We start from the raw sequence: 230,686 nt of genomic DNA on the forward strand, positions 1-230,686 counted from the left end.
AATATTTGTATATAAAGAATAGCAATTATACTAAGACATACTGTACAGAATTTTTTTTCTATAAAAAACTGGAAGTACAAAGAGTAGAGTGTTAAGGGTAAACTTAACATGACACCTATAAAAAACACACTATAAAATTCCGGGATTGCCGCACTAAAAGCCAGCAAAAAGAATTGCTGAATAAAGAAAAAGAAGCTGAGATGCCCCAACTTAACAGGTATTTTTTTATCTGAATTAATGATAGAATTGCAGCTTGATTTTTCTTCTTTTGATGAGCAAAACTTATTAGAAAAATCCGATTCTATTCCCAGCTCAATCGAAAGTCCGCTGTATGAAATATAAATTCCTATGATGGCACAAATTGAAAGAACAGGAATATAGAGTGATCCGAAAACTGAACCTATCAGTACAAGCATCATAAAAACCACAAACAAAAAAGCTGCTTTCGGATTAAACTTTAAAGACCATTGCATAGGATGCTCTTCAGTAACCAATACCAGAGATTTTTTCAATGTATTGGGGCTTTGTGATTTTACATATTCGAATTTTAAAGTATCATGCTGGTCATAAAAAATAACCAGATCTTTTTGATCGGCTTCGTCTTCTACATCCGGATAATTATAAATACTGTATTTAATATTCATCATATCCATTGTATCTGCATAGGACAGGATATCAGGATAATTCGGATGTGAGGAAATTCCTGTTTCAAAATCAGAATAATCTACATCAATATTCTTTTTTTTAAGATATTTATAAAGAATCTGAATATTGTTATTCATTTTTGTTCATATTTTTTAAGTAGAAAAGTATTGAGCTAACTAACAGAAATATCGTAAGAATTAGTCAACAATGGGGATTAACAAAGGCTGCTTTATTTTAAAACAGCCTTTTAATTTCACTATAAGAATATCTTACTTATTTCATAAGATTTTCAACTAAGTTTTAAGCACAGCAGTTAGTATGAGGTCTTCCGGAAAAATTATTCCAGATAGATCTTCCTGATGAGCATAGTGAGTCGGAGTTGCATCCTCCACCTTCTAATCCATCTTCCAGACCTTCTTCCATACCGATACCACCACCTCCTTTGAAGTCTTTTAACGTTTCTCTTGTAAGAGTTGAAGATTTCACAACTAATGACTTAGTTGACTTTTTAATTGTTAGCTTTTTCATAAAATGAGTATTAAATTTGTTTTTTAAGGTGAAACAAAGTTAGCTATTTATTTCAAACACACAAGAGATATTCAAAAATAAAACACTTTTTAGGGTCTTATTTTTTTAAAGGAATAAAAATATCGATCACAAACAATCATATAAAACACTAATATACAATTAATTAAATACAAAAATAAAATGAGAAAAAATTTCAAAAAAAAATCAATATTTTTTCATTGCCTCAATAAAATAGCCACTCTTTTTAAAAGAATGGCTATTATTTTTTATCAGTTCATTGAAATTTAATACCTGGAAATCAAAACCCAAGCTGATCCGGTACTTTGCACTGAAATCGCCCTTCCAAAATTACTGTTATTTAAATCGTAATTGGTAAAATTCCCTCCATTGATACGGAATGTTCCGCTAACCGTAACCGTAGTAGCTGTATCATTAACCAGATTATAAACTTTCCCCTGATTGGCTGTACTGGCAGCAGGAAGAGAAATATTTCCCGTTATAAGAACCGTGTAATCATCAGCGGCAACTGTTCCTGATGCTAAAGTTTTTATTTTTTGCGGCAATGATGAAGCATCTTTCCATAAAAGTTGAGCATTAGCGGCCCCATCAGAAACAAGAACCTGATTGGCTGTTCCATTTGTTCTTGGTAAAGTATAGTTTCCTTCTCCAGTACCGGATGTATTATTATAAATAAAAGTCGCTCCTTTCATTTTTTCCAGCATAAGAACGGTAGATTCCGCACTTGTTTTGCTGTGTGAAAAGCTTAAATAACTTGCAGAACCATCGCTTTTTCCCCAAACTGATGCATCTACCGTCTGATCTGAATTATTAGCCACCAATCCAAATATTCCTCCATTTGGGTTTGAGAATGTTGCCATACTTCCTCCTCCGTTTCCATAAGTGGATTGTAAACTGCTTATTCCCGGCCTCGTTAAGACTACACTTGTACTTGTAGCAGCCGATAAATCGCTATTATCAGCGTAATAAAATCCATTGCCTACCCCTAAAAGATTGGTATCTATCCCAAAATAGTTGCTTCCGCTTCCGTATTGAGCTTTCATATCTCCTTTCACTTCAAATTGTCTGTCGGATAATGCATCAGCAGCAGAAAATCCAATCCCTACTTTACCGTTCTGATAAATGTTTTGAGTATTAGCAGTTGCAGGATTTGCAGTATTTTGAATATTCCATGGTGATGCGGCAGTTCCTGTATTAAGTTTTACCCATTTATTCAGGCCTCCGTTAAAATAATAATACCCTTCAGAATTTACATCAGCCGTTTGTCCGGTTAGAGCTCCGGCAGCAGTTACATACACTAACGCTCCTGTTTGTGAAGCTGTGTAATTTTTGGCATTCAACTGGTCCCCGGTGATTCTGGGGGCAATCATTCCGTCAAATTTTGAAGTATCATCCGGATTTCCAACTACATCGAATGTAGCATTGGGAGTTGAAGTGTTAACCCCCACCTGGGCAAAGCCAAAAGTGCCTACCAATAGGAAGGCAGGAAATAATTTTTTAAGCATGTTTTATTTGTTTGTTTTTCAACAAATATATAATTAATTTAAATAGTCAACTCTTTTTTTTATTAATTTAAATAAAAATCAATAAAAAAAGACAGCTTTTTCAGCTGTCTTCATAATATTATGTTAAATCAATGATTATTTTAAATCAAATCGGTCCGCGTTCATTACTTTTACCCAGGCAGAAACAAAGTCATTCACAAATTTACCCTGGGCATCAGAACTGGCATATACCTCTGCAATGGCTCTCAGTTCAGAATTTGATCCGAATACAAGGTCAGCGCGGGTAGCAGTCCATTTTGGCTGTCCTGTTGACCGGTCTGTCCCCATATATAATTCATTATCATCAGAAATAGCTTTCCATTGTGTCCCCATGTCCAGAAGGTTAACAAAGAAATCGTTGGTAAGTACTCCGGGACGACTGGTAAATACTCCATGCTTTGATCCGTCAAAATTAGCATCCAATGCACGCATTCCTCCGATAAGCACCGTAAGCTCCGGGGCAGTAAGGGTTAAAAGCTGAGCCTTATCAATCAACAAAGATTCTGTAGATACACTGAACTTTCTTTTCAGATAATTACGGAATCCATCCGCAGCAGGTTCCAGATACCCCATAGATTCCACATCGGTCTGTGCCTGTGAAGCATCCGCCCTTCCGGGTGCAAACGGAACGTTAATATAATGCCCTGAATCTTTAGCGGCTTTTTCAACTCCAGCACTTCCTGCAAGGACAATTAAATCTGCTAAAGAAACTTGTTTACCGTCATTCTGGCTTTCATTAAATTCTTTCTGAATATTTTCTAAAGTCCCCAGTACTTTTTGAAGCCGGGCCGGATTATTTACCTCCCAGTCTTTTTGAGGAGCCAATCTGATTCGGGCTCCGTTTGCTCCACCACGTTTGTCGCTTCCCCTGAATGTAGAGGCAGAAGCCCAAGCAGTAGTTACAAGTTCTGAAATACTTAGTCCCGAATTGATAATTTTTTCTTTCAAAGCAGCAATATCTGCTTCGTTTACCAATTCGTGATTAACTTCAGGAAGAGGATCCTGCCATATCAACTCCTCCTGAGGCACATCCGGTCCCAGATACCTTGCTCTTGGCCCCATATCCCTGTGGGTCAGTTTAAACCATGCTCTGGAAAAAGCATCTGCGAACGCTTCAGGATTTTCGTAGAAATGTCTTGATATCTTTTCATAGACCGGATCCAATCTTAAAGAAAGGTCTGTGGTTAGCATCGTTGCCCTGTGTTTCTTTTCAGGATCGAATGCATCAGGAATAATCTCTTCTCCATTTTTGGCTACCCACTGGTGGGCGCCGGCTGGGCTTTTGGTCAGTTCCCATTCATTTTCAAATAAGTTTTTAAAGAAATAATTACTCCATTGGGTCGGAGTTTCTGTCCATGTTACTTCGAGACCGCTGGAAATGGCATCTGTTCCTTTTCCTGATTTATATGTGCTGCTCCATCCTAATCCCTGAAGTTCAATTCCGGCTCCTTCCGGTTCTTTTCCTACATGATCAGCAGGGCCTGCACCGTGGGTTTTACCAAAGGTATGACCTCCGGCAATTAACGCTACGGTTTCTTCATCATTCATAGCCATACGTCCGAAAGTATCCCGAATATCTTTAGCAGCAGCAATAGGATCAGGATTTCCGTCTGGTCCTTCAGGGTTTACATAGATAAGCCCCATTTGTACGGCAGCAAGAGGTTTTTCAAGATTCCTGGAATGGATATCGCCATCTGCATTATCATCAGTCGGAAGCACTCCCCTTCCTTCTACCACACCTTCAGAACCGTGAGCATAACGCAAGTCTCCTCCAAGCCATGTTTTTTCAGTACCCCAGTACACATCCATATCCGGTTCCCATACATCTTCACGTCCGCCTGCAAATCCAAATGTTTTGAATCCCATTGATTCCAGAGCAATATTTCCGGTAAGGATTAAAAGATCTGCCCACGAGATTTTATTTCCATATTTTTGTTTGATAGGCCAGAGAAGTCTTCTGGCTTTATCTAAGCTCACATTATCCGGCCAGCTATTCAAAGGAGCAAAACGCTGCTGCCCTGCTCCGGCACCTCCTCTTCCGTCACCCACACGGTATGTCCCGGCACTGTGCCATGCCATACGGATAAACAGGGGCCCGTAATGACCAAAGTCGGCCGGCCACCAATCCTGGGAATCTGTCATTAATGCATGAAGGTCTCTTTTTACAGCTTCAAGATCAAGACTTTTAAATGCTTCGGCATAGTTAAAATCTTTGTCCATAGGATTGGAAAGCGATGAATGCTGACGCAGAATATCTACCCTCAGCTGATCCGGCCACCAATCCAGATTTTTGGTTCCTCCGCCGGCTACCGCTTCTTTTTTCATTGTTCCGTTATGAAACGGGCATTTACTGATGTCGTTTGGATCTTTTTCCATATAGTTAATTTTTTATGTTAATTAATGCTGTTTGATCTTTTAATACATGGCAAACTTACAAAGCCTCATCAATAAATACAATCTATTAATAATTATTTAAACAATAGTTAAAAACTATAATTAATCATTTTTATGAAGTTATTAAAAGCAACATATTAAAAGGTGTAATCATGCAATTAAGTTAGTAAAAATTCAAGAGCCGATGTATAAAAAGCAAAAGCAAATGATCATATTTAGAATCATTCAAATGAGGATTCTACATTTTGATAATCAGTTTATTTCGATTTAATAAAATTTGATTATTTTTATCTTTCTAAGAATAAAATGATATGAAAAAAATCCTGGTTGTACTGCTTGTTGCATTTATTATTATACAGTTTTTCCCGATCGATAAAACCAATCCGGCCCCTACTCCGGGAATGGATTTTCTGAAAATTAAGAAGACACCGGAACCCATTGCAAAGATCATCAGCACTTCCTGTTACGACTGTCATTCCAATGAAACCCGATATCCCTGGTACACAAGTATTTCTCCAGCGTCATGGTTTGTTAAAAATCATATTGATGAGGGCAGAAAAGAGCTTAATTTCTCTACCTTTGCAGTATATGAACCTAAAGTACAGTCTCATAAACTGAAAGAATGCATAGAAATGATTGAAAAAGAGGAAATGCCTCTGGAATCTTATTATATAGGGCATCAGGATGCCAAACTTACTGCAGAACAGCGTAAGCAACTGGTAGAATATCTTAAGAAAGTAAAGGAAGAAACCGACAGAAAAATGGTACTTTAAAAAATCAAACAGTATGAAGGAGAAGTGGGAAGATAAGTATATTGTATTTTTTGACGGCGATTGCGGTGTCTGCAATTTTTGGGTACAGTGGATTCTGGAAAGGGATAAGCATGACAGGTTTATGTTTGCTTCCCTGCAGTCTGATTTCGGGCAGAAATTCCTTTCTGAAAGAGGCTTGGAAACTAAGGTATTCAATACACTTTACCTCTGGAAGCCACGACGCTATTACCTCACCAAATCAAGGGCGATTCTGAAGGTTGCCGCACTGTTGGGAGGAGTCTACAAACTGGCGGTTGCCGGAAAAATAATTCCTGCTTTTTTAAGTGACAAAATGTATAATCTTGTTTCAGAAAACAGAATGAAGCTCGCCAATCAGAAATGTTTCCTTCCGGATCGTGATCAAAAGAAAAAATTTATTGAAGTATAATTTTGGTGAATGTTATTCAAAAATTTTGGCTGAAGCCTGTTTCTATTGATAATATTCCCTGAAAAATTAAAAGCAAAGATGAAACATCTTTGCTTTTTTATTCTTATTTTATTGGTTCAGTGACCATATTGAATAGCTGTTTGGCGGTGCCTGGATCTTCACCCATTTATCCCCCTGTGTAGTAGGATACCAGTTGGAGTTACCTGTAAAATCTTTTATCTGCTGGCTGCTCCAGTTTGTTTCTATCCATCTTTCCTGCCAGCTGGATGAGTTATTGATATAGACTACAAGTCCCGGATTTCCGTTATAGCCGTTACGTCTTGCAATATATTCATCATTATCTGTGTATAATATAGAAGTCGTTCCTGTAGCTTTATTATTATGGATCCAGATCAGATTATTCAGCCTTTCTTTATTTAACCATTCTTCATAATCACGGTAAAAGATGGTAGGATATCCTTCATGGGTCAGGATATAAGCATAAGCCGGCATTTTATTGTTGATGATATCGGTATCATGGTTGGCAACAAAGGTTACTGCTTTATAAGGGTTTCTTTTCCACATCATATCGTCATTCAGAACATTCAGGTTTCCGTTGTCAAAAGCTTCATCCATTTTATAGTAAGCGGCAAAATCGAATACGGAACTGTTGGCATTATTAGCCCACCATTCTAAAGTATTCACATTGGAGTCCCAAAGTTCACCAACGGAGAAACCGCCTACGTTGGAGTTCCAGTTATTGACCACCCAAGGGCCGAAGCCTTTGACATAATCAAATCTCCAGCCGTCAAATTTCATGACATTCTTATAATATTTCCCGACAGAATCATCTCTTCCCCACAACCAGTCCTGTACATAAGGATTGGCATGGCAAAGATCGGGGAATCCTCCGAAGGCACCTTCGTCATTATTGCCATAAGAATTTTTGTAAAAGTCATTATAACTGCGCAGGAATTTCCCGGAAGCAACTCCTGAGAAATCGGTCCAGGTATTGGTTCCGGTAAAAGGATTGGCCTGAGACTGGCCGCCACTATTATGATTAATCACAATATCTGCATAAACCTGCATATTTTCGGCATGGGCTTTTGTAATTAGAGCTTCCAGTTCCGCTCGGGACCCAAAACGGGTCTCCACACTTCCGTTCTGGTTAAAATTTCCAAAATCGTAGTAATCTGTAGGATCATATCCCATGGAATAAGCTCCGTTCTGTGCTTTGGAAGCCGGCGGAAGCCATACTGCACTGATTCCGGAATCTGACCATGCTGTCAGTTTGTCTTTTACGGTATTCCACCAGTTTCCACCTTCGGGAACATCCCAATAAAAGCCCTGCATGAGAACGCCGCCTCCTGGTCCGGATACAAATTTTCCGGCTACAGATCCGCTTCCGGTACTGAACGGACGCCCGTCATGATTGGTAACATTGACAATTTTGGAATGAACTTCCTGCCTGCTAAGGCTTTCATTGTCATTTTCATCACTGGTCCGGCAGGAATTAAACAATGTTAAGGCCAGTACCGAAAGTAATAAATGTGTTTTTTTCATACTTATTTTAATTATTAATCTATTAACTAAATTACAATTTTATTGAAACAAAGGATATAAAATGTATATTTTTTTAATTTTCGATATAGAATCCCCTTAAATAACCGCATATAATTTTCATTAAAAAATCATAAACTTTTAATATTTTCAAAACAATTTTTCTTTTAATCCATATATTTGCATACTATGGAATACAATACCCAAAAAACTCAGCTTCATATGCCGGAATATGGCAGAATCATACAGCAGCTGGTTGAACGCTGCAAAGAGCTCCCTACCAAAGAGGAAAGGAGCGAAATGGCTATGGCCATTATCGATTTTATGGGTCAGAGAAACCCTCAGCTCCGTGACGAAGAAAATTATAAGCATAAACTTTGGGATCATCTTTTCATTTTAGCAGAATATGATCTTGATGTAGACTCACCATACCCTTTTCCTACCAGAGAACAGCTGGCAGAAAAACCCAAAAAAATGGAATACCCTAAACTTCAGGGAGATTTCAAATTTTACGGAAAAAGCATCCTTCAACTGATAGAAAAAGCCATCGAACTGGAACCGGGTGACGAAAAAGAAGCCCTGATCGAAGTGATTGCCAACAATATGAAGAAGTCTTATAATGTATATAATAAGGAACATGTAACGGACGACGTTATTTTCCGCCATCTGAAGGAACTTTCTGAAAACAGGCTGGATCTTACGGGAATAGAATCCCTCGAAAAGAGCAAAATCTATTACACCAGCAATAACAACAGCAGAAACAACAATAACAGCGGCAGAAGCAACAGCAATAATAATAACAACAATAATAAGAACCAGACCAACAAGAGAAGGCATAACAACAATCATAAAAACAGAAAATAATGAGTGGAACGTTTCAGATAAGAGGAGGAAAAAGACTGCATGGTGAAATCACTCCACAAGGGGCAAAAAATGAAGCCCTACAAATTTTATGTGCTGTATTGTTAACAGATGAAGAGGTAAGAATTAAAAATATTCCTGACATCCATGATGTGAACAGGCTGATTGAAATCCTTGGTGATTTCGGAGTTAAAGTAACAAAAAATGGTCAGGGAGATTTTACTTTTAAAGCCGACAAGGTTAATTTCGATTATATCAAGTCTCATGAATTTAAAAAAGACGGTGCAAAACTGAGAGGTTCCATTATGCTGATGGGCCCAATGCTTGCCCGTTATGGTGAGGCTTATATGCCGACTCCGGGAGGTGATAAAATCGGAAGAAGAAGATTGGATACGCATTTCCAGGGACTTGTAGAACTTGGCGCTGAATTTAATTATGATGAAGATGAATATTTTTACTCTTTAAAGGCTAAGGAACTCAGAGGGAAGTTTATTCTTCTGGAAGAGGCTTCCGTAACCGGAACTGCGAATATTGTAATGGCCGCAACCCTTGCCAAAGGAAAAACAAGAATCTATAATGCTGCCTGTGAACCTTACCTTCAGCAATTGTGCAAAATGCTGAACAGAATGGGCGCCAATATATCGGGAATAGGCTCCAACCTTCTTACCATTGAAGGAGTGGAGCATCTTCGCGGTACGGAGCATACTATGCTTCCGGATATGGTGGAAATCGGATCATGGATCGGTCTTGCCGCCATGACTAAATCCGAAATTACTATTAAAAATGTAAACTGGAGCCAGCTTGGCGTTATTCCCAATACTTTCAGAAAATTAGGGATTCAGCTTGAGCAGAGCAATGATGATATATTTATCCCTGCCCAGGAAAACTATAAAATTCAGAAATTTATCGACGGATCCATCCTTACTATTTCGGATGCTCCATGGCCTGGATTTACGCCGGATTTATTATCGATAATTCTGGTAGTGGCTACTCAGGCAAAAGGAAGTCTTTTGGTTCACCAGAAAATGTTTGAATCCAGATTATTCTTCGTGGATAAACTAATTGACATGGGCGCACAGATCATTTTATGTGATCCGCACAGAGCCACCGTGATCGGACTGAATCAGGAAGCTCCGTTGAGAGGAACTACCATGGTTTCCCCGGATATCAGAGCGGGAAATGCACTTCTTATTGCAGCACTTTCTGCAGAAGGAAAATCTATCATCCACAATATTGAACAGATCGACAGAGGATATGAGAATATTGACGGAAGACTGAAAGCGATTGGTGCGGATATCGAAAGAATTTAGGAAAATATTATATTTAATAAAAAAGCGTTCAAATTAATTTGAACGCTTTTTGTTTTTTACAAACCTGGCTACCAGCCTCCACCTCCACCACCGCCTCCGCCGCCTCCGGAGAATCCACCGCCGCCGGATCCGCTATTTGAGCTGGATGGTTTGGTAGATGCAGATTGTATGGATTGGGTAAGGCTTGAATTTAAAGTATTGGCAAATGCATGATGATTCATTACCCCGCCATAATACCAGGTATTCTGATATTCTGTGGCCGTCCTTTTCAGCAATTCATCAAATTTCTGTCCCCAGATCTGATCAACTCCCATTACCATGGCAAAAGGAAGGAGAGTCTCAAAAACCTGCGGAGTCATCTGGGGAGGATTGTGAAATTTCAGCTGTTCGTTTTCAGCTGCCCCCATATACATTTTGAAGCCGGCTATCAATGATTTTTTTCTCAGCTTTTCTTTGGGTGGCTGCTTGATCAGATATTGAAAAACAACCATTGCCGAAAATGCAAGAACATAGAATATATAGCAAACGTTAAAATTAATATTTTCAATACCACCTCCGCCTGCAGAAATAATTCCACCAACTCCTAAAATAACAGCAACAGGAAGCGGGATCAAAAATTTCCAGGAAGCATTTTTAAGCAGAAATAATATGATTATAAATGCAACAAAAAGAATAACATATAAAAACGCTCCGGCCAAAACTCTTTCAAATTCAGGCAACAAAGTATAGCTTATAAATAATCCGAGACCATACACAATACTGATCACCAGCCAGGGCAATACCAGTTTCTTCATATTGTTCCCTTCATTCAAAAAACTATCATGCTGAAAACCCAGCGCTCCTTTAAAGTTCTGAACGGCAGTCTCAATTTTCGAATTATATTTTCCGTCAAACTTAACAGAATCTTCAGATGCTGAGAAAAGACTGTTCATCAGATTAATTTCTTCTTTCGGAAGGCTTTCATCTGCCTCTTTTAACTTTTTCAGTGTAAAAATTTTGGTATTGAAAAAGCCCAGCAGACCGGAATCTTCACTTTCTATAATCTTTACATATCCTTTTACAGCAAGACTGACAATAGCAGCCGTCAGGTATTTATTTTTAAAGCTTTCTGAGTTGATATACCCCAGAGATGCCGGCGAAAGATTTTCGGGGACATTAAATTGCGGATAAACTGTTGGACTTTCAGGATCAATCCCATATTTCATCCATGTAGAATAAAGATACAGAAGCAATCCCAGGAAGATGATACATCCGGCTATTAAAATACCATACTTTTCAAGGAAGGTAGGTGGCGGAGGCGGAACCATAATTCCTTTTTTGAAACCTACCGCTATGGTAAGACCTTCATTAGGCTTAAGACCGGAAGCACCCCATTCTATAGAGTTATCCGAAAGTACTTTGGAAGTACAATTCTGGCTGTTACTGCCATAAGCCCCGGTATAACAGGAATTCTGGATGATATCGGCTCCGGCAGGAAGATTCACCTTTGCAGAAATAGTATCTACATCAAAATCCCAATAAGTCCCGTTGACGTTCCAGTAGAATTCATCATACTGAGGAAAAAAGCCGATCTGATTCTCTGTTTTGTATTTTATTTCATAGTCGTAGGTTCCGGGATCCAGAAGTATATCTTTATTTCCCGCATAAATTTTTAAATACCCATCTTCTGTTTCTTCATGATAATCTTCATCCTCCCCGTTTTTTTTCACGGAAATGATATGATATCTTACCTTCTGACTTTTGTTATTCAGATTTCTGGATAAGGGAAGCGCACGAAAGATTCCTCTTTTGATATTATTCCCGAGACTGTATACTTTTATATGTTCAGTAACGGTAGCGCCTGAATTTTTATCAATATCAATATCGGAATGGAAAGAAATGATTTTCTCAGGCCCGATAATAGCCGGCTGATCCATCCGCTCCAGATTAGTCTGTGCAAAGGCAATACAAAAAAACTGAAGAAGGAAAAGCTGCAGCAACTTTTTCATTTCTTAGAATTTTATGGTTGGAACTTCTCTTTCTGCAATATTTTCCAGTTCGAAGAAAGGAGACTTTTCAAACTTGTACATATTGGCGATAATGTTACTTGGGAAAGACTCTACAAGGGTATTATTCTCACGGACTGTCCCGTTATAATATCTTCTTGATTTTTCCACATCGTTTTCTATAGAAGTAAGCTCGCTCTGAAGCTGTTGAAAATTGGTATTGGCTTTCAGATCGGGATATTGTTCCGCTACGGCAAAAAGATTCATCATGGCCTGGTTCAGGTTTTTCTCTGCAGCTTCTTTAGCCTGAACGGAATCTGCACCTACAGCCTGGGTTCTGGCTCTTATCACACTGTCCAGGGTTTCACGCTCATGGGTGGCATAGCCTTTCACTGTTTCCACAAGATTGGGAATAAGGTCATGCCGTTTTTTAAGCATTACATCAATACTGCTCCATGCCTCCTGTACCAGATTTTTCAGTTTAACAAGGCGGTTGTAAATAGATACTGCATAAAAAAGGAATGCTGCAACTAATGCAATAATAACTATGGTCATAATTTTTTGTTTTTATATTCTTTAAAAATACTGTTTTTTAGTCAGGAATGAAATTAATTGTTTTTTAACCTGTTATGCATTTAAATCATTAGCTGGTAAACAAAAAAAGTATCCGGAAAAACCGAATACTTTCTGTAATTAAAACTATATGAATCTCCCCCTTAAAAATACTTACGGCAGTTATACTCCACCATGGTATTCAAGAGTTTATTTTTATTCAGATAGAATTCCAGCTGCTGGTAATCTTCTGAACTTACATTAATATATAACTGTACCGAACCAAAACTATACCCGTTGACATATTCTACGTTAGCAGACAACACCCTGTGACAGATCCCGAACTGATTATAGATGGTATTCATTAAATGCTCAAATTTCATTTTGCCATTCAATTCTATTTCCAGTATCAGTTCTTTTTTAGGCAGGCTTATTTTTTTGGGTAATACCTGCAATGTTGGATTAGGTGTAATCATCACTAACAATTTTTTAGTTAAACATTTTCTAGATCATGGTTGCTTTCTTGCGTTAAATCTTTGACAAAAATATAAAAAAATATTAGTCCACCAAATTAGTAGACTAATATTTTTGAATTTTAACTTTTTTACTTCTTAAAAGACTAAAATATGTTGGCTTTTTTTGTAACCTCTTGCTGATTGAGCAGATAAAGCTGATTTTTTATAAAAGGTAATAATCAGGCACCTTCATTGAATCAACGGAGTTGATTTTTCCTTTGCTTTCTTAAACTGTTTACACTAAGAATAAACCTTTCCGTTAAATTATTCTACCATTTTACCTGAAAAAAATCCCTTAAGACTTAAATCTTAAGGGATAGCAATTATTTAAAGTATTTACAACTCTCCTATTTTTTCCAGTTTATCCGAAGCAGCCAATCCGTTGGGGTTACATCCCGGTTCCCCTTCCGGAACTTTTAAATTTTTCTTTTTATAAAAATCCACCCAGAACGCATTGGTTTCACCGGTTTTTGGATCAATGAAGGTCATCGGTTCCAGTTTAAATATATGATCTTCCCTGAATGACCTTTCAATATAATCTGAACAGTAATAAGAATTTTCATCCAGGATATAATTGAAATTGTAAGGTTTTCCCAGCATGGACTCTGCCTTTTTGAGAGCAGCAGGAATAGATTTCTGATATTCCGGCTTAAGGCGGTAGATCATTACTTTCTGGCCGTCCTCAGACTGATCAGTAAGAAAAGATTTAAGTTCCTGCTTTTGGGAACCTCCTTTAGGAGCTGCATGCAGAACATACCAGTGACTATTTGTTTTTTCTACAATTCCGATATGATCAAAAGATGCTTCCTTCTCCTTTTGGGTTACGTTATTGATTGCGCCCGAAAGCCCGGTTTCTTTAGCTGTTACAAAAAGCAGATCCCCATTCTTCAGCTTACCGGATTGCGTTTGGGGTGCACAATGCTGCAACAGCAGAATGGCAACAAAGAAAATGGTATACGCTAAGGTTTTATGATTTTTCTGAAACAGTTCTTCTTTAAGCTTAATCATAGTGCTGGTATCATTAATATAAATCTATTTCCCTTTTGAAACAGATTCTTTTGATTTTTTAAACTGTGTTTCATAGGTATTGATCCAGTCTTCAACGGTCATTTTCTTACTGACCTCAGCAATGAGTTCAAAAGGAATATCATCCATTTTTTTGAACCTTACACAGGATTTTCCCATATCGAGTTTTCTTTTGGAGTACTTTGGATATTCAGCTACAAACCATTCTAACAATTCAGGATCTGCATAGATTCCCATATGATAGAATGCAATAAAATTTTTCTGTGAAGCCAGCGCCATAAACGGTAAAGGTGAACCGGGTGCACAATGGTACCCTGCGGGATAAGTCTCGAGAGGAACCGCCCAACCCACCATTCCATAGCTGACACCTTCTTTGAAGCCCTTAGGAAGATTGTCATTTATGGTATCAAATAGTTTTTTAAATACTTCCTGTCTTTCCTCAGGAATTTTTGAAATATAATCGGTTACAGAGTCTGCTTGAATTTGCATTTTCAGTGAGTTTTAATTTCTTTCAAAATAACGAAATTTATAGATATCATGAATTGAAATTTAATCACAAAAAAAACGACAGTACATCCATGCACTGCCGCTCAACTTTATTGACATTAAAAAATTTATTTTTTGACTGTTTTCACAGTAGACTGCGATCCGTCTTTGAAATAGATGGTTACAAAATACAGACCTGTGTTCAGGGTACTCAGATCCAGTTCTTTTACATTTCCTGTAAAGGTTTTTGCCGTTCTGCCGGAAGCATCTCCCACACTTACAGATTTTACCTCTCTAGTGTCTGAAATATAAAGGATATCTTTAAAAGGATTTGGATGAACAGATACTTTTTTCACCCCTTCTTTTACTTCTGAAGTACTTAATTGTGCACTTTCAACTGTAAAATTATCTACATAAAAATTATAGTCGGGATCATCATTCACAGCCCCGTCTGTTCCGTAAAAAGCAAAAACCGTATTGGCGCTGTTGTATCCTGTCAAAGTGTAAACATATTGGGTCGAGGTATTGGTAGGTCCGTTAGCCTGATTCCATGTCTCCAAAACAGTCCATGTTATTCCGCCGTCATTGGAAACCAGAAACTGAATAACATCATCAGATCCCATTGGAGAGGCACTGGTACTCAAATATGCTGCCACACCGTAATCAAATTTAACTTTATAAGTTCCAGCTGAAAGATTAAAAGGCACTGTTTTAAGCCATCCCGTTCTACCTGCCGAGTATAAGTTGATAGTTGCCGATCCGCCGGAGCCGGTACCTAAGAATCCTCCGGATACCCAATAAGAACTTGTCCCTGTAGGGCCTGTAGCCGGCGTACCTCCGGAAAGACCGTTCGCCCAGCATGTTCCAGGGAAGGTACTGAAATTATTCGTATATGTTGGAACCATAGAGCCACACAAAGTGGTAAATGTTCCTGAGAATGACCATCCACTCTGGGCAGTTGCAGTGCTGCAATTGGTTCTTACCCAATAATAGTAAGTTGTACTTGGTGATAAAGACGGAATGGTAAATGAAGTTCCGGTAACACCAGGATGATTAGGCGTCGTTGCAGCGGTAGGGGCTGTAGAGCTGGTGCTGTAATAAACATCATAGCTTACCGCCTGAACAGAGGCCGGTACCGTCCAGGAAACCTGGGCAGAACTTGAAGTAAGGGTTCCCACAGGCTGCAGTGTAGGAGCTACACAATCTGTATAAACATCCGCTGAGAAAGCAAAAATATTGGCAATTCCCGTTCCGCTTACTTTGGTTACAGTAACACTCTGGATAGGTTTCGTCTGATTTGCAGCATCAATAGTCAATGCAGCCTGGTATAGTCTTGGATTCGTGGAATTCGGCTCCAGAACATTATTGCTTCTGTTGATTCTTCCGATTCCCTGAATGGCATAGCTTGATCCGCCATACCAATCGGAAACACTTACTCCTGAAAATACCTGAGAAGTATTATCTGTAAAATTAACCGTTACATTCACTGTACATGCACCACTCCCACCCGTAGAAAGCATATATAACTTAAAAGCAGGAACAGGTGTTACAAATGACAGCGTTCCACTGTTACTCCCGGATGTATTGCTTGAAATCTTTAAAGAATTGTTCCCGGAAAGATCTCCAAGCTTAAAACTCAGTCCTGGAGTGGAAGCCACCGCAGAATTAATAATTCCATTAACAGGAAGCCCGTACGTAAGTGCCGTACTGCTCGACGTAAGCTGAAAATCCCTTGCTACAAAAGCAAAAGATACCCCGTCTACATCTTCTGTTGTGGAGGTCATGGCAGAACCTATTCCGTTAGCAATGACATCTGCCGTATATCCGGACTGAACAGGCATAGGCTGAAAGTTTTGGGCATTCATTGCGGATGCTGCAAAAAGAGCCATAACAGGTAAGACTCTAAATGGTAAATGTATTTTCATAATTATTTTTTATTAGTGTCGAAATTTAATAAAAAATCCAATACAATGATTATATTTTTATAAAATATTCAAATATTGATCAACTATATTAAAATATCGATATTTAAACTATATGAAAACATTATTGTATGACCAAATGCTTTATTCACATTTTATTGTATTATTTTGACAATTTCTATCATTTCAGCTGGCAAATAATTTCAAATCCTAATCTTTTTTCAGCAACTGCTGATCAGAATTAATCATAAACACAAAAGATCACAGACAGAATCGATTGTAATTCACTGGTTTTCAAAATAATTAAAAAGCATTCAAAATGGATAACAGGTTATTTTATTATTGAGAAATTAAATCTTATTTTTGCCATACAAATTTTTTGAACAATGCCAAATATTTCAAACAGAGCACAGCATATGCCTGCCTCACCGGTAAGAAAACTGGTTCCTTACGCTTTACAAGCAAAACAGAAGGGGATAAAAGTATATCATCTCAATATCGGACAGCCTGATATTGAAACACCGGAAACTGCTTTAAATGCTTTAAAGAATATTGATCTTAAAGTATTGGAGTATGCACTTTCTGAAGGGAATATAGAGTACAGAAAAGCCCTTACAGAATACTATCACACCTTAGGCTTTACAGATCTTACACCTGATAACTTTATTGTGACCAACGGAGGCTCTGAAGCATTAAATTTTGCCATTTCCACGCTGTGTGACGATGGTGACGAAGTGATTATCCCTGAGCCTTATTATGCCAATTACAACGGCTTTACCAGCGCGTTCAATGTGAATGTGGTAGCGGTTCCGTCTACTATCGACACAGGTTTCGCCCTTCCTCCGATTGAAGAATTTGAGAAAAAAATCACAGAAAAAACAAGAGCAATCGTTATCTGCAACCCGGGTAACCCTACAGGATACCTTTATACCCGTGAAGAGCTTCAGAAGCTTGCAGAAATTGCATTGAAATATGATATCGTCATTATTTCCGACGAAGTATACAGAGAATATGTATATGATGGCAAACAACAAATATCCATGCTGGATTTCCCGGAACTTAGCGATAATTGTATCATTATCGACTCAGAATCCAAACGTTATTCCATGTGTGGAGTAAGAATCGGATGTATGATCACACGCTCCAAGAAAATCCATGATGCAGCCATGCTTTTTGCACAGGCAAGACTTAGCCCGGTTCTGTTGGGACAAATTGCTGCTACGGCTGCCCATCAAAATGATGGCGCTTACATCCGTGCAGTAAGAGAAGAATACACACACAGAAGAAACACATTGGTAGACCTTCTGAATGCCATTCCCGGAGTAATCTGCCCTAAACCAAAAGGAGCTTTCTATTGTGTAGCAGAGCTTCCGGTAGATGATACTGAGAAATTTGCACAATGGCTTTTAGAAAAATACTCTCTTAATAAGGAAACTATTATGGTAGCTCCTGCAGGAGGTTTCTACAGCAATCCTGAATTAGGAAAAAAACAGGTAAGGATTGCCTATGTCCTGAAAGAGGAAGACCTTAAGAGAAGTGCTGAGATCCTGAAAGACGCCTTAAAGAAATACAGAGAAGAATTCAGTCTCTAAAACATACATGATGCCGGCAATAAAAAATACATACCTGAAACTCCTGTTTTCAATGTTTTTGCTGCCGGCATTTTTTTCCTGTGACAAAAGCAAGGAGCCAGTTTCAGCCACCAGTAAAAACCCGAATGAAATAACATTCATCAGCTTATCCAACATCGGCGGCGACCAGGGAGATTATAAAATCATCAAGGTCACCAAAGATTCCATCCATGCAGAACAGGGCATTACCGCCCGCCAAATCCACAAAGAGTGGGATTCAGCCATCAGCATGCAGACCTGGAACAATCTCATTTCCCCGATCAACACCAAAGAACTGGATGTGATTGAAAGTTCTCCAAGCAAGCAGTCTGTAGACGGTATTGATGAAACGTTTCAGATCAGGACTCCGAAAAAATCACATATTTACGTCAATTCCTATGCAGATACCCTGCATTACAGACAGCTGAACCTGTTTAAAGAACAACTCAATCTCATTCTTCCCACAGAATACCGATAAAAATGCAAGAAAATTTTTCCTTAAGACCTTACAATACATTTGGTGTTGACGCCAGAGCCAAATACTTTACTGAAGTACAGACCCTTGAACAGCTCAGGGAGGCAATCAGCTATTCCAAAGACCACCACCTTCAGATTTTATTTTTGGGAGGTGGAAGCAATATCCTCCTGACAAGGGATTTTGACGGTATTGCCATTAAGCTCAGCTTAAAAGGAATTTCCGAAGAAGACCTTAATGAAAATGAAGTACTGGTAACGGCAAAAGCAGGCGAAAACTGGCATGAATTCGTAATGTATACGCTTGAAAAGAACTACGGCGGACTTGAAAACCTTTCCCTGATCCCGGGAAACGTAGGAACTTCCCCAATGCAGAATATCGGAGCTTACGGAACGGAAATAAAAGATATTTTTGTAAGCTGTACAGTTTTAGACCTTGAAGATCTTGAGCTTAAAACATTCAGCATTGAAGAATGTCATTTCGGCTACAGGGACTCTGTTTTCAAGCAGGAAGGAAAAGGCCGGTATGTAATTCTGGAAGTCACTTTTAAATTAACAAAGAAAGACCATCACATCAAAACAGAATATGGTGCAATAAAAGCTGAATTGGAAAATGCAGGAATCACCCATCCTACTATTCAGGATGTTTCTAAAGCAGTTATCAATATCAGACAAAGCAAACTGCCCGATCCAAAGGAAACAGGAAATGCCGGAAGCTTTTTTAAAAACCCTACCATTCCTTTAGCTCAGTTTGAAGATCTGAAACAACAATTTGAAAATATCCCCGGCTATCCGAATGGCGACGTTGTAAAAGTTCCAGCCGGATGGTTGATTGAGCAATGCGGATGGAAAGGTAAACAAATCGGAAATGCAGCCTCACATAAACTCCAGGCATTGGTTATCGTAAATGCTACGGGAAATGCCACCGGAAAAGAAATTTTTGACTTTTCGACAGAAATTATCAACTCCGTAAAAGAGAAATTTGGAATAGAACTCGAACGGGAAGTGAATATTTTATAATACAAAGGCTGTTTTCAAACTATTGAAAACAGCCTTTTTTTTAGGAATAAAAACACTATTTTAGCTAAAAAAAACATAAAACATGAAAATTGCTATTCTCGGAGCCGGCAATATGGGCCTTTCTTTTTCCAAATCATTTTTAAAATACGAACTGATCAAACCGGAAAACCTTCACCTGATCACCCGGAATCAGTCTAAAATCTCAAAAATAGCAGAAGAATTTCCCAAATCCGGAGTTTCTACTTTCGAAGAAACCACACAACTGGATGCCGATCTTATTATTGTAGCGGTAAAGCCTCAGGATTTCCAGCATGTCGCTCAGAATTTCCAGTTTACATTAAAGGAAAACCAGATGGTTCTTTCTATTATGGCCGGAATCAAGATTGAAAAAATTCAGAAATTATTAAACCATCCTCTCGTTGTAAGAGCTATGCCGAACTCTCCTACCCTTCTGGGAATGGGAATTACCGGTTATACCGCTGCGGATGGTATCTCTTTCAGCCAGCTGATCAATATTGAGCGATTACTGAACAGCACCGGAAGATCGGTATATCTGGAAAATGAGGACCTTCTGGACGGTGTTACGGCACTTTCAGGAAGCGGACCCGCTTATTTCTATTATATCATTGATGCTATGATAAAAGCCGGTGTGGAAATGGGAATAGAAGAAAACCTTGCTCAACTTTTCGTAAAGCAAACCATGCTTGGCGCTTACCACCTGATCAATAATTCTGAAAAAAGCCTTGAAGAACTTATTAAAGATGTAGCATCCAAAGGCGGAACCACAGAAGCAGCCTTAAAAACTTTTGAAGAGCAGCATTTAAAAGAAATTTTAAAGGGTGGAATTCTGAATGCGGAAAAGCGGGCTAAAGAACTGAATGGATAATCAATATTTTTTTGTTAATCAACAAATAACAGAATAAAAAAATTAATCTATTTTTTATATATTTACCTTTCTAAAAAACACAAAATGAAACTAAAATTTTTACTACTTGCTGTAGTAATGGTATTCTTTAATTGTAGTACCGTAAAAATGAACAGCAATGTATCTTCTGATTTCAAAAACTCGAAACTAGACAAAGTACTTGTCATTTTTAATGGCGGACAATCAAGAAAAATTGAGGACACCTTTATTTCAACCATCAGCTCAGAATTAAACAAACGCACAGTAGGAAATAACTCATTAGCTGTAAGACCTGCCATGCTGAACTATGAAACAGCAATAAAGGAAGCTGAAGAAAAATACAATCCTAATTACATCATGTACATTAATTACATGCAAGTTACTACATGGTCGGACGGAACAGCTTTCGCAACTTATGACATAAACATCACTGACAAAAAAAATGATTATTCTGTTTATAAAGCAACTGTAACCCTTGGGATCAATATGTTTACAGAAAAAAGCGGCGGCGAAAAGCTAGCTATTAAAATAACCGATGATTTAGCAAAAAATAATCTAATCCCAGCATCACAAAAATGATTTTAAGAAATTTATTTTTAGCTTTTTGTATTTTAGCTTTAACTACCGGTTGCTCAACAAATAATATGTCCCACGCTGTTACCGATACAACCTTTAACGTAAAAAATACTGATAACGTACTGATTATTTTTCAAAATATTACATTTCCGGACACAACAATTAATGAATTAAAACAGGAATTAGACAATACTTTTAAAAAGCACAATGTTACTTCTTCAAGTATCATCTATTCTGATTTGGATAAAGAAAGAGAATACGTACTGGCAAAAGCTTTAACCACATTTCATGCAGATTATATACTGGAAATCAAACATTATTCTACCTCTTATCTTCAATGGAGTTTAATAGATGCCAATACAAAAAAAGAAGTATGGAAATCCTTTACAAGTTATATTACTGATGCGGATAAGATAAATAAAGCTTTTGAAAAGGAATATTTTGGTAAAAACAATCATTAATTTACCGGCATAAAACTGCAAATAATTAAATAACCAGACGGTTAAACCTTTTTTCAATAAACCTGCATAGCAGCCATCCAAGATAAACCCCAAAAGTATTGAGGATAATATCATCTACCTCAAATATTCCCATTCTGGTAAAATACTGAAGTGCCTCAACAATAACAATAGAAGAGATAAAAGTATAGAGTAATGTTTTGAGACTTTTAAGGCCGGGTAAAACCCACCCCAGAAATCCAAAAGGCATGAACATAATGATATTGCCCAAAACAATGGTCACAATGTATCTCAATTCAATGGTATTGTGGATAAATTTTATGGTAGACAAAACAGGTTCCACAGTGATCTGATTGTCTTCATACTGAGACCTGCCCATCCCAAAAAACATGAGATAAAGCAAAAACAGCGTATAGGGAATAATAATGATTTTATAAAATTTCTTTAACATGAAGTGCAAATTTATTCATTTCAAAAACATTAAATTTGTATGTTAAATCAAATTAATGAAATACGTTTTACTTACGCTCATTTCAGCGATGCTGCTGTCCGTTTCGTGGCCTACTTACGGAGTTCCGTTCTTTATATTTTTTGCCCTTGTTCCTTTATTGATGATGGAGCATGGAATCTCAAAATTCTCCTCCTACAATAGAAAAAGCTGGATGGTTTTCGGGCTGTCCTATCTTTGTTTTGTGATCTGGAACATTGTCACTACAGGATGGCTGTACGGCTCTAAAAACCCGGACGGCAGCCACTCCATGATGGCAGTAGTATTTCCGGTCCTTGTCAATTCCTTTTTATATTCTCTTGTTTTCCAATGCTACCATTGGTACAAAAATGCTCAGGGAACGTACTGGGGATTAGGATTCCTGATCGCTATCTGGATGAGCTTTGAAAAATTCCACCTGAACTGGGAACTGACTTGGCCATGGCTGAATTTAGGAAATGTGTTTTCAGATTATCCTAAATTAATACAGTGGTATGACACCTTGGGAGCAACCGGCGGAAGCTTCTGGATTTTAGTAATTAATGTTTTAATTTTCTACACTATAAGAACCTGGGAAGCAGGCAGAAAACGAAAGGACCTGATCAGGAATGGATCCATAGTTGTCGCTCTGATCATTCTTCCGATGATCATTTCATTCATCAAATACAACAACTTCGATGAAAAACCTTCCGGACAGGTCAATGTCCTGATGCTACAGCCGGATCTTGATCCTTATGCGGAAAAGTATTCAAAAGACAGCCTGACGATCGAAAATGATCTTTTAACTTTAGCCGAAAATAATTCAAAAGGGAAAATCGATTATTTTATTGCCCCGGAAACTGCCCTTCCAGGAAGAGGATCGATTTCCGAAACCGCTTTTGAAAAGAGTCTGCTTCTAAACAATGTGAAAGGATTTTTATCCAAACATCCGGGAGCCGTTTTTGCCACAGGAATTTCTTCACACCGTTTTTATAAAAGCCAGGAAAATATTCCCAAAGAAGCTTATGAGATTAATCCGGGCCTTTGGGTGGAAAGCTACAATACAGCCATTCAGATTGCACCACAACAACAGGTTCAGGTGTATCACAAAGGCAAGCTTGTTCCCGGAGTTGAGATTTTCCCTTACATGAGTGTTCTGAAGCCCCTTTTAGGTGATGCCATGCTGAATCTGGGCGGAACTGTTGCTTCGTTGGGAATAGACAAGGAAAGAAAATCCTTTGCCAATCCTTATAATAAAGGCAGAATGGCCCCTATCATCTGCTATGAAAGTATTTATGGCGAATTCACAACAGATTATGTGAAAAAAGGAGCCAATTTCTTAGGTATTATGACGAATGATTCATGGTGGGGTGTTACGGAAGGCCACAAGCAGCTTCTGTCTTATGCAAAACTAAGAGCTATTGAAACCAGAAGAGAAATTGCACGGGCTGCCAACAGCGGAATCTCAGCTCATATCAATGCAAAAGGTGAAGTGGTAGTCGATACTTTCTATGGTGATAAAACAACATTATTTGCCAAAGTAAATCTTTACGAAACCAAGACTTTCTATACGAGAGCCGGAGACCTATTATCAAGATTTTCCATTTTTTCACTGGGCTTCTTACTATTTTACTTCCTTATTGAAAAGCTTAGAAATAAAACTAAAAAAGCATAGTATTAGCTTTTTAAAATTTCATATAAAAAATTCACAATAAAAATAGAAAAGCCAGCTGGACGTCTGGCTTTTCTTACTAATAGAACTCTTCAGTTTTATTCAATCACGAGTTTCCGGGTGGTTATTTCGTTTTTTATTTTCAGCTTTAACAGATAAGCTCCTTTCGTAAGATGAGATATGTTGATCGACTGATCCTTATTCAAAACAACATTCTGTTTCCTTCCATCGATAGAATACATTTCAATATCTGAAACCTTTTCTCCCTGGATAAATACTTTCTCCGATGCAGGATTCGGATAGACTGAAATTTCATTATGTTTAACTACATCACGAGTTCCCAATGCACTTTGAGCTGAAGAATCAGAAAAAACTTTAGAAGCATCTATTGATCGTACACTCCAGTATACATTCTGAATAGATGGATCAAGATCCAGAAACCAGGAAGGAGTTGTCACGATGTATTTTGCAAGATTTGAAGCTCCGGGTGTGGATCCTACTTTGATTTCGTATCGGAGAGCATTTGTCGGAGTTTTATCGTCTGACGCCCCGCTCCATGAGAAATCAAAGCGGTTCCCGGTTTTTGTTAAATGAAGGACTGCAGGAGGTACAGGTTTCAGATTAACTTCAGTTGAAGTATTTTTGAAAATTTTGGTAAGTGAAGGCATACCCGGATCTGCCCAATCAAATCCGGCCAATAGAACATCCAGACGGTTGTCATTGTCAAAGTCAAGTAAATTCACGAAACCCGGACCTCCTAAAGCATGCAGTCCTGTAGGTATACTTTCAGTAAAATCCTGTGTTGAAGGATTGTATAAAAAAGCTTTTACAACAGCATTGGTATTTTCATCATTTCCGGAAACCATAAAGTCATAGTATCCGTCATTATTAACGTCACCTGTTACTACAGATGAATCTGCCATTTCAGGGATATTTATTTTTTGTTCGGTTAAATTTCCTGCTCCGTCATTCATCAATACTGCAAGATAACCGTTATAATCAGCATCCTGACCGGAAATCACCACATCCTGGAAACCATCTGCATTGAAATCTGCAAAGTCCATTTTACCTCCTGCAAGAGCCGTAAAATCCTGGGAAAATATAAGAGTCCCTGCCTGATTCAGATAAACCTTACAAGCGGGATTATCCCCTTGCTCCATTCCCAAAATGATAAGATCAAGTAGATGATCATTATTGAGATCTATTAATTTAAAACTTCCATTCTGTGTTCCCGGCTGCCAGGCCTTGAAAATTTCAAAATCAGTTCCGGTATTTCTGTAAAAATCAAGATTATTCAAAAAACCGGCACCTTCCACATACTGAGTTCCATTGACAGCATAATCCATTTTACCGTCATTATTAAAATCAAAGGCTTCCAGAGAACCATAGACTTTTCCTTCCAGTTCTGTTTCTTTCATAAAACCCGTTCCTGTATTACGGAACCTGTAATGTTTATAATTGACTACATCATTATAGCTTAATCCTGTAGAAATAATATCAAGAAGCCCATCATTATCAAAATCCATAAATTTTATATCTCCCAGATGGGTTGCATCCGCTCCAAGATCAGCATAAGGCACCAGTGAAACTCCATTATTCTTGTACACTTCATTGAAAGATGTATCTGCGCTTCCATCACCGTCACTGTCAATTGCCCCATTAATCACTACATCCTGCTTCCCGTCTCCATCCATATCCGCTGTATCAGCAGCTCCGTAATAATAATTTTTCATACCAGTCTGGATTTCAATATAGTTTTGCGCCATAAGCCCAACAGGAAGCATTGATAAAAGAATACAGATCCTCTTCATGTTATTTTTATTTAGATTAATTAAAAACAAAGATATGGTATTAGGATTTGCTTTTTAGGGAAAGCTTACATGAAATAAATCAGTCACTTGGTTTAGGCTGTATTAAGGATTATTTTATTTTAAAAATCATGATTATTAATCAGCCAGTTATTTGTAAATATTTTCCAAAAGATTTGTCTATATAAAAATTTCTTCGTTATTTTGCACTCTCAAATATTTATACAAATAAGAACATCGAGATATGTCAAGAATTTGCCAAATAACAGGAAAGCGTGCAATGGTTGGTAACAACGTTTCTCACGCTAATAACAAAACGAAGCGTCGTTTTGAAATTAACTTATTAGAGAAGAAGTTTTACCTTCCGGAGCAAGATAAGCACGTAACACTGAAAGTATCAGCTCATGGATTGAGAGTGATTAACAAGATTGGAATCGAGGAAGCTATTGAAAGAGCTACTAGAAACGGATTGATTAAAAAGAATTAATAAATCATGGCAAAAAAAGGAAACAGAGTTCAAGTAATTCTTGAATGTACAGAGCACAAAGAGAGCGGTATGCCAGGAATGTCAAGATACATTTCTACTAAAAATAAAAAGAACACCACTGAAAGATTGGAATTGAAAAAATACAATCCTGTTCTTAAGAAAGTTACAGTTCACAAAGAAATCAAGTAATTTATAAATATAATTTACCATGGCAAAGAAAGTAGTAGCAACCCTACAAACCGGGTCAAAAAAAATGACCAAAGTTGTGAAAATGGTTAAGTCATCTAAGTCAGGTGCTTACGTTTTCGAAGAAAAAGTAATGAATGCAGACGAAGTAGACGGTTATTTGAAGAAATAATCTCCACTTTATTTACAATATAAAAAACTACTCAGATTTTGGGTAGTTTTTTTGTTATCTTTGTTCACCAGATTATTAATCAATAAAATATATACGGTATGAAAAAGATTTTTATTCTGGTTTTCACAGAAATTTTTCTATTTTCATTCGGGCAGGAAAAAATGAACAATGTAGAATATAAAAGCTCTGCAGAGGTTTTTACCATCAAGGGACTTTCACAATCGACGAGTATTGACTGTGGGGCTTCCAAAATGATCTTTCTCTCCGGGCAGGTTCCTCTGGATGCTGCAGGTCATCTTGTAGGAAACGATGTTGAAGAACAAACCCGACAGGTTTTCAAAAACATTGAGTATATCCTGAAAGAATATGGAGCAACAGCAAAGGATATTGTAAAACTGGGAATTTTCATTACTGATATTTCCAAAACACCAGACTTTAGAAAAATCCGTGATTTATATATCAATCTTCAAAATCCTCCCGTGAGCAGCCTTGTGGAAGTAAGCCGGCTTTTCAGAGATGACGTGCTTATAGAAGTAGAAGCTACGGCAGTTATAAAAAACAAATAAGAATGAACTATGAGTTGGTTTAAGAATATTTTCAAAAAAGAAGAAAAAGAAACTTTAGACAAAGGCCTGGAAAAATCCAGCCAGGGTTTCTTCGAAAAAATGACGAAAGCCGTAGTCGGTAAAAGCAAGGTGGATGATGAAGTTCTGGATGACCTTGAAGAAATACTGATTGCATCTGATGTAGGAGCTTCCACAACCATTAAAATCATAGAAAGGATTGAAGAACGTGTTGCCCGCGATAAATATGTAGGCGTAGGTGAACTTGATGCTATTCTGCGTGAAGAGATTTCAGGACTACTCCTGGAAAACCCTCATGCCGGAACAGGAAATATTGATACTTCTAAAAAGCCGTATGTCATTATGGTAGTCGGCGTGAACGGCGTAGGAAAAACCACAACAATCGGAAAACTGGCCCATCAGTTCAAATCCGAAGGTAAAAAGGTTGTCCTTGGGGCAGCAGACACCTTCAGAGCAGCAGCGGTAGATCAGCTGACTATCTGGAGCCAAAGGGTGGGTGTTCCTATCGTTAAACAGGATATGGGATCGGATCCTGCCTCTGTAGCTTTTGATACCGTACAGAGTGCTGTGGCACAAGGTGCAGATGTAGTGATCATTGACACTGCAGGAAGGCTTCACAATAAGATCAACCTGATGAATGAGCTTTCAAAGATCAAAAGGGTAATGCAGAAGGTGATTCCTGATGCTCCTCATGAAATCCTGCTGGTTCTTGACGGATCTACTGGCCAAAATGCATTTGAGCAGGCAAAACAGTTTACAGCAGCCACAGAAGTAAACGCACTGGCAGTAACAAAACTTGACGGAACAGCCAAAGGTGGTGTCGTTATAGGCATATCAGATCAGTTCCAGATTCCGGTAAAATATATAGGGGTAGGCGAAAAGATGCAGGACCTTCAATTGTTTAATGGTACAGAATTTGTAGATTCTTTTTTCAAGAAAAGATGATTTTTATCATATTTATCTTTAAATTAGTATATATCAAATTCATACATTATTAACAATTAAAAATTTAGGACTATGGGAATTTTAACTTGGATCATATTTGGTCTTATCGCAGGGGCAATCGCAAAACTTATTATGCCGGGAACACAAGGCGGCGGATGGTTAATGACTATTATTTTAGGTATTGTTGGAGCTTTTGTAGGAGGATTTATAGGCAGCTTTTTGGGATGGGGAACTACAGACAGTTTCGATTTCAGAAGTATGCTGTTAGCTGTCGGAGGAGCGTTAATCGTTCTCTGGATCTACGGAATGGCTACTAAGAAAGGCTAAAAGCAGATAAAAAAAATAAAACCCCGGAACTGAAATTTAGTTCCGGGGTTTTTTGTACAATATAATTTAGTTTAGTTGATCTTAATCTGATAAGGCATTTCCATTTTCACCTCAGACTGCAGTTTCTGATCGGTAATCTGCTGGAGGATTTCATAGTTGGCTTTACCTATTTTGTTTTTAATGATCCTTGCAGAGATATCATCTTCATTCAAGTCTTTGAAAATCTGCTCAAACTGAGTCATTCTTTTTGGATAAGAAGATACATGATAGGATTTTAATCCTGCTTTTTGTGCTGCAAAGTTCACAGCATCATTCAGTGTTCCCAATTCATCTACAAGACCGATTTGTTTGGCCCGAACACCACTCCATACTCTTCCCCCTCCTACACTGTCGATCTGCTCGAAAGTCTGTTTTCTGTTCTGGGTAACAAAATGTACAAATCTTTTATAGGTTCCTTCCACACTTCTGGTAATCAGGTTTACCCCGTAAGGCGTAACACCATTCAGTGCAGAATAGTATTGAGAATTGGCATTGGTAGCAACAATATCTGAACGGATACCGTTTTTGTTTGCAAGATCTTTATAATAAGGAATTACTCCGAAAACTCCGATAGATCCTGTCAGCGTATTAGGCTCCGAATAGATTTTATCAGCTGCCATTGCAATATAGTACCCTCCCGAAGCGGCATAGTCACCAAAAGAAACCACTAAAGGTTTTTTCTTCTTCAGCTGCTGCAATTCAAATAAAATTTCATCCGAAGCATTAGCACTTCCACCCGGAGAATTAATTCTAAAAACAACAGCTTTCACTTTATCGTCATTCTGAAGATCCTTGATGTATTTAATATATTTTTCAGAATAGATCTCATTGTAACCGTCACCATTATTAATTCCACCCGAAGCGTACAACACGGCTACCTTTTCCCCTGACTTATCTTCATCCGCATAAGATCTGATATAACCGGCTAAAGATACCTTATTCAGTTTTTCCTTTTCTTTAAGGCTGAGCTTGGACTTTAACATCTGATCATATTCTGTTTTCTGGATCAGTTTATCAGCAAGCTTATATTTAAGTCCTAATTCAGGAATCATTCCGTACAAGCTGTCGACAACCATTTTAAATTGTGCTGTATCTATTTTCCTTGAAACCGCCATTTTGGTTGAAGTATTTTTCCAGATATCATTTAAAAGAGTGCTTAGCTGCTCTTTATTTTCCGGGGAAATATCATTTCTCAGAAAAGGTTCAACAGCCGATTTAAATTTTCCGTGACGAATCACTTCTATACCGATCCCATATTTATCGGCAAAATCTTTAAAGAATGCCACTTCAGTAGCCAGACCTTTCAGTTCAATCATTCCTGACGGATTAAGATAATACTGATCAGCAACAGATCCTAAATAATAGGAAGCCTGCGAAACAGCATTTCCATAAGCATATACAAATTTTCCGCTCTTTTTAAAATCTTCAATTGCATTTCTGATATCATCAATCTGGGTCATTCCTGCATGAAAATCATCTGCTTCGATACTTATCCCTTTAATATGATCATCCGTTTTAGCTTTTTTGATAGCTTCCAGTACATCATACAGCATCACACTTTTTTGTTTGTCGCTGATATTGAACAGCCCCATATCCTCTTCGGTAGGACTGTCTATTATATTGGTTTTTAAATTAATCGTAAGGACAGAATTGTTTTTCACCACAACAGATTTGTCATTTCCCATAGAACTGAACACAAGCATCATAATGAAAAAGACGAAAAATAAGGCACATAATAGGACAATTGCCACTATATTTGCCAAGACGTTTTTGAAGAAACTTCTCATAAATCAATCAATTTTCCAATATGTCGCAGCATAAGGTAGTTTTGTTACTAGGAAGTAACCTTGGAGATCAAAAAAAAAATATAAAAGTGGCCTTACAGAAAATCAGTGAGGGCGGGAATCACATTTCACAAATAAGCGAATTTTTAATTACCGAACCTGTAGAATTTGTCAGTTCCAATATTTTTTGTAATATTGCATCATTAATATTCACGCACCTCTCGCCTATTCAGTTGCTTGATTTTGTTAAAAATATAGAAGCTGAGATGGGAAGAATCAAGGATTCAAAGGCCTCAGGCGGGTATAGCGACAGAATAATAGATATTGATATCATTAAATATAACGATCTGCATTTCAGATCAGAAAGATTAGAAATACCTCATTATAAACATTTGTTTGAAAGAGAATTTTCTAAAATATTATTGAAAGATTTTATCTAAATAAAACATAAAAAACATATATGAAATTAGGTTTATTATTATTGGCCACACTACCTATCGCGGCTTATGCCCAGGATAGTACCGCAGTAAACTCTTCTAGTGAGTACCCTAATACCTTTTCTTCAGGTTCTGCTAATGTACAGCGTTTCGACAACAAAGCCAGACGTTTTAATGACTGGTCTATTTCCGTTGGTGGAGGTGCTGCATTCATGCTGCATTCTGATCTCAGATCTTTTTATGATAAAAAGGTAAACTGGGGATATAATGCTTACGTAAGTATTGATAAGCAGATTACCCATACTTTTGGACTCAGCCTTATCTACCAGAGAGGTGAAACAAAGCAAAAAGCGATGTTAGATGGTGCGGCAGGTGTTGCGGCAGGTGTCGGTACAGCAACTACCAAATTTAACCAACTTGCTTTAATGGGAGATATTAACTTTTCTAACTTATTAAGAAGAGTAGATAATCATTCTCCTTACAGATGGGCATTACATGGCTATGCCGGAATTGGTGTTCAGGGATACAATACTTCTTTGCATGATGCAAACGAGTACAGATGGAGCGATAGCCCTAAAAGAGTTCCTCTATTCATCGATCAGAAATTTGATATTAACTCAATCTACTATCAATTCGGTACCGGAGTGAAATACAAAGTATCAAAACTTATTGATATTGAAGCAAGAGCAATGTATATCATAAGTGGAGATGATGAGTTTGATGGAGGCGGATGGGCTGATCCTAACAACTACGATCCTGCAACTCCAGGTTCAAAGTATAACATGATCAGTGATTCCAGATCTGATAATGCATTGTCAGTTACTTTAGGAGTTTCTTTCAAACTAGGAAACAAATTATCTCACCTGGCATGGCATGATCCGCTTCAGGAAGCATACTACAGAACCAGCGTACTAGAAAACGCAGCTACAGATCTTGTAGTATGTGAAAAAGGTGACGCAGATAATGACGGCGTATGCGATGACTGGGACAGACAGCTTGATACTCCTGCAGGAGCAAGAGTTGACGGTGCCGGTGTAGCTTTAGATATGGATCTTGACGGAGTGATAGATCTGTACGATAAGTGTGTAACAGTTCCGGGACCTGTTGAAAACAACGGATGTCCTACAAAGTAACACAACTGTTTTTTACAATAAAATCATTTAATTAACTAAAAAAATACACTATGAAATTAAGTTTAGCAATTGTAGCTTTAGCAATGGCAATTCCAGCCGTAAGCTATGCACAAGACTCAACAGCAGTTTCAAATGGAGAATATCCAAACACATTTTCTTCTGGTTCTGCCAATGTGTCTCCGTTTACCAATCAGTCAAAAAGATTTAACGACTGGTCTATTTCAGCCGGTGCAGGTGTACCTTTGGTACAATCCGCTGATTTAACGTCTATCAAGAATGGTAACGGTAAAAACCTTTTCGGATACTCTGCTTATGTAAGTATTGATAAAGCGATCACTCATGCGTTCGGTTTAAAATTACAATATGACAGAGGTGAAACGAGACAAGGATGGTTCAACACTAAAGATGCTGCTCCTGATGCAACAGCTGTAGGTGCAAGAACTCAGTATGATGCGATCTCTTTATTAGGAGATATCAACTTCTCTAATTTATTGAGAAGAGTTGACAACCACTCTCCTTTCAGATGGGCACTTCACGGATATGCAGGTATAGGTACTATCGCTTACAGAGCTTATCAGAAAGATATCAACGGACAGAGACTAGCTACGGAAGTTAAACCTTTCAAACTAGGTTCAATGTTTATGCAGGCTGGTGCCGGTTTAAAATACAAAATCAACAGAAGACTAGATCTTGAAGGTAGATTAATGTATGTAGTAACAGGTGATGATGAGTTCGACGGTGGAGGCGACAAATACAGTGCTATCAACAAACGTGAAGAGCAGGTATCTGACAACTTCTTCAATGCGACTTTAGGTCTTACATTAAAATTAGGAAAACACGAATCTCACCTAATGTGGCATGACCCACTTCAGGAAATCTATTACAAGCTTGATGTTTTGGCTAACAAAAACCAGGATATTGAAGTATGTAAAAAAGGTGATGCTGATAACGATGGAGTTTGTGACGATTGGGACAGACAGCTTGATACTCCTGCTGGTGCAAGAGTGGATGGTGCTGGTGTTGCTCTTGATACTGACCTTGACGGTGTAATTGACCTTTACGATAAGTGTGTAACCGTTCCTGGACCAGTTGAAAACAACGGATGTCCTACAACTACTGCAGGACCTGTAGTAGAAACGGAAACAAAGCTTGAAGGAATTGAGTTTGATTTAAATTCTGACAGAATTTTACCTTCAAACACTCCAATCCTGAATAACGCGGTTTCTTACATCAACTCTTCAAACGGAGCTTATAATGTAATCGGAGCTACAGATACAAGAGCTTCTGATGCTTATAACCAAAAACTATCTGAAAGAAGAGCGAATAGCGTTAAAAACTATCTGATCAAAAACGGAGTAGAATCTTCTAAATTAAACGCAATCGGTAGAGGTGAAAAAGACCTTAAATACCCTGAGTGTGAACCAGCTACTAAATGTCCTGAATGGAAAAACAGAGCTAACAGAAGAGTATATTTCGAAGCTAAATAATAAACTTTTTAGTAAATATATCAAAGCCGTGCCTTGCACGGCTTTTTTTGTTGTAATACTTTTATTACTTTTACCTTATGATTTCTCAGCAGGATTTTCAAAAACTGAAATATGATACCCTAAAATATTTTTGGGGGTATGATACATTCAGGGATTCCCAGGAAGAAATCATCGATGCCGTAATTAAGGAAAATGACTGTCTCGTCCTTCTGCCAACCGGTGCCGGGAAATCTCTTTGTTATCAGCTTCCGGCTTTACTGAAAGAAGGAACCTGTCTCGTTATTTCACCCCTTCTTGCCCTGATGAAAGACCAGGTAAGTCAGCTTAAGCTTCGTGGTATTGAAGCAGAATATCTTTCTTCCGAGCTTGACGAATATGATGCGGAAGCTATATACGACCGTTGCAAAGACGGACTTATCAAACTTCTGTATGTATCCCCTGAAAGATTAACTAACATGCAGTTTCTTCAGAATATTGAAGAAATTCAGCTGTCATTTATTGCTGTAGATGAAGCCCACTGTATTTCAGAATGGGGCCAGGACTTCCGGCCAAGTTATCAGAATATTAAAGACTTCAGAAAAAATCACCCTAAGATCCCTTGCCTTGCTTTAACAGCAACGGCAACTCCTAAAGTCCTTGAAGAAATTAAAAATAAACTGGAACTTAAAAAACCTTTTGTTTTTCAGAAAAGTTTTAAGAGAGAAAATATCAGGATCTTTACAGATGAAATTTCTGATAAATTCCAACGCGTCTTTGATATTCTAAAACATAATAACGACTCGGGGATTGTTTATGTAAGAACCCGGAAAGATGCAGAAATGCTGGCGGAATTTCTTAACAAAAATCAGGTTAAAAATGTAGATTATTTCCACGCAGGATTAACCACAAAAGAAAAAAATACAAAACAGGCTATCTGGAATAAAAGTGACAACCATGTACTGATTTCAACCAATGCCTTCGGTATGGGAATAGACAAGGATAATGTCCGTTTTGTAATTCACTTCTCACCTGCCCCCTCCCTGGAAAATTATTACCAGGAGATAGGAAGAGCAGGAAGAGACGGTAAAGACAGTTTTGCATTCCTGCTCTGGAACAGGCAGGAATTACTCAATTTTGACGAAATCCTAAAAAATCAGACTCCCAATAAAGCAGAATTTTTAAAGATTATCACTTACCTCTACTCTATTTTTCAGGTGGCGGAATACGAACTGCCGGAAAAAGTTTTCCAACTGAATATCCAGGGGATACAAAATTTTACCCGTCTCTCCAAAGCAAAGATCAGTAACGTCCTTAATTTTCTGCATAATCAGGAAATCATCTATCACAACGACAACAAAAGCCTGTCTTCGCTGCAACTTCTCTTTAATGCTGATGAAATAGGTCAGTTGCCACAGAAAGACGCTTATTTTATAGAGCTTTTGCTTCGTACGGTATCAGGTATTACTACCCATAAAGTGATGTTCAGTGAACAGCAAGTCAGCAATAAGCTTGGAGTAAGTGTTCCACTGATCAAAGAACGCCTTAAAGAACTCCAGCAAAAAAACTATCTGGAATATGTAGACGGGGCTTTATCAAGCATCAAATTCCTGAGACCCCGTAATGAAAGAATAATCAATGGAGAGTACTGGAAGCTTTTTGAACATATCCAAAAAAATAAAATTCAGAAGTGGGAAGAGATGAAATTTTTTATAGAAAATAATGATTACTGTAAAATGAAACTCATTCTTGCCTATTTCGGAGAAAAAAACACGAAAAACTGTGGCCAATGCTCAGTTTGTGAAAAGAACAAACAATCGATTTTCGGAAAGAATATTTCCCAGCAGATCATCAATCTGCTGGCTAAAAGACCTTCAACCATAGAAGATCTTTCGATCCAGCTCAATTATCATTCTAAAAATAACATTCTGGAAAACCTGATCTTTCTCTTAGATTCGGGAAAAGTGAAAATGCTGAACTTCAGAACTTATGCACTGAGTAATGAGTAATGAGTAATTGTCAATGGTGAATTTTGCTTTGCAAGTCAATAGTGAAATTCAAACATCAACCATCAACTTTTAACTCTCAAACCCTCAAATCCTCAAACTCATAAAACCAGCAGCACGAAACCTCAAACCCATACCCCGCTTACTCTAAAAACCCTTATCTTTGCACCATGAAATCATTGAAAGTCGTTTTTTTAGGAACTCCGGAGTTTGCCAAGACTTCTCTGGAGGCTATTCATCAATCCAATCATCAAGTCGTAGGCGTTGTAACTGTAGCAGATAAAGCCAGTGGGCGTGGTCAGAAAATCAGCCAGTCCCCGGTAAAGGTATATGCTTCGGAAAATAACATCCCGGTTTTTCAGCCTGAAAAGTTGAGAAACCCTGAGTTTCTGGAAGAACTTAGAAAACTGGATGCCGATGTTTTTGTGGTGGTTGCCTTCAGAATGATGCCTAAGGTTCTTTTTGAAATGCCTAAAATGGGAACTTTCAATCTTCATGCCTCGCTGCTTCCAGATTACAGAGGTGCGGCTCCTATTAATTATGCGGTTATTAACGGCGAAGAAAAAACCGGTGCTACTACATTCTTCATCAATGAAAAAATAGATGAAGGCAATATTCTGCTTCAGGAAGAACTTGAAATTTTGCCGGATGAAAATGCAGGAAGCCTGCACGACAGATTGATGGTAATGGGATCAAAACTGGTGGTAAAAACTCTTAACGGTCTAGCGAAAAACACCATTACAGAAAGACCTCAGCCTCATGTAGAGCATCCTAAAAATGCCTATAAAATATTTAAGGAAGATACCAGAATCAACTGGAAGGCTCCTTCAAAAACCGTTCATCAGTTTATTCTCGGAATGTCACCCTATCCGGCTGCTTTCACGACTATAAAAATTGGAGATGAGGAAAAAGGATTAAAGATTTTCGCAGGAAAATTCGAAATTGCTGATCATGGAAAACCTTCCGGAACGTTGGATATTTCTAAGAACGAATTCAAAATCTATACGGAAGATGGCTTCTATTTTCCACAGGAACTTCAGCTTGAGGGGAAAAAAAGAATGACAGTAAAAGATTTCCTGAACGGATTTAGAAATTTTGATGAGATTAGTTTGTAATCAGGTTCGGGGTTTGTGAAACGGGGTTAATTGTTACAGGTTACCAGTTAAATTGCCGGTTACGAGTTTGCAAGCTTAGTAAAAAGTCTCAAATCTGATGTCTGAAATCTGGTACCTAGCGTCTTGGTTCTTGACTCTTGGCTCTTGGTTCTAACAAATTCACGATTCACCTGAGAAGCAAAATTCACTATTGACTTTCAACACTTTATTCCCTGCTCACAATTTTCCTGCGGATCCTGCTGATAAACTCAGGCGTGACGCCCAGATAAGCAGCAATCTGTATATTGGTAAGCCGGTGAGCTGTTTTGGGATATTCTTTCAAAAAGTCCTGATAGCGCTCATCGGAAGGCTTGCTTAAATTATCAATGATCCTTCGCTGCAGAGCAATGATCGACATCTGAAACTTCAACCTCATCAGGCTTTCAATTTCAGGCATTTCCCGGTAGAATTTTTCCTTATCTTCTTTTGAAATCAGAAGAATCTCACTGTCCTCAATAGCCTGAATATTGAGCTGAGAGGGAATCTGATTGATAAAGCTGTCAATATCCGAAACCCACCAGTCTTCCACTCCAAAATAAAGGATCTGCTCATCTGCATTTTTGTCTGTCCGGAAAACTTTAAAGCATCCGTTGAGTACAAATCCTTCAGCTTCACATATTTCTCCTTCTTTCAACAGAAAGTCTTTTTTCTTTAATTTCTTAATTTTAAAAGCGCTGCAATATTTTTCCAGCTTTTCATCTGAGATTTCAATATACTGCCTGATGTGTTTTTTTAAAGACTCTGTCATGGTTTAAAAATAAAAAAAGGTTTAGAAAAATCCTAAACCTTTTATATTGAAATTTATTTTAATCTTCGTTTTCTGATAAAATTGATAGTGAAGTTAATTCATTGTTCACCATTCATCTTACAGCTGAACCAGTTCCGTAACTTCTACGTCATATCCGCCAACCTGTGGTTTGATATTAGGGTTCTGTGTAATTACTTTAAATTTATTGATACCCAGATTTTTCAGGATCTGTGTTCCGATACCATAATCTCTGTAATTGTATGCTAAAGTTGGATGCTGTTCCTGTCCGTCCTGATAGTTCAGGAATTGCTGAAGTTTTCTCAGCGTATTTTCGGAATTGGAAACGTTATTGATGAAAATTACAGCTCCTTTTCCTGCTTCATTAATCATGTTGGTAACTTTTTCCAACAGAGGTTTTTCACCATTGTTTAATCTCGTCAATACATCAAAATAAGAATCTGAAGACTGAACTCTTACCAAAACCGGCTCGTCAACAGTCCATGAACCTTTGGTCAGGGCAAAATGAATCTGATCATTTGAAGTTTCTCTGAAAGCAAAAAAGTCAAACTCACCATAAGCAGTTTTTACCTTTCTTTCTTCCAGTCTTTCAATAAGGTTTCCTTTTTTAAGCTGGTAATGAATCAGATCTTCGATAGAAACGATCTTCATATCATGTTTTTGGGCAAAAGCATGAAGTTCCGGCAAACGGGACATGCTGCCGTCCTCATTCATAATCTCACAGATCACTCCTCCTTCTTTTAAACCTGCCAGATTCGTAAGGTCAATCGCGGCTTCAGTATGTCCTGCTCTTTTTAAAACTCCCCCTTTTCTTGCACGAAGCGGGAAAATATGGCCGGGTCTCATGAAATCGGTCGGCTTGGATTTTTCATCCATCAAAGCTAAAATGGTTTTTGCCCTGTCGCTGGCAGAAATTCCGGTAGAAGTCCCGTTACCAAGAAGGTCCACCGAAACGGTAAAAGCCGTTTCCTTAGGATCACTGCTTCTGCTTACCATCACTTCAAGACCAAGCTCGTCGCATCTTTTTTCAGGAAGCGGCATACAGATCAGCCCTCTTCCGTGGAGTGCCATGAAATTGATAATTTCCGGCGTTGTCAATTCTGCAGCACAAAGAAAATCACCTTCGTTTTCTCTGTCTTCATCATCTACTACTATGATTATTTTACCATTTTTAAGGTCTTCGATAGCCTCTGGAATAGTATTTAATTTAATATCAGACATGTTTACTTTTTATTTGTGCAAAGATACTTATAAAAATAGGCATCTGCCAATTAATATGAAGGGTTTGTTAGGCTTTGGATAAAGAGTTTACTGCATCCCTGAAAATCTCATAAGACCTTAATCTTTTCTGATGATCGTAGATATGTGAATTGATAATTAACTCGTCCACATTGAATTTTTCCTGGAAATCTTTCAGTTTTTCTTCTATTTCTGCCTGATCCCCGATCAGTGTGTATTTCAGTTTCTGAAGCACCATTGTTTTTTCCATGGGTGACCAGATATCATCCATATCGTCTACCGGCGGAGCAAAAGGTTTCCTGTCGTTTCTTATGATATTGATGAAAGCCTGAAACAAGGTGGTAGAAATCTTATGGGCCTCTTCTGAAGTTTCTGCTGCCACTCCGTTGACGCACGCCATCACATAAGGTTTATCCAGCTGTTCAGAAGGTTCAAAATGTTCTCTGTAAATGTTGAATGCCATTTCCATCTGCTCGGGAGCAAAATGCCCCGCAAAAGCATAAGGAAGCCCAAGTTCTGCAGCAAGCCAGGCGCTGTCTGTACTGGATCCCAGAATGTAAAGCGGAATATCCAGTCCTTCACCGGGAATGGCACGAACTAAGGCGTCAGAGTTTTCTTTCGAAAAATATTTCTGGAGTTCCAGGATCTGTCTCGGGAACTGCTGGTTGATGATGGCAGGATTTCTTCCCAAAGCCTGAGCTGTAAGCCCATCGGTTCCGGGAGCTCGTCCAAGGCCAAGATCTATTCTGCCGGGAAAAAGAGATTCCAGAGTTCCGAACTGTTCAGCAATAATCAGAGAACTGTGGTTGGGAAGCATGATTCCACCGGAGCCTACTCTTATGGATTTTGTTCCGTTGGCAATAAAACCGATCAGAACTGTGGTGGCCGAGCTGGCAATACTTTCCATATTGTGATGCTCAGCAAGCCAGAATCTTTTATAATTTAAATGTTCAGTATGGTTGGCTAAAGACAAACTGTCCTGAAACGTATCATGAATGCTTTTTCCCTGCTTTACAGGAGCAAGATCAAGCACCGATATTTCAAAATTTTTCATATAGTTAAATTTTAGGTCTCAAAAAACCAAACAAATTTAAACCTTATAAATTGCATTAGTTACTTTTTGTAATTGATAGGCTAGATTGAGGAGTTCAGGTAAAAACTATTGGAAATGATTTTTCATTCTACTGCTTTTCATTATATAGCTTTAAAGAATATTTCTTTATTTCTTATATTTGATCCGTTGAGACTATTTTAATCAAATCTTGATATTTTATATATGAATATTTTCAGATCTATTTTAAACAGTTTAAAATCAATTCCTAATGTAAAAATTGCCAAGCAAATAACAATGAGTGGTTTACACGAACAGCTTGTATTATTAAATGAGGATAAAACTGAGTTTGATTTCATTGGAATTAATTCCAATAAAGATGATTGTCTTTACTTTAGAAAAGTGAGCAGCAATTTCAATATAGAATTTGAAGCAATAGGAAACAGTCAAATACTTTATTTTGAGAAGATTAAAAACTTTGCAATAAGAAATAATTACAGCCACACAGAAGAAACCAATAATGGTATTCCTTATTTAATAGTCAAAACAAATACAAATACTGAGCAAACTATACTGCTTGCAAGGCAAATTCAAAATGAAATTTTTGGAAATAATGAAAATACAGTATATGATATAGTTCCGTAATTCTCAACAAAACTATCTCCCCTTCTCTTTCTTAAAATTATAATGATTAATCAGAATCCTGATCTCATTAAACTCAAAATCATTTGGCAAGGCATTCTTCCATTCCGTTAAGGTTTCGTGGGGATTTTTATAGAATTCATTCTCAAAAGCTTTGATCTTATCCGAAGTAATCACTCTTGAAATATCAAGCAACCCCTGCTCTGCAAATTTTGCCAGATGCCCGATTACGGTTTCTTTTACCAAACCTCTTTCCAAAGCAATTTCTCCAATGGTTTTTCCTTGCTCAAATAGTTGGAAGGTGAGAACCTGTGAAGGAACTTTTGCAATCTTTAAATTGATTTCCTTATCATTTTTCTCATCTAAAAGTTTCGTTTCCAGTAAATGGATTTCTTTCAGGCTGTTCAGGTATTCTTCGGTATCTTCCAGCCAGTTTCTGAATTCCTCATTGTACTGTTTCAGACCTTTTGCTCCTTTAATTTCAGCATAAAATTCTTTCAGCGGATTAAAAACCTTGTCCCTGATTTCTGTAAAAAAGAAATTAACCGCTCCTTTGGTTTTACTTTCAATATCAGACCATTCTTCCTTGTTCTCAATAAAATTATTCACTTTCTGGGAGATCACTCTTTCCAGCTTTTCGAAGATTTTTCCAAGGTTGGCAGTTTCATGCTTCAGCTGGAGATAAAGTTGATTGGTCTTTACATGGTCAATATTTTTTGTAGTGACTGAAAGTTTATTCCACTCTTCCACTTCATTCAGAAACCACAGACAGTTTACCGTACGGAGTACTTTTTTGATGCTATAATCATATTTTTCACGGTTCAGGATGGCTTCTACATTGTCATTGGCTAAGGTACTTCCCTGGAACTGCAGGATCCTGTTATCTTTGAAAATAACTTCGGGTGTGATTTTAGACTTTAAAACAATTCCTTCCAATGTCCTGCATCTTGACAAAGCCACATAAACCTGTCCGGCTGTAAAGCTTTTTCCGGCATCAATGATCACATTATCAAACGTCAGCCCCTGGCTTTTATGGATGGTAACCGCCCATGCCAGCTTGACCGGAAACTGCTCGAAGCTTCCCAAAACTTCTTCTTTGATGTTTTTTTCAGTATCAAGGAAATATTTTTTCTGTTCCCAGACTTCTCTTTTAACCGTTATTTCCCTTTCGCTGCCATCAAGAACCACTTTGATCTCATTATCATCCAAAGCAGAAATTTCACCCAGCTTTCCATTGAAATATTTCTTCTCACCGGTAATATCATTTCTGATGAACATCACCTGTGCCCCGACTTTTAATTCTAGAAACTGCTCGTTCGGAAACTGATTTTCCTTAAAATCGCCGAAAAGCTTAGCTTCATAGGTCTTTACAGTCAGATCAATTTCTTCCAGTTTTTCCTGGTTGATTTCATCTGCCATCTTATTATGCGAACACAGATAAACGTAAGATTCTGTTCCTGCTTTAAAATCAGGGTCGTATCTTCTATTAAGGTCGTCAAAGTTTATATTGGCTACATCTCCGTCACGGATGGCGTTGAGAATATCCAGGAACTTCTCATCCGATTGTCTGTAAACTTTAGTCAGCTCAATCGTCAGTAACGGAATATCTTTAATAGCATGACTGTCAAAGAAAAAAGGTGACTCATAGCATATCTTCAAAATATGTTCGTCCCGCACCACAGGAGGGAGCTGATAAAGATCTCCAATGAACAGCATCTGTACCCCACCGAAACGTTGGTTGTTTCTTCTGATGAATCTCAGTGAGAAATCCATCATATCAAGAACATCAGCCCGCAGCATGGAAACCTCATCAATAATAAGAACTTCCACCTCCCTTAATAGCTTAAGCTTATCTTTTCTGTATTTGAAATGAGGCATCAGGTCGGCAATATTATTCGCCAAGCTTCCATCAATACGATCAGTAGTAGGTAAAAAAGTCCTTAACGGCAGCCCAAACATGGAATGGATGGTAACTCCTCCTGCATTAATTGCGGCAATTCCTGTAGGAGCAACCACAATATACTTCTTCCTCGTTTTCTTTACAAATTCATTAAGAAAAGTGGTTTTCCCGGTCCCTGCTTTTCCCGTAAGGAAAACGCTTCTGTTCGTATGCTCTATTAAGTCAAAAAAATGATTGTTCATTGTGCTTCAAAATTACGGAAATGAATTTGATTTTCTTACCTTGGCATAACTTTTGAAAATTCTTTAACAGAAAAGAAATTATAATGAAAAAAAATTTCATATATACTCCACTATTAGTATTATGCACTCTATTTGCCTTGGTTTCATGCAATACATCCAAGAACGTCAATACCAATCTTCCTAAAGATATTTCTGAACGGCCTGCAGATGAGGACAGTCAGAAATATGAACAGGCCCAGCTGGATAAATTAAAAGCATCCATTGAATCTGAAGCATCCGGAGAAAAATGTACCAATGCCTCCGAATGGACTTTTGCCCCAATGGGAGCCAAAGCCTGCGGCGGACCTCAGCAATACATTGCCTATCCTAAAAAAATAGAAACCACCATTCTTCCAAGAATTGAGGAATATACGCAGAAGGTAAAAGCCTTCAATGAAAAATATAATATTACTTCGGACTGTATGATGGTAATGCCTCCTACATCCGTAAAATGTATTAACGGAAAAGCACAGCTTATAACAGCGGAACAATAAATAAAAAATCAAAGCAAAGGTTTGATATCCTGTTGAATCTTCAACAATAAAAACTCACTCAGGAGTTAATACTAAGGATCAAAAAAAAGCTCTGTCGTTATGATAGAGCTTTTTTTAAGGTAAATGGCGAATTTTGCTTCGCAAGTGAATGGTGAATTTTTAGAGTTGAGAATTAAGAGTCAAGACTTTAGACTTCAGATACAAGATTTCAGATATGAGATTTTATTTCACATTATTAGAGCGCAGGACTTTCATCATCTCACACCCTCTAACTCTCCCACTCTAAAACCCGAATCCCGCAACACGAAACTTCTTTACCTTCCTAAACTTTCAGATTCTCCTTATACCATGAAGAGTATTTCACATAATTATCCGCAATCCTGTTGACTTCACCTTCCAGTAGCTGTGCAGAAATATCTTTTATTTTTTTTGCCGGAACTCCGCCCCAGACTTCTCCTGACTTGATGTGGGTTCCCTGCGTCACTACAGAGCCGGCTCCTACAATAGAGTTTTCTTCTACCAGGCAGTCATCCATAACGATTGCTCCCATCCCAATCAGTACATTATCCTTAATGGTGCAGCCATGAACGATGGCATTGTGTCCGATGGAAACATTATTTCCTATATTCAATGGGTGTTTCTGATAGGTACAGTGCAGCATGGCATTATCCTGAACATTTACCTTATCCCCCATTCTGATGTAATGCACATCTCCTCTGATCACTGCATTATACCAGATACTGCAGTCCTTTCCCATGGTAACATCCCCAATAATGGTTGCCGTTTCTGCCAAAAATGTACCCTCTCCTATCTGAGGTGTTTTTCCTAAAAGTTCTTTTACGATTGCCATAATTTTGATTTGATAATTTGAAAATGAGTCAATTTAAAAATAATAATTCCTGCAGCAGCTTCTTTAAACTTCCAAGTTCGATTTTTAAATAACCGTGATAGCAAAAATCTAATTTCCAATCTCCGACTTCTAATTTCTAATTGCGTATTTTTGTATCTCAAATTTAACGAAAAAATGCGTACGATACTTATAGAACCAACTGAAAACACGAAAGTGATGAAATTTGTCGCGGATTATAACCTGATCCCGGGATCTTTAGAGTTGGACAGAAGTTCAGATATTTCAGAAATTCCTTTAGCCCAGGAACTTTTCAATTATCCTTTTGTGGAAAGAATTTTCATTACGGCCAATTTTGTAGCTGTAGCGAAACAGGACACGGTAGAATGGGAACATGTAGCTGAAAGCCTGAAAAATATTATTGAAGATGAATTATTGGCGAACCCAAGAATTTACCTTCAGAAAAAAAAGGAGCTTTATCAGATCTATGCGGAAATGACACCTAATCCCAATGCCATGAAATTTGTTTCTAACAGACTGCTTATTGAGGGGTTTGTAGAAGTAAAGTCAAAAGAAGAAGCGGAAGGGGTTCCTTTGGCTCAGGCTATTTTTAATGAGTTCGATTTTACAAAAGAAGTCTTTATTTCCGACAATTTTGTGGCTGTAACAAGGGATGATTCTGTGGAATGGCACCAGGTAATGATGGCTGTGCGCGGATTCATCGCTGAATATCTTCAGAACGGAGGAGAAATTTCAAACCTTGCACCTCAGAAGCATGAAAATCCTGTTGAAAAAATCATCAACAGAGAATATACGGATGACGAACAGAAGATTTCAGATATTTTAAATGAATATGTAGCTCCTGCAGTGGAAAATGACGGTGGAAAAATTTCCCTGATGGAATATGACCAGGAAAATAAAACAGCCAAAATGCTTTTACAGGGAGCCTGTTCAGGATGTCCAAGCTCTACCGCTACACTGAAAAACGGAATTGAGAATATTTTAAAGCAATTTGTTCCGGATTTAGTGGAAAAAGTGGAAGCTGTAAACGGATAATAGAGTTTTACTATGTCACCCGGGAAAAATATTCTGGTCATCATCGGAAGTGCTACAAAATATTCCAGCAATCAGAAATTAATAGAACAGGTTCTGGATCAACATCCGGATATTGATTTCAAAATCCGGGATGACCTTTCGGTTCTCCCCCATTTTGATACTTCATTAACGGACAACGATACTCCTGATGAAGTATTGAAAATCAGGAAGGAGATTGAAAATGCAGACGGCGTTTTATTTTCTACCCCTGAATATATTTTCAGTATTCCCAGCAGGCTGAAAAACTTACTGGAATGGTGTGTTTCCACCACTGTATTTTCCGAAAAGCCGGTTGCTGTAGTAACAGCTTCTGCCAACGGGGAAAAGGGACATGAAGAACTGGTCATGATTTTGAAAACACTTGGGGCCAGAACAGAAGATCGGCATCAGCTTTTAATAAAAGGTATAAAGGGAAAATTTAACGCTAACGGCTTGGCTGAAAGTGATATCTTTGCCGAAGTATCAACAATGATAACAGATTTCGAAAACACTGTTTCTTAATAAAAATTAAAGTATTGGACAAAAAAGGAATTTTACTGGTCAATCTTGGTTCTCCAAAATCTACGGCTGTAAATGATGTAAAGGAATATCTTGATGAATTTTTAATGGATGAAAGGGTAATTGATTACCGCTGGATTTTCCGTGCTTTGCTGGTTCAGGGGATTATTCTAAAAACGAGACCTGCCAAATCTGCAGAAGCCTATAAAACAGTATGGACGGATGAAGGCTCTCCTTTAATTGTCATTACTGAAAAAATCCGGGAAAAGCTACAGAAAGTAGTGGATGTACCTGTAGAAATCGGGATGAGATATGCGCAACCGAGTATTGAAGCAGGAATTCAAAAATTAGTTGATCAGGGAGTTTCAGAGATCGTTTTATTTCCATTATACCCACAATATGCGATGAGTACAACGGAAACAGTGATTGAAAAAGCAGAGGAAGTAAGGAAAAAGAAGTTTCCTAAAGTAAAGATTAATTATATACAGCCTTTTTACAACAGGGATATTTATATTAACTGCCTGGCAGAAAGCATCAAGGAAAAACTTCCGGAAAATTTTGATGTTCTGCAGTTCTCCTATCATGGGGTTCCTGAAAGACATATTTATAAGACAGATCCTACAAAAACATGTAATCTTAACGACTGTTGTTCAAGAGATAACAATCCAAGCCACCAGTTCTGTTACCGTCATCAGTGTTATAAAACTACACAATCGGTGATCGCCAAAATAGGGCTTCCAAAAGAAAAAACAATTGTTTCTTTCCAGTCAAGATTAGGAAAAGACAAATGGATAGAACCTTATACGGATGAAACATTAGAAACGATTCCGAAAAAAGGAGTGAAAAACCTGGCTATTGTTTGCCCGGCTTTTGTTTCTGATTGCCTGGAAACCCTGGAAGAAATTTCAGTGGAAGGTAAGGAACAGTTTCTGCATGGAGGCGGAGAGAATTTCCACTACATTCCATGCCTTAACGATGAAGACCGCTGGATAGAGGTGGTAAAGATCCTGTGTGAGGAAAAGTTGAATGATTTCTACTTAGTATAAGTGAATCTATAAAATAACAAAGGGCCACAAAATAAATTTTGTGGCCCTTTTTAGAAATATATTAAAATTTATTTTTTAATCAGGTTTCCTGCTTTCTGCCCATTAACCGTCACTACATATATTCCGGAAAGTATATTAGATGGAAGCTGAATATCTACTTTATTTTTACCTTCTGTAATTTTGATTTTTTCAGAAATTTCTTTTTTCCCTGTTAAACCAACTAATTCTACAACTCCATTTCCTTCTTTTCCTTCAAATTCAACAGTGAATTTATCGGTAGCCGGATTCGGGCTGATAGTGTAAAGTAAAGCCTCTTGTGCTGCTACTTTTCCTGCTGCAGAAGTTCCTCCGCCAACACCTACTGCATTCCATGCATTGGTTACCTGAGTAACTTCAACTCCGCCAGCACCGTATAGATCTGCCGCTGCCTGAAGAGAAGAAGTTCTTGCGTTGGCATAGGTAGAAGAAGAAGTAAGATAGGTCGTCAGTGTTCTGTAAGCAATTGCTGCTGCCTTATCTAACCCGATTCCTGTAACATTATAGGCAAAGCCTTTGTCATTAGTTCCGGTTCCACCGTTTACCAATAAATAATACCAGAAGTTAAGCACACCGGAGTTGGTATGAACTCCGCAATAATCATTACCTGTTGCTCCTCCTGTAGGCGTACAAGTGCTACTTGCATTTTTCCAGTAAGTTCCCATATAAGTATCAGGCTGACTGTAAGCATTAGGATTAGCCATATCTCTGATCACATAATTAAAATCCTCTCCCAGTTTCCAGCTTGCCTGAGTTGGTCTAGCCCAAAGTTCTATACTGTTTCCGAAAATATCAGAAAAACCTTCATTCAATGCTCCTGACTCTCTTTGATAAGCAAGGTTTGCTGTTTTAGTAGTCAAACCATGGGTAATTTCATGTCCACAAACATCAAGAGCAGTTAACGGTTTATTTCCGTTTGTAGAACTACCATCTCCATAAGTCATTCTGCTTCCATCCCAAAATGCATTAAAATAATTTCTGGAATAATGAACATAAGATTTTATGGCAAAATTATTATTGTCTATACTTTTTCTTCCAAATTTTGTATAATAATAATCTAATGTCATTTCAGCTCCCCAATGTGCGTCGGTAGCATATTGATCTAAAGCTGAGTTCACATTATTCCAGTTATTATCTGTATCTGTAAAATCTGTAGCATTGGAATAATTAGTACCTTTTTTAAGATTGTAAGTTTCTACAGCAGTTCCTCCATTTCTTCCTGCTTCTCTTAATCTGTAGCTTCCATTGTATGAATCTGCCACAATAGATCTGTTTCCGCTATAAACAGTTGTAGCGGTTCCGGGAGCATTGGTTTCGTGAATTAATGCATCAGTTCCTAAAACTGCACCATTTTTAGCATCTACGAAAACGTATTGTCTGCTTAACGGTTTTTCTGCATAGATATCAAATTTGTAAGCTAGTTTCAGATCAGCCAGCTTTTCATCAGAAGGATCTGAATAGTACACCAGTTCTCCTTTTGGAGCAAAACTTGCATTAGGATTTTTGGATTCGTTTTTAAGGAATTCCTCTTCTTCTTTGTTCTGCCATTTATAAGAATCTGCTCCTACAAAAGATAAGGCACTCTGCAAGGCAATACTTTCAGAGATAGCTGGTTTTTTTTCTGCAGATGCGGGTGCTTTAAGGATCCATTTCCCGGTTTCCCCTACTACTTTGCCCCCTTTTGTCTGCACTGCCATCATTCCATATTCTACAGGAATACCATTGATTGTCTGCTGGAATCTGTGGGTTTCAAAACCAAGTGCATCTTTTTCTGAATCTAGTTTTAAACCTTCTCCCTGTGAAACTCTTTTAGATGTTTCATCAAATAAAACCGGCTGTCCTTTAAAGTCCGGTCCGTTTTTATCGAACCTGATCAGTTCTGCGTGAAGCCCGTTTTTACCAGAGATTAGTTTTGATGGATTTTCCTGCCCAAAAACAAAGGCAGAGGCTGCAATACTGACTGCAAAGATAAATTTTGTTTTCATAAAAATATTATTTGTTTGAACGTGAGAACGAATTTATATCTTTTTCGCAAAGAAACAATAACACTAGTAGATAAAATTTAAAAAATAAACAAAATAATTATCTTTAATTTAACTATTTTTTAAAAACATTGAAGTTAATTCAAAATATTTTTATCTCTATAAAAATTATAGACTAATAATTTTTATGTAATTCCATATTTTATGAAATATTTTTTTCGATATGCAATGCATAATATCAATGATTAAATAATTAAAGGAGGCTTTAATTATTTAATCATTTCAGTAAAAAGCCAAGTAACAAAAAAAATAAATAAATCAACACCCCCCCAAATAAATACACATAATCAATTAAAAACATAATTAAATAACATTCACCCCTTATTTTTTCAAAATAAAATTAAATAATTATATATTTTTTATTACCTTTACCCTATCAAACAGCTTCATTAACCCAAAAAATTAGAAATGATGAATGCAACAGCCAAAATTTTAGTACATAAGATTGAAAATTTTACACCTGAATTGCTGGAAACCTTAGCAAAAATGGTTGAGAATTTAGAAATCCAAAACAGGCTATCGGTTCCCCAGTTTCAGATTGACGAAGTTTTGTACAGAATTCAGTTTCATCAGGAAAACCCTAAAACAAAACTTGATTTTTATGAAAATATTTCCGACCTGAAAATGAACTGTGCCTAAAAAATGAATGTTCTTCTCTCTTCTATTGCCAAAAATGACATAAGGCTGCTTATGCGTGTTTTTAATACGGAAAAAGAAAATAAAGGGATAGATTTTCTTGAAGATCTGAAAGCATCCATCAATCAGATCCTGGCAACTTCAACCATAAAATCCAGTGAAATTGCTGTGAATAAAATGGAAAACTTCCCTGTAATTATTCATTATGTTTTCGAAAACGAAGAAAATTTATTTATAACAGCTATTTTTAAAGAATTGAATTAGCAAAAACGATCTGAAAACTATTATTATATTTATATGCCACTGGCAAAAAAACCTTATAATTTCTATAAGGTTTTTTTATTCATGTCTCGCCTGAAAAAGGTGAATATTATCTAATTATCTTACTGGCGTTCTGAATTCACCATATCCCATCAGACCGTCATAATTACGTCCGAAAGGTGCATAATACAAAAATGCCTGATACAGGTTTTCAGTCTGCCAGAAATTACCATTTACTTCTCCGAAGTTCAGAGATCCGTTGCTTTCTTTTGTAGCAAGGATATAATTATAGAACCCCTGTTTCAGAAATATTCTGGCTACATATTTTTTATTGGCAGCATCGTACTGCATCTGGTTTTCTTTGCTCGGTTTAAAATCATTAAAACCTCCCAGCACATAAATTTCCTTATCTACAGGATCAGAATCTAAAGAAAAATAAACCCATGAATAGTCAGCTTCTCTTTCAGCGTTTCTTTCCAGTCCCAGATCATTTCTTCTGTAGTACCATGCACCGTTTACATCAGGCTGGTACTGATAATTAAGAGGAAAAGCCCAGACAGGATGAAGATAAGTCTGATTGACCCCATCCTTAAGTTCTGTAGCGCTTACCATATCTGCCGCCATATTCATATTCTTATTATCAAAATAATAGAATTCGTTATTGCCGGGAAATGTTAAGTTCATTTGCTGGAAAAGCAACTGATTTCCCAATGTAGCACTTGGCTTCATATTATTCACAACAATATTCGGATTGTTGTTCTGCATGACATTTAAGGTCATGGAATTAACATTGGAGGACAGGTCTCCACCTTTTGAGGTGGCTTTCACCTCTACCCTTTGATTAACATTAGGATTCTTAGCATCCGCTATTCTTGAAATATTCAAAGCAACTGTGGCAGCATCTTCTACCAGATAAAAACGTCTTTTAAAAAGTGGCCTGTCTGCTGAATCTTTATAAACGATCAGCTCATAATTTCCCGATATTTTCGGCTGTATCTTATCATTTGGAAATGTAAGCTTGTAGTGAGTGTAAGCCTGCAAGGTATTGAAAGAATACTGGAACTGATCCAAAAGATCATTCAGACTTCCGGTAGCAAACTGTGTAAAAAACAGGTTGTCATCATTCCAGTTTCTGTCGTAATGTTTGATCGTATATCTGTAGATTTCACTGGCATTCGTAAGGTCATCAAAGCTTAAAACCAGCTGTTCACCGAATTTGATGACTGGTGTTTCATCATTCGTCTGCGGGTTGAATAATTGGATGCTCTGGATGTTTTGTCCAAAAGCTAGTCCGCTTAAAGAAAGTAAAAGTATTCGCAAAGTTTTCATTATGACGAAGATAGCGAAAAATCGGTATTTTCTTAATAATATCGTACTTTTGAAATAAAAAATATCAGTTATGCTTCAGATTCAAGGCTTCGTGTTCAATTTTGCCAGCGAAAATACCTACATCCTTTACAACGAAAATAAAAATGCCTGGCTGATTGACCCGGGAAATATGAACGAACAGGAAACCAAAGCTATTGAAAGCTTTATTTCTGAAAGCGGACTGAAAATAGAGAAGATTCTTCTTACCCATGCTCATATTGATCACGTTTTAGGATTACAGTGGGCTTTTGACGCTTTTAAGGTTCCGGTTCATATGCATCAGGATGACCAGGAAGTACTGGATATGCTTCAGGCAAGCGGAATGAGATTCGGATTCTCTGTAGATCCTGTAAAAGTAGACATTATATACGTTAAAGAAGGTGAAGAGTTGGAGCTGGATGGAGAAAAGTTTAAGATTTACCACGTTCCGGGACATTCTCCGGGAAGTATAGTATACCATAATGAAGGCCAGAAATTCATGATTTCAGGTGATGTCCTGTTTGAAGGCAGCATTGGAAGAACCGATCTTTATAAGGGAAATTATGACCAACTGATCACTGGTATAACGAATAAGTTATTTATTTTGGATGATGAGACCCAGGTTTTCTCAGGTCATGGAAATCCTACAACGATTGGATTCGAGAAGCAGTATAATCCGTTTTTTAAGTAGAACGCGATAAGAGGATTTGGGCGATAGGATTTGAGAGTTTCGAAGTGCGGGATGCGAGGTTAATTGTTGCGGGTGAAAGTCTGAAATCTGGCATCTTGGCTCTTGGTTCTTGACTCTAAAAATTCACCATTCACTTGCGAAGCAAAATTCACTATTGACATTCACAATCAAAAATAAAACCGCCAGAAAAAATATCCTGACGGTTTTTTATGAAGAAAATATAAGTATTAGAAATCAAGGGTAATGGAAGCTCTTACGGCTGCACCCATAATTGGTCTTGCCATAATAGTTCCGTCTCCGGTTGGAGAACCTGCTCTTGGGTCACCTTCCGTAATACCGATCGTATTAAAGATATTTGTTCCATCAACTGCAAAACGGATTTTTCCAAGCTGATAAGACATTCCGGCTCCAAATTCACTGAATGACGGTAAAGTCTGGACATTCAACTGATCCTGAAAACGTTTTCCATAGTAATTATAGCTTACATAGGTTCTCCACTGTTTTGTAATATTCACAGCTGGTGAAATATTAAAATACAGTTTTGGCATTCTTCTTACCACATTTCCTTCCAAAAGGCTTCCCTCTTCCAATCCACTGTATTTTGGATTCTGAATGGTTCCGTTGAAAGTAAGTTCCAATATATTGTTAAACAATCTTGCATACCCTTCAAGCTCAACTCCATAATTTTTAGTGTTGGCAAAGGTGTTTTCTGAAGTTCCATTGGAAAATACATCTGTAAATGACAGATTTTTAAGTGTGGAATAAAAAGGAATCACTGCAACATCAAATGTACGGGAATAATATTTGTACCCCACTTCTACCTGATTGGTTAATACAGGCTTTAACGGCTGATCCGGGTTAGGAGTGGTAAAATAATTATAATATGCCTCTTCATTTGGTGATCTGAATCCGTGAGAAAAACGGGCGTAAACAGCATTTTCCTTATTGATTTTATAGTTCGTTGCCAAAGTATAAGAAACCTTATCAATGTCATAACTCCAGTAGTTATATTTATTTCCCAGAACACTCATGTTATCATCTGCTGTTGTTGTGGCAAAACTATGTGTTCCATCAGTAGTCAGCCCTGAATTATTCAGGTTTGCAGTTGTGGTATTTACAGAATATCCTTTGTAGAAATCACGGCTATAACGAAGACCTGCATTAATGCTCAGATTATCTGTAACATTATAATCCAGATTTGCATACAGATCATTCAAGCTTCCCTGAACCTGAGAGTCTCTCAACAGGAAAGACATATCCGTAACTCCGTTATAGGTTTTAGAATAGCCTGTAGAGTTTGGAGTAAGAGAAGTATCAACCAAATTAAGAAGTTGCGGCTTGTCTGTTGCTGTTGTCAAAATATTACTCCAGTTCCAGTACTGATGGGATTTCCAGTTTGATTTATAGAAACCTGCTGTTACATTTCCTTTGTCAAATTTATAATTGAACTGAAGATCATTCACAAAATTATTCATTTGCTTATCAATAGCCCAGAAACCTAATTCCTGAACAAAAGCAGGATTCACAAGTGCACCACTGCTTACTAATGAATACTGATAATTATTTCCGGTTATTCCATTGGCGTTTGCAAAGCCTGCTCCGGTTTGAGGGCCTCCTGCCGGGAAAATCCCTGTATAATTCATATTGATATTGGTATATCTTGTTTTGTTTAAAACAGAGAAATTATTTCCAAGATCATACTTAAATTCAGCACCTAAAACATCAACTTTCGGATGAATTCCGTCTTCCAGATTTCTGCTGAAAAAACCGCCTCCTGCCTGAGGAATATTCAGCTGGCTGATTGTTCTGTAGCTGTAAGTTCCGTAGTTCGGATCAAAGCCGGAGAATTCTTTTAAATCGTTTCCGTTTTGTGTCAGAGGAATCGGTAAGAAGAAAGTATTTCTGTCATCCAGTTTTTTGTAATATACTTTCGCATAGCCTTTATCGAAGACATACTTAAGGTTCATTCTGATCTGCCCGCCGTTATTGGCTCTGAAACCTGTCTTTCTGATTCCATTATCTGTCCGGTAGAATCCGCCAACATTAAAGAACAGCTTATCCTGAACCAAAGCACCGCCTAGGTTAAGATCGGTACGCATAAGGCCGTAAGTGCTGGTTTCAAGCTTGGCAGTTCCTTTAAAATCATTACTCCCTTCTTTAGTAATAAAGTTGATAAGACCTCCCGGAGAGTTATTAGCATAAATGGAACCTGAACCTCCTCTCAATGCTTCCAGACGGCTTACTGAATTATCTACGCGGAAAAAATTATCTGCATTGGCAAACTGAAGGGCCCCGTCTTCAAAAACCGGAAGGCCATCTTCCTGTACCTGTACAAATTCATAAGCACCGGCAGAAGGAATACCTCTTGCAAAAAGGTTGTTCCCTACTTCACCTCCTGACGTTTCTACGGCAAACCCCGGAACCCTCTGTAAAAGTGCAGCAGCACTGATTGGGTTCTGCTTCTGGATTTCTTTTGCTGTAAAAGTGGAAATAGCCGTACTGGATTCTATTTTCTTTTTCGGTCCGGAGTTTCCGGTAATAACGATCTGATCTATGGAAGACGTCTTGATAGAGTCCTGAGGCGTTTCCTGAGCATACGCATTGTTAAAATATAGCGTAGCAGTGGCAGCCATTAAAAATATCGATCTTTTTTTCATAGCATGATTTTTATATAGTTAGTTTTGTTTTAATTTGAGATAGACCCCATTGGTCCACCCGAATCCGTCCTGATTCGGATATTCTCCACCTCCTGCAATGGTTTCAGTGTCCAATGCATTATACTTTTCCATTAATTTACCGGTGTTGTTGTATACTCTTTCCACGTTTCCGCACCAGTTGTTTTTTATTTCTTCGGCAAGCTGGTCGAAACCATAGCTTTTCATTGCTTTAAATCCCAGCCATTGATAAGGTGCCCAAGCATTCGGAAGGTCCCATTGTTGGCCACTTTTCTTTGTAGTAGTTACAAGTCCTCCCTGATAAAGAAATTTATCAGAAATGTTTTTGGCAACACCTTCAGCCTGCACTTGATCTGCCAGTCCTAGAAATAAAGGGTAAAGAGCAGCAATATGTTCAGACGGTGTGTTTTTGTGTTTTTTTAAGTGATAATCTTTATAACATTCAGTGTTTTCATCCCAAAAGTATTTGTTGATCATCTGTCTGCGTCTTGCTGCTCTTTCAGTAAAATAATTTTCTTTATCTGCCAGATTCAGAAGCGCTGAAGATTGGGCTAAAGTTTTCTCCAGATGCCATAAAAGGCTGTTCAGGTCTACTTCTGCTATGTTCAGTGTTTCTATCGTCTGTATATGTTCTCCGTCTGCAAACCATCTGCTGGAAAAGTCCCAGCCGGATTCACAGGCGCTTCTTATATTTCTGTAAAATTCCTCGCCTGTATTTTCACTATCCTCAATATCAATCAGGTAGCTTTCAGGGCGTGGTGCATTTTCTGCATCATAATACCGGTTCAGAATATCCCCGTTTTTCGTTTTTGCCACCCTTTTCACTGTGGAATCATTCTCCAGCCATTCTTCCCCATTCATCCAGAAAGCATATTCTTTCTCCAAAGTATCATGGTATTTAATGTAAATGTTCTCATCATTGGTAGTTTCAAAAAGCAGATCAAGCATCAGCGAAAAGTATGGCGGCTGGGAGCGGCTCAGGAAATGCGTCCTGCTTGCATTCGGAACAAAACCTACATTCTGGATTAAATACGAACAGTTTTCCACAATATTTTCCATCATTTCTGTTCTTCCGGAAACCTGTAACCCAAGCATTATAAAATAGCTGTCCCAATAGAAAAACTCATTAAAACGTCCTCCCGGAACAATGTATGGCTTTGGAAGTTTCAAGAGTGTTCCTTTTTCTTCATAAGCGGTACGAGTCAATTCATCCCAGAGCTTTTCAATGTGCTGGTCAATCGGCAGCTGGCCTTCCCTTTGAATTGAAATCCTGGCTCCGGGAAAATCGAAATTCTTCATCACAAAATTTTTCAGATCAAATCCTGCATTTCCTTTTTCCTTTTCATATTCCGCATTGATCTCCGAAACAGGAAACATAGGAACTGCATCCGTCATCATCTTCTGATCTTCAAAGATCCTGGCTCTCTGCACATCATCAAAAAGAACCTGAATTTCGTTTATGTAAAGCTGTTTATTCATTATTATTTCTTAGGATTTATTTTTAATTTATTCATGAAAATAGCTGAAATAATCAGCAGAGAAAGGGGTATCAGTGAAAGATAAAATGCCTGCTGTCCGCTGAATTCCTGGAACACAAAGCCTGTGATCATAGACCCTATTGTCCCTCCTATGGCAGAAAAAACTACGATAAGTCCGGACATGGCACTGTGCAGATATTTGGGAATAGACGCCAGAATCACAGAATTGATACTTGGATAAATCGGTGCCAGCAAACCACCCATTAATGGAAATAAATACACCACAAGCGGGGCATTGAACCAACCAGTACCTTCACTGATCTGGATATTGTGGGTTAATGGCAGAACCAAAAGTATGCTGATGGCAAAACCAATCACGCAGAAGGAAACCACATAGATCCAGCTGAATTTCTTGGAGAAAAAACCAGATAGAAATCTTCCCAGGGCAAAAGCTCCGGCTAAAACTGCTCCGGCCTGGATACTCATAGAAGTAGGCAGCTTTAAAATTTCCTTATAAAAAGTAGGCGTCCAGGTCTGGAAACTCTGCTCCACCAATACGAAAAGGAAAGCACACAGAAGAAAAAACAGCACTTTTTTATAGCTGAATAGGCTGATGCTGTTTTTAAGGTCTCCCAGCAAATCCGTTTTCTCGCTTCTGGCTTCGCTTTCATTTAATTTTGAAAAGAATAAAAACAGGAATGATAATGCTGAAAGGGTTCCCAACACCCAATACACATTCATCCATTGGGTTGATTTCGGATTATGATCATCTATAAATAAGCTGAAAAGCACATTTCCTGCCAGTACCCCGATCATAAAAAACCCTTCCAGAAAGCCCATAAAGCTTGAATGTTCCTTATCTGTATTTGTCACCAGACCAATAGAGGTAAAAACGGAAATCTTTATGAGCGCAAATGAAATTCCTACAATGGTAAATAACAGTTTGAAAAACCAGAAATCATTTGAAAACGGCATTACAAAACACATACCGCTCACCAGGAAAAGAGCGATGAGCATAGAATTTTTGATCCCTATTTTTGGCAGAAACGATGCCAAAATAAAGGAACATATAGCAATCGGAAGATCTTTAAAGCCTTCAAGGACACTGGCTGAAGATTTTGAAATTCCGAAGTTTTGCTGTACCTGAAGAATAACAGTTCCCACGGAATTCAAAAGAATCGCGAAAACGAAATAATTTAAAAATAATACAGCTTTAATATTGAAATTTTTCATGGAGATCATTTCTTGCCAGCTAAGATAGAAGCATTTGACTTAACATTAATTTAACACAATAAATCAATATTTGAACTATATTAATATAATTAGTATTTTTATTGAATAAATACGATTAATGAGATGAAAGTCAGTTTTGAAAGAATCATTCCAAGTGAAAAGAGCTCCTTCCGCACGCTGCACAACAATTCGCCGATCTCGGAATTCAAATGGGAGTATCATTACCACCCCGAAATTGAGCTGGTATGCGTGATTTCCGGGAACGGAACCCGCCATGTCGGGTATCATAAAAGTAATTATACGAACGGGGATCTGGTATTGATAGGCTCTAATATCCCCCATTCCGGTTTTGGATTGAATTCTACGGATCCTCATGAAGAAATTGTTCTGCAGTTCAAGGAGGAAATCCTTCAGTTTCCGCAACAGGAAGTGGAAGCAAGATCTATCAAAAATTTGCTGGAGCTTTCCAAATATGGGATCCACTTTCATTCTAAAATAAAAAAAATAATGCTTCCCAAGCTGAAACTGATGCTGGAATCAGAAGGCTACAAAAGATACCTGCTTTTACTTGAAATTTTATTTGAACTTTCCCAATGCAATGATTATGATCTTTTGAACAAGGAAATCATGCCGTATACCATTATCTCAAAAAATAAAACAAGACTGGAGAATATCTTTACTTATGTAGAACATCATTATGACAGGGAAATCAATATTGAAGATGTAGCCCGGATTGCGAATCTTACTCTCCCCGCTTTCTGTAATTTTTTCAAAAAGGCTACCCAGATTACTTTTACAGAGTTTGTGAACCGGTACCGCATCAATAAAGCCTGCCTGCTGATGTCTCAGGATAAAAGTATTTCAGAGTGCAGCTATAGCTGTGGATTTAATAACGTGACGTATTTTAACCGGATGTTTAAAAAATATACGGAGAAAACCCCTTCTGAGTTTATAAAGAATTTCTCACATAATAAAGTGAATGTAGATCTGAAGATTGAAAATGAGATGAAAATTACAGCTGGTTTTTAGAAATATGTAATCCTCTCTTCGTTTGTCATGCTGAGCGAAGTCGAAGTATTTTTCATACAAAATGTAGTTTATTTCCCGCAGATTGCACGGATGGCACAGATACTTATGTATAAAAAAGCTGCTCTTAAAAAGAACAGCTATATTATAAGTAAAATCAAAACTTTAAACTTTAATATTTAAACTTTGAACTCTATTACTTCCATTTAATATTACACCCCATGCTCGGTCTTTGAATCTCTTCCTGAGGCTCACCCAATAAAAGATTTTCAAAAGCAATGATGAGATCTTCTCCGGTTACATCTTTATTGTTCCCCGGTCTCGAATCGTCCATTTGTCCTCTATAGATCAGGTCAAGTTTATCATCAAAGAAATAAAAATCCGGCGTGCATGCAGCATCATAAGCTTTTGCTACGGCCTGGCTTTCATCATATAAATAAGGAAAGTCAAATTTTCTCTCAATCTGGAATTCGATCATTTTTTCCGGGGCATCTGCCGGGTATTTTTCCACGTCGTTGGCATTGATTGCAATGAATTCAATTCCTTTATCATTATAATCTTCATACAGCTCGTTAATCTTGTCGATCACGTGAAGTACAAACGGGCAATGGTTGCACATAAAGATCACCAGCGTTCCTTTTTCTCCTTTCAGCTCGTCCAGAGACTGAATTTCGTTAGTTTTTGACGGGTTCGGAAGCTCAAAAAAAGGAGCTTTGGTTCCTAGTGCCAGCATATTTGAGGGAGTATTCATATCCTTTATTTCTTTGTCCACAAAGATAAAGTTTCTTTTAATACAAGCCAATTCAGGAATTTATAAACTTGCGTTAAATGTTAAATATCAAATATCATTTGGAAGATATGTGTAAAAGTTTGTAGTTTTGCTAACACTGTTAGTAAATAAAAATCATGGGCTTACATGAACGCCGTCAACGAGAGAAAGAATCCATCCGTGCAAATATTTTGCAGGCTGCTTTCGGTTTGGCTAAAACAGAGGGCTGGGCATCACTTTCGATGCGGAAAATAGCAGATGCTATTGAGTACAGCGCTCCTGTGGTGTATGATTATTTTGAAAACAAAGAAGCCATTTTGTATGAAATTTCCATCAATGGTTTCCACTGTCTTCATATAGAATTATTAAAAGCGCAGAGAAAATTTGACACTCCGGAAGAGCAGCTTATTGCTATAGTGGATGCCTATTGGGATTTTGCTTTTAAGAATAAAGAATATTATCAGCTGATGTTTGGTCTGGGAATGCAGTGCAGTGGAAAAGGCCAGATGAAAGAGGAATTTTCTTCATTCCAGGACCTGATTTATGAATGTACCTACAACATTATCAAGAAGAACGGAAATAATACAGAGAATGCCTGCCATATGTCTCACGCTTTATTTTCAGCAGTACATGGCCTGATTTCTATTATGATGATGCGAAATACAGATATTCCTTCTACAATGAATAAAACGACTTTGGACGAAACAGTTTCTGCTTTTGTTAAGTCTCTGTAAATTTTTTTTGAATCAAAGATTAACACCGTTAGGAAAAATAACATCGAATAACAAGTAATTATTCAATTTAAAAATTAAAAAAACAAGCCATGGAAGCCATCATCCACATATTTCCGGAAAACTTTAGCCTTTCACTTAACACTGTTAGATAAATTAACACATAATTAATACACCTCATTATATATACATATCCAACATTAAACAGACAACTATTATGGAAATGACGATCTGACTCCTTTATTAAAAATTCTGAAATTTTTTTTGAACCTCTCATTAACACTGTTAGAAAAAATAACAGAATTTATTAAATGAACATTATCACTTAAATCTAACACTTCATTAAAAAAATTAAACCAACAATGAAAATACCTGGAAAAATAAGGTTTATTGTACTTATATCTAGTATTATCCTTTTGCAGAACTGCACCAAAGCAGCAGAAGGTTCCAATGCAGCACCGCCTGCACCGGAGCTTCCGGTTTATACCGTGATCACATCTCCAGCTACAACATATCAGGAATTTCCTACCGCACTGGAGGGTAAAAATAACGTAGAAATCAGATCTCAGGTAGACGGATACCTGGACAGGATCTACGTGGAGGAAGGTTCTTACGTAAGAGCCGGGCAACCTTTGTTTAAAATAGATTCAAGAAGCTATGGCGAGCAGGTGAATATGGCTCAGGCCAACCTTCAGGCTGCCAATGCCAATATCGAAAAAGCCAAAGTGGAAGTAGACAGACTTCAGCCTTTGGTAGCTGCAAAAGTGGTTTCTGATGTACAGCTAAAAACAGCAAAAGCTAATTATGCCGCAGCTGTTGCCGCAGCGTCACAAGCCAGAGCATCAGTAGGAAACGCAAGGATCAATGTAGGATTTACAACGATCACAGCACCTGTAAGCGGATACATCGGAAGAATTCCTTACAAAAAAGGAAGCCTGATCTCAAGAACAGATCCTAGTCCATTGACTTTACTATCGGATATCAGCGAAATTTATGCTTACTTTTCTTTAAGCGAGCTTGATTTTATTGCATTTCAGAATAAATATCCGGGAGCAAGTCTGGAAGAAAAACTGAAAAACATGCCGATGGTAGATCTGGTTATCGCCGACAACAGCATTTACCCTGAAAAAGGGAAGATGAGCATTGTAGACGGGCAGTTTGACAAAACAACCGGAGCTATAAGTGTCCGCGCTGTTTTTCCAAATCCACAGGGAACTTTGAGAACCGGAAATACAGGAAGAGTGCGTATGCCTCAGATGCTTTCCAATGCTGTCGTTATTCCGCAGGAATCTACCTTTGAAATTCAGGATAAAACCTATGTGTATATCTTAGGAAAAGACAACAAGGTAACCAGCAAACCGGTTAAAATTTCAGGAAAAACTTCAGGCTATTACTTTGTATCTGAAGGAGTTACTCCAGGCGATAAAATCGTTTACACAGGAATCGGGAACTTAAAAGACGGTGTTTCTATCAAGCCGAAAACAATTTCATCCGACAGTCTGCTGAGAGCTAAGCCTTTGTAAGTATCCTGAATACGAACTATTTATAAGAACTGTTTAAACTTATACAATTTATCTCAAAAGTCCATAAAAACTTTTAAACTAAAAACTTAAGTGTTCCAAATCAAATTGATAAAGGTTTAAACATTAAAAAAATAAACTTCTTATGTTAAAACAATTTATAGAAAGACCGGTACTTTCAACGGTCATCTCCATCATACTGCTATTGCTGGGAGCGCTTTCGGTTTTCAATCTGCCGATTACCCTCTTCCCGGACATTGCTCCTCCAAGCGTTCAGGTAACGGCCTTCTATCCGGGAGCGAACGCAGAGGTTGTGGCAAGATCAGTAGCAACGCCTATTGAAGAAGCAGTAAACGGGGTTGAGAACATGACTTACATGACTTCCAATTCCAGTAACGACGGTACTATGACGCTGAGCGTCTTCTTCAAGCAGGGTTCTGATCCCGACAATGCTGCTGTAAACGTTCAGAACAGAGTATCCAAGGCTATGAGCCAGCTTCCTCAGGAGGTCGTTCAAGCCGGGATTTCAACACAGAAAGTACAGAACAGTATGATCATGTTCATGGGATTGACCAGTGAAGATCCCAAGCAATATGACGAGTTGTTTCTGCAAAACTATCTGAAAATCAACATTATACCTCAGATACAGCGTATTCCGGGTGTTGCCCAGGCTCAGGTTTTCGGAACCATGGATTATTCCATGAGAATCTGGCTAAAGCCGGACCGTCTGGCAGCCAATAACCTTTCTCCGCAGGAAGTAATGGCAGCCATTAAAGACCATAACCTTGAAGCTGCACCGGGACGTCTTGGACAGGGAAGTAAGGAAACTTACGAATATATTTTAAAATATAAAGGGAAATTAAACCAGAACGGGGACTACGAAAATATTGCCATCAAAGCCAATAATGACGGTTCATTCTTAAGATTAAAAGATGTAGCCAGAGTAGAATTCGGTTCTTACACCTATACTGCAACCAACAGAGTTGACGGGAAGCCGGTAGCCGGGTTCGCTATCCTGCAGACGGCAGGTTCCAATGCAAACGACATTCTTTCTGAGATTGAAAAACAGGTAGATCAGTTTTCGACAACGCTTCCGAAAGGAGTAAAACCGATCATTATGTACAATTCCAAAGACTTTTTGGATGCGTCTATTCATCAGGTTGTTGAAACATTGATCATTGCATTTATCCTGGTATTCATTGTAGTATATATTTTCCTTCAGGACTTCAGATCTACATTAATTCCTGCAATTGCAGTTCCGGTAGCTATCATCGGTACGTTCTTCTTCCTGCAATTATTTGGTTTCAGTATTAATATGTTGACCCTGTTTGCATTGGTGCTCGCGATCGGTATTGTAGTAGATGATGCCATCGTTGTGGTAGAAGCCGTCCATTCAAAGATGGAGCATACCGGAATGCCGGTAGAGCAGGCAACCACGAATTCCATGAGTGAAATTTCCGGTGCTATTATCTCCATTACATTGGTGATGTGTGCAGTATTTATTCCTGTTGGTTTTATGCAGGGACCTGCAGGAGTTTTCTACAGACAGTTTGCTTTTACACTGGTGATCGCCATTATGATCTCAGCAGTAAATGCACTGACATTGAGCCCTGCTTTATGTGCTTTATTCTTAAATGATCCTCAGGGAGCACATGATGAGCACAGCAAGAAAAAAGGTTTTGGAGCTAAATTCTTCAACGCATTCAATGTGGCCTTTAACAATATGACCAGAAAATATATTTACAGTCTTAAATTTTTAATTAAAAACAAATGGGTTGCCGTAGGAGGTCTAGCACTTATTATTGCAGCCAGCGTTTTCTTAATTAAAAAAGCTCCTACAGGATTTATCCCGACGGAAGACCAGGGATTCGTTCTGTATGCTGTAAATACACCTCCCGGAAGTTCACTTGAAAGAACTAACAGAGCCACCGAGCAGATTGATAAGATCGTAAAAAGTGAAAAAGCCATGAATCACCTTTGGGTTGCCGATGGGATGAACTTCATCAGTAATGCAAATGCCTCCCCTTATTCTGCAGGTTTTATTAAGCTTAAAGATTATAAGGACCGTGGTGAAATGAAAGATCCGGATCAGATTGCAGCTGCTTTAACAGGTAAGGTTTCACAGGTAAAAGATGCCAATGCATTCTTTTTCAATTTCCCTACCGTACAAGGTTTTGGTAACGTCTCAGGTTTTGAGTTTATGCTTCAGGATAAAACCAACGGTTCTTTTGAACAATTGGGAGCAACGACACAGGCCTTCATCGGGGAGCTGATGAAACGCCCGGAAATTGCCTTTGCATTTACCACCTATGCTGCCGGAAATCCACAGTATACGATTGATGTAGATACGGATAAGGCCAATCAGCTGGGAGTTTCTGTAACGGAACTTATGCAGACCATGCAGATCTATTACGGAAGTAGCTTCGTTTCGGATTTCAACAGATTTGGAAAATATTACAGGGTAATGGCTCAGGCAGATATTCCTTACCGTACAGATGCCAACTCACTGGAAGGAATTTATGTGAAAAACAATACTGGCGAAATGGTTCCTGTAAAGACTTTAGTGACTTTAAAGAGAACTTTCGGACCTGAAACTGTAACGAGAAATAACCTGTTCACCGCTGTTACCATTAACGGAACTCCAAAACCGGGGTACAGCACCGGAGATGCCATTAAAGCAGTAGAAGAAGTGGCCCAGAAATCACTTCCTAGAGGTTTTGGATATGAATGGACCGGAATTACCCGTGAAGAGATTAAAACAGGCGGCCAGACAGCATTCGTATTCCTTTTAAGTATACTGTTTGTGTATTTCCTGTTAGCGGCACAGTATGAAAGTTATATACTCCCGTTTGCTGTAATTCTTACAGTTCCTACAGGAATTTTTGGAGTATTTGCCTTCACAGGATTAGCCGGAATTGATAATAATATTTACGTTCAGGTAGGTTTGATCATGCTCGTAGGATTATTGGCAAAGAATGCGATTCTGATTGTAGAATTTGCAGTTCAGAGAAGAAAAGCAGGAAAAACATTGATTGAATCGGCACTTCAGGCTTCAAGACTGCGTCTGAGACCTATTCTGATGACCTCATTTGCCTTTATTATCGGTATGCTTCCATTAGTTTGGACTCAGGGAGCTGCAGCAAAAGGTAATCATTCCATCGGAATCAGTACTGTAGGCGGAATGTTTACAGGAGTGGTATTTGGAATCTTCATTATTCCGGTGATGTATGTGATTTTCCAGTATCTGCATGAAAAAATGCCAAGCAGAAAAAAGAGAAGACTTCTGAAAAAACAGCAGGAAGAACTTTTAGCGACTGCTCATTAATAAATAAATGATGTACAAAACTTTGAGATATTAAAATTAAGTTTTCTGTGAACTGTTAAGGTTTCTTCAATATCCTTAATGGTTTAAAAAAGCAAAGCACTCTCCTATTAAAGACAATTTGCAACACCATTTCTCAAAGTTTTTGTACTCAATTAAAAATTTATTTAAAAAAATTATGAAAAGAATAAAGAACATTTTTCTAACTTTTATATTGGCTGTAGCCTCGGTTTCGTGTGTGTCCAAACTGGCGTACTCGGAACCGGATCTTCAGCTTCCGGAAAAATTCCAGTACACAGCTACCGCTGATACAGCAAGCATCGCCAATCTGGAATGGAAACAGTTTTTCAGCGATCCTATTCTACAGGGACTGATTGAAAAAGGAATTAAAAATAACTATGATCTTCAGATTGCCTTAAAACAGGTTGCCTCTTCACAGGAAAAACTGAAACAGGCCAAATACCTGCAGTATCCTGATGTAGGCTTCGGGGTTTCAGCACAGATTTCCAAACCATCGGAAAACAGCATGAACGGGAAGAGCTTAAACTCATTTTTAGGTCAAAATCACGTTGAGGATTATAATGCAGCATTCAACCTTTCATGGGAAGCTGACATATGGGGAAAAATTAAAAACCAGCAGGAAGTTTCAAGAATGCAGTATCTGCAGACCTATGAAGCGACAAAAGCAGTACAGACCCAGGTGGTAGCTGCGATTGCTCAGGGATATTATAATTTGTTGATGCTTGACAGACAGATTCAGATTGCAAAAGCTAACCTGGAACTCAGCACCAATACCCTTTCCATCACTGAAAAAATGTGGCAAAGCGGTGATACAACTTCTTTAGGTGTACAGCAGGCAACCGCTCAGAAACAGTCTACAGAATTGCTGATTACACAGCTGGAACAGAATATCGCCATTCAGGAAAATGCTTTGAGCATTCTTGTAGGTGAAAATCCGGCTAAAATCAGCAGAACGATTGAAATGTCCGATACTTCGCTTCCACAGAATATTTCCGCAGGACTTCCTGCAGCAATGGTGAGCCGTCGTCCGGATGTCCGTCAGCAGGAACTGGTTTTACTGGAATCTAATTCTATGGTAGGAATAGCTCAGGCGAATATGTACCCTGCTTTAAAAATTACAGCCAACGGAGGAGTGAATTCTTTTAAGTTTGATAACTGGTTCCAGATTCCGGCTTCTCTGTTCGGATCTGTATTGGGAGGGATTACCCAGCCTATTTTCCAGAAAAGACAGTTGAAGACAGATCTTAATGTAGCTAAAATTCAGAGAGAGAAAAATGTTCTGGCTTTCCGTCAGTCTGTATTAAATGCAGTAGGTGAAGTTTCTGATGCATTAGTCTCCAACGAAAGCCTGAAAGTTCAGGAACAGAAAGCAGCAGATCAGGTAACAACATTGAAAAACGGAATAAAAAGTGCCGAAATGCTTTACAAAGGCGGAATGGCTAATTATTTAGAAGTGATTACAGCTCAGGGAAATTCTCTGCAGGCTGAACTGAATCTTGCTTCTATAAAAAGACAGAGACTGAGCAGCATTGTAGATCTTTACAGAGCGCTTGGAGGCGGTTGGAAGTAGTAAATTTTTATTATATTGTTTTTAGTGCGGCCTCTGATTTCCAGGGGCCGCTTTTATTTCTCGTAAACCCAAATAATAAAACAATAAAGCAGATAAAAATAAGGATATTTATTTTTGAAATTGTTCAACAATCCATCCCAAAAGATTTTTAAAATCCTCTTGAGAATATCCTAAAGATAAATAATGAATATCATCTGCCTTTCGATACCAGGTTAATTGACGTTTTGCATATCTGCGGCTGTTTTTTTTGATCTCAGAAACGGCAAAATCCAGGTCCCATTCACCGTCGAAATATTTAAATAATTCGGAATATCCTACCGTTTTCAATGCCGTAAGATCTTTATAGGGTTCAAGACTTTCCGCCTCTGCCAATAAACCTTTTTCCATCATTATATCCACCCTTCTGTTGATCCGGTCATAAAGCTCTTCTCTCGGTGCTTCAATACCAATGCGGATCACATTGAAGTCCCTGGAATCCTGGGAAACAGCAATCTGCTCGGAATATTTTTTATCCGTCTGCCAGATTACATCAATAGCCCGTAAAAGTCTTCTGTGATTGTGAAAATCCACCACTTCAAAATATTCGGGATCCAACTTCTTTAATATATCCTGAAGTTTTTCTATCCCTTCATGATCAAAAATTTCCTGTAATTTCTTCTGGTTGGCTTCATCGGCTTCCGGCAGATCATTCAGACCTTCGATCACAGCTTTTTCATACATCATACTCCCCCCAACTAAAATAACGGTGTCATGATCTGCAAAAAGTTCGTTGAGTTTTTTCAGGGCATCTTCCTCGTACTGCCCGATAGAATAATAATCCTGAACGGAAAGATTCCCGATAAAATGATGGGGAGCCTCTGCAAGTTCCTCTTCAGAAGGTGCTGCAGTCCCTATTTTCATTTCTTTAAAAAACTGGCGTGAATCACAGGAAACAATTTCGGTATTGAAATGGTTTGCCAGATCAATTGCCAGTCTTGTTTTGCCTATTCCAGTGGGTCCTACAACAGAAATCAAATTTTTCACAGTGCTAATTTAAATGTTTATCTTTGTACAACAATAAAAAACTATGATTTTATCAATGACGGGATTCGGCAGAGCCGAAGGTGTTTTTGAAGGTAAAAAGATTTCGATAGATATTAAATCATTGAACAGCAAAAGCTTTGATTTAAATATCAAAGTACCTTTACGCTATAAAGAGAAAGAATTCGAAATCAGAAAAATCCTGAACGACAGAATTATCCGTGGAAAGGTAGACTGCTACATCAATCTGGAAAATCTGGAAGAATCCAACGATGTGAAAATTAATAAGAGTTTAATAGATGCTTATATCAATGAACTTCGTAACATTGCTTCTGACGGTCCGGACTTTGAATACCTGAAAATGGCAGTAAGGCTTCCTGATGCCATTACTTCAAGACCCGACGAGCTTACGGAAGGCGAATGGGAGGCTTTGGCCAAAATTGTGCATGCCGCAGTAGACCGTTTTATGGAATTCAGAAAAGCAGAAGGAACAATTTTACACGAAGAACTGGAAAGAAATATCCAGAATATTGATCAGTATCTTTCCGAAGTCATTCCTTTTGAAGAAGAAAGAATCATTGCCGTAAAAGAACGCTACCAGAAGTCTTTAAAAGAATTTGAAAACGTAGACGAAACACGTTTCTACCAGGAAATGGCCTATTTTACAGAAAAACTTGATATTGCTGAAGAAAAAGTAAGGCTCACCCAGCACCTTAAGTATTACAAGGAAGTAATGGATAATGAAGATTTCAACGGTAAAAAACTTGGCTTTATTTCTCAAGAAATCGGAAGGGAGATCAATACTTTAGGATCAAAGGCCAATCATGCTGAGATCCAGAAACTGGTAGTCATGATGAAAGATGATCTGGAAAAAATTAAAGAACAGACGTTAAACGTATTATAAGTTACGGGGTACGAGATGCGGGATGATGATTTCGAATTAACAGTAAAGCGGAATTAAGCCCGGAACTCAAAGCCCGAAACCCGGAACAAAATGAATAAAGTTATCATATTTTCAGCACCGTCGGGGAGCGGAAAAACAACCTTAGTAAAGCATTCTCTGGAAACATTTCCGGAACTGGCATTTTCAATCTCATGTACCACAAGACAGCCCAGGGGAAGTGAAATGCACGCCGTGGATTATCATTTCCTGAGTCCTGATGAATTCAGACAAAAAATAGCAGAAGATGCTTTTGTTGAATATGAAGAAGTATACACTGACAAATATTACGGTACTTTAAAATCTGAAGTGGAAAAGATCTGGAATCAGGGGAAGGTGGTCATCTTTGATGTGGATGTAAAAGGAGGGATTTCTTTAAAAAAATATTTTGGAGAAAAAGCCCTTTCCATTTTCATTGAGCCGCCTTCCATAGAAGAATTGGAACGAAGATTGATCTCCAGAAACACAGATGATGCAGAAACCATCAAAACACGTGTTGCAAAGGCAGGAGAAGAAATGACCTTTGCGAAAGAGTTTGACGAGATCGTTATCAATACCGATCTTGACGAAGCAAAAAAAGAAATAGAAAGTTTAATAAAAAAATTTATTGGGAATTAAGGAATGGAAGATGGAAGTCCGGAATGAAGGCTTGAAGAATCATTACAATTCAAACTATAACATTCTGACTTTTAATTTCTAATCTCTAACTTCTATAATCAAAAACATTGAGGTTGATATGAGTACCGAAACATTAGAAAAAGCTAAATCTGCCATTCCTGTAAGAGGATTTTTGGATATAAAAGATATAGCAATCCCTCAAGGAGAAGAATTGGTGAAAGCCATTCTGAAACTTAAAGAAGAAAAAAATGCAGTGATCCTGGCCCATTATTACCAGCCGGGAGAAATTCAGGATATCGCTGATTTCCTTGGTGACTCTTTGCAGCTGGCAAGACAGGCCAAAGAAACTAATGCAGACATGATCGTATTCTGCGGAGTTCACTTCATGGCTGAAGCCGCTAAAATCCTGAATCCAACTAAAAAGGTAGTTCTTCCCGACACTATGGCAGGATGCTCCCTTGCAGACGGATGTTCAGGAGAAGGTCTGAGAAAAATGCGTGAACAGCACCCGAATGCCCTGATCGCCACCTATATCAACTGTAACGCGGAAACCAAAGCAGAAAGTGATATTATCGTGACCAGCTCCAATGCGGAAACCGTGATCGAAGCACTTCCGAAAGACCGTCCGATCATCTTTGCACCGGATAAAAACCTGGGAAGATACTTATCTAAGAAAACAGGCCGCGATATGATCCTTTGGGACGGAAGCTGCATCGTACACGAAGCATTTTCAATGGAAAGAATTGCCCAGCAGATGGCAGACAATCCTGATGCTAAACTTATTGCCCATCCTGAAAGTGAAGAAGCAGTACTGAAACTTGCCCACTTCATTGGGTCCACTTCTGCCCTGTTGAATTTTGTAGAAAAAGACGACTGTCAGAAGTTTATTATCGCCACAGAAGAAGGAATTCTTCACGAAATGAAAAAACGTGCACCGCATAAAGAACTTATCCCTGCTCTTGTTTTTGACGAAAGCTGTAACTGTTCGGAATGTTTCTATATGAAGCGCAACACTATGGAAAAGCTTTACCTGTGCATGAAATATGAACTTCCTGAAATCCTTATCGACGAAGAGCTTCGTTTAAGAGCTTTGAAGCCGATTGAGGCAATGCTGGACCTTTCAAAAAGCATAAAATAATTTTTTATATATTTAAGGAACCAACCAAAATCCTTATCTATGAAAAATTTAAAAAAATTAGACAAAGAATGTCTGAAAACCATCAATGGCGGAACAGCAAGAGAATGTGATACTTATTGTAAACCCGATGAAGTATGTATTCCCGGAGTATGCGGTAGCCCGCCAAAATGTTTAGCCACTTCTTAAAAGTTGATGAATTAATCAATTTTAATAGTATAAGGTTGTCTCAAAGTAAAAGAGACAACCTTTTTAATTTTCCATTAAAATCTCTCTAATCTTTCACTTTTTAAAAAATTGGTTCTGAGTAAATATATCCTTGAATTGATTTTCTATACAATCATTTCTCATAAATAATTTTGTTATCTCCAAATAATTTGTACATTTGTTTGGTAAAGAATGAATTTTCTAAGAAACATATCAGATATTTCTGTACCGGAATTACTTTCGGCACTACCATCTGTTTCTACATTCACAACTACAACAACTACCCCGTAGCGGGGTAAATTTTCACATATTATTTCCTGTACCTGTACTCTTTTTTTAAAGAGTAACTTCTCTCATTTTACCAACTTCAAAATATCCAATAGATGAAAGTCTTAAAATTCGGCGGTACATCAGTTGCCAATGCCCGGAACATTATTCTGGCAGAAAATATTATTAAAAAAGAAGCTTTACAGAGCAAAGTTATGGTTGTAGTTTCAGCACTTCACAGTGTTACCGACAAACTGATAAAGGCTGCTGAGTATGCTTCCGCTAAAAATGAAAACTATATCCCAATCATTAAAGATCTCGAAGAAAATCACCTGCAGCTCGTTAAAGAACTGATTCCCGTTTTAGAGCAAAGCTCATGGCTCAGTTTTGTAAAAAAACATTTTAACGATATGGAAGATATTTATAACGGTATCTTCGTCCTGGGCGAGTTCACAGATAAAATTAAAGATAGGATCACCTCATATGGAGAATTTCTGTCATCCAACATTATAGTGGCGAGACTTCAGTATGAAGGGCTGGATTGCCTGTGGATGAATTCAGCTGAACAGATTAAAACAGACAGTAATTTTGCCCATGCAAAAGTAGATTTTGAAATTACAAATCACAATTTGAAGAATTTTGCAGCGAATAATAAAAATCAAATTATTGTTGCTCCAGGTTTTATCGCCAGCGACCAAAACGGAAATGCTACAACATTAGGAAGAGGTGGTTCAGATTATACCGCAGCCATTATTGCAGCAGCAGTTTCAGCTGAAGAGCTTCAGATCTGGACCGATGTGAATGGCATGATGACCGCAGATCCAAGATTAGTCTCCAATGCAAAACCAATCCCGGAAATCTCATATCATGAAGCGATGGAACTTTCCCATTTTGGAGCTAAAGTACTTTACCCGCCGTCCATACAGCCTGTAATGGCAAAGAATATTGACCTTAAGATTAAAAATACTTTTGATCCGGATGTCCAGGGTACTTTGGTTTCCCATAATCTGAAATTGTCATCGGATGAAATCAAAAAATCTGTTGCAGGGGTCTCTAATATGAGCCATATTGCTCTTCTCACTTTGGAAGGCAGTGGAATGGTTGGAATTCCCGGAACTTCTGCCAGACTCTTCCAGTGTCTCAGCTTTGAAAAAATCAATGTTATTCTGATTACCCAGGGATCCTCGGAGCATTCCATTACAATTGCCGTTAATGAAAAAGATATCTATCATGCAGAAAATGCGGTCAATTTATCATTTGCGGACGATATAAAACTTCAGAGAACTGCTCCCGTAAAAATAGAAACCGGGCTTTCCATTGTTGCACTGGTAGGAGAAAATATGAAGAACAGAAGCGGGATCAGTGCGAAGATGTTCGGATGCCTGGGTAACAACGGCATTAACATCAGAGCCATCGCTCAGGGATCTTCAGAAAGAAATATCAGCATTGTAATTTCAGAAAAAGACACTAAAAAAGCAGTTAATGTCCTTCATGAAGAATTCTTTGAATCCGAAATCAAACAGGTACATCTTTACCTTTGCGGTACCGGAAATGTAGGCTCAAAGCTGGTAGAGCAGATCTTTGAGCAGAATGCTTACCTCCGCGAAAATAATTTGATCAACTTGAGAATAGCAGGACTTTCCAACAGCCGCAAAATGTTTTTTTCCGATCAGGGAATTTCCGAAGACGATTATAATAACTGGGGCGAAAAAGGTGTTGAAGCCTCTATTAACGGTTTTGCAGAAGAGATTATTTCACGGAATCTTCGGAATTCTGTTTTTATTGATATTACAGCAAGTGCAGATGTTCCGAAAGTATATGAAAGTCTCTTAAAAAGAAGCATTAATATTGTTGCCTGTAATAAAATTGCAGCTTCTTCAGATTTTGAAATCTATAAAAATTTAAAAAATACGGCCAGGAACCATAGCTGCCGTTTCTATTTTGAAACCAATGTAGGAGCAGGACTTCCTGTTATTGGCACCATTAATGACCTCATCAAAAGCGGGGACAGAATTACATCGATACAGGCCGTTCTAAGCGGAACCCTGAATTTTGTTTTCAACAATTATGACGGAAGCAGATCATTTTCAGAAGTTGTCGCCCAGGCACAGAAAGAAGGCTTTACAGAACCGGATCCCCGTCTGGATCTTACAGGAACGGATGTAGCCCGGAAAATCTTAATTCTGACAAGAGAAGCAGGTTACCAGCTTCAGTTTGAAGATATTGAAAATGAAAGTTTTCTGCCGGAAGAATGCCTTCAGGGAAGTGTGGAAAATTTTTATGAAAAGCTTACCGAGTATGAAGATCACTTCAAAAATCTGGTGAGTGATGCCCAAAGCAACGGCAAAATCTTAAAATATACTGCTGAATTTAAAGATGGAAAAGCTAAAGTAGGACTTCAGCATGTAGCTCCGGACAGCGATTTGTATCACTTGTATGGCAAAGACAACATCGTTATCTTCAAAACTTTAAGGTACTCCGAACAGCCTCTGGTTGTAAAAGGTGCCGGAGCAGGTGCTGAAGTAACGGCAAGCGGTGTTTTTGCAGACATTATACGTTCAGTTTAAAACAAATACTATGAAAAAAATAAAAATAAAGGTTCCTGCTACCGTTGCCAATCTTGTCTGCGGCTTTGATATCCTTGGAATGGCTATTCATGAACCTTATGATGAAATGGAGCTGAAATTACTGGATAAGCCGGAGATTATCATCAGGCATGAAGACCAGTTCGGGCTTCCGGAAAACCCTTCGGAAAATGTGGCGGGTGTTGTACTCCAGAATATCATGAAGGAATTAAACCTGACAACAGGTTTTGAAGTAACGATCCGTAAACATATCAAGCCGGGCAGCGGGCTCGGCTCCAGTGCGGCTAGCGCCGCCGGAGCCGCCTTTGGAGCTAATTCGCTATTGGGCAACATCTTATCTGATGAGGAATTGGTACACTTCGCCATGTTTGGTGAGGAGCTTGCTTCCGGAGTTCGTCATGCGGATAATATTGCCCCATGCATTTATGGAGGGATCACTTTGGTAAAATCCTCCTCTCCTATTGATATTATACCACTGAGAAGCCCGGATCTTTTTGTAGCTGCGGTACATCCGCAGGTAGAAGTTAAAACTTCTGATGCAAGGCAGATTCTTAAGAAAAGCATCTTATTAAAAGATGCCGTTGAACAATGGGGAAATATTGCAGGACTGGTAGCCGGAATCCTTAAAAATGATATTTCTCTGATTGGGAGAAGCCTTAATGACGTGATCGTAGAACCTGTAAGAAGCATTCTGATTCCGAAATTTGAAGAGATCAAAACGAAAAGTATGGAAGCCGGAGCGCTTGGAGGCGGAATTTCCGGTTCAGGGCCTTCCATTTTTATGCTCGCAGAAGAAAAAGAAACAGCAGAAAGAATTGCCCGGCTGATGAAATCTATATATGATGAAATTGGAATCAGGAGTTTTGTATATGTATCAAAAATAAATCCTTCCGGAATTGAAATCGTTGAAGAATGATCAATGATGAACCCAACAAATTAAAAAACAATGAAATATTATAATTTAAAGAACAGGCAGGAAACCGTTAATTTTAAAACAGCTACTATAAAAAGTCAGGGCAGCCAAAAAGGACTTTTTTTCCCGGAAATGATTCCTCAGTTTGATGAAGAATTTATTCAGAACCTGCATTTGTATTCTGACGAAGAAATTGCATTCAGATGCATGAAAGATTTTATTGGGGATGAAATTCCAGCAGAGGTATTAAAAAATATCGCAGCAGAAACCATCAGCTTTGATATTCCTTTGAAGAAAATCAATGAACGGATCTCTGTTCTGGAGCTTTTCCATGGACCTACTTTAGCCTTTAAAGATGTGGGAGCCCGTTTTATGAGCTGCTGCCTGTCATATTTTTTGAAGGATCAGGATAAAAAGGTAACAGTGCTCGTTGCCACTTCCGGAGATACGGGAGGTGCTGTTGCCCATGGTTTTTATAATGTTCCGGGAATTAATGTTGTGATTCTTTATCCCAAAAACAGGATAAGTGCCGTCCAGGAAAAGCAGCTTACCGCATTAGGCGGAAACATTTCTGCACTGGAAGTGAATGGTAATTTTGACGACTGCCAGAATCTTGTGAAGCAGGCGTTTTCGGATGAAAGCATTAATTCTGAACTTTTTTTAACTTCGGCAAACTCCATTAATATTGCAAGATGGCTTCCACAGCAGATCTATTATCTATTAGCTTTAAAACAATGGAAGCAGCATGAGAACCAGGACCCCGTCATTAGTGTCCCAAGCGGAAATTTCGGAAATATCTGTGCTGGGCTTCTTACCTATTTCCGGGGGCTTCCTGCAGAACAATTCATCGCTGCCTGTAATGAGAATGATATAGTTTCCGATTATCTGAACACCCATCAGTATCATCCTAAAAAAGCTGTGGCAACCTTATCTAATGCCATGGATGTAGGGGATCCAAGTAATTTCACGAGGATTCTGGAGCTATTCGAGCATCAGTTTGATTCATTAAAAAGTATGATTTCGGGATATTCCATTGATGATGCATCAACATTAGAAACTATAAAAGAAGTTTATGAAAAATATGGATATATCCTTGATCCTCACAGCGCTATAGCATTTGCTTCCCTGGAACATTACCTGGATGAAAATCCGGGCAAAAAAGGCTTCATACTTGGAACTGCACATCCCGTGAAATTTCCTGAAGCTGTGGAAAAAGCAGCCCATATCACTACTGAAGTACCTGAAGCATTGCATGCCCTTATGAAAAAGGAGAAAAAAACTGTAGAAATACATGCAGATTTTGAAGAATTAAAACGATTTTTGCTGAAATAAAAATCAGGAACAAATGAGCAAGATCTTTCTTGAAGATGTAAAAATATATGCCTACCACGGCGTACTTCCCGAAGAAAATATCATCGGGACCTATTATATTTTGAATGCAGAACTGCATACGGATCTTTGGAAAGCCGCAGAAACGGATGACCTGAACGATACGATAAGCTATGCTGACATCAACGGAATCATTCAACAGGAAATGTCCGTTAAATCCAAATTACTGGAACATGTGGCGGGAAGGATCATCATGAAGATCCATCAAAGCTTCCCCCAGATTTCATACATAAAGCTGAAGATCACCAAAACTTCACCACCCATGGAGGGGGAAATGAAAGGGGCAAGTATTGAACTTGAAAAAAGCTTCAAGCCTGACGATTTTTAAATTTTCATCTTCACAAAAAAATATAAAGAATTGAAATCCATCAAATTATTATTTTTATTAAGCTTCACCATGATTTTTGGGCAGACTGCCCTTGATAATCAATCTCCCGTTTATAATTTCCCGAAAATACGTTCCAATATTACGATGCCGGTCACTATCCCGCTTTCCGAAATCAGTAATATGATTAACGCTTCGGTAAAGGAACTGATATTTCAGGATGACTCTTATACGGATAACAACAATGACCAGTTTAAGGTAAAGGTATGGAAAACCCGTCCCATCCGTTTAGTGGGCGGAACAAGTCAAAACCTGCTGATTGAGGTTCCTATAAAAATTTGGGCAGAGAAAGGCATCGGTACCTTGGGAGTATATTCGTATCAGAATACGACTTTTGAAACGGTGATGTCCTTCAACACAACTATCAGCTTCAACAATAACTGGACGATTTCTACCAATACGCAGCCCAACGGCTTCAGATGGGTAACAAAACCCGTTCTGGATTATGGTAAAATACAGATTCCTATCACTTCACTGGTAGAGAAAAGCCTGAAGGAACAGCAAGGGAAATTCGCCAAAACTATTGATCAGCAAATGGGTACTCAGTTGAACTTCCAGCAGTATGCGGTAATGGCCTGGAATGTTTTTGCCCAGCCTTTTAATATTTCTGAAGAGTATAATACCTGGCTAAAAATAACTCCGGTCGGCGTAAACATCACTCCTCTGAAGTTTTATGGAAATGAAATTACCACCAATATAGGAATGGATATTTATTCGGAAACATTTACAGGAAGTAAACCTGCCGCTACCCCGACAGTAAAATCGGCAAGTAATTTTAACGTTATTCCTGCTTTGGCAGATAAATTCCTACTGCAGACCACCGCGAATGTCCCTTTTTCCGAAGCAACGAATATTGCCCGCAATATGTTCATGAACAAAGAATATGATGTAAGAGGTTCTAAAGTTAAAATCAAAGATATCCGGGTTTACGGCTCGGAAGGAAGAGTCATCATTGAAGCTGAAACGGAAGGTTATGTGAATGGTAAAGCCATTATTTCCGGAATTCCCGTATATGATGAAACGAAAAAGAAAATTGTACTTTCCAATACAAAATTTAATCTGAGAACCGCCAATATTCTACAGAAAACGGCTACTCTTCTTTTTAAGGGAAAAATTGTAAAGATGATTGAAGAGGAATACGGAATCCCGACGCAGGACCTGGAACTGGCTTCGAAGAAAAGTATTGAAGAAGCATTTAATAAAGAATATTATAAGGGCTTAAAGATGAACGGGAGAGTTTTTAATCTCAAACCGGGCCGTGTTTTATTAAACGAATCGGGAATCACTGCTGTTATTGAAACCAATGCCACTTTAAAATTAATACTTAACGGAATTTAAATTATAGATCAATAAAAACTAATACACAAATGAGGAAGTATCTGGCAGCTGTCGACAGACATAAGGCCACATCAGGCAATCGTTTTCTTAATTACTTTTTAGACAGACTTTTTATACAGGCTATTTATTATGCATTCTTTTTTATATTTGGAATAGGATACTCTATAGTATATGGAGAGGGATTATCTGCTGAAGATGAGGATCAAAGTTTTACTTTTACCCTGATCGTGCTCTTCATTTACCTGGCTCTGTCTTTTTCCTATTTCTTTTTTATGGAATATTATCTGGGTAAGACTATCGCTAAATATATTACAGGAACAGAAGTGATCAGTATAGACGGAAATAAACCAACAGCCCAACAGATTATTGCACGTACATTTTCCCGCGCTGTACCTTTTGACACACTTTCTTTTTTAGGGAATAACGGCTGGCATGACAGCTGGAGCGATACCAGAGTAATTAATGGTAAAAACTATCTTGCTGAAAAACAATTAAAAGAAGAAATAAGCAGTATTGGAGCGAAAGAAATGACTTAAAAATTTTTGTTCATTAAAAATTTTTGCTATATTTGCACACCTCAAAAATGGTAAAAATGGTACTTTGGCCGAGCGGCTAGGCAGTGGTCTGCAACACCATCTACAGCGGTTCGAATCCGCTAGGTACCTCTTCAAAAACCTCTAATTATCTTACAAAAGATCTTTAGAGGTTTTTTATTTGTAATCATCTTTATTTTGAAAACTATAAAAAAAGCCTCCCGGGGCACGAGAGGCAAAAGTGTAATTTTTAGAAATGAAAGATATATTATTAGTGATGGTAATAGTTTTTAACCAAACCATATGCCACGAGTATATATAACTCCAGGAATCGTGATTTTCGTGGTATCTTTTCTTAAAAAACATAATTTTCTTGAAAGAAAAACTGGAAAACAGTGTTAAAAAAATTTTACTTGTTTTTATCAATTTAAATTAATTAAAAATTGAATTTCAATCCGGCCATAATATAACCACGCAGAGCTGTTGTAGAAATCTCATCTATACCAAGCTGGCTTGTATAACTATTGATATACTGAAAAGAGTTTAAATTGAGAATGTTATTAAACTGCAGATTGTATTCAAAGTTTGATTTTTCTTTTCTGTATGAAATCTGACCTCCAATTAAAAAGTTCCTGAGTGTAGTTTCTCCTGTTTTCTGTATTAAATACTCCCCTAAAACATTGCCTATCCATTCTTTTTTAATATTGGCTCTTACCCCAAAAGACAGTTTTATATTATCCTGTTTAGAGGTGGTATCATAAAAACTCTGCTCAAAAATACTTTTAGTAAAAGTGTAACCCAAATCGAACTGTAAAGGCTTGTTTTTAAAATTCGTAGAAAGTTTTTGGGACAGTTCAAAATTCTGAACGGAAGAAATATTTTCATTATCGCTGATGAAATTGACGTTCCTATTTAAAGCACTCGTAAATTTTGTTTTTAAAATATAATTTTTACTAATTCTCCGGTCACCTGCAAACAGAAATATGAACCGGTCATTATATTTCCCGATTGTATTTTCCATGCCTGAAAATGTCCCGTAATTGGTTGTATTGGTCGTATAGCTAGGCTGTGTTTTATCATACATCAGCATTAAAAACATACTGCTTCCTTTTTCTAAATAGGCGCGATGAAATGTTAATTTATAACTATCTGTATTGCTCAGTAAACTGGGCGTAAGGTTTATATTCTGATTAAAATACAGATCCTTGGTATATAAAGGATTATACTGGAGAAGCTTTAAACCAGGAAGTTTGTACTTGGAGTTATATTCAAAACTTATTTCCATATTGGCTTTGGATACGGGACTATACTGCAACCTCAGCCTTTTCTCAAAATAATGCTTTTCATATTCATTGACATTCAGAAAATGAGAACTTAAAGAAGCTGATAAATCAAATTTCCCTAACTGTCTGTAAACATTCAGATCATTGATATAGTGATAAGTTTTAAGTATTCTGTTCTCGCTGGTCTGGGATACGGACTCAGTAAGTTCTGATTCTTCATTTTTATAAGAAAATCCTGAATGGAAATTAACATTAACAAAATTGTTTTTATTCTTTAAATAAAAGTCCAGTCCATATCTGTTTGAATTGACATCATATTGCTGAAACAATGAAGTATTACCGGTCAGGAACAGATTATTATTTGACAAGATATTTAAACCTCCCGAATAATCTTCATTCAGCTGGCTGAAGGCAAAGATTATTTTTGAGTTATTCAACTGTTTATTCCACGAAAGGAAATTACTTATCCCATTATTTTTTACCGTATTATTAATTGCATAAAAATTGGCATTGACTGGAGCATATCGATCTACATTTTGGTTAAAATCATCCTGAGTAGGGTTATAACCGAAATTATAATACAGAAAACTCTCATCTGCAAAGCTTTTTTTCATTTTAATCTGAGTAGTGCCTAAAAAACCTTTATTGTTTTCTGTCCTTTGCTCATAGAAGTTAAAATCCTTTGACTGGCCTTCGAATACAGTCCTTTTAGAAGTTGAAAATTTATCCAGCTGTGCATTATTGAAAATAGAAAAAGCCGTAATGCTAAAATTATTTTTCGACTTGGAATATTGCAGGGCTCCAAACTGGTTATCTTTAGATTTTACTTTTCCGTCGTTATTAAGAAATGTAGGAATGTCTATATTTGAATTATTATCGGCATTATCTATATCCTCCTGCGTATTCATTTCGTAAAAATCCATGAAGCTGATAGGATCCTTAGCAATATTATTGGCGTCCGCAATCAAAGCTAAATTTCCAAGCTTTCCGAGCCTGAATAAATTGGCATGCCCCAGATATGAATTTTTAGTCCCGTAATTGGCTTCTATATTTCCGGTAACTTTTCCTTTATACTCTTCTTTCAACTTTAAATTAAGTGCTGTGGATCGATTGCCGTTAATGGTTGTATAGTTTTGCCAGAGATCAATACTTTCAACCATATCAGCTGAAATATTCTGAGTAGCCATTTTATGGTTCTTCCCAAAAAACTCGTTTCCTTCTATTAAAACCTGTCCTATGGATTTCCCTTTATAGGTTACTTTTCCATTTTCATTAATATTAAGTCCCGGAAGCTTTTTGATGAGATCTTCGGTTGTTCTTTCTGTACCGTCTCTTACAGCTTTCAGATTAAAAGCTATCGTATCTTCTTTGGCACTGGCTATTTTGGGACGTGCTTTTATTTCTACTGTAGGAATTGTTTTAACCTGGGATTCCAATACCACTTCAAAATCATTTTTTTCGTTGGTATTAATCTCTAACACTTTTGTTTTGTATAATAAAGAGGTAAATTTCAGGGAAAAAATCCCTTTTTCGGAAAGCAGGAAAGTACAAACGCCTTTATCGTTTGTTTTTTGAAAATTTAAGATTTTTTCGTTTTTAAGAAGCTGAACGTTTACTTCAGAAATAGGAGTTCCGTTCGCTTCTTTAACTTCAATATTAATATTTTGTGAAAAAGAATAGCTGAAAAGCAATAAAAAAACAATGACTGAATATTTAAAATTCATTATAGCCTGATGTCTGTATGCGTTTCTTTTACTTTTGAAGCATTTTTCATAATCTCCTGAATTTTATCCCCGTCTTTTTCCTGGTCTAAAACTTTAAGTTTCGGGTTCATCGCCTCAAAATCGGCTGCTTTTCCATCATTACTTATTTTGGTTGCATAGACAATAAAATTGGCAGATTCCACTTTCAATACAAGACCGGGAAAACTGTTATATACATAAGGACCTGCACTTACCGGAAATTCTTCTGCATACCATACTTTTACCAGGCCTCCATTATCTAATGTAACCTCTGCTAATTTGCAGGTATATTTTTCAATCTGCTCTACATCATCTTTATACTCTACTTTAGAAAATTTAGGAGTATAATATTTATAAAATTCATCATCTCCAAAATTTTGATATTGGTAGAAACCTGGATCATTTTTTTTATGAAAAATTTTAATAGGTTTTATAACAAAAGATTCCTTTGTTATATTCGTAGTCCTTTCATCAACTTTTTTTCTTTCTTTTTCATTTACAAATCCTTCAGCAGTAATATTTTTATAAAAAGTATTTCCTTCATTAAAGTAAAGGATTTGCTTTTGAGGTTTTTTAAGCTTTTCTTCAGCCTGATTTTTAAATGCACTTGAAGATTCCGAAGAATATTCATTAAGATTCTGCTTATTTACATATTCATATTCTACTTTTAAATTCTGAGCATGAATAAGATTTAAAAAGAATAAAGAGATAAAAAGAGTGTATTTCATATCTAATAAATTGTATTTATAAGAGCGTCTAAATAACCAGACGCTCTTATTATTATACTTTCAGTAAGCACATTGTTTAGCAACCATACCAATAGGTGGTCATCACTAAATCAGTTGATTTTGTTACAATAAGATTTCCCATACCATCATCAAAATAACTGTAAGTAACCTCAGTAGTAAAAACAGTTTGATGACAGATATTTTTTACATCTACTGCTTTTTCATTAGAGTTTGCTTTAACAGTTGTAGATTTCAAAGATACAGATTCTTTGTTGTCATTAGAAAAATTATGAGCTGGTGCATTGCTCTTAGCAAATCCTAAAGTGGTCCCCGCGAATAGCATCGCTGTGAATAAGAATGTTTTCATTGTTTGTTTAATTTTTAAATTGAGTAAATTATTTTACATGGTTTTTCGCTGATCAGCTTTATAATTATTCTTTATACTGTACACATACAAAGAATAAATATTAATTTTTACCCCCACAGCAAAGATGCATTAAGATTAAATGATAATGCAAACACATAGCTTATAGATTTATAAATCCATGAGCTTAATTTTATAAATCCACAAACAGTAAACAATTGAATATAAACATCTTATTATTTCTAATAGAACTTAGACCTATTCTTTATAACTTTCTTTAAAATAGATAGGAAATAGCACTTACAATTGCTTTACTTTCTCAGAATTTCCCTTTTGTGATAAAAAAATGAGTATAAAAATTGATTCTGCCCCTTATTTTCTGTCATCTATACCACCAATTTTAATAATATATAACAATAAAAAAATCCCCGAATTGCTTCGGGGATAAAAACTAATAACCATGAAAACTCAAATTAAACATGAGTTGCTTCATATATTGAAAAATCGTGCCAAAGTTTTAATGACAAGAAAATATTTTTTGAATGAAATAATGATCATACCAATAATCAATCCTTCCTGAATAACCTATAAATAAAGCAATTCCAGCATGTTAGACACCAATTCCTCCGGCTATCATATGTATTTCCATGACGAATATCATGTTTTGAAACTATTATAATGAGCTAATTCTTTTATTCTGCTTTTTAGCAGAACCTTCGTTAAAACTAAAACGGCATTTATGTCAGAAAAGTATAAAGAGAAATTCTTTTAAAGAAAAGCATCCTTGCATAAATAAAAAAGCCTCCATTGCGGAGGCCTCAAAAACACAAATGATGAAAAAAATTTTTATAATTTAAAATAATAAACTATTCATTATAATTCTACATTTCAAAAATAGTGCTTTTCTCTTTTTATATTTTATGAGTTCAGTCATAAATGTATTTTTTATCGAAATTATTTCCAATTAATAAATATAAAAGCCAACTCAAACAGCTGAATATCAGCATACCAATTCACGGGAAATCTATCAACTCCTGAATTATCGGACTTACAAACTTCACAGGTTGATCAATAAAGTAAAGTAACTTTAAATATATGAGAACAGCTTCTCAGAAATGGGAAACTTTTTATTTAATATTATTCAGCATAAAAATAGCCTCCAGCAGGAGGCTCAAAAACACAAATTAAAAATCCTCATATGAGAATTTATAAAGTAGTCTGATCTTTCCCTGAACTACTCAGCCCAGGTCATAGGAATATATACCGTAATATATCCGTCTGCATCTACCTGAGCATCCGATACAGTTCCTGTCACAGAACCATAACCAGCCCAACCGCCTTGTCCCTGCATCGCAGAAAAGGTGTATGTTCCCGCTGGAATTCCTTCATTATATGCCGGAAGAGCCTGAAAACCACCACCGTAATACGTATCATAAACTTCACCTGTAACTGTATTCTCAGCCAGGAAGCTTCCTACATCATAGTTTCCTGAAAGAGACTTCGTACCATCCAGGTTAACAATACCGAATCTTAGCTTGTAAGTCTGAGTCTTCAAAACCTGTTTAGAGGTTTCCGAATGCGTCTGAGGTTGAACATCCGATATCATTTCATCGTTTGAACATGATAAGGCCATAATTGACAGGGCCACAAAAGCCATTGTTTTAAAAACTGATATTTTCATAATAAAGTAATTTGGTATTTCCAAAAGTAACCAATTCATATGAATTGAATAAAAACTTTTAATTAACTTAAAATTACATCCGGACCGCATGACAAGCTAAAATGCTGAAATTTTTCCTGCCACTTTTTTATCGGAGGCACCACTTTAACACTTATTAACTAAATTTTGGCTTCATAATTGGAAATAAAAAGAAAGTTGCCACCGTTTCGGTTGAGACTACTTATTAAAATTTGAATTATGAGAAAGATAGTATTAGCAGGTTTTTTATCAGTTTTTTTACTGACAGCCTGTAAAAAAGACGAAAGGACAGCTGAAAAATCTCTTGAAGAGCAAAAACTTGAATTTCAGGCAAGACAGCTTGAAATAGAAAAACAAAAGCTGGCCATCGAGAAAGAAAAAATAGTATACGAAGCGCAGAAAAAAGCAGACAGTATCTCTGAAAGCAAAAAATCTCAGGCAGCGGCTGCAGCCAATTCAAAGCCTCAGATCATAAGAGAAACAAGAACAGTATATAGAGACAGAGGATCCAATTCCAATTCAGGAGGCGAAACCTATGCAAATAATGGTAACAGCTCTTCACAGGGTACCGGTACTACCGCCACCCAAAAGAAAGGATGGAGTAAAGCAGCCAAAGGAACAGCTATTGGTGCCGTAGGTGGTGCTGCATTAGGAGCTATTGTTGCTAAGAAAAACAGAGGTCTTGGAGCCGTGATAGGCGGTGTCGTTGGGGGTGCAACCGGTTATACGATCGGTAGGGCCGGAGATAGAAAAGACGGAAGAGTTCAGCCACGTAATTAATATTTTTACGATAACATATAAAGATTGCTTATTTTTAAGCAATCTTTTTTTATGATCCTAATTCTCCTTTCTTCAGTTCTTATCCTTTCAGTGCTAGCAGGCTGGGGGAAAGTAATAGAAAGCTTCCTGGGAACTCTTTCCGGAGAAGTTACCGGCAGTATTCTGACCGGAACAATGGGGCTCAGCATGATATGGACTGTTTTGTCTTTTTTTATACCTATTAATATATATGTAGAAATTCCATTCGTACTCACCGGAGTTTTTTTCTTTTTTAAAAAGAAAATGTATCAGGAGATTAATCAGTTTTCAAAGAAAGATACCCTTTTAATTGGAGGCATTTCACTTGTTATTTTATACTGCAGCGCTTTCCATCCTTATATATTGGATCATTTTGGATATTATATCCCTTCTATTAAATGGATTACAGAATATGGACTGGTAAAAGGAATTTCTAATCTCGATCTTACATTGGGGCAGATGTCCGTCTGGCATATTTTTCAGGCCGGGTTTTCCGATTTTTCTGATCCATTTTTAAGGATTAATGCCATCTTACTTATTGCTTACACGCTTTATATTTTTAAAAGCAAAACCTGGATTCAGCTGTGCTTTATTCCCATATTGCTGCTTTTTTCACAGTCTCCCAGCCCGGATCTTCCCGTCATTGTTTTATCACTCATCCTTCTGAATGAGATTCTTAAAGAAAACAGAAATATCACTCTTCTCTTTTCTTTTGCTGTTTTTGTTTTTTCCATAAAACCCACAATGATATGGTTACCATTACTGGTATTTTTATATTCTGTATTTATTTTAAAACCTAATTATAAAAGCTGGCTCCCGGGAACAGGAATTCTTATTTTATTCTTTATTAAAAATATATGGACATTCGGGTATCCTATATTTCCTGTGGCTGCAGGTGATTTTGGTTTCAGCTGGAAACCCAACCCGGAAGTATTAAAAATTTCATCACAATATGCTGTTCAGAAAACCTACGACATGCAGTATACATATGAGGAAATACAAAAGCTTTCTTCTGTTGAAGCCTTCAAAAACTGGTTTACACTGCAAGGCATTAAATCAAAAATCAACCTATTTTTCATTCTAAGCCTGATTTTGTTTTCGGTTTTTGCTATTGTTAAAAAGAAAAAGATCATCAGCCTGATCTGCATTTCAATCCTGGTAAAAAGTGTATGTGTTTTAGCCTTTTCAGCACAGTATCGGTTTTTTATTGACGTGTTTTTTGTTATATTTTTTGTTCTGCTCGTTCATCTTAACAAAAAAAATGCTCTTGTTTTTTTCTCACTATCAGGAATGTTAGTAATAGGAATTTTAAGCTTTCCTACTTTAATCCGAAACTACATTCCCAGTTTCAGACCGGGAAATTTCATGGCCGGAATAAAAAAAGAACAGATTTATAGACCTTCAACCTATCATTACAATAAATTTAAAACCTTCCGGACAGGAAACTTAAAATTCAATGTATCAAAAGATTATCCTTTTAATTTTGATACTCCTGTTCCCGCAATTTCAGCAAGTTATATTATTGATGATGTCAATGCCGGAATTTTCCCACAATACATCGACCCAAAAAATATTAAAAAGGGATTTATCTGGAAAAAACTCACTCCAGAAGAAAAAAAGGAAGCAGGAAACGTTATCAATAATATCAAAAACATTGATAAATAGAACAAATCCAGAAACTTTATTATCTGAAGAAAAATAGGTAATTTTGTACTATGTTCAACACATTAGGTAATCTTCTCAGTCTTACAACATTTGGAGAAAGTCACGGCGTGGCTTACGGCGGTATCATCAATAATTTCCCGGCAGGTTTAACGGTAGATTTCGATAAAATTCAATATGAATTGGATCGCAGGAAACCCGGCCAGTCCGCAATTGTCACTCAAAGGAAAGAAAGTGACACGGTAAAATTCCTTTCAGGAATCTTCGAGGGGAAAACAACAGGTACTCCAATCGGTTTTATTATCGAAAACGAAAATCAGAAGTCGAAAGACTATGATCATATTGCAGATTCGTATCGTCCGAGTCATGCAGATTTTACGTATGACCAGAAATTCGGGATCAGGGACTATCGTGGTGGCGGGAAATCTTCAGCAAGGGAAACCATCAACTGGGTAGTTGCGGGAGCATTGGCCAAACAGCTTTTATCCAGCATTGAGATCAATGCGTATGTATCTTCCGTAGGCGATATTTTCTGTGAAAAACCTTACCAGGCTTTAGACTTTTCAAAAACGGAAAGTAATGTTGTGCGTTGCCCGGATGCCGAAACTGCTGAAAGAATGATCGAAAGAATCAAAGAAATCAAAAAAGAAGGCAATACCATTGGCGGAACCGTTACCTGCGTGATCAAAAATGTTCCTGTAGGAATCGGGGAACCTATATTTTCCAAGCTCCAGGCCGAATTGGGAAAAGCGATGCTGAATATCAACGCCTGTAAAGGATTTGAATATGGAAGTGGTTTCTGCGGAGCTAAAATGACCGGAAAAGAGCATAATGATGCTTTTAATACAGATTTCACCACTAAATCTAACCTTTCAGGAGGAATTCAGGGAGGAATCTCTAACGGGATGGATATTTATTTCCGTGCGGCATTCAAACCTGTGGCCACGATCTTAAGACCTCAGGACAGTGTGGACAAACATGGAAATCCTGTAATTGTAGAAGGAAAAGGACGTCACGACCCATGTGTAGTGCCGAGAGCTGTTCCTGTTGTGGAAAGTCTCGCGGCATTTGTACTGGCCGATTTATTTTTGATCAACAAGACAAGAAACATCAATAATTTTTAATATAAATATTTTTGGTAATGAAAAATTACTGGGATCAGGGAATATCTTTTGAAGAATATATCCGCATCGCAAAAGAAAGGCTAGAAAATCCTGCCAATCAACAGGAAACTGACTATAAACAATACTATGAGCTCGGGCTTCAGAGAATGGACAGAACCCTGAAAAAGTATGTTCCGGATGAGGAACAGTTAAAACAGCTGGCTTCTAAAAATTTTGACGGAAAAATACTGATTATTTCAGAAGCCTGGTGTGGTGATGCCAGCGCTACAGTTCCTGCCCTTGTTACTTTTTTCAAGGGGCACAATGATGTGAAAATTTTTCTGAGAGATAGTGACAAAAGCCTGATCAGCCAATATCTGACCAACGGTACAGAATCTATTCCTAAAGTAATTATCCTTGATAAAGATTTCAATGTAAAAAATTCATGGGGACCGCGTCCAAAATACGGATACGAGCTGCTCATGAAGCACAAAGCAAATCCTGAAGCCTATCCTAAAGATAATTTTTATAATGATCTGCAGCTGTATTATGCCAAAAACAGAGGTAAGGATGCAGTTCAGGAGATTCTGGAATTACTATAAAAGCATTGAACTCCAGACGGCAACAATAACAGTAAAGATCAGCTATGAAAAAGAACATCATTTATCTTGTCCTCATTATTATTATCGGTGTGATAGCCTTTGTTCCGGGCGTGAAAGAATATCTCAGAGATCAGTTCTTCCCGATCGCAACGATTGAAAATGCCGTCCATGTAAGCGAAGAAGATTATGACATCGAACTGAAAGGAATTAATGTACCAAGCACCAACCTAAAAACCTTTAAAAATAAACCTATTTTCCTTAATTTCTGGGGAACCTGGTGCCCTCCATGCAGAAAAGAATGGCCTACGATCCAGAAGCTATATGATTCCAGAAAAGGAAATGTAGATTTTATTCTTATTGCTATGAATGACAAGGAAGAAGATGTAAAAAAGTTTTTAAAAGATAACAATTATTCAGTTCCCGTATATATTGCACAGAGTCCTATTTCTGAAAAAATCCTTCCCAAAGTATTTCCCACCACTTTTCTGATTGATCAGCACGGAAGGATCATCATTAAGGAAGATGCTTACAGAGATTGGAACACAGAGACTGTGCATCAGTTCATTGACAATATTATCAAATAGTTTTTTAACTAAATTTTATAATTAATTGGTATAGAATTTGCGAAATTTATAATGTTGAAAATTGATTAAAACTAAACACAAAAATGAAATATTCAAAATTGAATCTTGCAAAAGAAGCCATCAGCCACAAAGGCTTCGTCAAAAAAATTCCTGACATTTTCAGAATGGTCAAATTATGGAGAAAAGGTGAATATCCTATGAGATCCATCGATATTATCCTTCCTCTTCTGGGGATTTTATACGTCATCTCCCCTATTGACTTACTTCCCGAGTTTGCCGTACCTGTTCTAGGAGTTATGGATGATCTTGCAGTATTGTCCCTGACGATTCCAAAACTTATCAAAGAAGTGGATAAATTCTTACTATGGGAAGCAGAGCAGAGGCTGAGAGGCACTAAAGTTATCGATGCAGAAATTGTAAAATAATAATTTACATAAATATTTTTTAAACCATCCTGAAACATTTCAGGATGGTTTTTTGTTGACAAATGAATGATAAATTTTTAAGCCTTATTTCAAATCATTAAATTTGCAGTATCTAATAAAAAATAATGGAAAGTAAAAAAGAGTTTTTCTTAGAGTGCTACAAGCTGGGCATTATCAAATTCGGAAGGTTTACCCTAAAAAGCGGTATTGAAAGTCCGTTCTATGTAGATCTCAGACCTTTGGCCTCAGACCCTAAAATCTTAAAGAATCTGGCAAATTATTTATTGGAAATGCTTCCTCTGGATAATTTTGATCTCATCTGCGGAGTGCCTTATGCAGCCCTTCCGATGGCTACTGCCATGTCTCTGGAAAGCTATATTCCATTAATTATCAAAAGAAAAGAAGCAAAAAACTACGGAACAAAGAAACTGATCGAAGGAATTTACCAGAAAGGTCAAAACTGTCTTTTGGTGGAAGATGTCATCACTTCCGGAAAATCCCTTATAGAAACGATTGCAGAAGTAGAACAGGAAGATCTTAAAGTAGCCGATATCGTTGTTGTTCTCGACAGAGAACAAGGCGGGAAACAGTTATTAGAAAGCAAAGGCTACCGGGTTCATACCCTTTTCAATATTTCCGAGGTTTGTACCATTCTTCAGGAAACCGGGGAACTGTCTGATGAAGAAGTAAAAAGAATTCAGGATTTCCTTCAAGGGAACCATATTCAGTTTGAAGAAAAGACCAGAAGTTCTTACGAGCAGAAGCTGGAACATGCGCAGCATTCCGTTTCTAAAAAATTACTGGAGACTGCCTTGGCAAAAAAATCCAACCTGATTGCATCTGCAGACGTTACCACAACACAGGAACTTCTGGCTCTTGCTGAAAAAGTAGGTCCGCATATTGTTGCCTTAAAAACTCATATTGATATCATTTCAGATTTTGAATACGAAAAAACAATTATTCCTTTAAAAGCATTGGCAGAAAAACACCAGTTCTTACTGATGGAGGACAGAAAATTTGCAGATATCGGCAACACCCAGGAACTGCAGTTTACCAGCGGGATATTTAAAATTACAGACTGGGCAGATTTTGTTACTTCCCAGGTAATCGGAGGATTTGAATCTTTAGACTGCTTTAAAAACGTAGGAGTTGTTGCCATTGTGGGAATGTCTTCCAAAGGTACCCTTACTACAGCCAGCTATCGTGAAGAAGCTTTAAAAGTAGCATTATCTCATCCTAATGTAATAGGAGGTGTATCACAGAACCAGATTCCTGAAGAGCTGTTACTGTTTACTCCGGGCGTTAATCTTGCAGACTCAGGAGACGGAAAAGGACAGCAGTACAATACACCGGAACATGTTTTCAAAATGCTTCACTCCGATTTTATTATTGTAGGACGGGGAATTTATAAGTCTGATGATCCCGAAAACGCTGCCGTTACTTATAAAAACGAAGGCTGGAATGCATATGTTAATTCTTTGCAAAAAAATATGATCCAGGACTAAATCCTGCTGAAAATATTCAAAATAAGTTTATATTTGGGCTTTATCACAGGATATTGAAAAAGATCACCACTTGCCTTGTTTTGTTTTGGGGAATTGTACAGGTTTCCGGGCAGAAAGACAGTATATATATAGAAGCGAAATTATCTTCCGACAGAAAAACGCTGGAAGTTAATCAGGAAATTGTGTATTACAATCATTCCGGAAAAGACCTTCATTCGGTAAAGCTTCTCAACTGGGTTTCTGCTTACAATAAAAAAGGAACATCCTTAGTTTACAGAAAACTGGAAGACAGAAACAGTGATCTTCATTTTGCAAAGACCGGTCAGTTGGGCAAGCTTCTTGATCTTCAGATTAAGAATTCCGCACAGCAGCCTGTCCCGGTGAATTCCAATACGGATGAAAATCTTTTTCTCCCTCTAACAGAGGTTTTGAAGCCTGGTGAAAGCGTCAAATTACAGCTTCAGTACAGAATGTTGCTTCCCGATAAAAAATTTACGGGTTACGGGACTTCTGATCAGATTACTGCATTAAAATATTTCTTTATTGTTCCGGATCATTTTGATCCGGACAATATTTCCAAAAGAAACTATCACGATATTGAGGAATCCGTGAGTTTCAACACTTTCTGGACCGTCAATTTTGATCTGCCACCCAATAGTTTTATTGAAAGTAACCTGCCACAGATCCAGATGAATGCCTTTAAAGGCTATCTTGATTCCGATCCTGAATTTGTGATCTCCCCCAACGGGCTCTCTTCCATAAAAGTAAATGTAGATGGTACAGATACTGAAATTAAATTCGGGTATAATCTGAAACCGGAAGAAAAGCAAAACCTTGAATTTTATCTGCCTTTACATTTGAAGTTCATTAAAGAAAGAATAGGTTTCCTTCCCAAAAATCTATTCATTTCCGAAAAATTCAGATCTTCAGAAGATTTCTTCGGAAATAATGATATTACTTTCTGGAAATTCAAGTTTCAGCTCTTCACCGATTCGGAAAAAACAGATCTTGATTATTTCGGAATTATTGCAAAAAAAATACTGGACGAAAGCGTTATTGCCGACAAGCAGAAAAGCCATTGGTTTAAAAATGGTTTAAAATCCTATCTGGAAATACAGTATCTCCAAAAATTCTATAAGGACACCAAGTTATTGGGTACACTGCCGGAAACCCGTATTTTCGGAGTCAAACCACTAAAACTGTTCCATGCATCCAAAGTAAAGCTAATCGACCGTTACGGACTGGCTTATCAATATATTATGTCCCAGAATCTAGACCAGAAGATCAGCGAAAACTTTACCGTTTTGAGCAACTTTAATGATATGGCGATCAGTAGTTTTGAAACCGGAAGTCTTTTCAACTATACAGCAGAAAAAATGGGCTATGATCGTTTTAACAATATTGTGAAGGATTATATTTCCAAAAACACGGATCAAAAAATTGACCCGGAAGATTTTCTTAAAGAATTAGCCGAAGAAGAAAAAACATCTGCTTATCTCAGTGATTTTTTCAAACAAAAAAACAGGGTGAACTTCAAACTGAGAAATATTAAGAAACAGGAAGACTCCCTGAATATCAAAATCGGTAAAAATACAGATTCTCCTATTCCGGTAAGGCTCGAAACACAAACCAGCGGAGGTGAAATAAAATCCTATTGGGTAGAAACGGAAGAAAAAAAAAGGGTTATAAACTTTGCCCTTCCCTCTTCAGAAGACATTCACAAGGTAACACTGAATTCAGATTATATTTTTCCGGAATCTAAATACCGGGACAACTTTTTATACGCAAAAGGTCTGTTTTCGAATACTAAAAAAATAAAATTCAAACTTATTAAGGATATTCCCAATCCTGAATATAACGAAATATACGTCACTCCAAGAGTACGTTTTAACAATACTTACGATAAATTCCTTCTGGGGGTGAATTTGAAAAACCAGTCATTCTTTGACCAGAAATTCCTGTATTCGTTCACACCTACTTACAGTACAGGAACCGGTAAACTGACTGGATCAGGGGCGATCTCCTACTCTTTCCTTCCTGCTGAAAGTATTTTCAGAAGTATCACTTTCGGAGTGTCCGGATCCTATTTTCATTATGATTACGGACTGGCTTACAGGAAAGGTTCCGTATTTTCTAATTTCAATTTCAGGAAAAACCCACGAAGTACGGTAAGCAGAAGCTTAGGATTTTCCTATAATTATTTAGAAAGAGATCTTAGCCCGGCAATGATTGCGAATAAGGACTATGACAAGTATAATCTCTGGAGTGCAGGATATGGATACAGCGACAGCCAGATGATCCATGAAAAAAGCCTGAACCTGAGTACTCAGGGCATGGAGGATTTCAATAAAATAACTGCCGAAGGATTTTACAGATGGGAATTTGCTCCCAAGCAAAAGCTAAGTGTCAGGTTATTTGCCGGCTATTTTATAAGAAATGAAACCAGGAACAATACTTTCAATTATGGAATTTCGAGGGTATCCAATTATTCTTTCTCTTATAATCTTTTGGGCGAAAGTGCCAACAGCGGGCTTCTTTCACAACAGTTTATCCTTGCTGACGGAGGCTTCAAATCTTTCATCCCCGGATCTGTGAATCAATGGATTACTTCTTTTAACGTAGATTCCAGTGTATGGAAGATTTTCCATGTATATGCGGATGCAGGAATCTACAAAAATAAAAACCGTCCTGCAGAATTTATCTGGGACAGTGGAATTAAGGTAAGACTTATCCCTGATTTTCTTGAGATTTATTTCCCGATACAGTCTTCACTAGGTTTTGAACCTTCTTTCAAGGATTATGCAAAACGCATCAGATATACCCTGGTTCTCAATCTTGGAGCTGTTATCAATGCTGCCAGAAGAGGATGGTACTAAAAATAAAAAAGCAACTGCAAAACAGCTGCTTCTTTAACATGTTATATTGAAAACTAACTTTTATTACTATAAATAAATTTTATTCGCTTAGATTAGAAAAAATTATAAAATTTTTCATCTGTATTCTATAAATATCAAAAATAATACCACACGAATAAAAAAATAATTATAAAAACAAATACATTAAATAAATAGTCAAACACAGTATTAAAGTCATAAAAAAGCCCGGGCCATTTCTTCGAAATGGCCCGGGCTTTTATTAATAAAGAAACTAAAATTAGTCTTTTAAGATCTTCTGAGATACAGGCTCGTTATTTACAGTTCCTGTAACGATATAGTTACCTTTCGATAACTCAGCAACATTTACAGTTCCGTTTTCTTTTACAGAAGCAGACTTCACTACCTGTCCGAACATGTTGTACACTTTTACATCTTTCACATCAGCTCCGAAAGTGATCTCGTCGCTTTTAACGAAAGTATTTTTTACGAAGTTTCCTGATTTTGCATTTTTGATATCTGCAACAGCCAGTGTCGTTGAAGCATATGTTCTTGCAATCAGATTATCAATACTGATATTCCCCGTTCCTGAAGTAGCAGACCCTGCCTGTCTAATTGCCACAGAAGCCAATTGAGTTGCAGCGGCAGATGTACCCGTACTATTCGACAATAATGGTTGTGAATTGATCAATAATGTTCCTACATTAGTTGAAGGGGTTACGCTATTATCAACAGTATAAGTAACCGTAATATTTGCAGGAGTACCGTAAGGAATTTCAGTACCATAAGTAGGAGTTGCAGTACCTCCGGAGTTATTTAAAATTCCAAGTGTATATCCTGTTGCACTTCCTTTAATATAAAGTCTTCCGTAAAAAAATGTTACAGATGTACCTGCTGTACCGCCAAACATTAAGAAATAATCTCCAGTTGTAGTAAGTCCCGTTGCACTTGCAACATTAATTGTAGCAGAATAATCAGCTTTATTAACAATACCGGCAGCCATAGTGTAAGGAGTAGAAAATGCTTTATTTGCATCTTCTGCATTTCCTGCTACTAAATTAACCACACTTCCATTCGCCATAAGCGTACCCGTAGTTCCGCTATGCGCAACCCACCCGTTTGCAGTAAGGGCTCCTGTATAATTAAAATTATCTGTAAGTACAGTAGTTTGTGCATTTACAAAACTAATAGCAGACGCTATTCCCAAAATAGTAAAGATTTTTTTCATTATAAAAGGTTTTAAATTTATGGGATAAAAGTACAAAAAAAAACACCACTCTATTAAAGTGATTATACATAATTAACAATTAATTAAAGTTGTTTTTTACTATTCACTTAGAAGCCTCATTACCATTGATATTTCCGATTATATCATAAATCCCTTTATGAAGATTTATGATAATTAAAATTCCTTTTAATAAATTAAATTTAAGGTTTTATAATATTTAAATTAATTTTCTGTTAATAATGATTAACCCCTCTCCATTAACAATTTTTAGTTATTTTTACGAATTATTTTGAAAGGCTTGCGGAATTTTTTTCTTCTGATCGGTTTGTTTGTCATGGGCATATTTTCGGCCCATGCGCAGATATTTTCGTGGAAAAACCCAAATATTCCGGAAGACAGCATCAAAAAGGACAGCATCCTGGCAGCAAGATTTGAGCAGGATATTTTTGCTAAGGATACGATGGATTTTGTAAAAACCAATAACAAAATAATCGTAGATGAAGCCGTACTGGTTAAGAATGACAAGAAAAGATTTTTAGGAGAACTGAACTCTAAAGGTTCCATTATCCGGGGAATTACATTTGGTAACAATCAAGGGCAATCTGTGCAGAGTTCTATGGATCTCCAGATATCAGGTCGGCTTTCGAAAGATGTGACTATTCTGGCAAGTATTTCGGATCACAATCTTCCTATTCAGGCTGACGGTTACACCCAAACCCTGGAAGAGTTTGATAAGATCTATATGCAGCTGAATATTAAGGACAAATCGATCCTCAGGGCAGGACATCTTGATCTTGTAGAATCCAAGAACTATTTTGCAAAATTCCAGAGAAGGAGCATGGGTCTTGAATTCCAGACCGAATTCGGAAAGGATAATAAAACTTTTGTAGATGTTTCCATGGGTGTGGCACGAAGTGAATTTCACAGGGTCCGCTTCCAGGGGGTTGAAGGCAACCAGGGACCTTATCGTCTGACGGGGAAAAACGGAGAACAGTTTATCACTCTGATTTCAGGTTCCGAGCAGGTATTTATCGACGGTATCCTGATGAAGCGTGGAGAAAACCAGGATTATATCATTAACTATAATACCGGAGAGGTAACGTTTACCAGTTTCCGCCCGATTTTTCAGCAGAATTTCATCACTATCTCCTATAATTATACGAACAGAAACTATTCCAGGTATCTGTTTACCGGAAAACTGGAGCATCAAAGGGAAAAGTTTAAAGTAGGATTGAACTGGTTCATGGAAAATGACAATAAAAATGCTCCCCTTTCCTTAAATCTTTCCAAAGAAGATGAACAAATTCTTGCTGAGGCAGGTAATGATCCGAATTTGATGTATGCCCCTTCAGGGGTGGTGACTCCTTACGATGTCAATAAAATCCTGTACCGTTTAAACCCGGCCGGAAATTTTTATGAATTTTCAACAGATCAGAACGAAACACTTTACCAGGTTTCTTTCACTTATTTTGGGGTCAATCAGGGAGATTATAAAATTACGCAAACCACCAATAACGGCCGTGTATTTGAGTATGTCGGAAACAATATGGGAGATTATAAAGCCGTGAGAAAGCTTCCTTCACCTCAAAAATCTCAGGTATATTCCGTAAATTCCGAGTATCTTTTAAAAGATGGAAAAATCGGAGCCGATTTCTCACTGAGCAATTATGATCTGAATTTATTTTCATCAAAAGATGCAGCTCAGAACATGGGATATGCATGGCGTATTTTCGGAAATAAAAGCTTTACAAAAAGCAACTGGAAAGGAACTCCAAGCTTCGAATATCAATACATCGACAAACAGTTTCATATTCTGGACCGCATCAATGATGTGGAATTTTCGAGAGATTTCAACCTGGCTCAGGAGTTCAGCCAGAGAACCCAAAACAGATTTATTTTCAGCTTCTTAAACAAATGGAACAATAAATCCACCTTGAATTACCGCATCAATTACCTGGACGAGCAAGACAGCTATAAAGGAATGAAGAACGATCTTGATTTCAGCTGGATCACCGGAAAGTTCTTTACAAAAGGAAACTTATCCTATCTTAATACCAATGCTACGTTGCAGGACACTAAATTTATAAGAGGTGGTGTCTCTACGGAATTTACCGGTAAAAAAGGAAGCTGGGCCGTTGGAGGAAGCATGGAACACAATGAGAAAAAGTATAATGATACGCAGCTCATGGATGTCACCAGCTTCAGCTGGAAAGAAATTTTTGTTCAGAAAAAGATTGGCGACAGTACCCGTACCAAGCTTCTTGCAAAAGTATATATGAGAGATAACGATTCCGTACGGAATAACAGGCTGGAAAGCATGAATAATATCCTCGGAATTATGGCAGAAAGCCAGCTGATTAAAACGGAAAGAACGACTTTGAATGCTTTGGTGCATTACAGAAAATTCTTTTATCAGAATGATGAGGCAGACATGACCCGAAACAATGACTTTGTTGTCGGAAATATCCTGTATAACCAGCAGTTATTCAGAAACGGGATGCGCCTGCAGGCATTTTACGAGCTTGGAAACGGGCAGGAAGCTCAAAGAGAATTCCAATATCTTAAGGTAACGGACGGGCAAGGTGTTTATAAATGGACCGATTATAACGGAGATGGGGTCCAGCAGCTGGACGAATTTGAAATTGCAGAATATTCTGATCTGGCGCAGTATATCAGAATTTACACGAATTCCGTGCGGTACATTCCTTCAAACAAAAATAAAATCCAGCTGGCATTATTCGTGAATCCTTCCATTGTTTTCAATTCCGAAAACGCTTTTTTAAAGCGCTGGAATTTCAATGTTTCATTAAATTCACAAAACTCATTCTATAAAAAAGATAAAGTTCTTGTTCTGAACCCTTTTGAAAAAAACAGTGACCAGATTTTAAAAAACCAGAACATTTTAGCTTCCGTACAGTTTAATCCTACTGAAAAATCAGGCTGGAACGGAAATTACCGTTTTATCACCAACGATAACCTCATCAATGCCAATTTCAGTAACGAGGAGCGCGAGCAGGTTTCGCATTTCATTAATATCGGTTATTGGTTTAATAAGGAGTTCAGGGTTGACTGGGAAAATTCGATCCATGATCTTAAAAATTCATCCCAATTATTTGCCACAAGAGATTACCGGCTGAATAATTTCGAAACAAAGCCGAAAGCAACCTATAAGTTTACAGATGCTATTCAGGCAGAACTTTCCTCCGCATACCGTCAGAAAAAAAGAATAGATGGCGAAGAACTGCTAAAAGCATTTGATGTTACCGGAACCATCCAGTGGGAGCGCAAAAAAACTTCAATCAGAGGGAATTTTTCTTTCATTAATAACGATTTTACGGGAAACAATTTCAGCATTGTAGGAAACCAGATGCTCGACGGACTTAAACCAGGGAAAAACCAGGTATGGAGTGTTTTCATCCAGCAGGCGATCAATTCTTTCCTTCAGCTCAACTTAAATTATGAGGGAAGAAATTCCGGAGACCGCACCATCCATATCGGAAGTATGCAGGTAAAGGCGAGTTTCTAGTAGAATGAGAATGTTGTAGAGTTGGAGGGGTAAAGCGTTGGAGTATGAAACCGGCAAAATTGACTACCTTAAAAATCTGAAATCTGATGTCTGAAATCTGATGTCTAGTATCACTTCCACCACTCTATTTTCACCATAGAAATTATCATATTCTCAAATGTTTATAATTTCGTAAATTTGCAGCATGGTAAAAATAGGCAATATAGAACTGCCGGAATTTCCGCTTTTGCTGGCTCCGATGGAAGATGTAAGTGATCCTCCGTTCAGACGCCTGTGCAAAATGCATGGAGCAGATCTGATGTACTCAGAATTTATTTCTTCTGAAGGCTTGATTCGTGATGCGATAAAAAGCCGTAAGAAGCTTGATATTTTCGATTATGAAAGACCAGTCGGTATCCAGATTTTCGGTGGCGATGAAGAAGCAATGGCAATGTCCGCAAGAATTGTAGAGACTGTGAACCCTGATCTGGTTGACATTAATTTTGGGTGCCCTGTAAAAAAAGTTGTGTGTAAAGGAGCAGGTGCAGGAGTTCTTAAGGATATTGACCTTATGGTACGCCTTACCAAAGCTGTAGTAAGCTCTACCCATTTGCCAGTGACGGTTAAAACCCGTTTGGGCTGGGACAGCACCAGCATCAATATAGATGAAGTGGCAGAACGTTTACAGGAGACAGGCATCAAAGCTTTAACAATACACGCAAGAACCCGTGCGCAGATGTACAAGGGAGAAGCAGACTGGGAACACATTTCCAGAATTAAGCAAAATCCAAATATTGAGATTCCTATCTTTGGAAACGGCGATATTGATTCTCCGGAAAAGGCTCTTGAATACAAACAGAAGTATGCATGCGACGGTATTATGATCGGCCGTGCAGCCATTGGATATCCATGGATCTTCAATGAGATCAAACATTTTTTCGAAACAGGAGAGCATCTTCCTGAGCCTGCTATTGCAGACCGTTTACTTGCTGTACGCCAGCATGCGGAATGGAGTGCGGAATGGAAGGGAGAAAAACTAGGTCTTATTGAAATGAGACAGCATTACAGCAATTATTTCCGTGGTGTTCCACATTTTAAAGAATTCAGAAAAAAATTCCTTGAGGTCTTTACTTTAGAAGAAATGGATGTGCTGATTAAAGAGACCCAACAGTTTTACGAAGAATACCAGACACAAGTATAAATATAAAAAACCATCATATCTGATGGTTTTTTTATGTTTTTAATATCCTCCTGATGAAGATTCGTTCCTTATCAGACCTAAGGCTGAAGAGGTTCCAATCCTTTTAACTCCCATGCTGATCATTTTTTCAGCATCTTCTGGCGTTCTTACTCCTCCGGCTGCTTTTACAGGAAGTTTTCCTGCATTATCCAGCATAATCCGTATGCCTTCAAAAGTAGCACCATTCGGTTTACCGCCTTCCGTCTGGTAAAATCCCGTAGAAGATTTCACAAAAATATTCGGGAAATCATTTTCGGAGAAATGTTCCTGTGACCAGTTGGAGATATTTTTGGTAAGATCTGCAATCTGATCATCCGTCAGCGCAGCAATCTCAATAATCCATTTGGCAACCTTGTGATGCTGAAGGGCAAGTTTTGTACACTGTACAAACTCATTTTTTACCAGCTCAAGGTTTCCGTTAAGATAAGCATTGTAATTAATCACAAAATCCAGTTCATCTGCCCCGTCTTCAATGGCTTTGGAAGCTTCGGCGAGTTTTTCTTCAACAGAATAAGTTCCTTCATGAAAGCCTATTACGGTTCCTACCACGACATCTGAATGTCTTTCCTGAATATACTTTTTGATATCCGCTACATAATCCGGACGGATCATTACGGCAAAAATACCATTATCTATGGCTTCCTGCACAAGTTTTCTATCTAATTGTAATGTTTCTTCGTCTGAAATACCTGACTGTGCAGGCGTTTTCAGATAGGTTGAATCCAAATATCGGGCAATGTTCATAATCTTTATACTTTCAGTTGTCTGTAAATACCTTGTTCCAAAGATATGAAAGTTTCTGTTCTTGTCACTCCTTTCAGCTTCTGAAGTTTGCTCAGAATCTGCATCAGATGGTCATTATCTTTACAAAGTACTTTTAGGAATATGGTATAATTTCCTGTTGTATAATGAGCTTCTACTACCTCATTTACATCCCTGAGAGATTTTACGACATCCGGGTAATGACTGGGCTGGTCTAAAAACATTCCGATGTACGAAATTACCTTATAGCCTATTTTTTTAGGGTTAAGAAATGAAATTGAGTTTTCGATAACTCCCGCGTGCTCGAGCTTTTTAATCCTTTGATGTACTGCTGTTGTGGATATTCCAACATTCTTTGAAATGTGGGCTAAAGATGTTTTAGCATTATCCATCAGCATGTAAATGATTTCCTTGTCAATCGAGTCTAAATGATAACTTGTGTTACTTGAATTTTTCATTTTCTACTTTATATTTATGTTTTTGTCTCTTCAAATTTCACAAAAACCGGAAAGTGGTCGCTGTATCCGCCTAAATACCGTGTACCGGCATAGGTTCGGAAGGGACGCCCTTCAAAATTTCTCATCTGGCTGCTGATTTTTTCAGAATTAAAAATATGGGCACTCTGAAAACTCAAACCATCACGGGCAAAAAGGGATTTTGACATGATTATCTGATCATACAACAGTCCTGACTTATAATGAAAAGTAGAATAATTTCTTGTTTGAAACAGTTCCTGAAAAGGGTTTACCAATACCTTCTCATGATTGTTATCGTAGAGAATTTTTACTAAATTTTCATCATCGGGGTTTTCGTTAAAATCACCACACAATATTACATGTTCCTTTTCGTTACTTACTATTTTCAAAATCCTTCCATGGATCTCATTAAGTATAAAGTCTCTTTTGGGCTTATTAACATCTTTTTCTCGCTTAGAGGGAAGGTGGGCGATAAAAACATTAATAACAGTTCCTTTATATTTAACTTTAGAAAACAATACGTCCCTGGTTGTGTCGTAATTCTCTGTGTTTTTTCTATTTATAATTTCAAAGAAGAAAGTAATGGTTTCTGAATCCATTATTTCCACTTTATCTTTATGATATAACATGGCTACATCTACCTTTCTTTCGTCCATAGAATTGTAGTGTACAATCCCATATTCGGAATTAAAAGGTGCCATTTCTACAAGATCTTCCAAAACTTTCCTTCCGGAAACTTCAGAAAGTCCAATTAAAAATGGAAGTGTTCCATTTTCCTCCTTCATCAGCTGAAAAACATGTGAAATTTTAAAAAGCTTGTTTCTATATCTTTTTTCATCCCAATTTTTCAAGCCGGACTTTGTAGGGTCTAATCTGTGAACAGGTTTGGGATCTGGCAAAAATAAATTTTCAACATTATAAAAAGAGAACATCTCCATCTGCAAAATTGCTATCTTAAAATTATCAATTTCTTTTTCGTTGTAAATTTATTATTTTTTTTCAAACTTCATTAATTAATTTATACTATTTTCAGGTTAATATTATGCAAGCAATAGGTAAGAATTAATAAAAAACATCAATAAAAACGTCTTTATAAAACAAAATTATTAAGTAATTAAAATTATCACCGCAAAAAATAAAATCAAAACAATATATACATACTAAATTAATAAGAAAAAAAATAAAGATGAAATAAAATACAACTAATAATTTTAACTTATTTTAGATGAATACTGATTTTTATTCTTTTTTATTTGCAAAATCTCTTAAGAATGAAAAAAAGAATACTTTTTTTAACAGTTTTCGGTTATTATTTTAAAGCAAATCGGGACGTTTTTCCTGGGTAATTCTTACAGCTTCATCATGGCGCCATTCTTCAATCCGGGCAAAATTTCCGCTCAGTAAAACTTTCGGCACCTCCAAACCTTTGTAAACCTCCGGTCTTGTATAAATAGGGGGTGAAAGAAGATCGTCCTGGAAGCTGTCTGTAAGGGCACTCTGTTCATCATTCAAAACTCCCGGAAGCAATCTTATTACAGAGTCCGCCAGGACACACGCTGCCAGCTCTCCTCCCGTAAGTACATAATCGCCAATTGAAATTTCTTTGGTAATATGAAGATCACGAACGCGCTGATCGATGCCTTTGTAATGACCACAAAGAAAGATCAGGTTATTTTTTATGGATAATGTATTGGCTATTTTTTGGTTAAGGGTAACTCCGTCCGGGGTCAGATAAATAACTTCATCATATGTTCTCTGCGATTTAAGCTCAGAGATACATTTATCCAGCGGCTCTATCATCATCACCATTCCCGCTCCGCCCCCATAAGGTTCATCATCAATCTGCCTGTGCTTGTTGACAGCCCAGTCTCTCAGGTGGTGGAAATGAACTTCCACCAAACCTTTATCCATTGCCCTTCTTAAAATAGAAGTCTGAAACGGGCTTTCCATTAATTCGGGAAGTACGCTTATAATATCAATTCTCATTGTAAAGTACTGTTTTTCTTATTAGGCGAAATAATTAATCGTAAAGAAGAGTCTTTATTGAAATAGCTCCACATCCAGTTGAAAAAAACTGCAAGCTTATTTCTTACACTCAAAATCAGCATCAGATGCAGGAACATCCAGAAATACCACGCCAGGAATCCCTGGAATTTGATAAACGGAAGATCTACCACAGCTCTGTGCTTTCCAATGGTTGCCAGTGAGCCCTTATCCTTGTATTCATATTCTATCCATTCACTGGCATTCTTCTTCAGAAAATTCTTACCTAAATTTTTTGCTTGATTAATGGCTACGTTGGCTACCTGAGGATGTCCCTGCGGATACTTCTGGGTTTCCATATAGGCAATATCTCCTATTGCATAAATATTGTCGTAACCTTTTATTTTATTATATCTATCTACTATATATCTGTTCTTAACTAATTTTTCTGCGGGAAATCCGGCAATTACATTTCCGGTAACGCCTGCCGCCCAGATCACATTATTGGAAGGAATGCTTTTCCCGCTTTTGGTGTGCACTTTATCACCGTCATATTCGGTAACCACCTCTCCACTCATAAAGGTCACTCCCAGGTCTTTAAGGTATTTTTCAGATTTTTCCTGTGCTTCACTGCTCATTACAGCAAGCGGTTTTTCTGTGGAGCTTACCAGAATAATCTTAAGCTGGTCAAAATTCATATAGGGATAATCCCTCGGAAGAATTTCTTTTTTCATTTCTGCAAAAGCTCCTGCCAGCTCTACACCGGTAGGTCCGCTTCCTACAATAACAATATTCCAGTTTCCGTCATCGCTTCTGCTTTTTTCGAGAATGAGTTTTTCAAAGGTCATCAGCACATGATTCCTGATGCTTATTGCTTCCTGGGTATTTTTCATCCCGAAAGCTCTTGATTCCATGTCCTTGTTTCCAAAGAAATTGGTTTTACATCCCGTAGCGATCACCAGTTTATCATAGGTAAACTCGGCTTCGTCTGTAATCACTTTATTATTAACAGGATCAATCTCTTTTACTTCAGTAAGACGAAACTGTGTGTTCCTGGATTGCTGAAAAATCTTTCGGAAAGGAAAGGAAATATTGGAAGGCTCTATCCTCCCGCAGGCAACCTGATAAAAAAGCGGCTGAAACATATGATGGTTCACCCGGTCCAGAACAATGACCTTTTTGTTCTTACCATTTAATGTTTTTGCAAGCTGCAGCCCCGCAAATCCTCCTCCGATAATGATGATCTTTTCGCGTGTTTCCATAGTACACAAATTTACTGATTTTATTTAGCATTTAGTAGTGAAATAAGTTAGTTTTGCAAAACTTTATGACACCAAAAAAGTACACCAAAAAAACTGCCAAAAAAGTACATGAGAACCGCCGGAAGAATTATTTTTTCCGACGGAAAATGATATTGGGTATCTTAATTCTGGCCCTGATAGGAACGGGATTTTATCTGAAGCAGTCCGTGAGCTATTACTATGCGCTGTATTTTAATAAATTTAACCATAAAAAGCTGCATAACACTGGACTGGAAACAGCCAGAATACAGAAAATCCTGACAGCTAATCTCGATAAAACCTATGGTTTCGACGTTTCCCATTATCAGAATAAGGAAGATATAAAATGGGACAGCCTGAGCATTGGAAACAAAACAATTCCCCTGGAATTTGTGGTGATGCGTGCTACGATGGGAAACAGGAATGCAGACAAACATTTTGATGAATTCTGGGTGAAATCCCAAAAGCATAATCTGATTCGCGGAGCCTATCATTTTTACAGGGCCGATGAGGATCCTGTGATCCAGGCTAATAATTTTTTAGCTAATGTAAAGCTGGAAAGCGGTGATCTTCCGCCCATCCTCGATATTGAAAAAATCCCAAAAAGGAAGACCAATAAAAAGCTTGTAGAAGACCTGAAAGTATGGTGCAAAATCGTAGAGGAAACGTATGGGGAAAAACCGATTATCTATACTTATTATCATTATTATAAAGATTTCCTGAAAGGGGAATTTGATGACTATCCGCTATGGCTGGCCAATTACAATGATGTGCCCTCTCCTACTCCTGATGACCAATGGGATTTCTGGCAGTTCACGGAAAACGGGATCGTTCACGGGATCAATACCAAAGTGGATCTCGATATTTACAACGGAAGCTCCTGGTCTTTGAAGAGGCTGACGCTGGATTAAATGATGAATGATGATTGATAAATGATGGTTGATTATACTAACCTTCAATTTATTTTTTTGCCATTTACCTTTTTAGCCTATTCACCCCCTTTACTTTTCTAAAAACTTCACTATATCTTCATTCAGCTCATCTGCATTTTCAAAGGGAATCATGTGGGTTGCATCTTTATAGATCTTAAATGTGGCATTGGGTATTTGTTCTGCGATCATTTCCGTATGATCCTGTCTGATCACATCTCTATCTCCGGCAATAACCAGAACTGAGCTTTTAATTTTGCTGAGATCTTTTTTGCTGATGTGGGGTTCGTTCAGCATAATTTCCACCAGTCTTCTTTCATTGAATTTTTCAGGCTGATTTTCTATATCCAGTACTAAAAGCTGATTTTTCATATGGGAAACAAGCCTTTCATCAACTCCCTCAGGGAAAGCATTGGCCCCGATAGCAATTACTTTGTTACAATTTTCCGGATACTTCAGCGCAAATTCAAGTCCTGTAATTCCGCCATCGCTCCAGCCGGCAATATTTATTTTTTTAAGTTCCAGCTTATCTGCAAGCGCTTTTACGTCATCTGCAAATTGGGTATAAGTAAAAGATTTTTCGGATGTATCAACACTTTTGCCCTGTCCCCTTGTATCAATAGCTATTACCCTGAACTTTTTGGACAGAACCGGAATCTGCTGATAAAAATCCTTTATGCTTCCTGAGTTCCCATGAAGAAGAAAAAGCGGCTCCCCTTCTCCATAAACTTCGTAGTACAGCCTGGTATCCTTTAAGGGAAGATAAGCACCTGAAGCATCATTTTTTCCGTAAATAGAATTGCCGGATTCTATATTATATTTCGAAACATCAGAAACCAGGCCTTCAAGATCATCTCCCAATGCAGCTGTTTCATCCTTGACATTTTTTGCTGATTTATCCATTTTTACATCGATGTTAATTGCCGGTGCTGCCAGTGTCATTTTCTGCCAGTCCCCGTAAAACTTCCTAATAAAACCTGTCCTGAACAGTGCCGCACTGATCCTGACCATACCGTCAAATTCTTTCAGGAACTGAATTCCAATAAAGAATTTCCCCTGTACCCAAATGTTGTGATCATTAACATCCAATGTATAAGTTCCATTTTTGATCATATCCTGTGTGAGTTCCACTGTTATTTCCTCATCCAGGATATTTTGATCAGGGAAACCGTTTTTTTCCGTGTAAATACTGTACCTCATCACTACAGGCCTGTCCGAGGTGTAGCTTGCAATATTCAGGTTGATATTTTTAATCTTTGATCTTTTGCTGGCATTAAATTCCAGAGCTGTTTCACCAAGAAAATCTTCTTTTTTCAACTTAGGATTTACCAAATAGATAACACTTTTCGTTTTCGTATTTACTCCCCAGTTTTTATCAATCAGTTTTTTTACTTTGATATTAACTTCATTGATATTTTTAACTTTTTCATTTAAAAATATTTGCCTTCGGTCCTGTTGTCTGAGATTTTGTACTGTTTCAGAGTAAGGTTCATAGCCTGGAACTTCAATTCTGACCTTCTGTGAAGGGTTGAACCCGGAAAGGTCAATGGTAAAATTTCCTTTTTCATCGGAAACCGTACCTGCATTTTCTTTTTCTACGCCAATCTTCACATAAGGAACCGGCTGGTTTTCGTTTTTGGAAATCACAGTTCCGGAAATTACCTGTGCATTAAAGGAATATGCCGCAAAAACTAAGAATAAAATATTGAATTTTTTCATGGGATCAGTTTGGTGCAAAATTCTTTATTTCATTCCTTGAATACTCCCAATATCTTATTAAATTTTAAAGTTGTTTAGTTAAATTTATTGTAAAAAATCACCTGACTGTGAGAATATTTCTAAAAAACATTTAATATCTAATTTAAATACATGTTGATCTCTAAAAAATAGGTATTAGACTTTTCTTAAATGTTTTTTCCTGAATTTAGTTAGATATTCTTTAAAACTATTCTAGTTACATTTTCGTATTTTTGCAGTTCGATTCAAAATCAATATCAAACTCTTATATTCCAATGAATTACGTTTCTGCAGAAAATCTTACTAAATCTTACGGTATCAAAGTTTTGTTTAAAGACATCTCTTTTCACATCAATGAAGGGGATAAAATAGCTATTGTTGCCAAAAACGGAAGCGGAAAATCGACCCTGCTGAAAATATTAATGGGGAAAGAAATTGCAGACAGCGGTACTGTGGTGATTAATAAAGATATTCAGGTAGTCCTGTTTGATCAGGAGATCGACTACAACCCGGAGCTTACGATTAATGAGTTTATGATGACTTTGGATTCTGAACCGATCCTTGCTCTTAAAAATTACCATAAATCCCTTCATTCAACAGATGATGCTTTTATTGAAAAAGCCCTGAACGATATGGAAGCTCACAAGGCCTGGGATCTGGAAAACGAAATGAAGCAAATCCTTTCCCAGCTGAAGATTACGGATCTTGATGCCAAAATGGGAACCCTGTCCGGAGGTCAGGTAAAACGTGTTGCCCTGGCAAAGCTTTTAACCGAAACCAGAGCGGAACATAAGCATACGCTTCTTATTATGGATGAGCCTACCAACCACCTGGATGTGGAAATGGTAGAATGGCTTGAAAATTATCTGACCAAAGCAAAAATAACTTTGCTGCTGGTAACCCACGACCGTTATTTCTTAGACAGTGTCTGTGATATTATCTGGGAAATGGAAGATCAGAATCTTTATCTTCATAACGGATCTTATGCAACATACCTGGAAAATAAAATGATCCGTGAAGATAATATGAGTGCAACCATTGACAAGGCGAATAACCTTTACAGAAAGGAACTGGAGTGGATGCGCAGACAACCTAAAGCACGTACTACAAAATCAAAAAGCAGGATTGATGCTTTCTACGAAACTGAAAAAGTAGCTAAAACCGACACCCGGAAACAGGGACTTGAATTGGATTTTGAAATGAAACGTCTGGGGAATAAAATCCTCGAACTGAAAAATATTGATAAAAGTTTCGGAGATAAAGTATTATTGAAAGATTTCAGTTATCAGTTCCAGCGTGGAGAAAAAGTGGGAATCGTAGGCAAAAACGGAGTTGGAAAATCTACATTACTCAATATCATCCAGGGTTATGAAAAATTTGACAAAGGAGAGATTGAAACAGGAGAAACCATCTCTTTCGGATATTTTTCACAAAAGGGATTGAAATATAAAGAAGATGAGCGAGTTATAGATTTCATCAAGGAAATTGCAGAATTTTATCCTCTTGCCAACGGAAAAAGCCTTTCTGCATCCCAGTTTTTAAGGCTCTTCCTGTTTGACGACCAGACGCAGTATTCTCCTATTTCAAAACTATCCGGTGGAGAGAAAAGAAGGCTGCACCTGATGTATATTCTTTATCAGAATCCTAATTTCCTGATCTTTGACGAACCTACGAATGATCTTGACCTTCCGACACTGACTGTTCTTGAAAATTTCCTTCAGCAATTTCAGGGCTCGCTGATTATTGTGTCGCACGACAGATATTTCATGGACAGAATTGTAGACCATATCCTGGCTTTTGAAGGAAATGGAAAGATTAAAGATTTTGTAGGCAATTTCTCAGAATACAGAGAAGCGAAAAGCCGCGAGGATGCTTTGGAGAAAAATACTGTTTCCAAACCGGAACCCGTTAAAGAAATCATTGCAACTCCTGAAGCTTCTCCGGTTTCTTCAAAAAAAAGAAAAATGTCCTTTAAAGAACAAAGGGAACTTGAAACGATAGAAAAAGAAATGCCTGAACTGGAACAGCAGCGTTCTAAGATCATGGATCAGCTTAATAATGAAACGGATTATGAAAAAGTGGCCAAACTTTCTGCCGAACTGGAAGCTGTTTCTGAAAAGCTCGAAGAATATGAGATGAGATGGCTGGAGCTTCAGGAAATATAATTGAGTGAGCGGGTTTGAGAGTAGGAGTGTTGTAGCGTTAATGTGTTATAGCGTTTTAGAAAAAATACTTTATTTAAAGCTCTAAAACTCTCCCACTCTCAAACCCTCAAACTCTCCTACCTTATAAATACACTATTTTCCCTTCTTTCGAACTCTCCAGGGATGCATCAATGATTTTCATGTTCTGAACCACTTCCCTTCCCTGGGACGGCAACGCATACCCAAAAACGATATATTCATAGATCTGCTGGTAGTAATTCATATAATTCCCAGCCTCACTGGAAGTAAGGATTCTTTCGGTTTCTGAATTTTCATTTAAGAAATTTAAAATGCCGTCTGTTCCTTGTAAAGGCTCTGTCCATTCTGTACCATAGACCGGTATTGCTCCAGCTACCAGTTCGTTTTCCTGATTATCAGTTCGCTCCTGAAGAAAACTCCCTTTCTCCCCGTGAATGGCATACGCATAATGGGCTTCTTTGGTGAAAACAGATGATTTCAGTCTCACTCTCAGGTTATTTTTATAGTACAGCAAAATTTCAAAATAATCGTTTGCGTATTCTTCTCCTTTCATGGAAAAGACATCGGCAAAAAGTTTCTCAGGATATCCAAAATACTGTACCGCCTGATCCACTAGGTGAGCTCCAAGATCATGAAGAGATCCCGAACCTGTCTGCTGCGGATTTTCTTTATGCTGTTTTCCGCTGGGTGTGGTACGGAATCTGTCGAAACGGATCTCTGCTTCTTTTATTTTGCCTAATTTTCCATCGTTCAATATTTTATGAACCTGCAGAAAATCACGGTCGAATCTTCTGTTTTGGTAAACACTTAAAAACAGTCCTTTTTGTTCTGCAAGCTCAACCAGTTCTTCTGCTTCTGAAACACTAACCGTAAACGGTTTCTCAACAATGATGTTTTTTCCTGCTTCCAGTGCCATTTTTGCATATTCATAATGGGTTTGTACAGGCGTATTGATGATCACCAGCTCAATATCTGCATTCTGAAGCATCTCTTCTACCGAACGGTAAATGGTAGCTTCCGGATATTTTTCTTTTGATTCTTCTTTGCTTCTCTCTACTATAGCTGCTATAAAAAATCCGGGATGCTCTTTTAAAAAAGGGGCATGAAATACTTTACCGCTCATTCCAAAGGCACAAAGTCCTGCTTTTACCAATTGCATATGTATAATTTTTAACAAATATATTCAATAATCTGCAGTTAGAAAGCTTTAGAAAAAATCAGTGTTTACCTCCTCAATAAAATATGACAAAAATCATTTTATTATTTTTATTAATTCTAAATTAGTCCTTTGCAAAATTCTTACTTTTGCCGCATTATTTAAAACTAGTCTACATAAAAATAAAATGAATAAACAGCTTGTAACTTTAGGATTTTTACTGGGTACCTTGTCTCTAAGTGCTCAATTGAAAAATATTGAGGCCGATACTATCAGAACCCAAACGATTGAAGACATTAATCTTCATAAAACCGGAAATCCAAATCAGGCAAGAACTTTATCCACAAAGTCCAGCCTTACGGTGATGGAAAATCCTCAGGCTATTTCTATTGTAACTCATGAAATTATTGAGCAGCAGCAGGCGAAACAACTAAGCGATGTGCTTCAGAATGTAAATGGAATGTACATTACTTCATCCAGAGGGAATTCTCAGGACAGTTTTGGGGGCCGTGGTTTCATTTTAGGAAATGATAATATTTTTAAAAACGGAGCAAGAATTAACAGTGGTGTTTTTCCTGAAGTAAGCGGTCTGGAAAGGGTTGAAGTACTGAAAGGAGCCAACGCCATGCTGTACGGAAATACAGCTGCAGGCGGAATTATTAATATGATTACCAAGAAACCTAAGTTTAATTTTGGCGGAAATATAGGATTAAACGGCGGAAGCTGGAATTCTTATAAACCGACCGTTGATATTTATGGACCTCTATCCAAAAACATTGCCTTTAGGGTAAACGGTGCTTATGAATATGCCGAAAGCTTCAGAGATGTTGTAGAATCTGAAAAGTATTACTTCAATCCTTCATTTTTATTTAACCTTAGTCCGAAATCACAGCTAATTGTAGAGGCAGATTATCTTAAGAATAATTTCACTCCTGATTTCGGGATTGGTTCTATCACCAATACTGACAAAAGCTATTCCATGAACAATTTATTGTCAAGAAACGCTTTTTTAGGTACGGACTGGCAGTATCAAAATGTAGAGCAGTTATCTACGAATGTAACATTTATCCACCAGTTCAGTGAAAAATGGTCTTTAAATGCTACCGCATCTTATCAAAACTATACCAAGGACTATTTCTCAACGGAAAGGGTGCAGTGGGAATATGCAGGTAACCGTTTGGCATGGAAAAGACCTCTGAACAGAACTTATAATGAACAAAATTATACTTCATTACAGGCCAACATCAATGGAGAGTTCAATACGGGAAGTATAAACCATAAAGTTTTAATCGGGGCTGATGCAGATTATGGATTGGCAGATTCATATACCTATTACGATCCTACCATTGCTGATCCGAAAAAAGCAGTCTACGGAAGCTCTTTCCTATTCGGTACAAATGGGAATCCTAACGGACTTGTTTATTTAGATGATCCATCTACATGGGCAGGAGGCACAATGCCAACTTCGGAACATGTAGCAAAATTTGAGCGTTCAAGGATTCCTACGCAGAGGATAGGAGTATATGCTCAGGATTTCATTAGTATTTCAAAGCAATTTAAAGTACTTGCTGGCTTAAGATGGTCCTATGTAGAAAACAAAAGCACCAGAAAAGAAAACTTTAAGGATAATACCCAGCCCGATGTTCCTTTTTCAAGCTCATCAGATATGGCAGTATCACCTAAAGCAGGGGTAATATATATGCCAAATGATAATTTATCAGTATTCGCAACCTATACCAACTCCTTCTCCAATAATGTAGGTTCAGATAGAAATAATCCAACTCAAACTCTTAAACCTACTTATATTGACCAATATGAAGTAGGGGCAAAGAAAAATCTCTGGAATAATGCTTTAGCGGTAAATCTTACTGTTTATCAGATATTATACAAAAATTACTATCAGGTTGCATTAAATGATGCAGGGGTTCAAATAGATCCAAACGGGCTTTTAAAAGATTTTGCCGGAAAAATGAGAAGCCGTGGTGTGGAACTGGATATTACAGGAAATCCTACTGAGAACTTATCTATTATAGGAGGATTCTCTTACAACAATTCGGTATATCTGGACACTCCTGAAGATGTTGGGTATGTAGAAAATCAAAGACTTGTAAGAACCCCGGCTACAACTGCCAATGCTTCAATATTTTACAAATTCACCAGATTTGCTAAAGGCTTAAAAATAGGGGCTGGAGCTTACTTCATCGGTGACAGGATTGCAGGATGGAACGATACCAAAAAGGGAAGTAACAGTTTAGCAGCCAGAAACGGGGTAAGCAGAATGTTTGAGCTAAAAGATTACACCACTGTAACGGTATCCGTAGGCTACGAATGGAAGAAATTCTCTATCCAGGGGAAAGTGGGTAACCTGTTTGATGTTGAGAACTATAACGTGCACGAAAATTATTCAGTTAACCCAATTACACCAAGAAACTATTATTTTACATTAACGTACAAACTCTAGAATTAAATATAATTTCAGTATTCAAAGTGGAAACTGCATTGCTGCAGCTTCCGCTTTTTGAATTATAAAACAAATATACAATATGGATAAGATCAAAGACACAAGAAGTTTCATGAGAATTACTCACCGTTATCTGGGATATTTTCTTGCCGGAATAATGGCTGTGTATGCATTGAGCGGAGTTTTACTTGTTTACAGGGATACAGATTTTCTTAAGAATGAGAAAAAATATGATAAAACGCTTGCCGTTAACCTTTCAGAAAAAGAGCTTGGAAAAGAACTGAAAATTAAAGGTCTCGAAGTAGAGAAAACGGAAGGCACCGTTCTTCATTTTAAGCAGGGAACTTATGACGCTTCCACCGGAAAGGCAAAATATTCAAAAAAAGAACTTCCTTTTGTACTGGACAAGATGGTAAAACTTCATAAATCGCAGTCAAAAGAAACTTTATCTCCCCTGAATACATTTTTCGGGATTGCTTTATTTTTCTTTGTCATTTCAAGTTTCTGGATGTTTAATCCTAAAACAAAAGCTTTCAAACGTGGAATAAAATTCACTATTGCAGGCCTTATTATTTCGGTGATTCTTTTATTGATATAAATTGCAGTATTAGCAAAAAAAAGACGAAATAATTCACATTTCAATCATACTAAAATTAACAGTTTTTCTGAGTTTTTATCTAAAATTAAGAAGTCTGGCACATTTATTGTCTTTTCTCTATTCAATTAATAGTACCATTTAATTATTAAAATAATAAATTATGAAAAAACTAATTTTTGCAGGGATATTGGCAGCAACAGGTTTGACAGCAACTGCTAACGCTCAGATTCAAAAAGGTAACTGGATGGTAGGTACCAGTCTCTTATCAAGTAACTTCGGTTTGAATACAGGTGGTGGTTATGATATTGCACTACAGCCTAAAGCAGCTTATTTTGTAAATGATAACGTAGCAGTAGGTGGATATGTAGATTTAGGTATTAAAAAAGTTACCAACGGATCACCAACTGATTTTACTTATGGGGTTGGTGCTTTGGGACGTTACTTCCTATCACCGGGAGAGAAAGGTGTTGACAATTTACTTCACCACGGAAGATGGTTCCTTGAAGGAAATGTTGGTATCGGAGGTAGATCTGTTGAAAACGGAGACTCTACAACCGGTTTAGATTTCGGTGCAGGTCCGGGTTATTCTTATTTTATTACTCCGAACATTGGTTTGGAAGGTCTAGTAAAATATAGAGGTAGAGCAGGATTTGGTAGCGAAGGTTTAAACTCTAATATTACTTTCAACGTAGGATTCAGTCTTTACTTCCCTACTTCAAAGGCTAAAGAAGTAGCTAATGATTTAAAATAATCACTTACTCCTTTACTTAAATAAAAAATGAAATCGCCCTGAAAAATTTTTCGGGGCGATTTTCGTACAAATTAAAACTAAACTATAAAAAATCAAATAAATCACGTATTAGGTTGTGGCGTATATCTCAGGTAAGGTTTTATTTCAGTAACCCCTTTCGGAAATATTTTTCTCGCATCTTCGGTAGAAATAGCAGGAGGTACAATAACATCCTCGCCATTTTCCCAGTTGACAGGAGTGGCCACTTTATATGAATCAACCAGCTGAAGAGAATCCAGAACTCTCAGAATTTCGTTGAAATTTCTTCCTGTAGAAGCCGGGTAAGTAATAATTAATCTTACCTTTTTATCCGGATCAATGATCAGTAATGAACGCACGGTGGCTGTAGCTGAAGCATTCGGATGAATAAAGTCATACAATTCCGAAATGCGTCTGTCTTTATCTGCTATAATAGGAAACTGCACCTCCGTATTCTGGGTTTCATTAATATCTTTAATCCAGTTCTGATGGTCTTCTACCCCATCCACACTTAAAGCAATAACCTTTGTTCCCCTTTTATCAAATTCTGACTTCAGTTTCGAGGTGTAACCCAGCTCCGTAGTACATACAGGTGTATAATCTGCAGGATGGGAAAATAAAATCCCCCAGGAATCACCTAAAAATTCATGAAACTTAATATCACCTAAAGACGTTTCTGCCTGAAAGTCCGGTGCTGTATCTCCGAGTTTGATTGACATAATATTTCGCTTTGTTAGTCTACAAATTTAGTAGACTTTTTGAAACTGGCAAAATTTTTGTTGAAAATTTACCTATATTTAATAAATTTTTTTTCATGCAGAACAATGGATACAGCTACGTAGATGTCATTTACAGGGTTTTGGAAAGCTGGTATATGAGGTTTGCCGAGCTTACACCGAAACTTATCGTCGGAATTTTAGTCTTTTCTTTTTTCCTTATTACCAGTAAGTACTTGAGTTTAGGCGCCGTAAAATTATTTCATAAATTTTTCCCGAAAAGCCAGAAGGAAAGTTCTCTGGTTACTTTAATAAGTGTATTCAGGTTCCTGATTATGATGATGGGAACTTTTATCGCGCTCGAAATCATGGGCTTCAGCGGTTTCCTTTGGAAGTTTATCGGAAGTTTAGGGGTAGCAGGGGTCATTGCAGGGGTTGCCTTAAAAGATCTGGTATCCAGTATTTTTTCAGGAATGCTCATCGGGATCGATAAGGCATTTAAAATAGGAGATTATATAACTATAGGTAATCATTCCGGTACAGTTCAGGAAATAGGCTTTTTAACGACAAAGATTATTACCGATGACGGGAAAAAAGCCTACATACCCAATCAGGTTATTTTCAATGCTCCGTTTTATAATATTACAGCATCACCGCAGAGAAGGATTATTTTGAATTTTGAGATCCCGGCAGATGAAGATATCACCACAGCGCAAAAAGGAATGCTGGACGTTATTAAAAATATGGACAATGTGGACAGGCTGGATAGCTCAGAAGTCATTTTCACCGACTTGAAACAGGGCAATTTCAATCTTCAGGCTAAATTCTGGATGAAAATTGGTGCCAATATCGTTCAGGTAAAAAGTGAAGCTTATCTGAAGATCAAGCAGCGCCTGGATGCTGATAATATACAGCTGGTAACACCAACAAGCATCAATATTACGAATGGAGAAACTCTTCCGGTTGAAAATCAGGATAAATAAAAATATAAACCGCTTTCCTAAGCGGTTTTTTTATGTTTTAAATTCAGGCTGCGTCTCTGGTAACAGAACCATGGAAGCCAAGAGAAAAAATTTAAACACAAAAGTTTTTTTGACACTTAAGTTTTTTTGACACTTAAGTTATTTTTAAGTTAAATAAATTGAGCATAGAAAGTACACTTAATTTTTTTAAGAAAATCTTTGATTTTTCTGATTATGCGATCTGATTGTTTTCAGGATAGTAAAACTTTAAAACTAAAGTGACCTAAAGTATTTAACATTAAAAAGCTTTTGGACCTTTGTGATAAAAAAAGAAAAACCGTTTCAATTGTTGAAACGGTTTTCCTTATTATTTAAAAGTTCAGCTTATGCTAAAACTTCTTTTACTTTGTTGGCAGCTTCTTCCAAAGTAATTGCAGAATGTACAGGAAGACCTGATTCGTCAATTAATTGTTTAGCTTCTACCGCATTAGTTCCCTGTAATCTTACGATCAACGGAACAGGAAGACTTCCCATAGCTCTGTAAGCATCTACAACCCCTTGAGCAACTCTGTCACATCTTACGATACCTCCGAAGATATTGATCAGGATAGCTTTTACGTTAGGGTCTCTAAGGATGATTCCGAAAGCAGTCTGAACTCTTTGAGCATCAGCAGTACCACCTACGTCAAGGAAGTTAGCAGGGTTACCACCAGATAGTTTGATGATATCCATAGTTGCCATGGCAAGACCTGCACCGTTTACCATACAAGCAACGTTACCGTCAAGTTTTACGAAGTTAAGACCGGCTTCACCAGCTTCAACGTCCATTGGATCTTCTTCTCTTGTATCTCTTAATTCAGCTAAATCTTTGTGACGGAACAATGAGTTGTCATCCAAAGTTACTTTAGCATCTACAGCGATAATTTTGTTGTCTGAAGTTTTCAATACCGGGTTGATCTCGAAAAGAGAAGCATCAATTCCGATATAAGCATTGTAAAGAGATGTGATGAATTTTGTAAATTCTTTGAAAGCATTTCCTTCAAGACCAAGGTTGAAAGCAATTTTTCTAGCCTGGAATCCCTGAAGACCTAAAGCAGGATCAATAATTTCTTTGTGGATCAGGTGAGGCGTTACTTCTGCAACGTGCTCAATATCCATTCCCCCTTCAGTAGAATATACGATCGTATTTTTACCTTCAGCTCTATCTAAAAGAATAGAAACATAAAATTCTTTAGTTTCAGATTCTCCCGGATAATAAACGTCTTCTGCAATCAAAACAGAGTTTACTTTTTTACCTTCAGCAGAAGTTTGTGGAGTTACCAACTGCATTCCGATGATGTTCTGAGCGTTTTCTTTAAGCTTATCCATGTTTGGAGAGAACTTTACACCACCACCTTTACCACGTCCACCTGCGTGAATCTGTGCTTTTACCACCCAAGCCTGAGCTCCGGTTTCAGCAGTCAGTTTTTCAGCAGCCGCTACAGCTTCGTCTACGTTGTTTGCAACGAAACCGCGTTGGATAGCTACTCCGTACTTTGATAAAATCTCTTTTGATTGATACTCGTGAAGATTCATATTATTTTTATTATTTTATTTTAAAATTTAAAGGTTGACAAATTTACTAAAAAGACACGGAAGTTCAAGTTTATTGACTTAAAAATTAAAGTGCAGTGAACTTGATTTTTAACATGTTTGCCAAATTGGCCCTATTCTTCGGATAATTTTTCAGACTGTGACCCGATGAACGGTATTTTCGGTGCAAGGAAATAGCCCGTTAAACTTGCAAAAAGGATCGGAACGAAATAGGTAAATCCGGTTAAGGTTCCCAGGATAATCGTGGTACTCATCGGAGTTCTCGTTACGCAGGCATTGATCGCGGCCATACAGCTTACAATGGCCAACGTTGTATCCACTATAGGAAATAGCTGATGAATAATTAGTCCTAAGGTTGTCCCCACAAAAAACAGCGGAATGATGAAACCGCCTCTCCACCCGGAGGTAACGGTTACGGCAATAGCAATGATTTTAAAAACCAAAATAACGATCAGAAAATTCAGGGCAAAATTCCCGTTGATCAGCTGATTAATTTCATGATGTCCGAAATATCTCGTCAATGGAAAATAGTAGGCGATAATTCCCAAAATAATTCCTCCGACCAATGTTTTTATGTAAATGGGAAATGATCTGTATTCAAAAATTTTTTTGAAAAATTTTACCACAAAAATGAAGATCCATCCGAATAAAGTTCCCACCGCTCCAAAAGCTACAGCATATAAGAAATCATATACCCCTGAATAATGATAAGCTTTCAAATCCCACATTGCGCCTATTCCTAGATGAATAATCAAAGCGAACATAACATAGCTGAAACAGCTGGCCACCAGCGCAGGAATAATTGCTTTATAATATTCTACAGCGTGTCTGTGATGCAGGATTTCAAGTGAAAAGAGACTTCCCCCAAGCGGAGCCCCGAACAAGGCTGTAAAACCTGAGGCCATCCCTGCAATACTCAAAGAACGAAGTTCCTCACCTTTCAGTCTGAAAATTTTTCCAAGCCATGTTCCCGTGGAACCTGTTACCTGAACAAGAGGAGCTTCCGGGCCAAGGCTTCCTCCGGATGCTACACAGAACAGCGAAGAAAGGATCATGGAAGGGTTATTTTTCGGATCCAGTTTTCCTTTGTTAAACCTGATATTATTAACAATCAGGTGAATTTCTCCCGGATCTCCGATAAAATGAATCACAAACCCTGCCAGCAAACCGCATACCGCCATCGTAGGAACAACCATCCAACCCTGGAATTCAGCTAAAAATTCTGTAAAATATTCTAAAATGATCCAGTAACCTCCAGCAATGATTCCTCCGACGAGTCCTGTAAATGCCCACATGAAAAAAGTACGGCTGAATACAAACGGATTGAATCTGATAGGTTGATCCAAAAGATTAAATGTCCGTATTAACCGTCTTCTTCTATTGATTTTCATTATTTATTATTTTAATCCTGTTTTTTCTGTGAGCAAAAATTTCAATGGCTGAAATAGCCTTTTACTCCAGGCTTTTTCACTGTGATCTTCCCCAGGAAAATAAAAGGTTTTCCATTGTTTTTCAGAATATCCTGCCTTTCTAATAATATTATCTGCCTTTTTTTGTATCTCCGGATACATGGCATCAAGTGTCTGATCTCCCGTATCAAAATACAATTTGTGATCCCGGCTGCTTGGAATGTGGGCTTCAAAATATTCTAACATAGCTTCCGGAAAAGGATTATTTTTCAAAGTAAAAGTTCCCGGCCAATGGGTGGAAATACATGCTGCGCCACCGAAAATGTCAGGGTATTCACATATGGCATAAAGTGAGACCAATCCCCCCATACTACTGCCTGCAATAAAAGTATGCTCTCTGTCTCTGTGCACAGAATATTTTTTGTCAATATAAGGTTTCAGTTCTTTGACAATAAATTTCAAATAATTATCAGAATTAGGATTGAAGTTGCCTTCTGCTGCCCCAGCAGTTATTAACTGGCTCTTTATAGTATCTTTTTGTGGCTGAGTTAAGCCTTCAAAAGGCTTTTGCGGGAAATAATCTGTATGTCTTAATTGCTGATTATTCCAGATTCCTACAACAATAATATTCTGTACAGTCTTTTCTTTAATGAGCTTAGCCATAACATCATCAACATTCCATGCCTGATGATTCCAGGTCATTTCCGGGTCATACAGCATCTGCCCGTCTTGCATATACAGTACGGAATATTTTTTATTTTTTGAATATCCCTCCGGCAGCCATACATCTACATTTCTGGGTAATACAAATTGAGAGGCGAAATTAATCCTTTCAATATTTCCGTTACTTACTTTTGGCAGCTGGCCAAATGATATAAAAGGAGTAAGGGCCAACAAAAAGATAAGCCTTAAGATCATAAAAAAATTATTTTTTTAGAAAATAAAAGATCAGCATTCCCCAGCTCAGGATCATAAAAAGACCTCCAAGCGGAGTGATCGGACCCAGGAATTTTAGATTGACTCCTAAATAATCCTGCAGGCTTAAGAAATAAATACTTACTGAAAATAAAAAGGTCCCTGTGATCATTAAAATTGACATCCATTTTTCAGATGACGTTTCAAATTTTAAGACATATCCGATGATCAGCAAAAAGAATGCTGCATACATCTGATATCTTACTCCTGTTTCAAAACTTTCCAGTCTTTCCACAGCTAATATTTTCTTTAAAGCATGTGCTCCGAATGCTCCTAAAATCACGGATAACATTCCGTAAACGGCACCAAAAACTAAAGTAACTGTTTTCATTTTATAACTCTTCTAATTCTAGATTTAAATGTTTTTTTGTTTTGTAATCCTGCCAGGTTCCGATAATTTTATTTCCTTTCAGATCGGCTTCCACTAAAGCTCTTGGTATCCATTGCTTCAGTTCTTCATTATGATAATCATCTTCTGTGATAGAAAAATGATTATGAACAAATTCTCCTCTCCAATTGATTGGTTGCTTATTCTTGTCATACCAATAGGTAGCAGAAAAGGAATCGTCCTCATTGATTTCGTTAAACAAAACTGTTATGGGATATTTTCCATCAATTTTTCCTTTGAATAACTTATTGGCAGGACTTGTTCCGTCAACTTTTTCAGAACCGGAAATAAGGTTTCTCGCATAAGGACTCCAGTATTTTTCCAGTTCCTTATAGGTAAATTCAAGTTCGTGACTTCCAAGATCATCCAGCGCCCGCATTGCATGGTTGGAACATCTGCCTGCCACAAAAGTAATTTTATCCTTTCCGAAAAAATATTTGATCCCATTCAGGGTGTAATCCATGAAACAATCCTCATACATACCAATCTGCTCCTGAACTTCTTCTGAAGGATTTTTTTCAGATTTCAATTCGGCAAGAAAGTCATCAACCCTTTTTTTGATTCTTTTTTGAATTAAACCATTCACTGTTTTGACACTACTTACCTGAAACAGATCTTCAGCATTGATGTAATTTCCTGTCCTCAGATCAAAATTCATCCATTCCGAAAAACCTTCAGGATAAGCTCCGGAAGCTTCACCCTCTATATTGATGCTCAAAATATTCTGAGGTGTTTCCAATTTTTTCCAGCTGTAAAAATAAACGTAATTGGTATAGGAATTTGTGGCAGTAGAAGCTTTTTTAAAAGGATTCCCGCCAGAATCCGGAATGTATTCAAGTTCACTCACCTGCAAAAAGGTATTGATCTTATTTTCCACAAGAGAATTTTTTGCATAGGAAACCAACGGAAAAACAGTATTTTCTGATTTTGGCTGCAGATCACTGATCTTTACATTTTTCTGTTGTGAAAAACTTAAGCATGAAAGCAATAAGAAAAATACTGTACTCCTTTTCATGATCTGGAATGGATGTAGATTAATATCATTTTCGCCACCAGGGTTGATATTCCCAATATAATAAAGACATTGGAAAGCTTTTTGGAATTCCTGAAGCCCGGTGATGTTGTCTTCTTTAAAAAGATTCCGAACAGGATGAATATTATGGGCAGGATAATCTGCAGCATTACTGGGCTCTTAATCTGTTAAATTCATTGATCACTTCGTGATGGCTTACCGTTTTATCCTTAAAATAAGTCACAAAATGCTGCTTTTCTTCTTCCGTAGCGCCCATTTGGTTCAAAATATTCAGTAAGTGCATTTTCATATGGCCTTTCTGAATACCGGTAGTTACCAAAGAACGGAGAGCTCCAAAATTCTGGGCCAGTCCGGAAACCGCCAGAATACTCATCAGTTCCTGTGCAGAAGGTTTTCCAAGCAGTGCCAGTGAGAATTTCACCAATGGATGCAGGTTGGTAAGTCCTCCTACTACTCCTACAGAAATCGGAAGATCGATCCAGAATCTGAAAATCCCGTTATCCGTTGTACAGTGTGTCAGGGATCTGTACTGTCCGTCTCTTGCGGCATAGGCATGCGCGCATGCTTCTGTTGCCCTGAAATCATTTCCTGTAGCAATCACCACAGCATCTACCCCATTCATCACTCCTTTATTGTGAGTTGTAGCACGGAAAGGTTCAATTTCTGCAATGGTAACTGCCTGTTTGAATTTGGCGGCAAATTCTTCATTGGAAATTCCGCTGTCATCTTTCAGGTCTTCAATTTTACAGGAAACCTCAGCTCTTACAATACAGTCAGGCGTAAAATTGGAAAGGATATTCATCACGATTTGAAGCGTATTCTTTTCCTCCTGGGTGAAATCTTCACTCGTTGCAATTTCCTGCTTCATTGTTTTTCCGAACTGTTCAAGACATGAATTGATAAAATTCGCACCCATGGAATCTACCGTATCAAAGCTTGCTTTAAGCTGGTAATAATTGGGCATTTCAGATGTTTTGTCTACTAATTTGATGTCTAAAATTCCACCGCCTCTTTTTCTCATGTTGGCGGTAATATCTTCTGTAGCCTCAAATAATTTTTTCTTCAATTTAAAATTAAAGAAATGCAGAAGCTTATGAGGTTCTACATTGAATATAAAGTGGGTATGCCCTAATTTTTCATTGTTGATGATGGTCGTTTTGAAACCTCCTTTATCGATCCAGAATTTAGCAGCCTTTGAAGCTGCAGCAACTACTGAACTTTCCTCAACAGCCATAGGAAGGGCAAATAATTTCCCGTCAATTAAGAAATTCGGAGCAATTCCGTAAGGCATATAGAAATTGGAAATCGTATTTTCAGAAAACTCTTCATGAAGTTTCTGAAGCTCAGCATTCTCGTTCCAGTATTGTTTTAATATATTTTGATATTCTTCGTTTCCTTCAAGATACTCGTTGACAAGCCAATCGATTTTTCCCTGTTTTGTAAGTTTAGAGAAACCCTCTACCGGTTTATGATTCATAGTATAAATTTAATATGTGTAAAGATAGTAATTTTTGTAAGTCTCCGTTGTGGATAACTTCTACAGAAAAAAATTGATATTTATCAATTTTGGAACTACTTTTGGATAATATTTTGATACAAATTATAACATTCCACTAAAATATGAATTTTGAACGCCTGAAAGAAAAGCTTGAAATCCTTGCTGATGCAGCGAAATATGATGTTTCCTGCTCATCCAGCGGGGGAACAAGAAAAAATAGAAAAGGCGCTTTAGGAGACAGTTCCGTAAGCGGAATCTGCCATACTTACACGGAAGACGGACGATGTGTTTCCCTTCTCAAAATTTTATTGACCAATCACTGTATTTATGATTGCGCTTATTGTGTATCCAGAAGTTCCAATGATATTAAAAGAGCCGGGTTTACAGTGGAGGAAGTTGTGGATCTTACCATCAACTTTTACCGCAGGAATTATATTGAAGGTTTGTTTTTAAGCTCCGGGATTTTTAAGAATGCGGATACCACGATGGAGCGCCTTGTAAGAGTTGCGAAAAAACTTCGTTTAGAGGAAAATTTTAACGGCTATATTCATTTGAAATCTATTCCGGGAGCAAGCGATGAACTGATGCAGGAAGCCGCTTTGTATGCAGACAGGCTGTCAATCAACCTGGAAATTCCTACAGAAAGCGGGCTGAAATTACTGGCACCTGAAAAAAACCGACAGGATATGCTCAGCCCTATGAAATATATCCAGAATGGGATTGCCCAATACAAGGATGAAAAGAAAATTTTCAGGAAAGTACCCAAGTTTGCCCCTGCAGGACAGTCTACCCAAATGATTGTGGGTGCCACCAATGAAAATGACTTACAGATCATCAAAGTGGCGGATCATTTTTATAAAAATTTCAGTCTGAAAAGAGTGTATTATTCCGGTTATGTTCCGGTACTGGAAGATAAAAGATTGCCTTCCCTGACAACGGCAGTTCCTATGCTTCGTGAAAACAGGCTCTACCAGTCTGACTGGCTGATGAGGTTCTATGGATTTAAGGCTGAAGAAATTTTAGACCCGGAAATGCCTTACCTGGATCTTGAGGTTGATCCGAAACTGAGCTGGGCATTGAGGCATTTGCATCAGTTCCCTATTAATCTTCAGACTGCGGATTACCAGATGATTTTAAGAATTCCGGGAATTGGAGTAAAGACAGCACAGAAAATTATTCAGGCACGCCGTTTTCAGATTTTAAATATGGACCATCTGAAAAAGCTTGGAGCTGCGGTCAACCGGGCAAAATACTTTATTGATTTTAATGCAGGAAATGCTTACCTGAGGTATTTGACAGATAAAAACTTCAGAAATTTGCTTGTAGGCGGAAGTTCTTCTAAATTTCATAACCAGTTTTCACAGCAATTGAGCTTGTTTTAGATTAATTTAAAGATTCAGAGATTGAGAAATTAAGAGATTTAGAAATAAGAACCGGAAGTCGTCCACTTAACTGTTATTTATCATTAAATCATCATATCAACACATTACTATGATTACCCTTCTCTACGATGGAAGTTTTGACGGCCTTTTAACTGCAGTATTTGAAGTTTTCGAATACCGCTATAAAGATGTGGAAATTATAAATAAAGGGAGGTTTCACCAGGAAAATATTTTTGCGGAAATTCATGAAGTGATTACGCAAAATGATAAAGCCGAGCGTGTTTTAAACAAACTGGAAAAAAATATTGAAAAATCAGGAATTCATGAGTTATTGAAGGTTTATTTATCTGAAGATCCTGAACTGGAACAGCTTATTTTATCTGCCATAAGACAGTCTGTACAACATCCTGACAAAAATATTATGCAGAATTATGCAGACACTGATATTTTAAAAATTTCCAAAATCTGCAAATCCGTAAGCCGGGAAAGACACCGGATGACTGCTTTTGTAAGGTTTGAAAAAATGCAGGATGGTGTTTTCTTTGCAAAAATAGATCCTGATTTTGATGTTCTTCCCCTGATCCGGAAACATTTTAAAGACCGCTACCAGGACCAGAAGTGGATGATTTATGACTTAAGGAGAAATTATGGGATTTTATATGATCTGGAAAACTGTGAGTTTTTTTATCCTGAAGAAAAACTGGATCTTCATAGGTATCAGCAGAAGTTTCACGATGAGGAACAGAATTATCAGACGCTGTGGCAAAGGTATTTTACGAAGACCAATATTGTGGAAAGGAAGAATTTGAAACTTCATGTTCAGCACGTTCCAAAGAGATATTGGAAGTATCTGACGGAGAAATGGTAATTTGAGGTGAGTGCTTTTTCTCACAGATAAGCGGAGAACTCAGATGGTATTTTGGTTAAACAATCGTTTAATAAAATTCCTCCCAGAGTGGAATATACATTAACTAAAAAACTGTCTGAGGTTCTTTGACAGCTAAATGAGTGGGGAAACTTTTAATTCCAGCAGATAAGAAAGCTTAATATTTTACTGGTACTGATTTGCAGAAATATTTTTCCTCTCATCGATAAGCATCCGGGCCTGCTTATTCATCTTCTTCGACTCCTTTTGATAAAAATATTTCACTATAATACCTGCTTAATGCAAATTTTTATGAGACAAAAATAACAGGGTATTTTTGAAACTTTCAAATTTCAGAAGCTTTTAATTATTTATATTCAAAACTCTTATCAACTTACTGCCATTATCTGAACTTGTTTTTGTAAATTTGTGTTCGAAATTTTTTACTAGATGAAAGAGAGTGCTGTAAAAAAAATTGCAGTTCTTACTTCAGGAGGTGACTCTCCGGGTATGAATGCGGCATTAAGGGCGGTAGTAAGAACCGCCAACTATTATAATATCGAATGTTACGGAGTAAGGGAAGGCTATAACGGGCTCATCAATGATGATTTCCTGAAAATGGGTCCCCGTTCCGTAAAAAATATAATCAACCAGGGCGGAACAATTCTTAAATCTGCCAGATCCGTGGAATTCAGAACTCCGGAAGGACGTAAGAAAGCTTATGACAACTGTGTGAAACATGGTGTGGATGCTTTGGTATGCATCGGAGGAGACGGAACTTTTACAGGAGCAAAGATCTTCAATGAAGAATTCGGCATCAGAGTAATCGGTGTACCGGGAACTATCGATAATGATATTTTCGGAACCGATAATACTATTGGTTATGACACTGCTTTGAATACGGCTATGGAAGCAATTGACAAGGTTCGTGATACGGCAACTTCCCACAACAGGGTTTTCTTTGTAGAGGTAATGGGCCGTGATGCAGGTTTCATCGCTTTAAACAGCGGACTGGCAACGGGTGCTCTGGATATTCTTATTCCTGAGAAAAAAGACAGCATGCAAGATCTTTTTGCCAATTTCAGAAAGGCTGAAAAAACCGGAAAAGCTTCAAGCATCGTAGTCGTGGCTGAAGGTGAAAAGCTTGGAAGCATCTATGATCTGGCCAACCAGACAAAAGAAGAATTCCCTGACTATGATATCCGTGTAACCATCCTGGGGCACATCCAGAGGGGTGGTTCTCCAAGCTGTGCAGACCGTGTTCTGGCAAGCAGACTGGGTTACGGTGCTGTAGTGGGATTAATGGAAGGAAAAACAAATGTAATGGCAGGAATGCGTTCCAACGATCTGGTATACACGCCAATCGAAGAAGCCATTAAAAAACATAATGAAATCAATAAAGATCTTTTACTGATTTCTGAAATTTTAGCAATCTAATTATTTTTATAAATCTAAAACAAACTATTATGTCAACAATCAAAGTAGGTATCAACGGTTTTGGTAGAATTGGACGTCTTGTTTTCAGAGCAATGACTGAAAGAGATAACATTGAAGTAGTAGGAATCAATGACCTAATCAATGCAGAATACATGGCTTACATGTTAAAATATGATTCTGTACACGGTATTTTCCCTGGAGAAGTTTCTGTAGAAGGTAACGATCTTGTGGTAAACGGAAAAAGAATCAGAGTAACTGCTGAAAGAGACCCGAACAACCTGAAATGGAACGAAGTAGGTGCTGATTATGTGGTAGAATCTACAGGTTTATTCCTTGATAAAGAAAGTGCTTCTGCTCACCTAAATGCCGGTGCTAAAAAAGTAATCCTTTCTGCTCCATCCAAAGACGATACTCCAATGTTCGTAATGGGTGTAAACCACAAAGAGCTTACTGATGATATCAAAATTTTATCAAACGCTTCTTGTACAACCAACTGTTTAGCTCCTTTGGCTAAAGTAATCCACGATAACTTCGGGATCGTTGAGGGTCTTATGACAACAGTACACGCTACAACGGCAACTCAAAAAACTGTGGACGGTCCTTCAATGAAAGACTGGAGAGGAGGAAGAGCTGCTCTAAACAACATTATCCCTTCTTCTACAGGTGCTGCTAAAGCGGTAGGAAAAGTAATCCCTTCACTAAACGGAAAACTAACAGGTATGTCTTTCAGAGTACCAACAGTTGACGTTTCTGTAGTAGATTTAACAGTGAGAATTGAAAAGGCTGCTTCTTATGAAGAAATCTGCTCAGTAATCAAAGCTGCTTCTGAAGGCGAATTGAAAGGAATCTTAGGATACACTGAAGATGCTGTAGTTTCTCAGGACTTCGTAGGAGATAAGAGAACTTCTATCTTCGACAAAGATGCCGGTATCATGCTTTCTCCAAACTTTGTAAAACTTGTTTCATGGTATGACAATGAAATGGGTTACTCTAACAAGTTGGTAGATATGCTTGTACACGCTGCTTCTTTATAATGAGTAATGAGTAATAAGCGATAAGCAATGAGTAATAAAAACCTTCCCGATGGGAAGGTTTTTTTGTTTAATATCTTTAATTTTGAACTTAGAAAAGTTGATTTAAAGGGACTCCGAATTTCACACCCCAGAAACTTTCCTCTATTCCTTCATCATAATTGGTAAAAGATGTATTTCTCCAGAAAGGCTCTATATTAATAGTAGTTTTTCCATCCTTATCTCTCAATGGGAACATAATTCCTACACTAAAAATATTTTTGTTACTTGTAAAATTAGTGGTACCAGGGGTAATAAATTCTTTGTTTTGATAACTTACATCCAAACCTATTAAATTGTTCTGGCCAAGAGGTATAAAGCCAAGAACCTGCACAGATATATCCCTTTTATACTTTTGTTTAAGAGTGCTCATATTGGTAATATAAACACTTTGTTCCTCCACATCATAATAAACAGTATTGTTTGTTCCGTTTTCATATTGAATTTTGTTCCAGTCTACAGTCGAAAATATTTCAGAAAGAGAGGTCTTTTTTGAATATGAAAGCTGAGCATTGATATATACACCAAAACCATTACTTAATCCATAGAAAAGATTTCCGGAAAATGAAAAATAACCTCCACTGATCCGTTTGTTTATGGGATCCATAACTGAATTCTGCACATTAATACTGTCAATTATTTTGAGTTTATCTTCAGAATACCCTACATCCAGTTTTGTCCATGCCAGGAGTTTTGCTGTCCACACATTTTTGTACAAAATATTTTCAACCTTTTCAACTTCCTGATGATAAAGTTCTTTATAATCAAGCTGTCCAGACTCTATTCTATCTAACTCATCTTCAGGTTGTAATTTCCCTTCTACTTTGTTTTTTACCAGTCCATAGATCTTTTTATTTTTTTTTCGGACTTCTTCTGACAATCCATTGTAACGATACTTGGAAACCAGAAGAGCAGTCCAGCTCCCTCCTACCCTCAAAAGTTTCCGGTTAGAAAAATCAAAAAAACCATCATTATTAAGTTTTCCACTAGCATTGACTGCAAAAATATGTCTAAATTTTTCTTCGTCTTTTTTTTCAGGAATATAAATGATTGGACTGAACGAAAAACTCTGTTCATTTTTATCAACAGAAAGTGCCGCGTATTTTCCCACCTGATTAGTTTCTGTAGATCCTGTAACAAGCATGGAAAAATCTTTCTTAACCATTTTATTGTACGTATAAGCCGATACAATCGGGGAGTAAGAACCATTATTTTGTGAAACAAAAGCCGAGTCTTTTGTAACCAATGTTTTTAGCATTTTCTTTGTTTCATCTATTGAGGTTTGCTGAGACCTGATCGTTCCCGCCCAAAGTAGGAACAGCATTAATAAATAAGTTTTCATGGCTATTAGTTTTTTACAAAGTTTCAAATTTCATGAAAACAAGTAAAGTACCCGTTCGGGTGATTTTGAAGCTTAGAAAAAATGTAAGAAGAAGAAGAAGAACAGGATACCAAAGAAAAAGCCTCCCCAGCAACGAGAGGCTTATTAGTTTATCATTTTCAAACAACTAAAAAAGAAAAGGGTAAACTGTTTTATAACATCATTTAATAACTTTCAATAATTAAGTCCATCTGTAAATACGGTCTGCCATTTATTCCATGACAGATAAATTTTTCCTAATTATATAAACTATAGAAAAAAATAAGTCATTAAACAAAACGGATAGAATAAATTGAGTTTCCCTGGTTATTAGTCCCTACAAAGTTTGGAATTTTATCAAAGTAAAAAAATCCCCCTTTTGTGGTATTTTGTAAGTATTTTGGTTATTTTAGCTAAAACTAATTATTCATGGGCAACTTAGAACAAAAACATCCTCTCATTGAAATCTGGAATACTTACCCGGGTGCCAGGAGGGACAGAAAGATTCTAGATAAACCACCCGTTGAGCGCATCATTGGTGAAATGTTTGCCATAGGTGAATTTTATTATTATGCTCTGAATCTTACCAACAGTACACTTTCGCACCATCACGAAAATATTCTTAAGCTTCACGGGCTGTCCTCTTATCCTGAGAACTTAAAAGAAGTCATTGATCTTACCCATCCTGATGATATTGAATTTGTGATAAAAGCTGAACAGGTTCTTGTTGACAAAATAACAGAGATTGCCCTGGAAAGCCAGCTTTACATTAAAGGCAGCTATTGTTTCAGAATGAAAACAGCGGAAGGAAATTATGAACTGTTTCATCATCAATCCGTTATTACCATGGAAGACGAAACCGGAATTCCCATACAGGCTATAAATATTCACACCAATATCCACCATATCACAAAAGAAAACCCTTATACCGTGCTGATTTCAGGAATAGGCCCAAGAAATGATTTTCACCAGGTAAAACTGGATTGTTTTTCAAAGCCGGAAAATTTTTCAGAACATTTAACGAAAAGAGAAATGGAAATCCTGTCCCTTATTGCAAAAGGATATTCCGGGCCGGAAATAGCCCAGGCACTCATCCTGTCTGAACATACGATACGGACACACAGGAAAAATATTCTTCGGAAAACCAATTCAAGGAACAGTAAAGAACTCGTTAAAAAGGCATTTGAAAAAGGACTTATCTAAATTTAGATAACCCTCCGGAACACTGATAAATCTCACCATATCATTTCGGTGCAAAACTTGTATTTTTATACAAGATGGACAAACCAATTACACAACCGCGATTTAAAGATTCCCCTCATTTCAAAAATTTCTGGGAAAAAGGCAATGGAAAACAGCTTATTGATTTTTCCGGTGCTGAAGTGAGCTTTAAAGACTTTGATCAGTTTTCACCCTATTTCTATCATGTGGACGAAATTGGTGATCAGGTAGTAAAAGATGTTTATCTGGTTAAAAAATTTCACGAAGCTTCCAGAGAAATTGAAGATTACATCCGAAACGGTGTTTCCGAAGCAGACCAAGTTCCTGAAAGTGTAAAAAGGCTCTTCACCCAAACCCAGAAAATTCCGGAATGGCTTGATTATAACCTTTTAAAAAGCGGTGCAGAGCTCTGCATGCGAAGTAATCTGGATTCGCTGATCTCTTTAAGGGATTACTGCCTGATGGGCGGTTACGATTATGCTTATCTGAATAAACCTCTTGTCGCGACAGAAGCATTGAAAAAAGGCGCTGTAAAACGACTTTCAGAAACACTGGATTTCTGGGTAAATGCTACCCGTTACAATGCCTTGGAACTGCATGCAAAAGGCTATGAATTTGCTATAAAAACCCGCCTGATCCATTCTTACGCAAGGCTTTCCATAAAGAAATATTACAAAGGATGGGATACGCAAAACTGGGGTGAGCCCATCAATTCATGGGATATGATGGCCACTTACATCGGTTTCAGCCTTGTTTTTCTCCACAGTCTTCAAAAATTGGGAAATACTTTTTCTAATGAGGAAGAGGAAGGCATTTTTCACCTTTGGAAATACGTAGGATATTTGCTCGGAATTCCTGAACAGCTTCTTCCGGACAATAAAAAGCAGGCAACAGAATATTTTCACTTGTGGACCTCTGTACAGCCACCTTCAGATAAAGACTCCATCCTTCTGGCTCATTCCCTGCTAAATGAATCCCTCGAAAATCCTATATTAAAATTTAAATTTGAAAGGAGAAATCTGAGATATCTTCATATCTGCTGTACCTGGTTTCTTCTGGATGATGAAGTTTGCAAAAGGCTTGAGATTCCTGATGTTTCTGCTAAAAACCTGTTTCCTAAAACAAAGATTCTGATCAATAAAATATACGACAGATTGGTAAGCCGGGAAGCCAGTATAAAAAAAGGAAACAAAGACCAAATGAAAGTTCTTGAAGATTACCTGAGGATTACAAAAGATTCGAATTTTCACTAGAAGAATTTCTGAAATTTCTTCTGTAAAAGTGTAAAAATATGTTTTTTATGCGTTGAATCATAAGATATTGCGCTGCTTTTATAATGAATCCTATCCGCTATGAAAATTTATCATTTTTTAACTCTAAAAACATGTTTTCGCGCCAAATAATATTAGCTTTTGATGTTAAAATTATGTATTTTTGAGAAATTATTTTAATAGAGATGAGTAACATTGATGATAAGAAAAAAGCACTGGCTTTAGTGCTTGACAAGCTAGATAAAACATACGGAAAAGGAACTGTAATGACGTTGGGTGATGATTCTGTAGACAACACAATTGAGGTAATTCCTTCAGGATCTTTAGGACTGGACATCGCGTTAGGCGTGGGCGGTTATCCAAGAGGAAGAATCATCGAAATATACGGTCCTGAATCTTCAGGTAAAACAACATTAACCCTTCATGCTATTGCTGAGGCTCAGAAAGCAGGTGGTATTGCAGCATTCATTGATGCAGAGCACGCTTTCGACAGAACTTATGCAGCAAAGCTGGGAATTGATCTGGAGAACCTTATCATTTCACAGCCGGACAATGGTGAGCAGGCTTTGGAAATTGCTGATAACCTTATCCGTTCGGGAGCTATTGACATCGTAGTTATTGACTCGGTGGCGGCTCTTACTCCGAAAGCGGAAATTGAAGGTGAAATGGGAGATTCCAAAATGGGTCTTCATGCAAGGCTGATGTCTCAGGCATTAAGAAAGCTTACAGCAACTATTTCCAGAACAAAATGTACGGTGATCTTCATCAACCAGTTGAGAGAAAAAATCGGTGTAATGTTCGGAAATCCTGAAACGACTACCGGAGGTAACGCCCTGAAATTCTATGCTTCTGTAAGACTGGATATCAGAAAAGCAAGTGCACCGATCAAAAACGGTGACGAAGCTGTAGGAAGCCGTGTGAAGGTGAAGATTGTGAAAAACAAAGTTGCACCTCCATTCAAACAAGCAGAATTCGACATTATGTACGGTGAAGGAGTTTCCAAAGTAGGTGAAATCCTTGACACTGCTGTAGATATGGGCGTTGTGAAGAAAAGCGGTTCGTGGTTTAGCTATGAGGAGACAAAATTGGGTCAGGGACGTGATGCAGTGAAAGATGTTTTAAGAGATAACCCTGAACTTGCCGAAGAACTTGAAAACAAGATCAAGGAAGAAATGAAAAACAAGAAATAATTAAAAAACGGTCTGAAATTCAGACCGTTTTTCTTTTTCTTTTTTAATTTTATATGTCCATCAAAATACATTGAGATAAGTGATTACCGATTATAAAAAAATTGATCTGTTCGGGAAAACATTCATTCAGAAAGTGGATGTGAAATCTCCTTTTGAATTCACTTTTCCGGTTGCTGAGCAGGCCTGTTTTTTATATATGCTGACAGGTGAGATCCAATATCAGTCTGATGACATCCGTACCGACATTCCTGCCAGGCATTCGTTATTGCTCAATTGTATCAATTCCGGAAATCATATCCATAATTCAAATACAGACAGCAAAGGCGAAGTAGTGATCGTCACCTTCCATCCGGATATACTTAAGAAAATTTATGAAAGAGAGCTTCCTGTTCTGCTACAGCCCGGCAACAAAGCAACCAACCAGTTAAACGGAAAAATCAACAATGATTTCCTTATTCATAAATACATTGAAGGGCTCCTCTTCTATTTTGAAAATCCAGCTTTGGTCAATGACGAAATCCTGATTTTAAAACTAAAGGAAATTATTCTTTTGCTGTCTCAAACACAAGAGGCAGAGACCGTACAAGCCATATTATCACAGCTTTTTTCGCCAACCTCTTATACATTTAAACAAATTATAGAAGCTCATTTGTTCTCGCCCATAAGCATTGAAGAACTGGCCCAGAAAACCAATTTAAGTGTTTCATCCTTTAAGAGAGAGTTTAAAAAATTATACGATAATTCTCCCGCCAGTTACCTTAAAACAAAAAGACTGGAAAGAGCTGCTGAGTTATTACTGATTTCCGATGAACGTATTTCTAATATTGCTTTTGAATGTGGATTCAATGACCTAGCCAATTTTACCAAAAGCTTTCATGACAAATACAATACTTCTCCCACCAATTATCGTTCACAGGTAAATAAAGAGGATTAATTATTTAATCTTTCTTTCCAAGCTCGTTCATAAAAGTTTTTTGAACCAAACAGACAGATAATTGAACTTTTTTACAAAATCTTTTTTCTGTTTCTGTTGCAATTTTGTCAACAGTAATTCAACATTCAAAAAATTAAAATTATGGGACTATCGTATTTAGGAATTTTCCATACCGTTATAGGTATTATTGCTATTGTGGCAGCTGTTACAGATTTTATAAAAAAAGGAAAAATAGATCTGAGCTCACTTTCCGGAAAAATTTATTTTTATTTTACGCTCATCACTTCACTCACCGCTTTGGGATTATCCAAACATGGAGGATTTAACCCGGGACATATTTTTGCTCTTTTCATCGTTATTTTAATATCGACAGCTTACTTTCTTCACAGAAAGAGACAGGGAAACAACAGAGCCCGCTTTTTTGAAACTTTTCTTCTCTCCTTCAGCTTTTTCTTATCATTGGTTCCTACCATTAATGAAACTTTTACCCGTGTTCCACTTGGACATCCATTAGCCAAAGCTCCTACAGATGCAATCATCGGGCAGACCCTTTTTGCCCTTTTTGTACTGTTTGTTATAGGCTCCATTTTTCAGTTCAGGAAACAAAGACGAATTAATACATCAATATAATTTTGTACTTAAATCTCCAGGTTTAAAAGAAACTTCCACAAAAAAATGTCATTCTGTCACATTCTAACATATGGTATTTTTTTTGAGTCAGAAATAGAAAATTAAAAAACAAAAATTATTATGACTAAAGGAAATATTAATGTATCTGTGGAAAATATTTTCCCGCTTATTAAAAAATTTCTTTACAGTGACCACGAAATATTCCTGAGAGAGCTGATCTCCAATGCAACTGATGCCACCTTAAAATTAAAGCATTTAACAACCATCGGAGAAGCAAAAGTTGAATACGGAAACCCGAAGATTGAAGTTAAAATTGATAAGGAAAATAAGACGCTTCATATCATCGACCAGGGTATCGGGATGACTGCTGAAGAAGTTGAAAAATACATCAATCAGGTTGCTTTTTCAGGAGCTGAGGAGTTCCTTGAAAAATATAAGGACACGGCAAAAGATGCAGGAATTATCGGACATTTCGGTCTTGGATTCTATTCCGCCTTTATGGTGGCTGAAAAAGTGGAAATTATCACAAAATCTTACAAAGATGAGCCTGCAGTAAGATGGATCTGTGACGGAAGCCCGGAATTCACCCTTGAAGAAACAGCGGATAAAACTGACAGAGGAACGGAAATCGTTCTTCACATTGCAGAGGATTCTACGGAGTTCCTTGAAGAAGGTAAGATTCGCGAGCTGCTTTCAAAGTATAATAAATTCATGCCTGTTCCTATTAAATTCGGAACAAAAACACATACACTTCCGTTACCGGAGGATGCTCCTGAAGATGCCGTTGCCGAAACGGAAGAAGTGGACAACATCATCAACAATCCTACTCCGGCATGGACCATCGCACCAAGCGAACTGACCAACGAGGATTATATGAAGTTCTACCACGAACTGTATCCAATGCAGTTTGAGGAGCCTTTATTCAATATTCACCTGAATGTTGATTATCCTTTCAATCTTACCGGAATTTTATTCTTCCCGAAAATAAGCAATAACCTAAATATCGATAAGGATAAAATCCAGTTATACCAAAACCAGGTATTCGTAACGGATGAAGTGAAAGGCATTGTTCCTGACTTCCTGATGCTTCTTAGAGGGGTAATAGATTCCCCGGATATTCCGTTGAACGTATCCCGTTCTTACCTTCAGGCAGATGGTGCGGTGAAGAAAATCTCTTCTTACATCACTAAAAAAGTGGCTGATAAGATGTCTTCCCTGATCAACGAAAACCGTGAAGATTATGAGAAAAAATGGAACGACATCAAGATCGTCATCGAATATGGAATTATCACAGAAGAGAAATTTGCAGAAAAGGCGGATAAATTCACACTATATCCTACCACGGACGGAAAATACTTCCTGTGGAATGAATTACTGGAAAAAATTCAGCCTTCGCAGACAGATAAGGACGGAAATACAGTCATTCTTTATGCTACCAATGCAGATGAACAACACAGCTATATTCAGGCAGCAAATGATAAGGGCTATGAAGTTCTGTTATTAGATTCACCTGTGATTTCTCACGTGATCCAGAAACTGGAAACTACAAAAGAGAAAATCTCATTTGCCAGAGTAGATGCGGATCATATCAATAACCTCATCAAAAAAGATGAGCCGGTTATTTCTAAATTAAATGAAACTGAAAAAGAAACTCTAAAGAAAGACGTTGAAGAGGCTGTAAAAGATGCCAAATTCACCGTACAGCTTGAAGATCTGGACAGCAGCGATGCTCCGTTTACCATCACACAGCCGGAATTCATGAGAAGAATGAAAGAAATGCAGGCAACCGGTGGCGGCGGTATGTTCGGAATGGGAGGATTCCCGGAAATGTATAATCTTGTGGTGAATTCCAACAGTGAGCTTTCCAGCCAGATCTTAAAAACAGAAAATGCTGAGGAGAAAGAAAATCTTATCAAGTATGCTCTGGATCTTGCAAAACTTTCTCAGAATCTTTTGAAAGGGAAAGACCTTACAGATTTTATCCAAAGGAGCTACAAGCAACTGGAGAAATAAGAAATAGTACAGAAACAATAAAACTGCTCTCATATTGGGAGCAGCTTTTTTTTGCAAAAAACATACTGTCATTGCAAGCATAGCGAAGCAATCTCTTAATTATCTTAACTACTGAACTTTTCTTAATGGTTTTTATTTTTTAAAACATTAAGATTAGAATTAAGTTTTTAAGAATATTAAGGTTAAACTTCGTTTTTAAGATGAGATTGCTTCGCTTCGCTCGCAATGACGGATTGTAATGATGGGTCGTGGCGATGGACTGCAACATTTTTAAAGAAAAATATCAATATATTGATGTGAATATTCTAATAAAATCAACTTCCTGTATGTTTTCTGCTAAATACTAAGAACCTGACCCATATTTTTTCTATTTTTTATTGTACATTTTAAGGTTTTTTTCCATTTTTGTATAAAATGCCGGATATGCAAAAAGAAAAACTACGCGCCATCAGAAAACAGAAAGGCTATACCCAACAGCAGATAGCTGATATTATTGCGACTGATGTATCCAACTACAGCAGAAAGGAAAGCGGTGATGTAAGGATCATAAAAGATGAATGGAACAAAATTGCCCGTTTCCTGGATGTTTCTGTCGAGGACATTTATGAAGACGAGGAAGCAAAAATTGTGGTCAATAATGATCATCCTGTATTTAATGATAGTTCTTCGGGTGGAATTAACAGTCAGTTTAATAATATTCCGGGATCTATTATCCAGAATCTTCAGGATTATATTTCTTTTCTGAAAGAAGAGAATGAAAGGCTGAAGGAGGAACTGAAAAGTCCGAGAAGTAGAAAGTAACGACTATTTCTTTTACTTATAAATTTCAAATGCCGTGAAGCTGTTGGCTTCGCGGCATTTTTTATTGTGTATTTTTTCAACGCAAAGTTTTTGTTAGCTCTCGTTGATTTTAAGGAAAGTAAAGAATGGCGATTTCATCGCTGATTAATCTATTGGATACTGGGTTCCGGCGGCTTCGCCGCCGGAACCCAGATTTTATGTTGTCAATAAAATCAGATCTCTTCCAAAGGATCCCAGAATAACTTTTTAAAATTTTTGATCCTAAGATTTTCTACAGTGATACCTTCTGCTTCCAATCTTTTCTGAAATTCAGGAACAGATAGTGTACCGGAACTGGAAATTACACGGTGTGCAGGAACATCTTCAGGACATCCTCCCATTGCTTTTCCTACATGACGGGAATGGTTGGGATACCCAACAGCTTTTGCAATGGCTCCATAAGTAGACACCCTGCCTTTAGGAATCAGCTTTGAAACTTCATATACCTGTTGTTTGAAAATTTCGTCCATAGTAATCGGTTATCCTTGTTAATAATTTGCATCATTTTTGAATTCTTTACTCCTTAATGATGTTTCATTTAAATATTAAAGATATGAAAAAATCATTTTTCAGACTGTTGAATACAGTGAATAAAAAAGTGCTTCCAAAGCTGAGCGATAAGGACCCCAATAAATTAACCAAACTGGAAAAAGGCATTTTGGCCTACCGTTATTTTGTCTTGGTGAATTCTCTTGAGTAATTATCACAGTCTATCATTGCGAGCGAAGCGAAGCCATCTCTTAATCATCTTAATAACTAAACTTTTTCTTAATGGTTTTTTATTTTCTGAAACATTAAGAGTAGAATTAAGATTTTAAGAATATTAAGGTTAAACTTCGTTTTTAAGATGAAATTGCTTCGCTTCGCTCGCAATGAAGGTGGTGAAATAAAAAAGCGCTCCAAAATGAATTGGAGCGCTGGTATTTTTAATAAAATTTTATTCTTAAGAATTCTCAAGGATATAAGAGAACATCAATGGTGCACAGATGGTTGCATCACTTTCAACGATGAATTTCGGTGTAGTGATATCCAGTTTACCCCAAGTGATTTTCTCGTTCGGAACTGCTCCTGAATAAGACCCGTAAGATGTTGTGGAATCCGAAATCTGGCAGAAATAAGACCAGAAAGGAATATCATGCATTTCCATATCCTGGTAAAGCATTGGTACTACACAGATAGGGAAATCTCCTGCGATACCTCCACCGATCTGGAAGAATCCTACTCCTTTTCCTCCTGAGTTTTTAGTATACCAGTCTGCAAGATAGGTCATATACTCGATTCCTGATTTCATAGTGGTTGCTTTAAGCTCCCCTTTGATGCAGTAAGAAGCGAAGATGTTACCCATTGTAGAGTCTTCCCATCCAGGAACTACGATTGGTAAGTTGGCTTCAGCAGCAGCAATCATCCATGAGTTTTCTCTCGGAATTTCGTAATACTGCTCAAGAACCCCTGAAAGGATCATTTTGTACATAAATTCGTGTGGGAAATAACGCTCGCCTTTAGCTTCTGCATCTTTCCAGATTTCTACGATATGCTTCTGAAGTCTTCTGAAAGCTTCTTCTTCCGGAATACAAGTATCTGTAACTCTGTTTAATCCTCTTTCCAACAGATCCCACTCATCCTGAGCCGTAAGGTCTCTGTAATGCGGAACTCTTTCGTAGTGAGAGTGTGCCACAAGGTTCATTAAATCCTCTTCAAGGTTGGCTCCTGTACAAGAAATAAAATCAACTTTTCCCTGACGGATCATTTCTGCAAGGATCTTTCCCAATTCAGCAGTAGACATAGCACCTGCCAAAGTGATCATCATTTTTCCGCCATCTTTAAGGTGTGCAACATACCCCTTAGATGCATCTACCAATGCAGCCGCATTGAAGTGCAGGTAATATTTCTCTATAAATTCAGAAATCGGTTTGCTCATTTTTTTAATTTTTGCAAAGATAAAACTTAAAAACGGAATGCAACATGGGTACTTCAAGAAACTCTTATATAGGCATTCTTTTTTAACAAATGATAAAAAAAATCCTTAACTCATCAAGGTTTTCAAATAAAAAGTACAGCCGTAAAGCTGTACTTTCATCTAACAAAATACAAGATATGAGGAACTACCCATACCAGGGTTCCACTTTTAAAATCTCTATCTTTCTTTCCCCGTCTTTAAAAGGCCAGCTGATGATATCTCCCACTTTATACCCAACAGTTGCCAGAGCAATATCCGATAAAATAGAATGCTTATTTTTTGCCGGTTTAGCTTTTACAGAAGCCACAAAAATGTATTCATGCTCAAAATTCTGAGTATGGTCTTTGATTGTTACTTTTCTGTTGACAGTAACCACATCAGCAGGCAGCTCTTTTCTTAAAACCTGCTTCGCTTTTCTCAATTCTTCAGCAAGACGTTTCTCTTCCGGCATGCTTACTTTTTTTCTTCTGAGCGTATCTTTTATAGCATCGTAAATTCCGGTCGTTACAATAATAGGATTGGACATTTTTAATATTTTAAAATAATAATGAATGCAGTGATCCCAGTGATCCAAATCTGAATAAAAAACCTATCAGTCTTTTACCCGCAGAAAACTGCAAAAATAATTCGTAAAATCTATTGAAAACTCCCCTGTCTTTGGATCCTGACAGGGCTTAATTGATAAAGTCCTTGGAACTTTTAAGAAAAGAATCTGTATGCAGGTACAACAGCGACAGCAAAAGGCCATTGGATGGGCAGGCTGCTGATAAAGAAGAAATTGCTGTCATACTTAATTGTAATATTAATAATACCCCTAAGATACTGAAAAAAACGGACATGTAAAAACCCGAACCCACAATCACACAATACGAATCTAAAACTTAAATTTCCTGTTCTCCTTTTTTTCAGAAATTTTCTTTTTGGTATCCAGCCGTTTCTGCTTTTGTCCTTTAGATGGTTTTGTGGGTACTCTTTTCTTGGGAACAATCAAAGCTTTATTAACGAGTTCGGTAATTTTTTCAATGGCTTTGTTTTTATTCATCAGCTGGGTTCTGCTCTCCGATACAGTCAGAAACAGATATCCTTCAGCATTCATCCTGTTCTTCAATTTACTTTGAATCAGCTCTTTTTGATCATCATTGAAAAATTCAGATTCAGCAACAAGCCAGAGAACGGTTACTGAGGTTTCCACCTTATTAACGTTCTGGCCTCCTGCACCGCTGCTTCGGGAGGTTTTAAAACTAAGTTCTTTTGAAAAATCTTTCATGTTTTTTATTTTGAGTCAAGAATCAACATAAGGATTACAAATGTTCAGTGATTTTTCTTTCCAATTCTATCCGGTTTACTTTACCGTTTGGGGTTCGTGGAATTTCTTCAATGAAAATAATTTCTTTTGGTTTGTGAAAATTCTTTTCAAATGCTACGCCTGATATCTTCGATGCAAGATCTTCAGATTCTTTTCCTTCAATAACAAGTATCAATTTCCGTCCCAAACTTTCATCATTTACTCCTATAAAAACAGCTTCATTGGGAATTTCCTTTTTCACCAAAGCTTCCAGTGTTTCAGGAAAAATTTTAGCTCCGCCGGAATTGATGACGTTGTCTATACGCCCCAGGAATTTAAACTGCTTTTCATTCTTTATTTCAACTAAATCATTAGTCTGAAGCACCTCAGCATTAACATTCGGGGCAAAAATTCTCAGACAGCCTCTTTCGTCTGCACAAATAGAAACGTTTTCAAAAGCTGTGAAATAATCTTCAGGCACAGGCATTACCTGCTTCAGGGCAATATGGGAAAGGGTTTCAGACATCCCGTAGGTTTCAAAGATCCGCGTATTATTCAACCTTTGATTTTGAGCTATCTTTCTTTTTAACGACTCGGAAACAGCTGCTCCGCCAATAATCAGATTCCTGATAAGATGCAGTTTGTCCAGCGAATTTTCTACCTGAAGAGGAGTCATCGCGCAGAAATCTGTTTCTTCATTTAAAAATTCAAGCGGTTTCAGGGATGGTTCAGCAGTCGTCAGCTTCAATTTTCTTTCAATAGAACGGACTATCATCATTTTCCCGGAAATGTATTCAACAGGAAGACACAATAATGCTTTATCTCCTTCTTTCAGTCCAAGAAAATTACAGGTCATGACAGCAGAGCTGATCATTTTCTTTTTTTCGATCTCAAAAATTTTAGGGATTCCTGTAGAGCCTGAAGTCTGTACTTTTACGGTAGATGCTTCAGAAAACCATTCCTCTAAAAAGTTTTTGATTTTTTGGTCAAAATCTGTTTCAAAAGATAAATTATTAATAGTGAGATTATTGAAGTCTACGAGCATATTTTTGTAAATAAAAAGTAGTGTAAATTTAAAAAAAACTTTAAAAAGTTCTTGTATCTAAAGAAAAAAGCTGTAAATTTGCACCACTGAAATAAACAAAGACCCATGGTGTAGCGGTAACACTACTGATTTTGGTTCAGTCATCTGGGGTTCGAATCCCTGTGGGTCTACAAACCATCCTTTCTGAGGATGGTTTTATTTATTATTTAAAACTGATCTGCCCAGCTTGTATTTCACAAATGAATTGACCTACAATTCAGTAAAAGTTTATTTATAATTGATTTTGTGATTCAGCTCCAAAGGGTTATTTTCTTCAAGAATAGATTTTTGTGCTTGCCTGATCATTTCATTGATATCTTTTTCATTCCCCTGAGGATCAGTAAAGGTAACTTTCCTCGCAGTTTTAGAGTTCCAGGGATCATTATAATATGATTTTCCAAGAAGATCATATTTTGCCCAATCAATTGTAATGGTTTTTGTTCTTGCATCAAACCAATTGCTGCTTTTTTTTATTTGTATTAAATTGAAGGAGTAATCATGTGCTGCATCTTCAATGGAAATGATTAAGCCGGGCAATCCATTGAAAATGTAGGGACCATCATTAAAAGGCAACTCTGTTGTAAACCACGCAGTCCAATTTCTACCGCCATAATTAACTTCCGCTTTTTGTGCTTTATATTTTCCAATGGCTTTTTGTTCCGGTAAGATTTTCCAATTTAATTGTTCGTCAATAGGAAGAAGGTAATTGGCACGTAAATAAGTAATAATTTTCTCTACTTTATTATTTCTAATATCTTTTTTAACGTAAAATTGATTTTCTACCCCCAATTTATAGCCTCCATTTTTATTAATGAATGTAAGGGAATCAGAATCTCTGGACATGGATTCTCTAAAAATCGAAATATTATTCTCAAAATCCAAAATCATTTTATCAGTATTAATATCTTCGGGTTTTTCTTTACTTGTTCTATATTTAGCTTCATAGATAAAACTGAATTTCTGCGAAAAACAAAATGTTGATAATAATGATAAAAATAAAATAAATTTCAATTGGTGTGCTATTTTCATAAAATATAGGTTCAGGTTTTAGACTTATTGTCAAGGCGAAAAACACGATTTTGATTCCACCAACTGAAGTAAATTATTAATTTCAGTCTCGTAACTTGCATCCCGCAATTTCCAACTCTCTCTTTCCGTTTACTATTTGGTTTCAGGTTTGTAAAGCTTAAACATGACAAACAGGAAAGCAAGCCACACCGGAATTAAAATTACCTGAATTTCCATTCCTGTAATACTCATCAATACTAGAATTGCCATTAAAAACAAGATACAGATGTAGTTTGAAACCGGATAAAATATAGAGGGGAAGGATGTCTTCAGGCCTTCTCTGTCTTTCTCTTTTCTAAATTTCAAATGGGTATAGCATATCATCAGCCAGTTGATAATAAGAGTGGAAACTACCAAAGCCATTAAATATTCAAATGCTTTTTCAGGAACCAGTTTGTTGATAATAATACAGATTCCCGCAAAACAGGAAGACACAATAATAGCATTGGTTGGAACATGGCTTTTGTTCAGCTTGGTTAAAAACTTCGGTGCATTTCCCTGCTGTGCCAATCCGAAAAGCATACGGCTGTTACTATAAACACTGCTGTTGTACACGGACAAAGCCGCTGTTAAAACAATCAGATTAAGAACATTGGCGATGAGCGAATTGAACTGGATGACTTTTCCAAAAAGGTTAAACTCAAATCCGTTTAAGTTCTGAAAAACCATTACAAAAGGACTTGTACCCTCTGTAATCTCCCTCCACGGACTCAAAGCAAACAAAATAACCAAGGCTCCCACATAAAAGATCAGAATTCTGTAGATCACCTGATTGGTAGCCTGCGGAATGGTTTTCTCAGGATTTTTAGCTTCTGCAGCGGTAATTCCTATCAGTTCCAATCCTCCAAAAGAAAACATAATCATGGCCATAGCGGCAAAGAGCCCCGAATATCCGGTTTCAGTTTTATTAAATAATCCTTTCGGGAAAAATCCGCCGTCATTCCATAAATTCTGAATACTGGCCTTATCTCCCCCGGTACCGCTTACCAGAAGATAAATACCGAAAATAATCATCGCAACAATAGCTACCACTTTGATGATAGAAAACCAGAATTCTGTTTCTCCATAAACTTTTACGGAAGCAAGATTCAAAGCATTAATAACAATAAAAAAGAATAAACTGGAAACCCAGAGCGGAATTTCCGGCCACCAGAAATGGATATAATGACCAATTGCTGTAAGCTCCGCCATACTTACAAGAATATAGAGGATCCAATAATTCCACCCTGAAGCAAAGCCCGGAAAATTTCCCCAATATTTATACGCAAAATGACTGAAACTTCCTGAAACAGGTTCCTGAACAACCATTTCACCAAGCTGGCGCATAATAAAAAAGGCAATGATTCCTGCCAGGGCATATCCAAGAATAACGGATGGGCCTGCTAAAACAGCTGCCGGACCAATCCCAAGAAACAATCCTGTTCCTATAGCTCCCCCAAGGGCAATTAATTGAATATGTCTGTTGGTTAATCCTCTGACTAGAGCCCCGTCCCTGGATTCTGTTTTCTGTTCACTGTTCATAGAATGAATTATGCTCTAAATATATAAAACTTTAGAGGAATTCACGTTCTATGGAACTGTAAGAAACTTTAAAATATTCAGCTGTAATGATTTAAAAAATGAAAAAGCAGGGTTTATTTACAAAAATTCTTTTGGAATTGAGATATTATTCTTCTTCATATACTCTAAAAGCTCCTGATATTTATCCTCATTTCCATCTGTTCCGCATTTATGGGAGATGCTGCAAATGTCTGAAGGTTTAATTTCCAGAATGTCTGAAATCTTCGTCAGTATTTCCAGATTGATCTTCACTTTAGAATTTTCAATATCCGAATAGGCCTTTTGGGAAATGCCCATTTCAAAAGCCATATACTCCTGCGTAAAGTCTTTGCTTCTACGGATTTTTCTGATATTTTGACCACATACTTTCATCGTTCTTGTTTTAGTAGTTTTCGGTATAGTTTAGAAGGATACCTACTAGACTTACACAAAGTTAATAAATACCTTTGGCAAAACATTATACACGTTACATGATATTTATTTTTTCATCCCAATCAAGGATATGATGTTTTGATTTAAGAGGATAAATATCACTTCGGAACAACACTATTGGAATTATGGAGACGCAAAAATTCAATTATGACAATAATATTGTCAGAGCATTCTTGTATGCTACTATCGTATTCGGGCTGGTCGGCTTTCTGCTAGGACTTACAGCTGCGCTGATGCTTTTCTACCCTGAGTTGCCTGAGTTTTTATTCGGGACAGATGATACCACTATCCAGAGTTTGAGAAGCGGAAATATCCAGGGACTTATCAATACACAGGGTGCCATGGGATTCGGAAGGATCAGAATGCTTCATACAAGTGCCGTTATTTTTGCTTTTGTGTGTAATTCCTTCTTCTGTGGTGCCTACTACAGTATGCAGAGGCTTTTAAAAACAAGGATGTACAGCGATACGCTTTCATGGATCCACTTCTGGAGCTGGCAGCTGATGATTGTTGCCGTAGTGATCACATTTTTAATGGGAATCAATACTTCCAAAGAATATGCGGAACACGAGTGGCCTATTGATATCCTGATTACTTTCTCCTGGGTTATTTTCGGAATCAATATGTTCGGAACCATCGCCAAGAGAAGGGTGAGACACCTTTATGTAGCCATCTGGTTCTATATTGCAACATGGATTGCCGTAGCCATGCTCCATATCTTTAATAATCTTGAAGTTCCCTTATCATTCACAAGCTGGAAATCCTATTCCGTATATGCCGGTGTAAAAGATGCACTTGTACAGTGGTGGTACGGCCACAATGCCGTAGCATTCGTACTGACTACTCCGGTATTGGGTCTGATGTATTATTTCATGCCGAAAGCGGCTCAGCGTCCTGTATTCTCCTATAAATTATCCATTATTCACTTTTGGTCGCTGATTTTCGTATACCTTTGGGCTGGCCCTCACCACCTTCAGTATACGGCGCTTCCGGCATGGGCTCAGGCCGTTGGAACCGGTTTCTCTATCATGTTGATTGCACCTTCCTGGGGAGGAATGCTGAACGGTCTTCTTACGTTAAGAGGTGCCTGGGATAAAGTAAGGGAAAACCCGATCCTTAAATTCTTCGTCGTGGCAATTACCTGTTATGGTATGGCTACTTTCGAAGGACCTTTATTAGCCACAAAATCTTTAAATAAAATCGGACACTACACCGACTGGGTAATTGGGCACGTACATATTGGTGCACTTGGATGGAATGGATTTATGGCATTCGGAATTATTTATTATCTGATTCCGGCAATGTGGAGAACACCGTTATGGTCTAAAAAATTAGCACACTGGCACTTTTGGTTGGGAACATTGGGAATCATTTTCTATGCCGTTCCAATGTATATCTCCGGATTTACTCAGGGATTAATGTGGAAACAGTTCAACCCGGATGGTACTTTAATGTATAAAAACTGGCTGGATACGGTAACAGCGATTATTCCTTATTATAAAATGAGATTCTTAGGAGGTATCCTTTATCTTTCAGGGGCTGTTTTAATGGTAGTGAATGTCATCAAAACCGTAAGATCAGGCTCGTTCCAGAAAAATGTTCCGGCAGAAGCTCCTGCACTGGCAGATATCGGCAGCAGAAGAAAAGAAGGCGAAGGTGTTCACCTGTGGCTGGAAAGAACTCCGAAACTACTTTCCATCCTTGCTTTCATAACAGTAGCGATAGGAGGACTGATAGAAATAGTACCCACATTATCCCTTAAGCAAAGTGTTCCAACGATTACAGCTGTGAAACCTTATACCCCACTGGAACTGGAGGGCAGAGACCTGTATATCCGCGAAGGATGTAACGCCTGCCATTCCCAGATGATCAGACCTTTCCGTGACGAGGTGGTAAGATTTGAAGGCAAAAACGGACAGTATTCCAAAGCGGGAGAATTCGTTTATGACAGACCATTTTTATGGGGATCTAAAAGAACAGGACCGGATCTTCACAGAGAAGGGGGCAGAAACCCGGATTCATGGCATTTCAAACATATGTATAATCCGAGAATTACCTCTGCAGGTTCTATTATGCCACGTTTTCCATGGCTGATCACCAATAAATTAGACCGGACTCAAATGGTTGACAAAATGAGATTGATGAAAAACACCTTCGATGTTCCTTATTCAAAAGCGGAAATAGATTCAGCCGGAAAATGGGCAGACAACCAGTCTAAAGCTATTGTACAGAGAATTTATTCCGAAGCCACCGATGTGAAAGACCAGATGGAAAAAGAAAGAACGGCAAAAGGAGCTACGTTTGTTCCGCTTGAGCAGAGAGAAATTGTAGCAATGATCGCCTATCTTCAAAGATTGGGGACTGATATTAAGACAACACAGATTCAAACGGCAAGTGCTGAGTAATGATTAAAATGATACCGCAATGAAAAAGAGAACCCCTATTTCAATATACATCGCAACAACGATAGGCTTAACGATCATGGCGTTTGAAATGTTCGCCGGAGATTCAGGTTATTTTTCCTCCCCGTTTTTCTGGGCACTTATCGTAATTGCTGTGATTCTTCTGATGATCATGAACTCCATTGGGGACCTGGTTGAAAATGAAAGCTTCAGCAGGCTGTCGGAAGAGGAAAAGAAGGAATATTTAGCAGAAAAAAGTGTTCCGTATTACCAGAAGCTTTGGAATTCTGCCTTTAAAAAGCAATCTGCTACCGAAGAAAAAGATATTCTTATCGATCATGGTTTCGATGGAATTACAGAGCTTGATAATTCACTTCCAAAATGGTGGATTGGTCTTTTCTGGTTCGGATGTATATTCTGCGTAGTTTACCTTACTGCTTTTGCTTTTACAGAATATGCCCACCCGGAAGCGGAATATGATAAAGAAGCCAAAACAATGCTTGCTTCTATTGCTGAATACGAAAAGACTGCTCCTCAGATCAATCTTGAAACGGCAAAATACAGTGCAGACAATATTGCAGAAGGTCAGGAACTTTTCAAAACCAATTGTGTAACCTGTCATGGTGACGGAGGAAAAGGAGGGATCGGGCCGAACCTTACGGATACCCACTGGATCAATATCAAAGAAAAAAGCCTGTTTAAAAATGTTTTCTGGATGCTTGAAAACGGTTCACCCAATAATCCGACCATGAGACCTTTCATCAAAGAAGGAACCATCACAGGAAGAGATGCTGAAAAAATTGCAGCCTACATTTACCATATTAACCAGGAAACTTCCCCTATCACTCCGGCTCAGGGCGGTGCTGCTCCTCAGGGCGAAGAAGTGAAATGGGAGAACGGAAACAATTAAAAAATTTATTATCTCCATATATCTTTGCCCCCTTTGAAATACTAACATTTGAATTTCATTTTGCTAACCTTTTCAACACTTAAAAAAATGATTAAAAGGGGGCTTTTATACAAGAAAATCCACACCTTGGTTGTCTTGATCAACTAATTCACTTGACAACTACTAAACTAAATTCCATAATAAGGCAGCCAAGGCAGGATTTTTGCACTTGCAACAGGATACCACAACAAAGAGCTTATAAAATAGTATTCTTATCTTTGTTAGAAACCTGATCGCATTTGAAACTGAAAATTAACAAAAGAAAACTCCTGAGGCGTATTGCAATAACCTTTATTTCAATATTGGTTTTTCTTACCCTGCTGATCCTGAGTCTGAGGCTTCCTGCCGTTCAAAACTTCATCAAAGACAAACTGGTTGTATATCTTGAGAAAAAAATCAAGACCAAAGTAAGCCTGGAAAGGGTTTATATAGGATTTCCGAACAGCCTGATCATGGAAAACCTTTACCTTAAAGGCCAGGATGTCGACACCCTTCTTGCTGTTAAAAAGCTCGACGTAGGCTTAAATATGCTGAAGCTTATCAGTTCTACCGCCGACATTACTTCAGTAGATCTTGAAGGAGCCCGCGCCAATGTGGTAAGAAAACCGAACGGGACATTCAATTTCGATTATATTATCAATGCTTTTGCCACCAGTGATAAAGAGGAAAGCCCTTCCAAGCCGTTTATTATTTCTCTTGATAAAATCAATTTAAAGGATATTGGCGTTACCTTCAACGACCAGCAGTCCAGAAATGACATTCAGTTATATTTCAAATCATTTGATACCCGGGTTAAAACTTTTGATCTCAGTAAGAACACCTATGCTGTTAATGATATCAATCTGGACGGCCTGAAATTAAAATTAAAACAGGACCTTCTTGAAGAAGTATCTGAAAAAGTAGAGAAAAAGGTAGATTCACTTAATGATAAAAAGCCAATGAATATTGGCCTCAGAGGAATAAAGCTGACCAATTTCGATATAGATTACGGAGATGACAATACCAAAACCTTTGCTAAAATTCTGTTTAAAGAATTAAGTACGAAGGTTAATAAACTGGATCTGGAAAATAATGCTTACAATATTTCCAATGTTGTACTTTCGGGGGCAGATATCAATGCCAACCTTTATCTTCCTGCACAAAATGCCAATCCAAAAGACAAAAAAGAACCTGAAATTTCCAAAGTTTCGGATCAGGATAAAGCCATGAAAATTATTCTCGGAAAGCTTGTCCTGAATGATGTAAAAGCCGTTTACAACAATACCGCCATTGCTCCCACCAAACAGGGAATGGATTTCAACCATATGAATTTCTCTAAAATGAATGTGGAAGTGAGAAGTTTCAAAATGGAGAACAATACTTTTGCGGGAACAGTGAATTCAGCAGAAATTAAAGAAGCAAGAGGCTTGGATATTCAGAAATTCAATACGGATTTTGTGTACCAGGAAAAACAGGCTTATCTGAAAGATCTTTATCTGCAGACTCCGAAAACGCTGATCCGCGATGAGGTAATTTTAAATTATGAATCTATTGATCAGCTTACCTCCAATCCCGGTGCTGTAAAAATTTCTGCCAACATCAAAAACTCCAAAATCGGTTTCGCAGATATCCTGAATATTGTTCCTACCTTACGGAATACAGTTCCGTTCAGCAAATACCCGAATGCTATCCTGAATGTGAACGCAAATGTTCAGGGAATGATGAATGACCTTCTGATCAAAGATCTTAAAGTATCAGGGCTGGATCAGCTAAGAGTAAATGCATCCGGAAGGATCAGAAACGCAATGAAGCCTGAAAATCTTTACTATGACCTCAGGATTGCAGAATTTTCCACAGAAGCTAAAACCGTATACAATCTGGTTCCTAAAAATACAATTCCTTCCAATATCTCCCTGCCGTCTCATTTCAGCATCAAAGGAAATGCAAAAGGAACAACCAAAATAGTTAAAACAGACCTCAACCTCTACTCTACCCTTGGAAATGCAGCCATTGTTGCAGATGTGGATATGCGCAGAAAAAACAGGGAACTGTACGATGTAAAAGCCAATCTTCAGGCTGTCCAGGTAGGAAAGATCATTAAAAATAAAGATATCGGGCCCATCACAGCACAAATTTCAGCTAAAGGTGAAAGCTTTGATTTTAAAAATGCCAACGCCAATCTGAAGGGCCATGTGGCATCGGCTGTTTACAAAGGCTACCGTTACCAGAATATGGATCTGACCGGTAAAATCAATAAAGGAGTTTACCATATCATTCTCAATTCAAAAGATCCGAATGCCAATCTGAATTTAATCGCTTCCGGAGTTTATAATGAAAAAAATCCCACCGTAAAAATCAATGGTGAAGTCATCAAACTTGACGTGAATAAGCTTGGATTCTACGAAAAGCCAATGATTATTGCCGGAAAAATCGATGGCGATTTTTCAAGCCTCAATCCGGATGCCCTGAACGGATATTTAAACCTGAAAGACTTTGCATTTTCAGATACAAAGGAGGTTTACCCTGTGCAGGAAGTCAATCTGAAAGCTTCTTCTACCCAGGATTCTACAAAGATTCTTTTCAATTCCCAGATTGCAGATGTTTCTCTGATAGGAAAATATAAGCTGACCCAAATATTCGGTGCTCTGACACAAACGATCAATCAATATTATCAGTTCCAAAAGCCGGCGAAGGGACAGAAAATAGATCCTGGACAGTTTTTCACGTTCAATGCAAAGATCAAGAATGATGATCTGATCAGGAAATTTGTTCCGGAGCTGAAGAGTTTTGAAACGATCAATTTAGCTGGAAATTATGATGCCGATTCTCAAAAGATAGAAGTGGACGGACAGATTCCTCAGTTGTTGTACGGTGAAAATTCCCTGGAAAATATTGCCTTAAAAGTAACCAATGAAAACCAGGCACTCCAGTACAGCCTAAACGCAGGTGCTTTGAAAAGCTCCAGTTTCACCCTGAAAAAAATTGCGGTAACGGGAGATGTTGCAAATAATATCATCAATTATAACGTAACCACGAAAGACGACAAAGATGCCACCCAGTTCCTCATCGCCGGAAATGCAAAATCTTTAAATGATATTACTGAAATTTCTTTAAATCCAAATGGATTGAAACTTAATTATGCAGACTGGAATGTGGCCGAAAACAATAAAATCCAGATCAGCAGCCAGGGAATTTTGGCTGATAACTTCATCCTGACCAATGGTGCCAGTGAGATTTCACTTCAATCCGAAACCGAACGTGCAGGCAGCCCTTTAAACGTTTCGCTGAAAGATTTTAAAATTGAAACTATTACGGAGCTGATTAAAAAAGATACGGTTCTGGCAAGAGGGACCATCAACGGAACAGCACAGCTTAGAGATATCACCAAAAAGATGACCTTCACTTCTGATCTGAACGTTTCAGATCTGATCGTTTATGGAAGTCCTGTAGGAAATCTTGCCATAAAAGTGAACAATACTTCACCGAATACTTTAAATGCTGACGTTGCCCTTTCCGGCAATAACAATGATGTGAAAATTCTTGGAGATTACAATACTTCTTCCAGCACATTCGATCTGGATATGGCCATCAATCAGCTTCAGATGAAGAGTATCCAGGGGTTCTCCATGAATGCCATAACGAATACGGAAGGTTATATTTCCGGAAACTTAAAGATTACAGGAAATACTGATCGACCGAATATTTTAGGTAAAGTAAAATTCAATGATGCCGGGCTTGAAATTGCCAAAACAGGCAGTGATTTCAGAAAGCTCAATGATGAAATTGATTTTACCAGCCGCGGTATAGAATTTAATAAATTCAAAATAAATGATAAGGACGGAAATTCACTTGTCATCAACGGACAGGTTCTTACGCAGACGTACAGGGATTTCGCATTTAATCTTGACGTCAATGCAAAAGATTTCAAAGTGGTGAATTCTGAAAAATCCAATGATGCCATGATGTACGGAATTCTTGCCATTGATGCGGGACTTCATGTTCGTGGAAACCTGGATCTTCCAAAAGTAGACGGAAGACTGTCGGTTTCTGATGATACGGATTTTACTTTTGTCCTTCCGCAGTCCAGTCCTTCCCTTCAGGAGAGAGACGGAATTGTAGAATTCATCGATCAGGATCAGGTCGTTTTAAATAAAACAATCGTTGCCGATTCTCTGAAGGCACAGAGTCGTTTTAAAGGAATGGATGTAAGTGTGAATATTGAAGTAAGCAAAGAAGCCAAACTGTCAATTGTTATTGATAAAGCCAACGGAGATTTTGTAAAACTCCAGGGTGAGGCTGATCTTACCGGCGGAATTGATCCTTCAGGAAAAACTACCCTTGTAGGGGTTTATGAAGTGGAAAAAGGGTCTTATGAGCTTTCTGTAAGCCTTCTGAAACGTAAATTTGATATTCAGAAAGGAAGTACCATTACCTGGACGGGAGAGCCAACCGCCGCAACAATGGATATTACAGCAGTTTATAAAACAGAAGCTCCTCCTATAGACCTTGTGGAACAGCAGGTAAGCGGTGAGGATGCTTCTGTCATGAACCAGTTTAAGCAAAGAATACCTTTTAACACATTGCTGAAAATGAAAGGCGAACTTCTGAAGCCTCAGATCACTTTCGATATTACTACAGATGAAAAGAATAATGCGGTTTCCTCTACGGTAACGGATATTGTGGACCAAAAACTGACCCAGCTCAGAACTCAGGAATCTGAAATGAATAAGCAGGTTTTTGCTCTTCTTTTACTGAACCGCTTCATCGGAGAAAACCCGTTTGAATCCGGTGCGGGAGTGTCTGCTGAAATGCTGGCGAGACAGAGTGTAAGTAAAATTCTTTCGCAGCAGCTGAACAATCTTGCCTCCGGGCTGATCAAAGGGGTTGATATCGATTTAGGTCTTGATTCTTCCGAAGACTACTCAAGTGGAGAAAAAAATACAAGAACAGACCTGAATGTAGGAGTAAGCAAAAAATTACTGAATGACCGTCTGAAGGTTTCCGTAGGAAGTAATTTTGCCCTGGAAGGTGAAGCCCGCCAGAATGAAAACATGACGAACATTGCAGGAAATGTTACGGTAGATTACAGCCTTTCCAAAGACGGCAGATATATGCTCCGTGCCTATCGTAAGGATGAGTATCAGGTGGCTCTTCAGGGGCAGATCATAGAAACGGGATTAGGATTCATCATCACATTAGACTATGATAAATTCCGTGAGATTTTCCAGAAATCAAGAAAAGACAGACGTAAAAAAGAAAATAAGAATAACCAGGTGGTAGAATTTAAATAAATGAAAAGTAGATTTAGTATATATTACAGATATTTGTTCACTTCAGGATTTGCCGCTGTTACTCTTTCATGCAGCAATACAAGGTTTCTGAAGGAAGGTCAGATGCTGTATACCGGCGGGGAAGTAAAAATAGAAAATGACAGCCTCTCAAAGAAGGAAAAAAATGAGCTCAAGGCATCACTGGAAGAAAATCTGGTTCCCAAGCCCAATTCTTCCATATTGGGGCTACGTCCGAAGCTGTATTTTTACAATATTGCCAAAGAACCTAAAAAGGACAAGGGCTTCAATTACTGGCTGAAATATAAAGTAGGCGAAAAACCTGTTTTACTGGGAGATGTAGACCGTGAATTCAACAAAGATATTATTGAAAATTACTCTGAAAACAAAGGGTACTTTAATGCAAAGGCAAAGTATGATACGGTTTCCAAAAATAAAAAAGCAAAGGTTATTTATACTTTAAGACCCGGCGGAAGATATCTGATCACCAATGTGAAATTTCAGCAGGATTCTTCCCTAGTTAACAGGGAAATTCAGAGTTTAGCCCCAAAAACCTTGCTTAAGACCGGAAATCCTTTTGACCTCGACGTCATTAAAGATGAAAGGGTTCGTATCGATAATGGATTAAAGGAAAGAGGGTTTTATTATTTCAATCCTGACAATATTATTGTTCAGGCAGACAGTACAGTCAGCAAGAATCACAAGGTGGAGCTTAATGTAAAATTAAAAGATGACACTCCGGATCTTGCCACCCAACAGTTCAGTATTGATAAAGTTATTGTTTTTCCGAACTATAATATCCAGGATGTAAAAAGGGGTAAATATAATGTTCCGATGAACCCGGACTCCCTTTCTAAATATGCTTATGATGATATTTATGTGATCGATCCTCAGCATAAATTTAAACCGAAAATTTTCGACAGGGCTTTATATTTTAAAAAAGGAGATCTCTATAACCGCTCCAATCATAATCTGACACTCAACCGTCTGATCAGTCTGGGTGTTTTTAAATTTGTAAAGAATGAATTTATTGTTTCAGATTCATTAAAACACCAGTTTGATGCCTATTATCTGCTAACTCCGAGACAAATTCAGTCACTCAGACTTGAAGCTCTGGGAAGAACCAACTCTGCCAATTATGCCGGTAGCGAATTAAATTTAAACTGGACTCACCGAAATTTCTTCAGAGGAGCCGAACAGTTTAAAGCAGCTGTCTACGGAGCTTTTGATTTTCAGATGGGTGGACAGGAAGATGCCAAGAATCTCTTCCGGGCAGGAACGAATGTCCAGCTTTCAATACCAAGGATTGTTGCTCCTTTCCGTTTCAATTCTTCGAGTGCCTTTGTTCCGAGAACGAATATTACTTTAGGCTATGAGTTTCAGAACCGTACCCAGCTTTATACACTTAATAATTTTAATGCTTCATTCGGGTATGTATGGAAGGAAAATGCCCGGAAGGAACATGATCTAAAGGTTATTGACATTACCCTGGTGTCTCCTGCCAATATAACAGAGGAATTTTACAAGCAGGCAACCACTCCTGCAGCACAGAGAGTTGTTGAAAAACAACTAATTTTCGGGCCTACCTATTCGTATACGTATACCAATACGATGCTTCCCAAAACCAACACGATCTATTATAAAGGTACGTTGGATCTTGCAGGAAACATCACTGGTCTGGTAACAGGGGCCAATGTGAAAAATGATAAAGAGAAAAAGATTTTCGGAATTCCTTTCAGCCAATATGCTAAAATTGAAAATGATTTCAGATTCTATCATAAATTCACTGACAAGAGCTCCTTCGCCAGCAGATTCATAGGCGGAATTGCTTATCCGTATGGAAATTCAGAGTTTATTCCTTTCTCCAAACAGTTTTTTGCAGGGGGGAGCAACAGTATTCGTGCTTTCCGCGCGAGAACTTTAGGGCCGGGAAGTTTTGATCCCCGGACTATTGAAAAGGGACTGCTATTGGATCAGGCGGGAGACATCAAACTGGAGCTGAATGCAGAATACCGCGCTAATATTTATAAATTCCTGAATGTAGCTGCTTTTGTTGATGCCGGAAATGTCTGGCTGATCAATGAGGATAAAGACAGACCGGGAGGTAAATTTTCCAAAGATTTTTTAAGTGAAATTGCCGTTGGAGCCGGAGTTGGTCTGAGACTTGATTTCTCTATCTTAATTTTAAGACTGGATCTTGCCATGCCTTTGCGTGTTCCTTACTACGAAAAAGGAGACCGTTGGGCATTTGATAAGATCAACTTCGGAGATTCAAGCTGGAGAAAAGATAATTTAGTTTTAAACATAGCCATAGGATATCCTTTCTAATATGATCAATAATATCAAATTTTTCTGGGAGGTGCTTAAAGATACCTTCGCCGAATGGAACAATTCTTCCGCATCAAAAGATTCGGCAAGCCTTGCCTATTATGCGATTTTTTCAATTCCAGGATTATTGATCATTATTATCTGGATCGCCGGAAATTTCTTTGGTGAAGAAGCCATCCGAGGCGAAATCAGCAATCAGATCAGCGGACTAATGGGAAAAGATGTTGCGAAAAGTATTGAAGGAATGATTGCGGGAGCGCTCATTGATAAGCAGAATATTTTCATGAAAATAGTAGGAATCGGGTCTTTGGTTTTTGGTTCCACTACTCTATTTTTTCAGCTTCAGCACACTCTAAATACGCTTTGGGATGTGGAAGCAGCTCCTAAAAAAGCATTTGTAAAATTTCTTTTGGACAGAGCCAATTCATTGGGAATGATCCTTATTCTTGGATTTTTACTGATGATCACGATGATTTTATCTTCGATGATAAGTCTGTTCAATAACTGGATAACGAATTATTTCGGGCTTGAAACTTATATGATGGTAGAATTTGTAAATTTTGCCATTGGTTTTGGTTTAGTAATGCTCTTATTTGCCCTGATGTTCAAAGTGCTCCCTGATATCAGGATCAGCTGGAAACCTGTATGGAAAGGAGCTTTACTGACTACCATTTTATTTACGCTGGGTAAATTTTTACTGAGCCTGTATTTCGGTAACTTTAAACCGACTTCTACTTTCGGAGCGGCGGGAACAGTTATTTTAATAATGATGTGGATTAATTATTCCTGTATGCTCATCTTTTTTGGAGCTGTGTTTACAAAGGTTTATAATTATAAGAAAGGCTACAAGGTTGTTCTCTCCAAGCATGCAAAATGGAGTGCAGCGAAGCTGTACAGAGACAGCAGAAAGGATGCTGGGAATGAGGTGAAAGAGAGTTGAGATATGTGATTCGAGGTGCGGGATTCGGGTTTAGATTCCGCGTATTCTCTATTTACATTATAAAAAATAGCCTCCTAAATTTCAGGAGGCTTTATTTTTTACATTCTGTCTACGGTTCCGATACCGAGGAGCGCTAATGATTTTTTAACTGTTTTGGCTGTAAGATCTGAAAGGTTTAAACGGAATTGTTTTAAATTTTCATCTTCCAGTTTCAGAATGATATTACTTTGATAAAATGAGTTATAAGATTTAGCCAGATCATAAACATAATTGGCAACCAGGGCCGGGCTCAATGCTTCTGCTGCTCTTTCAACAATTGTTTTGTAGTTAGCCAAAAGCATGATCAGTTCTTTTTCATACTGGTTTAAAGCTACATCCGAAATTTCTTTATATTGGTAATCTGCTTTTGCCAGTAAAGACTGAGTACGTGCGTAGGTATATTGGATAAACGGACCTGTATTTCCATTAAATTCAATACTTTCTGCCGGATTGAACAACATTTTTTTCTTAGGATCCACTTTCAGCATGAAATATTTCAGTGCTCCCATCCCAATGATTTCGTAAGAAGCTACTTTTACCTCTTCTGAAAGACCTTCAAGCTTTCCTTGTTCTATGGCTTTCAATTTTGCTGTTTCGTGCATTTCTGCCATCAAGTCATCAGCATCCACTACTGTTCCTTCACGGGATTTCATTTTTCCTTCCGGAAGTTCAACCATTCCATAAGAAAGGTGGAATAACTGATCCGCCCAAGAATATCCAAGCTTTTTCATGATTTTAAATAAAACCTGAAAGTGATAATCCTGTTCGTTTCCAACCGTATAGATCAGCTTTTGAATATTGTTGTCTTTAAAACGCTCTACGGCTGTTCCCAGATCCTGGGTCATGTAAACAGAAGTACCGTCTGAACGAAGCAGAAGTTTCTGATCCAGACCTTCATTGGTAAGGTCACACCAAACGGAACCATCTTCTTTCTGATAAAGAATTCCTTTGTCCAAGCCTTCCTGAATCAAATCTTTTCCTAAAATATAAGTATTGCTTTCATACTGTACCTGATCAAAATCTACTCCAAGTCTTTTATAAGTTTCATTGAAACCCTTATAAACCCACGAATTCATTTCGTTCCAAAGATCTCTTACTTTCTGATCTCCGTTTTCCCAGTCCAAAAGCATTTTTTGAGCTTCTTTGATGATTGGAGCCTCTTTTTTAGCCTGTTCTTCTTCTATGCCCTGATCTACAAGTCCCGCAATTTCTTTTTTGTAGTTTTTATCGAACTCTACATAGTAGTTTCCTACAAACTTATCCCCTTTTGTATTGGTTGTTTCAGGAGTTTCTCCATGCCCGAATTTCTCCCAGGCCAGCATTGACTTGCAGATATGAATTCCCCTGTCATTGATGATCTGCGTTTTGATCACATCATACCCAGCTTCTTTTAAAATCTGAGCTACAGAAAATCCTAGAAGGTTATTTCTTACGTGCCCCAAGTGAAGCGGTTTGTTGGTATTTGGAGAAGAATACTCCACCATTACTGTAGAATTTTTCTTTTCGATGGTGTCAAAATCATTGCTCACGGATCTGAAATTATCCACAAACAACTGGTTCTGTACTTTAACATTAAGGAAACCTTTTACTACATTAAAGCTTTCGAACAAGTCAGACTGTTCCGTCAAAGCTTCTCCCAGTTCAACGCCAATACTTTCCGGATTTTTCTTCAGCTGTTTTACCAATGGGAATGTTACAATGGTAAAATCACCTTCAAATTCGGTTTTATTTTCCTGAACTTCCAGATTGATGTCTTTTAACTGATATACATTTAAAATAACCTCTGAAAGTTTCTTTTCTATACTATCTTTAATATTCATGTGTATACTATTACTTTTTACGGCCACATAGAATAGCCTATCTCATCTCAAATTTTGAAATACAAATATACGGAAATAAAAAAACCGCCCGAAGGCGGTTTGTATAAGAATATTATTGTTTAGCAAAAACTAAAATTGCTTGGTCATTTCCTGGCGTGTCATCTAAATCTTTAGAGCTATCTAAAATTCTTAACTCAACATCAGTGAATGACTGAACTGCTTTTTTCAATGTTTTAACAGTTCCTGCCTCATTATAAGTAATTGTCAGACTGCTATTATCATAAGACCATTTACCTCCGAAAGAATCAATATGGTTACAATCTCCTGAAGCAGAAAGTTCATATCTCTCATAAGTTCCGGAAAAATCAGGATTTATTGATATTTCTCCTTTCTTCTCACAGTCATTCAAGATAATACTTTTGCCTCTAAATTCATATTTGTAAGGTTTCCAATTGCCATTGATACTTACACTTTCTACGGCATTATTGTCATTATAGTCATTACTTGAACATGAAATAACAGTCATAAAAAGAAAAATTCCTATAAAAAATTTCATATTTAAATATTTACTTTGGCTAAATTAAAATTTATCCCAGAATAATTTTGTTGTTGCCTTATCACCTCCTATTTTGTTTGCAGCAGCATTAACATTCGCCCCGTTCAATACATATTCCTGATCTGAATATGGCATTCTATATGGTACAGAAGAAAGGTTAGATTTTGGAGGATTCACAAGAGTTGGATTATCTAAACGTCTAGTAAAATTCCAACAAGCAAGGCCTTTATTAAACATCGCAATCCAAGCCTGTACTCCGATAGATTGTTTCCAGTTAGCAACATTGTAAGGGTGTGCTGTTAAATAATTAGCAATAGTAATATTATCTGTTACTCCATTTTCTTTCATAGATACAGTAACTGCATCAGCATAAAGAGTTGCAGCCGTACCACCTGCTGAATATCCTCTTGCAGCAGCTTCAGCTTTAAGAAATGCTACTTCTGCATAACTTAATAAATTTGAAGCATTTGTTGAAGATCTGAAGTAATCATTTAAATGAGAAAAATCTGAATATGGATCATTCAATTCACCAAAGACCCCTCCTTTATAAGCCCCATCAACTTTTGTAAACCATTTATCCATTCGTGGATCTGATAAACTATTCATAGTATTGATAACCAACTCACTAGGAATAAAATCATCTCTATTAGAAGCTACAAGATTGTCAAAAACAGGGTTTGAAAATGTGTTACCGTCATACGCAAACTTATAAGCTTCATCTTCAGAAGAAATGACACCTGATGCAATCGCTGACTCAACAGTTACTTTTGACAACGTAGGGTCAACATCAGCTAAGTTTATTCCCAATCTTAATTTAACAGAATTGGCAAATTTCACCCATTTATTCATATTGCCAGAATAGACTAAGTCTCCGGAACCATATCCTTTCGCAGCAGGTTTTACCGTTGCAATAACGGCGTCAATTCTTTTAATTAGATCACTATAAATAGTTTTGGCATCATCATATTTTGGTGTTAAAATTTCATTCGGCTTAAAAGCTTCAGAATAAGGAACGTCTCCAAAAGTGTCCACAAGGTTTTCCCAGATGAAAATTTCTTCAATTTCTAAAGTTGCTAATTTATTAGTACGAACATCATCAGTTTCTACTTCTTTTACTAGATTTTCCTTTGCCTGTCTAATATTATTAAGGCTGTATACATACATCCTGTTAAAATGATTTCTAGGCTGATTTCTCGTTACTAAATCATATTGGGTCTCCTGAGGATATTGACCTTCTGCCCATTGCTGTGTGAAAAAACGGTAGTTATTGAAATTCACACTAGGATTATCCATGTAATATGAAGACTGGAATAATGCAGTTGCAAGCAAATTTTCTGACGGTAAAACCGACGGATGTTTAGGGTCTTCATTCAGTGAGGTCAGGTCGCTTTGACACGACACCAAACTTGCTGATATAAATATGCCAGCTAAGGCAGTCTTTAATATATTTTTCATTGTTGATTTTTTAAAATTTGAATGTAACATTTACTCCAATATCTCTAGTCGTTGGCATAGATCCAATTGACCACCCATAAGAATTGATTCCTCCACCTATCATTGCTTCAGGATCAGCATATGGAAGATTTTTATGAATAATCCATAAGTTTCTACCTACAATAGAGATTTTCGCATCATAGATTTTAGTTCCAGCTAATAAAGATTTAGGAAGCATATATCCAATACTAGCCTCTCTTAGTTTAATAAATGATCCATCATAAACAAACTCTTTTGCCGGCTGAGTCTCATATCCGTAGTTACTTCCAGTTGCAAATTGTGAAAGTGCAATATTGTTAGGAGTACCATCAGGCAGAACTCCAGGAAGTACAACATCCTTATCTCTATAGTCACCGATAGCAGTCTCTTTATAAAGCCCTGTATCCATACCATAATACATATCTGTTGAGAAGATATCACCACCTTTACGCATATCAATTAGGAAACTCAGAGAGAAACCTTTATAGGTAAAGCTATTTCTTATACCTCCAATCCAATCTGGAGTGGTATTACCTATCACCTGATTAGCATTAACTTGGTAAATACCTGTGTCTGGATCAATCACTTTTTGTCCATTCATATAAACATAGTCACCTCCAACTAGTGTTCCCCATGCTTCACCAACTCTGGCATTTAAAGAAACACCTCCTTGGAAGCTATTCAATAAAAGATTGGTAATTCCTGGATATAAGCTAACAACCTCATTTTTATTTTTAGACCAGTTGGCATCAATATTCCATGTAAAATCTTTTGATTTTATTGGTACCAAGCCTAGCTGTACCTCAAATCCTGTATTATCAATTCGTCCCGCGTTAATAACTTTACCAGTATATCCTGTTCCTGAAGATACTGGAAGGGTAATAATCTGATCAATAGTTTTTGTTTTATAATAAGCCAAATCTACTGTTATTCTATCTTTTAAGAAATGGGCTTCTGTACCTACTTCAAACTCTTTAGATCTTTGTGGTTTTAGATTAGGATCAGCTTGATTCAAAATCGAATTGTATATTCCTACACCTGATAAAATACCTGCAGATCTATAATTATTTGTTAACATATAAGGATCTGCCGTACCTCCTACTTCAGCATAATTTGCTCTTAACTTCCAGAAATTCATCCAACTTTTAGTATTTAAAATTTCTGACATAATAACAGAACCCGTTACGGAAGGATAGTTATATACATTATTACCAGCTGGTAATGTTGAACTTTGATCAATTCTCCATGTTCCATCTATATAGAATTTTTTAAAGAAATCAAATGAAGCAGTAATATATCCTGAATTAGTCTGTGTTGTAAACTCACTTTCGTCTGATGCTAACGGAGCCTTTTTAGAGTTTGATAAAGCATAAGTACCTGGAACTACTAAACCTCCTTCCGTTGAACCATAAACAGAATTAAAATAATTTCGTCTTATATTTCCTCCCAAAACTCCTGAAACGTTAATATCATCAGTAATATTAAACTTATAATTTAACATTAAATCATAATTTGTTTCCGTTCTTAGCACATCACGTCTTGCATAACCAGAAGAAACATCATTTCCTGACTGACCAAAAGGTTGGGCTATAGATCCAACTGCCAATCTGTTTTCAGCAAAAAGGTTTGATCTGTCATAAGATACTTTTCCTGTAGCAGAAATATTATCCAGTATATCATAAGTTACTTGAGCATAAGTGAAATTTCTATGTCTCTTATCTGTTGTATAGTTTTGATATGCTTGGAAATATGGGTTATTCCAATATGCTGGTGATCCATTACCTGCAGATTTTCTATTCCATGTAACATTTCCGTAATTATTTGCTGCACTGGCAATACTAGGATCAACATTGGCAAAATAAGCTCTTTCCAAGTCATGCATGTCTACGTTAGTTTGCCACCACTGTCTGAAACCAGTAACTGTATTATCACTATAACCTGTGATACTACGTCCTTTTGTATCCTGTAAGGTCATCGTAGAATAGAAAGAGGAATGTAATTTAGGAGTCAGATCATAATTCACTTTTAAGGAAAAGCTATTTTTATTAATATGAGAGTTAGGCATAAGGCCGTCCGTCATCATATTATCATAAGTAAAACTAATATTTTTTCCTTTTTCTCCTTTTTCTAACGTTACAGTGTTGTTATATGTCGTAGGATTATTAAAAAATGTAACTGGTCCATTTTTAGCTGCTACCCAAGGTGTAGCTTTTCCATAATTGGGAGATGTTGGATCAAAGGAATCCCATTGATAGACTAATAAATTAGGATCAAATTTAGGTCCCCAAGATGCATCTGCTCCAAAATTTGCATTATTTAATCCTCCAGGCCCTTTCGTACCAAACTTTTGAGAATAACCAGCTCCATATCTTGTCTGATATTCTGGAAATGTTGACTTATCAATAAATCCAACGTTTATTGAAGATGATAACGTTACTCCCCATGATCCATCATCTTTTCCTTTCCCGTTTTTAGTGGTAATAACAATTACACCATTCAAACCTCTTTCTCCATATAAGGCTGATGCTGCAGCACCTTTCAATACATTAATTGATTCTATATCTTCCTGATTGATATCAGACAAGGCATTACCATAATCAATTGATTTTTCTTGTGTGTAAGTATTATTCACCGGCGATCCATCAATAACAATTAGTGGGTTTCCTCCTCCTAATGATTTTACCCCTCTAATCAGTAAGTTTGCCGAACCTCCAAAATTATTGTTTGTTGTAACGTTCAATCCAGCTACCTTCCCCGACAATTGTGCCCCAATATTTCCTGTATTTGTCGTTCCATCCGAAAGAGCACTTGCCTTAATCTCCTGTGAGGCGTAACCCAAGGATTTTTTTTCTCTCTTAATCCCGAGTGCAGTTACCACTACTCCCTCAATTTCTTTTGTTTTTATTGTATCGTTCTTCTCTTGCGCCTGAGCAATGGCTATAGAAGAAGACAATACCAAAACAAGCAGACCTGCTGTTAGTTTCTTCATATCAAATTTTAATTTTGTATCCTGTACAAATTTGTAAAACTTTCTTAAAAACACAAAACAAAATCTAAAAAAAATATCAAATTTTCATTTTTTTTCAAAAAAAACACAGCATAAATTATTAAATTAAGTTAAAATAGAAATAATTAACAAAAACACAATATTTAAACAGTACTATTTTTCATAAAAACACAAACGTTTTTAATTGATAATTTCTATATAAAATATTAATAAAATATAATACTAACCTATTGATTACCAAAGTAATTAATCACATTACAATGATAAACGCATGTTTTTAAAAAAAATATACAATGTCATGCATAAGTGTTTTTTTATGTTAAAAAGAGTGAGCGTGGCGTATTAATTGCATAAAAAAACCGCCCGAAGGCGGTAATAAAAATATATTATAAATTTGAAATAATCCTAATATCTTAACCAAAATGGTGTTAATTGATTTTTCGTAAAGCAATCGACAGTTGTCATATTTGGTACATTTCCAGAATTGGCTGAATATTCACTTGCAGGATAAACCAATCTATATGGTTTTCTAGGTTGTTCAGCATTTAGGGCTAATGGAATATTTGGATAATTATATTTTAAATAATTCAAATATGTTTCCACAGGTCTAACAATAGCCAAACTAACTAATCTTTGGTTTTGAATAGCTTCCATTTTGTTAGCAGTAGCACCCCAACCAAGTCCTGGCTTCGCACTGATAGAAGTTATATATGGGGCTGCTTGAGAACCCAAACCATAGAAATTAAATGAAGATGTAATTGCCTGATTATATAAAGTTTGTCCGTCCAAATTAACAAAAACTGAAGGATAAAGTACTTTTGCTTCAGCCAGTAGTAAGTAGGCTTCAGAACCCAACATAACATATCCATCCATACCTCCATTCTGAGATGCTACAGCTGGATATAACTTCCATCCAATAAAAGAATAATTACCTTCAGTAGTGTTAGCAGGCTTATTACCACCCTGAACAATTCCGGAAACTTTACCTCCCACAGGTCTAAATTGTGCAGTACCTCTTCTATCAACAACACCACTAGTTAAAGTAGATTCACCATTAACAAATTTAGCATAATAATCTGCAGCTTTGTTAATTCTCCAACCATTAGTATTTATTGTCTGACTTGTATAATCAGTATATCCGTATTGGAAATAAAGAGGGTTCAGGTTAGAACCACTAGCATCACTATATCCTGGATTAATTACCACATCAGCCGTTACAAAGTTATTGACTGTATAGCTTTGCATTGCATTAAGTTTTGCTGTTCTAAATGCAACAACGTTAGCATCTGTCACATTAGACATCCTTAACAACATTCTCAATTTCACCGTGTTAGCAAACTTAACCCAGCTAGGCATATCCCCATGGAACATCACATCTTCATCAGCTGTTGGCACAGTTCCATTACCTTCATTTATTATTCTCAATGCATCATCAATCTCATTAATTAATCCCATATAAACCTGTTCTCCTTTGTCATACTTAGGGCTTAGGTTTCCAGAAAATTTAAATGCTTCAGTATAAGGTACATCACCATAAAAATCCACTAAATAGTGCATATAATTAGCCTTTAAGATCTTTGCAATTGCAACATGCTGTGGAGCAGATTGCATAGCACCATTACCATCGATTAACGCTTGGAGCGCACCAATTGCTCTATAATTATCATTCCATATACTCTGCCCTGTAGAACTGTTAATATTTAAAGAATATTCAACAGTCATTGGATTCGCAAAGTAATAGTAATTACCTGCGTAAGTATTTGTCCAAATACTTGAAAGTCTTGTCATTGCCCCAGTTTGAGCTGCGTATGTTCGTACCTCAGCAGCATTTAATTTCAGTGCTGGATTAACATCAGAATCTAAAGGTGTATTCGGTGAAATATTATCATCTAAATTAGCACATGATATTACCGAAAGCGCAATAGATCCAATTAAAAATATTTTTTTCATTTTCTTTTTTTTAAAAATTAACAGAAACACTAACTCCATAAGTTTTTAGTGATGGATATTGGTTATCTGCTACGATACCCTGAACATCTGTAGCAAGGTTTATATTATTACTTTTAGTTGTAGTAAAGGAAGTATCAGGATCACTATAGCCATTATTATTTTTAGCAAATTTAGTGAACAAGTTTCTACCATGTACACCAATTGTCAAACCTGTTAAACCAGTTCCTTGAAGCGTATTTGCAGAGAAAGAATAGCTGAGAGCTAATTCTCTTACTCTAAACGACGTTGCATCTAATATAAAATTCTCACCAACCAATCCATAAGTTTGCGCATAATAATTAGTTAAAGAGTTATAATCATTCCCTCCTGTTTTAATAGAAGTATTGGCAACATAGTTTCCATTAGCATCCTGATAAACAGAATTAGGCATCACAAATCCTCCCTGAGTTCTGTCAAACTCAGCGGACTCAACTAACTGACCAGAGAAAGAAAACCCTTGTTTAGTTCCGGAGAAGAATTTCCCTCCTTTCTTATATTCAAATACTGCGCTAAGCTGGAAACCTTTATAATTGATATTAGTATTAAAATTCAGGATATAATCAGGATCTATTTTTCCAAAACTTTTTAAAACTGTAGTATATAAAGGGTTACCATTAGCTGCATTAATAATTATTCTACCTTGATCATCTCTTTGATACGCAGAAGCCTTAAGAACAAATCCTTCATCCTTTACAGCATACAATCCCCATCCATTAGCATATCCACCAAGAGAAACTTCATCTGCATCATCAGTTACTTTAGTAATGTCAGTATTCCATTTTGAGAATGAAGCACCAATAGTCCAGTTAAAATCTTTAGATTTAATTGGCTGAATATTAAGGTCTATATCAACCCCTTTATTTACCATTTTCCCAATATTTACCAATCTATTTTGAAGCCCTGAAGATGCAGCAGCGGTTCTTCTAGTAATCAGGTCTTTTGTGTCATCTTGATATACAGATCCGTTTATGGTGATTCTATCTTTAAAGAAGCCTAATCCCAATCCAATTTCCTTTCTAATTACTTTTTCAGGTCTAATCTGCCCATCTGTAGGTGTCTGATTTGGAATAAAACTTATTACTCCATTCATAGGATAACCAGCCGGAACAGAAGTAAGATCATTAATGCTATAAGCTCCAACTGCAGTAGCATTTGCCGTTTTGGTGATATTACCAAAAATCCTCATATAATTAAATGTATCACCTCCAAATCCAAATGCTTTTGTAGGTACGAAGGATAAACCAACTGATGGATAGAAATAACTTTGATTATCTTTTGCTAAAACAGAATTCCATTCATTTCTTCCCGTTGCATTTAAAAATAAATAGCCTTTATAATCAAAATCTAAGTTAGCAAAAACAGCATGTTTATTTGCAGCATAAGTATTATTATCCAACTGAATAGGAGGAGTAGGTCGGGCTAAATTCCAAATAGCATAAATTCCAGGTGTTAAGATTCCAGTACCTCCTGCAGAGTTTTGTGAAGCTCTAAAATACTGATAATTATGTCCGATATTTGCTTTAAAACCTAAGTCACTCGTAATATCATAATGCAGGTTAATCATAAAGTCTCCATAATAATCAGTTCTATTATATTGAGACTGATAAATTGAAGAAGTAACAGGATTTATACCAGCATCATCTAATAAAAGATTATGGAATCCGTCATTATGTTCTTTTTGTTCACTTGCATTAAATTGAACATTTGCTCTGTACAATAAATCAATATTATTATTTACTTTATACCCAACAGAACCTGTTGCATTGAAAAAGTTAGTAATATTATCACGTCTGTCATGATCAATAGCCCAATAAGGATTTTGATAATACATATTCCAACCGTATGCAGTATCTCTATGATCAGACCACATGGTAATAGGAATATCTGCAGATGCCTGTAGTAAGTTGTGATATAAATAAGGGTCTGTTTGTGAAGTTTTTTTTCTAAAATAATTTAAACTTGCATCAAAACTCCATTTATTGAATTTAGTTCCTGCCTTTAATAATACAGAGGTACGGTTTAATTTATCATTTTCAACGACAAATTCTCTCTGTACATTATTAAGTGACATCAATAAATAAGAATTTTCTCCTCCTACATTAACTGAAACTGTATTGTTGTAAATTGTTCCTGTTTTGAAAAAATCTTTAACATTATTTTTACCAAAAGGTGCAAACTTACTGAATATTGAGGCCGGACTATCATCTGTCAATGCGCTATCATCAGGATTTACATCAATGTGTCCATCATTATTATAATCATACAATGGAATACCATATGGAAGTGATTGACCAGCCCATGTAGGGTCTGTAAAGGCAGGTCCCCAAGCTCCATTTTCTACAGCAATCCTGTCTCCAGCCCAACCTTGACCGTACTTATTTTGTCTTTCAGGTATAAAAGCAACATTTTCAAAATCAATATTACTATTTAATGTCACTGTCATCCTACCATTTTTATTTCCTCTTTTGGTAGTTACAACAACAACACCATTAACACCTTGCGGTCCATAAAGTGCAGAGCCTTGAGCCCCTTTAATTACGTTAATAGATTCAATAACATCTGGAGGCAGCTGTTGAAGAGCCAATGCTGTTGTAATAACATTATCAATCACAACAAGAGCTTCATTACCTCCTGTTATAGATCTTCTACCACGAATAATAATACTATTTGTACCATCCACACTCGTGTTAGTCTGCTTAATTTGTACACCACCTACCTTTCCTTGTAGAGCTAGTACCGGGTCTGGGTTTCCTGCTTGTGTAAGTTTCTCAGCTTTAATTACTTGCTGCGCTGAAGTTTGAGCTTCTTGAGACTTTCTAATACCGAAAGCTCCAGTAATTAAAACTTCCTCAATTTGATTTTCTTTGGCAGTAGTATCTTTTTTAGACCTTTGTGCCGAAACTAAAGCAAAAGAAGAAGTAAGTGCTACAATGAGAACACTTGTTGTAAGTTTCTTCATATTTAAATTGATTATTTTTTTATTGATTGCAAATATGTGAAACTTTCTTAAAATTACCAAATTATTCGTTAAAAATATTTAATTTAACAATCAACAAAATAGCAAAAAACCAAATAATTACAAATACCACAACAAAAAATACATATTCTTCAAAACATAATAAAAGCACAATTTTTAAAATAATACATACATTGCTTCTATTTGAATCAATATATGTAAGAATATTAAAAAAAACATATATCGATTCAAAATTAATTTTTACTATTTTTCCATACATTTGTTCATATAATGCAAACAATAAGATGGATTTACTGCAAAAATGGACGGACCATTACATCGAGGCAGGATGTGACGAAGTAGGAAGAGGGTGTCTCAGTGGACCAGTGGTGGCCGCCGCTGTGATTCTGGATGACAGCTTTAAACAAAATCTGGTTAATGACTCCAAGAAGTTAACATTCAAAACGAGAATGGAGCTGGATAGCTATATAAAAGACAATGTAAAAAACTACGCTATTGCAGAGCTGCCCCCTTCATTTATTGATCAGCACAATATCCTTAACGCAAGTATCCATGCCATGCATCGTGCCTTGGATCAATTAACCATAATTCCTGAGCTAATTCTGGTTGACGGAAATAAATTCCACCCTTATAATTACATTCCCCATCAATGCATCATTAAAGGGGATTCAAAGGTACTTTCCATAGCTGCTGCTTCAATTCTGGCGAAAAACTACAGAGACAGGCTGATGATTGAGCTCCATGAAGAGCATCCGGAGTACTGCTGGAATACCAACTTCGGATATGCTACTAAAGCACACCAAGAGGCTTTAATAAAGTTCGGACCGACAAAACACCACAGGCAGTCATTCAGGCTTAAATATGATTAGATTTATTTACTGAATACCTATATACAAACAAAAAGAGAAGCAAAATTGCTTCTCTTTTTTATATAAACTTATTTATTTTATTTCTTTTTTCTTTGTTGCTCCTGAATCTTTTGCTGATCCTGGGCCTTCTCCATCATCTCTCTCATTCTTTTCTGGAATTTTCCTTCCGCTTTTGGCTTTTCTTTATTGGCTTGAATCTGCGCATGAATTTTCTTTTCGTCCAGTATCACATATTTAATAACAAGGATAATTAAAATGTTAATTGCATTCGATACAAAATAATACCAGGAAAGACCTGATGCCGATGTATTCAGGAAGAACAGGAAGGTAATCGGGAAGATATACATCAACACTTTCATGTTTGGCATTCCTTCCTGCTGCGGCTGTTGCATATTTCCTGATGTCATTACCGTATAAATTAAGATTACAATGGTACATGCTAAAGCAAAAACACTTAAATGATCTCCAAGGAACGGAACTTTAAAAGGAAGTTTAATCAGATCATCATAAGCGGTAAGATCTTTTGCAAACCAGAATCCCTGCCCTCTTAAATCTATAAAGTTCGGGAAGAAGCGGAATAAAGCATAGAAGATAGGAATCTGTACTAATGCCGGAAGACATCCTGCCATCTGGTTCACTCCCGCCTTTCGGTAGATTTCCATGGTAGCCTGTTGTTTCTTCATTGGATCAGCATCCTTCAGCTTTGCATTTACCTCATCAATTTCAGGACGGATTACTTTCATCATGGCACTTAGCTTATGCTGCTTATACATGATTGGGGATAAGATCAGCTTCACAATGATGGTCATCAAGAAAATCACCCAACCGGCTGTAATTCCCCAGCTGGCAATAAAGTTATACATTGGCATGAAGAACCCGCGGTTCATCCACCCAATAAAAGACCACCCCAACGGCAAAATTTCGTCGAAGTTTTTATCGTAAGATTTTAAAAGAGGTAAATCAAGCGGCATAAAATACCATGTAAAGTCCTGGTTAAGTTCACTTCCTGTCATCTGCACGAATCCTTCAAAATTAAGTTTCTTCAGATATTCACCTTCTTCAATAGTTTCCTGATTCCCTTTACTCTGTGTGAAGCCGTTTTTAGCCTCAATTACAGAAGAGAAAAACTGCTGCTTGACACCAATCCAGTTCAGGGTTTCTTTTTCTTCATTCATATCTGTTCTTCCATCATAATCATAATCTTTATAATTATTGAAAGCGTATGAAAATTCAGAGTGAGATTGTTCCTGTGCTCTACCCTTTTCAAGGTTTCTTACACTATAGTCCCAGATAAAATCTGCTTTATTATCTGCTGTAATAGCAGCAAGCCCTTTTGTTCTTACTTTAAAATCCAGTGTATATTTTGGAAGCAACGTATAAACAAACTGAATAACAGCACTATTATAGTTAGCCGTCATTGTTACAGCATTTCCGTTTACGGCCGGTGTAAAAACCAGGTCTTTCGTATTGATAACTTTTCCGGTTTTGTCTTTAAACTGAAAACCGTAGTTTGAATTCTTTTTATCGATCAGGTAAAGAGGAAGATCTGCTTTATCTGTTTTATGATCATATGCTTTATATTCCGCAAGTTGTACTTTAGAAACCTGCCCTCCTAAGCTTGAAAATTCTACATTCAGTTCTTTGTTGCTCAAACTGGCTGTCTGAATTGCACCAGGAGTTACATTTGGATTGATATTGCTTGCCTGAGTCTGTTTTACAGCATTTTTTGCCTGCTCGGTCTTCTGCTGCTGAGCTTTTACCTGTTCCTCTTTCGACTGCTTGTTCTGGAAATAGAACATGAACCCGAAAAGAACCAAACATAAAACCGCAAAACTGATCATTTGACTTTTATCGATTCCGTTGTTTTGTTGCATTTTATTTTATATTAAAATTTTAAATTTTATCCGGCACACCCATGATGTACTTTTTGAGCTGACAAAAATACTGTTTTTTTATCAAAACTCTATGCATTACTATGTTACTATATAATAAACCCAGGCTGAGAATAATCAGCCTGAGTTTATGATAAGACGTTTATGGTCAATAATTACCTTATTTCTTTTCGCAAGCCTTGATAAAAGCTCTGAACAGAGGATGCGGCGTTGCTACTGTACTTTTATATTCAGGGTGGTACTGTACTCCTACATAAAACGGGTGATCCGGAAGCTCAAGAGCCTCTACAAGACCTGTTTCAGGATTGGTCCCTGTCGCCAGGAAGCCGTTCTTCTCAAATTCCTGAAGATAATCACTGTTAAATTCATAACGGTGACGGTGTCTTTCTGTGATATTTTTAGCACCGTAGATTTCGTTTAATCTGGAACCGTTCTTTAAAGCACATTTCCAGGCTCCAAGACGCATAGTTCCTCCTTTATCCACAATGTTTTTCTGTTCTTCCATTAAAGAGATGACCGGATCAGGTGTGGCCGTATCAAATTCCATTGAGTTCGCTTTGGTATGTCCTAAAACATTTCTTGCAAATTCAACCGTCATGATCTGCATTCCGAGACAGATTCCCAGCATAGGAATTTTATTTTCTCTGGCATATTGTGCAGTAAGAACTTTCCCTTCAATTCCTCTGTCTCCGAAGCCCGGTGCCACGAGGATACCGTTTACACCTTTCAGGGTGTCTTTAATATTTTCCGCTGTAATATCTCCACTGTATACCCATCTTACTTTTACTTCCGTTTCAAGATCGGCTCCGGCATGTTTGAACGCCTCAGCAATAGAAATATAAGAATCCTGAAGGGAAACATATTTTCCTACCAGGGCAATTTCTACTGACCTTTTAGGGTTCTGGAATTTTTTAAGGAAGTTTTTCCACTCCTTGATATCAGCTTCTTTATCACTTTTAAGGTCTAAACCTTTCAGCACTACATCATCAAAATTCTGTTTCTGAAGATAGATAGGAACTTCATAGATCGTTTCAAGATCTTTACATTCAATCACATTATCTAAAGGAACATTACAGAACTGGGCCAGCTTTGCTCTCTGATCTTTAGGAATCTTATGTTCTGTTCTGCAAACCAAAACGTCAGCCATGATTCCACTTTCCATTAACTGGCGGACAGAATGCTGTGAAGGTTTTGTTTTCAATTCACCGCTTGAAGCCAGATAAGGCAATAAGGTAAGGTGGATCACCATAGAATTTTTCTCACCAAGTTCCCATTTCAGCTGACGGACAGTTTCAATGTAGGGAAGAGATTCAATATCCCCGACAGTTCCTCCGATCTCAGTAATGATGATATCGTAGTTCTGCTTGGAAAGCATTTTGATTCTGCGTTTGATCTCGTTGGTGATATGAGGAATTACCTGAACTGTTTTTCCAAGGAAATCTCCTTTTCTTTCTTTTTCAATAACAGTTTGGTAAATTTTTCCTGTAGTAACGTTATTGTTCTGGGAAGTGGGAGCATCAAGATAACGCTCGTAGTGACCTAAATCCAGATCCGTTTCTGCACCATCTTCGGTTACATAGCATTCTCCGTGTTCATATGGATTCAGGGTTCCCGGGTCGATGTTGATATAAGGATCCAGTTTTTGGATCGTTACATTAAAACCGCGTGATTTTAACAAAAGTCCCAGAGAAGCAGACACGATTCCTTTTCCCAAAGATGAAGTTACACCTCCTGTCACAAAGATGTACTTTGTATTCTTTTTACTCATTAGATTAGGTTTGTGCAAAGTTATGAGAAAAAGAGATACAAAGCAATTTTTTAAATTTTGAAAACGGGAAAATCCTTTCTGATCAACTCTAAATTAGGGTTAAAAATTTCATCTATATTTGCTAAGCACCACCATAAGCAATAACGATCCTGATCTTGATATATAATTATCAATTAATGAAAAAAAGGTTTTCCAATCACTTGAAAAACCTCTTTTAGCTAAATTATTAATGACCTATTGTTTTACCAGTTCAAAAAATAAGTTTACTTCAACATCTTTGGCTACCCCGGCACCGGTGGGATCATATTTAATTCCATAATCTAAACGGTTCACTGTGAATTTTGTCTGGAAGCCCATCACTTCTTTTCCCTGCTGGTTTTTCGTAACCCCTCCAAATGTTACCGGCACCGTAATTTCTTTTATGGTTTCCTTAATTTTCAAGGTTCCTTTCAATGTGTATGAATTATTCTTGTCTTTAGTAATAGACGTACTGTGAAAGCTTATTGCCGGATATTTGTCCACATCAAAAAAGTCCGGGCTTTTAAGATGCTTATCTCTCATCTCTACTCCTGTATTGATGGAATTTACTTCCACTCCGAAATCAAAAACAGCATTATCTAAATTGGCACCTTCAGAGGTCACTCTTCCTTTAAAGGTATCAAACCGCCCCTGTACGAAACTGATTCCCATATGTTTGATCGTAAAGTTTACCGAAGAATGCATAGGATCTGCAGACCATTCGGTCTGGGCAAACCCCAAAACACTTAATAGTGTAAATACGAAGGATAAAAATACTTTTTTCATAGTACTATATTTTTGTTATTTTAATTGAAGTAAAGATATATAAAATGATGTTTAGTATTGATATCTATTAGTTTTTAATCTTAGCCGAAATGATTCTGGAATAAACAATATCAAAAAGACATACGAAAATAAAAATCACTATTGAATTGATGTACAACAGTAAATCTATAAGGTGATGATCTGAATTCTCAATAAAATAGGCAAACGGATGAGCTCCGGACAGCATCAACATCAACAAATAAAGAATTTCAAACAAAACAGCTGCTTTCCATATGGAATTGTAGCTCCTCCTGAATATCAATACCGTGATAAAAGCAATAACACTAATAATCAGTGATCCGACAAGAACTGCCGTTGAAAGCATTCCAAATTGGCTGTTGGGCAACCTGAGAAATTCTCCGCTCCAATAGGCAAGCTGGGTGTTGAGAAAACTCATCACCACAAATACTGCCAGACATTTCAGAAGAACATTTTTCATGTCTGAAAATTAATTAAAATTCTGAAAGGACATTCATTTTTTTTAACTTCGCAGTATGGCAAAACTGAAAACAGCATATTTCTGTCAAAACTGTGGAACCCAATATTCCCAATGGATGGGACAGTGTAAAAACTGTGGGGAATGGAATACTCTTGTAGAAGAAGTTGTTGAGAAAACTTCTTCTAAAACTCCCCCATTTTCAAAATCCAAACAGCATGTCATCAACATTATTGAGGTTGAAACCAGTGAAGAGCCCAGAATAAAAACACCTTCCGAAGAACTGAACCGTGTGCTGGGCGGCGGCATTGTGCTGGGCTCCGTAACGCTGATCGGAGGAGAACCCGGCATCGGAAAATCTACCCTTCTGCTTCAACTGGCCTTAAAGATGAAGAAAAAAATCTTCTACGTTTCCGGGGAGGAAAGTGCCTCGCAGATTAAGATGAGAGCGGACAGGCTTACTGATGTTCAGAACCCCAACTGTTTTCTTTTTACTGAAACTTCATTGGAAAAAATTCTCCATGAAGCTAAAAAACTGGAACCGGATTTCATGATCATCGACTCCATCCAAACCCTTCAGTCCCAACTGATAGAAAGTTCACCCGGAACCGTTTCCCAGATCAGGGAATGTTCCAATGAGATTATAAAGTTTGCCAAGGAAAACAACACCCCCGTTTTCCTGGTAGGCCATATCACAAAAGACGGCCAGATTGCAGGCCCGAAAGTTCTGGAGCATATGGTAGATGTGGTTTTGAATTTCGACGGGGATAGAAATCATCTTTTCAGACTTTTAAGAGCCAATAAAAACCGTTTCGGATCTACTTCCGAGATCGGAATTTATGAAATGGTCTCTCAGGGTTTAAAAGAAATCAAAAATCCTTCTGAAATACTTATCACAAAAAAATTTGAAGAACTCTCCGGGAATTCAGTAGCTGTAACCCTGGAAGGAAACCGTCCGATGCTCCTGGAAATTCAGGCATTGGTAAGTACCGCTGTTTATGGTACTCCGCAGAGAAGCTCTACCGGATTCGATGCCAAAAGACTGAACATGCTTCTGGCTGTTCTGGAAAAACGTGCCGGATTCCAGCTTGGTGCCAAAGACGTCTTTTTGAATATTACGGGAGGCATAAAAACGGATGATCCCGCTTTAGATCTGGCTGTGGTAGCTTCTATCCTGTCTTCCAATGAAGATATTGCCATTTCCGAGCACTTTTGTTTTGCAGGAGAGATAGGATTAAGCGGTGAAATCCGTCCAGTGGCCCAGGTTGAACAGAGAATTACAGAAGCCGAAAAATTAGGCTACGAAAAAATATTTGTCTCAAACCTCAACAAAATTCCGAAAAGAAAATTTGGAATTAAAATTGAGGAGGTAAGCAAAATTGAGGACTTCCACGAAAGAATATTTTAAAGGAATTGACATGTACAGATCGGTCATTCACATATAATTTATACCTTTAATGTATGAATTATTTGGCCCATTCTTTTCTTTCCTTTACCGACGGACAGATCGTAGGACAGTTTCTTGAGGATTTTATCCGTAACAAAGACCGCTATTCTTTTCCCAAGGATATTCAGGACGGAATTACAATGCACAGGGCAGTGGATACATTTACCGATTCCCATCCCGCCATTCACGAAGCTAAAAAGGTATTTTCCCCTTTGGTAAGGCTGTATGCCGGAGCTTTTGTAGACGTTGCCATGGATTATTTTGTAGCCACAGACCTCTCCCTGAACTCCCTCGCTGAATGGAAAGCCCACTCGTTGCGGGTATACAGAGTGCTGCACGAACATAAAGAATGGCTTCCTGAGAACTTCAAAAAAATGCTGGCTAAAATGGAGCAAGACGACTGGTTGTACAATTACCGTGAAGACTGGGGCATCAAATTTAGCATGCGGAATGTTCTTAATAAGGCCAGATACCTGAATCCGGATATCCCTGTTTTCGAAGCATTTCTGGAAAACAAACCATTTCTTCAGGAATGTTATGATCATTTTTTTCCTGACCTTCTGACGCACGCCAAAGGAGTCAACTCACTGATTCAAATGGATAATAAATGAAAAACACTTACGCTCCTGTAAGTGTTTTTAACAATTTGTGTTGTTAGAATCTACTGTATTGAATGTTGTGAATGGGAACTTTCACAATACATTGTACTTGTATCCGCTTTGATCAGGTTCCGTTACTTTGACTACTGTTTAATTATAAATTTAGAACAATTAGACTAATCCCTACTTAAACAATTCAATTTTTTTGGACCAATAACTTTTGACAGGTGTTAAAATTAAAATTTTCGTGAAAATTCTAATTTAATAAACTATTAATTAAAAATTAATTATCCTAATTAGCTTAACACAAATATAATTTATTTTAAAGAAAAAACAAATACAATATTCATTAATTAATAAAATATTGCTATAAATATATTATTAACAATAAAATAAATCATGTGTTGAAAATTTACAATTAAAAATAATTCTAAAAAGGATACAAATTAAAATTATTAATCAATAAGTAGTGATTTAATATTCAATAAATTCTAAATTTAATCTTGAAAGTCAGATAATGGAAATTTAGTACTGCCTGTACAGGTAACGGTTCGGATAGGTAAGCTTCTCACTTTTCCTTTCACCATTAACAATTAAATGAACGATATTGATCTGGTCATCGAAAAGATTATACAGGAAACTGACTGCAGCTTCTACTTTTTTAGGAGCAGCTACTGTTTCAGATTCAAGGTAGATGTTCACTGATTCATTGTCTTCTTCATACCCCACATAATTTACTTTCAGGAATTTGCCGTCAGCTTTTAATTTTAAATATTCTGCACAATATTTTTCAAGAGCTTCATTAAGCTTAGCTTTATATTTCTCATCATTGAAATGAAAGGAGCCTCCATATTTCTTCGCCAGGCCGTTTTCCAGATCATCCAGAAAAAATCTGCCGGTAATCTCAAAGGATTTTGACCTGGTACTATAATTAATTTCTACAGAACCTACATGATAAGGATGCTTCGCCTTCGAAAAAGAGAATAAAAAAAATAACGGTAACAAAAACAGCCATAAATTCTTCATAAGTCCTGATCTTTAAAATTTGTTCGAAATTAATCATTATTTTCGTAAGCATTATTTTTTTACTTATGATGCAGGATTTTCTATTCTATTTAAACCTTGGCTGGGAACATATTATTTCTCTTGATGCCCTTGATCATCAGCTATTCGTCCTTGCTCTGATTGCAGTATACTCTTACAGTGACTGGAAAAAAATCCTGGTTCTTGTAACCGCATTCACAATCGGGCACTCGATTACCCTGGCATTGAGCATCCTTGATGTTTTCAGGGTTCCTTCCGACTGGGTTGAATTTCTAATTCCGCTTACCATTGTCCTTACTTCCCTGGACAATATTCTGATGAAGAATAAAAAACAGACGCTTATGCGGTCCAATTATTATCTCGCAGCCATCTTCGGACTTATTCATGGGATGGGTTTTGCGAATACAGCAAGGGTAATGATTGCCAAAAGCCAGAGTATTGCCATTCCACTTTTAGGTTTTAACATCGGGCTGGAATTGGGACAAATTGTTATTGTATTAGCCATTCTTATCGTCTTGTTCATTTTGCTGAGCATTTTTAAGGTGAATAAAAAAGACTGGATTCTGTTTGTATCCTCTGGGGTGTTTGCCCTGTCTTTAAAAATGACTTTGGAAAGAATTCCTTTTTAAGTTTGAAACATTTCTAATATTTCAACTACTTATTATTATCTTTGATAACTATTAAATCAATCCGGTAATGAAATTAAAAGCAGCCCTACTTTCATTTTCTGTATTTGCTTATACAGGCTTCACCGCACAAAATATTCAGAATAACCCTGGCAGTAACCACGGAAACAGGTTCGAACAGCTTGGCACCATTCTTCCTACTCCCAATATTTACAGAACAGCTTCGGGAGCTCCCGGACAGGGATACTGGCAGAACAAAGCCGACTATGATATCACAGCTTACCTTGATGAAGACAAAAGAAATCTAAAGGGTTCGGAAACCATTACCTACTACAACAATTCTCCGGATGATCTGGATTATATCTGGCTACAGCTGGATGAGAATGAACAATCCAATGTTAAAAATGCAGGCTTTGCATTCCCTTCTACCCTTCCGGCTTCTTCTAATGACCAGCAACTGAAAGTCACCGAACTTCCGGAAAAGGATAACGGCTATGGCGTAAACCTGGAAAAAGTGACCGATGCCTCAGGAACTCCTTTGAAATACACGGTGAACAAAACGATGATGCGTATTGATCTGCCGAAAGTATTAAAAAAAGGTGAAAAACTGGTCTTCAAAATAGACTGGAATTATAACATTCCGAACAGAATTAAAATGGGCGGCCGCGGCGGTTATGAAAATTTCGCAGAAGATGGAAATGATCTGTATACTATGACTCAGTGGTATCCAAGGATGTGTGTATACAGCGACTTCCACGGATGGCAAAACCACCAGTTTACCGGACGCGGTGAATTTGCACTCGTATTCGGAAACTTCAAAGTTTCAATGAATGTACCTGCAGATCATATCGTAGGTGGAACGGGTGAATGTAAAAACTACGAGCAGGTTTTAACTTCTGACCAGATGTCAAGATACAGAAAGGCTGAAAGTGCTGCTGAACCTGTTGAAATCGTAACCCTGGATGAAGCGAAAAAGGCTGAAAAAAACCATTCCAAACAGAGAAAAACATGGGTATTTGCAGCGAATGACGTAAGGGATTTTGCGTGGACCTCATCCAGAAAGTTTGTCTGGGACGGAATGCGCGTTACCATTCCTGAAAACAATAATAAAGTGATGGCCATGAGCTTCTATCCGAAAGAATCTTATGCCCTTTACAGAAAATATTCAACCAAAGCTGTTGCCCACACAATTAAAACCTATTCCGAATTCACCATTCCTTATCCATATCCTGTTGCACAGTCTGTAGAAGCTGCCAACGGAATGGAATATCCGATGATCTGTTTTAATTATGGAAGAACAGAAAAGGACGGGACTTATTCTGAAGGAACCAAGAACGGAATGATCGGCGTAGTGATCCATGAAGTCGGACATAATTTTTTCCCGATGATCATCAACTCAGATGAAAGACAATGGAGCTGGATGGACGAAGGATTAAATACCTTCACGGAATATCTTACAGAAGAAAAATGGGACAATAAATTTCCGTCAAAAAGAGGTCCGGCATGGACTATTACAGATTATATGAAGCTGCCGAAAGACCAGCTGGAGCCGATCATGAGTAATTCTGAAAACATTATTCAGTTTGGTCCTAACGCTTACTCAAAGCCTGCTACAGGTTTAAATATCCTGCGTGAAACGATCATGGGAAGGGAACTTTTTGACAAAGCTTTTAAAACATATGCCAAAAGATGGGCATTCAAACATCCTGAACCTGCAGATTTCTTCCGTACCATGGAAGATGCCAGTGGTGAAGACCTCGATTGGTTCTGGAGAGGATGGTTCTACGGTACAGATCCTGTAGATATTGCCATCGACAAAGTGACTATTGCAACCCCGGACCTCAATACACCTCCAAGGGAAGCCAAAGAAACAAAATATAAGGTAGATAAACCTCTTCAGAATTCTTTTGAAGATATTTCAAAGATCAGAAACAGGGAGGATAAGAACATCAAGTTCTACGTAGATCAGGACAAAGATCTGCAAGACTTCTATTACAGGTATGACAGAGGACAGGAAAAAGTAGACAATGACAAAGAATATACTGTAAAAACAGACGCAGGAATCCCTCTGGACACCAAGGATAAGGAAAAGTTCAAAAACCTTACGGGCTACCAGATCGATTTTGTCAACAAAGGCGGGCTGGTTATGCCAATTATTCTTGAATTCACTTTTGAAGACGGATCAAAACTGTATGACAAATCATCTGCACAGATCTGGAGACAGAATGAACAGAAAGTTTCAAAAACTTATTATTTTGATAAAAAAATAAAGTCGATTCAACTTGACCCGATGAGGGAAACTGCGGATATTGATACTTCTAATAATGTATGGAGCAGCAGCGGAACGGAAGGACCGGTCTCAAAATTCCAGCTGTTTAAGCAGAAACAGGGAGCCGGACCGGTAAGAGGAGGTGCCAGTGGAAAGGTAAACCCGATGCAGGCCGAAAGAAAATCATAACATAATAAAAGGTTGCCCTATTTGAGGCAGCCTTTTTTATTGAATTTGCCAGATGAATCTATCATTAATCATTTTGGCTAAAGCCGTTTTCATTCCCAAATTATTAAGCGGGCTAAAGCCCGCCCCTATTGAATATTTCATCCTGTTTCCAAAAAATCTGCGTAATCCGTGTAATCTGTGAGAGAATTTTTAATGCAAAGTTTTTACTCTTTTGAAAACATTTTAGAGTGCAAAGAGTGAATCAGTTTTTCAAATTGATCTGACGAAGCTACCGATATAATTAATTCAGGTAAGCTTTTAAAGAATTCTTATAGGTCCTTCCAAGCGGAAGCTTCTCTCCATCCTTAAGATACACATGAGCCGTATCGTATGAACTGATATGGGAAGACAGAACAATATAAGATTTATGAATTCTGATGAATCCCAGGTTTTGAAATTTTTCTTCAAAATTCGACATCCGGTCGAGAATCATATACTTTTTCAAATGGGTCACCAGAATGATATATTCCCCGAATCCCTGCACCCATCGCACATCATCCAGAAGCACTTTGTTCATTACGTAATTGGATTTGAACATAATAAAATCTTCTTTTTTCTGCTGTTCCGCCGAGTTTTTAAACTGAAGGAAATCTTTGGCCTTGTTAATCGCTTTCCGGAATGTTTCAAAGTCCACGGGCTTTACAAGATAATGAACCACATCCAGTTCAAAAGCTTTGACAGCATATTGGGTTTCCAGGGTAAGAAAAATGCATAATGGTTTATAAGTCAGCTGGCGTAGGAGCTCAATTCCATTCATATAAGGCATATTGATATCCAGAATCACAAGATCCACCTTATTCTGTTGAAGATAGCCCAATGCTTCTTCCGGATCCTGGAAAACCTTTAACAGATCTGCACCTTCTATCTGTTCACAGTATTTCTGGATCAGCTGGAGAGCCGGATATTCATCATCTACACTTACGATCGTCAGATTAGCCATTACAGTTTTATTTTTAAAATAGTCTGATAGTTATTGTTTTCTGCAGGTTCGGAGATAAAAGTAAATCTTCCTGCATAGTTTTTTTCCAGAATATTGATTACGGCTTCATTTCCTAAGCCGCTGTCATTCATATTCCCGACAAGATTCTTTTTCCCGGATACGGAATTTCTTATCTCATATAAAAGTTCCTGATCTTTTATTCTATAGCTTATATGAATATAGCTGCCCTCTTCTATTCCCACCGCTGAATGTTTCAGGGCATTTTCAAACAGAGTAAGGCATACGGAAGGCGGAATATCAATTAAATCCAGAGTTTCTTCATCTTCAATATTAAAAGTTATATTCAATACATTATTATACTTTAGCTGATACAATCCTGCAAGCGATTGAATCGATGAAAATTCCTGAGCCATACTGATTTTCTCCTTGCTGGTATCATAAATCACATACTGAAGCAGCTTACTGAGCTGTAATATAGATTCTGAGGTATTTTCTGAGGGCTGGAAACTTTTGGAATAAATATTATTGAGGGTGTTCAGCAAAAAATGAGGATTCATTTTAGATTTCAGGAGGTCCAGATACAGCTGGTCTTTTTCTTCGCCAAGATCTTTAAAATCCTGTTCAATCAGGAATTTATCTTTTGTAATGCCTAGAAATGAAGCAACAAGTATCACAATTCCCTGTGCTGTATATACATTATATAAGAATTTGGTATTGGAAAGGTTCTCATTGAAATTCATACTAAAAACCGCAGGCTCCAGCAGAATTCTGAAAAGGCTGGAGACCAGAAAAGTGATCAGCGCAAAGAGAATGAATTCAGGATATTTATTGGAAAGATAAAATTCCGGGACCAGATAAAAATAGACAAGACTGTAAATTCCGATATTAAAAATAATGACCGATAAAACACTCCAGATCAACTCCGGAGTATCCAAAAAGTAGTTTTCCGTAAAAAAAGTGATGATCAGAAAGACCAAAAGGAAAAAAATATGCTGAAACTTCAGCAAAAATCCCCAATGATACTCCATCAGCCTTTTTAAAACTTTAGGATTAAACAAAATCCTGAAAACCAGCAATATAAATACAATATTTACAATCAGAAACATCTAAAAAGCTTCATTTTCAATCTTTCAAATATACCATCTTTTTCAGCCCGGCGTGCAGTTCACTGATAAAAACTGTCATTGATTGAAAAATAAATCCGCGGCTGGATCTTATAAATATATTTGAGACATCAGGATGTTAACTCAATATTACATGAAAATTAAATTCAAATTAATCATTATTTTGCTGCTTGCTTTAACCTCGCAAGTTCATGCCCAAAGCCGTGACAACTACAATATGTGGTTCCAGTATCTGATGTCGGCAAGACTAACAGATAAGAGTACGCTTACCGCTCTGTCGCAATACCGTTCCTTTGATCTCGCTTACGACACTAGGCTTTTCCTTGTATCTGCCTATATAGATTACGAAGTTGCCCATGAAGTAAAGCCTGCTGCCGGATTTATGTTCCTGGTACTGGATTCCTATAAATCTGACAATACCAAAAAAGAGAGGTACGAAAAAAGGCCTTTCCAGCAGGTGACACTGGGAGGCAATATCGGAAGAACTTCTGTTTCACACCGCTTTCGTGTGGAAGAAAGGTTTATAAGCAATCCCAATGACTTCATCGTCAGGCTCCGGTATCTTATTTCTCTCAGAATTCCTTTTAACAGTACAGGAGAGAAGGAAAAACTGTATGGTATTCTGAAAGATGAGATAAGAATGAATGTAGTGAAAGAGGATCCGTTCGACAGTAACCGTTTAACGGCTGGCATCGGGGTTAAAGTGGGAAAAAATTCTGCTATTGAAGTTGCGTTTATCAATCAGCTGGAAACCGGATCTACAAGCAACTACGGCTACATTGGCTACAGAAACAGCTTCGACTGGAGAAAAAACAAAAATAAATAACTATAAAACCAATCATCTATGCTTACCTTCCTTGGATTTCTTATGATCCTGATCTTCATGGTTCTGATCATGAACAAAAAAATGACTCCGCTCACAGCTTTGGTCATCGTACCTGTAACCATAGCTCTTTTTGCAGGTTTTGGGCCTGAGCTGGGAGACATGATGAAAAACGGTGTTAAAGAAATCGCCCTTACAGGTGTAATGCTGATTTTTGCTATCCTGTATTTCAGTTTAATGATAGACACGGGCCTGTTTGAGCCCTTAGTGAATATAATTTTAAAAGCTGTTGGGGACAATCCCATCAAAACCACAATAGGAACGGCTGTTCTTACGGCATTGGTCTCGCTGGACGGCGACGGCTCTTCCACTTATCTGATTGTAGTGGCTGCCATGCTTCCGCTTTACAAAAAACAGGGCATGAACCCGTTAATTCTTACCTGCATTATTATGCTTGCCGGACAGATTATGAATATTCTTCCATGGGGAGGCCCTACAGCCAGGGTAATGAGTTCTCTTAAGCTGGGACATACAGAAATTTTTGTTCCTATGATTCCTATTATGACGATAGGCATCCTGTGGGTAATTTTTGTAGCTTACATTTTAGGAAGAAAAGAGAAAATAAGGATTGCCAAACATGGAAAATTCACCAATTACAACAACAATGATATCATTGGTGAAGCAGATCCCAAACTCCGCCGTCCCAAACTGATCCTGATCAATCTCGCTCTTACAATCACCCTTCTGGTAGTGATGATCCTTGACATTGTTCCTTTGGGAATAGCTTTTATGATTGCATTCTGTCTGGCTTCCATTATCAATTATCCAAAGCTGAAAGATCAGCAGAAAATTATTTCAAAGCATGCCGGGAATGCATTATCTGTAGCCGGAATGATCTTCGGGGCCGGGATCTTTACCGGAATTCTGAATGGCTCAGGCATTATGCAGGCTATGGGAAACAGCATGATAGAAATAGTACCGAAAAGCTGGGGAGGTTACCTGAATATTGTCACCGCTCTGTTCAGCATTCCTCTTACTTTTTTCCTGTCCAATGATGCCTATTATTTTGGAATACTTCCTATTATTGTTGCTACCGGACATCAACTGGGTATCTCGCCGGAAATATTGGGGAGGGCAAGCCTTATTGGCCAGGGATCTCACCTTCTGAGCCCATTGGTTCCGTCAACCTATTTACTGGTTTCATTGGCTGGTGTAGAGTTTTCGGATCATTTGAAATATACTTTAAAATGGGCTCTGGGTTCTTCTATTGTGATGCTTCTTGCAGCACTGATTTTAGGAGTTATTTAGGATTCGTTAATTATCATTATATTTCGGAGATATAATATGCGATGGCTTTTATACGACAGTATATTTTTTTCAGATGAACTTTTTTGATACAAAGAAAACATTCACAGGAAGATATTTAAAAAATCTTACCTTTTATGTATTTGCCGCCATTCTCGGTGGAGTGCTTACAGGATATTATGCGCCTGGGGTAAGCATCAGGCTGGGAATGGTGAGCAGGTATTTTTTTATGGTTCTTGAAATGCTCATCCTTCCCATTATTTTCATGGCGATCATGTACGGGATCTGCCAGCTTTCCGGGATCAAAAATGCAAGGAGCATTGTATGGAAAACGATTCTGTATTTTCTGATCATAAGTTCTATCGCGATCATTTTAGGGATTGTTTTCGGGATTGCTGTAAAACCGGGAGCCGATACCGGAATTGATCCTTCCAGGATCAGTACATCTCTTCCCAGAACTTTTGAAATCAATGATACCAGTTTATCAGGCAGGTTGTACCTCAACAGGCATGGGATTTTCCTTATCACTTCAATTGTAGCCGGAATTTTAATGAACATTTCTAAAGGAAGGGAAAAATTCCTGAATATATTAGATCGCGGCATTAAGATTTTTTACACGGTAATCAAATATCTTTACATCATTCTTCCGGCTGTTATTTTCTGCAACATTGCTTATGGAATTGCCGTGTATGGTATTAATACTCTCCTACCTCTCAGTAAAGTAGTGGCGACGGTTTACCTTGCCGATATTGTCTTTATTTTCGGAATTTTAGGCGCCGTTGCTTATCTGTTTAAAATACGGTTGTGGAAATTTTTATTGGGATTAAAAGAAGAGATTATCCTTGTAATCACCACATCTTCTTCAAAAACCGCATTCCCGTTGATTTTTGAAAAAATGGAATCCGAAGGCTACAACATGAAGGTGTTAAGGTTTGTAATTCCTTTGGGATACAATTTTAATCTTTCCGGAGCCTGTATTTATATTTCCGTTACCTGCTGCTTTCTTATCCAGTTTTATAATATTTCATTGACCATCACCGATTATCTGTGGCTTTTGCTCATTATTTCTGTAACCTCAAAAACGGCTTCGGGTGTTCCGGGCTCAGGATTTCTTGCCCTTATTTTCACGCTGAACAGGTTTGGAAAAATTCCTCTTACGGATATTGCCCTTCTTTACAGCGTAGACCGCTTTATGAATGAAGCCAGATCCGTGACGAATTTTATCAGTATTGCTATTTCCGGGGCTGTGATTTCTAAAATCAATTCGTCTTCAAAAAATAATGACATTCAATGATATCTATTAAATCTATAAATTTGAGGTCAAAATAATTAATGATCATGAAAAAGATTATAGGTACATGTTTACTTACCTCTGCAATACTATTGAATGCCCAGGAAAAACCTACATATCCTGAATTGACTGCAAATACAAAAAGAGTAGATTTAAAACTTCCAAAAATCGAAAATGAAAAAGATTATAAAGTGGAAGTTCGCTTTGGGTTAGAAATTAATGTTTCAGAATGTGAAGATCCTAAAGATTTTACTTTTAACAAACAAAATTTAAAGCACGAATATGGACTGCCTAATTATAGGTACGAATATTATTCAGTTGCAGAAAACCAACCCATAGAAATCTTCAGTGCAAATAATCCAGGTAACTGTGATAAAAACAAAAAAACAGTAAAAAAGATTTTAAGTTCCCAAAATATTTTCATGGAATATAATGGATATTTCTCCACTCCTTTTTTCATTCCAAAAAATTGGACTGTCGAATACAAATTATGGAAAATCGATGGGGAATTCAAGACAGCCAAATAAAATTACCCACGTAATATTTCAATAGAACAGGAAAATATTTCAATCAAATCTCAAAGAAGACAAATAAATGTAACATTATGATAACCAAGTCTACTTATCATAATAAAAAATCATGAAAACATTTCTTGTTCTTTTATTGGTAAGCAGCATTCATTTATTTTCGCAGAAACTGCTTACGCCGAACAATATCAGTATAGATTCTAAACTCATCAAAGACGAAGTCTCTGAAGCCGCCTGGTATGCCGAAAATGCAGGAACCAAAATAGAAATTGGAAGCATTATCACCGAGTTAAAGAAATTAAACAAAACAGATCTGCTCATCAGAACTACCGTAAAGCTGAAACAGGCCCCGGATGCTAAATGGACCGATTCCACGATTGTAAAAACAGCTAATTTTGAACCGGTTTATCATTCCTCTTTTAATACAATGAGAGATATGGTTTTAAAATCAGGTAAGACTAAAGTAACAGGATATTATCTGGATAAGAAATCCCAAAAAAAGGACAATATTGACATCTCGGCAACAGATTACTTCGACAGCAGCAGCTACCCTATGGCTATACGCTTCTTGCCTTTAAAAGAAAATTATACGGCCGACCTGTCTGTTTTCGACTATAATCCGGATGCTAAGAAAGGACTTATAAAAGCATACATACTGGACATCAAAAAAACGGATTACGACGGTAAAAAAGTCTGGGCTGTAAAAACTACGGATGACATCAGAGATAAGACAACAATTGTCACTTATTATATTGACTCTGAAACCAGAAAAATTCTGAAGCAGGAAATCGACCTCGGAGGAAAGAAAATGACCTTGGAAACCATCAGATAAATAATCTGTAAAGCTGACCACAACGATAAGCTTTCTTTTTTAAATCATATTATATTATTTAAAAAACATATTTAATACACTGGTTATCAAAACATAAACAACAGATATTAATCTACAAACAGTGAATAGCATATTCATATTTTTCCTATCTTTGAATAACACTTACATCAAATCGTCAAAAATCCTGATTGACATTAAATGTTCAGGAATATGAAAACAAATTAAAATATTAATCATGAAAAATGCTAAATCATTAAGCAGAGAGGCCCAAAAATCCATCGTTGGAGGTGCGGCCAGAGTTGTTTGCTGCGAATGGAACGACCAGGGAAAATGCATCCTTTGGATCGGGCCGGGACAGTACTGCCCTTAATTCACAGAATTATTAGAGTTAAATACAAAAAGCCGGAAGTTTTCCGGCTTTGTCTTTTTATTTTTTCTGCCAAATTTTCACACTCGAAAATAAAATTCTGCCATTTCATCCATAGCTGCCTCATGGCATACATTTAGAGAATTATAACAGAGAATTAATTAAAAAATAAATATATTATGTCAGTAAACTTTAAACCATTAGCAGACAGAGTTTTGATCGAGCCGATCGCTGCAGAAACTAAAACAGCTTCAGGTATTATTATTCCGGACACCGCAAAAGAAAAACCACAGGAAGGTACAGTAGTAGCAGTAGGTCCAGGAAAAAAAGATGAGCCTACAACTGTTCAGGTAGGTGACAAAGTTCTTTACGGAAAATATTCAGGTTCTGAGCTAAAATTGGAAGGGAAAGATTACTTAATTGTAAAAGAAGGAGATCTTTTAGGAATCATCGGGTAAAAAGCAGTAGGCATTAGGCGATAAGCAATAGGCAATGAGAGACTACAAAAGATATGACGTTTGGAAACTTGCCCACGAGTTGGTAAAAGAAATTTACATCATTTCTGAAAACTTTCCAAAATCGGAGCTTTTTGGTTTAACCTCTCAAATAAGGAGATCATCAGTCTCTATTCCAACAAATATTGCAGAAGGCTGCGGAAGATCTACAGACAAAGAATTTGCAAGATTTTTAGAAATAAGTATTGGTTCAACCAACGAAACCGAATATTTACTTTTACTTTCCTGCGATTTGGGTTTCTCTTCCGAGGACCAACTAATAAGCCTCAATCCAAAACTGAATTTAATCAGACAAAAAATCATACAACTTAGAAAAAAATTATTAAATAATAATTAACAGCTTCCAGGCAAAAGCTTACTGCTTATTGCCTGAAGCTTAAAGCTTAACATTATGGCAAAAGAAATAAAATTCGATATTGAATCAAGAGACGCTTTAAAAAGAGGTGTTGATGCATTGGCTAATGCAGTAAAAGTAACTTTAGGACCAAAAGGAAGAAACGTAGTGATTGAAAAATCTTTCGGAGCTCCTCACGTAACTAAGGACGGTGTTTCTGTAGCGAAAGAAATCGAACTTGAAGACAGAGTAGAAAATATGGGAGCGCAGATGGTAAAAGAAGTGGCTTCCAAAACCAATGATATTGCAGGAGACGGTACTACTACCGCTACTGTACTGGCACAGGCTATCGTAAGAGAAGGTCTTAAGAACGTAGCTGCAGGTGCTAACCCTATGGACTTGAAAAGAGGGATCGACAAGGCAGTAACTGCAGTTGTTGAAAACCTAAAATCCCAGTCTCAGGAAGTTGGAGATTCTACAGATAAAGTGAAGCAGGTTGCTTCCGTATCTGCTAACAACGACGAAACAATCGGTGCTTTGATCGCTGAGGCTTTCGGAAAAGTAGGTAAAGAAGGGGTAATTACTGTAGAAGAAGCTAAAGGTATCGATACAACGGTAGATGTTGTAGAAGGTATGCAGTTCGACAGAGGATATCAGTCTCCTTACTTCGTGACCAACCCTGAGAAAATGGTAGCTGAAGTAGAAAATCCTTACATCCTTTTGGTAGAGAAAAAAATCTCTTCTATGAAAGAATTGCTTCCGGTTCTTGAGCCGATTGCACAGGGTGGTAAATCTCTATTGATTATCTCTGAAGAAGTGGAAGGTGAAGCTTTAGCTACTTTAGTAGTAAACAAATTAAGAGGTTCTCTTAAAATTGCTGCTGTAAAAGCTCCTGGATTCGGAGACAGAAGAAAAGCAATGCTGGAAGATATCGCGATCTTAACAGGCGGACAGGTTATTTCTGAAGAGCAAGGTTTCACAATGGAAAACATCTCTTTGGATATGCTTGGAACTGCTGAGAAAGTAACTATCGATAAAGACAACACAACGATCGTAAACGGTGGTGGTGACGAAGCTAAAATCAAAGGAAGAGTAGCTCAGATCAAAGCTCAGATGGAAACTACAACTTCTGATTACGACAGAGAAAAACTACAGGAAAGACTGGCTAAATTAGCCGGTGGTGTTGCCGTACTTTACGTAGGTGCAGCTTCTGAAGTGGAAATGAAAGAGAAAAAAGACAGAGTAGATGATGCGCTTCACGCTACAAGAGCAGCAGTTGAAGAAGGTATCGTTGCAGGTGGTGGTGTTGCTTTGGTAAGAGCAATCTCAGCTTTGGAAAACCTTACAGGAATCAATGCTGACGAAACTACAGGAATCAGAATCGTGAAAAGAGCGATCGAGGAGCCATTAAGACAAATCGTTGCCAACGCAGGTGGTGAAGGTTCTGTAATCGTTGCTAAAGTAGCGGAAGGAACTGGAGACTTCGGATACAATGCTAAAACTGACGAGTATGTAAACATGCTTGAAGCAGGAATCATTGACCCTACGAAAGTAACAAGAGTTGCCCTTGAAAATGCAGCTTCTGTTTCAGGAATGCTTTTAACCACTGAATGTGTAATTACTGAAGTGAAAAAAGACGAGCCAGCTATGCCAATGGGTGGTGGAATGCCAGGAATGATGTAACAGGGTGTCGCTGAGACAATTTAATATACTAACCGCTCTATTTTCATAGGGCGGTTTTTTGTTTAAATTATGGTTTTCTGTAAGGAAATATTATCCAAATATTTTAAATTTGTAGCAAAGACCAAATTTGTAGAAATAATAAGATCTTTACCTTATAACTAGGGAAACTTGTAAGTTTAATTAAAAGAATTGCTAATAAAATAGCTTTATACACTCAACACAAATCTAATATTACGTATGAAATTCAATGAAACTTCTAAAAATACAATCCACCATGAATATGGCAATTTTCTGATTGAATTTGAACAATTAGTTTTAACAATCAAAATCACAATTATAGCATTATTTGGAATTCAGGGCCTTAAAGACCATAATTATTTAAGGATAGTTTTGCAAGATCAAACCGCTTATCCTCTTAATGCAAAACTCAGGAGTTTAATGTCCCATTACTATAAAGATGAAGATAAAAAGTTTAAAATTATTGATAGGCTTTTTATTTTAGTTAATGATATAATTGAAAAAAGAAACTTTATTGTACATGGCACATCTTTTATTTATAGTACAAATATAGATTCTGACTTAATAAAAGATAAAATTGGAAAATTTGGAATCAAAGTAGAAGAAGAAAAATTAACAGTTGAGTCACTAGCAGAGTTAACTAAAAAAGTTAAACTAGCAGAAAGAAAGTTTAACAACTTAACGCTCTGTATATATGAACCTGATAGAGATTTAAATAAATATTTCTCAAATGAACAGCTAGATTTACTAAAAGTATAATTACACGTTCTTCTGTAAATCAAATTTTTAAGTAACCTAATTCATGGAAAAAATATATGTTTCGCTTGTCAAAATTTAATTTTTAGTAGAATTTGGTTAGCACTTCGTCAATACTTTTCCCATTAACAGAAATTCATGAAAAAACCGACCTCACAAGAATTAGAAATTGAATATAAAGATTCTCATTCAAAATTTGAAAGACTGCACAATTCATTAATAGACCAATTAAATGAATTATTAAAGACGCAAAATATAAAGCTAGGGTTTCCTATTCAATCAAGAATTAAAGACTATGATTCTTTACTTAATAAAATAGAAAATGGAAGATTTAATTTAAAAAAGTCAATTTTTGAATTACAGGATATAATTGGTTTTAGATTTATTCTCCTGTTTAATAAAGACATATCCATAATCGAAAAGCATATAAAAGAAAATTTAAATGTAATTAAAAAGTATAATACTTCAGATAAATTACTGGACAATCAGTTTGGTTATTCATCATTACATTATATAGTTAAAATACCTGATACCTGGGCAAATGTGCCAACTTTTAAAGGTTTAGAAAATATTCAAGTTGAAATTCAAATAAGAACAATTTCTCAACATATATGGGCAGAAGCATCAAATAATTTACAATATAAAAATGTAGAAAGTGTTCCTAAAGAAGTAAGCAGATCAATTAGCAGAATTTCAGCACTTTTAGAAACTATAGATTTTGAATTTGATAGACTTCTAATTGAACGTGATAAATACAAACAAACAGTAAAAAACATTGAAAATAGTGAAATTTTAAATGTAGATATTCTAGAAAACATCCTTGATAATAAATTGCCAATGTTAAACAAGAAGAAAGGCGAGCCTTTTTCACAATTAATCATCGATTTAAAAGAATTTGGAGTAACTACTATTAAACAACTTGAATCACTTATAGCCGAAAATTATAGTCAAATAATGAAAAATGATTTACAAATGGTACAAGATTTAATAACAAGTGGTGAAACAAATGAAAGATTAAGTTCGGGTATTTATTATTCACATGTTGGATTAACAAGGGAAGCATTATTTGTCAAATTTGGTGAAGATTGGACAAAATATAATACAAGTAGATACAAAAAGCGATAAGGTTTAAACATCGGTTTGGCGAAATACGGGCTAAGAGAAAAATTCAAAATTTCCGTATCCTTATTCTCCAAAATCTGTTCACTTTTGTTTTTTTATTATAAGTTTTACCCAAAGGCTTACAATTGGCTCTGTTTTGAGCTGAATTAAACTTTCACTCAATCCAATACCAAACTATTGCAAAGCCTCGACCTTTATTCTATTAACGGATTTAATAAATAAAAAGAAAGTCCCAACTCTCGTTAGGATTTTTTTTTATTTTTATTTTTAAATTCTTTTTGTAGATCTTCAATCTCTCTTTCAATCTTTTTTAATTCTTTGTCAGTTAGCTTTGTAAATAAAAATAACATATCAATTTCAAAAAAATTACAAAGTTTAACAAGGTTTTCTATTGTTGGATTGGTTTCAGCCCGTTCAATTCTACCAACGTGATTACTTGATAGATTAAGTTCATTTCCAAGTTGGAACTGTGAAAGATTTTTCTTTAGCCTATGTAATTGAATAAGCTTTCCAATTTGAAATTTTAATTCTTCAATGTCCCATTTATACATAAGGTAAATTTTAGACTTTCTAAAGTTTCTCATCAACACATATATGTGTTGTATTATTTTTTTTATTATATTTGTAAAATAAGCTACAAGAAATGTAGCTTTGCGATACTTCAACGAATATTAGAAGCTATTGCTTAGAATCTCGATCTGAAAACTGGTAATTTTTAAACATGCGAGACGATAAGCTAGAAGCTCACGACCTAGGCGTGGGCTCTCTTATCTGCATGTAAGGTATACCAGTACCTCAGATCGGATATTGTAGAGTCTCATGCCGTTTTTATTTTCATGCTGTTCTGTTTTTCTACAACCATCTTTTTCTAAGCCTGCTTTACAACATAAAGTATCATGATACGGTACAATGGGGTGTACAATCCATTGCGGCTTTAGGGCTTTTAGAAAAACACAAATTCTATCATATTCATTAGGCTTGTATGGGAAGGAAGTTCAGGCGGGCTTCTTCCTTTACAGCCAGTAAAATCGTACAGTAAAAAATACAAAATCATGAAAAAAAACAGAACAGACTTTCAGTCCCGGCTTGGGAAAGGCCGGAAGAAACATTGCGGCACACAGCTAATGGAAAACTATTTTAAGCTCAATGACTTGACAGCATCCAAAGAGCTGCTAAACGATATTATAAGTTATGCGGTAAAAAGAAATAGCTGGATAAAAGAACATCCGTCCGTTATCCTTCATTTTCAGCAGGCAATACGGTCATTCATTCGTGCAGGCTACCTCATTGCACTACAGGAAAAGAAAACAGCCACAACTACCCAGCTGGAAGGTATTTCTCCGTTGGTTCTTGGCCTGCTTTCGGAGAAGGAATTCCAAAATCCTCTGTTGGTATTTAGAAAAGCCTTCAAAGAATACAGCGTAAAAGAATTTGATTATTTCATGTCCGGAATGGTCTATTTCTCACTGGGAATCTATGACCATCTCCCGGAAAGAAATATGATAAGCCCGTACATTCACCTAAGCAAAATGCTGGATGCAGCGTACCTTATTCTTGAAAGAAGAGAAAAAAATTAAAGCTTTTAAAATCACACAAAAGTGTTATTCCAGAATTTAAATTACGTTGATACATTTGGTAGAAACCGATAAGCCGAAAACGGACAGAGTAGGCATAATTTAAATTTAAAAAAATGAGTCAATTTAACAGTACTATTCACTTAATAGGAAGACACCCCGAAATCGCAAGAAATGAAGATTTTATACAATGGAACAGGATTCATGGATCTCAAATCTGGCACGAAACAGAACCGGATTCCGAAGGAATTTTTGATATTATTATTCAATCCCCTGATAAAAATGACATAATTGCATTCCATGTAAAACAAAGCAAAAATCAGAATGAAACTGAAATAAAATCAGAAATTCTTGAACATAAGACTTTTGATCTGTTAAACTCAAAATCAAATCGGCTATTCAGTTTAATTGAGGCCAATCGGGTTGCTAAAAGTAAAGAGAATATTCTTGCCATAAGACCCAAAATAGATTGGACCCAAAATGAAGTTAACTGGGAGATTGATCTTCTTGAAAACCAGACAGTCGAAAAATACATTTCGAACAATAATCAACTAATTAAAATCAATACCCTACAATTGCCTGAAAAAACTACCCTTTCAACAACTGCACTTGGGTATAATGATTGGCTTGAAGAAAATGAATTACACCATTTAAACAAATACAGAGCTCTGGCATCACAATGGGGCGGTCCGGCAATTACTGTTACTGATAAAGTATTCCGAATATTTCTAAAAACTAAAGAAAAAATGCTTTATGATGGTAACATCATTCATATTGGTGAGTTTACTTGGGCAGATAATCTGATAATTGATCAATTAGGCTATCGAGGTATTTGCGATGAATGGGCTGTTATCCAAATAACAATGTTAAGAGCGTTGGGCATTCCTTCTGTCTTGAAATTCCTCACTTTTAATTACAATGGAAAGCCTGCCGCCCATGCGTGTGTAGAATGGTTAGATAATGGAACCTGGAAACACCTTGATGCCCTGTGGAATGCCTATGACAACAAATCTATTTATAGACAAAACGGAGCAACAAATGTCATGGTAATGGATGCCAATTCTCCTAAAGACAGTGCATATAATGGCAATGCCTGGGGAGTTCCAGATATCAATGGAGATGGTAAACTTTATCCTTATGGTGATTTTATTATAAATCCTGCCTACCCAGGTAATCAAAGACCTGGTTATAGTTATTAAGCAATTTCAAAGAGATCACAATACAAATTCTAAAAAAATAGATAAAATTAACCAAGATAGTTAATTATCCATACTGGTGTGAGTTTCTCACTGAGAATCAATCAATTTAAAAAATCTTTTCAAAAAACATTAAACCGCTCTATTTTTAAAGGGCGGTTTTTTGTTTTTGAATTTCCATAAAATTACACAAAAGGGTAATTGACAGGCGGCGGCTTATTTTACAACTTTGATATCATAAAAATAACGGACAAGCTGAACACCGTATTACAAAGTAGGCAACCTAATATTTAATTATTATGGAAAATCAAAATGAAGATGTTTTATTGGCCGCTCTATTAGAATTAGAAAAAACCAATGAGAACAACTTAGCTTCTGGTGCCTGTATCTATACTCCGCCATCTGGTCGACCTCAATGCTTTCAAATGACACCCGAGCAATGTTCTGCAATTAAAGGGGTATATGTTGGAGGAAAATGTCCCAATACATTTGATGAAATTGATATTTCAAACCTTCAACAATTTGAAAATATAAGTAAAGGTAATACTGTATCTATCCAACACTTAACAGCAACAGCAACTGAACAAGTGGAGACTAAAGGAAACCCTTATTTAATCGTTTTCATTAACAAATCTAACCGCTGTTTCACAAGCTATAGATTTAGATTTATCAATAGTCCGAATTGGACCTCCTGGACAAGCATCAATATTTGTAGAACATGCAATTTAGGTTCAATACAGGATTGTTTTAATTCAAGACAATGGAAAGATTTATTTGTTATTGATTGTTCTGCTGGCGCGTTTGAACTTGAAATTAGAACTGACAAAAATCCACAAGGAGAATATTTTTTAATTCAGTCGGACACTTATGTACCAGACTGCACAAAAGCAGGCGGGGTCGTTTCTTGGGAAGAATAAACCCGCCACCAACAAGGTATTGCCAAAGCAGGCTGCAGGAATTCTATTGAACATTTTGCCATACTAACGAACAATTGTATCTGAAGTGAAAAAACACGAGCCAGCTATGAAAATACGTGATAAAGTACCGGGAATGTTGTACCTGTTGTCGCTGAAACAATTTAATATACATCCGCTCTATTATTCTATAGGGCGGATTTTTTGTATTATATTTGACAACTAACCATGATCTATGAAAATCTACTCTTTTTCTGACTTATATTTCTGGCTGTTATTGATAGCTTTACCACAAATTGTATTTTCCCAATCAACCGACTTTACCGTTCAGGATGTAAAGTTTGAAAGCCAGGGTATCACTCTCGCAGGCTCAGTTTTACAACCTAAAAACCCCTTTGCAGCAGTTGTCATTGTTCACGGATCCGATCCGGTAAAAAGAGAAATGGAATTCGCAAAGCGTCTTGCCAAAGAAGGCATTGCTGTATTCACATACGACAAACGTGGAGTTGGAGAATCTGGTGGTGTATACGTAGGGCCATCTGTTGGCACCAATAATATTGACCCTACTAATCTTACTTTATTGGCTCACGATGCCAATGCAGCAGTAAAAACATTTAGAAACTATTTAAAAGATAAAAAAACACCCATTGGAATAGTAGGTTTCAGTCAGGCAGGATGGATCATCCCTATTGCTGCAAGCAAAAATCCACAAATTGATTTTATTGTTTTATTTAGCTGCCCTACCATTACAACTCTGGAACAGCTCCGGTTTCAGTTTTATACTAATGGGAACAATAGCTTTTGGGAAAATCATACGGAAGCAGATGCCATTGAACATACCAGAAATGATCCCGACAGGTATCAGTTTGTGGCAACTGACCCAAAAACCTCTTTGAATACGCTTTCAATTCCCGGGCTTTGGCTTTTCGGTGAAAAAGACATACAGATTCCGGTAAAATTGTGTATAGAGCAATTGAATACCCTTAAAGTTCAGGGCAAACCTTTTGAATACACTCTTTTTTCTAAACTGGGGCACAATACTTCTTCCAGCGATGATACGGCTCCTGTTCATATTGCTGTACAATGGATGAAGCAGAAAGCCCTATTAAAAAATCTGAATCTTCAAAATAAAAACCAAAAACAACATTAACGTAATGGATATTCGACAATACTCTTTCTCCCGTGTAACATTTCTATACAAAATTGCGTTTAAAATCAAAAAAATGAATTTCAAAGTTTTAACTATTATTTTTCTTTTAATAATTTCTAATTTTTCTTTCGGGCAAAACAATTTTTCAGAAAGTCCATTAAATGCAGTTTTTGAAACCCGGGATTTTACCAATTTTTGGAGAGCATTTGACAAAATGGAAACTTCAAAAGAAAATCCATTTAAAGAGTATTTACAAAACGGTTCTGTTGGTTTAAAGGCATTTCCTTACAGAGTAATGAGCGCAGATTCTTTATATGCTCATGTTAAAAGAAAAAAATCTGAATACGAAATTACACGAAATATAATCAATGACATCCCATCGAAAGAAAAAAGGTTACGGGCCATTTATAGCGCTCTGAAATATTGGTATCCTGAAGCTAAGTTTCCACCCATTTATTTGGTTTATGGTTTAGGATATTCAGGAGGAACCTCTACAAATGACGGGTTAATTATTGGAACTGAAGTCATAAAAAATCTTGATGGTCTTCCCGCACTTGCTGCTCACGAATTAATTCACTTTCAGCAAAATGTTGAGGGAGAACAAACTTTACTGAAACAATCCTTATTAGAAGGAGGAGCAGATTTTATTGGAGAACTTATTTCGGGGGAAAATATAAATTCTGCCCGCTTCCAATATGGAGATAAACATCTTGACAAACTATGTAAGGAATTTGTCAGCAGACTAAAAAGCGAAGATACACAAGACTGGCTGTATCAAACATCAAAAAAAGATGACCGCCCCAACGATTTAGGATATTGGATGGGATATAAAATTGTGGAAGCCTATTTTAATAAACAAGAAGATAAGAAAAAGGCTATTGATGATATTCTACACATAAAAGATCCAATGCAATTTTTGAAAGAAAGTGGCTTTTTAAGTTCATATATTGAAAGTTATCAAAAATCTAAAAATGAAGATTCCGATAAATTCTATCAAATATTTTCAGATGAAGTTTATAAGGTATCCATCACTGTAAAAGTTCCTCATAAAGAAGATGAAATTTATATCACCGGAAATCAGGAAGAATTAGGAAAATGGATTCCTAATAAGATAAAACTGAATAAAAAAAGTGATTATGAAAGAATAATAACCCTAAAATTACACACCCCGGCAAAATTTAAATTCACGAAAGGAAGTTGGGAAAATCAAGCTGAAGTTTCAGGAATAGAAAAAGGCAGTAATATTTCTTTAGAAGCATTAAAACCTAATACAAAAGTAAAATATGAGATCATCAATTGGTTTTAGAACCGCATATTCCTTCTAATCTTCTATATTCACAATTCAATAAAATGCTAATAAAAACTTATTTAATGTAATGGCACTTCCAAAAAAAACATCAAGATTAATTATCGTTGAAAACATTAAATATTGTTGGATAGCTACTGGAAATGATAATATTATAAATTTAATTATCTGTTTACAAGAAAATTCAGGGCAAAAATTACTAATGAATTTCGATTACATTCAAAACGAAAATCAAGAAGTTATAGATACTCAAATTACTCCATCAATTGTAGAGAAAGCAATTAAATATGGATTAAAACAAGGATGGGAACCTAATAATAAACAAAAGGATTTAAATCTTTGCAACGTAAAATTTTCAGAACTATAAAAAACTTCTGCCAACATTGTATTCGCAAAACGCGGGGTTAAATCCTAGTTGAACTTTCACTTGCAACTGCTTTCGAATTCTGCAAAGAACATAGTGGTATAACGGTCAGCGACCGAGGCAATTAATATACTAACCGTTCTATTTTTTTTCATTTCAAAACAATTACTTAAGTTTACAGGTTCTTCTAACTTCAAAAAACACTTTCACAATGGAAAACAAAAAAGACGGGAAAATTCTTGATAAGGGTCCATTCTACCATGGTACAAAAGCTGATTTACAGATTGGGGATTTGCTCAGTGCCGGATTCCAATCGAATTATTATCCTGAGATTACCATGAATCATATTTACTTTACGGCGTTACAAAACGGGGCGGGACTGGCCGCTGCACTGGCAAAAGGAGATGGTCATGAACGTATTTATATCGTAGAACCGACAGGAGAATTTGAAAATGATCCTAACGTAACCGATAAAAAGTTTCCGGGAAACCCTACCCGATCCTACCGAAGTACAGTACCCTTAAAAATTGTTGGAGAAATAACAGAATGGATTAAACTCACTGATGGAGAGCTCCAAAACTGGCGGGAAAGAATCGCGAGACTTCGGGAAAATCCAGATGCTGAAATTATCAATTAAGATCCTAATTTAACTTTGTTAAAAATCTATCCTACAGATGAAAAAAACTTTGAATTCCCCTCGCTACCGTACGAATACTTTCGTGTGTTAGCGAGGGAATCTATGATAACCTACCGGAAAATATACTAAACCCATATATTCATCTTACCAAGATGCTGAATGCACCGTTCTTGAAAGAAAGATAAAGACAACTCAACTTTAAAAAAGTTTCCTAACTTTTTGGAAAGTAAATTAAGTATTTTTATAACTATGTTATTTTTTCCTAGTCCCATTTATTAATTTAATTTTACAAAAAAATTATACAAGATGAAAATTGAATTACTTACAGAACTTTCATTTGAGAACGAAACTCCCCCAGAAATTATTGAAATAAACATTGATGAAAACTCATCGATTGGAGAACTCTTGTCTAAGGTTCATGAGCTGAGAAATATTCCCGCATACACAGAATTAAAATGGAAGGATACTATTGAAAAAGTGTCTTGCAGGTATTATTTCAAATCTGGGATTGAACTTGATGATTATACTGTGATTAAGAATTTAGATGAAAAAATTTATGATTTCCCTAAATATGGGGCTAGCGGAGAATTATTGATATTTATAAATGGAGAAACCGGACTTGTCAATTAATTATATTTGGAGACAGAATCTCAACTGTTTGGAAATAGCAGACAATTTACGGCATAAAAATCCTTTGGTAATCATCAAAGGGTTTCCACTACATGATGATGCACTACAGTCATTCATTAATCGCTTGGGAATAGCATTAAACGAAAAACGAAATAGCAATGGCAAAGCAGTTTTTGATGTAAAAATAGCCCGTTATAATAATTTTTTCACGTCAATTGCCAACTCAAATTTAGCTTTCCCTTTACATACCGACTGTGCTGATTTTGATTCAATTCCAAATACTATAGGTTTACTCTGTGTAGAACCTGCAAGTGAAGAACAGGGTACAAATAATTTTATGTTCCTCAGTAGCCTGCTAAAGCATTTATCAGAAGATGAAAAACAGAAACTGCTAAACAAAAAATGGAAATTCAGAAATCAGGAAAGAAGCATCTTAAAAATAGAAAACGGAAGTTATACAATATGTTATGATAGAATTACTATGGAATCCTTTTCAAAACTTAATAAATCCGAAATTGAGGAATTAAATAATTTTGATAAACTTTTCAAACATCTTGCTTTCAATATTAGATTGGAAAAAGGAGATTTGATTTTATTTAGAAATGATTTGATGCTGCATGGTCGAAGTGCTATTGATATCAACTCCAATAGATTATTAAAAAGAATCAGATTTACAATAAATTAAGACGGCTTTCAAAGTTTAACAAACTTATTCAAAAACCTAAACTAATCATGGCTTATTATAAACAGCTTTTCTTATTTCTCACTATTCTCCTACTTCCAATAAACAATATACCTTCCCAAACCAACAAGATCAATCAAATTGATTCTTTAATGAAACGTTCGAATCAAACAGGAGCTTTCAATGGAAATGTTTTGGTTTCAAAAAACAAAAAAATCATTTACAATGCCTCTTTTGGCTTTACAGATGCCAAAAAAACAAAAAAATTAACACCAGATTACAGATTTCATATCGGTTCCATCACCAAAGAATTCAGTGGCGTGGTATTGATGCAATTACAGGAACAGGGAAAATTGAAAATAGAAGATCATGTTTCCAAATACATCCCTGAATTACCAAAATGGGCTAATGAAGTTACTATAAAAGATCTGTTGCAATACACAAGCGGTATTCCCGACGTAAACTGGAAAAAAATTAAAAATGATAAAGATCTTTTTGATGGTCTTCAACTTGTGGATTCACTGGATTTCAAGCCCGGCACAAAATACGATTATAAAATCTATAATCTATTTTTACGTCAGTTCATTGTTGAAAGATTAGCAGGTATGAGCTTTAAAACGTATGTGGAAAAATTCATTTTCAAACCTTGCAAAATGAATTCTTCCATAATGACTCCTTTTGAAAATGAAAAAAACATAGCCAGAGGATTTAATAATGATTTAGTGGCAGACAAAGAAGATCTGCCCATAACTGGCGCAACTTATCTAACCGCTAAAGATTTGCAGAAATGGTCAGACTGTCTTAATTCCAATAAAATAATGAGTGCGAGTTCGTTGTTTGAGCTGGGACAGCATTATGATCTGCCGGAAACTGAATCAGCTCTGGGACAGGCAAAGTACATGAATAGGAAATTAGTTAAGCATTTACATGATGGAAGAGCCGGTAGCTATGAAGCCCTTCTGGTGTCTGATGTGAATGAAAAGTTTACCATTATCCTTTTAGGAAATAATCATAACGGAAAGTTATTTGAAATTTCTGACGCCATTACAGCCATTTTGAAAAACGAAAAACATAGTTTTCATCAAAAAAACAATCCATAAAAGATGAAAAAACCTTTCCCTTACATTTTTGTTAATTATAATAATTGAATTGTATTTTGAAAAAAATAATTTTGATAAGCTGTATTGTTATAACATTGACTTTTCTTAACTATCCCATTCTTGATAGCGAAGGAATATCTTATCTTATTATTTTTACCTGTTTTGTTGCTATTTGTTTTTCGGGGGCAAAAATATATTTTCCCAGGGATGAAGATTATGATTCTGTTGAAAAAGAAGCCAATCAATTAGAGAAATATAATGGCGATTTTCAATATACAAATGATGGATTTTATAATAAACAGAAGACCCCGATGGAACTTATAAAGTGGGATGAAATTATTTCAGTGTATTCATTTAGTATCCCAATTTCAAATCATAAAAGAGAAACAGGTCTGGAAATAATTACTGACAAAAGTAGTTATGAATTCAATAGCCATTTACGTGGAATTGAAAAGTTAACCAATGAATTGTATAACCATCTCCCAGATTGGGAATTAAATTCTCCAACTATTAGAATCAATAATTACGGACTTACAAAAACAAAACTGTATGAAAGACACCATGAAAAAGACCTTTAAATTCCTTAAACAGCTGGAAAAAAACAACACCCGAGAATGGTTTGCCCTGCACAAACCTGAATATGATGTGGTTGTCAAAGAAAATAAAGCGTTTTTTAATCATATCTATACCGAACTTCAGGAATACGATAATTTAAAAGGAATCCATATTTTCAGAATTTACAGGGATGTCCGGTTTTCCAAAGACCAGACACCCTACAAAACCAATTTCGGAGTCGGATATTCCCGTTCAAAACCGATGCTGAGAGGTGGATATTATATTCATCTGGAGCCCGGCAACAGTTTCGTGGGAGGAGGATTCTGGGGACCTGATGCTAAAGACCTGCTCCGCATACGCAAGGAATTTGAAATCAGTACCGCAGAAATTGAAAAGATCACTTCCGAAGAAACATTTGTAAAATACTTCGGGCAAATTGAGGGAGACGCTGTAAAAACAGCTCCGAGAGGCTTTGAAAAAGATCATCCCGGTATAGATCTGATCCGGAAAAAGCAATATGTTGTACGGCGGAAATTTACAGATAAGGAAGTACTGTCAGACGGATTTCAGAAAGAAGCACTTCTCACATTATTAGCCATGCGTCCTTTTTTTGATTATATGAGTGAAGTTCTTACTACGGATTTAAATGGAGAACCTTTATCTTAAAGCCTCTATAAAACATTGATGATGATTTCATTAAGATGTTTTCTGTTATTTTAAAATCCGGTTAATATTTTACTTATTTTTATCTCACCAAAATCACCAAACAAAATATTAATCATCATGAGCTTAAAAACATTAATCACGAACAGTGTTCAGTACAACAACTGGGTTGTTAACAAGTATATCGACTGGCTTTCAACCAAATCTGACGAACAGCTTAACCAGGAAGTAATTTCCAGCTTTCCGACGATCCTGGCAACCCTGCATCACATCTGGCAAACTCAGGAATACTGGTGGGCTTACATTGCAGAAAACAGTGATTTCGATTTTGCCGCAATTTCAGCTGCAGTGACTAAAGACGAAATTTTTAACGGCATAAAAACCAATTCCCAAAAGTTGATGGATTATGTACAAAGCTTATCTGAAGAAGATTTAGCTAAAAATGTAAAAATTGAATCTCCCTGGTTCCAGTGCGATTTTTCCAAATTCGAGTATATCCAACACGTAATCATTCATGGGACCTATCACAGGGGACAAATTGTAACCATGGGACGCAATGTGGGAATAACAGACGCTCCAATGACCGACTACAACTTCTGGAATGTCTACAAAGATTCGGAAATAAAATCTGAAGTATAAATTTTACATTTAAAAAACCAGAACAATGAATTCAAACCCTGAAGAATCCATAACCTACTACCATGGCACTAAAGCCGACCTTAAAGCCGGAGATCTCATCGAAATTGGCTTCAGCTCAAATTATGGGACTAAGAGAAAAGCAAAATACATTTATCTTTCAGCCACTTTAGAAGCCGCAACATGGGGCGCAGAGTTAGCATTTGGAGAGGGAAAAGAAAGAATTTACATTGTGGAACCAACCGGGCCTATTGAAGACGATCCCAATTTAACCGATAAAAAATTCCCCGGTAATCCAACAAAATCCTACCGTTCCCAGCATCCTTTTAAGGTCATTGAAGAGGTAAAAGAATGGCAGGGACATTCTCCAGAGCAGCTTAAAGCCATGAAAGACCATCTTCAGAAGCTGAAAGACCAGGGTATTGAAGCCATTGAAGACTGATAAAATACTATTAAAAGATGAAAGATTTTGAACTTTGGGAAGAAGAATTGAAAGCCATATGGAATCAGCTGGGAACCATTTCCAATGATGATTTCATTGACAGAATAAAAGTACATACAGACAAAATATCTGCCGGTGAACCCAATGCCATTGCAGATTTTGAAAGAGCCTGTGCCTACGATTCCACCGGATTCGAAAAAAATGCAGAGCCACTTTACAGATCTGCTTTAGAGATAGGTCTTACAGGATTACGAAGGAGAAGAGCCCGGATTCAATTGGCAAGCACTTTACGAAATAATGGAAAATTCCACGAAAGCATAGAAATATTGAGAGAGGAAAAAGAAAACTATTCTGATGAGCTGGATGATGCTGTGAATGCTTTCTTGGCACTGTCACTTTCCTCGGTCAACAATGATAAAGAAGCATTGTCCTTGGTTCTGGAATCACTATCCGCACATTTGCCGAGGTATAATAAATCAGTGTATAATTATTCCAAGGAGCTCATTAAGTAAGCAACTTCACAGACATCCCTTTTCTGTTACTTTTCGTAATTTAACACTCCGGAAATTATTCCGTCACACCAAAAAACATCACATTATGAAAACCAGCAGCGATGTAAAGACAAAACTTTCTATATTTCTGTGTTGTATCTGTTTCCTGCTCAATTCCTGTTCAGAACCAGTTTCTGCATCTAAAATTGAAGATATTTCCGATTTAAAAGCCGAAATTGAAATCTACCAGAGTTTAACGGATGAAAACGACAATTCCGTTTCCGCGATTCTGTATGATAAAAAAGGAAAGGAATTCGGCAACGATTCTGTACAGATCTTGGTAAACGGAAAAAAAGCGGAATACAAAGTTATGCAACAGCTATATTATTCCAAATACTACGATTACCGGGCTAAGAACGTTCCGCCTCAAAATAACAGTTACGAGCTCCACATTCAATTGTCCAACGGAAAAAAGTTCTTTTTAGCCAGCATTCCTTCTCTGAAAACAAGCAGTTCGAAGAATATTATTTATAGTAAAGAAGCACCGCTGAACCAGGATTACTCGATCCGATGGTCTGATCTCCATGATGTCAATGTCCTGTATTTTTCTAAAAGTGTTAAAGTAAAAACAAAAGAAAGTAATATTGAAACTTTTATAGAACAGGCGGAAGACACCCTAAAGATTGGCCCGTCCGGAAATTACACTCTTAAAAAAGAAAAATTTTCTAAGCCGGGAGAGCTCCTTTCCATAATGAGTTTTAAATTCACAGCAGAGAAAGCAGGAAAAGTTAATCCTAAGCTGTTAAAAGGGAGCAGCAGCAAAATCAGTGGCTATCATGAAGAAAGAGTTAACTTCAAATAATATTTTTAAAATCATATCTCGAAATGCGAATCTTAGGCTTTGTTATAAATAAAACGTCTGTATTCAGACCATTTTTCTGTATTATTATAAGTATACAACTATAAATTATGCAACATATGAGGAAGATAATTCTGGACCTTGCAATCACTTTAGACGGATTTATTGAAGGACCTAATGGTGAAACAGACTGGTGCATTATGGACGATGATATGAACTTTAATGAGTTTCTGGACAGTATTGACACGATTTTCTACGGGCGGGTAAGTTATGATGCCTGGGGAAAGCATCAGCCGGAAGAAAATGCAGGTTCCGAAGAAAAAGGTTTCTGGAACACTATTCACTCGAAAAATAAATATGTTTTTTCAAATCAGGACAGAAAAGATGAAAATGTAACTTTTATTAATTCTGATATTGAAGAAAAAGTAAAAGAAATACAAAAACAAAACGGCAAAAATATCTGGCTTTACGGTGGTGCTAACCTTATCAATACCTTTATTAATTTGAATCTTATTGATATTTACAGGATTTCTGTTCATCCTATTGCTTTAGGAAGCGGAAAACCTCTGTTTGAAGACCTCAGAGAAAGGCTGGAGCTGAAACTGATCACAACCAATGTTTTCAGGTCCGGAGTCGTACAGCTTATTTATGAGCCTCAAAACAAATAAACAATCTTCTACAACAGATCATATGGAAAAATATGCACAGTCCAGGGACGGACAAAAAATACATTATAAAGAAAGCGGAGAAGGAAATACAGCCCTCTTATTCGTACACGGCTGGCTTGGCAATGCAGAATGGTGGAACGGCCAGCAGGAATATTTTAAAGACAGCTATCATATTGTACAAATGAGTCTTGCAGGACACGGAAAATCTGACACTTCAAGGACAGAATGGAGCAGTGAACGGTATGCAGATGACATCAAAGCAGTAGCAGACCAGATCAGCTCACAGGAGATTATCCTTGTCGGACATTCAATGTCAGGAGCCTATGTTCTTGAAGCAGCTTCAAAAATTCCAAAAACAAAAGCACTTATCCTGATAGATACCGTTAAAAACCTGGATGAAACTTTTACAGAAGAACAGGTTGAGCAGGTTCTGTATGTACATTACCGGAACGATTTTAAAAATGCAGTTGAAAACATCCTTCCACAATACCTTTTTGCAGACAAAACGCCGGCAGATGTAAGACAGAAATTACAGGATGAATTTCTTCAAAATACCCCGGAAACTGCCATTGAGCTTCTCAAGCCTTTGTATAAAAAAGATTTCAGGGAAGATGCGTCGAAAATTCAGGTCCCGGTAAGAGCCATCAATTCTGATAATTTTCCTACGAATATTGAAAACAACCGAAAGTATTTAAAAGACTACAACTATATTGAAATGTCCGGAACAGGACATTATCCTATGCTGGAAAACCCTGAAGAATTCAACAGGATTCTTGACGATATTCTTAAAGAATTAAGTGGTCATTAATTAAAAACCATGCAGAACACCAGAATTTACACTACCTCTTTTGCCAGCGTTTATCCGCATTATATCCAAAAAGCGGAAAAGAAAGGCCGCACAAAATCCGAAGTTGATGAGATTATATTCTGGCTAACCGGATATGATGAAAAAAGCTTTCAGGAAATATTAGATAATAAAACTGATTTTAAAACATTTTTTGAGCAGGCACCAAAGATCAATCCTAATGTTTCATTAATCAAAGGCGTTATTTGCGGATACCGAGTGGAAGATATTGAAGATGAACTGATGAGAAATATCCGGTATCTGGATAAGCTTATTGATGAGTTGGCAAAAGGAAAGAAGATGGAGAAAATATTGAGGGAATAACCCAACTGTTTTGAACTGAAAATACAACTAACTGAATCAAACTCTTCCCCATTCCAAAAAACTTCCCGAAATTAGCAGCCTGTGCGTTAAATATAATCAATGAAATAAAAATTTTAAATCAAAACATACAGTAAAACTTAGTATAAGTTTTCTTCGGGGCAGGGTGAAATTCCCTACCGGCGGTTACAGTCCGCGACTCTCTTCTTCGGAAGAGACTGATCTGGTGAAATTCCGGAACCGACAGTTAAAGTCTGGATGGGAGAAGAAAATGAAACGGTCAGTAAGATTCCTTACGGGCTTATTGTGCCGTATTTCATTTCCATGTACCGAAGACTATTTTAACTTTTAAAAGTAAAATAACATGGAAAAATTATTAGAACAATTTGGAGCAACCTCCACAGAACGTGTAGAAAATGCACTTCTAAAACTACAACAGGGAAAAGGAATTCTTCTGGTAGATGATGAAAACCGCGAAAACGAAGGCGATATCATCTTTCCCGCATCCACTATTACAGAAAAGGACATGGCACTTCTGATCCGCGAATGCAGTGGAATCGTTTGCTTATGCATTTCAGAGGAAAAAAGCAGGCACCTGAACCTCCGTCCGATGGTGGAAACCAACAATTCAAAAAATCAAACCGCATTTACCATTTCTATTGAAGCCAAAGAAGGTGTTGAGTCCGGGGTTTCAGCTAAGGACCGCGTAACAACGATCAGAACTGCTGTAGCAGAAAATGCAGAGGCTGGCCATATCGCAAGCCCGGGGCATGTTTTTCCTTTGATTGCTAAAAAAGGCGGTGTTTTCGAAAGACGCGGCCACACGGAAGGCAGCGTAGATCTTGTAAAAATGGCCAATCTTGGTGACGATGCCGTACTTTGTGAACTGACAAATGAAGACGGTTCTATGGCAAGACTTCCTGAAATTGTAGACTTTGCTACTCAAAAGGAGATGAGCGTCGTAACCATTGAAGACATTTATGCTTACCGTAAAATGGTGATGAGCAATTAAACTTAAACATTTTTAACGCACAAAGTTGCCTGCTGATGCTACCAGCAGGCTTTTTTATTAAAAATTTAAAAATAAACAATTAAATTTGGTATTTTAATACTATTTTTTGATTATTTTTAACAAAAAAAATCTTAACCATGAAAAAATCTTTACTCCTTTTATTAGGAGCATCTGCCCTGTTTTCTGCGCAGATTACGCTTACAAAAGCAGCCAATGATCCTATTTCCGGAAACGTCATCAATTACAATCATGCAACCGGACCCGTAAACAACTCCGCAACAGGAGCCAACACTACGTTTTCAAACGGAGGTCTTACTATGGGAATTTCGTCAGTAACGACCTATTCCACTCCTACTTCTGCTGAAATAACAACATTTCCGGGTTCTACCATCAAAATGATAGACGGAACAACAACCGTTTATTATAAAGCCTCCGCTACTAAACTGGAAATTACAGGAATTATAAATCCACAGCTTACCTTAAATTTCAGCGTAGACAATGGTACTTATAATAATTATCCTACCACTTATGGACCGGCACAAAATGATACAGCCAAAGGAACTTTCTCGTCATCTGTTGCCAACGGATTATTCAGTGGCACAATGACTGCCCAGGCTGATGCATACGGAACCCTGATTGTAGGTAACCGAACATACACTAATGTTCTTAGAGTAAAATATACCCAGAACCTTAATCTATATTCATCTTTTGATGTTGTTTATGCCAGCCCTATCGGGACAGCTACCAATACATCCTATGCTTATTACGACGCCACTCACAGATATGCCCTGCTAAATTCTACAAGCGGAAATGTGAGTGTTCCATTGTTGAGTATCAACCAGACAGTAGGCACCGCATTAGCTTTAAACGAAGCATTCCTGTCAACCAGCAATACTACAGTAAAAAAAGAAAATTTAGTGGTTTATCCTAACCCTGCACAGGACTTTATCGGCTTCAAAGGAAATACAGATAATTACTCCAAAGCAAATATTTACAGTCTGGATGGGAAACTGGTTAAAACATCAGATGTAAAATCCGGAAATATTCAAATTTCAGATCTTCCACCAGCCTCTTATTTCATAGAGATCAGTGGAAAAAATGCTGCAGATACAAAGAATACAAAATTCATCAAGAAATAATAAAAACAAAATCCCCGCTCCTACAAAGGAACGGGGATTTCTTATTAACATTCAAACTTGCTTTTAAAAAGTAGCTGCAGGGGCAGTTTCATTATTCAGTTTTCTTTGGATCTCCGTTTTCTTTCCTTTTGAGAAATCAAAACTAACTCCTAGAACAAACATCGATTTATTATTCATAATTTTAGTATGAACATTATAATCTACCAAACTTTCCGGAAGGCTTTTTGTTTTATATTCTGAAGGCATACCAATCCAGTACATTCCTGCGGTAAAACTCCAGCTTTTGAGTCTGTAACCGGCAAAGAGATGATTCTGGTTCTCATTTGTATTAAGGAAAGCTCCGCTCAGTGTATATACCGGGATATTGACCATATACTGTACACTGAAGGATTTATATTCTGAAGAAACCGAAAAATTGTTCGCGAGATAATCATTCTTGATCAATGCACCTTTACTCGTTCTTAAAGTTTCCGAAGTAGGCGTCAGCACTGCCTTCAATACAAGCAGACTGCTTCCAAACGGTTTATAAGATCCGGACAGCTGTATACCATACCGCTGGGAATTTTTCCCGTTTTCATAAGTCAGTGCATAGCCTCCGAAAGTATCATCCAGAATATAATACTGATTAATCACACGATCCGTATAACGATAGAAAAGAGCTGCATTGAAATCGAATTTCTTATTATTAAAAGAGTAAATCAAATTATTGGAAAAATTCTGCTGTGACTTCAGAAAAGGATTTCCCTTCTGGACAATATTCGGAGCCAGCTGAACCACGTTGCTGCTGAGTGCACTGCTCCATGGACTTGTAGGATTGTAGCTGCTCGTCAGTCTCAGGCTCTGGTTATTTTTAAGCTGATACCCTAAAATAACTTTTGGGGTAAATGACCACTCATCGAAAGTGTTTGCTGCACTTTTATTATGAATATTCGTAAGTCCCGCGCCGATTCTGTAGCTGAATTTATCTACCTTTCCTGAAAATTCTGTATAAAAATACTGCTCCAGATAATTGACGCTGTATTCCGAATGCCCTGCAAGGTTATTCAGATTATTAGAAATAGCAGTACTTGAAATACGGTAGCCGGAAGAAAGTTTTCCTGCCTTAAAATCATGGGTATGGGCAAGCTCACCGACAAAATTAGTCTGTTCTGTTTTTAGGATCATATCATTATCATACACTGAAACTCCAGATGGAACAATCCATTCTCTGGCAGATTCTGTTGTATTGGTACTGTAATGAGAGCCTACCACATTTAAGCTGAGCTCATCCTTAGAGCCGATTTTTTTAGAGTAATACAGGTCCAATTTGGGAATAGCATAACTAGAACCGCTGTTTTTAAACATTTCATGCTCTTCTTTGAAACTGTCTCTGGTAAACACACTTTCTCCGGTGCCTTTTGAAAACCTGCTTACAATATCCATATTCAGTTTAGCCTGGAAAGCATACTGATCGGGCACCATCCGGGTGTAGCGTAAAGCAATATTCTGGGAAGTATATCCGAAATGGTCTTTCCTGTTCTCATCCGAGCGGTAATGCTCGCCATTCAACTGATAATCATAAATGCTCTGAACTTGTCTGTCATCGTAATCCCTTAAATTAAAGAAGTATTCCAGCCCAAAATTATTCTTTCCTTTCGTAAAATTAGCATAGGCAGATGCATTCACAAATCCAGTGGTTAATCCCGACATGGTATCTACACCAAAAACATACCCGGTTTCATTGGATTTCGTAATAATATTAATGACTGTTTCCGCCCTTGAAGCCCATCTTGCCGGCGGAATATCGTAGTACTCCACTTTTACCACTTCACTTGGGGCCACACTGCGGATCTGAAGATCTGTAGCCTCTATCCCATTGATCAGAAACAGAGAAGTTCCTCCTTTTGTGCTCGTAATCGTATTAGAAACAGGATCAAGCTGCAGTTCCGGTAAGGTCTGCAGTAAATCTTTTGCATACCTTGCTTTCTCCAAAGCCTCTTTATCAAAGGTGTAAACAGATTTGTCCGCAAACTGCTTCTTACGTTGAGATTTCAGGATTACTTCCTGGATTTCTTTTGTGGATGCCTGACCAATGGTATCATTTTTTGCACCTTCCTGCGAAAAGACAAAAACTCCACAAAGAAAAAATACAGGATATAGAACTTTTTTCATATTCAGAAATAATGATGTTGATAAAAATAAGACATACAATATCCGGTATTTGTTACATCACTTGTAAGTTTTCATTGAAAAATAAAGATAAACTGCTAGATTTCAACAGGTATTTTTCATCATATTATAGTTTTATTATTAAGAATAATATTTAAATGTAAAGCCCCTGCCCCTTTCACATAAAAAGACAGAACTAACAACAATCACTTAAACATTTTAAAGCTAAAAATTAAACCATATTGAAATATTATTGATTTATTGCCCGTTTTTTGCTGATACTATTTTACATCACAAAATATAAAGTCATGAAAAAGCTCCTCATCTTAATCCCTTGTTTCTTGCTTTCAGAAGCAGGCGCACAGGAACTTCAGGCTGTTCCCTCCGAAAAAATGAATATAATCAAGACGAATGTCACAGCCTATGCATTCAGAAATATCAACCTGTCTTACGAAAGAGCAATTAACCAATGGTTCTCTCTCAATATAGGTTTTGGAACTATGACGCAGGGAAAAGTACCCTTTATTAATGCCTTTTTAAAAGATGAAGATGAAAAAAGATTTCAGAATCTGAGGGTAAAAGCCACTAACTTCACTATTGAGCCCAGATTTTACATCGGTAAAGGATACGGAAAAGGTTTTTATTTTGCACCTTATTACCGGTACTCCGACGTCTCTTCCAACAGCTTTGATTTTTATTATGATTATGACGCTATTGATGGAAACACATATCAGATACCGCTTAAAGGCCAGGGAAGCACAAGTGGAAACAGCGGCGGCCTGATGGTAGGCGTACAATTCTTTCTTACTCGAAGCCAGAATCTGGTTTTGGATTTCTGGATTGCAGGCGCCCATTACGGAAGCGGAAAAGGCGACTTTACTATGACCAGCAATTATACACTAACGCCGGAAATGCAGGCTCAACTTAAAAAAGAAATTGAAAACCTTGATATTCCCTTTGTAGATTACACAGTAGAAACCAATGCCAACGGGGCAAAAGTAAAAGTAGACGGGCCGTGGGCAGGCTTCAGAAGTGGATTATCTATTGGGTATAGATTTTAAAAATCATATTTAAATATTATTAAACCGTTTCTTTTTCAGAGACGGTTTATTTATTTGAATTTGTATATTTAGCCTCATATTTTTCAGCATGAAACAAGCTTTATTCTATTTTGCCATCACTGCATGGGCTATAACACTGATTATACATATTTCCACTTTTGCAGATATTAATCTCGCTCAATACGTTCCTATTTTCGTTCTTGGAATCGGAGTTTTTGCCGTTTGGATTCCAACAGTATTCAAGCTTAAAAACAATAAAAACCTGCAGGAATATCAATCTTCTAATATCCTGAACAGGTTAAACCCTGTCGGATTTCAGAATATTCTTTTTAAAGACACCCCCTTTTGGCTGAAATGTCTTGCTATTGGTGGTTTTCTATATGGATTTATTAATTTTTTTCTCTTTATAAACGTTGGAGGCACTACCGGAATTCAGGACGAACAATATGTGCTGCAAAATCACGGGCAGATCATCAAATTTTTAACAGAACAGGAATTCCATCATTATGAAGCCCTGGAAACGAGAGGCATATCAGGACATTTACTGATCTTTTATGGCATTGCTGCCGCCGTGCTATACCCATTTAGCAGTCAGGAAAAAACTGAAGAAAAATTCGTTTAAACGATGACAACAGCTCTTTATCAACTGTAAAATATTGGTGAAATTTGTATATTACCCTCATTAATTGGAGGATTATCCTGAAAAATAATAAACATGAACTCAACTTCCATTACCACAGGCCAGAGAATCAAAGCCATTGTAGGCGGATCTATCGGAAATCTCGTTGAATGGTACGATTGGTATGCCTATGCCGCTTTTGCCATTTATTTTTCAAACTCATTCTTTCCTGATTCTGATATGAATGCCCAGCTGATGAATACAGCAGGTATCTTTGCCGTAGGCTTTTTGATGAGACCAATCGGAGGCTGGGTATTTGGAAGTATTGCCGATAAGATCGGAAGGAAAAAAGCGATGACGCTTTCTGTTTTGCTAATGTCTTTTGGATCGCTTCTTATTGCACTTACTCCAACTTACAAGACTATAGGGATTTTAGCACCTGCCTTATTGCTCCTTGCAAGGTTATTACAAGGATTAAGTGTCGGTGGCGAATATGGTGTTTCTGCCACTTATCTCAGTGAAATGGCCTCAGACAACCGCAGGGGATTCTATTCAAGCTTTCAGTATGTAACGCTGATAGGAGGACAACTGATCGCGTTAGGAATTCAATTGATTCTGCAGAAACTGCTTTTAACGGAAACCCAGCTCGAGGAATGGGGATGGAGAATTCCTTTTGTGATCGGTGCATTACTTTCGGTAATTGCTTTGTATTTAAGAGCCAATCTCCATGAGACCGAAGCTTTTGAAAACAAAAAAGAGGTGAATGAAAAGAAAAAAGGAACAGTGACAGAGCTTCTGAAACACCCTAGAGCCTTGCTTACAGTAGTAGGGCTGACTTTAGGCGGAACCCTGGCATTTTACACCTATACCACTTACATGCAGAAGTTTTTAGTTAATACTGTTCATCTCACCAAAGAACATTCGACGCTGATATCTTTTGTCTCATTATTTATATTTGCCTGTCTGCAGCCTGCTTTCGGAGCACTTTCTGATAAAATCGGAAGAAGACCACTGCTTTTAGGTTTTGGTATCCTTGGTACACTGTTTACTGTACCTCTTCTCACCGCTTTAAGCACCACAACATCGATGTGGACTGCATTTTTCCTGATCATGGCCGCCCTGATTATTGTGAGCGGCTATACTTCTATTAATGCAGTGGTAAAAGCTGAACTTTTTCCTTCAGAGATCAGAGCTCTTGGAGTAGGACTTCCCTATGCCCTTACAGTAGCTATTTTCGGAGGAACAGCCGAATATATTGCGCTTTGGTTCAAACAGTCCGGAACAGAGCCTTACTTCTACTGGTATATTACCGGATGTATTTTGTTTTCCCTGATCGTTTACGCCGGAATGAAAGACACGAAGAAAACCTCAGCACTGGATAAAGATTAGCAAACAAGCCTATAAAATTTGGCGCTGCAGATTCTTTGCGGCGCCAAATTTTATATTTTAATGGTAAGCCTTTTTAAATTTCTCCACCATACTATCCAGATTATGACGCTGGACATACACACTTTTTATTTCCTGGTATCTTGGTGACTTGTAAAAAACCTCATGGAAATCCATGCTTCCGTTCCCTACTTTCACTACTTTCTGTACGTCGATATTCAGTTTTTTTAGCTCGTCTTTAAAGACTTTAAATTCATCTTGTATATTGCTCATTTATATTTTTGGATTTTAATTAAAAAAAATCAACTTTACACTTAGCCCCCTTAAGTTAAGCGGGGCACCCTCTAAATCTGTAATAAAAATAGTGAATTTTTCAATATAATAACAAGTGAAGTGCTATTTTTTTATTCAATTTAATGATTTTCTGTAGATTTTACATTTTTTCATGATTGTTAAATAATTTTAAGCCCATCACTTTTCATAGAAAAAATGTTTGAAAGTCCTGCCAATAAAGGAAAAAGTAATTGTTTTCAATAAACAATACCAATCTCATTGGGTAGATAGTTTTTTCCCGGAAATCTTATTAAAAATCATGTACAGACATGATTTGCAAATAAATTACAGAAAGTAATAAAATTAGAAATTTTCAAACAATTGCAAATATTTTAAAATATTCTGTAACATTTTAAAAAAGAAGATCTCTAAAAGATACATTCACCTTAAAAATTTATAGAAATGAAAAAATACAGAATCTTCTTTATCCTAATGTTAGTTTTTGCTGCAGCATGCAATATATTCGGACAAACTAAGAATTATCCGTTTGAAGTAAAAAAATCAGGCAAAGGAAAACAATCCATTCTTTTCATTCCCGGATTCGCCTCTTCAGGGGAGGTCTGGAATGATGCGACAGCAAAATTTGAAAAAGACTTCACATGTTATACGCTTACTATGGCGGGATTCGCAGGGGTAAAACCACAGCCTGATGCCAGTTTTAAAGGCTGGGAAAAAGAAATTGCAGCTTACATCAAAGATCAGAAAATTGAACACCCCATTATTATCGGGCACAGCATGGGAGGCGGACTGGCTATGGCACTGGCTGCAGACTACCCGGAGCTAATCTCAAAAATAGCTGTTGTAGATACCCTTCCCTGTCTCGCTGCATTATCGGATCCAAACTTTAAAGCTAAAGAGAATAATGACTGTACTGCAACCGTAAATACATTAAAAGCCATGACAGATGAACAATTTAAACAAATGCAAGCCGGTACTATTCCCCGTCTTGTTGCTGATGCTTCTATGCAGGAAACAGTAATCGACTGGAGTATGAAATCGGACAGGACAACGTTCGCAAAAATGTACTGCGATTTCTCCAATACTGATCTCAGGGAAAAAATCCAGCACATACAGTGTCCTACCCTTGTGCTTCTGGAATCTTATTTTGTTAATTTTAAACCGGCTATTGAAAACCAATATAAAAATTTAAAAAACGCCGATATGAGATATGCTTCAAAAGGGCTCCATTTTATTATGTACGACGATAAGGAATGGTATCTGGAACAGTTAAATAACTTCTTATCATCCAAATAATGGTATTTGAGGATATATACGAGCTATACTGGCAGAAGATATTCCGTTTATGTATGGGATATGTCAACAATTCCGAGCTCGCACAGGATCTTGCACAGGAAACATTTATCATTGTCTGGCAGCAGCTTCCGAAATTCAGGCATGAATCTGGTATCGGGACATGGATCTTTAGAATTGCTTCGAATAACTGTTTAAAGCAGATTGAAAAAGAGAAGAGATTCAGTAAAGCAGATCTGCCGGCCAATCTTGAAGAAAAAAAGCAGGAATCTCTGGAACCTCAGATACAGCTTCTTTACCAATTTATTTCGGAGTTGCCGGAGACGGACCGGATTATTATTTCCCTCGAGCTGGAAGAAGTAAAGCAGGCAGAAATTGCAGGTATCGTAGGCTTATCCGAATCGAACATACGGGTAAAGATCCACAGGATAAAAGAAAAATTAACTAAAAGATTCAAAGAAAATGGCTACTAATATAGATTTCAAAAATCTCTGGAAACAGCAAACTGCTGAGAAGCCCAGTATAGAAGAACTGCTTGGCAGACTGAAAAAATTTAAGAATGAAAATATAAGAAAGCTGGTTGTCACCAATATTTTGCTAATCATAACCTGCGTATTCATCGGAATGATATGGTATCATTATCAGCCTCAGATGTTGACAACAAAAATCGGGATTGTATTGGTGATTGTAGCAATGGTTATTTTTTTAATTGCCTATAATCAACTGTTTATGAACTTTTACAGGCTTGACAACAACCTGACTAACAGTGAGTATCTGCAAAGTCTGTATCTGCTGAAAAACAAGCAAAAGTTCATGCAAACCACCATGCTGAACCTGTACTTCATTCTTCTGTTCGCGGGAATCTGTCTTTATATGTATGAATATACATCAAGGATGAAATTCATTTATGCAGTAACAGCATATGTCGTTACTTTAGCATGGATAGCCATTAACTGGTTTTATTTAAGGCCGAAAACTATCAAGAAGCAGCAGGCAAAAATTAACGGATTAATTGATAAATTTGAAGAAATAAACAATCAGTTAAAAGATTAATTTACCAATGAACGATAACAGCAGAAATCACTGGGAAAATGTATATGAAACCAAAACTCCGGACGAGGTAAGCTGGACGCAGGAAAAACCGGAAGTATCACTTGACCTCATCCGTTCCTTCGGATTGGGAAAAGAAGCCAGAATTATTGATATTGGCGGCGGAGACAGCAATCTGGTTGATTTTCTTCTTGAGGAAGAATACGAAAACATTACCGTTCTTGATATTTCTTCCAAAGCCCTGGAAAAAGCAAAGGAAAGATTGGGAGAAAAAGCTGATCAGGTGACATGGATTCATTCAGACATTACGATGTTTGAACCTCCGGAAACTTACGATATCTGGCACGATCGGGCTGCTTTTCACTTTCTGACCCAGGAGGAACAGATTTCAAAATACGTGAGTACAGCCGGGAAATGGGTAACAGGATTTATGATTCTGGGAACTTTTTCAAAAGACGGTCCGAAAAAATGCAGCGGACTGGATATTCAACAATATGACGAAGCTGCATTGTCTGAAAAATTCAGATCAGATTTTACGAAAATCAAATGTTTTACTCAGGATCATACCACTCCTTTTGGAACGGTTCAGAATTTTGTTTTCTGCAGCTTTAAAAAGATATAGCCAAACGAATCCGAAACAGTTATAATAAAAAAGAGCTTCATTCCAAAGCTCTCTTTTTATTTATATTGTTTTATTTCTATTTCTCTTCCTCCATCTCCACTTCATGCCTCAGCTGCGCTTTGTAAAGCGTTGAGTAATAACCGTTCTTGTCAAGAAGCTCAAGATGTTTTCCTTCTTCTACGATTTTACCATGTTCCATTACAATAATTTTATCCGCTTTTTCAATGGTTGAAAGCCTGTGGGCAATGATAATAGATGTTCTGTTTTTGGTAATTTTTTCTGTCGCTCTCTGGATCAGTTTTTCACTTTCGTGGTCTATAGAAGAAGTAGCTTCGTCCAGAATCAGGATTTTAGGGTCTGATAAATAAGCTCTCAGGAAAGATAACAGCTGCCTCTGGCCTAAAGAAATAGAAGAACCTCTTTCACTTACCACAAAATCATAGCCTCCCGGAAGCTGCTCGATAAACTGGTCTACTTCAATTTCTTTTGCTCCGGCCTTTATTTTCTCCAGGGTAATGCTTTCGTCCCCAAAGGCAAGGTTTTCAAAAATACTGCCGTGGAAAAGGAATACATCCTGCAGAACAACCCCGATATGGCTTCTCAGATTATAAAGTTCGTAATCCTTGAGATCTACATCATCAATCCTGATGTTCCCGGAATTAATATCATAAAGTCTCGTGATAAGGCTGATAATCGTAGATTTTCCAGCTCCGGTTGCGCCTACGATGGCTACCGTTTCTCCCGGATTTACTTTAAAATCGATTCCCTTCAATACCTCCTGCTTCTCATCGTAAGCAAAATGCACTTTTTCGAATTCAATTTTACCGTCAAAGTGATCTTTCTTTACCGTTCCCGTATTGGGCATCGCATAATCTTCATCCATTACCCCCAATACTCTTTCCGCTCCTACAATTCCCCTCTGGATATTGTTGAAACGGTCTGCAATCTGCCTTAGCGGACGGATCAGCATGGAAATATACTGGATAAATGCAATAACAACACCGGCACTGATGGTAATATAACCTCCATAAAACAGGATAAACCCAATAAATAAGGAAGAAATAAGCTCTACAACAGGAAAGAATAAAGAAAAAATGAAAACCGTTCTCAGCAAAGCGCTTTTCAGGGTAATATTAATATCATCAAACTTTTTAAATTCAGCTTCCTGCCTGTTGAATACCTGGATAATCGACATTCCGGCCAAACGTTCCTGGACAAAAGAGTTCTGATTAGCCGTCCATGTTCTTTCATCTCCGAAAGCTTTTTTCAGCCTTTTCTGGAAAAATCTGGTAATGACTACCATTAAAGGCAGGATAGCAAGCGTAATATAACTTAAATGCACGTTCGTGCTGAACATCATGACCAAAACAAAGGCAATTCTCAGGATATCCCCGAACACCATAAGGAAACCGTCAGTATAAACGGTAGCAATGGTCTCCACATCTCCCACAGCCCGAGTGACAAGCTGCCCGATGGGAGTTTTGTCGAAAAATGAAGTCCTGAAATAGATCAGCTTGGCATAAAGTCTCTCCCTGATATCCCTGATAACATTCTGTGAAATATAGTTTGAGAAATAAACCAGGAAAAAGTTTAAAACAGTTTCTGCAAAAACCAAACCTACCAGCATGTAGATATGCTTCATCATCAACGCTTTATCCTTCAGCTTGGTGATATCATTATCCACTACCTCCATGGTAAGATAAGGTCTGTAGGTAGAAACTACGGACAGTAATACGGAAATAATCAAAGTAAGGATGAACCAGGACCGGAATTTCATTCCTATAAAGAACAGCCTCTTAACAATTCCCCAAGTATCTTGTTTTTTCATTGTACGATTTGAAGAAAGAATTTTAAATTCTATGCAAAAATAAGACTTTAAAATTTGACAGCCTTTACAAGTTGATCAAATCGTCATAGAAAATTTCAGATAAGGATCATTTACAGTATGAATGAATTAAACCCAATTCTATTCATTTAAAATACTTTTAAATTGCTTTTCCTGAGGCTTTATAATTTTTGGCTGGAAAAACCAATATCCCTATTGTAACTGGTGGCTGAGGCTCTCGAAGCCACCAGCCTATACTATAAATCCTTATCTCCTATTTTTTCAATTTCCAGGGAAGGCTTATTGATGTTTTCTTTTACAAATTTCTTTTCGAGAAGCTTATAAACTCCATACACGGCTGCAATTGAAATGATCCAGCTGACAATACTGATCGGGGAAAAGCCTGTATAGTTCATATTATCTACAGCATCTGGGTCTGTAAGACCTTTATAAATTCCATAAGAAAAACCAAAGACCAGCTGAGTTCCAAGATATATCCCGATTGCCAGAAGCCCATAATGCCATTTTGTTTTCCCAAATCTTTCTGCCAGCTGTGCATAGTATCTGTAGGCTCCGATAAGAATAAAAATTGATAACATAATTTGTGTTTTGTATATTTAACATTTTCAGGCTATCCTGTCTTATGAAAATAATGCAATATTTTCACGGAATAGCCAATCAATTGCTAAAATACCTTTTTTTTCAATGCTGTAAAACAAAAGAACATCCGTAAAATCACGGAAATTTTATGACGGGCTAAAATTCATATCCTACATCTACAAGGAACAGTCCATGTCCCGGAGCTGAAGTTCCGGCAGCATTCCGGTTTTTATCTTCAATAATTTTACGCAGGTCTTCAGGCTTTATTTTACCGCTTCCAATTTCCACCATCGTTCCCACGATAGCACGGACCATATTTCTGAGAAAACGATTCGCTGAAACCGTAAATTTAAGTTCAGTTCCCTCCTGTTCCCATTCTGCTTTGTATATTTTACAGATATTGGTTTTATTGTCGGTTTTTAATTTGGCAAAGCTCGTAAAATCCTCATATTCAAATAAAATTTTACAGGCTTCATTCATTCTGTGGATATCCAGCGGTCTTTTCCAGTGCTGCCATGCCGATTCCTGAGTGAAAGGATTTTTCGCCAGGGAAATATAATATTCATACGTTCTGTAGGTGGCATCAAAACGGGCGTGAAAATCATCTTTTACCTGAAAGACTCTTTTTACAGCAATATCGGGAGGTAAAAAGCTGTTTAGTTTGTACGGCAGATTCATCTTATCCACAGCCTGTTCCGTATCGAAATGGGCAAAGATTTTTTTAGCATGAACGCCCGTATCCGTTCTTCCGGCCCCTGTGGTTTTAATCTCTTCCCTCAAAATGGTTGAAAGTGCTTTTTCCAGCTCCTCCTGTACGGAAATAGCATCCGGCTGTATCTGGTAACCGAAATAATTTTTCCCGTTGTAAGAAAATTCAATAAAGTATCTCAATGTAGTATAATAACTCAACAAAAATACTTTAATTTCATGAAATATTTGTTGAAAAGTCTTTGAGAATATTACACCAATCCATACGAAAATTCCTATTTTTGCAAACGTATGAAAAGATGGTACCTTTATCCTTTTTCCCTCGGTTATCATTTGGCAACGGGTATCCGAAACACAATGTATGATCTGGGCGTTTTTAAAACGACGAAATTCAAAACTCCGATAATCAATGTCGGCAACCTCTCTGTGGGCGGAAGCGGAAAATCGCCTATGGTGATGTATCTTGCCCAATACCTGTCCAAACACTACAGAACAGGGGTTCTTTCGCGTGGTTACGGCAGGCTGACGAAAGGTTATGAAGTAACGAATTACGAAAGCAACTATAAAATCGTAGGTGATGAGGCCATGCAGCTTTTTGAGCGTTTCAAAAACCGTTTTGTTATCGCAGTTTCGGAGGAAAGAGTTCCCGGAGCCAAAAAAGTGATCGAAGATATGGATCTTGACGTCCTTGTTTTAGACGATGCCATGCAGCACAGGGCTATCAAAGCAGGATTTAATATTCTGATGACAGATTTTAATGACCCTTATTTTAAAGACCACCTTCTTCCTGCAGGAGATCTGAGGGAATCCAGAAACGGAGCCAAAAGGGCAGATATCATCATGGTCAGCAAATGTCCTGATGAGCTCACCGAAGAAACCAAACGTTACTATATTTCAAGGATCAGGCCTTCTTATAACCAAAAAGTATTCTTTTCATCCATCGGTTACGACGAAAATGTGTACGGAAAAGACAAAATGCTTCCGGACAACAACCTGAACTATTATGACATCCTTCTGATCACGGGAATTGCCAATCCAAAGCCGCTTCTTGAGCATCTGGCTAAGTTTTCCCAAAGAGTTACCCATTTGAAATTCAGGGATCATCATAATTTTACAGATGACGACATCAAAAAAATCACTGCAGAATATAAAAAACTTGGCGAATACAAACTGATCCTGACCACAGAGAAAGATTATGTACGTCTGAAAACTTTTGACTATCTTAGAGAAATTGTTTACTACTGGCCTATCAATGTCATTATTGATAAAAAGGAAGAATTCAACCAAATCATCTTAGATTATGTTAGAAAAAATTAAGCAGACTGCCGATTTTATTAAAAATACAATCAAAGAAATTCCCGACTTTGCTATCGTTTTAGGGTCTGGTCTGGGGAAACTTCAGGATGAAGTAGAAGCAATTCACATTTTAGACTATCCTGAAATCCCTAATTTCCCTCAAACAACTGTTGCCGGGCACGGAGGAAAGTTAATTTACGGAATTCTCGAAGGCAAAAAAGTCCTGATGATGAGCGGGCGTTTCCATTATTATGAAGGCCATTCCATGGAAACGGTAACTTTTCCCATAAGGGTTTTTCATCTGTTAGGTATCAAAAACCTCATCCTTTCCAATGCCTGCGGCGGTGTCAACCCGGCGTATAATGTGGCAGATATTGTTATTTTGAAAGACCATATCAATATGATGCCTGAACATCCGCTTCGTGGCAAAAATATCGAATCATTCGGGCCGCGTTTTGTGGACATGAGTGAACCGTACAACAGAAAAATGATCGAAACCGCTGAAAAAGCTGCCGCTGACCATGATATTAAAATTCATCAGGGAGTTTACGTGGCTTTGCAGGGGCCTACTTTTGAAACACCCGCAGAGTATGGCATGATCAAAGCTATTGGTGGGGATATGGTAGGAATGAGCACCGTTCCCGAAGTAATTGTTGCCAGACATATGAGCATGGATGTTTTCTGCATCTCTGTGATTACAGATCTCGGCGGGCCGGATATTGCCTTTTCCGTTTCCCATGAAGAAGTTCTGAATGCGGCTAATAAAGCAATGCCAAATGTGATTTCCGTAGTAAAGGGTCTGATCAGAAACTATCAATAGATCTATAGAAATTCTCAATCTCTTAAATTTTTCCTAATTCACAAGAAATCAATCATAAATTGCATTTCATTGTTTAGATTTGTATACATGAAATTGAAAGAATGAAAAAGTTAGCATTAATTCTCGCGATCAGTATTTTTGGGCTGGGCTATGCACAGCAGCAACCGAAAGTACTTAAAACCAGCTTCACCAAAGAAGCTCTGGTACAGCAACTTGAAGATGAGGAAGGCAAAAGCATTACCATCCAGCAGATTCTCGATCACCATAAAGGGAAAGTTTTAGTGATTGATTTCTGGGCCGGATGGTGCAGAGATTGTTTAAAAGCACTTCCAAAAGCTGAGGAACTTGAAAAAAACAATCCGAGTGTAGATTTCGTATTCCTTTCCCTGGAAAGATCCAAAGAAGGTTTTGATAAAAGCCTGGAAAGATTCAATATGAAGGATAAGGATAATTATTGGTTTGCTTCAGGCTGGAAAAATGATTTCAATAATTACATCGACCTCAACTGGATTCCACGATATATGGTTATAGATCAGAAGTCATCTATTGCAAAATACTATGCCATTTCCCCGGAAGATCCGGAACTTCAGCAAACCATTAACCGCCTTTTACAATAATGAATACAAGAGAAGCCACAGAAAAGGATCTGAAGGTTCTGCTTGAATTTGAACAGGGAATCGTTACCGCAGAGAGACCATTCAACAGTACTCTTATCGATGGAGAGATTCATTACTATGATTTGCTTAAACTGATACAGGCTGAAGATGCATTTGTAATTGTTGCTGAAGAAAATGATGAAATAGTAGCATCCGGATATGCAAGAATTAAAGAACCTGATAATAATTACTCTAATTTCTACCGCTATGCTTACCTGGGCTTTATGTATGTAAAACCTGAGCACAGAGGAAAAGGAGTCAACAAATTGATTCTTGATGAACTGATGAGGTGGGCAAAGTCGAAAGACATTTCAGAAGTAAGGCTGGATGTTTATTCTCAAAATGAATCCGCCGTAAAGGCCTATGAAAAAGCCGGATTTGAATCCTTACTCACTACGATGAGGATGAAAATATAATCAGAATTCAATTCAAAAATAAATGAATCCATATCTTTGCGGTATGGATTCTTCTTTTCCCATCCGTAAGATTATTCATGTTGATATGGATGCATTTTATGCTTCTGTGGAGCAGCATGACAATCCCTCGTTAAAGGGAAAACCTATTGCTGTAGGAGGAGAGCATCGTGGTGTGGTTTCGGCGGCAAGTTATGAAGCACGAAAATATGGGGTGCGTTCTGCCATGCCCAGTAAAACAGCTAAAGAAAAATGCCCGCACATTATTTTTGTACACCCTCGTTTTGCAAGGTATAAGGAAATATCAAAACAGATCCGGGAAATTTTTTATGAATATACCGATCTTGTAGAGCCTCTTTCCTTGGATGAAGCCTATCTGGATGTCACAGAAAATAAAAAAGATATAGAATCTGCCAATCAGATTGCGAAGGAAATACGCCAGAAAATATTTGAAAAAACTGGCTTGACCGCCTCTGCCGGAATTTCCGTCAATAAATTCCTGGCCAAAGTAGCATCAGATATCAATAAACCGAATGGCCAGAAAACCATTCATCCGGATAGGATTGAAGGATTTCTTGAAGAGCTTCCGGTAGAAAAATTTTACGGTGTAGGTAAGGTTACGGCTAACAAAATGTTTAGTTTAGGAATTTATAAAGGAAAAGATTTAAAGAAAAAAACACTGGAAGAGCTGGTGAAGCTTTTTGGAAAATCTGGCGCTTACTATTATAATGTGGTACGCGGTATTCATCATTCTGAGGTAAAGCCACACCGCATTCAGAAGAGCGTTGCTGTGGAAAGAACATTTTTTGAGGACCTTTTTGACGATCAGGCCATCAATGAAAAGCTGCAGCATCTTAGCCAGGAACTTCATCAGAGACTGCAGAAGAACAATATTTTAGGAAGGGCTTTAACATTAAAAATCAAGTATAAGGATTTCTCTCTTTTTACAAGAAGTTTCACAAAGGAAGAATACTTTACTTCTCCTGAGCAATATTTTAGTACAGGAAAAAAGCTTTGGGAACTGAGGCCTTTTGATAAGCCTGTAAGGTTACTCGGGCTTTCCCTCTCCCATCTCAATACGGAGGAAAAAAAACAGGTTTCCATTCAACTAAAAATCCCGTTTGAAGAATTCGAGGGCTGAAAGGTGAAAATTTTTCACTATCTTGTAGGAATCAAACCACATTTCTATGAACCAAACAATGATCCAATTTTTCCACTGGTATTCTGAAGGAGACTCAAAATTATGGAAAGAAGCAGAAAAACAGGCTGTATATCTGGCAAAATTAGGAATCACGTCCGTATGGTTTCCCCCTGCCTATAAAGGGACCAACGGAGGATACTCAGTAGGATATGATGCTTATGACCTGTATGATCTCGGTGAATTCGACCAGAAAGGGAGTATTCCTACCAAATACGGTACCAGTAGCGATTATATCAATGCTATCAAGGCTTTAAAGAAAGAAAATATAGAAATCATTGTAGATATTGTCCTGGGGCACAAGGCCGGAGGGGACGAACTGGAGAAATTCAAAGCTGTAAAAGTAGACGAAAACAACAGAGAAAAAGTCATTTCTGATGTTATCGAAATAGAATCCTATACTAAGTTCACATTTCCCGGAAGAGGAAAAAAGTATTCTGATTTTGAATGGAACTTCACTTGTTTCAGCGGCGTCGATTATGCTGAAGGTATGGATTCCCATATTTTTAAAATACAGTCGGAATACGGCAACGACTGGGAAGAGATGATTGATGATGAGAAAGGCAATTACGACTACCTGATGTACAACGATATCGAACACCGTAATCCTTTTGTACGCGAAGAGCTAAACAGTTGGGCAGAATGGTATTTCAACTTGACTGATTTTGACGGAGTAAGACTGGACGCCCTAAAACATATTTCATTTGATTTTTACAAGGAATGGCTGACTTTGCTTCGCTCTAATTCCGGAAAAAATATTTTTGCCGTCGGGGAATACTGGGCTCCGGGACAGCTTAATCTTCTTCAGAGGTACATTGAGGTAACGGAGGGTTGTATGAGCCTTTTTGACAGCTCACTTCAGAACAATTTTCACACAGCTTCCAGGGAAGGTGGTTCTTACGACCTTCGGAGAATCTTCGACGAAACTCTTACACAGGCAGATCCCATGCATTCTGTAAGTCTTGTGGATAACCATGACACCCAGCCTCTTCAGGATCTTGAAGCGCCGGTAGAAGCATGGTTCAAGCCCATAGCTTATGCACTGATTTTGCTTCGTGAGAATGGCTACCCTTGCGTTTTTTATCCTGATCTGTACGGTGCACATTATATTGATAAGGATAAAGAAGGTAACGATCAGGAAATTTTCCTGGAGAAAGTGGATGGTATCGAAGAGCTGCTTAAAACAAGGAAAGATCATGCATATGGTGCGCAAAGGGACTACTTTGAAGATGCTAACTGCCTTGGATGGACCCGCGAGGGAGATGACGGGCATTCAGGATGTGCTGTTGTCCTCAGTAATAAGGAAGCATATAACAAGCCAATGGAAATGGGAAAACAATATGCAGGTAAAAACTTCAAAGACATTCTTAAAAGATCTGAGGAAACGGTAACCATTGATGAAAACGGATGGGGAAATTTTCCGGTTCCTGCAGGAAATGTAAGCGTATGGATTCCTGAGTCTTAAACCGATATATTTATTTTTGAATGTTTATTTTCCGGATTTTTAGAATTTCCGGTCTTTCTGAATGCTCAGAAATATGCCCGCTTCTGGCAAACTCTGCCCAAAGTGCTCTCAGCTTTTTTCCGTTTTCATGAATATAAGACCACGGAATATCTTTAAGCATTGCGGAGGATTCCCAGGCTGATTCATTTCCGAAAATCAGAGGAAGATCAATGCAGTGAGGAGCCCCGACATGACTGTTTTCTAACCCGGAATGAATCCTGAATACATAAACATTTCCCCCTGCTTTTGCATAATTTTCTGCGAATATCTTTGCAGGGGTTCCATAAATGAGCTCAGTAGTTTTTTCAACCGTTTTATCCATGATCTTCAACCCTAATCCTTTTCCAAAATATTTGTTTAAGGCATCCGAGGTTTTAAGGTAAAACGCAGTTTCATCATTATTTAAACCAATCAGCACATCATATTTTTCAGCAACGGCATTCCATTTATCTGTCGATTCCTCTTCTTTGCATAAGGGTGGAAAGCTATACTGGACGCCAAAAGGCATAGCCGCTTTTAAACCATACCTGATAACAGAGGGTACAAATTTTCCGTATTCATCCATCATTTTTAAAACATCAGTTTCATCTTTCAATCCTTCGGTTTTCTTCAGGAATTCGGCGGACATTTTCTGTCTTTTATGACGTAATCCCAACGGCGCACTCTGAATGATCACCCTCTGAAACAACTCTTCAACGCCTTCGGAAATCATAAGATGGGCAATAGCATCACCACCTGACGATTGACCTAACAGGGTAATATTTTCAGGATCACCGCCAAATTCCGAAATATAGGTTTTGATCCATTTTAATGCCTCTATTATATCAAGCAGCCCTAAATTCGGTGGCCTGCTATCATCACCTCCCAAAAAGCCGAAAAGCCCGAGTCTGTAAGAAACGGTAACCACGATGATCTGCTGTTCTTTTACCCATTCACTGGGATCAGAGGTAGGAAGATCACCACATCCGATTTCATGAGAACCCCCATGAATCCATACTACCACAGGAAGTTTTTCATGGTCTGTAAAATGGCCGGGACGGAAGACGGAGAGATACTGTGTTGATTCATCCGGGTTAAAGTTTTCAATATGGGTGGGACCAATCATTCTTTCTACCAGCGGGCTGATAGCCTGCGGGCAGACAGGCGTTTTATCCGGAAAAATAATTTCTGAAGGAGACGGTTGCTCTGCCACAGGTTTTTTAAATCTTTCAGAGCGGGCATAGCGGATGCTTCCGGCTTTGATGATGCCGTTAGTTTTTAAGGCTATAATTTTACCGAAAGAAGTCTGAAAAATGTGGGTTGTAGTCTGTCCAGCTGTCATTTAGAAACTTTGAAAAATTCTGTCTACTAAAATTAATCCAGTTTTTTGAAATGAGAAAATTTTTGCCAGGGTTTTAATGCTAATTAAGAAGCTGTTTAAACTTTATATTCTTTTGTTTAACCACAAAAGGTTTAACACTTAAGTTTTTTTAAGCCAGCTTTATACACAATAAGTAAACCTAAGTTTTAGGAAAATCTTTAATTTTCATCTTATGTGAACTTTTCCTTGGAATCATTTTAAACTTACATAAATGAACTTAAGTATTTTAAAATGAAATCTTTTGTGACTTTTGTGGTTTTGTAAAGCTTAAACGACTTTTAAATTAATATTAAACACAAATGACACTAATTTTAGCACTAATTTTCACGGATGCTATTTTCTATTGTTTTTCAAAATGATCAGTTCAAAGTTTTGTATTCACTAGGGGAAATGCCAACTTTAGTTTTGAATAACCTGGTAAAATGCTGCGGATATTTAAAGCCTAGGTCATAAGAAATTTCACTGATTGATTTTGCAGGATCCAGGATCTGTTCTTTGGCCACGTCGATCAGTTTATTATGAATAAATTCCTGAGCGGAAACGCCTAATTCTTTTTTGATCAGGTCTCCGAAATAATTGGCAGACAGGTTGAGTTTTTCTGCAAAATAATTAACCATTGGAAAGCCTATATTTTTCGGATTGTCAGACTTCAAATAATCATCCACCAGATTTTCAAATTTCCCAATAACTCCCTGGTTCACGTGATCTCTCGTGATAAACTGACGGTCGTAGAAGCGCATACAGTAATTCAAAAATAACTCGATATTATTAACAATCAATGATTTGCTGTGTTTATCGATAGACTGCTCAAGTTCTAACTTTATATTTTTAAAACACTCTAAAATGATTTCCCTCTCTTTTTCAGAAAGATGCAATGCTTCATGCACATCATATGAGAAAAATGAATAATCTTTTATGTTTTTCCCTAAATTGGTTCCTTTGATGAGATCCGGATGAAAGATTAAAGCATAGCCTGCCGGCTGAATCCACTTTCCCTTATTGTAAATTCCATATGTCTGGCCAGGTGCGATGAAAACCAGTGTTCCTTCCTGATAATCATAGCTGTTTTTTCCATAAAACATATCTCCACACATCACATCCTTCAAAAAAACGGTATAAAAACCAAACGTTCTTTTATGCTGGCAAACAGGATCGGATTTTGAAAAATCAATTACGCTAACCAGCGGATGCAGGGTTTCCTGCTTGGCCATTTTATTGTATTCGGATACACTATTATAAATTTCAACTTCCTGATCTTCCATGAATTTCATTTTAATCTTATTCAAAATTACCACTTTCCTGCGTACCTTGTATGCTGTCTGTAAAATTGGTAAGTATTTCGGTAATCTGTATAAGCTGCGTTTATTTAAAAGTATCGATTTTTGTACTGTTATGAAATACTGACAATTCAATCTTATTAACTTAAATTAAAAAAACCAATGAGCACATTAACAGTAAGAGCCTATGGCGCTGAGTCAGCCACGGCAGATCTGAAAGAAATGAATATTGAAAGAAGAACGGCTACGCCCAAAGATGTAGAAATTGAAATTCTATACTGCGGGGTATGTCATTCTGACCTTCATACCGCCAGAAACGACTGGGGCGGATCTTTATATCCTGTAGTTCCGGGACATGAAATTGTGGGAAGAATTACCAACGTAGGAAGTGAAGTTACCAAATTTAAGGTGGGAGACCTTGCAGCAGTAGGATGTATGGTAGATTCCTGCGGGCATTGCGACAGCTGTAAGGAGGATCTTGAGCAATATTGCCTGAATGGATTTACAGGAACATATAACGGAAAAGACAAACATTTAGGAGGACATACTTTTGGAGGTTATTCTCAAAAAGTAGTTGTAGATGAGCATTTCGTTTTAAGCGTACCGGAAAATCTGGATCTGGCAGCAGTAGCACCACTTCTTTGTGCCGGTATTACAACATGGTCACCGCTAAGACACTGGAATGTTGGTCCGAACTCTAAAGTTGCGGTAGTAGGCTTAGGTGGACTGGGACATATGGCTATTAAATTAGCAAAAGGATTAGGTGCGGAAGTTACTTTGTTTTCAAGAACTCCGGGAAAAACTGAAGATGCTAAGCAGCTGGGAGCTGACCATGTGGTTATTTCTACAGACGATGCACAAATGGATACTGTAAAAGGTAAATTCGACCTGATCATCGATACGGTTCCTTATGAACATGAAATCAATCCTTATATGCAGACGCTTAGTCTGAACGGAACTCTTGTTCTTGTAGGATTTGTTGGGGAATTCCAGAACGCTGAAGTAAGCACAAGACCTATGATTTTCCAACGCCGTTCTGTTGCCGGATCGTTAATCGGCGGTATTGCCGAAACTCAGGAACTGTTGGATTTCTGTGGAAAACATAATATTGTTTCGGAAATTGAACTGATCAAGATGCAGGATATTAATCAGGCTTATGAAAGAATGATTAAGAGTGATGTAAAGTACCGTTTCGTTATTGACATGCAGTCTTTATAATATTTTCTTCGGTCAAATAAAAAAGACTCTTCATACGAAGGGTCTTTTTATATTAATAAGCTTTTTTCATATCCTGAAAAGCCCAGTCTGCCATTGCATCAATTACCGGAGCCAGTTTAAGACCGGCATTACTCAATTCATAAGTAACGTGAGGCGGTACTACAGGTTTTGCAGTTCTGATAATCAATCCATCAGCTTCCAGTTGTTTAAGATGCTGGATCAGCATTTTTTCCGTTACTTCCGGTATTGCTCTTTTTAGTTCGCTGTATCTTTTCTTTCCCGTGTAAAGATTGAACAGGATAATCGGTTTCCAAAAGCCACCTATTTTTTCCATTACATACATTACAGGGCATTGCTCCAATACACTTTTTCTGTTTTGCTGAATCGTTGAACTTTCTTTAATTGCTGCCATGATACATACTTTAGGGTAAGTACTTGTATAAAAGTAAGTACAAATATAACTTTGTATCAGTAAATAAACAACATTTAATATGAAAATTATCGTAACAGGTTCTTTAGGGAATACAGCCAAACCATTAGCACAGCAATTGATTGCAGAAGGACATGATATTACAGTAATCAGCAGCAGTGAAGCAAAGAAAAGTGAAATTGAAGCTTTGGGAGCAAAAGCAGCCATCGGTTCTATTACCGATACTGATTTCCTGGTGAAAACATTTGAAGGTGCAGATGCCGTATTTGCCATGACTCCTCCGATTATGGGTGAAACCAATATTGTAGAAAATACAGCCAGTGCAGGAAAAAATTATGCTGAAGCCGTTACAAAAGCCAACGTAAAAAAGGTTGTCATGCTAAGCAGTGTAGGTGCTGATTCTCCTGTGGAAAACGGCCCGATTAAAGGACTTCATCATATTGAAAAGATCTATAATGAACTGGAAAATACTTCTGTCACTTTTTTGAGGGCAGGTTATTTCTACATTAATTTTTTCAATGATATTCCATTAATTAAAAATGCGGGAATTATTGGTGGAAATTATCCTGATCATGTATCTATTCCATTGGTACATCCTACCGATATTGCTAAGGCAGCAGCTGAAGAACTAGTAAAAAATACAACAGGGAAAAATGTCCGTTATGTTGTAAGTGATTCGCGCGTGCCGGCAGATTTTGCAAAAATTTTAGGTTCTGCTACCGGAAATCCGGAGTTACCATGGGTGGAGTTTACAGATGAGCAGTCTTTTGAAGGAATGGTACAGGCAGGACTTCCAAAAGAAATGGCTGAGTTGTATGTGGAAATGGGCAGAGGAATGAGAACAGGTGTTGTTCAGAAGGATTTCATTGAGCAGGGATCTCCGGTAGACGGCGAAACTAAATTAGAGGATTTCGCTAAAGAATTTGCTTCTAAGTTTTAATTTTGGTTTTCTATAAAACAGTTTCGGCGGACCTTTGGTCCGCCGAAACTTTATCTTCAATAAGCTATTCAAATAAAAGAACAGCCTGAAATAAATTACTTTTTTTCCTTCAAAGTTCCTTTTAAAACTTTTATTTTCCCATCAATAGGCTGATCGATTTTTAATCCCAGGATTTCAGCAACCAAGGGATAAACATTGACATTGGAAAATTCATCCACCACTACATTATTTCTGAACTGTGGCCCCCAGGCAAAGAAAGTAGCCTTCATTTCGGGAACCAGCCTTGGATTATAACCATGTTTTCCTACTGATGTTTTTTTTCCTTTTTCCAGGAAAATCTTAGGAGCTTTTGGAATAAGAAGGATCTGGCCTATCCTTCCGTATTGATCATCTTTAGTACCGAAATGCAGGTATTTAGGAAGTCTTTTATCTAAATATACTTCGTAATCATCTGTTTTTCCTGCTTTAAGCTCTTTGTATACCGATTGTACTTCATCAGGATTCTTGACTACCACTCTCAATAATGTCTGGGAATTATAAAAATCGAATCTGTCTTTATTAAAAAGTATGGCCGGAATTTCCAAAGGAGCTCCGCCATCTACTTTTATCATTCCATGGTCCGAAACAAAAACGAAATTTACATTTTTCAGTTCCAGATTATTGACTTTCTGAACCAGATCTCCTATGGCACGGTCTATCAGGTGAACAGCTTCTTCTGTTTCTTTAGCCTCGGGGCCGAAGTGATGTCCGCTTCCGTC

208 protein-coding genes, 2 tRNA genes and 1 riboswitch (2 of these 211 running past the window's edge) are annotated in these 230,686 nt (G+C 37.2%); of the genes, 133 read left to right on the forward strand and 77 right to left on the reverse strand.

All coding sequences use genetic code 11. From position 1 onward, the window contains the following. The 4 genes from ACM40_RS09215 to katG form a co-directional block, all read right to left on the reverse strand. A protein-coding gene (locus ACM40_RS09215) for a vitamin K epoxide reductase family protein (RefSeq protein WP_048502505.1) crosses the window boundary here: on the reverse strand, positions 1-782 show its 5' portion. 718 nt of this gene lie to the left of the window's left edge; the window shows 782 of its 1,500 coding nt (coding positions 1-782); the start codon lies at positions 780-782; its stop codon lies off the left edge, out of view. 163 nt (positions 783-945) lie between these two features. Beyond that, complete coding sequence (locus ACM40_RS09220; RefSeq protein WP_048502506.1) at positions 946-1,173, reverse strand: hypothetical protein; 228 nt, start codon at positions 1,171-1,173, stop codon at positions 946-948. 284 nt (positions 1,174-1,457) lie between these two features. Beyond that, on the reverse strand, positions 1,458-2,696 hold the full coding sequence (locus tag ACM40_RS09225) for a hypothetical protein (RefSeq protein ID WP_048502507.1): 1,239 nt from the start codon (positions 2,694-2,696) through the stop codon (positions 1,458-1,460). Between the two features lie 135 nt (positions 2,697-2,831). Then, positions 2,832-5,111, reverse strand: a complete 2,280-nt coding sequence (gene katG / locus ACM40_RS09230; protein ID WP_048502508.1) for a catalase/peroxidase HPI — start codon at positions 5,109-5,111, stop codon at positions 2,832-2,834. A gap of 329 nt (positions 5,112-5,440) precedes the next feature. On the opposite strand from katG, the gene ACM40_RS09235 reads away from it, so the two are divergent. Together ACM40_RS09235 and ACM40_RS09240 are read left to right on the forward strand one after the other, a co-directional pair. Beyond that, a complete protein-coding gene (locus tag ACM40_RS09235) occupies positions 5,441-5,902 on the forward strand; it encodes a heme-binding domain-containing protein (protein ID WP_048502509.1) in 462 nt (153 codons plus the stop codon). 13 nt (positions 5,903-5,915) lie between these two features. After that, positions 5,916-6,329: a thiol-disulfide oxidoreductase DCC family protein gene (locus tag ACM40_RS09240; protein ID WP_048502510.1), complete on the forward strand. Its 414-nt coding sequence runs from the start codon at positions 5,916-5,918 to the stop codon at positions 6,327-6,329. A gap of 108 nt (positions 6,330-6,437) precedes the next feature. Here the strand turns inward: ACM40_RS09240 and ACM40_RS09245 are convergent, their stop codons facing one another. Next, positions 6,438-7,871 (reverse strand): alpha-amylase, encoded by a 1,434-nt coding sequence (locus ACM40_RS09245; protein ID WP_048502511.1) that lies wholly within the window; start codon positions 7,869-7,871, stop codon positions 6,438-6,440. Positions 7,872-8,057: 186 nt separating this feature from the next. Between ACM40_RS09245 and ACM40_RS09250 the strand changes: the two genes are divergently transcribed. Both ACM40_RS09250 and murA read left to right on the forward strand, forming a co-directional pair. After that, positions 8,058-8,732, forward strand: coding sequence for a DUF4290 domain-containing protein (locus ACM40_RS09250; RefSeq protein WP_048502512.1), 675 nt, complete (start codon positions 8,058-8,060; stop codon positions 8,730-8,732). Further along, positions 8,732-10,039: a UDP-N-acetylglucosamine 1-carboxyvinyltransferase gene (gene murA, locus ACM40_RS09255; protein ID WP_048502513.1), complete on the forward strand. Its 1,308-nt coding sequence runs from the start codon at positions 8,732-8,734 to the stop codon at positions 10,037-10,039. Before ACM40_RS09250 ends, murA begins: the two co-directional genes overlap by 1 nt. Before the next feature lie 68 nt (positions 10,040-10,107). Here the strand turns inward: murA and ACM40_RS09260 are convergent, their stop codons facing one another. The 6 genes from ACM40_RS09260 to ACM40_RS09285 all read right to left on the reverse strand — a co-directional run bounded on the left by ACM40_RS09260 (position 10,108) and on the right by ACM40_RS09285 (position 16,528). Then, positions 10,108-12,027, reverse strand: coding sequence for a DUF2207 domain-containing protein (locus ACM40_RS09260; protein ID WP_053077108.1), 1,920 nt, complete (start codon positions 12,025-12,027; stop codon positions 10,108-10,110). 3 nt (positions 12,028-12,030) lie between these two features. Next, positions 12,031-12,579: a LemA family protein gene (locus ACM40_RS09265; RefSeq protein WP_048502514.1), complete on the reverse strand. Its 549-nt coding sequence runs from the start codon at positions 12,577-12,579 to the stop codon at positions 12,031-12,033. A gap of 161 nt (positions 12,580-12,740) precedes the next feature. Next, positions 12,741-13,052, reverse strand: a complete 312-nt coding sequence (locus ACM40_RS09270; RefSeq protein ID WP_040998184.1) for an NIL domain-containing protein — start codon at positions 13,050-13,052, stop codon at positions 12,741-12,743. 375 nt (positions 13,053-13,427) lie between these two features. Continuing rightward, positions 13,428-14,099, reverse strand: coding sequence for a YiiX/YebB-like N1pC/P60 family cysteine hydrolase (locus tag ACM40_RS09275; protein ID WP_083996819.1), 672 nt, complete (start codon positions 14,097-14,099; stop codon positions 13,428-13,430). A 24-nt stretch (positions 14,100-14,123) separates the two neighbouring features. Further along, positions 14,124-14,606, reverse strand: a complete 483-nt coding sequence (locus ACM40_RS09280) for a DUF1801 domain-containing protein (RefSeq protein WP_048502515.1) — start codon at positions 14,604-14,606, stop codon at positions 14,124-14,126. Between the two features lie 125 nt (positions 14,607-14,731). Beyond that, positions 14,732-16,528 (reverse strand): T9SS type A sorting domain-containing protein, encoded by a 1,797-nt coding sequence (locus ACM40_RS09285; RefSeq protein ID WP_083996820.1) that lies wholly within the window; start codon positions 16,526-16,528, stop codon positions 14,732-14,734. A gap of 383 nt (positions 16,529-16,911) precedes the next feature. Here ACM40_RS09285 and ACM40_RS09290 point away from each other — a divergent pair, with 383 nt between their 5' ends. From ACM40_RS09290 to ACM40_RS09315, 6 genes are all read left to right on the forward strand, one after another. Then, positions 16,912-18,117, forward strand: a complete 1,206-nt coding sequence (locus ACM40_RS09290; protein WP_048502517.1) for a pyridoxal phosphate-dependent aminotransferase — start codon at positions 16,912-16,914, stop codon at positions 18,115-18,117. A gap of 7 nt (positions 18,118-18,124) precedes the next feature. Further along, a complete protein-coding gene (locus ACM40_RS09295) occupies positions 18,125-18,613 on the forward strand; it encodes a hypothetical protein (protein WP_228376160.1) in 489 nt (162 codons plus the stop codon). 2 nt (positions 18,614-18,615) lie between these two features. Beyond that, on the forward strand, positions 18,616-19,629 hold the full coding sequence (gene murB, locus ACM40_RS09300) for a UDP-N-acetylmuramate dehydrogenase (RefSeq protein WP_410492732.1): 1,014 nt from the start codon (positions 18,616-18,618) through the stop codon (positions 19,627-19,629). Positions 19,630-19,711: 82 nt separating this feature from the next. Further along, entirely contained in the window at positions 19,712-20,515 is an 804-nt protein-coding gene (proC, locus tag ACM40_RS09305) for a pyrroline-5-carboxylate reductase (protein ID WP_048502520.1), read from the forward strand. 84 nt (positions 20,516-20,599) lie between these two features. Next, positions 20,600-21,112 carry a hypothetical protein gene (locus ACM40_RS09310; RefSeq protein ID WP_131705352.1) on the forward strand — a complete coding sequence of 171 codons (513 nt, stop codon included), beginning with the start codon at positions 20,600-20,602 and terminating at the stop codon, positions 21,110-21,112. Beyond that, on the forward strand, positions 21,109-21,570 hold the full coding sequence (locus ACM40_RS09315) for a hypothetical protein (protein WP_048502522.1): 462 nt from the start codon (positions 21,109-21,111) through the stop codon (positions 21,568-21,570). Before ACM40_RS09310 ends, ACM40_RS09315 begins: the two co-directional genes overlap by 4 nt. 25 nt (positions 21,571-21,595) lie before the next feature. On the opposite strand, the gene ACM40_RS09320 is transcribed toward ACM40_RS09315, so the two are convergent. Continuing rightward, positions 21,596-22,018: a VanZ family protein gene (locus ACM40_RS09320; RefSeq protein ID WP_048502523.1), complete on the reverse strand. Its 423-nt coding sequence runs from the start codon at positions 22,016-22,018 to the stop codon at positions 21,596-21,598. A 55-nt stretch (positions 22,019-22,073) separates the two neighbouring features. Here ACM40_RS09320 and lnt point away from each other — a divergent pair, with 55 nt between their 5' ends. Continuing rightward, complete coding sequence (gene lnt / locus ACM40_RS09325; RefSeq protein ID WP_048502524.1) at positions 22,074-23,708, forward strand: apolipoprotein N-acyltransferase; 1,635 nt, start codon at positions 22,074-22,076, stop codon at positions 23,706-23,708. 95 nt (positions 23,709-23,803) lie between these two features. Here lnt and ACM40_RS09330 read toward each other — a convergent pair whose 3' ends face one another. After that, complete coding sequence (locus tag ACM40_RS09330) at positions 23,804-25,516, reverse strand: T9SS type A sorting domain-containing protein (RefSeq protein WP_048502525.1); 1,713 nt, start codon at positions 25,514-25,516, stop codon at positions 23,804-23,806. Between the two features lie 241 nt (positions 25,517-25,757). On the opposite strand from ACM40_RS09330, the gene rpmB reads away from it, so the two are divergent. The 6 genes from rpmB (at position 25,758) to ACM40_RS09355 (ending at position 28,214) form a co-directional block, all read left to right on the forward strand. Next, entirely contained in the window at positions 25,758-26,000 is a 243-nt protein-coding gene (gene rpmB / locus ACM40_RS09335; RefSeq protein WP_002976757.1) for a 50S ribosomal protein L28, read from the forward strand. 6 nt (positions 26,001-26,006) lie between these two features. After that, entirely contained in the window at positions 26,007-26,189 is a 183-nt protein-coding gene (gene rpmG, locus ACM40_RS09340; RefSeq protein ID WP_027379950.1) for a 50S ribosomal protein L33, read from the forward strand. A 19-nt stretch (positions 26,190-26,208) separates the two neighbouring features. Further along, complete coding sequence (locus tag ACM40_RS20250) at positions 26,209-26,358, forward strand: DUF4295 family protein (protein WP_065722020.1); 150 nt, start codon at positions 26,209-26,211, stop codon at positions 26,356-26,358. Positions 26,359-26,456: 98 nt separating this feature from the next. Continuing rightward, positions 26,457-26,924, forward strand: coding sequence for a RidA family protein (locus ACM40_RS09345; RefSeq protein WP_048502526.1), 468 nt, complete (start codon positions 26,457-26,459; stop codon positions 26,922-26,924). Positions 26,925-26,933: 9 nt separating this feature from the next. Beyond that, the gene (gene ftsY / locus ACM40_RS09350; protein WP_040998207.1) at positions 26,934-27,887 is read left to right on the forward strand and encodes a signal recognition particle-docking protein FtsY; all 954 of its coding nucleotides are present in this window, start codon (positions 26,934-26,936) and stop codon (positions 27,885-27,887) included. Positions 27,888-27,959: 72 nt separating this feature from the next. Continuing rightward, positions 27,960-28,214 (forward strand): GlsB/YeaQ/YmgE family stress response membrane protein, encoded by a 255-nt coding sequence (locus ACM40_RS09355; protein ID WP_048502527.1) that lies wholly within the window; start codon positions 27,960-27,962, stop codon positions 28,212-28,214. Between the two features lie 71 nt (positions 28,215-28,285). Here the strand turns inward: ACM40_RS09355 and sppA are convergent, their stop codons facing one another. Further along, complete coding sequence (gene sppA, locus ACM40_RS09360) at positions 28,286-30,040, reverse strand: signal peptide peptidase SppA (protein WP_048502528.1); 1,755 nt, start codon at positions 30,038-30,040, stop codon at positions 28,286-28,288. Between the two features lie 20 nt (positions 30,041-30,060). Here sppA and folK point away from each other — a divergent pair, with 20 nt between their 5' ends. From folK to fmt, 5 genes are all read left to right on the forward strand, one after another. Beyond that, positions 30,061-30,477 (forward strand): 2-amino-4-hydroxy-6-hydroxymethyldihydropteridine diphosphokinase, encoded by a 417-nt coding sequence (gene folK / locus ACM40_RS09365; protein WP_048502529.1) that lies wholly within the window; start codon positions 30,061-30,063, stop codon positions 30,475-30,477. Between the two features lie 20 nt (positions 30,478-30,497). After that, positions 30,498-31,607: a hypothetical protein gene (locus tag ACM40_RS09370; protein WP_048502530.1), complete on the forward strand. Its 1,110-nt coding sequence runs from the start codon at positions 30,498-30,500 to the stop codon at positions 31,605-31,607. Between the two features lie 50 nt (positions 31,608-31,657). Further along, entirely contained in the window at positions 31,658-33,094 is a 1,437-nt protein-coding gene (locus tag ACM40_RS09375) for an OmpA family protein (RefSeq protein ID WP_048502531.1), read from the forward strand. A gap of 77 nt (positions 33,095-33,171) precedes the next feature. Continuing rightward, positions 33,172-35,079, forward strand: coding sequence for an ATP-dependent DNA helicase RecQ (locus ACM40_RS09380; RefSeq protein ID WP_048502532.1), 1,908 nt, complete (start codon positions 33,172-33,174; stop codon positions 35,077-35,079). A gap of 167 nt (positions 35,080-35,246) precedes the next feature. After that, complete coding sequence (fmt, locus tag ACM40_RS09385; protein WP_048502533.1) at positions 35,247-36,191, forward strand: methionyl-tRNA formyltransferase; 945 nt, start codon at positions 35,247-35,249, stop codon at positions 36,189-36,191. Positions 36,192-36,396: 205 nt separating this feature from the next. Here the strand turns inward: fmt and ACM40_RS09390 are convergent, their stop codons facing one another. From ACM40_RS09390 to ACM40_RS09400, 3 genes are all read right to left on the reverse strand, one after another. Continuing rightward, the gene (locus ACM40_RS09390; protein ID WP_048502534.1) at positions 36,397-36,978 is read right to left on the reverse strand and encodes a Crp/Fnr family transcriptional regulator; all 582 of its coding nucleotides are present in this window, start codon (positions 36,976-36,978) and stop codon (positions 36,397-36,399) included. Positions 36,979-37,095: 117 nt separating this feature from the next. Next, on the reverse strand, positions 37,096-38,217 hold the full coding sequence (gene ribB, locus ACM40_RS09395; RefSeq protein WP_048502535.1) for a 3,4-dihydroxy-2-butanone-4-phosphate synthase: 1,122 nt from the start codon (positions 38,215-38,217) through the stop codon (positions 37,096-37,098). A gap of 67 nt (positions 38,218-38,284) precedes the next feature. Further along, positions 38,285-39,289, reverse strand: coding sequence for an LLM class flavin-dependent oxidoreductase (locus ACM40_RS09400; RefSeq protein WP_048502536.1), 1,005 nt, complete (start codon positions 39,287-39,289; stop codon positions 38,285-38,287). A 222-nt stretch (positions 39,290-39,511) separates the two neighbouring features. On the opposite strand from ACM40_RS09400, the gene ACM40_RS09405 reads away from it, so the two are divergent. Beyond that, positions 39,512-39,931: a hypothetical protein gene (locus tag ACM40_RS09405; protein ID WP_048502537.1), complete on the forward strand. Its 420-nt coding sequence runs from the start codon at positions 39,512-39,514 to the stop codon at positions 39,929-39,931. A gap of 12 nt (positions 39,932-39,943) precedes the next feature. Here ACM40_RS09405 and ACM40_RS09410 read toward each other — a convergent pair whose 3' ends face one another. Continuing rightward, a complete protein-coding gene (locus ACM40_RS09410; RefSeq protein WP_048502538.1) occupies positions 39,944-42,070 on the reverse strand; it encodes a helix-turn-helix domain-containing protein in 2,127 nt (708 codons plus the stop codon). 83 nt (positions 42,071-42,153) lie between these two features. Between ACM40_RS09410 and ACM40_RS09415 the strand changes: the two genes are divergently transcribed. Beyond that, positions 42,154-42,603 carry a hypothetical protein gene (locus ACM40_RS09415; RefSeq protein WP_048502539.1) on the forward strand — a complete coding sequence of 150 codons (450 nt, stop codon included), beginning with the start codon at positions 42,154-42,156 and terminating at the stop codon, positions 42,601-42,603. Positions 42,604-42,925: 322 nt separating this feature from the next. On the opposite strand, the gene ACM40_RS09420 is transcribed toward ACM40_RS09415, so the two are convergent. Continuing rightward, positions 42,926-43,453, reverse strand: coding sequence for a gamma carbonic anhydrase family protein (locus ACM40_RS09420; RefSeq protein ID WP_048502540.1), 528 nt, complete (start codon positions 43,451-43,453; stop codon positions 42,926-42,928). Between the two features lie 174 nt (positions 43,454-43,627). Between ACM40_RS09420 and ACM40_RS09425 the strand changes: the two genes are divergently transcribed. Genes ACM40_RS09425 through hemH form a run of 3 tightly spaced genes read left to right on the forward strand, consistent with a single transcriptional unit; the run spans position 43,628 to position 46,089 of the window. Beyond that, positions 43,628-44,506, forward strand: coding sequence for an iron-sulfur cluster biogenesis protein NfuA (locus ACM40_RS09425; protein ID WP_048502541.1), 879 nt, complete (start codon positions 43,628-43,630; stop codon positions 44,504-44,506). Between the two features lie 12 nt (positions 44,507-44,518). Then, on the forward strand, positions 44,519-45,046 hold the full coding sequence (locus ACM40_RS09430) for an NADPH-dependent FMN reductase (protein WP_048502542.1): 528 nt from the start codon (positions 44,519-44,521) through the stop codon (positions 45,044-45,046). A gap of 14 nt (positions 45,047-45,060) precedes the next feature. After that, on the forward strand, positions 45,061-46,089 hold the full coding sequence (gene hemH, locus ACM40_RS09435; protein WP_048502543.1) for a ferrochelatase: 1,029 nt from the start codon (positions 45,061-45,063) through the stop codon (positions 46,087-46,089). A gap of 68 nt (positions 46,090-46,157) precedes the next feature. Here the strand turns inward: hemH and ACM40_RS09440 are convergent, their stop codons facing one another. Further along, on the reverse strand, positions 46,158-48,110 hold the full coding sequence (locus ACM40_RS09440) for a M4 family metallopeptidase (RefSeq protein ID WP_048502544.1): 1,953 nt from the start codon (positions 48,108-48,110) through the stop codon (positions 46,158-46,160). A 465-nt stretch (positions 48,111-48,575) separates the two neighbouring features. On the opposite strand from ACM40_RS09440, the gene ACM40_RS09445 reads away from it, so the two are divergent. Together ACM40_RS09445 and ACM40_RS09450 are read left to right on the forward strand one after the other, a co-directional pair. Next, a complete protein-coding gene (locus tag ACM40_RS09445) occupies positions 48,576-48,806 on the forward strand; it encodes a hypothetical protein (RefSeq protein WP_131705353.1) in 231 nt (76 codons plus the stop codon). 3 nt (positions 48,807-48,809) lie between these two features. Continuing rightward, positions 48,810-49,067 (forward strand): hypothetical protein, encoded by a 258-nt coding sequence (locus ACM40_RS09450; protein WP_048502546.1) that lies wholly within the window; start codon positions 48,810-48,812, stop codon positions 49,065-49,067. 114 nt (positions 49,068-49,181) lie between these two features. Here ACM40_RS09450 and ACM40_RS09455 read toward each other — a convergent pair whose 3' ends face one another. Continuing rightward, complete coding sequence (locus ACM40_RS09455) at positions 49,182-50,393, reverse strand: type IX secretion system plug protein domain-containing protein (protein ID WP_048502547.1); 1,212 nt, start codon at positions 50,391-50,393, stop codon at positions 49,182-49,184. A gap of 70 nt (positions 50,394-50,463) precedes the next feature. Here ACM40_RS09455 and ACM40_RS09460 point away from each other — a divergent pair, with 70 nt between their 5' ends. Next, the gene (locus ACM40_RS09460) at positions 50,464-51,102 is read left to right on the forward strand and encodes an MBL fold metallo-hydrolase (protein ID WP_048502548.1); all 639 of its coding nucleotides are present in this window, start codon (positions 50,464-50,466) and stop codon (positions 51,100-51,102) included. Between the two features lie 227 nt (positions 51,103-51,329). On the opposite strand, the gene ACM40_RS09465 is transcribed toward ACM40_RS09460, so the two are convergent. From ACM40_RS09465 to ACM40_RS09475, 3 genes are read right to left on the reverse strand one after another with little or no spacing between them, the layout of a single operon-like run. Continuing rightward, a complete protein-coding gene (locus ACM40_RS09465; protein ID WP_048502549.1) occupies positions 51,330-53,759 on the reverse strand; it encodes a TonB-dependent receptor in 2,430 nt (809 codons plus the stop codon). Between the two features lie 18 nt (positions 53,760-53,777). Next, positions 53,778-55,256, reverse strand: coding sequence for a trehalase family glycosidase (locus ACM40_RS09470; protein WP_048502550.1), 1,479 nt, complete (start codon positions 55,254-55,256; stop codon positions 53,778-53,780). Positions 55,257-55,258: 2 nt separating this feature from the next. Further along, positions 55,259-56,488, reverse strand: a complete 1,230-nt coding sequence (locus tag ACM40_RS09475; protein ID WP_048502551.1) for an MFS transporter — start codon at positions 56,486-56,488, stop codon at positions 55,259-55,261. A 123-nt stretch (positions 56,489-56,611) separates the two neighbouring features. Here ACM40_RS09475 and ACM40_RS09480 point away from each other — a divergent pair, with 123 nt between their 5' ends. Next, positions 56,612-57,517: an AraC family transcriptional regulator gene (locus ACM40_RS09480; RefSeq protein ID WP_048502552.1), complete on the forward strand. Its 906-nt coding sequence runs from the start codon at positions 56,612-56,614 to the stop codon at positions 57,515-57,517. A gap of 193 nt (positions 57,518-57,710) precedes the next feature. Here the strand turns inward: ACM40_RS09480 and ACM40_RS09485 are convergent, their stop codons facing one another. Then, positions 57,711-58,265: a thioredoxin family protein gene (locus tag ACM40_RS09485; RefSeq protein WP_048502553.1), complete on the reverse strand. Its 555-nt coding sequence runs from the start codon at positions 58,263-58,265 to the stop codon at positions 57,711-57,713. A gap of 155 nt (positions 58,266-58,420) precedes the next feature. On the opposite strand from ACM40_RS09485, the gene ACM40_RS09490 reads away from it, so the two are divergent. The 4 genes from ACM40_RS09490 (at position 58,421) to ACM40_RS09505 (ending at position 65,447) form a co-directional block, all read left to right on the forward strand. Then, positions 58,421-59,017 (forward strand): TetR/AcrR family transcriptional regulator, encoded by a 597-nt coding sequence (locus ACM40_RS09490; protein WP_048502554.1) that lies wholly within the window; start codon positions 58,421-58,423, stop codon positions 59,015-59,017. Positions 59,018-59,376: 359 nt separating this feature from the next. Next, positions 59,377-60,537: an efflux RND transporter periplasmic adaptor subunit gene (locus ACM40_RS09495; protein ID WP_048502555.1), complete on the forward strand. Its 1,161-nt coding sequence runs from the start codon at positions 59,377-59,379 to the stop codon at positions 60,535-60,537. Positions 60,538-60,679: 142 nt separating this feature from the next. Next, positions 60,680-63,859 (forward strand): efflux RND transporter permease subunit, encoded by a 3,180-nt coding sequence (locus ACM40_RS09500; protein ID WP_048502556.1) that lies wholly within the window; start codon positions 60,680-60,682, stop codon positions 63,857-63,859. Positions 63,860-64,034: 175 nt separating this feature from the next. Beyond that, complete coding sequence (locus ACM40_RS09505; RefSeq protein ID WP_048502557.1) at positions 64,035-65,447, forward strand: efflux transporter outer membrane subunit; 1,413 nt, start codon at positions 64,035-64,037, stop codon at positions 65,445-65,447. A gap of 108 nt (positions 65,448-65,555) precedes the next feature. Here ACM40_RS09505 and miaA read toward each other — a convergent pair whose 3' ends face one another. Continuing rightward, entirely contained in the window at positions 65,556-66,470 is a 915-nt protein-coding gene (miaA, locus tag ACM40_RS09510) for a tRNA (adenosine(37)-N6)-dimethylallyltransferase MiaA (protein WP_048502558.1), read from the reverse strand. A 43-nt stretch (positions 66,471-66,513) separates the two neighbouring features. On the opposite strand from miaA, the gene ACM40_RS09515 reads away from it, so the two are divergent. From ACM40_RS09515 to ACM40_RS09560, 11 genes are all read left to right on the forward strand, one after another. Beyond that, the gene (locus ACM40_RS09515; protein WP_048502559.1) at positions 66,514-67,371 is read left to right on the forward strand and encodes a YicC family protein; all 858 of its coding nucleotides are present in this window, start codon (positions 66,514-66,516) and stop codon (positions 67,369-67,371) included. Positions 67,372-67,461: 90 nt separating this feature from the next. Further along, positions 67,462-68,025, forward strand: coding sequence for a guanylate kinase (gene gmk / locus ACM40_RS09520; RefSeq protein ID WP_048502560.1), 564 nt, complete (start codon positions 67,462-67,464; stop codon positions 68,023-68,025). A 118-nt stretch (positions 68,026-68,143) separates the two neighbouring features. Further along, the gene (nadA, locus tag ACM40_RS09525) at positions 68,144-69,163 is read left to right on the forward strand and encodes a quinolinate synthase NadA (RefSeq protein ID WP_048502561.1); all 1,020 of its coding nucleotides are present in this window, start codon (positions 68,144-68,146) and stop codon (positions 69,161-69,163) included. Positions 69,164-69,202: 39 nt separating this feature from the next. Then, complete coding sequence (locus ACM40_RS20555; RefSeq protein WP_165579294.1) at positions 69,203-69,349, forward strand: bacteriocin-like protein; 147 nt, start codon at positions 69,203-69,205, stop codon at positions 69,347-69,349. A 401-nt stretch (positions 69,350-69,750) separates the two neighbouring features. Beyond that, positions 69,751-72,201, forward strand: coding sequence for a bifunctional aspartate kinase/homoserine dehydrogenase I (gene thrA / locus ACM40_RS09530; protein ID WP_048502562.1), 2,451 nt, complete (start codon positions 69,751-69,753; stop codon positions 72,199-72,201). Positions 72,202-72,211: 10 nt separating this feature from the next. Beyond that, the gene (locus tag ACM40_RS09535; protein ID WP_048502563.1) at positions 72,212-73,135 is read left to right on the forward strand and encodes a homoserine kinase; all 924 of its coding nucleotides are present in this window, start codon (positions 72,212-72,214) and stop codon (positions 73,133-73,135) included. A gap of 30 nt (positions 73,136-73,165) precedes the next feature. Next, complete coding sequence (thrC, locus tag ACM40_RS09540) at positions 73,166-74,464, forward strand: threonine synthase (RefSeq protein ID WP_048502564.1); 1,299 nt, start codon at positions 73,166-73,168, stop codon at positions 74,462-74,464. 13 nt (positions 74,465-74,477) lie between these two features. After that, positions 74,478-74,849 (forward strand): dihydroneopterin aldolase, encoded by a 372-nt coding sequence (gene folB, locus ACM40_RS09545; RefSeq protein ID WP_048502565.1) that lies wholly within the window; start codon positions 74,478-74,480, stop codon positions 74,847-74,849. 30 nt (positions 74,850-74,879) lie between these two features. Continuing rightward, a complete protein-coding gene (locus tag ACM40_RS09550; RefSeq protein WP_048502566.1) occupies positions 74,880-76,244 on the forward strand; it encodes a DUF4403 family protein in 1,365 nt (454 codons plus the stop codon). A 29-nt stretch (positions 76,245-76,273) separates the two neighbouring features. Beyond that, positions 76,274-76,780: an RDD family protein gene (locus ACM40_RS09555; RefSeq protein ID WP_048502567.1), complete on the forward strand. Its 507-nt coding sequence runs from the start codon at positions 76,274-76,276 to the stop codon at positions 76,778-76,780. Positions 76,781-76,838: 58 nt separating this feature from the next. Next, positions 76,839-76,909 (forward strand) — tRNA-Cys (locus tag ACM40_RS09560). A 304-nt stretch (positions 76,910-77,213) separates the two neighbouring features. On the opposite strand, the gene ACM40_RS09565 is transcribed toward ACM40_RS09560, so the two are convergent. The 4 genes from ACM40_RS09565 to ACM40_RS09580 all read right to left on the reverse strand — a co-directional run bounded on the left by ACM40_RS09565 (position 77,214) and on the right by ACM40_RS09580 (position 82,575). Continuing rightward, the gene (locus tag ACM40_RS09565; RefSeq protein ID WP_048502568.1) at positions 77,214-79,784 is read right to left on the reverse strand and encodes a hypothetical protein; all 2,571 of its coding nucleotides are present in this window, start codon (positions 79,782-79,784) and stop codon (positions 77,214-77,216) included. Next, positions 79,784-80,530, reverse strand: coding sequence for a GLPGLI family protein (locus tag ACM40_RS09570; protein WP_048502569.1), 747 nt, complete (start codon positions 80,528-80,530; stop codon positions 79,784-79,786). Before ACM40_RS09570 ends, ACM40_RS09565 begins: the two co-directional genes overlap by 1 nt. 76 nt (positions 80,531-80,606) lie before the next feature. Further along, the gene (locus tag ACM40_RS09575; protein WP_048502570.1) at positions 80,607-80,897 is read right to left on the reverse strand and encodes a hypothetical protein; all 291 of its coding nucleotides are present in this window, start codon (positions 80,895-80,897) and stop codon (positions 80,607-80,609) included. 1,231 nt (positions 80,898-82,128) lie between these two features. Then, the gene (locus ACM40_RS09580; RefSeq protein ID WP_048502571.1) at positions 82,129-82,575 is read right to left on the reverse strand and encodes a hypothetical protein; all 447 of its coding nucleotides are present in this window, start codon (positions 82,573-82,575) and stop codon (positions 82,129-82,131) included. A gap of 237 nt (positions 82,576-82,812) precedes the next feature. Between ACM40_RS09580 and ACM40_RS09585 the strand changes: the two genes are divergently transcribed. From ACM40_RS09585 to ACM40_RS09620, 8 genes are all read left to right on the forward strand, one after another. Then, positions 82,813-83,373 (forward strand): YMGG-like glycine zipper-containing protein, encoded by a 561-nt coding sequence (locus tag ACM40_RS09585; RefSeq protein WP_048502572.1) that lies wholly within the window; start codon positions 82,813-82,815, stop codon positions 83,371-83,373. 51 nt (positions 83,374-83,424) lie between these two features. Then, positions 83,425-85,056 (forward strand): LIC_10190 family membrane protein, encoded by a 1,632-nt coding sequence (locus ACM40_RS09590; RefSeq protein ID WP_048502573.1) that lies wholly within the window; start codon positions 83,425-83,427, stop codon positions 85,054-85,056. 50 nt (positions 85,057-85,106) lie between these two features. Next, a complete protein-coding gene (aroC, locus tag ACM40_RS09595) occupies positions 85,107-86,177 on the forward strand; it encodes a chorismate synthase (RefSeq protein WP_048502574.1) in 1,071 nt (356 codons plus the stop codon). A gap of 17 nt (positions 86,178-86,194) precedes the next feature. After that, positions 86,195-86,758, forward strand: coding sequence for a thioredoxin family protein (locus ACM40_RS09600; RefSeq protein ID WP_048502575.1), 564 nt, complete (start codon positions 86,195-86,197; stop codon positions 86,756-86,758). 44 nt (positions 86,759-86,802) lie between these two features. Continuing rightward, a complete protein-coding gene (locus ACM40_RS09605; RefSeq protein ID WP_048502576.1) occupies positions 86,803-87,342 on the forward strand; it encodes a TlpA family protein disulfide reductase in 540 nt (179 codons plus the stop codon). A gap of 83 nt (positions 87,343-87,425) precedes the next feature. After that, positions 87,426-87,767 (forward strand): YkvA family protein, encoded by a 342-nt coding sequence (locus ACM40_RS09610; RefSeq protein ID WP_048502577.1) that lies wholly within the window; start codon positions 87,426-87,428, stop codon positions 87,765-87,767. Positions 87,768-87,892: 125 nt separating this feature from the next. After that, positions 87,893-89,272, forward strand: a complete 1,380-nt coding sequence (gene pyrF, locus ACM40_RS09615) for an orotidine-5'-phosphate decarboxylase (protein WP_048502578.1) — start codon at positions 87,893-87,895, stop codon at positions 89,270-89,272. 53 nt (positions 89,273-89,325) lie between these two features. After that, on the forward strand, positions 89,326-92,148 hold the full coding sequence (locus ACM40_RS09620) for an aminopeptidase (protein ID WP_228376161.1): 2,823 nt from the start codon (positions 89,326-89,328) through the stop codon (positions 92,146-92,148). Between the two features lie 277 nt (positions 92,149-92,425). Here ACM40_RS09620 and ACM40_RS09625 read toward each other — a convergent pair whose 3' ends face one another. Further along, positions 92,426-93,373, reverse strand: coding sequence for a T9SS type A sorting domain-containing protein (locus ACM40_RS09625; RefSeq protein WP_048502579.1), 948 nt, complete (start codon positions 93,371-93,373; stop codon positions 92,426-92,428). 334 nt (positions 93,374-93,707) lie between these two features. On the opposite strand from ACM40_RS09625, the gene ACM40_RS09630 reads away from it, so the two are divergent. Both ACM40_RS09630 and dusB read left to right on the forward strand, forming a co-directional pair. Continuing rightward, the gene (locus ACM40_RS09630) at positions 93,708-96,899 is read left to right on the forward strand and encodes a hypothetical protein (RefSeq protein ID WP_048502580.1); all 3,192 of its coding nucleotides are present in this window, start codon (positions 93,708-93,710) and stop codon (positions 96,897-96,899) included. A gap of 184 nt (positions 96,900-97,083) precedes the next feature. Next, positions 97,084-98,079 carry a tRNA dihydrouridine synthase DusB gene (gene dusB, locus ACM40_RS09635; RefSeq protein WP_048502581.1) on the forward strand — a complete coding sequence of 332 codons (996 nt, stop codon included), beginning with the start codon at positions 97,084-97,086 and terminating at the stop codon, positions 98,077-98,079. Positions 98,080-98,118: 39 nt separating this feature from the next. On the opposite strand, the gene deoC is transcribed toward dusB, so the two are convergent. The 5 genes from deoC to ACM40_RS09660 form a co-directional block, all read right to left on the reverse strand. Next, the gene (gene deoC / locus ACM40_RS09640) at positions 98,119-98,865 is read right to left on the reverse strand and encodes a deoxyribose-phosphate aldolase (protein WP_048502582.1); all 747 of its coding nucleotides are present in this window, start codon (positions 98,863-98,865) and stop codon (positions 98,119-98,121) included. Positions 98,866-98,867: 2 nt separating this feature from the next. Next, complete coding sequence (locus tag ACM40_RS09645; protein ID WP_048502583.1) at positions 98,868-99,338, reverse strand: Lrp/AsnC ligand binding domain-containing protein; 471 nt, start codon at positions 99,336-99,338, stop codon at positions 98,868-98,870. Between the two features lie 14 nt (positions 99,339-99,352). Further along, the gene (locus ACM40_RS09650; RefSeq protein WP_048502584.1) at positions 99,353-100,294 is read right to left on the reverse strand and encodes an endonuclease/exonuclease/phosphatase family protein; all 942 of its coding nucleotides are present in this window, start codon (positions 100,292-100,294) and stop codon (positions 99,353-99,355) included. Positions 100,295-100,670: 376 nt separating this feature from the next. Next, entirely contained in the window at positions 100,671-101,342 is a 672-nt protein-coding gene (gene trmD, locus ACM40_RS09655) for a tRNA (guanosine(37)-N1)-methyltransferase TrmD (RefSeq protein WP_048502585.1), read from the reverse strand. Continuing rightward, positions 101,339-102,601, reverse strand: coding sequence for an NAD(P)/FAD-dependent oxidoreductase (locus tag ACM40_RS09660; protein WP_048502586.1), 1,263 nt, complete (start codon positions 102,599-102,601; stop codon positions 101,339-101,341). Before ACM40_RS09660 ends, trmD begins: the two co-directional genes overlap by 4 nt. A gap of 65 nt (positions 102,602-102,666) precedes the next feature. Here ACM40_RS09660 and ACM40_RS09665 point away from each other — a divergent pair, with 65 nt between their 5' ends. Next, complete coding sequence (locus ACM40_RS09665; RefSeq protein WP_048502587.1) at positions 102,667-103,530, forward strand: glycoside hydrolase family 25 protein; 864 nt, start codon at positions 102,667-102,669, stop codon at positions 103,528-103,530. A 90-nt stretch (positions 103,531-103,620) separates the two neighbouring features. Here the strand turns inward: ACM40_RS09665 and ACM40_RS09670 are convergent, their stop codons facing one another. Continuing rightward, the gene (locus ACM40_RS09670) at positions 103,621-105,267 is read right to left on the reverse strand and encodes an alpha/beta fold hydrolase (protein WP_048502588.1); all 1,647 of its coding nucleotides are present in this window, start codon (positions 105,265-105,267) and stop codon (positions 103,621-103,623) included. Between the two features lie 293 nt (positions 105,268-105,560). Between ACM40_RS09670 and ACM40_RS09675 the strand changes: the two genes are divergently transcribed. Beyond that, positions 105,561-107,450 carry an ABC-F family ATP-binding cassette domain-containing protein gene (locus tag ACM40_RS09675; RefSeq protein WP_048502589.1) on the forward strand — a complete coding sequence of 630 codons (1,890 nt, stop codon included), beginning with the start codon at positions 105,561-105,563 and terminating at the stop codon, positions 107,448-107,450. A gap of 121 nt (positions 107,451-107,571) precedes the next feature. On the opposite strand, the gene ACM40_RS09680 is transcribed toward ACM40_RS09675, so the two are convergent. Further along, the gene (locus ACM40_RS09680; RefSeq protein WP_048502590.1) at positions 107,572-108,627 is read right to left on the reverse strand and encodes a Gfo/Idh/MocA family oxidoreductase; all 1,056 of its coding nucleotides are present in this window, start codon (positions 108,625-108,627) and stop codon (positions 107,572-107,574) included. A gap of 184 nt (positions 108,628-108,811) precedes the next feature. Here ACM40_RS09680 and ACM40_RS09685 point away from each other — a divergent pair, with 184 nt between their 5' ends. From ACM40_RS09685 to ACM40_RS09695, 3 genes are all read left to right on the forward strand, one after another. Then, complete coding sequence (locus tag ACM40_RS09685) at positions 108,812-111,085, forward strand: TonB-dependent siderophore receptor (RefSeq protein WP_048502591.1); 2,274 nt, start codon at positions 108,812-108,814, stop codon at positions 111,083-111,085. Between the two features lie 82 nt (positions 111,086-111,167). Continuing rightward, positions 111,168-111,683, forward strand: coding sequence for a membrane protein (locus ACM40_RS09690; protein ID WP_048502592.1), 516 nt, complete (start codon positions 111,168-111,170; stop codon positions 111,681-111,683). 160 nt (positions 111,684-111,843) lie between these two features. Continuing rightward, positions 111,844-112,434 carry a hypothetical protein gene (locus ACM40_RS09695; protein WP_048502593.1) on the forward strand — a complete coding sequence of 197 codons (591 nt, stop codon included), beginning with the start codon at positions 111,844-111,846 and terminating at the stop codon, positions 112,432-112,434. Between the two features lie 101 nt (positions 112,435-112,535). On the opposite strand, the gene ACM40_RS09700 is transcribed toward ACM40_RS09695, so the two are convergent. Continuing rightward, positions 112,536-113,171 carry a peroxiredoxin gene (locus tag ACM40_RS09700; protein WP_048502594.1) on the reverse strand — a complete coding sequence of 212 codons (636 nt, stop codon included), beginning with the start codon at positions 113,169-113,171 and terminating at the stop codon, positions 112,536-112,538. Between the two features lie 95 nt (positions 113,172-113,266). On the opposite strand from ACM40_RS09700, the gene ACM40_RS09705 reads away from it, so the two are divergent. Next, positions 113,267-114,151 carry a mechanosensitive ion channel family protein gene (locus ACM40_RS09705; protein ID WP_048502595.1) on the forward strand — a complete coding sequence of 295 codons (885 nt, stop codon included), beginning with the start codon at positions 113,267-113,269 and terminating at the stop codon, positions 114,149-114,151. A 363-nt stretch (positions 114,152-114,514) separates the two neighbouring features. Here the strand turns inward: ACM40_RS09705 and sucC are convergent, their stop codons facing one another. The 6 genes from sucC to ACM40_RS09735 form a co-directional block, all read right to left on the reverse strand. After that, complete coding sequence (gene sucC, locus ACM40_RS09710; protein WP_048502596.1) at positions 114,515-115,705, reverse strand: ADP-forming succinate--CoA ligase subunit beta; 1,191 nt, start codon at positions 115,703-115,705, stop codon at positions 114,515-114,517. 131 nt (positions 115,706-115,836) lie between these two features. Further along, entirely contained in the window at positions 115,837-117,114 is a 1,278-nt protein-coding gene (locus ACM40_RS09715; RefSeq protein WP_048502597.1) for a chloride channel protein, read from the reverse strand. Positions 117,115-117,120: 6 nt separating this feature from the next. Next, positions 117,121-118,050: an alpha/beta hydrolase gene (locus tag ACM40_RS09720; protein ID WP_048502598.1), complete on the reverse strand. Its 930-nt coding sequence runs from the start codon at positions 118,048-118,050 to the stop codon at positions 117,121-117,123. A 7-nt stretch (positions 118,051-118,057) separates the two neighbouring features. Further along, positions 118,058-118,438 (reverse strand): DUF423 domain-containing protein, encoded by a 381-nt coding sequence (locus tag ACM40_RS09725; protein WP_048502599.1) that lies wholly within the window; start codon positions 118,436-118,438, stop codon positions 118,058-118,060. A 1-nt stretch (position 118,439) separates the two neighbouring features. Further along, the gene (locus ACM40_RS09730; protein ID WP_048502600.1) at positions 118,440-119,510 is read right to left on the reverse strand and encodes a hypothetical protein; all 1,071 of its coding nucleotides are present in this window, start codon (positions 119,508-119,510) and stop codon (positions 118,440-118,442) included. A 166-nt stretch (positions 119,511-119,676) separates the two neighbouring features. Continuing rightward, positions 119,677-121,005: a hydroxymethylglutaryl-CoA reductase, degradative gene (locus ACM40_RS09735; RefSeq protein ID WP_048502601.1), complete on the reverse strand. Its 1,329-nt coding sequence runs from the start codon at positions 121,003-121,005 to the stop codon at positions 119,677-119,679. 143 nt (positions 121,006-121,148) lie between these two features. Between ACM40_RS09735 and ACM40_RS09740 the strand changes: the two genes are divergently transcribed. From ACM40_RS09740 to gap, 4 genes are all read left to right on the forward strand, one after another. Continuing rightward, on the forward strand, positions 121,149-122,408 hold the full coding sequence (locus ACM40_RS09740) for a putative DNA modification/repair radical SAM protein (RefSeq protein WP_048502602.1): 1,260 nt from the start codon (positions 121,149-121,151) through the stop codon (positions 122,406-122,408). Between the two features lie 109 nt (positions 122,409-122,517). Beyond that, positions 122,518-123,276: a TIGR03915 family putative DNA repair protein gene (locus ACM40_RS09745; protein ID WP_048502603.1), complete on the forward strand. Its 759-nt coding sequence runs from the start codon at positions 122,518-122,520 to the stop codon at positions 123,274-123,276. Positions 123,277-123,723: 447 nt separating this feature from the next. Next, positions 123,724-124,710 (forward strand): 6-phosphofructokinase, encoded by a 987-nt coding sequence (gene pfkA, locus ACM40_RS09750; RefSeq protein ID WP_048502604.1) that lies wholly within the window; start codon positions 123,724-123,726, stop codon positions 124,708-124,710. A gap of 29 nt (positions 124,711-124,739) precedes the next feature. After that, positions 124,740-125,744, forward strand: a complete 1,005-nt coding sequence (gap, locus tag ACM40_RS09755; RefSeq protein ID WP_040997219.1) for a type I glyceraldehyde-3-phosphate dehydrogenase — start codon at positions 124,740-124,742, stop codon at positions 125,742-125,744. A gap of 88 nt (positions 125,745-125,832) precedes the next feature. On the opposite strand, the gene ACM40_RS09760 is transcribed toward gap, so the two are convergent. Next, a complete protein-coding gene (locus tag ACM40_RS09760; RefSeq protein ID WP_048502605.1) occupies positions 125,833-127,122 on the reverse strand; it encodes a hypothetical protein in 1,290 nt (429 codons plus the stop codon). A gap of 447 nt (positions 127,123-127,569) precedes the next feature. Here ACM40_RS09760 and ACM40_RS20865 point away from each other — a divergent pair, with 447 nt between their 5' ends. The 7 genes from ACM40_RS20865 to ACM40_RS09795 all read left to right on the forward strand — a co-directional run bounded on the left by ACM40_RS20865 (position 127,570) and on the right by ACM40_RS09795 (position 135,200). Then, on the forward strand, positions 127,570-128,343 hold the full coding sequence (locus ACM40_RS20865) for a response regulator transcription factor (RefSeq protein ID WP_048502606.1): 774 nt from the start codon (positions 127,570-127,572) through the stop codon (positions 128,341-128,343). A gap of 74 nt (positions 128,344-128,417) precedes the next feature. Then, the gene (locus tag ACM40_RS09770; RefSeq protein WP_048502607.1) at positions 128,418-129,614 is read left to right on the forward strand and encodes an oxygenase MpaB family protein; all 1,197 of its coding nucleotides are present in this window, start codon (positions 128,418-128,420) and stop codon (positions 129,612-129,614) included. A gap of 203 nt (positions 129,615-129,817) precedes the next feature. Continuing rightward, positions 129,818-130,822 carry a recombinase RecA gene (gene recA / locus ACM40_RS09775; RefSeq protein WP_048502608.1) on the forward strand — a complete coding sequence of 335 codons (1,005 nt, stop codon included), beginning with the start codon at positions 129,818-129,820 and terminating at the stop codon, positions 130,820-130,822. Positions 130,823-130,901: 79 nt separating this feature from the next. Then, positions 130,902-131,756 carry a helix-turn-helix domain-containing protein gene (locus tag ACM40_RS09780; protein ID WP_048502609.1) on the forward strand — a complete coding sequence of 285 codons (855 nt, stop codon included), beginning with the start codon at positions 130,902-130,904 and terminating at the stop codon, positions 131,754-131,756. A gap of 141 nt (positions 131,757-131,897) precedes the next feature. Beyond that, positions 131,898-132,386 (forward strand): hypothetical protein, encoded by a 489-nt coding sequence (locus ACM40_RS09785; RefSeq protein ID WP_048502610.1) that lies wholly within the window; start codon positions 131,898-131,900, stop codon positions 132,384-132,386. A gap of 120 nt (positions 132,387-132,506) precedes the next feature. Then, positions 132,507-134,399 carry a molecular chaperone HtpG gene (gene htpG / locus ACM40_RS09790; protein ID WP_048502611.1) on the forward strand — a complete coding sequence of 631 codons (1,893 nt, stop codon included), beginning with the start codon at positions 132,507-132,509 and terminating at the stop codon, positions 134,397-134,399. Between the two features lie 423 nt (positions 134,400-134,822). Further along, positions 134,823-135,200 carry a helix-turn-helix transcriptional regulator gene (locus ACM40_RS09795; RefSeq protein WP_048502882.1) on the forward strand — a complete coding sequence of 126 codons (378 nt, stop codon included), beginning with the start codon at positions 134,823-134,825 and terminating at the stop codon, positions 135,198-135,200. A 212-nt stretch (positions 135,201-135,412) separates the two neighbouring features. Here ACM40_RS09795 and ACM40_RS09800 read toward each other — a convergent pair whose 3' ends face one another. After that, positions 135,413-135,709: an MGMT family protein gene (locus tag ACM40_RS09800; protein WP_048502612.1), complete on the reverse strand. Its 297-nt coding sequence runs from the start codon at positions 135,707-135,709 to the stop codon at positions 135,413-135,415. Between the two features lie 83 nt (positions 135,710-135,792). On the opposite strand from ACM40_RS09800, the gene ACM40_RS20560 reads away from it, so the two are divergent. Then, positions 135,793-135,939 (forward strand): hypothetical protein, encoded by a 147-nt coding sequence (locus tag ACM40_RS20560; protein ID WP_165579295.1) that lies wholly within the window; start codon positions 135,793-135,795, stop codon positions 135,937-135,939. 243 nt (positions 135,940-136,182) lie between these two features. Here ACM40_RS20560 and ACM40_RS09805 read toward each other — a convergent pair whose 3' ends face one another. Further along, on the reverse strand, positions 136,183-137,157 hold the full coding sequence (locus ACM40_RS09805; RefSeq protein WP_048502613.1) for a deoxyhypusine synthase family protein: 975 nt from the start codon (positions 137,155-137,157) through the stop codon (positions 136,183-136,185). A gap of 184 nt (positions 137,158-137,341) precedes the next feature. Beyond that, positions 137,342-137,722: a GreA/GreB family elongation factor gene (locus ACM40_RS09810; protein WP_048502614.1), complete on the reverse strand. Its 381-nt coding sequence runs from the start codon at positions 137,720-137,722 to the stop codon at positions 137,342-137,344. 164 nt (positions 137,723-137,886) lie between these two features. On the opposite strand from ACM40_RS09810, the gene ACM40_RS20565 reads away from it, so the two are divergent. Beyond that, entirely contained in the window at positions 137,887-138,039 is a 153-nt protein-coding gene (locus ACM40_RS20565; RefSeq protein ID WP_165579296.1) for a hypothetical protein, read from the forward strand. 31 nt (positions 138,040-138,070) lie between these two features. Here the strand turns inward: ACM40_RS20565 and arfB are convergent, their stop codons facing one another. Beyond that, complete coding sequence (gene arfB / locus ACM40_RS09815; RefSeq protein WP_048502615.1) at positions 138,071-138,463, reverse strand: alternative ribosome rescue aminoacyl-tRNA hydrolase ArfB; 393 nt, start codon at positions 138,461-138,463, stop codon at positions 138,071-138,073. Between the two features lie 34 nt (positions 138,464-138,497). Next, entirely contained in the window at positions 138,498-139,526 is a 1,029-nt protein-coding gene (locus tag ACM40_RS09820) for an AMP-binding protein (protein ID WP_048502616.1), read from the reverse strand. Positions 139,527-139,625: 99 nt separating this feature from the next. Here ACM40_RS09820 and ACM40_RS09825 point away from each other — a divergent pair. After that, positions 139,626-139,696 (forward strand) — tRNA-Gln (locus tag ACM40_RS09825). Positions 139,697-139,793: 97 nt separating this feature from the next. Here the strand turns inward: ACM40_RS09825 and ACM40_RS09830 are convergent. From ACM40_RS09830 to ACM40_RS09840, 3 genes are all read right to left on the reverse strand, one after another. Continuing rightward, positions 139,794-140,594: a GLPGLI family protein gene (locus tag ACM40_RS09830; protein ID WP_083996821.1), complete on the reverse strand. Its 801-nt coding sequence runs from the start codon at positions 140,592-140,594 to the stop codon at positions 139,794-139,796. Positions 140,595-140,726: 132 nt separating this feature from the next. Beyond that, positions 140,727-142,154: an amino acid permease gene (locus ACM40_RS09835; RefSeq protein ID WP_048502618.1), complete on the reverse strand. Its 1,428-nt coding sequence runs from the start codon at positions 142,152-142,154 to the stop codon at positions 140,727-140,729. Between the two features lie 117 nt (positions 142,155-142,271). After that, entirely contained in the window at positions 142,272-142,565 is a 294-nt protein-coding gene (locus ACM40_RS09840; protein ID WP_048502619.1) for a helix-turn-helix domain-containing protein, read from the reverse strand. Between the two features lie 185 nt (positions 142,566-142,750). Here ACM40_RS09840 and ccoN point away from each other — a divergent pair, with 185 nt between their 5' ends. From ccoN to ACM40_RS09865, 5 genes are all read left to right on the forward strand, one after another. Then, complete coding sequence (gene ccoN, locus ACM40_RS09845; protein ID WP_048502620.1) at positions 142,751-145,030, forward strand: cytochrome-c oxidase, cbb3-type subunit I; 2,280 nt, start codon at positions 142,751-142,753, stop codon at positions 145,028-145,030. Positions 145,031-145,049: 19 nt separating this feature from the next. Next, positions 145,050-145,937, forward strand: a complete 888-nt coding sequence (locus tag ACM40_RS09850) for a cbb3-type cytochrome c oxidase N-terminal domain-containing protein (RefSeq protein WP_048502621.1) — start codon at positions 145,050-145,052, stop codon at positions 145,935-145,937. Between the two features lie 278 nt (positions 145,938-146,215). Further along, positions 146,216-151,246 (forward strand): translocation/assembly module TamB, encoded by a 5,031-nt coding sequence (locus ACM40_RS09855; protein WP_083996822.1) that lies wholly within the window; start codon positions 146,216-146,218, stop codon positions 151,244-151,246. Continuing rightward, positions 151,247-153,571 carry a BamA/TamA family outer membrane protein gene (locus tag ACM40_RS09860; RefSeq protein ID WP_048502622.1) on the forward strand — a complete coding sequence of 775 codons (2,325 nt, stop codon included), beginning with the start codon at positions 151,247-151,249 and terminating at the stop codon, positions 153,569-153,571. 1 nt (position 153,572) lies between these two features. Further along, positions 153,573-154,511, forward strand: a complete 939-nt coding sequence (locus ACM40_RS09865) for a YihY/virulence factor BrkB family protein (RefSeq protein ID WP_048502623.1) — start codon at positions 153,573-153,575, stop codon at positions 154,509-154,511. A gap of 98 nt (positions 154,512-154,609) precedes the next feature. On the opposite strand, the gene argS is transcribed toward ACM40_RS09865, so the two are convergent. The 6 genes from argS to ACM40_RS09895 all read right to left on the reverse strand — a co-directional run bounded on the left by argS (position 154,610) and on the right by ACM40_RS09895 (position 166,354). Further along, positions 154,610-156,370: an arginine--tRNA ligase gene (gene argS, locus ACM40_RS09870; RefSeq protein ID WP_048502624.1), complete on the reverse strand. Its 1,761-nt coding sequence runs from the start codon at positions 156,368-156,370 to the stop codon at positions 154,610-154,612. 112 nt (positions 156,371-156,482) lie between these two features. Beyond that, the gene (locus tag ACM40_RS09875; protein WP_048502625.1) at positions 156,483-156,926 is read right to left on the reverse strand and encodes a lipocalin family protein; all 444 of its coding nucleotides are present in this window, start codon (positions 156,924-156,926) and stop codon (positions 156,483-156,485) included. A gap of 24 nt (positions 156,927-156,950) precedes the next feature. After that, positions 156,951-158,381: a SusD/RagB family nutrient-binding outer membrane lipoprotein gene (locus tag ACM40_RS09880; RefSeq protein WP_048502884.1), complete on the reverse strand. Its 1,431-nt coding sequence runs from the start codon at positions 158,379-158,381 to the stop codon at positions 156,951-156,953. 10 nt (positions 158,382-158,391) lie between these two features. Next, positions 158,392-161,388 (reverse strand): SusC/RagA family TonB-linked outer membrane protein, encoded by a 2,997-nt coding sequence (locus ACM40_RS09885; protein WP_048502885.1) that lies wholly within the window; start codon positions 161,386-161,388, stop codon positions 158,392-158,394. 423 nt (positions 161,389-161,811) lie between these two features. After that, entirely contained in the window at positions 161,812-163,356 is a 1,545-nt protein-coding gene (locus tag ACM40_RS09890; protein ID WP_083996842.1) for a SusD/RagB family nutrient-binding outer membrane lipoprotein, read from the reverse strand. 10 nt (positions 163,357-163,366) lie between these two features. Then, on the reverse strand, positions 163,367-166,354 hold the full coding sequence (locus ACM40_RS09895; protein ID WP_048502886.1) for a SusC/RagA family TonB-linked outer membrane protein: 2,988 nt from the start codon (positions 166,352-166,354) through the stop codon (positions 163,367-163,369). Positions 166,355-166,656: 302 nt separating this feature from the next. Here ACM40_RS09895 and ACM40_RS09905 point away from each other — a divergent pair, with 302 nt between their 5' ends. Then, the gene (locus tag ACM40_RS09905) at positions 166,657-167,241 is read left to right on the forward strand and encodes a ribonuclease HII (RefSeq protein ID WP_048502628.1); all 585 of its coding nucleotides are present in this window, start codon (positions 166,657-166,659) and stop codon (positions 167,239-167,241) included. A 77-nt stretch (positions 167,242-167,318) separates the two neighbouring features. Here the strand turns inward: ACM40_RS09905 and yidC are convergent, their stop codons facing one another. From yidC to ACM40_RS09925, 4 genes are all read right to left on the reverse strand, one after another. After that, a complete protein-coding gene (gene yidC, locus ACM40_RS09910; protein ID WP_048502629.1) occupies positions 167,319-169,115 on the reverse strand; it encodes a membrane protein insertase YidC in 1,797 nt (598 codons plus the stop codon). 178 nt (positions 169,116-169,293) lie between these two features. Beyond that, entirely contained in the window at positions 169,294-170,901 is a 1,608-nt protein-coding gene (locus ACM40_RS09915; protein WP_048502630.1) for a CTP synthase, read from the reverse strand. Positions 170,902-171,135: 234 nt separating this feature from the next. Further along, positions 171,136-171,705, reverse strand: a complete 570-nt coding sequence (locus ACM40_RS09920) for a YceI family protein (protein WP_048502631.1) — start codon at positions 171,703-171,705, stop codon at positions 171,136-171,138. A gap of 67 nt (positions 171,706-171,772) precedes the next feature. Further along, on the reverse strand, positions 171,773-172,183 hold the full coding sequence (locus ACM40_RS09925) for a hypothetical protein (RefSeq protein WP_048502632.1): 411 nt from the start codon (positions 172,181-172,183) through the stop codon (positions 171,773-171,775). A gap of 55 nt (positions 172,184-172,238) precedes the next feature. Here ACM40_RS09925 and radA point away from each other — a divergent pair, with 55 nt between their 5' ends. Continuing rightward, entirely contained in the window at positions 172,239-173,588 is a 1,350-nt protein-coding gene (gene radA, locus ACM40_RS09930; RefSeq protein WP_048502633.1) for a DNA repair protein RadA, read from the forward strand. Between the two features lie 53 nt (positions 173,589-173,641). Beyond that, positions 173,642-174,238, forward strand: coding sequence for an ACP phosphodiesterase (locus ACM40_RS09935; protein WP_048502634.1), 597 nt, complete (start codon positions 173,642-173,644; stop codon positions 174,236-174,238). Between the two features lie 513 nt (positions 174,239-174,751). Here the strand turns inward: ACM40_RS09935 and ACM40_RS09940 are convergent. Further along, positions 174,752-175,252: a DUF6702 family protein gene (locus ACM40_RS09940; protein ID WP_048502635.1), complete on the reverse strand. Its 501-nt coding sequence runs from the start codon at positions 175,250-175,252 to the stop codon at positions 174,752-174,754. A 68-nt stretch (positions 175,253-175,320) separates the two neighbouring features. Here ACM40_RS09940 and ACM40_RS09945 point away from each other — a divergent pair, with 68 nt between their 5' ends. Together ACM40_RS09945 and ACM40_RS09950 are read left to right on the forward strand one after the other, a co-directional pair. After that, positions 175,321-175,899, forward strand: a complete 579-nt coding sequence (locus ACM40_RS09945; RefSeq protein ID WP_048502636.1) for a HupE/UreJ family protein — start codon at positions 175,321-175,323, stop codon at positions 175,897-175,899. A gap of 67 nt (positions 175,900-175,966) precedes the next feature. Continuing rightward, the gene (locus ACM40_RS09950) at positions 175,967-178,354 is read left to right on the forward strand and encodes a M1 family metallopeptidase (RefSeq protein ID WP_048502637.1); all 2,388 of its coding nucleotides are present in this window, start codon (positions 175,967-175,969) and stop codon (positions 178,352-178,354) included. A gap of 280 nt (positions 178,355-178,634) precedes the next feature. On the opposite strand, the gene ACM40_RS09955 is transcribed toward ACM40_RS09950, so the two are convergent. Then, a complete protein-coding gene (locus ACM40_RS09955) occupies positions 178,635-179,333 on the reverse strand; it encodes a LytR/AlgR family response regulator transcription factor (protein ID WP_048502638.1) in 699 nt (232 codons plus the stop codon). Continuing rightward, on the reverse strand, positions 179,333-180,439 hold the full coding sequence (locus ACM40_RS09960) for a sensor histidine kinase (RefSeq protein WP_228376162.1): 1,107 nt from the start codon (positions 180,437-180,439) through the stop codon (positions 179,333-179,335). Before ACM40_RS09960 ends, ACM40_RS09955 begins: the two co-directional genes overlap by 1 nt. 151 nt (positions 180,440-180,590) lie before the next feature. Here ACM40_RS09960 and ACM40_RS09965 point away from each other — a divergent pair, with 151 nt between their 5' ends. From ACM40_RS09965 to ACM40_RS10010, 11 genes are all read left to right on the forward strand, one after another. Next, positions 180,591-181,283, forward strand: a complete 693-nt coding sequence (locus ACM40_RS09965; RefSeq protein ID WP_048502639.1) for a DUF2490 domain-containing protein — start codon at positions 180,591-180,593, stop codon at positions 181,281-181,283. A gap of 18 nt (positions 181,284-181,301) precedes the next feature. Continuing rightward, positions 181,302-182,588 (forward strand): CitMHS family transporter, encoded by a 1,287-nt coding sequence (locus ACM40_RS09970; protein WP_048502640.1) that lies wholly within the window; start codon positions 181,302-181,304, stop codon positions 182,586-182,588. Between the two features lie 73 nt (positions 182,589-182,661). Next, positions 182,662-183,879, forward strand: coding sequence for a cation:dicarboxylate symporter family transporter (locus ACM40_RS09975; RefSeq protein ID WP_048502641.1), 1,218 nt, complete (start codon positions 182,662-182,664; stop codon positions 183,877-183,879). A gap of 44 nt (positions 183,880-183,923) precedes the next feature. Next, positions 183,924-184,403, forward strand: coding sequence for an ecotin family protein (locus ACM40_RS09980; protein ID WP_165579297.1), 480 nt, complete (start codon positions 183,924-183,926; stop codon positions 184,401-184,403). Between the two features lie 112 nt (positions 184,404-184,515). Continuing rightward, entirely contained in the window at positions 184,516-185,235 is a 720-nt protein-coding gene (locus ACM40_RS09985) for a hypothetical protein (RefSeq protein WP_048502643.1), read from the forward strand. Between the two features lie 235 nt (positions 185,236-185,470). Beyond that, positions 185,471-185,605 carry a hypothetical protein gene (locus ACM40_RS20835; RefSeq protein ID WP_260542430.1) on the forward strand — a complete coding sequence of 45 codons (135 nt, stop codon included), beginning with the start codon at positions 185,471-185,473 and terminating at the stop codon, positions 185,603-185,605. 176 nt (positions 185,606-185,781) lie between these two features. Continuing rightward, the gene (groES, locus tag ACM40_RS09990) at positions 185,782-186,060 is read left to right on the forward strand and encodes a co-chaperone GroES (RefSeq protein ID WP_040997294.1); all 279 of its coding nucleotides are present in this window, start codon (positions 185,782-185,784) and stop codon (positions 186,058-186,060) included. 34 nt (positions 186,061-186,094) lie between these two features. Beyond that, a complete protein-coding gene (locus ACM40_RS09995; protein ID WP_048502644.1) occupies positions 186,095-186,454 on the forward strand; it encodes a four helix bundle protein in 360 nt (119 codons plus the stop codon). 54 nt (positions 186,455-186,508) lie between these two features. Continuing rightward, positions 186,509-188,134, forward strand: a complete 1,626-nt coding sequence (gene groL / locus ACM40_RS10000; protein ID WP_048502645.1) for a chaperonin GroEL — start codon at positions 186,509-186,511, stop codon at positions 188,132-188,134. Positions 188,135-188,371: 237 nt separating this feature from the next. After that, positions 188,372-188,911, forward strand: a complete 540-nt coding sequence (locus tag ACM40_RS10005) for a hypothetical protein (RefSeq protein WP_048502646.1) — start codon at positions 188,372-188,374, stop codon at positions 188,909-188,911. A 135-nt stretch (positions 188,912-189,046) separates the two neighbouring features. Then, entirely contained in the window at positions 189,047-190,033 is a 987-nt protein-coding gene (locus ACM40_RS10010) for a GTP pyrophosphokinase family protein (RefSeq protein WP_048502647.1), read from the forward strand. A gap of 239 nt (positions 190,034-190,272) precedes the next feature. On the opposite strand, the gene ACM40_RS10015 is transcribed toward ACM40_RS10010, so the two are convergent. Beyond that, a complete protein-coding gene (locus ACM40_RS10015; RefSeq protein WP_048502648.1) occupies positions 190,273-190,581 on the reverse strand; it encodes a helix-turn-helix domain-containing protein in 309 nt (102 codons plus the stop codon). Positions 190,582-191,082: 501 nt separating this feature from the next. On the opposite strand from ACM40_RS10015, the gene ACM40_RS10020 reads away from it, so the two are divergent. The 21 genes from ACM40_RS10020 (at position 191,083) to ACM40_RS10120 (ending at position 207,213) form a co-directional block, all read left to right on the forward strand. After that, the gene (locus tag ACM40_RS10020; RefSeq protein WP_048502649.1) at positions 191,083-191,607 is read left to right on the forward strand and encodes a hypothetical protein; all 525 of its coding nucleotides are present in this window, start codon (positions 191,083-191,085) and stop codon (positions 191,605-191,607) included. A gap of 113 nt (positions 191,608-191,720) precedes the next feature. Beyond that, positions 191,721-192,803 (forward strand): transglutaminase-like domain-containing protein, encoded by a 1,083-nt coding sequence (locus ACM40_RS10025; protein ID WP_048502650.1) that lies wholly within the window; start codon positions 191,721-191,723, stop codon positions 192,801-192,803. Positions 192,804-193,099: 296 nt separating this feature from the next. Then, positions 193,100-193,717 (forward strand): hypothetical protein, encoded by a 618-nt coding sequence (locus tag ACM40_RS10030; protein WP_048502651.1) that lies wholly within the window; start codon positions 193,100-193,102, stop codon positions 193,715-193,717. A 232-nt stretch (positions 193,718-193,949) separates the two neighbouring features. Beyond that, a complete protein-coding gene (locus tag ACM40_RS10035) occupies positions 193,950-194,864 on the forward strand; it encodes an alpha/beta hydrolase family protein (RefSeq protein WP_048502652.1) in 915 nt (304 codons plus the stop codon). Between the two features lie 73 nt (positions 194,865-194,937). Beyond that, positions 194,938-196,170: a DUF2268 domain-containing putative Zn-dependent protease gene (locus ACM40_RS10040; protein WP_165579298.1), complete on the forward strand. Its 1,233-nt coding sequence runs from the start codon at positions 194,938-194,940 to the stop codon at positions 196,168-196,170. A gap of 70 nt (positions 196,171-196,240) precedes the next feature. After that, the gene (locus tag ACM40_RS10045) at positions 196,241-196,537 is read left to right on the forward strand and encodes a hypothetical protein (RefSeq protein ID WP_048502653.1); all 297 of its coding nucleotides are present in this window, start codon (positions 196,241-196,243) and stop codon (positions 196,535-196,537) included. 208 nt (positions 196,538-196,745) lie between these two features. Further along, positions 196,746-197,171 (forward strand): NAD(+)--rifampin ADP-ribosyltransferase, encoded by a 426-nt coding sequence (gene arr / locus ACM40_RS10050; protein ID WP_048502654.1) that lies wholly within the window; start codon positions 196,746-196,748, stop codon positions 197,169-197,171. 306 nt (positions 197,172-197,477) lie between these two features. Next, on the forward strand, positions 197,478-197,801 hold the full coding sequence (locus ACM40_RS10055; RefSeq protein WP_048502655.1) for a hypothetical protein: 324 nt from the start codon (positions 197,478-197,480) through the stop codon (positions 197,799-197,801). 28 nt (positions 197,802-197,829) lie between these two features. Beyond that, on the forward strand, positions 197,830-198,486 hold the full coding sequence (locus ACM40_RS10060; RefSeq protein ID WP_165579299.1) for a TauD/TfdA family dioxygenase: 657 nt from the start codon (positions 197,830-197,832) through the stop codon (positions 198,484-198,486). Between the two features lie 149 nt (positions 198,487-198,635). After that, the gene (locus tag ACM40_RS10065) at positions 198,636-199,583 is read left to right on the forward strand and encodes a serine hydrolase domain-containing protein (protein WP_228376163.1); all 948 of its coding nucleotides are present in this window, start codon (positions 198,636-198,638) and stop codon (positions 199,581-199,583) included. Between the two features lie 56 nt (positions 199,584-199,639). Continuing rightward, positions 199,640-200,161 carry a hypothetical protein gene (locus ACM40_RS10070; protein ID WP_048502658.1) on the forward strand — a complete coding sequence of 174 codons (522 nt, stop codon included), beginning with the start codon at positions 199,640-199,642 and terminating at the stop codon, positions 200,159-200,161. After that, positions 200,133-200,804 (forward strand): DUF2461 domain-containing protein, encoded by a 672-nt coding sequence (locus ACM40_RS10075; RefSeq protein WP_048502659.1) that lies wholly within the window; start codon positions 200,133-200,135, stop codon positions 200,802-200,804. The genes ACM40_RS10070 and ACM40_RS10075 overlap by 29 nt, the downstream gene beginning before the upstream one ends. Positions 200,805-200,921: 117 nt before the next feature. Beyond that, positions 200,922-201,440, forward strand: coding sequence for a DinB family protein (locus ACM40_RS10080; protein ID WP_048502660.1), 519 nt, complete (start codon positions 200,922-200,924; stop codon positions 201,438-201,440). A gap of 25 nt (positions 201,441-201,465) precedes the next feature. Then, positions 201,466-201,879, forward strand: coding sequence for an NAD(+)--rifampin ADP-ribosyltransferase (gene arr / locus ACM40_RS10085; RefSeq protein WP_048502661.1), 414 nt, complete (start codon positions 201,466-201,468; stop codon positions 201,877-201,879). Between the two features lie 17 nt (positions 201,880-201,896). Then, entirely contained in the window at positions 201,897-202,391 is a 495-nt protein-coding gene (locus ACM40_RS10090; RefSeq protein ID WP_048502662.1) for a tetratricopeptide repeat protein, read from the forward strand. Between the two features lie 85 nt (positions 202,392-202,476). After that, the gene (locus ACM40_RS10095) at positions 202,477-203,232 is read left to right on the forward strand and encodes a hypothetical protein (protein WP_048502663.1); all 756 of its coding nucleotides are present in this window, start codon (positions 202,477-202,479) and stop codon (positions 203,230-203,232) included. A gap of 116 nt (positions 203,233-203,348) precedes the next feature. Continuing rightward, positions 203,349-203,897, forward strand: coding sequence for a dihydrofolate reductase family protein (locus ACM40_RS10100; RefSeq protein ID WP_048502889.1), 549 nt, complete (start codon positions 203,349-203,351; stop codon positions 203,895-203,897). After that, positions 203,878-204,705, forward strand: coding sequence for an alpha/beta fold hydrolase (locus ACM40_RS10105; RefSeq protein WP_228376164.1), 828 nt, complete (start codon positions 203,878-203,880; stop codon positions 204,703-204,705). Before ACM40_RS10100 ends, ACM40_RS10105 begins: the two co-directional genes overlap by 20 nt. 9 nt (positions 204,706-204,714) lie before the next feature. After that, positions 204,715-205,065, forward strand: coding sequence for a DUF2200 domain-containing protein (locus tag ACM40_RS10110; protein WP_048502664.1), 351 nt, complete (start codon positions 204,715-204,717; stop codon positions 205,063-205,065). A gap of 145 nt (positions 205,066-205,210) precedes the next feature. Then, positions 205,211-205,336, forward strand: a riboswitch (FMN riboswitch). A 90-nt stretch (positions 205,337-205,426) separates the two neighbouring features. Then, entirely contained in the window at positions 205,427-206,074 is a 648-nt protein-coding gene (gene ribB, locus ACM40_RS10115) for a 3,4-dihydroxy-2-butanone-4-phosphate synthase (RefSeq protein WP_048502665.1), read from the forward strand. A 137-nt stretch (positions 206,075-206,211) separates the two neighbouring features. Next, the gene (locus tag ACM40_RS10120; RefSeq protein WP_048502666.1) at positions 206,212-207,213 is read left to right on the forward strand and encodes a T9SS type A sorting domain-containing protein; all 1,002 of its coding nucleotides are present in this window, start codon (positions 206,212-206,214) and stop codon (positions 207,211-207,213) included. A gap of 63 nt (positions 207,214-207,276) precedes the next feature. On the opposite strand, the gene ACM40_RS10125 is transcribed toward ACM40_RS10120, so the two are convergent. Then, on the reverse strand, positions 207,277-209,364 hold the full coding sequence (locus ACM40_RS10125) for a TonB-dependent receptor plug domain-containing protein (RefSeq protein ID WP_048502667.1): 2,088 nt from the start codon (positions 209,362-209,364) through the stop codon (positions 207,277-207,279). Between the two features lie 305 nt (positions 209,365-209,669). Here ACM40_RS10125 and ACM40_RS10130 point away from each other — a divergent pair, with 305 nt between their 5' ends. From ACM40_RS10130 to ACM40_RS10140, 3 genes are all read left to right on the forward strand, one after another. Beyond that, positions 209,670-210,422, forward strand: a complete 753-nt coding sequence (locus tag ACM40_RS10130) for a DUF3575 domain-containing protein (RefSeq protein ID WP_048502668.1) — start codon at positions 209,670-209,672, stop codon at positions 210,420-210,422. Positions 210,423-210,510: 88 nt separating this feature from the next. Next, a complete protein-coding gene (locus ACM40_RS10135; RefSeq protein WP_048502669.1) occupies positions 210,511-211,044 on the forward strand; it encodes a hypothetical protein in 534 nt (177 codons plus the stop codon). A gap of 93 nt (positions 211,045-211,137) precedes the next feature. Next, positions 211,138-212,430 carry an MFS transporter gene (locus tag ACM40_RS10140; protein ID WP_048502670.1) on the forward strand — a complete coding sequence of 431 codons (1,293 nt, stop codon included), beginning with the start codon at positions 211,138-211,140 and terminating at the stop codon, positions 212,428-212,430. Positions 212,431-212,487: 57 nt separating this feature from the next. Here the strand turns inward: ACM40_RS10140 and ACM40_RS10145 are convergent, their stop codons facing one another. Then, on the reverse strand, positions 212,488-212,700 hold the full coding sequence (locus ACM40_RS10145) for a hypothetical protein (protein WP_040997349.1): 213 nt from the start codon (positions 212,698-212,700) through the stop codon (positions 212,488-212,490). Between the two features lie 462 nt (positions 212,701-213,162). Between ACM40_RS10145 and ACM40_RS10150 the strand changes: the two genes are divergently transcribed. From ACM40_RS10150 to ACM40_RS10165, 4 genes are read left to right on the forward strand one after another with little or no spacing between them, the layout of a single operon-like run. Further along, positions 213,163-214,014: an alpha/beta fold hydrolase gene (locus ACM40_RS10150; protein WP_048502671.1), complete on the forward strand. Its 852-nt coding sequence runs from the start codon at positions 213,163-213,165 to the stop codon at positions 214,012-214,014. After that, positions 214,014-214,484: an RNA polymerase sigma factor gene (locus ACM40_RS10155; RefSeq protein ID WP_048502672.1), complete on the forward strand. Its 471-nt coding sequence runs from the start codon at positions 214,014-214,016 to the stop codon at positions 214,482-214,484. The genes ACM40_RS10150 and ACM40_RS10155 overlap by 1 nt, the downstream gene beginning before the upstream one ends. Continuing rightward, positions 214,474-215,064, forward strand: coding sequence for a hypothetical protein (locus tag ACM40_RS10160; protein ID WP_048502673.1), 591 nt, complete (start codon positions 214,474-214,476; stop codon positions 215,062-215,064). The genes ACM40_RS10155 and ACM40_RS10160 overlap by 11 nt, the downstream gene beginning before the upstream one ends. A gap of 7 nt (positions 215,065-215,071) precedes the next feature. Then, positions 215,072-215,683 (forward strand): class I SAM-dependent methyltransferase, encoded by a 612-nt coding sequence (locus ACM40_RS10165; protein WP_048502674.1) that lies wholly within the window; start codon positions 215,072-215,074, stop codon positions 215,681-215,683. A gap of 76 nt (positions 215,684-215,759) precedes the next feature. Here the strand turns inward: ACM40_RS10165 and ACM40_RS10170 are convergent, their stop codons facing one another. The 3 genes from ACM40_RS10170 to truA all read right to left on the reverse strand — a co-directional run bounded on the left by ACM40_RS10170 (position 215,760) and on the right by truA (position 219,020). Then, entirely contained in the window at positions 215,760-217,511 is a 1,752-nt protein-coding gene (locus ACM40_RS10170) for an ABC transporter ATP-binding protein (RefSeq protein ID WP_048502675.1), read from the reverse strand. A gap of 254 nt (positions 217,512-217,765) precedes the next feature. Further along, the gene (locus tag ACM40_RS10175; protein ID WP_048502676.1) at positions 217,766-218,107 is read right to left on the reverse strand and encodes a hypothetical protein; all 342 of its coding nucleotides are present in this window, start codon (positions 218,105-218,107) and stop codon (positions 217,766-217,768) included. A 157-nt stretch (positions 218,108-218,264) separates the two neighbouring features. Continuing rightward, positions 218,265-219,020 carry a tRNA pseudouridine(38-40) synthase TruA gene (truA, locus tag ACM40_RS10180; protein WP_228376165.1) on the reverse strand — a complete coding sequence of 252 codons (756 nt, stop codon included), beginning with the start codon at positions 219,018-219,020 and terminating at the stop codon, positions 218,265-218,267. 87 nt (positions 219,021-219,107) lie between these two features. On the opposite strand from truA, the gene lpxK reads away from it, so the two are divergent. The 6 genes from lpxK (at position 219,108) to ACM40_RS10210 (ending at position 224,664) form a co-directional block, all read left to right on the forward strand. Then, on the forward strand, positions 219,108-220,133 hold the full coding sequence (gene lpxK, locus ACM40_RS10185; RefSeq protein WP_048502678.1) for a tetraacyldisaccharide 4'-kinase: 1,026 nt from the start codon (positions 219,108-219,110) through the stop codon (positions 220,131-220,133). After that, positions 220,117-220,932 (forward strand): purine-nucleoside phosphorylase, encoded by an 816-nt coding sequence (locus ACM40_RS10190; RefSeq protein ID WP_048502679.1) that lies wholly within the window; start codon positions 220,117-220,119, stop codon positions 220,930-220,932. Before lpxK ends, ACM40_RS10190 begins: the two co-directional genes overlap by 17 nt. Positions 220,933-221,033: 101 nt before the next feature. After that, a complete protein-coding gene (locus ACM40_RS10195; RefSeq protein ID WP_048502680.1) occupies positions 221,034-221,549 on the forward strand; it encodes a TlpA family protein disulfide reductase in 516 nt (171 codons plus the stop codon). Beyond that, positions 221,549-222,004 (forward strand): GNAT family N-acetyltransferase, encoded by a 456-nt coding sequence (locus ACM40_RS10200; protein WP_185097185.1) that lies wholly within the window; start codon positions 221,549-221,551, stop codon positions 222,002-222,004. Before ACM40_RS10195 ends, ACM40_RS10200 begins: the two co-directional genes overlap by 1 nt. Positions 222,005-222,047: 43 nt before the next feature. Further along, positions 222,048-223,142 (forward strand): DNA polymerase IV, encoded by a 1,095-nt coding sequence (gene dinB, locus ACM40_RS10205; RefSeq protein WP_048502682.1) that lies wholly within the window; start codon positions 222,048-222,050, stop codon positions 223,140-223,142. 58 nt (positions 223,143-223,200) lie between these two features. Next, positions 223,201-224,664 carry an alpha-amylase gene (locus ACM40_RS10210; protein ID WP_228376166.1) on the forward strand — a complete coding sequence of 488 codons (1,464 nt, stop codon included), beginning with the start codon at positions 223,201-223,203 and terminating at the stop codon, positions 224,662-224,664. Between the two features lie 10 nt (positions 224,665-224,674). Here ACM40_RS10210 and ACM40_RS10215 read toward each other — a convergent pair whose 3' ends face one another. Together ACM40_RS10215 and ACM40_RS10220 are read right to left on the reverse strand one after the other, a co-directional pair. Continuing rightward, positions 224,675-226,024 (reverse strand): carboxylesterase family protein, encoded by a 1,350-nt coding sequence (locus ACM40_RS10215; RefSeq protein WP_048502684.1) that lies wholly within the window; start codon positions 226,022-226,024, stop codon positions 224,675-224,677. A 398-nt stretch (positions 226,025-226,422) separates the two neighbouring features. Further along, on the reverse strand, positions 226,423-227,325 hold the full coding sequence (locus ACM40_RS10220) for a helix-turn-helix domain-containing protein (protein ID WP_048502891.1): 903 nt from the start codon (positions 227,323-227,325) through the stop codon (positions 226,423-226,425). Positions 227,326-227,502: 177 nt separating this feature from the next. Between ACM40_RS10220 and ACM40_RS10225 the strand changes: the two genes are divergently transcribed. After that, a complete protein-coding gene (locus ACM40_RS10225) occupies positions 227,503-228,558 on the forward strand; it encodes an NAD(P)-dependent alcohol dehydrogenase (RefSeq protein WP_083996824.1) in 1,056 nt (351 codons plus the stop codon). 52 nt (positions 228,559-228,610) lie between these two features. Here ACM40_RS10225 and ACM40_RS10230 read toward each other — a convergent pair whose 3' ends face one another. Then, positions 228,611-228,970 (reverse strand): winged helix-turn-helix transcriptional regulator, encoded by a 360-nt coding sequence (locus tag ACM40_RS10230; RefSeq protein ID WP_048502685.1) that lies wholly within the window; start codon positions 228,968-228,970, stop codon positions 228,611-228,613. Positions 228,971-229,049: 79 nt separating this feature from the next. Between ACM40_RS10230 and ACM40_RS10235 the strand changes: the two genes are divergently transcribed. Further along, positions 229,050-229,928, forward strand: a complete 879-nt coding sequence (locus ACM40_RS10235; protein ID WP_048502686.1) for an NAD(P)H-binding protein — start codon at positions 229,050-229,052, stop codon at positions 229,926-229,928. Positions 229,929-230,023: 95 nt separating this feature from the next. On the opposite strand, the gene ACM40_RS10240 is transcribed toward ACM40_RS10235, so the two are convergent. Continuing rightward, positions 230,024-230,686, reverse strand: partial view of an ectonucleotide pyrophosphatase/phosphodiesterase gene (locus ACM40_RS10240; protein WP_048502687.1) — the 3' portion only. It continues 621 nt past the right edge of the window; only the last 663 of its 1,284 coding nucleotides appear in the window; the start codon falls outside the window, past its right edge; the stop codon is at positions 230,024-230,026.

Origin of the sequence: Chryseobacterium sp. BLS98 (assembly GCF_001045445.1) — a bacterium.
GTDB lineage: Bacteria > Bacteroidota > Bacteroidia > Flavobacteriales > Weeksellaceae > Chryseobacterium.

Excerpts from the sequence above, each read along its gene's own strand:
- ACM40_RS09475 (WP_048502551.1), bottom strand. The coding sequence starts at position 56,488 with ATGAAAAATTTCAATATTAAAGCTGTATTATTTTTAAATTATTTCGTT.
- ACM40_RS10025 (WP_048502650.1), top strand. The coding sequence starts at position 191,721 with ATGAGTCAATTTAACAGTACTATTCACTTAATAGGAAGACACCCCGAA.
- radA (WP_048502633.1), top strand. The coding sequence starts at position 172,239 with ATGGCAAAACTGAAAACAGCATATTTCTGTCAAAACTGTGGAACCCAA.
- ACM40_RS09430 (WP_048502542.1), top strand. The coding sequence starts at position 44,519 with ATGTCACCCGGGAAAAATATTCTGGTCATCATCGGAAGTGCTACAAAA.
- ACM40_RS09950 (WP_048502637.1), top strand. The coding sequence starts at position 175,967 with ATGAAATTAAAAGCAGCCCTACTTTCATTTTCTGTATTTGCTTATACA.
- ACM40_RS09795 (WP_048502882.1), top strand. The coding sequence starts at position 134,823 with ATGCAAAAAGAAAAACTACGCGCCATCAGAAAACAGAAAGGCTATACC.
- ACM40_RS09310 (WP_131705352.1), top strand. The coding sequence starts at position 20,600 with ATGAAACTAAAATTTTTACTACTTGCTGTAGTAATGGTATTCTTTAAT.
- pyrF (WP_048502578.1), top strand. The coding sequence starts at position 87,893 with ATGGAAAGTAAAAAAGAGTTTTTCTTAGAGTGCTACAAGCTGGGCATT.
- argS (WP_048502624.1), bottom strand. The coding sequence starts at position 156,370 with ATGAATATTAAAGATAGTATAGAAAAGAAACTTTCAGAGGTTATTTTA.
- ACM40_RS09770 (WP_048502607.1), top strand. The coding sequence starts at position 128,418 with ATGGACAAACCAATTACACAACCGCGATTTAAAGATTCCCCTCATTTC.
- ACM40_RS09490 (WP_048502554.1), top strand. The coding sequence starts at position 58,421 with ATGGGCTTACATGAACGCCGTCAACGAGAGAAAGAATCCATCCGTGCA.
- ACM40_RS09695 (WP_048502593.1), top strand. The coding sequence starts at position 111,844 with ATGAAAAAACTAATTTTTGCAGGGATATTGGCAGCAACAGGTTTGACA.
- ACM40_RS10170 (WP_048502675.1), bottom strand. The coding sequence starts at position 217,511 with ATGAAAAAACAAGATACTTGGGGAATTGTTAAGAGGCTGTTCTTTATA.
- ACM40_RS09440 (WP_048502544.1), bottom strand. The coding sequence starts at position 48,110 with ATGAAAACAAAATTTATCTTTGCAGTCAGTATTGCAGCCTCTGCCTTT.
- ACM40_RS09460 (WP_048502548.1), top strand. The coding sequence starts at position 50,464 with ATGCTTCAGATTCAAGGCTTCGTGTTCAATTTTGCCAGCGAAAATACC.
- trmD (WP_048502585.1), bottom strand. The coding sequence starts at position 101,342 with ATGAGAATTGATATTATAAGCGTACTTCCCGAATTAATGGAAAGCCCG.
- ACM40_RS09225 (WP_048502507.1), bottom strand. The coding sequence starts at position 2,696 with ATGCTTAAAAAATTATTTCCTGCCTTCCTATTGGTAGGCACTTTTGGC.
- ACM40_RS09345 (WP_048502526.1), top strand. The coding sequence starts at position 26,457 with ATGAAAAAGATTTTTATTCTGGTTTTCACAGAAATTTTTCTATTTTCA.
- ACM40_RS09735 (WP_048502601.1), bottom strand. The coding sequence starts at position 121,005 with ATGAATCATAAACCGGTAGAGGGTTTCTCTAAACTTACAAAACAGGGA.
- ACM40_RS09590 (WP_048502573.1), top strand. The coding sequence starts at position 83,425 with ATGATCCTAATTCTCCTTTCTTCAGTTCTTATCCTTTCAGTGCTAGCA.
- ACM40_RS09580 (WP_048502571.1), bottom strand. The coding sequence starts at position 82,575 with ATGAAAATATCAGTTTTTAAAACAATGGCTTTTGTGGCCCTGTCAATT.
- yidC (WP_048502629.1), bottom strand. The coding sequence starts at position 169,115 with ATGCAACAAAACAACGGAATCGATAAAAGTCAAATGATCAGTTTTGCG.
- rpmB (WP_002976757.1), top strand. The coding sequence starts at position 25,758 with ATGTCAAGAATTTGCCAAATAACAGGAAAGCGTGCAATGGTTGGTAAC.
- ACM40_RS09850 (WP_048502621.1), top strand. The coding sequence starts at position 145,050 with ATGAAAAAGAGAACCCCTATTTCAATATACATCGCAACAACGATAGGC.
- ACM40_RS10225 (WP_083996824.1), top strand. The coding sequence starts at position 227,503 with ATGAGCACATTAACAGTAAGAGCCTATGGCGCTGAGTCAGCCACGGCA.
- ACM40_RS09785 (WP_048502610.1), top strand. The coding sequence starts at position 131,898 with ATGGGACTATCGTATTTAGGAATTTTCCATACCGTTATAGGTATTATT.
- ACM40_RS09760 (WP_048502605.1), bottom strand. The coding sequence starts at position 127,122 with ATGAAAACTTATTTATTAATGCTGTTCCTACTTTGGGCGGGAACGATC.
- ACM40_RS10235 (WP_048502686.1), top strand. The coding sequence starts at position 229,050 with ATGAAAATTATCGTAACAGGTTCTTTAGGGAATACAGCCAAACCATTA.
- ACM40_RS09405 (WP_048502537.1), top strand. The coding sequence starts at position 39,512 with ATGAATATTTTCAGATCTATTTTAAACAGTTTAAAATCAATTCCTAAT.
- ACM40_RS09940 (WP_048502635.1), bottom strand. The coding sequence starts at position 175,252 with ATGAAGAATTTATGGCTGTTTTTGTTACCGTTATTTTTTTTATTCTCT.
- ACM40_RS10040 (WP_165579298.1), top strand. The coding sequence starts at position 194,938 with ATGAATTTCAAAGTTTTAACTATTATTTTTCTTTTAATAATTTCTAAT.
- ACM40_RS09500 (WP_048502556.1), top strand. The coding sequence starts at position 60,680 with ATGTTAAAACAATTTATAGAAAGACCGGTACTTTCAACGGTCATCTCC.
- ACM40_RS09355 (WP_048502527.1), top strand. The coding sequence starts at position 27,960 with ATGGGAATTTTAACTTGGATCATATTTGGTCTTATCGCAGGGGCAATC.
- ACM40_RS10175 (WP_048502676.1), bottom strand. The coding sequence starts at position 218,107 with ATGTTATCAATTTTTATTCTTATCGGAGCCTACAGATACTATGCACAG.
- ACM40_RS09890 (WP_083996842.1), bottom strand. The coding sequence starts at position 163,356 with ATGAAAAAAATATTTTTAATTGGATCTATTGCGCTTTCGGTAATATCA.
- thrC (WP_048502564.1), top strand. The coding sequence starts at position 73,166 with ATGAAATATTATAATTTAAAGAACAGGCAGGAAACCGTTAATTTTAAA.
- ACM40_RS09665 (WP_048502587.1), top strand. The coding sequence starts at position 102,667 with ATGACACCAAAAAAGTACACCAAAAAAACTGCCAAAAAAGTACATGAG.
- ACM40_RS09455 (WP_048502547.1), bottom strand. The coding sequence starts at position 50,393 with ATGAAAACTTTGCGAATACTTTTACTTTCTTTAAGCGGACTAGCTTTT.
- groL (WP_048502645.1), top strand. The coding sequence starts at position 186,509 with ATGGCAAAAGAAATAAAATTCGATATTGAATCAAGAGACGCTTTAAAA.
- ACM40_RS09725 (WP_048502599.1), bottom strand. The coding sequence starts at position 118,438 with ATGAAAACAGTTACTTTAGTTTTTGGTGCCGTTTACGGAATGTTATCC.
- gap (WP_040997219.1), top strand. The coding sequence starts at position 124,740 with ATGTCAACAATCAAAGTAGGTATCAACGGTTTTGGTAGAATTGGACGT.
- ACM40_RS09865 (WP_048502623.1), top strand. The coding sequence starts at position 153,573 with ATGATCAATAATATCAAATTTTTCTGGGAGGTGCTTAAAGATACCTTC.
- ACM40_RS09920 (WP_048502631.1), bottom strand. The coding sequence starts at position 171,705 with ATGAAAAAAGTATTTTTATCCTTCGTATTTACACTATTAAGTGTTTTG.
- ACM40_RS09295 (WP_228376160.1), top strand. The coding sequence starts at position 18,125 with ATGATGCCGGCAATAAAAAATACATACCTGAAACTCCTGTTTTCAATG.
- ACM40_RS09380 (WP_048502532.1), top strand. The coding sequence starts at position 33,172 with ATGATTTCTCAGCAGGATTTTCAAAAACTGAAATATGATACCCTAAAA.
- ACM40_RS09575 (WP_048502570.1), bottom strand. The coding sequence starts at position 80,897 with ATGAAAACATTCTTATTCACAGCGATGCTATTCGCGGGGACCACTTTA.
- ACM40_RS09495 (WP_048502555.1), top strand. The coding sequence starts at position 59,377 with ATGAAAATACCTGGAAAAATAAGGTTTATTGTACTTATATCTAGTATT.
- ACM40_RS09515 (WP_048502559.1), top strand. The coding sequence starts at position 66,514 with ATGATTTTATCAATGACGGGATTCGGCAGAGCCGAAGGTGTTTTTGAA.
- ACM40_RS10165 (WP_048502674.1), top strand. The coding sequence starts at position 215,072 with ATGAACGATAACAGCAGAAATCACTGGGAAAATGTATATGAAACCAAA.
- ACM40_RS10035 (WP_048502652.1), top strand. The coding sequence starts at position 193,950 with ATGAAAATCTACTCTTTTTCTGACTTATATTTCTGGCTGTTATTGATA.
- ACM40_RS10135 (WP_048502669.1), top strand. The coding sequence starts at position 210,511 with ATGAAACAAGCTTTATTCTATTTTGCCATCACTGCATGGGCTATAACA.
- groES (WP_040997294.1), top strand. The coding sequence starts at position 185,782 with ATGTCAGTAAACTTTAAACCATTAGCAGACAGAGTTTTGATCGAGCCG.
- ACM40_RS09465 (WP_048502549.1), bottom strand. The coding sequence starts at position 53,759 with ATGAAAAAAAGATCGATATTTTTAATGGCTGCCACTGCTACGCTATAT.
- ACM40_RS09960 (WP_228376162.1), bottom strand. The coding sequence starts at position 180,439 with ATGTTTCTGATTGTAAATATTGTATTTATATTGCTGGTTTTCAGGATT.
- folB (WP_048502565.1), top strand. The coding sequence starts at position 74,478 with ATGAGCAAGATCTTTCTTGAAGATGTAAAAATATATGCCTACCACGGC.
- ACM40_RS09970 (WP_048502640.1), top strand. The coding sequence starts at position 181,302 with ATGCTTACCTTCCTTGGATTTCTTATGATCCTGATCTTCATGGTTCTG.
- ACM40_RS10010 (WP_048502647.1), top strand. The coding sequence starts at position 189,047 with ATGAAAAAACCGACCTCACAAGAATTAGAAATTGAATATAAAGATTCT.
- ACM40_RS09535 (WP_048502563.1), top strand. The coding sequence starts at position 72,212 with ATGAAAAAAATAAAAATAAAGGTTCCTGCTACCGTTGCCAATCTTGTC.
- dusB (WP_048502581.1), top strand. The coding sequence starts at position 97,084 with ATGGTAAAAATAGGCAATATAGAACTGCCGGAATTTCCGCTTTTGCTG.
- arfB (WP_048502615.1), bottom strand. The coding sequence starts at position 138,463 with ATGAAAGATTTTTCAAAAGAACTTAGTTTTAAAACCTCCCGAAGCAGC.
- ACM40_RS09985 (WP_048502643.1), top strand. The coding sequence starts at position 184,516 with ATGAAAACATTTCTTGTTCTTTTATTGGTAAGCAGCATTCATTTATTT.
- ACM40_RS10195 (WP_048502680.1), top strand. The coding sequence starts at position 221,034 with ATGAAAAAGTTAGCATTAATTCTCGCGATCAGTATTTTTGGGCTGGGC.
- ACM40_RS10230 (WP_048502685.1), bottom strand. The coding sequence starts at position 228,970 with ATGGCAGCAATTAAAGAAAGTTCAACGATTCAGCAAAACAGAAAAAGT.
- gmk (WP_048502560.1), top strand. The coding sequence starts at position 67,462 with ATGAATAAAGTTATCATATTTTCAGCACCGTCGGGGAGCGGAAAAACA.
- ACM40_RS09700 (WP_048502594.1), bottom strand. The coding sequence starts at position 113,171 with ATGTCAATCAAACTCGGAGATACAGCACCGGACTTTCAGGCAGAAACG.
- ACM40_RS09705 (WP_048502595.1), top strand. The coding sequence starts at position 113,267 with ATGCAGAACAATGGATACAGCTACGTAGATGTCATTTACAGGGTTTTG.
- ACM40_RS09275 (WP_083996819.1), bottom strand. The coding sequence starts at position 14,099 with ATGATTAAGCTTAAAGAAGAACTGTTTCAGAAAAATCATAAAACCTTA.
- ACM40_RS09670 (WP_048502588.1), bottom strand. The coding sequence starts at position 105,267 with ATGAAAAAATTCAATATTTTATTCTTAGTTTTTGCGGCATATTCCTTT.
- ACM40_RS20835 (WP_260542430.1), top strand. The coding sequence starts at position 185,471 with ATGAAAAATGCTAAATCATTAAGCAGAGAGGCCCAAAAATCCATCGTT.
- ACM40_RS09805 (WP_048502613.1), bottom strand. The coding sequence starts at position 137,157 with ATGAGCAAACCGATTTCTGAATTTATAGAGAAATATTACCTGCACTTC.
- ACM40_RS09690 (WP_048502592.1), top strand. The coding sequence starts at position 111,168 with ATGGATAAGATCAAAGACACAAGAAGTTTCATGAGAATTACTCACCGT.
- ACM40_RS10030 (WP_048502651.1), top strand. The coding sequence starts at position 193,100 with ATGGAAAATCAAAATGAAGATGTTTTATTGGCCGCTCTATTAGAATTA.
- ACM40_RS09485 (WP_048502553.1), bottom strand. The coding sequence starts at position 58,265 with ATGAATACTCCCTCAAATATGCTGGCACTAGGAACCAAAGCTCCTTTT.
- murB (WP_410492732.1), top strand. The coding sequence starts at position 18,616 with ATGCAAGAAAATTTTTCCTTAAGACCTTACAATACATTTGGTGTTGAC.
- ACM40_RS09625 (WP_048502579.1), bottom strand. The coding sequence starts at position 93,373 with ATGAAAAAAATCTTTACTATTTTGGGAATAGCGTCTGCTATTAGTTTT.
- ACM40_RS09320 (WP_048502523.1), bottom strand. The coding sequence starts at position 22,018 with ATGTTAAAGAAATTTTATAAAATCATTATTATTCCCTATACGCTGTTT.
- ACM40_RS09285 (WP_083996820.1), bottom strand. The coding sequence starts at position 16,528 with ATGAAAATACATTTACCATTTAGAGTCTTACCTGTTATGGCTCTTTTT.
- ACM40_RS09895 (WP_048502886.1), bottom strand. The coding sequence starts at position 166,354 with ATGAAGAAACTTACAACAAGTGTTCTCATTGTAGCACTTACTTCTTCT.
- ACM40_RS09880 (WP_048502884.1), bottom strand. The coding sequence starts at position 158,381 with ATGAAAAATATATTAAAGACTGCCTTAGCTGGCATATTTATATCAGCA.
- ACM40_RS09450 (WP_048502546.1), top strand. The coding sequence starts at position 48,810 with ATGAATGTTCTTCTCTCTTCTATTGCCAAAAATGACATAAGGCTGCTT.
- ACM40_RS09680 (WP_048502590.1), bottom strand. The coding sequence starts at position 108,627 with ATGCAATTGGTAAAAGCAGGACTTTGTGCCTTTGGAATGAGCGGTAAA.
- ACM40_RS09505 (WP_048502557.1), top strand. The coding sequence starts at position 64,035 with ATGAAAAGAATAAAGAACATTTTTCTAACTTTTATATTGGCTGTAGCC.
- ACM40_RS10075 (WP_048502659.1), top strand. The coding sequence starts at position 200,133 with ATGAAAGACACCATGAAAAAGACCTTTAAATTCCTTAAACAGCTGGAA.
- ACM40_RS09820 (WP_048502616.1), bottom strand. The coding sequence starts at position 139,526 with ATGCTCGTAGACTTCAATAATCTCACTATTAATAATTTATCTTTTGAA.
- dinB (WP_048502682.1), top strand. The coding sequence starts at position 222,048 with ATGGATTCTTCTTTTCCCATCCGTAAGATTATTCATGTTGATATGGAT.
- ACM40_RS10145 (WP_040997349.1), bottom strand. The coding sequence starts at position 212,700 with ATGAGCAATATACAAGATGAATTTAAAGTCTTTAAAGACGAGCTAAAA.
- ACM40_RS09600 (WP_048502575.1), top strand. The coding sequence starts at position 86,195 with ATGAAAAATTACTGGGATCAGGGAATATCTTTTGAAGAATATATCCGC.
- ACM40_RS09315 (WP_048502522.1), top strand. The coding sequence starts at position 21,109 with ATGATTTTAAGAAATTTATTTTTAGCTTTTTGTATTTTAGCTTTAACT.
- ACM40_RS10125 (WP_048502667.1), bottom strand. The coding sequence starts at position 209,364 with ATGAAAAAAGTTCTATATCCTGTATTTTTTCTTTGTGGAGTTTTTGTC.
- ACM40_RS10100 (WP_048502889.1), top strand. The coding sequence starts at position 203,349 with ATGAGGAAGATAATTCTGGACCTTGCAATCACTTTAGACGGATTTATT.
- ACM40_RS10190 (WP_048502679.1), top strand. The coding sequence starts at position 220,117 with ATGTTAGAAAAAATTAAGCAGACTGCCGATTTTATTAAAAATACAATC.
- ACM40_RS09565 (WP_048502568.1), bottom strand. The coding sequence starts at position 79,784 with ATGAATTTTAAATATTCAGTCATTGTTTTTTTATTGCTTTTCAGCTAT.
- ACM40_RS09390 (WP_048502534.1), bottom strand. The coding sequence starts at position 36,978 with ATGACAGAGTCTTTAAAAAAACACATCAGGCAGTATATTGAAATCTCA.
- ACM40_RS09330 (WP_048502525.1), bottom strand. The coding sequence starts at position 25,516 with ATGAAGAGGATCTGTATTCTTTTATCAATGCTTCCTGTTGGGCTTATG.
- ACM40_RS09240 (WP_048502510.1), top strand. The coding sequence starts at position 5,916 with ATGAAGGAGAAGTGGGAAGATAAGTATATTGTATTTTTTGACGGCGAT.
- pfkA (WP_048502604.1), top strand. The coding sequence starts at position 123,724 with ATGAAAGAGAGTGCTGTAAAAAAAATTGCAGTTCTTACTTCAGGAGGT.
- ACM40_RS10005 (WP_048502646.1), top strand. The coding sequence starts at position 188,372 with ATGAAATTCAATGAAACTTCTAAAAATACAATCCACCATGAATATGGC.
- ACM40_RS10140 (WP_048502670.1), top strand. The coding sequence starts at position 211,138 with ATGAACTCAACTTCCATTACCACAGGCCAGAGAATCAAAGCCATTGTA.
- ACM40_RS09220 (WP_048502506.1), bottom strand. The coding sequence starts at position 1,173 with ATGAAAAAGCTAACAATTAAAAAGTCAACTAAGTCATTAGTTGTGAAA.
- ACM40_RS10105 (WP_228376164.1), top strand. The coding sequence starts at position 203,878 with ATGAGCCTCAAAACAAATAAACAATCTTCTACAACAGATCATATGGAA.
- ACM40_RS10120 (WP_048502666.1), top strand. The coding sequence starts at position 206,212 with ATGAAAAAATCTTTACTCCTTTTATTAGGAGCATCTGCCCTGTTTTCT.
- murA (WP_048502513.1), top strand. The coding sequence starts at position 8,732 with ATGAGTGGAACGTTTCAGATAAGAGGAGGAAAAAGACTGCATGGTGAA.
- ACM40_RS09800 (WP_048502612.1), bottom strand. The coding sequence starts at position 135,709 with ATGGACGAAATTTTCAAACAACAGGTATATGAAGTTTCAAAGCTGATT.
- ACM40_RS09245 (WP_048502511.1), bottom strand. The coding sequence starts at position 7,871 with ATGAAAAAAACACATTTATTACTTTCGGTACTGGCCTTAACATTGTTT.
- thrA (WP_048502562.1), top strand. The coding sequence starts at position 69,751 with ATGAAAGTCTTAAAATTCGGCGGTACATCAGTTGCCAATGCCCGGAAC.
- ACM40_RS10055 (WP_048502655.1), top strand. The coding sequence starts at position 197,478 with ATGAAAATTGAATTACTTACAGAACTTTCATTTGAGAACGAAACTCCC.
- fmt (WP_048502533.1), top strand. The coding sequence starts at position 35,247 with ATGAAATCATTGAAAGTCGTTTTTTTAGGAACTCCGGAGTTTGCCAAG.
- ACM40_RS10155 (WP_048502672.1), top strand. The coding sequence starts at position 214,014 with ATGGTATTTGAGGATATATACGAGCTATACTGGCAGAAGATATTCCGT.
- ACM40_RS09250 (WP_048502512.1), top strand. The coding sequence starts at position 8,058 with ATGGAATACAATACCCAAAAAACTCAGCTTCATATGCCGGAATATGGC.
- ACM40_RS09480 (WP_048502552.1), top strand. The coding sequence starts at position 56,612 with ATGAAAGTCAGTTTTGAAAGAATCATTCCAAGTGAAAAGAGCTCCTTC.
- ACM40_RS09830 (WP_083996821.1), bottom strand. The coding sequence starts at position 140,594 with ATGAAAATAGCACACCAATTGAAATTTATTTTATTTTTATCATTATTA.
- ACM40_RS09675 (WP_048502589.1), top strand. The coding sequence starts at position 105,561 with ATGAATTACGTTTCTGCAGAAAATCTTACTAAATCTTACGGTATCAAA.
- ACM40_RS09835 (WP_048502618.1), bottom strand. The coding sequence starts at position 142,154 with ATGAACAGTGAACAGAAAACAGAATCCAGGGACGGGGCTCTAGTCAGA.
- ACM40_RS10130 (WP_048502668.1), top strand. The coding sequence starts at position 209,670 with ATGAAAAAGCTCCTCATCTTAATCCCTTGTTTCTTGCTTTCAGAAGCA.
- ACM40_RS09955 (WP_048502638.1), bottom strand. The coding sequence starts at position 179,333 with ATGGCTAATCTGACGATCGTAAGTGTAGATGATGAATATCCGGCTCTC.
- ACM40_RS10045 (WP_048502653.1), top strand. The coding sequence starts at position 196,241 with ATGGCACTTCCAAAAAAAACATCAAGATTAATTATCGTTGAAAACATT.
- ACM40_RS09610 (WP_048502577.1), top strand. The coding sequence starts at position 87,426 with ATGAAATATTCAAAATTGAATCTTGCAAAAGAAGCCATCAGCCACAAA.
- ribB (WP_048502665.1), top strand. The coding sequence starts at position 205,427 with ATGGAAAAATTATTAGAACAATTTGGAGCAACCTCCACAGAACGTGTA.
- ACM40_RS20250 (WP_065722020.1), top strand. The coding sequence starts at position 26,209 with ATGGCAAAGAAAGTAGTAGCAACCCTACAAACCGGGTCAAAAAAAATG.
- ACM40_RS09925 (WP_048502632.1), bottom strand. The coding sequence starts at position 172,183 with ATGAAAAATGTTCTTCTGAAATGTCTGGCAGTATTTGTGGTGATGAGT.
- sucC (WP_048502596.1), bottom strand. The coding sequence starts at position 115,705 with ATGAATCTTCACGAGTATCAATCAAAAGAGATTTTATCAAAGTACGGA.
- ACM40_RS09965 (WP_048502639.1), top strand. The coding sequence starts at position 180,591 with ATGAAAATTAAATTCAAATTAATCATTATTTTGCTGCTTGCTTTAACC.
- ACM40_RS10215 (WP_048502684.1), bottom strand. The coding sequence starts at position 226,024 with ATGACAGCTGGACAGACTACAACCCACATTTTTCAGACTTCTTTCGGT.
- ACM40_RS09470 (WP_048502550.1), bottom strand. The coding sequence starts at position 55,256 with ATGAATAAACAGCTTTACATAAACGAAATTCAGGTTCTTTTTGATGAT.
- ACM40_RS20865 (WP_048502606.1), top strand. The coding sequence starts at position 127,570 with ATGGGCAACTTAGAACAAAAACATCCTCTCATTGAAATCTGGAATACT.
- ribB (WP_048502535.1), bottom strand. The coding sequence starts at position 38,217 with ATGTCTGATATTAAATTAAATACTATTCCAGAGGCTATCGAAGACCTT.
- ACM40_RS09585 (WP_048502572.1), top strand. The coding sequence starts at position 82,813 with ATGAGAAAGATAGTATTAGCAGGTTTTTTATCAGTTTTTTTACTGACA.
- sppA (WP_048502528.1), bottom strand. The coding sequence starts at position 30,040 with ATGAGAAGTTTCTTCAAAAACGTCTTGGCAAATATAGTGGCAATTGTC.
- arr (WP_048502654.1), top strand. The coding sequence starts at position 196,746 with ATGGAAAACAAAAAAGACGGGAAAATTCTTGATAAGGGTCCATTCTAC.
- ACM40_RS09810 (WP_048502614.1), bottom strand. The coding sequence starts at position 137,722 with ATGTCCAATCCTATTATTGTAACGACCGGAATTTACGATGCTATAAAA.
- aroC (WP_048502574.1), top strand. The coding sequence starts at position 85,107 with ATGTTCAACACATTAGGTAATCTTCTCAGTCTTACAACATTTGGAGAA.
- ACM40_RS09860 (WP_048502622.1), top strand. The coding sequence starts at position 151,247 with ATGAAAAGTAGATTTAGTATATATTACAGATATTTGTTCACTTCAGGA.
- ACM40_RS09605 (WP_048502576.1), top strand. The coding sequence starts at position 86,803 with ATGAAAAAGAACATCATTTATCTTGTCCTCATTATTATTATCGGTGTG.
- ACM40_RS09425 (WP_048502541.1), top strand. The coding sequence starts at position 43,628 with ATGCGTACGATACTTATAGAACCAACTGAAAACACGAAAGTGATGAAA.
- arr (WP_048502661.1), top strand. The coding sequence starts at position 201,466 with ATGAATTCAAACCCTGAAGAATCCATAACCTACTACCATGGCACTAAA.
- recA (WP_048502608.1), top strand. The coding sequence starts at position 129,818 with ATGAGTAACATTGATGATAAGAAAAAAGCACTGGCTTTAGTGCTTGAC.
- ACM40_RS09375 (WP_048502531.1), top strand. The coding sequence starts at position 31,658 with ATGAAATTAAGTTTAGCAATTGTAGCTTTAGCAATGGCAATTCCAGCC.
- ACM40_RS09410 (WP_048502538.1), bottom strand. The coding sequence starts at position 42,070 with ATGAACAATCATTTTTTTGACTTAATAGAGCATACGAACAGAAGCGTT.
- ACM40_RS09875 (WP_048502625.1), bottom strand. The coding sequence starts at position 156,926 with ATGAAATTTTTTATAGGAATTTTTCTTTTTATGACTGTTATTTCATGT.
- ACM40_RS10095 (WP_048502663.1), top strand. The coding sequence starts at position 202,477 with ATGAAAACCAGCAGCGATGTAAAGACAAAACTTTCTATATTTCTGTGT.
- ACM40_RS09570 (WP_048502569.1), bottom strand. The coding sequence starts at position 80,530 with ATGAAATACACTCTTTTTATCTCTTTATTCTTTTTAAATCTTATTCAT.
- ftsY (WP_040998207.1), top strand. The coding sequence starts at position 26,934 with ATGAGTTGGTTTAAGAATATTTTCAAAAAAGAAGAAAAAGAAACTTTA.
- proC (WP_048502520.1), top strand. The coding sequence starts at position 19,712 with ATGAAAATTGCTATTCTCGGAGCCGGCAATATGGGCCTTTCTTTTTCC.
- ACM40_RS09265 (WP_048502514.1), bottom strand. The coding sequence starts at position 12,579 with ATGACCATAGTTATTATTGCATTAGTTGCAGCATTCCTTTTTTATGCA.
- ACM40_RS09260 (WP_053077108.1), bottom strand. The coding sequence starts at position 12,027 with ATGAAAAAGTTGCTGCAGCTTTTCCTTCTTCAGTTTTTTTGTATTGCC.
- ACM40_RS10150 (WP_048502671.1), top strand. The coding sequence starts at position 213,163 with ATGAAAAAATACAGAATCTTCTTTATCCTAATGTTAGTTTTTGCTGCA.
- ACM40_RS09840 (WP_048502619.1), bottom strand. The coding sequence starts at position 142,565 with ATGAAAGTATGTGGTCAAAATATCAGAAAAATCCGTAGAAGCAAAGAC.
- ACM40_RS09645 (WP_048502583.1), bottom strand. The coding sequence starts at position 99,338 with ATGAAAAATTCAAGTAACACAAGTTATCATTTAGACTCGATTGACAAG.
- katG (WP_048502508.1), bottom strand. The coding sequence starts at position 5,111 with ATGGAAAAAGATCCAAACGACATCAGTAAATGCCCGTTTCATAACGGA.
- ACM40_RS09885 (WP_048502885.1), bottom strand. The coding sequence starts at position 161,388 with ATGAAGAAACTAACAGCAGGTCTGCTTGTTTTGGTATTGTCTTCTTCT.
- ACM40_RS20555 (WP_165579294.1), top strand. The coding sequence starts at position 69,203 with ATGAAAAATTTAAAAAAATTAGACAAAGAATGTCTGAAAACCATCAAT.
- ACM40_RS09685 (WP_048502591.1), top strand. The coding sequence starts at position 108,812 with ATGAATAAACAGCTTGTAACTTTAGGATTTTTACTGGGTACCTTGTCT.
- ACM40_RS09445 (WP_131705353.1), top strand. The coding sequence starts at position 48,576 with ATGATGAATGCAACAGCCAAAATTTTAGTACATAAGATTGAAAATTTT.
- ACM40_RS09995 (WP_048502644.1), top strand. The coding sequence starts at position 186,095 with ATGAGAGACTACAAAAGATATGACGTTTGGAAACTTGCCCACGAGTTG.
- ACM40_RS09280 (WP_048502515.1), bottom strand. The coding sequence starts at position 14,606 with ATGCAAATTCAAGCAGACTCTGTAACCGATTATATTTCAAAAATTCCT.
- ACM40_RS09660 (WP_048502586.1), bottom strand. The coding sequence starts at position 102,601 with ATGGAAACACGCGAAAAGATCATCATTATCGGAGGAGGATTTGCGGGG.
- ACM40_RS09730 (WP_048502600.1), bottom strand. The coding sequence starts at position 119,510 with ATGAAAAGGAGTACAGTATTTTTCTTATTGCTTTCATGCTTAAGTTTT.
- ACM40_RS09270 (WP_040998184.1), bottom strand. The coding sequence starts at position 13,052 with ATGATTACACCTAATCCAACATTGCAGGTATTACCCAAAAAAATAAGC.
- ACM40_RS09720 (WP_048502598.1), bottom strand. The coding sequence starts at position 118,050 with ATGATCTTAAGGCTTATCTTTTTGTTGGCCCTTACTCCTTTTATATCA.
- ACM40_RS09740 (WP_048502602.1), top strand. The coding sequence starts at position 121,149 with ATGAATTTTGAACGCCTGAAAGAAAAGCTTGAAATCCTTGCTGATGCA.
- ACM40_RS09715 (WP_048502597.1), bottom strand. The coding sequence starts at position 117,114 with ATGAAAATCAATAGAAGAAGACGGTTAATACGGACATTTAATCTTTTG.
- ACM40_RS20560 (WP_165579295.1), top strand. The coding sequence starts at position 135,793 with ATGAAAAAATCATTTTTCAGACTGTTGAATACAGTGAATAAAAAAGTG.
- ACM40_RS09935 (WP_048502634.1), top strand. The coding sequence starts at position 173,642 with ATGAATTATTTGGCCCATTCTTTTCTTTCCTTTACCGACGGACAGATC.
- ACM40_RS09235 (WP_048502509.1), top strand. The coding sequence starts at position 5,441 with ATGAAAAAAATCCTGGTTGTACTGCTTGTTGCATTTATTATTATACAG.
- ACM40_RS09975 (WP_048502641.1), top strand. The coding sequence starts at position 182,662 with ATGAACTTTTTTGATACAAAGAAAACATTCACAGGAAGATATTTAAAA.
- ACM40_RS09945 (WP_048502636.1), top strand. The coding sequence starts at position 175,321 with ATGCAGGATTTTCTATTCTATTTAAACCTTGGCTGGGAACATATTATT.
- ACM40_RS09650 (WP_048502584.1), bottom strand. The coding sequence starts at position 100,294 with ATGGAGATGTTCTCTTTTTATAATGTTGAAAATTTATTTTTGCCAGAT.
- ACM40_RS10020 (WP_048502649.1), top strand. The coding sequence starts at position 191,083 with ATGAAAAAAAACAGAACAGACTTTCAGTCCCGGCTTGGGAAAGGCCGG.
- ACM40_RS10220 (WP_048502891.1), bottom strand. The coding sequence starts at position 227,325 with ATGGAAGATCAGGAAGTTGAAATTTATAATAGTGTATCCGAATACAAT.
- ACM40_RS10080 (WP_048502660.1), top strand. The coding sequence starts at position 200,922 with ATGAGCTTAAAAACATTAATCACGAACAGTGTTCAGTACAACAACTGG.
- folK (WP_048502529.1), top strand. The coding sequence starts at position 30,061 with ATGTCGCAGCATAAGGTAGTTTTGTTACTAGGAAGTAACCTTGGAGAT.
- htpG (WP_048502611.1), top strand. The coding sequence starts at position 132,507 with ATGACTAAAGGAAATATTAATGTATCTGTGGAAAATATTTTCCCGCTT.
- ACM40_RS10065 (WP_228376163.1), top strand. The coding sequence starts at position 198,636 with ATGAAACGTTCGAATCAAACAGGAGCTTTCAATGGAAATGTTTTGGTT.
- ccoN (WP_048502620.1), top strand. The coding sequence starts at position 142,751 with ATGGAGACGCAAAAATTCAATTATGACAATAATATTGTCAGAGCATTC.
- ACM40_RS09630 (WP_048502580.1), top strand. The coding sequence starts at position 93,708 with ATGGGCATATTTTCGGCCCATGCGCAGATATTTTCGTGGAAAAACCCA.
- ACM40_RS09415 (WP_048502539.1), top strand. The coding sequence starts at position 42,154 with ATGAAAAAAAATTTCATATATACTCCACTATTAGTATTATGCACTCTA.
- ACM40_RS09370 (WP_048502530.1), top strand. The coding sequence starts at position 30,498 with ATGAAATTAGGTTTATTATTATTGGCCACACTACCTATCGCGGCTTAT.
- rpmG (WP_027379950.1), top strand. The coding sequence starts at position 26,007 with ATGGCAAAAAAAGGAAACAGAGTTCAAGTAATTCTTGAATGTACAGAG.
- ACM40_RS09905 (WP_048502628.1), top strand. The coding sequence starts at position 166,657 with ATGGATTTACTGCAAAAATGGACGGACCATTACATCGAGGCAGGATGT.
- ACM40_RS10090 (WP_048502662.1), top strand. The coding sequence starts at position 201,897 with ATGAAAGATTTTGAACTTTGGGAAGAAGAATTGAAAGCCATATGGAAT.
- ACM40_RS10160 (WP_048502673.1), top strand. The coding sequence starts at position 214,474 with ATGGCTACTAATATAGATTTCAAAAATCTCTGGAAACAGCAAACTGCT.
- ACM40_RS10210 (WP_228376166.1), top strand. The coding sequence starts at position 223,201 with ATGATCCAATTTTTCCACTGGTATTCTGAAGGAGACTCAAAATTATGG.
- ACM40_RS10200 (WP_185097185.1), top strand. The coding sequence starts at position 221,549 with ATGAATACAAGAGAAGCCACAGAAAAGGATCTGAAGGTTCTGCTTGAA.
- lpxK (WP_048502678.1), top strand. The coding sequence starts at position 219,108 with ATGAAAAGATGGTACCTTTATCCTTTTTCCCTCGGTTATCATTTGGCA.
- ACM40_RS09745 (WP_048502603.1), top strand. The coding sequence starts at position 122,518 with ATGATTACCCTTCTCTACGATGGAAGTTTTGACGGCCTTTTAACTGCA.
- ACM40_RS10015 (WP_048502648.1), bottom strand. The coding sequence starts at position 190,581 with ATGTATAAATGGGACATTGAAGAATTAAAATTTCAAATTGGAAAGCTT.
- ACM40_RS09420 (WP_048502540.1), bottom strand. The coding sequence starts at position 43,453 with ATGGCAATCGTAAAAGAACTTTTAGGAAAAACACCTCAGATAGGAGAG.
- ACM40_RS09915 (WP_048502630.1), bottom strand. The coding sequence starts at position 170,901 with ATGAGTAAAAAGAATACAAAGTACATCTTTGTGACAGGAGGTGTAACT.
- lnt (WP_048502524.1), top strand. The coding sequence starts at position 22,074 with ATGAAATACGTTTTACTTACGCTCATTTCAGCGATGCTGCTGTCCGTT.
- nadA (WP_048502561.1), top strand. The coding sequence starts at position 68,144 with ATGAGTACCGAAACATTAGAAAAAGCTAAATCTGCCATTCCTGTAAGA.
- ACM40_RS09980 (WP_165579297.1), top strand. The coding sequence starts at position 183,924 with ATGAAAAAGATTATAGGTACATGTTTACTTACCTCTGCAATACTATTG.
- ACM40_RS09555 (WP_048502567.1), top strand. The coding sequence starts at position 76,274 with ATGAGGAAGTATCTGGCAGCTGTCGACAGACATAAGGCCACATCAGGC.
- ACM40_RS10110 (WP_048502664.1), top strand. The coding sequence starts at position 204,715 with ATGCAGAACACCAGAATTTACACTACCTCTTTTGCCAGCGTTTATCCG.
- ACM40_RS09290 (WP_048502517.1), top strand. The coding sequence starts at position 16,912 with ATGCCAAATATTTCAAACAGAGCACAGCATATGCCTGCCTCACCGGTA.
- ACM40_RS09400 (WP_048502536.1), bottom strand. The coding sequence starts at position 39,289 with ATGAAAAATTTTGAAATATCGGTGCTTGATCTTGCTCCTGTAAAGCAG.